This window comes from Paenibacillus motobuensis, assembly GCF_039521865.1.
Taxonomy (GTDB): Bacteria; Bacillota; Bacilli; order Paenibacillales; family Paenibacillaceae; genus Fontibacillus; species Fontibacillus motobuensis.
Genome location: NZ_BAAACX010000027.1, coordinates 1 through 174,560, shown reverse-complemented (window position 1 = coordinate 174,560; position 174,560 = coordinate 1). Strand labels below are relative to the sequence as shown.

Below are 174,560 nucleotides of genomic sequence, written 5' to 3'. Positions count from 1 at the left end.
TGTAGTTCAATGGTAGAACTCCAGCCTTCCAAGCTGGTAGCGTGGGTTCGATTCCCATCACCCGCTCCATACATAGCAGCAACATCATCAGCTCGATGATGTTTTTTGTTATAGATGTAGGATTTATATTCTACATCGTAAGAAGCTCTACCCTCGAATCGCGGTTGCTCTTTCTTTGAACAACTCGGGATGGCGAGCTTAGGTATAATCTTCAAATTTTTAAAGCGTTCAACTTATGGTTCTTAGCTTCCTTGAGAAGGCATTTCTATACCTTCTGATTTTACTGCTTTACAGTATTATCGAAGCGACGCGAGCTTTTGCTCGTGCTGATTTACCTTATTTAACCGTGTCGGATGTTGAATTCTTTACAAATAAAGTGAAGATTTTCAGAGAAGTTTATTGTATTATATTAGGAAGGCTTTAGAAAGACGGAATAGGGATGAAATGGGGGAGAAATATGACTGAAATAGCGGTAACCGCCGGCAAGAGTAATTCGAACAATCTACTAAGGCGCGATATCCGATTCCTCGGAAATATTCTGGGAGAAGTCCTCGTGCATCAAGGCGGCAATGAGCTTCTGGATATTGTCGAGAAAATTAGAGAGACGAGTAAGTCCTTGCGGGCGGTTTTCATACCGGATTTGCATGAAGAGTTTAAACAATTGATAAGCTCTCTTGAACCCGAGATTCGTCACCAAGTAATCCGTGCATTTGCTATTTATTTTCAGTTGGTCAACATCGCTGAACAGAATCATCGGATTCGTCGCAAACGGGATTACGAGCGTTCAGCTGGTGAAGCAGTACAGCGCGGTTCTATTGAGGCTTCCGTTAAAGAGCTGAAGGAACATGGATTCACCTATTATGAAGCGCAGGAGATCATGGAGGGAATGTCTCTGGAGCTCGTCATGACTGCGCATCCTACTGAGGCTAAGCGTCGTGCTATCCTAGATATTCACAAGCGGATTGCTGATGATGTAATGCAGCTTGACAATCCTACGCTTACATTCCGTGAAAGGGAACAATTGAGAGAGAAGCTTCTGAATGAAGTCATTACGCTCTGGCAGACTGACGAATTGAGAGACCGCAAACCAACGGTACTCGATGAGGTCAGAAATGGAATGTATTATTTCCACGAGACGCTGTTCCATGTGCTTCCCGATGTATATCAGGAATTGGAACGCTGCTTGAGCAAATACTATCCGGAGCATCACTGGCATGTGCCAAAATATTTGCGTTTTGGTTCTTGGATCGGTGGAGACCGAGACGGGAATCCTTCAGTAACTGCTGAAGTGACTTGGCAGACTCTGAAAATGCAGCGCAAGATGGCCATTAGGGAGTATCAGCTTGCCCTTGCCGGGATGTTCAAGCATCTGAGCTTTAGTACGTCGATTGTTGATGTGACGGATGAATTAATGGCTTCGATTCAGAAGGATCGGCTCCAGGTTACCCTCCAGAAGACGCCAGAATGGCACAATGAGAAGGAACCGTATCGTATTAAATTATCCTATATGACAGAGAAGCTTCATAATGTTCTTGATGAATCCAAGAATGGGACCTCGGAACGTTATGAGAACGCTCGGGAGCTTATCGCTGATCTAAAAATTATAGACCGCAGTCTGCGACATCATTATGCGGATTATGTGGCGCAAACGCATCTTAGCCAAATGATCCGTCAGGTAGAGCTATTTGGCTTCCATACGGCAACGCTGGACATTCGTCAGCATAGCCAGGAGCATGAGAAAGCTATGACCGAAATCTTGGCCAAGATGAACATTACAAGCAACTATGCGGAGCTGAAGGAAGAGGAGAAGCTGGTGCTGCTTGAGCAGCTGTTGAATGATCCCCGGCCCCTGACTTCACCGTATCAGGAATATAGTGAGAGTACGACAGAGTGTCTCGATGTGTACCGTACGATCTTCAAAGCGCAGAAGGAATTTGGAACCCAGTGTATCACCAGCTATTTGATAAGTATGACGGAAGCAGGCAGCGATATCCTGGAAGTGATGGTCTTCGCCAAAGAAGTGGGTCTGTTCTACAAAGATCCGGATGGCACAGTCGTATGTACACTCCAATCCGTTCCGCTCTTCGAGACGATTGATGATTTGCATGCAGCCCCGGATATCATGAACCGCTTGTTCGAGATGCCGATCTATCGCCAGTCTGTGGCAGCAATGAATGATCTTCAAGAGATCATGCTTGGTTACTCGGATAGTAATAAGGATGGCGGCGTTGTTACAGCAAACTGGGAGCTGCGTGTAGCGATGAAGCAAATCACTGCAACGGGCAAAAAATATGGCGTGAAGCTCAAATATTTCCATGGACGCGGCGGAGCGCTTGGACGTGGCGGAATGCCGCTTAACCGTAGCATTCTAGTGCAGCCGCCTGAGACGATTGGCGGAGGCATCAAGATTACAGAGCAAGGCGAGGTAATCTCCTCCCGTTATTCTCTCAAGGGAATTGCATACCGTAGTCTGGAACAAGCTACTTCGGCGTTAATTAAAGCAGCCATTAACGCGAAGCTGTATGATGAGAATAATCAGCAGGAAGAGGAATGGGATGAGATCATTGCTGGCATCTCGGAGACTTCCTTGACTAAATATCAGGATCTCGTATTCCGTGATCCGGACTTCTTGAAATTCTTCAAAGAATCCACACCGCTTGGCGAAGTGGGCGAACTGAATATCGGTTCTAGACCGTCGAAGCGTAAGAATAGTGATCGCTTTGAGGATCTGCGCGCTATTCCATGGGTATTCGCCTGGACTCAGAGCCGCTATCTATTCCCGGCATGGTACGCTGCGGGAACAAGCCTGTATAACTTCTATCAAGACGATGAGAAGAAGCTGCAAGTTTTGCAGGATATGTATCACAACTCGACCTTCTTCCGTTCCTTGATCGATACACTGCAGCTTGCAATTATCAAAGCGGATCTGGTTATTGCCAAAGAGTATAGCGGAATGTGCAGTGATCAGGAAGTACAAGATCGCGTCTTTGGTAAGATCGAACAGGAATTCAATCTGACCAAGGAAATGGTCCTGAAAATTACCGGGCAGCCTGAAATTCTTGATGATGCGCCAGCGCTTCAGGAATCGATTCGCCAGCGGAATCCTTACGTTGATCCTCTAAGTTATTTGCAGGTACAATTATTGACTGAATTACGTGCTGCTCGTGAACAGGATCGGGATGACGCACTATTGCTTCGTGAAGTACTGCTTACGATTAACGGAATCGCAGCTGGCCTTCGTAATACGGGCTGATAAGTTTAATGTTTCTAATTCAAGCCGGATTCCTCCTAACACGATGGGAGAGTCCGGCTTGTTTCTTTTATATGTGAGATCGTAATAACCCGATGAACTTGATAGAGACTTTTTCTAATATATAAAGTCCCTGGAATCGAGCTAATTCTATTGCTTTTTACAAGCACTTGAATTAACATTTGAATGAAGTACCGGCGATGAACGGGATTTTTCCTGGATTGCTAGATCGGGGAGAAAGCCGGACAGGCATAAGGCTTTGATGGAGCCCGTCCATGGATCTGGAGGAAATTATTGTGGTTGATCATTTTGATACGAGATTGGTCAAGCTGGCGCGTAAAGGCGACCAGGGTGCATTTGCAGAACTCGTTGACTTATACAAAGATAAAATATTTCATTTGGCATATCGGATGTTGTCCAATCGGCATGAAGCTGAAGATATTGTACAGGAGACGTTCCTACGTGTGTACAAGAACTTCAACCGATACGACGAGAAGCAGAAGTTCTCGACTTGGATTTACCGCATTGCGACGAATCTCTGTATAGACCGTCTGCGTAAGCGCAAGCCTAATTACTATCTTGATGCAGGTATGAATGATCAAGAGGGTGTGGATGGCTATGCGCTGATTCCTGGCGACGAGCGGACACCGGAATCGGAATATCTCTTGTCAGAGACGCAAGCGATGATTCATCAGGCGATTGAAGGTCTGCCTGCCAAGTATAAGTCTGTTATCGTTCTAAGATATTTGCAGGAATTGTCGCTTCAAGAGATTGGGGACGTTCTGGACATGCCGGTAACGACGGTCAAGACCAGGGTACACCGGGGGCGTGAATTTTTGCGTAAGAAGCTGGAACACAAGGCGGTTTTTTAAGGGGTATAAAATAAATTTAATTCATTTTGTTTTTTGAAACGTTATTCGATCCGTAACGTAATGTATGTTAGGACGACTACTTCCATACTGCGTATGGTTTTTCCATAGTATTGATATTGAAAGGAATGGCTGATATGGATTGCAAACATGCCTCCACTTTAATGCATGATTATTTCGACGGAGATCTTACGCATGAGCAGGCCGTGGAGCTTAAGGGGCATCTGAATGCTTGTCCCGCATGCAGTACTCGGTTTCAGCAATTGGAACAGACGGAAATGACGTTGTTCGCGACATTGAGGCATGATCGCATCTCTGCTCCAGATGCGCTAGTGAGCCGAATCATGAGTGAGATTCCAAGACAGCGCAAGCAACAGCCATGGCTTCAGGTCATTAAGAGACATCCGGCTTTAACGGCAGCAGCTATTTTCTTGGTAGTCATGCTGTTCAGTGCATTGTCTTTAATGAAGGCTGACAATCAACTAATTGTCAAGGTAGGCGATCTGGATCAGGTAGTCATTAACGGGAATGTCGTTACTGTACCTGAGGGCGCCACTATCACAGGAAATCTCACGGTAGAGAATGGTAACGCTGAAATTCTGGGAAATGTCGAAGGGAATGTGACCGTAGTCGATGGCTCTTATTATCAGGCTTCGACCGCTCATATTTCAGGCAAGGTCAAGAGCATCGATCAGGCTCTGGACTGGATATGGTACAGAATCAGCAACACTTTTTCAGATGTCGCCTATAGGTAAGCAGGAAGTAACAAATAACGGTCTTGGCGCCCTCTTCTAGAAGAAGGCGCTTTTTATTTTTATCGATTAGAGAAAATGCCTATTATTGTGGATGAACCTGTTTTCTTCAAACTTGCATCTGGCCCGGGAACGTTATAACCTAGAGTTTAGGGAAATAATTAAATTCACAGATACAATAAGGTTGATTAATACATTGCTGTATATCTGAGCAGACTTATAAGATATACATAAGCGTCTTCTAGTCAGTCAGAGGGCTTGAATTAGAAGAAAAACCGGGGGTTACACCATGGATTATTTTGCAAATATGGGTTGGCAGGACTGGATCAAGGATATCGTTGATATTCTGATCGTTACTTATATCATTTATCATTTGATTTTGCTCGTACGGGGGACAAGAGCCATCCAATTGCTGAAGGGGCTTCTTGTCTTGGTTCTGATATGGGCGGTTAGTACTTGGTTCGATTTATACACGTTGAAATGGCTGATGAACCAGATGTTCACGTTCGGTGTTGTCGCGATTTTCATCATCTTCCAACCAGAGCTTAGACGAGCCCTGGAGCAGCTTGGACGAGGGAAGTTGTTCAATCGGGGCATTGCAGATGAGGAAGAGTTCGCCCGTGAGCTTAGCGAGATTATTAAAGCGCTGAATTATTTATCACGTAGAAAAATAGGGGCATTAATTGTCTTTGAACGGAATACAGGCATTAACGAGTACACAGAGTCGGGCATTCCGATTCAATCGGTCATCACCTCACAATTGTTGATCAACATCTTCATTCCGAATACTCCACTACATGATGGTGCGGTGATTATTCAAGGGCATAAGATTACGGCCGCGGCCTGTTATTTGCCGTTATCCGAGAACCCATTCATCAGCAAAGAGCTCGGGACGCGCCACCGTGCCGCGATCGGTATTAGTGAGGTAGGTGACGCAGTATCGATCGTCGTCTCGGAAGAGACGGGTCAAATCTCGCTGGCTATCGATGGACAGGTAGTAAGGGATATTAAGGAAGAATCATTGATCTCCAAATTGTATGAAGAGCTTGGCCCGGACTCTAGCCCGAATGACAAGCGTAAGTCCTTCTGGCGTACGAAGGAGGCTGGCAAGAAGAATGGATAAATGGTTGAGTCATAATAATATTGTGAAAATCATTGCACTTGTCTTCAGTATTATCCTGTGGGCTATGGTGCATATCGATAGTGGAACGACAATCGTCACAACTACACCGGATCTAAAGCCCAAGGTTATTAATAATGTTAATATCCAAGTGACGGGCTTTGATACTGATAGGTATGTTCTATATGATTTGAATCCAGACAAAGTAAGGTTGGAGGTAAAGGGTAGAAAAACCGATCTTACGACTAACTTCTCTAACTATAAAGTAAAATTGAACTTGAAGGATGTCGGGCCAGGTACATTTACCTTGCCATTGACGACTGAATTGCCTCCGGGTGTGCAGGCTGTCTCCATAAATCCAGCTTATGTAAAAGTCACGATTGAAGAGAAGCGAACGAAGGAAATACCTGTTTCGATCATCACCAAAGGTATTCCAGAGAAAGGCTTTGAAGTCGGAACTCCGATCTCGACATTGGAGATGGTGAAGGTCACATTGCCGGAGAGCGAGATCGACGATCTACAGAAAGTTCAAGGGGTAGTTGATATAACTGGACTGAATGATTCTCTCAAGGGAAAATCCGTGAAGCTAGTAGCTTATGACAAACAGGGTGAAGTGATGAGAAACGCGGAGATTTCCCCGGAATCCGTCGATGTCGACATCCCTTTTAATAAGACGTATAAGAATATTCCGCTGGAGGTGCGCCAATCAGGGCAACTTCCGGAGGGGTATGTACTGGCTGGTGTCGATACAGATGTGAAAGGGGTTGTCGTATACGGGCCCAAAGAGGCTATGGATAAGATTACGGCTTACCCAATCACCGTTAATCTGAATAATTATAATGGTAACCCAGAAATGAAATATACTGTGGACTTGACTCCGCCTGAAGGATTTGAGAAAATCGAGCCTAGTTCTGTGCAAGTGACGATCAAGGTTGAGCCAGCTTCACAGAAGATAATCGATAACATACCGATCTCTCTAACTAATCTGGGCCCGAATCTCACAGCTAGATTCATACAGCCCTCTGATAAGAAGCTCTCTCTGACGGTTATGGGTACGAGTGAGCAGCTTAGTGGACTGAAAGCGAAGGACATAACACTTGAGGCTGACTTATCTAAAATAGGCGCGGGTATACACTCCGTGCCTTTAAAGGTAACGCTGCCTAATTATGTGAAGTTGGTAGAGTCGGGTACTGCGCTTGAGATCGAAGTGGAGTTGACGGAGAAAGATTCGCATCCGGCTACGACGGATCCCGAAGAGCCGCCAAGTCATAATACGGATGGGACTGATACGGGACCATCAAATGGTACTGGGGATAATGGAGCTACAGATTCGAACATAGGGAATAGCAGTGAAAGCGATAGTGGGGGTTAATTATAGGCTTCACAAATTACTTGAGGAGTGAAATCATGGGGAAGTATTTTGGAACGGATGGAGTAAGGGGAATAGCAAATCAGGAATTAACAGCTGAATTAGCATATCGAATTGGCCGCTGTGGCGGGTATGTACTGACAGGCCAGGCAGCTAAGCCGAAGGTAGTTATAGGTATGGATACACGGATCTCCGGCGTTATGCTGGAATCGGCTCTGGTCGCCGGCCTGCTATCGATTGGTGCGGATGTTGTTCGGCTCGGCGTAGTTACTACACCAGCGGTTGCTCTATTAACTCGAATGCTCAAGGCGGATGCAGGGGTTATGATCTCAGCGTCACATAATCCGGTAGAGGACAACGGGATCAAGTTCTTTGGTAGCGACGGCTTCAAGCTGCTGGATGAGACGGAACTGAAGATTGAGGAACTCTTGGATAAAGAGACAGATGAGCTTCCTCGTCCTATCGGCGGTGGGCTTGGTTCGGTCACGGTGGATTATGATTCCAAGCTGAAATATTTGGAGTACTTGAAGAAGACGATTAGCCACTCCTTTGAAGGCCTGAAGGTAGTGCTTGATTGTGCGAATGGTGCAGCTTATGAGCTGGCTCCAAGACTGTTCAGAGAGCTTGGCGCTGAAGTTCATACCATAGGTGCTGAACCAAACGGGCTTAACATTAACGATCATTGCGGTTCGACGCATCCAGAGCTTTTGAAGGAAGAGGTTCTTCGTCTTGGGGCCCATATCGGCCTGGCCTTTGATGGGGATGCCGATCGTCTAATTGCTATAGATGAGCATGGCGAGGAAGTAGATGGAGACTATATTCTCTGCATCTGCGGGCATGCGATGAATCAGGCTGGCAAGCTGAAGGATAGTACGGTCGTCTCGACGGTTATGAGTAACTTCGGATTCTACAAGGCGATGAAGAAGCTATCTCTGAATACGGAGCAGACTGCGGTTGGTGACCGTTATGTTATGGCTGAGATGATCCGCGGTGGATATAATCTGGGCGGGGAACAGTCCGGGCACGTCATTTTCCTCGATCATAACACGACCGGCGATGGTATTCTGACAGCCATTCAATTGGCAGACACACTGCTGGCTTCTGGTCAACCGCTAAGCGAGTTGAAGAAGGTGATGAAGAAGTATCCGCAGGTGCTTGTAAATGTCCGTGTACAGGATAAGAGCAAGTATGCAGGGAATGCCGCCATCGAGGAAGCTGTAGCTGCTGTAGAGCGCAAGCTTGGCGATAACGGCCGCGTCTTGGTACGTCCATCTGGAACGGAATCGCTGATCCGTGTTATGGCAGAAGGACCAGACAAGGAGGAAATCGAACGGTTAGTTGCGGAAATTGTAGCAGTAGTAGAGACGGAATTGGTATAATCTATTTTTTATAATGAGTAGAGCCGCCAGGCAGTGGTGTTAGAGTGCTGTCTAGGCGGCTTTATTGCGTCATATGAAAGTCAGTAAGATCATAATTGCGGATTTGCTCACAAATGCTCTATGGCCCTCTACAGTTGGTGTATAGCCCTTTAATTGGAGGGGGGAGAGCTGGATAGTCTTTCGGGAGAGTGATGAATGATTGCAAAATGGAACGTAGATGCATATAATAAGCATATTCAAGTATAGAGAGTGAGGATCGTGAGGTTACAAGCAAGATAAGCGCCAGAGCTTGGTTTCGCGCGGGAAGAGATTTGGAGCGGTTATCTGGGTGACGCTGCAAAGAATCTTGTACCGGCAAATGCAAGCTGACGAGGTGGAGGTGTTCGAAATGTTCGGCGGGGACCTCTCGGTGTGGCATCACACCGTAACCGTAAAGGCAAAACGAACAGGCGACTGTTCCGACAAACCTTACGGATGGATGCAGGATAGTTTAATTTTTGATGAGTTAAACTCATGAGTGTACGCGAGAGATGGAGCGGAAGAATCCGCGGTGAACGGAGCAGCAGTGGACATTCATGAAAAAAGAACGTTGGGCTGATGTGATTTTCATATTTTTCATATCGTAGAACCTGCACTTTGATAATTGAATAGTTCTGTCTCTGTATACCGTGCGGTAGGTCTTCCGCTTCTATTCTGCTTGCGATCATAAATGCAGAATTGAACGGAGGATTATATAAATATGTGTGGTATTGTTGGATATATTGGGAAGAGAGACACGCAGTCGGTATTAATTGAGGGGCTTAAGAAGCTAGAGTATCGCGGGTATGATTCCGCGGGCATCGCTGTGTATACGAACAATGGGTTGAAGATTACCAAGGCGACTGGACGACTAGCCAATTTGGAGCACAAATTGGAGGATGCGCCATTGGTAGGCAGCGCCGGAATTGGACATACACGCTGGGCAACTCATGGCAAGCCGTCTGATGTGAACTCTCATCCTCATACGGATCACAGTAAGAAGTTCTCTGTGGTGCATAACGGGATCGTTGAGAACTATCTGGAACTCAAGGATGAGTTGATCAGCCAAGGCTATGAATTCGTCTCAGAGACGGATACTGAGGTGATCTCTCACCTGTTGGCACGTGAGTACAATGGTGATATCGTAGCGGCCGTTCAGAAGGCGATTAGTTATATGCGTGGCGCATTTGCGCTTGGAGTGCTGACGGAATATGAACCGGAGAAGCTGGTTGCTGTACGCCAAGCCAGTCCGCTTGTTATCGGGATTGGTGATGGCGAGAACTTCATTGGTTCCGACATCCCTGCGTTGCTGAACTATACACGTAAAGTGTATATTCTGAACGACGGAGAGATGGCTGTATTGACTAAGGATGCTGTCGAATTGATGACCATTGAAGGGAATTTTATTTCTCGGGAAATGATAAATGTCGATTGGGATGCAGTCACTGCAGAAAAAGGCGGCTTTGCTCATTTCATGCTTAAGGAGATTCATGAGCAGCCTAAGGCATATCGTGATACGATGCTGGGCCGGATCGATGAGAGTGGACGTCGTATCGTTCTGCCTGATCTGCACCTGACCGAAGATAAGATACGGTCGATTAACAACGTCCACATCGTGGCGTGCGGAACTGCGTATCATGCTGGCCTAGTCGGGGGATCCGTGATTGAGCGTCTCGTTAGGATTCCGGTAATGTACGACGTCGCTTCCGAGTACCGCTATCGCTCACCGTTGATTACTCCAGAGACGCTGGTGATCGTGGTTAGCCAGTCCGGGGAGACTGCAGACACATTAGCTGCTTTGCGCGAAGCGCAAGCGAATGGAGCCCATGTACTGGCGATCACGAATGTGGTGGGCAGTTCAATTGCCCGCGATGCGGATGATGTCATTAACACGCTCGCTGGTCCGGAGATTGCTGTTGCTTCGACCAAAGCATATACGTCGCAATTGATCGCTTTCTATCTGTTCAGCTTGTATCTGGCTCAAGTTCGAGGTACCCAGACGGCTGACGAGATCGCGCATATCATCGCAGCAATGCATGCCTTGCCAGAACAAGTGGAGAGCATGCTGGCTAATGTCGATGCCATCAAGGCGTATGCTGAGCACATCGCCAAGCACGAAGATTTGTTCTTCATCGGTCGTGGCTTGGATTATGCAGTGGCCATGGAAGGGTCGTTGAAGCTGAAGGAGATCTCCTATATTCATTCCGAGGCCTATGCTGCTGGCGAATTGAAGCATGGAACCTTGGCATTGATTGAAGAAGGCATTCCGGTCATCGCTCTGGCTACGCAGGAATCCGTGTTGGAGAAGACCGTCAGCAACATTAAGGAAGTGAAAGCCCGTGGCGCCGATGTCCTGGCGCTAACACATGAGGAGCATGTTGCCGGCCTCCTGAAGTCCGTCGACCAGGCCTTCGCCATTCCAAAGACGCTGCCGATCCTTACACCGGCCTTGTCCGTCGTGCCATTGCAACTGCTCGCTTACTACGCTTCCCTTGCCAGAGGCAATGACGTAGATAAGCCGCGGAATTTGGCGAAGAGCGTGACGGTAGAGTAAAGGGAGTAGTTAGAAGTTAATGTTGTTAAGTGATAAAAAAGTGTTGAACCAGTAAAAAAACTGTGGAACCAGTAAAGAATGTCTGGAACCGTTGAAGTTAGTCCCGATGAGATATCATCGGGACTATTTTTTTGAATTTATGAATACAGTAGGAAGTCGAATAAAAACAATCAGAAAGATAACTGGGTTAAATCAGATTAAATTCGAACAGGAAATAAATTCGATTCAATACTTGAGAAAGTTAAAACCCATGAAGACAAAAGGATATTATTACTTCTATTAAAATAAAGTTAAAACTTATCGAAAACTCAAGCTAAGTGTTTTATGAAATTAAGCACTTTCATAGTGAACTAAAATAGGGCTTTTTTCAAAACAATACTTGCTATTATACATAAATACCTACATTTAATTCCATAGGGTAATCTGAATATTATTTACAATGCCCGGTGTTATTATATGTTCGTTACATAAGAGTCTTCATCTCCTTTAACTCATTATCGCTTGAATTGCACATTCATTATTCTCCATGGTGAATAGACAGATTCTCGTACTAGCTCGAATTGGAGAGATACGCTTTGCTCCAACTGGTTCTTGCGTTTCATTATGATGGGTATCACTAAATGTTCCGTTAATCCATACTCTTTGTCTTTTAAGGTGGATCTTTTTCTGATTATAATTCGAAATGCAGTTCCGTCCTCCAGCTCTTTTAGAAAAGTGTTTACCGTTTCTGTATTTGCACCCTCCAACACGGTTTTAATAAGATCAGAATCCCGTTGCGACAATGCTCCAATAAATGTCTGCGCAAGCTTATCGGGAGATAAGCTGTTGAGAAATTCACCCCTTCTTCCAGCAGCCGTGTAAACCATCAACTGATGAAATAAATCCGGATGAACAGATCGATGTGTACAGCTGCTTAAGAAGTGAATGCAGAAGTGCCCCGAGAATCCGTTGTCCGGAATTCCGTCCCCTCCATGAGGCATCCCATTCATAGAAGCAGCGATCCTTGTATTATTATCTAAGACGACAATTATCGCTCTTCGATCCCAACTCCAGCGATTATCAAATATCTGTTTCATCGTCTTCGTGTCCTCTTTGGTTAGTGGCTGCACATCAGCATGCCTGCTTCCAGCACGACGTTGCGCACGGAATTCTAAGCCCTTTTCCATATCTATAATAGAGAACTTGCTTTTCTTCGGAAGTAGTTTACTGACTTCACTCCAAGGGAGAATCGATCCATAATGACTTGCCCTCAGAGACTTAGCATGCGCCTCTAATTGTATCGTTGCTTTACGAGTCAGGACTAGACGTGTTAATTCAGTTTCATTCCATAAGGCGCCGGATTTCTCCATTCGAAAATGACTTGTCTTGCCATATTGTATGATCGTTATGAAGATGTCGGAGAGTCCAGCAGAGCGTTCTGCCTTTTCTTCTTTACTACCCTTCAGTAATTGAAGAGCTGCCGCATCTGTTAAAACCGTTTTGTGTTCATATGCTGCAGAAGGATTTATCCGTACACAGATGGTAACAGTAACTGAAGGCGTCTTGTTGTTAGCATAGACCATTACAGGTCCATAAGAAAAAATGGATAGAAGGAGAAGGAAGATAAGGGAGCGTGTTACTAACGGGATCATGTTCAGGCCTCCAATAAGCTGATATCTGAATATAGCGCATTCGAATGCAGTCGGGATTTAAATGTCGTCTAATAGAATAGCTTACAACGCATGTACACTTTTTATTCAATAATCAGAATTGTGGAGGCATGGCGATCAGCCATAAGAAATATGGGCTATATAGAAGCTAGGAAAATCCGCGAATTCATGGCATGGTAGTGATTTGACTTTACAGTTCAAGAACTCGAAATAAAGAATGTGAGTACAATCACACATGGATTTTTTTGGTTTTGTTACGTTGATGATAACGATCTATCATCTCATTTATGGGGGTTAACGATATGTTTTGTTATCAGTGTGAACAGACACCGGATGGTGGCTGTACAGTTGTTGGGGTATGCGGCAAAAATGAGACTATAGCGAGCTTGCAAGATACGATGATTTTTGCATTAAAAGGGATTGCAGCCTATGCGACGCATGCCAGGCAGTTAGGATATAGCGATCCCGAGGTGGATCGAATTACTCACGAAGCCTTGTACATGACCTTGACCAATTCTAACTTTAATACGCAGGAGCATCTGGAGATGGCGATGAAGGTTGGAAATGCGGCAGTACGGATCATGGACGTGCTGGATCGCGCGCATACAGATCGCTTTGGCATCCCGCAGCCGATAACAGTCAGCCAGAATAAAATTGAGGGTCAATGTATTGTAGTGACAGGACATAATTTGTATGCACTGGAGGAACTGCTGCGGCAGACAGAGGGGAAGGGCATTAATATATATACCCACTCGGAAATGCTGCCTGCTCACGGTTATCCGCAGCTTAAGAAGTACGGACATCTAAAAGGCAATATAGGCAAGGCCTGGTATGATCAGCGTAGGCTGTTCGAGCGGTTCCCCGGTGCAATTCTCGCTACAACGAACTGTGTGATGCCGATTAAAGGCACATATGCGGATCGCTTCTTCTCTTATGATGTAGCGGGGCTGGAAGGTGTCACGAAGATTATGGATAATGATTTCTCTCCGCTGATTGAGCGTGCTTTATCGCTACCTGCGGCAAATATAGAATCTGAGCAGGTGCTCACGACTGGATACCACCACGAAACCGTGATCGGACTCGCTCCTGAGATTATTCAAGCCGTCAAAGACGGACATATCCGCCGCTTTTTCGTCATTGCAGGCTGCGATGCACCGGGTACAGGCGGGAATTATTACCGCGAGTTGGCGACTTCCTTGCCAAACGATACTGTTATTTTAACTACATCTTGTGGAAAATTCCGTTTTAATGATGTAGATTATGGTACCGTAGGAGATACAGGCATTCCCCGTTATATTGACCTTGGGCAATGTAATAATTCAGGTTCGACCGTGAAAATTGCTTTGGCTCTGGCTGATGCTTTTGGCTGTACTGTAAATGAGCTGCCCGTCAGCATCGTGTTGTCTTGGTTTGAGCAAAAAGCGGTCGCCATCCTACTGGGGCTGTTCAGCCTCGGCATTCAAGACATTCGCATCGGACCGAAGCCGCCCGAATTTATCTCTCCGGGAGTGCTTGATGTGCTGGTAGAGATGTTTGGATTGAAGTTGATCACTACCGCCGAAGAGGATATGAACGCAATGTTGGCACTGTCGTAGAGCGCCCCCTAAATTAATAGCCAATCTAATTAATCTGAAATAGCTTGACCCCTCTGGATGACGATAATCTAGAGGGGTGTTTCTTCTTCTAATCCTAAAGTATGGACAAATCCTTGAACAAAGTTATATCCTTTAATTGGTCTAATAGACACCGAAGATGGAGGAGAAGAATGAACGCAGTTATCGATCAAAGGAAATGGCATTGGCCCGATTAGAAAAAGTGGATCATACTTTTATGGGCTGCTTGTTCTTATTTAATACCCCATCTATTTTATCGGCCTCGGTTTATAAAGTTCCAATATTATTTATGGCCGAGGTGTTGTTAACGGGTTCTTTGTTTATTTACTTATCGAGCCAGTATGAAATATCAGTAATTCTAAATTGAATGAAGATAACGTGTAACATTCCTAGGGCAAAGGAAGTTTAATGATCATGATTAAAGCGGCAATCGTTGAAGATCAAGAGAAATATGATTGAAGCGGATCAAAAGGAGTTTATTTCTTTTGAGGAATCAGCTCATTATACGCAATTTGAAGAGAAGGAAAAGTTTTATAAGTGGATGTGTGATACATTTATAGTAAAAAAATAGGGTAGTTAGACTTTTCAGGCTTCAAGATTTTAGAGATATAATTGTAAATATAGTGGACGACGTGATCCTAGAATTGGTGAAGTTATTAAAGTGAGGAAGATTAATAATGGATAAAAGATATCCAATTGGACAATTCAGTTGTCCAATTGAAGTTCAAGAAAAAGATATTCAGCTGTGGGTTAAAGAAATGACTACACTACCTAATCGTTTAAATATGTTAGTCCTATCCCTTGATGAATTAGAATTAACAAAAACGTATAGAGAAGGTAGTTGGAATGTACGTCAACTTATTCATCATATTGTCGATAGCCACATAAATGGTTATATGCGAATGAAATTAGCTTTGACAGAAGTAAATCCATTGGTGAAAACGTATGAAGAAAGCGAATGGGCCAAACTAATAGATTATGATTTGCCTATTAAAGTTTCATTACAATTATTAGAAAGCTTACATGAACGTTGGACCAACTTACTTAAAAACCTAACAGCTACCCAATTACAACGTACATATCAGTATCCAAATGGTAGTAAAATGAGAATAGAACAAAGCATTGCACTTTACGCATGGCATGGTAATCATCATTTAGCGCATATCGAGCAAGCTTTAGATAATTAGTATTTTGAGGGTTTGATATTTATCATGATGATTCCAAATGGGGCACCTTCGGGAAGCCCTTTTATTTTGGAGCAAAGAATATGAATTAAGGCAGCAAGAAAGAAGAAGCAGAGGAGAATTAGTGTAGATTTTCAGAAGATTATCGCACAGGAAATAGTAAAAATTTAAACTTGATCTTGTGTTTGTTCAATGATAAAAAAGAAGTACTTAAAGAAAATGATAACACAATAATGATAGCAACTGGGGGTGGTCCTAATGGTAAATATCAATGGGCTATCCCTGTTTTTATTTGGAGATTAGGATGTCTAATACATAATAAATAATCGATGCTGCATCGTAACCAATTTTTCAAAGGCAATCAGGGCAAGAGAAATAATTTGTATCCGAGGGGGCGAATGCCATGAGGAGCCGAACGATTCTTATCGTCGATGATGAACCGAGATCGAGAGAAGGAATGAAGAAGATACTCGGGGTATGGGCAGCCGGTCAATATGAAATCCTCACGGCGAGCAATGGGGGAGCCGCTCTGCAAATTCTTGAGAAGACTCCCATAGAACTGATGATTACAGACATCCGTATGCCGGAAATCAGCGGTCTTGCTTTAGTAAGTCAAATGAGGGCGAAAAGGATTCAGCGTCAACCTTCCGTTATTTTTGTATCAGGTCATGCTCAGTTCGAGTATGCGCAGGAAGCGCTTCGTTTGTCCGTGGTGGACTACTTGCTGAAGCCGGTTGGCCGGGAGAAGCTGATTGCATCCGTAGAGGGTGCTCTGAAGGCAGGGGAAGAGAAGGAGCATCTCGTCTTCATGCGGAAGACGGCTGATCCGCAGCTCATGGCCATCAGGGATGAAGAGGCCGTATTGAGCGAAGCGGTCCGTCAGGCGATGCACTATATAGAGACACATATAGATGAAGCGATAAGTCTGCAGGAAGTTGCCGGGCATGTGCATCTGAACGGGAGTTATTTCAGCGCACTTTTTAAGGAGCAATGCCAGATCAATTTTAGCGAATATGTCACCCGTAGGAAATTGCAGAAAGCGAAAGAATTGCTGCTGAAGACGAATCTGCCTATCGCAGAGATCGCCTGCCGTAGTGGTTATCAGAGAGTCAATTATTTTAATAAACTGTTCAAAGAATATGAAGGAATGAGTCCGGGGCGGTATCGATCAATGAGGAACGGAATGGAGGCCCAAATTCAATAGTGACTCAGTTAAATATAAAGATTGTAGAGATGCCAGGGGAGAGGTCCATGGTGTCTTTTTTTGAATTCCAACTGATTGGGTTTTGAAAAAAATGAAGCCAAAGTCTAAGTTTTGATTCAAAAACCAAACTTTGTGAACGCGGGTTTATGCAATTTGCCCAAAATCCAAAAATAGTGGAATTTTCCCCAAACACAGGCTCCTTATGCTCAGAGAATATAGGATTTATAATTGTGTATGCGGTTACATAAAAACCGAACAATGAAGAAAAAAAAGGGGAGGCAAAGTATGAAAAAAATGAAACGTGTTTTGGTAGGGCTGTCTTTACTGCTTGTAATGTCATCTGTACTCGCAGCGTGTGGAGGAAAGTCAAATACATCGAACTCACCGAACTCAAGTCCAGCACCAGCAACCAACAATTCTAACACCCCAGCGCCGACAAATAACGAGAAAGTAACCATTAATCTCTGGAGCTTCACGGACGAGATTCCTAAAATGACGGAAAAGTACATTGCAACTCATCCTGACGCAAATGTTGAATTTAAAACAACAGTAATCGCAACTACCGATGGAGCTTATCAGCCAGCTCTTGACCAAGCTCTAGCAGGCGGCGGTAAGGATGCTCCGGACATCTACGCAGCTGAAGCAGCTTTCGTGCTCAAGTATACACAAGGCGAGGCATCCGATTATGCCGCCAACTATTCTGATCTGGGTCTTGATGATCAAATGGTTAAGGATGCAGGTATCGCTCAATATTCCGTTGATATCGGCAGTAAAGATGGCCAACTGAAAGGTCTCGGCTATCAAGCAACTGGTGGCGCCTTTATCTATCGCCGTTCACTAGCGAAAGATACATTTGGAACGGATGATCCAGCTACAATCAAGAATGAAATTGGACCTGGTTGGGATAAGTTCTTCGAAGCTGCTGCGAAGCTGAAGGCTAAAGGATATGGTATCGTATCTGGCGACGGCGACATTTGGCACCCAATCGAGAACAGCTCTGACAAGGGTTGGATTGTCGATGGCAAGCTTCATATCGATCCGAAGCGTGAACAGTTCCTTGATCTCGCCAAGAAGCTGAAGGATAATGACTACTTTAATGATACTCAAGACTGGCAGGAAGGTTGGTTTGCAGATATGTCCGGTACTGGACCTAAACCGGTCTTCGGTTTCTTCGGTCCTGCATGGCTCATCAACTATACATTGAAAGATAATGTGAAAGATACTTTTGGTGACTGGGCTGTTACTGAGCCGCCAACAGGCTTCTTCTGGGGAGGCACATGGCTGCTCGCTAACAAGGATGTAGCCAAGGACGATGCTAAGAAACAGGCAGTAGCAGACTTTATCAAATGGGTTACGCTCGATACTTCTGACACGGGCCTCCAATATTTCTGGGCTAACGGCACGATGAAGGATGGCGAGCAAGGTACGAAGGACAGCGTTGCATCCTCCGTCGTTATGTCAAATTCAAACGGCGAAACAGCATTGGTCGGCGGGCAGAACATGTTCGACGTGTTCGTTCCAGCTAACGCTAACGCTTCAGGTAAGAACTTGACCCAGTATGACGAGTCTATTAACACTATCTGGCGCGATCAAGTACGTCAATATACGGCAGGCAGCAAGGATCGCGATAGTGCGATCAAGGAGTTCAAGCAGCAAGTCAAAGACCAACTTGGCATTGATAGCGAATAAGAAGGAATTGGAGGGGCGGGGGAGTTCCCCCGCCCCTTTCCATATCAACTAGTGAGGTGAGGGCCATGCGTCGTAAAAATGTCAACTATTCGAGATTCGGCTATATTTTTACCTTTCCGTTTGTAGTTGCATTTCTGATTTTTTCGCTATATCCAATTTTATACACCGCAGTTATTGGATTCACCGATATGAAGGGATTAATACCAAAACCAATCCATATTATGGATAATCCTTTTCAAAACTTCAAAGATCTCCTCTTTGATAATCCCTTGTTCATTAAGTCTCTGCAAAACACGGCACTGCTCTGGATTGTCAACTTCATTCCTCAGATCGGTCTTGCGCTTTTACTCACTGCATGGTTCACGAATCGGCGCCTTAACATAAAGGGACAGGGAGCATTCAAGGTTCTGCTCTATATGCCTAATATTATCACTGCGAGTACGATCGCCGTACTCTTTAGCTCTCTGTTTGCATATCCGATGGGTCCCATAAATAGTTTATTTCAGATGCTAGGATGGTCCGACGCTCCAATCTACTTCCTCCAGAGTAAGGCGACAGCGCGTGGTATTGTGTCGTTCATCCAGTTCTGGATGTGGTACGGCAACACGATGATTATTCTGATTGCAGGAGTTATGGGCATAAATCCGGCTCTCTTCGAGTCTGCAGCGATCGACGGCGCGAACGGAGTTCAAACCTTCTTCCGGATTACGCTGCCGAGTTTGCGTACGATATTGTTGTTTACCCTGATTACATCAATGGTCGGCGGTCTTACGATGTTCGATATTCCGCAGCTGTTCCTTAATGGCGGACCAGACAGCTCCACGACTACCGCAACCATGTTCATCTATGGTCAGGCCTTCAAAGGCAGTTACATGTATAACCGCGCAGCAGCTGCGAGTATGATCCTGTTCGTGATCGCTGCGATATTGTCAGGCCTAGTGTTCTATTTAATGCGGGATCGTGATGCGGCTAAAATAAAAAAAGCGGAAAAAATATATAGACGGTCTGCTCGTGCAGTAGCTGAGAGGGAGGTGTAACACATGGAAGAGACTAAAAGAAGCGGATCCGCTGGCTTGAAATTAAGCAAAGTGATTATCTATATTGTCTGCATTGCTTTGGCGATTCTCAGCATCTTTCCGTTTTGGATCATGTTTGTAAACGCCACACGCTCATCTGTTGAAATCCAAAGGGGTCTTTCACTACTTCCTTCTACCCACTTTATGGATAACTGGCATGTGTTGATCAATAAGAGCTTCGATCCGATTCGAGGATTCTTGAACTCATTCATTATTTCTGGTTCAGCGACAATCCTAACGGTCTACTTCTCGTCCCTGGCAGCCTATGGACTCGTGACTTACAATTGGAAACTACGTAATGCATTCTTTACCTTTATCCTGTGTATCATGATGATTCCTTCTCAAGCAAGCGCAATTGGATTCTATCAGTTCATGTATAAGCTGCACTGGACGAACAACTTCCTTCCATTGATTCTACCTGCGATTGCGGCGCCGGCAGTGGTGTTCTTCATGCGCCAATATTTGCTGGCAACGTTGTCGCTAGAAATCGTGGAAGCAGCGCGTGTAGACGGTTCTGGTGAATTCAAAACGTTCAACCGAATTATTCTCCCGTTGATGATTCCGGCAGTAGCGACGCAGGCTATCTTTGCCTTTGTAGGTAACTGGAACAACCTGTTCATGCCGCTGATTCTGTTGACACAGAAGGAAAAATATACGATGCCGATTATGGTGAGCTTGCTGAAAGGCGATATTTACAAGACGGAATTTGGCTCGATATACCTAGGTCTGGCTTTGACGGCATTACCACTGTTCATCGTGTACTTCCTGTTATCACGCTATATCATTGCGGGTGTAGCATTGGGGGGAGTCAAAGAATAACTTTGTCATACAGGTAGAAATCAGGGACAGGAATATGGGGGAGGCAAGGAAAACGCAGGGTTCCTTGCAAATCCCCTTTTAATTAAACCCTTTCATAATGAGATCCCAATGATGGTTTGAGCCTCTCCAATCCCTGCCTGATGGAATTGTGACAGAAGACACGCGCTGCAATCCCCAATCTTCATAAATGACGCCTTTTTCCGACTGATTATGGAAATTAACGATGAGCATTCTGAAATCCTTGTGCGAAATGTCATATAAAGCTTGTTCCAGGAGTCGCGCTTCCGATCTTGAAGTTTGTGTACGCACGAAACAAACGGGGCCGGTTTTTATCGTTTTTAAAAATCTGGACACCCTACGGTCCAATTTATCTTTAAACTGGGGGTACAACTGGTTAGGATTATAAGGAATGGGGAAATCATGATACGAATCTATCTGGTATTTCATATCACGTAAAACATAATGATTATCGACTATGTTTATAAGACGCAAATGGTTTAATTCCATAAATCCATTGAACCTTGCATTGAGAAGCTGGGAAAGTTTCGGGGAGGAAAAGGAGATAAACCAATCAAGTGGACCACTAAATTTGCGGAGTTTCAATCTATTTAATTGATGCGCAGTCTGGCACATTGCTCCAAGGCTGATAAATGCATGGTAAGTTCCTCTGTTTTGATTCCAATCCAATGATCTTCACCTCAAATTCAAATAAATGGGCGAATATACGCGAATACATAGCATTTCCCTATTCATTTCCTATTGTATGGGTATCTAGGAATTTAGCCTGTTCAAATGCCTAGATGATAATTGTTTGCTGCTCCCGAAAAAAACAGTGAAAAATCAAAAGGGTTGGAAAAGATTCGAGAAACATTGACACTTGCTACTTTTTACAATAATCTTAATAAAAAGAACGAAAGGGTGACCCAACTGAAATGAAGTACTAATCCTATTTGTTGAAGAGAACAATTGACGGTGATTTTAAGCAGATTCATACTGCTTAATTCGTGATGCCGTCAACTGTTAATTTTCAGAATAGGATTGGATTTCTATAGTTGGTCTGAAGGAGCATTCTTATAAGAATCTCTTTTGGTGTACACCTATATATAAATGCCTCCTATTCTGTATGGACTTAGGGGGCATTTTTTGTCTCCTGCACAAATGAAGGGAGATGTTTGTATGTTCTTAATGGAAGCACAACATATCAAATATTACGTACAAGATCGCTTATTGCTGGATATCGATCAGTTACAAGTTTATAAAGATGCCCGGATCGGGTTGGTAGGCCGCAATGGCTGCGGAAAGACAACGCTGCTGCAAATTTTAGCGAATAAGATTGTTCCGGAAGAAGGACATGTGGTTAGCCATGTTCAATGTGAACTGTTGCCGCAGTTCAAGCGCACCGATACGACTAAGAGTGGCGGTGAAGTTACACAGGAATACATTCAACAGGCGCTGGTCAGAGACCCAATGCTGTTATTTGCGGACGAGCCGACGACGAATCTGGATACCCAGCATATCGAATGGATCGAGAAGAAGCTGCGGGAGTGGCAAGGGGCATTTATTGTGGTCTCCCACGACCGGGCGTTCCTGGACGCGCTCTGCACAACGATCTGGGAAATCCACGAAGGCAAACTGAGGGAGTATATTGGGAATTACAGTGATTACCTTAAGCAGAAGGAATTAGAGCAGGACCAGCGGCAAGCAGCTTATGAGAAGTATGAGAAGAAGAAGGCACAGCTGGAGGAAGCCTTAAGGCTGAAAGAGAGAAAGGCCGAAAGAGCGACTAAGACTCCCAAGAAAGTAAGTAATTCAGAAGCGCGGATTACAGGAGCGAAGCCTTATTTTTCTAAGAAGCAAAAGAAGCTGCAACAGACGGCCGCTGCGATTGAAACAAGGTTGGAAAAGCTTGAAAAAGTCGAGAAAGTACGGGAGCTGCCGCCACTAAAAATGAATTTGCCGAATGTAGATACATTTATAAATCGGATCATTATTCGAGTTGAGGATGTAGCTGGAAGAATCGGTGAACGTACATTGTGGAGCCGGGCCAGCTTTCAGATTCGGGGTGGTGACAAATTAGCGGTCACAGGTCCGAATGGCAGTGGGAAGACGACGCTAGTGAAGAAGATCATCGGGCAAGAAGCGGGCGTAACCCTTTCTCCCTCGGTGAAGGTAGGCTACTTCAGCCAAAATTTAAATATACTTGATCTGGATAAAACGATTCTGGAGAATGTCCAATCGTCTTCAAAGCAGACGGAAACCGTAATACGGACGGTCCTAGCCAGAATGCATTTTTTTAGAGAGGACGTCTATAAACCTGTCTCTGTACTAAGTGGCGGGGAACGGGTGAAGGTAGCGCTAACCAAGCTGTTCCTGAGCGATATCAACACGTTGATTCTAGATGAACCGACGAATTTTCTAGATATGGAAGCCGTTGAAGCGCTGGAGTCACTTCTGAGGGAATATGAAGGCAGCGTAATCTTCGTCTCCCATGATCGCCGCTTTATTGATCATGTGGCTACACGGGTTATGACGATTTGTGATCAGAAGATAGAACTGTTCGAAGGGACCTATCAGCAGATGAAGCAAGCTCCTCCTAAGAGCAATCATGACGCAGAGAAAGACAATTACCTTGTGCTCGAGACGAAAATTACAGAGGTGCTGAGCCGTCTAAGTATCGAGCCGTCCCAAGAATTGGAGCTGGAATTCCAGCGGCTGCTTAAAGAAAAGAGAGAAATGAACAACCGTACCTAACATTACACGAATGTAATTGAATTGAAAGGAAACTCGATTCCTTACTTCTGTTGCTCTGTTATAAAGTTAAGGCAGGAGGAGGAGATACAAATGAAAGGGATAAAACTTCTGGTTACTATATTTAGCTGTGTATCTATGTTGATGTTATTTGGTTGTAGTAATGAAAATCAGGTGCTATTCGAAAAAGATTATTATGTGCAAATTGGTGATAAGGTAGAGCAATCTGCTCATAATGATGAACAATATATCTATAATGTGACAGGCTACGATAACGATGGGCAAGAGAAGGTCGTGTCCTTCTTTTCTGAGAAAATGTATGACAAGGGAACGCTGATTCGTATTCCTCGCAGCATTGAGGGGTATACTGGTGAACCTACGGTAATTGGTGCGGATGAACTCCCTGAGAAAGTAAAGGAGAAGCTCAGCCTCAAGTGAACATTGGTTTATGATTTTGTTGATTGGCCTGTATGGAGTTTGTATGTTTTACTCTATACAGGCTTTTTATTTACTCCAAAATATGTAGATAATAGTAAGAAAGATTGTTATTTATGATGTGAATGTTAGGTTAGGTGATGACTATGTATCGAATATTGTTGGTGGAAGATGATCAATCGCTTGCGGAATTACTGTCCGGTCATTTGCAGAAATACGATTATGAATGTAAGGTTTGCTCTGACTTTAACGATATATCAGGGGAGGTTGAGCAGTTTGATCCCCATCTGATTCTGCTGGATATTAATTTACCGAAATATGATGGTTTCTATTGGTGCCGGAAAATCAGGCAATTCTCAACATGTCCGATCATTATTATCTCTGCACGCAGCAGTGAGATGGAGCAGATCTATGGCATAGAGAATGGGGCTGATGACTATATTACCAAGCCCTTCTCGCTAGAAGTGGTGGTCGCTAAGGTGAACGGGCAGATTCGCAGAACTTACGGGGATTATGCTGCCAATCAATCAGAGCGTACTGTCGTTCGCGGTGAGCTGAAGCTGTATCTGGAGAGCCTGATCATGGAACACCAGGAACAACAAGTGTCGTTGACCAAGAAGGAAGCGATGCTGGCCTGCATGCTGTTAGAGAATGCTCCAAAGGTGTTGAGCCGGGAGACCCTGCTCTCCAAGCTATGGGATGATGAGAGCTTCGTGGAGGAGAACACACTCAATGTGAATATCGCTCGACTCCGCAAGAAGCTGCAGGATGTTGGAGCGGATGCCGAAATTGAGGCCGTGCGCGGCGTGGGATACCGTTATGTAGAGGAATCGGTATGAAGTTGTTTATCAGGGATCATTTATCCATTGTAATTCTTTATTTAGTTACATTCTTGGGCTTATTCCTTCTATATGATTGGTTGGACGGTTTTGAGGGCGGTGGAAAGGGATATTTTGTCTTTGTAAGCTTGGTTCTTCTGTCATTATTTCTTCTTTACCGGTATTTTACGCATCGGAAGGTGTATGGGCAGTTATCCTCCAGACCGACCAAGCCAGAGGATATGCTCATTCAGAATCCGCATTCGGTTCTGGAGGAAGCCTATGCCCAGAGTATGCGTGCCAATTTGCAGCTATATCATTCCCAAATGAACCATTTGAAGAACCGACAACAAGAGTATCAGACAATGCTGGGTCATTGGGTGCATCAGATTAAGACTCCGGTGTCAGTCATCAGTATGCTCACACAGATGAATGAAGGCAATGAAGATTTCACTAAGATACAGGCGTCCGTTAACAAGATCAATTACAATTTATCGCAGATCCTGACTTATCTTCGCACAGAGGATTTTGCCGCAGATCTTAAAATTGAGCAGGTGCCGCTAAGAAATGCCGTGTCTGAAGTGATCAACGAATTGAAGGATTTCTTCATCTCCAGCTCCGTCTATCCGAGCATCTCTATCGAAGGAGATTTATCAGTCTATACAGATCGAAAATGGCTGAAAATTATGCTATACCAGGTCATGAATAATGCCATTAAGTACAGCGAACCAGGCAAGAACGTCCAAATGGCAGCAAAAATAGCGGAGGATGCCGTTGTACTCAGTATTACGAATGAAGGAGCCGGGATCGAGCCAAGTGATCTAAACCGGGTGTTTGATTTGTTCTTTACCGGTGAGAATGGACGAAGGTTCGGCGAATCTACAGGAATGGGATTGTACCTGGTGAAGAAAATAGCTGGTATGCTGCAGCATGAATATAAGCTGGAATCGATTGTCGATGGGGCTACAACATTTTATCTATATTTTAAAAATCATGATTAAGGTCATGATTTTTTTATATTACGAACTTGTAAGGGAACTGAAATGAAGGTGAATTGTTGGTTTGTCGTATACCACTTATGATGAAGAGGCTTCAAAGAGCAGAAGCTTAGTATACGACAATGAAGTAAGGAGAGGTTATAAGTATGAAAATATTACAAGTGCGTCAGCTTGAGAAAACATATGTCGGTAAAGTTAACTATACAGCTCTGAACGACGTTTCCTTTGAAATGGAGCAAGGGGATTTCGCGGCGATTATGGGGCCTTCCGGAAGTGGAAAGACGACACTTCTGAATTGCATCTCTACGATTGATATCCCCAGCGGTGGAGAGATTACCGTGAATGGACAGCAGCCACACTCCATGAATGATGGAGAGCTAGCCAAATTTAGACGGAATGAGCTAGGCTTTGTGTTCCAGGATTTTAACCTGGTGCATACGCTGACGGTCCGAGAGAATATTCTACTACCGCTTACCTTGGACAGCGTTCCTATACCTGAGATGGAGCAGCGCTTGGAGCAAGCAACCAAGCTGCTGGGGATCGAGTCGTTGCTACCTAAGCGAACCTTCGAGATTTCCGGGGGACAGGCGCAGCGGGTAGCCGTGGCCAGAGCGATTATCCATCAGCCTTCGCTGCTGCTTGCGGACGAGCCTACGGGGAATCTGGATACGAAATCGGTTAAAGATGTGATGGAGCTGTTTAAGTCCATTAACCAGACGCTGCAGACAACCATTCTTATGGTCACACACGATCCTTATGTGGCGAGCTTCTGTAACCGCGTTATTTTCATTAAAGACGGCAAGCTATATAACGAGATCCATCGCGGTAACCATCAGGGGGATTTCTATCAGAATATAATGGACACCTTGACTTTCCTTGGAGGTGGGCGAAGTGACATTCAATAACATTGTTCTGAACAATATTTTGCGGGATAAATGGACGTATATCGCTTATTTCCTAAGCAGCGTATTTTCGATTTTCATCTTTTTTTCGTTCTCGGTATCGATGTTCCATCCGGATCTGTCGATCATTGCGAATGGTTCAGCCCTATCCTTGGCGATGATGGTCGGCACGATAATGGTATATCTTTTCTCATTTGTGTTCATCTCCTATTCGGTGATGTCATTTATGAGGATAAGGCAGAAGACGCTGGGGCTGTTCGTCATCATGGGGGCTTCTAAGCGGCAGATTAAAAAGATGGTCTTCCGAGAAAATATGTTTATCGGCATCGCGGCGATCGTTGCGGCGCTTGCGTTAGGACTTGTATTTGCGCCATTATTTTTGATGGTAACTCGGAAGGCTATGCAAGTGGAAGGATTCGCGATGTATTTTCCAATCAAGGCCATAATCTTGACTTTGGTGATGTTCTTCATTCTATTCTTGCTCGTCTCATTCTTCTCTCCGCTGTTCATCCGGAAGCAAAGAATCATCCAATTGCTCAAGTCGGATAAGAAAACGGAGGCAGAGGTCCGCTTCTCTCCAATCACTTTGGTTCTTGCGTTGATCGCAACGGGAGGAACCCTGTCTATGATGACGATTGGGCGCAACGCAACGTTCGTGCGTCAGATATCGGGTAACACTCTGGGGGTACTGTCCTTATTCATTGTCTTCGTAACCGGATTGTATTTCTTATATATGCAGCTATCCATGTTCGTGTTGAAGATTGTTCAGAAGCAGAATCGTTATCTTCAGAAGACGAATATGCTTACCATATCCGGAATGAAGTCGCAATTGCGTAGTAACGTGAAAATGATGTATCTTGTCTCGCTGCTCCTGATGGGAACGTTCTTCTCTATTGTGGGATTGTATAGTGCGAATGTGAATGTAGAGCAGAAAACGAAGGCGAATTATCCGTTCGACTACATGTACGTATCTCATGCAGATAACCCGCATGAATCGGAGCATGTGGAGATGCTACAGCAAAGCCTGAAAGATCAGCCCGGCTATACCTCCTATAAATATGATGTTCTCTACAATGAGGAGCGTGGGAGACAGGCCATCATCTCTCTAAGCAATTACAATGCAGCGATTCAAGGGCTTGGTGGAGAACCCATTTCCTTAGATAAGGATGAAGTTTATATGATTAGTGGCTTGTCTAAGGAGAAGGCCGATCTAAGAGTTCCTGACCATATTCAAAAGATCCTACAACAAGTGAATATGACCCCACAGGTCGTGGGGGGGAGCAGTCGGATAATCATGCCTACCGGTTACTTTAATCATTTCATGGTTGTATCGAATCAGGACTATATAGTTATTGAGCGGATACAAGGCTTGAAGCTGATTCATGTGTTTGCTTATAACGTCGACAACTGGAAAGAGGACGTGGCTACCACACAGGCTCTAATGGATAGCATAGGGTTAAGTGATCATGGGGAATTTGGATTCTTCAGCGCAGGAGATCTGTTCGCTATGGAGAAGACCTCGAAAAATTTAATGTTCTATGTAGGCTTTATGCTCAGTTTGATATTTATGATCGCAGCGCTCAGCATGATCTATTTCCGACTAATTACGGATCTGGACAAGGAACGCGAGAAATATAAAGGCATTATGAAGATTGGGCTCTCAAAGAAGGAGTTAACGTCGATCGTTTCCCGGCAGCTTGCTGTATTAATGTTTGTACCTTTTGTGGTAGCGAGCTTATTCTTTTTCACTGGCGTGTTGTTCCTGCGAGAGGTAATAGGCGGTTCACTGGGTACCGTAACGACATCCTGCTTCGTCATTTTTATGACGATTCAATGCTTGGGGTATTTCGTAATAAATGCCAAATATAGAAAGGCGCTAGTTAAAGATCTAGTGCAATAATAGGACGGTAAGTTGAATAATCCCGATGACGTTGATGTCATCGGGACATTTTTTACATAATCAGCCTTACTTCGATATTCCCTTCGGGAACTGGATTAGATCGTCGACCTTGATAGGTTGGCCGGTACGGATTGAGCGGTTGGCTGCAATGCCGGTCATGATCGACATCGCTCCGTCGATATGAGAAGCAGCACGATTGAAGCGATCCTCTTGCTTCTTATCGAAGATGTCGCGCAGCATCACGGGGTCGCCGCCGCCATGGCCACCTACGCCTTGCTCGATCTCGACACGGTAGGGTGCTGCAAAGTGAGGGTATATCATGATGTTCATGCCCTGTAGTGCGCCTTCATCCGCCTTATCGCCGCCAGAATTGACTCTGCCCGACCTCCGGTACCTACGATGACGTATTTCTTTTTGGACAAGATGATCACTTCATTTACATTGGTATAAATCTATTTTATAGTATATGAAATGCAAGAATCTAAGCATTTATTAGTCATTTCAATAAAAACTATGCATATTTTATCCTAAATTGCATGTCCCAAATGTTCAGTTTTCAGCAAGAGGGTAGGGATGTTATGTGAGTACAACACCATACTTTGCCGTAGAGCAGATCAAGCGGACCAGGCATTTTAATATGGATTCTGATCATTTTCATGAGAGCTATGAAATCTATTATTTACTGTCCGGAGAACGGTACTACTATATTAATGATCGGGTTTATGCTCTGCAGGTCGGCGATCTGCTGTTCATTAACAAGAACCATTTACACCGAACGATGAGCAAGGGACGGTCCTCCCATGAGCGGATATTGGTTAATTTCGATGACCTGTTCATTGAGCCGTTGCTGAGCTTGGGAGTGGGGGAACTGCCTCTGTATAACGGGGAGAGCTTCTTGCTTCGTCCAGATGTACATGAGCAGGGGCGGATTGAAGATCTGTTCCATACCATGCTGCGTGAGCAGAAGGAGGCAGGAAGCGGGTCAACAGAATATTTGAATAAAGAATATAGGCAGAAGCTGACTTTACCGGAGATTGCTGAGCAATTCTACATTAGCGAGACCTATCTTTGCCGTATTTTCAAGCAGACAACGGGATTCACCGTCATTGAATATTTGAACTATATACGAATCCGGGAAGCGCAGACCCTGCTGCGGGAGACGGATGATAAGATTACGAGGATTGCTGAGGAGACGGGCTTTGATAGCATTGCTCATTTCGGCAGGGTGTTCAAGCAGATTGTGAAACGTTCTCCGCTGCAGTACCGCAAGCAGAATCAGATATGAAATAGAGGAAGAGCGATATGTCTGTAATCAGTATTGTACCTTGCATTCTGCTCTTCTTCATCGCTCAGAAATACTTCGTGGAAGGCATATTGACGACGGGGTTGAAGGGTAGGAGATATAGTAAATCCCGATGATTGCGATAATCATTGGGATTTTAATTTCAGATTTAAGATCGGATAGGGGCGGCCTTCGCCATCAGTCGGTTTCTCGCCGACAACGGTGAAGCCGCTTTTTAAGTAGAACCATATGGCATTTTCATTGTCCTTGTTCACATCCACGCTTGTTACTCCATAATCGTCGATCAAAGATCGGATAATTTGTTTCCCGTACCCTTTTCCGGTAAGATCGGGATCAAGAAATAGCATTTCGAGATGGGATTCGTGAACCCCTGAGAATCCGATGAATCGATCTTCAATATACCATAGTCGTACATCAAGATGTGGAAAGTATGAGGGAATCTCCTCCTTTAGCTTGAGCCTATCATCGACAGCCAAGAAATGATGGGTAGCTATAACAGACCTCTCCCATAGATCCAGAATAAGACCATAGTCCTTCTCCAATGCTTTTCGATTTTGCATGTTAGTTGTCTCCTCTCATATGGCTTCTGCTTATTTACTCTGGACGTGCAATTGCGAAAATTTCACCCAGCTTCGAATAGTTATTGCCAGCAAGGCGACTGACTGGCTTGAGCTTCTCGGCATCAATTCGCCCATTCTCATACAGATTATCCTCGATATGGAAGCAGACAACTCTGCCGATAATAAGGTCACAGGTCGGGGATGAAGGCGTTCCGCCTAACTCAATCGCTCTCTCCAGCACGCATTCCATACGGATTTTGGCTTCGGCTATGCCGGGGACTTTGATCTTATCACTGGGAACGGTGGTGAGCTTCGCTAGTTCTACTTCACTCTCTTTCGGCGGAAGATTGGCAGCCGTCTGATTGATCGCTTCGATATAATCCTCATCTGAGATATGAACGACAAACTCTCCCGTCTCTATGATATTTCTTGAAGTATCCTTATAGTCGCCTTGTTTCCGTTGAATCGATACAGAGATCATTGGCGGGTATGCGGTCACGACATTGAAATAGCTGAACGGAGCGGCATTTACTACTCCAGCATTGGACTGTGTTGTAATGAACGCTGTAGGGCGCGGGATGATGCTGCCAATTAGCAGCTTATAATTGTCTCTTTCAGCCTGATTTTCCGGGTAGATCGTTAACATAGGTCACCTCTGTTTATGTAGTATTTTAGTGTGCCCTGGGGTTCGAATTCAATAAGAAAGCGGACCAGGGGAAGGTTCTTAATTCAGACTGTCGATTGGGCTTATGCAAAAATCAATCCCGTTTGAAGCTCTAACGAAACTACAGATTGCTATTTTTCCAAAAACAGCGGGAAAATTAATCTAACGAAACTCCATATCGTTATTTGAGAGAAATACAGACTTTAGGCCACCTTTTTGCTTCAATAGTGATACCCAGTTTCGTTACAATTTGGAGCAGCCCTTTTCGGCCTAAATAGCGATACCCAGTTTCGTTAGAGAAGTCAATGTTTGTGGGGATTTCTGGAGTACGACACTCTACCTTTAATGAATCAACAAGCAAATTAAGTAACTTTATAAAAGTAAGTATAACACGGCATTTTTTAAAGATAAAGCTATCCATGAAATGAAGGAACTCTTCTTATAATCGTTCCTCTATTTACTCCAGAATGGTCTGTTCGAACCGGTAGGTATAGGAAGGATGAACTCACAGATGATACGATATTTCCAGCAAACGTGGTATATTAGCACCAGCATCTTATTTTTTAGGATAAAGGAGAGATTCCTGTGTATAGTAAGCTGAGTGCCTATTGTACCTCCAAAAAAGGGGCGGTCCAGGATTATCCATTCGGCCCGGAGCCCCTCGTGATGAAGGTGGGGGGGAAGATGTTTGCCCTTCTAAGCGAGCATGGACAGCAGGACACGGTGAACATCTCATTGAAATGTGATCCGATCATTGCCGAGAACCTACGAGAACAACATAAATGCGTAATAGCAGGGTATCATTTGAACAAGAAGCATTGGAATACAGTCATTGTGGACGGCAGTCTTCCACTTGCGGATCTGCAGGCGATGGTCGACCATTCCTATGACCTTGTATTCCGCAGTCTGACGAAGAGCGAGCGTGAATCCATCACGAAGAACCTGAGAATCAAATAGTAGGCAGACGGAAATATACTTCATTACACATTGCTTAAAGACAGGAGTTGATTGCATGATAAACTTGCTAGTACGTATCTATGGATATGGCTCTGAGCAGAGGGTTCCAACTGATCTTTGCTTAGAGCCTGTCACATACTGAGTTGGAGCTCTCTGCTCCTCTATATATCGCGATAAGCTATATAGATGGGAGTAGAAAGATGAAATACCAGAATGCACAATCGATATTACCAGAGGAACTGATACGCAGTATTCAACAATATATCCAGGGCGACTATTTATATATTCCGATCCGACAAGAGAAGAAGCGGCAATGGGGGGAGTGTTCCGGTTATAGGCGGATGCTTCAAGAACGGAATGCCGAGATCCTGCAAAGTTTCTGTTCAGGAATATCGGTGAAGGAACTTGCGCAACATTATTATTTAAGCGAGCATAGCGTAAGAAGAATTATTCGCGAACATCGAGGCGGACGACTTTGATGCTGGGTCATGCTTGTCCTTTTCCCTAGCTATGTTATCAGCTAAGCTTAGTCTTGAACAACATAGATACAAGGAGGCAGCTATGAATAATTATCATTTGCTCGATATCGAATTTGAGTATGGCGGGCACAAGCAGGTGATTACTCCGGTTCTTCTGCAGGATGAGCGGGATACTATTCTCATTGACTGTGGTTATCCTGATTTTATGCATCTGTTGGAAGCCGCGGCTGACAAGCATGGCATCGCCTTCGAGTCGATTACCAAACTGATCGTGACACATCACGACATCGATCATATCGGTTCCCTTGCGCAGATCAAACGGACTTATCCACATATCAGGATCATTGCGCATGAATTGGATGCACCATATGTTGACGGAACGAGACGTTCGCTACGGCTGGAGCAAGCGCAATCCACCCTTAGTTCTATACCGGATGAAGCCAAGCCACAGGCAGAGCAATTTATTCGTTCGCTGCAATCGCTCGAACCGGCGCTTGTCGATCAGACGGTCCACAGCAACGAACTTTTGCCTTGGTGCGGGGGAATCGAGATCGTTCATACGCCCGGCCATATGCCAGGTCATATCTCGTTATATCTACCCTCCAGCAAAACATTAATTGCGGCAGATGCCCTAGTTATTGAGCAGGGTCAGCTAAATATCGCCAATCCACAATTTACCCTTGATTTAGAAGAGTCAGTACGCTCTGTAGAGCGCTTGCTGGATTATGATATAGAGCGTATCATCTGCTATCATGGTGGTCTCTATAACGGAGATGTAAAAGCAGCCCTGCAAGAGCTCGTCCAGAAATATAAATCATAATAGACAGTAAGGTACTCATTTAAGGCCTTCTTTTCGTTAGACGAAAGGAAGGCTTTTTGATATTTGTATTGCTGGCGTGGGTAGGCTTGATGAGAGATTGAGTTTGTAAATAGATAATGATATGATAAATATCATAATGATAGTATATCTATCATTATTTATTTCGACAATTTACTTACCAATCACAAAGGGGATGTAAGTATGGCAAGCATGACAGGTAAAGTAGTAATCATCACAGGTGCAGGAAGCGGTATGGGCCGTGAAGAGGCTATTCTGTTCGCCAAAGAGGGAGCTAGTGTAGTAGCTACAGATATTAATGAAGCCGCAGTGCAAGCTGTAGTTCAAGAGATTGAAGCTGCGGGCGGGCAAGCAGTTGCTTATGCACACAATGTAGCTTCTGAGGAAGAATGGGTAAAGGTCGTAGACGGAACCATACAGAAGCACGGTAAAATCGATGCTCTCGTAAATAATGCAGGTGTGTCTTTGCCTACCGGACTACTGGATACAACGGTCTCTCAATGGGATAAAGTGATGGATATCAATGTAAAGAGCGTCTTCCTGGGAATGAAATATGTCATTCCACATATGCAGAAGAAGCAAGGCGGCTCGATTATCAATATATCTTCGATCGCCGGATTAACGGGTAGTAGTGGTGCTGGTGCATATACGGCATCGAAGGGAGCGGTTCGGATGTTGAGCAAAGCGGCGGCCGTTGATTTCGGTAAGGATCATATCCGTGTGAACTCCGTTCACCCTGGCTTTATCGAGACTCCAATGAGTTCGGATCTGATTAAGAATGAGCAAATGCTGCAATGGTTCTTGATGCAGACGGCGCTGCCACGCGTAGGTGAAGCCTCTGAAGTAGCCAAGGCCGTTCTGTTCCTTGCTTCGGATGCATCCTCTTATATTACGGGGATAGAGTTGCCTGTAGACGGCGGCGTAACTGCCAAGTAAGCAGCAGGATTTGAATATAGCTATCATCGGTGGTTTGATTTCGGTGTTATACCGAAGTCGAGCTGCCGATTTTTATTTTTTGTGGCTAAAGTCTTGTGGGGAACAGGAAACATAAATAGAGTTTGTGAATTAGTGGGAAAAATAAATTGCTTTCGAAACAATAATACTGTATGATGCATAGTATAAATCATATACTGTACGACACATAGTAAGTTAAGTTGAAAAAGAGGTGTACTTCATGAGTACTCTACTGAATTCTCTCATAACGGAGCTTAGACGAGGGACATTGACCTTAGCTGTATTAAGTCAATTGCAAACGCCTCAATATGGATATTCACTAGTGCAATTACTAGAGGAGTCCGGCATTGGGATTGATCAGAGCACATTGTATCCTTTGCTAAGGAGGCTTGAGAAGCAGGAATTGGTCACCAGCAGCTGGGATACAACCGAGAGCAGACCCCGAAAGTATTATGTGCTGAGTGAATACGGATTTGAGATCTATAGGCAATTGAAGCAGGAGTGGTTGGGTAATACGAAAGAACTGTACCGCTTATTAGAAGAGGAGGATGGCGATGAATCTGATTGATATTTACATTCAGGAGGTTACCAGGCGGCTGCCAGAGAAGGATCGGGACGATGTATCCATGGAGCTTCGATCCACAATCGAAGATATGCTTCCGGATGATTACAACGAGGATGATATCAAGGAGGCTCTTGCGAAGCTGGGCAACCCTGCCGTGCTGGCCAGCGGATATTTAGATCGGCCAATGCATTTGATCGGACCGCGTTATTATGAGATGTACATTTCATTACTGAAGATAATATTACCGATCGCTATCATTATCTCGGTAATTTCTACCGTTGCTGGGCATCTGATCAATTATAGCGGCGGTACAGAATTGAATGCAATGACCAATACTTTTGTAAACTTGATTGTCCAAGGAATCGTCGGTTCATTCGGAGTAATTACTCAGGCATTTTTCTGGATTACGGTAATTTTTGCGATTATTGAGCGGGCAGATGTGAATAAGGGGACCGAGCTACCCACCTCCAAGTTTAAACAATGGAAGCCGGATGATTTGAAGAAGCTTGCTTATATTCCCAAGAAGAGAGCAATCTCTAAGGCTGATGTATTTGGAAGCTTACTATGGACGGCAATCTGGACTAGTCTGTATTTCTATGCAGATCATTTTGTAGTTGTATACCTGAGAACGGAGAATGGGGTCCAACTTCTGTATCGAATGTTTAACCAAGGAGTATTGCTTCAATATTGGCCGCTTGTGCTCATTCTGGCTGGACTTGAAGTCGCTTTGGCTCTCTATAAATATATCGTCGGTCAATGGACACCTAGATTGGCGATATTTAATATGGTAGTTCAACTGATAGGTATTTTTATCATGACCGTCATCCTACTCAACCCGAATCTCTTCAATGCAGACTTTATCGCTTATATGGCTGATTTGTTTACAGTTAGTGTCGAGGGCTTTAAAGCCGGCATTGTTAGAGGAGGCATTTTCCTCTTTATGTTGTTCGGTGCACTCAGCGTCATTGGGGGATTCCGCAAGGCGAAAATCCGTTAACGACTCATAATAAAGGGGTTATCTCGTAAGTAGAATGTCTACTACTGAGATAACCCCTTTTTATTATGAGAATAGACCTGAGTGGAGCTGAGAACTTCTAACTTAATGATATCTGAGGTGTACGGCCCTCTGGCATATGCTTAGGCTGGTCACGGATGATCGTCCCGTCCTCAAGATGCAGCCAGGTATCGAAGCTTCGCTGTCCTTCCGTTAACTGAATCACCCGAGCACCGGTGGCGAACGGCTGATTCAAGTAAGCATTCCGGGTAGTCCGCCCGTAGCAGAGGCGAATGCCGTGTAGAGTCCCCCAGAAGTCGTTGCCGTGGTCATGACCGACGAAGGTGCCCATGATGTCGCCCATCTCGACCATGGCTGCGAAGAATCCAGTATTCAGCGGTGGCGCACAGATCAATCGATCCAGCTTCTGCCCATAGCATTCGTTGAAATCCCAAATATCACGATATTCGGGCAACGGGATATGGAAGAAGCCGAGCGAAGGAAGAGGTGAGCCGCCATTATTTGCTGTCAGCTGATGGGAAGCCCTGGTATACCAGTTGATCTGACTTCTTCTTATCCAATCATAATATCCTACCCCATGATGTACCAAGAGGGAGTAGCTTCCTGTATCAAGAAAATAAAGCGCGGCAGCAGGTAGATGATGTCCATCCAGAATCTCAAGCACATAATTGCCAGAGCCGTGGACATTTGGCGGGTCAGGTTTTGCGTAACAGAATTTATGCGTTAACTGAAGTTTGTGCAATTGTTCTCGCGTGAAATCCGGCGCTTCGGAGTCATGATTACCAAATACGGCTGCCCAAGGAATTTGCAGTTCCTCCGGCACGGCTACAGCATCGCGGAACGCCTGTACCGGGTCCGGACTCTTGTTGCTGGCAATAACATCCCCGGTATACACTACAAGGTCCGGGCGTTCTGCCTCAAGGATAGCCCGCATCATAGCACTCATTCGTGCTTCTTCCTCACACGGCTCACAGAATTCCGTGTCCGTGAACTGAACAATCTTGAAGGTTCCATCCTCCTTGAAATGCAACTGCTTCCTCATCCCGCACCATTCTCCCTTTTCGCTTTTGATAACGTGCAACAGCTAACGAAACGTGGTATCGCTATTACGCCCAAAAGGACTGTCCCCAATTTTAACGAAACTGGGTATCGCTATTGGAGTCAGTTTGGGGCTCAAAGCCGGAATTTACCCGGAATAACGATATGGTGTTTCGTTAAAAACTTTTTACCGCTGTTTCTGCGAAAATAGCGCTCTGTAGTTTCGTTAGACGAAAAACGAGCAGCAAGCTCTCGACTTACTAAGCATGTACGATTAGCTGAACAAAGAAGCAGGTACTTTGCCATCCCAATTAGCAGGCAGCTCAAGACCAAGGGCTTGTAAAGCGACTGCTGCGGTATCGACGATGAATAGCTCCGGCAAGACAGTACCGGCTGAGACTCCTGGGCCTACACAGCCCCAGAATACATTCTTGTCCATCGGATGATCGCTACCGTGGTCATGCTTATCAGCTCCGCCGCCGCCATGATCGGTAAGGAGGATCACGAGGCTGTCTTCCAGCAAGCCTTGCTGTTCAATTGCGCGTAGTACGCGGCCAAATAGATCATCCATTTTGGTAATGGCTTTAAGATAATTCGGTGAATCTGGACCGTAGCCATATTTATGACCAGAAGCGTCTGGATCATCGAGCTGCATATAGAGCAGCTTAACGTCGCTGTTGTTCTGAATATAAGTCTCGATAGCGCCCACGAGCTCTTCGTCCGGCAATGCTTCCTTATGAATATCGAATCCTTCCTCGATGATGCCACTGACGATAGGCGACCAACTGGAGAAGGCTGCAAGCTTGGCTTCAGGCTGAGCCTCCCGTACGAGTTTGAATATCGATGGATATGGCGAATCCGCAGGATAGACTTGAGTGGAAGCTATTTCATTATTTAATCCGTGTTTCTCCGGGACTACGCCGTGAAGTATGGAACCCCAGCATTCCGCGCTGATCGTAGGCGATTGGGCCTGGGCCATATATGTAACGGCTCCTTTGCTCAAGAATGCATCAATATTTGGCGTATCTGTATGCTGAATGAAGTTCCCGGCTCCGTCCATTCCTAGTATAAAGACACGTTCGATCTGCTTGGTATTCATGATAGAAATCCTCCTCAAATGCATGTATGAAGCGATATCACGCCCTTAGCATAATGATCCGCGAGGACCCTGTCAATGTCTTTTATTTACTAGTTATCAGTGTATTTTTGACTTGATGAGAAGAAGTCACCAACGTGTTATGAGAAAGTCATTAGGATGGTGGTTACGTCCAGGAGCAAACTCTAGAATGAGTGTTGTAAGGGGTTACACAACTAGAGGAGGGGTGGGAGTGTGAGTAAGTTATCACGGTTAAAAAGAGATGTAAAGAAGTATAAATGGCTGCTGTTAATGACAGTGCCAGGGATTATCTATCTATTCATCAATAACTATATTCCGATGTACGGCGTTATTCTTGCCTTCAAAGATTACAACTACGTGGATGGGATCTGGGGCAGTGCCTGGTCCGGACTGAACAATTTCAAATTCCTGTTCAACTCGGAAGACGCTTATATCATCACCCGGAATACACTCTTGTATAATACCGTCTTCATCCTATTAAATCTCATCCTATCTGTTCTGATCGCGCTACTGATCAATGAGATCAAGGATAAAGTGATCAGCCGTTTCTACCAGAGTACTTTCCTGCTCCCGCATATTATTTCAATGGTCGTTGTCGCTTATCTCGTATTTAGCTTCTTGAATGCAGAGAATGGGCTAGTAAATAGACTGTTGATCAAGTGGTTCACTATGGATGGCATCTCATGGTACGGAGAGCCGAAATACTGGCCTTACGTTCTTGTTATCGTTAACGCTTGGAAGAACGTCGGATATTTATCGATTATTTATTTTGCCTCCATCATTGGTATCGACAAGGAATATTACGAAGCAGCTACGATCGATGGGGCAAGCAAATGGAAGCAAATGACCCGGATTACGATACCGCTCATTATGCCGGTTATCGTTACTATGACCTTGCTGGCAGTAAGTACGATACTTCGCTCGGACTTCGGCCTGTTCTATCAAGTGCCAATGAATACCGGTGCGCTTATACCGACGACACAGACTATCGATACATTTGTCTACCGTGCCATGCTCCAATCGGGAGACATCGGAATGTCTACGGCAGCGGGCTTCTATCAATCTGTTATCTGTTTCTTCTTGATTCTAATCGCCAATGCTGCTGTCAGACGCATTAATAAACAGAGCGCATTGTTTTAAAGAGGTTGTTCAAAAAGCCCGCTTTAGATCACGAGGTGACACTGAGAGCTTATTCGACATCGAATCTTGAATTTAGCCGAGCCTTCCGGTGCTCACGTACCAACTACGTACGCTCCGCTCCTCAGTCTCTAGCTTCATCCAACCTTCTCGGTGCTAAAAACCGGTCTTTTTGAACACACAATTAAACAGGGAGGGAGAGAACAACGTGAGAGAATTAAACATATCCAGACGAATCGGCCCTGCGATGATTCACCTATTCTTCTGGTGCTTCACGATCATATCATTAGTTCCGTTTATCCTCATATTCATGGTCTCTATTTCAAGCGAGGATTCTATTTTGCAGAAAGGGTTCTCCTTATTTCCCAACGAGATCAGCTTCGAAGCTTATAAATTCTTGTTCAATGATTTCTCTGAGATTGCTCGGGCGTATGGAGTTACCATCATTGCTACTCTTATAGGTACCGTCGTAAGCCTGTTAATTACATCACTGTTTGCTTATCCGTTATCAAGGCCGAGCCTGCCATTCAGGCGGACGCTATCCTTCTACATCTTCTTCACGATGCTGTTCGGTGGGGGGCTCGCGCCTTGGTACATTACTTATGTTAATATGCTTGGCATTAAGAATACGATCTTCTCTATGATTATTCCGAATCTGCTATTAAGCGCCTTTAATGTACTCTTGATGAGAAGTTTCTTCTCTACGACCATACCGGAGACGGTGATCGAGTCGGCGACGATTGATGGGGCGAGTGAGATTACGATCTTCTTCAAGATCGTCGTACCGCTATCCTTACCGATAATGGCGACGATCGGACTCTTCAACACACTGGCCTACTGGAATGACTGGTATAACTGTATGCTATTTATCGACAAGCCGGACCTATACAACATTCAATATTTAATGACGAAGACGCTCACTAACATTCAATATCTGCTGATGAAGTCCAACAGCTCAGCCCAGGTCGGCGAGTTGCTGGCGAAGATGCCGCGAGAGTCAGTGCGAATGGCACTTGCGATTGTCGGAGTGGCCCCGTTATTGTTTGCCTATCCATTCTTCCAGAAGTATTACATAAGTGGAATTACGTCTGGCGCAGTAAAAGGTTAAGCAGGATGGAAGCAGAGAGGTACATTTCATGAAGGAGGTGGGGCTGACTGGCACGAATTAAGATTTACTGCAATTCCGGGGGATTAGGCTAGTACAAGTATGATTTGAGAGGAGAACAGCGCAAATATGAAGAAGACGTTTTATTTACTGTTCGTGATTATGCTGTGCGGAATACTGCTATTGACGGGATGCGGGAAAGGGGATTCCAACAAGTCGGCCAGCCCAGGGGACACCTCCGGCAATAAGACAGAATCGGAAAATAAAGAAGGAGCCGGTGGACTCAGCCCTTATAAAATTACGATGGTCTACCCAGCTGCGGCGGCTAAGGATCTTCAGCTGGTTCAGGACGAGATGAGCAAGTATTTGACGGAGAAGATTAATGCCACGATTGAACTGAAGCCAATCGAGTGGGCATCTTGGGACGACAAGACGAACCTGATGAAGGTCTCCAATGAGCCGTTCGACCTGATGTTCACAGCGAGCTGGTTCTCATACGCAAAGGATGTAGCCAAGGGCCAATACCTGGAGCTGGATGACCTGATGGCTGAATACGGCAAAGATATTCCTGGTGTGCTTGGCGATGACTTTATCAAAGGCTCAAGAATCGCTGGCAAGCTGTACGCTCTTCCGACGAAGAAGGAGTTCGGTCAAGGCTTCGGCTTCCTCTTGGATAAGAAATTAGTAGATAAATATGGATTCGATGTTAATGGTGTGAAATCCCTTGAAGATATGGAAGCCATGTTCAAGACGATTAAAGAGAACGAACCAGGCGTCATTCCTATAGTTTCAAGTAAATTCGCTAATATTTGGGACGCGGCTAACTATGACTTTATCGTCGGTAACTTAGGCATTCCGCGGGGAAGCAAAGAGATTAAGGCTGTTGATATGCTGGAAGATCCCAAATACATTGACTTCTATAAACGGATGCATCAGTGGAATCAAAACGGGTGGTTCGATAAGGATATCCTGACTTCGGATTCTGATCAAGGTATCAATATGATTAAAGCAGGCAAGGCCTTTGCAGTTTCTCAATCGCTGAAGCCTGGCAAAGACAAGGAGATGAGCCTTAGCGCTGGCGTGGAGATGGTTCAAGTTGAGACGGCAGAGCCATTTACGACTACGGGGGATGCTCAGGGGGCCATGCTTGGTATTTCTCGGACTTCAAAAGACCCGGCTAGGGCGATGATGTTTCTTAATATGCTCTATACAGATCCAGTTCTGTTGAATATGCTCGATTGGGGCATTGAAGGCAAGCATTATGTGAAAGTCAGCGACAATGTTATCGATTTTCCAGAGGGCGTAAATGCGGATACACAGACTTATCCTAACCCTGGCGGCTGGATGTTTGGTAACCAGTTTAATTCTTATCTTTGGGTAAATGAAGATCCGAATAAGTGGGAGGAATTCCAGAAGTTCAATGACAGATCGGAGCGATCCATCGCGCTCGGCTTCTCCTTTAATCAGGAGCCGGTAAAATCGGAAATGGCGTCACTCGCGAACGTTGAGAAAGAATTCGGCGCTACGTTACGGTCTGGAGCAGTTAATCCGGAACAACTGATTGAGAAGTGGAAAGAGAAACGCAAATCCGCAGGCTTCGATAGAGTAAAGGCCGAGGTCGATAAGCAGCTGGCTGAATGGGCTGCGACGCAGAAATAGATAGAAGCACAAGGCGGCCTTTTTGAACAACCTCTATAAAGGAATTCTGAACCGGGACAATAGCCATAGTCCTAACTTGGGATTCCTTTTTGTCCTACCGGAAATTATACTCGGTGTAGTGAGCCTTTGACATTATGAGAAGGCATCGCTGTGAATGATAGTGTTTCATACTAATCTTGCATGATCCGGGGTAGATAGGATGTTCATGAGGTCGAATATTAAGCAGTCGCTTCGCTTCAAGCTGATTATCGGTTTCATAGTGATTACAGTCCCTTTGGTAGGACTCATGCTTTACAACAACTATTATGCTTCGAATACGATACGCGAGCAGGTCGCCGAATCCAACAAGAATTCAATGATCCTGTATTCGCAGCAAATCGAAGCCGCATTGAACAAGGAGACCAATTTCCTCTATAACGTTGCCGTGGAAGATCCGAATCTTGCCGAACTACCGCAGTTGCTTCGTGATTCAACGGACTATTATCTGACTAAGGCCAGAGTTCTGAACACATTTACCCGATACCATCGATTCGACAACAGCGTTGATTTTCAGTTCGTTTATTCGCTGCAGAATCGGGACCTCTTCACGACACCGATCAAAGATTCGTCCTATGAACGGCTCACTGCAATTAGGTTGACCATCGACAATATTGTCAAGAGTGTTAAGCCGGATAGCGACTTTTTTCGGGAATGGAGGGCGGTCGAGTACATAAAGGGAAAATACGCCCTAATCCGTCTGGTGAATACAGGGGATGATCTCTATCTCGGCGCCTTCATTGAGCTGGAGAATTTGGTGATTCCACTCGATATTATTCAATCTGAAGAAGGCTTCGCGGGCTTCCTTAACTATCAGGGACACATAATTACAAATGCAGTTGTTATCGATTCGGGAAACTCTATTTCTCTGGATACAGGGCCGAGCGGCGGGTATCAGGTTGTGAAGCAGAATGGTCGTCATTACATCGCCGTGACAACCCCCGTCCAGGGGACGGACGTCATTCTAAGTGTTTTCGTTCCCGAAGCGCAAATGCTGAAGGATCTGAACAATTTTCGCCGCGGCATTATTCTTATATCCGTAGGTGCACTATTCATTCTGGTCATTTATTTGGTCTATTTGAACGATATCATTCTTAAGCCAATGAACAACCTCGTTCATGGGATGCGTCGAATCAAGCATGGGGATTGGAATATCCGGCTTCAATCCTCCAAAGCCAAGGAGTTTGCGATTATTAACGAGACCTTTAACAGCATGGCTGCTGAAATCCATGAATTGACGAGCAGTGTATATGAGGAGCAGATTAAAGCGCACAAAGCTGAGCTCAAGCATTTACAGTTGCAGATTAACCCTCATTTCCTCTTGAACACGATCAACATTATTTATAACTTGGCCGAGATTAAAAATTATAGCGTCATACAGCTGATGTGTATGAATCTAGTCAAATATTTCCGCTTCACGACGAGGACGAATCAGGTCGCTGTCACCATCCAAGAAGAAATGGAGCATATGGAGAGCTATATTAAAATTCAGCAGGTCCGCTTTCCAGAACGCATTACCTATGAGATTCAGATGGAAAATGGTGCAGAAGAAGCTGCGATTCCACCGCTGCTAATTCAACCGTTCATTGAAAATGCTATTAAGCATGGCTTTGACTTCATGGATCATCCATTCCATATTTATATCGCTATTGGTTTAATAGAACAGGAAAGGATGCGCATCGTGATCATGGACAATGGCAACGGATTTCCGGAGGAGATGTTGGAGAAGCTAGGGTCCGGTAGCTATCTGGAGCATCAGAACGGAGAGCACCTAGGTATTTCCAATGTGCAGTACCGGATTAAGCATCTGTTCGGAGACGGTGCCCGGCTGGAGTTCGATAATGCCCCGGGCGCGCGAATTCAAATTGTACTTCCATTTCGAACTGTTGAACAATTTACATCTTATTGATCAGAATGGGGGAGAAGCATGTTCAAAGCTCTGATAGTAGACGACGAGATCTATGCGGTAATGGGGATTCGCAGTGGTGTGAATTGGGAAAGGCTGCAGGTGTCCGAGGTATATGAGGCCTATAATATGCGGGACGCGTTGAAAGTGTTCGAGCAGACGAAGATCGACGTCATGATCTGCGATATCGAAATGCCAAAGGGGACGGGAATTGAGCTATTGGAGAAGGTGAATGAGATCTCTCCTGAGACGGAGACGATCTTCCTGACCGCCCACTCCGCCTTCAACTTCATGAAGAGAGCAATCCAGTTGGATGGGTTCGATTATTTGCTGAAGCCGATTGAATTCGATGTGCTTGAGAACACGGTCAATCGGGCGCTTGAGTCTATTTTGCAGGAACGGGAATTACACAGATTACGTGAGCAGTATAAGCCTTATTATGAGATGTGGCGTAGACAGAAGCCTCTAATTACCGATAAATTCTGGAATGATCTGTTCTCCGGCAGGATTGTATGCTCTCCGAATAATATCGCAGGCATTTTGGAGAAACATCAGTTGTCAGGGCTGGAGCAGTTCGTCTTCCTGCCTGTGCTTGTCAGCGTGGAATCCTGGCAGCGCGAGTTCACTACGCGGGATGAGGAAATTATTGAGTATGCGATTCGCAAAGGTGCCGCCGAGGTGCTGCTCATGAGTGGCAGAGGGGAAGTAATTCAGACCAAGCAGGGGGTTAACATCGTCATCGTGATGGGGGATCAGGAAGAGATGAACGATCCTTCTGGATTGCATGTGCGATGTGAGAAATATATTCAGAGCTGCCTTGAATATTTCGACTGTAATATATCCTGTTATATTGGCAGGAATGTTAGCTTGTATGAAATTGCGGACATCTGCAAACAGCTTCTGGAGATCGAGTACAACAATGTGAATAGATCCAATCAGGTCTACACGCTGGCTTCGTATTACACTCCTTCCATCCAATCTATGATCCCACGGATATCAACGTGGACGATTCTGCTGGAGCAGGGCAAGCTGGAGGAGTTGCAGGAGGAAATTCGCATCAGAGTATCGGAAATGGCACAGTTCCAGCGTCTATCTATGGCTGAGCTGGAGGGCTTCCGCAATGAATTTATGCAGATGGCACACTATGTTCTGCATAAGAATGGACTGAATGCGGTTGAGCTACTGAAGGGCCAGAATGGGCTGCTGCTAAATGACCAGCCTCGTAGTCTTTCGCAGCTGGAAGAAGAGGCGCTCAAGGTGGCCGGAATCATCCATGATGAGCTGCACCAGAATCATTCGGTCATTCGGCGGATTCAATATTATATTACCGAGCATTTGAGTGAGCCAATTACTAGAGAGCAGCTCGCCAGTTACGTGCACTTGAATCCGGCCTACTTGTCGCGATTGTTCAAGCGGGAGCTAGGGGAATCAATTACGGATTATATTTTGAATACACGTATGTCCTTGGCCAAGGACCTCATCACGACTTCAACATTGCCGATCTCGGATATCGCCAAGACCTTGGGCTATTATAATTTCTCTTACTTCTCCAAAATGTTCAGAAAAGTATACGATGTCTCTCCACAGCAGCTTAGACAGCAATCCCCAGACGGACAAAGAGAAAGAGAAGCTCTTTAGAGGAGTTCATCAACTGAACTTTTTGGTGCAAACAAGTAAAAATATTGCAAGTCCAGGTAAAGGTTTTTAAATTGTTTGCCTCTGTGGGCAGGACTACAATTTTAGTAACATAGTCGGAAGTAATATATCATGGGCTGCCTTCTGCAAGATAATCATTAAGGGGTGATATAGATAGCCACCTGGAGCTTCATAAGCTTCGGTTATGAATGGACTCCGAACTCTGAATAAATCCTGAAGCCGTACTCTTTCAAGCGGTAAGAACAAGAAAGGAATCTCCCGCAGGGATGGTTCTTTTTTTGTTAGCCGCTGTGCCCGCAAGACAACCATCCATCATAGAGCAACGGGGGGAATGCAATGAAACTTAGGATCGCTAGAAAGAAATCGAAGTGGTTCGTATATCAGAAAGTTATCGCCATATTTATTTTGTTATTGCTGCCGCTCATTACAATGAATATTTGGTTCAATTACAAAGGAATGTCAATCAGTAAAAATGCAATTCTAAGCTCTTCTCTAGCCGGCGCTACCTTCTACTCCAAGCAGCTTGATAAAGAGATGTATTTCATCCGAAATTTACAGCTTCAATTGTTAAATGACAAGGATTTGCAGAAGCTCAGCTTCCGCGGCAGTATGCTGGAGAATTACGAGGAAGTGGAGCTGATTGAGCAGGTAAGGGATAGACAAATGGCGTTGACCGCCTTCAGCGATTATATCGTGAATGCCGGCGTCTATGTCGAGGCGGTAGGTAAGACCATTTCGACGATGTCCGGAGTATCAAATACGCCGAATCCTGAGATGAGCCTGGTTGCTTCGCTAGTATCCGTGAAGCCGAAGCCTTCATTCTATCAGAGCGGGGAGCGGATCTTCCTGATTGAGAGCGAGAACAACGACGGAATATGGTCTTATATCGAGATTTCCAGGCCCAAGCTGCTTGAAGCGTTAGAGCAAATTGCCAATTTGTATCAGGAGTCAGAGGTACTGCTAGGCAGCAAGGAATTAGGGGCCGTGCTGACGACCTCGAGGGAGGTGCAGGAATCGAACACGATTCTTGGACAGATCTCTGAGCAGAGTCTCCAGGAACAGAGCACCTCTGAAATGAAGAAGGTTCATGGCGTTAATTATTTTATTATCCATAACGACGTTAGCGCGCTGAATTTATCATTGATCATGTACGTCAATCAGAACGAAATTACCCGTCCGTTGAACCAATATACGACCTGGTCTTATTTATTGTTCATTATCGCTATTGTGGTTATGGTGCTGTATGCCTTCTCGGTCAATTTAATGATTCACCGTCCTTTATCGCGTCTGGTCAAGGCGTTCCGGATGCTGGAGGCCGACAATTTGAACATTATGATTGAATCGCGAACCAATGATGAGTTCCATTATGTATTCAGCAGCTTCAACAATATGGCGCTCAAGCTGAAAAATTCGATTCGAGAAAATTATGAGCAGAAAATCGCCCTGCAGCATTCACAGCTAAAGCAACTCCAATCGCAGATCAATCCGCATTTTTTGTACAATAGCTTTTTTAATATTTACATGATGTGCAAGGTAGGAGACGCCGAGAGTGCCGCTGAGCTCTCTCAGAAGCTGGGCACTTATTATCAATATATTACGAGAAGTGGGTCGGATGAGGTTCCCTTCTACAAGGAATATCAGCACGCGCTCGATTATTGCGAGATTCAGTGTATTCGCTTCTCGAACCGGATCACCTTCGAATATAGCGATGTGAAGGATATACCACCATCGATCTCGGTGCCCAGGCTTATTATTCAACCCATTGTAGAGAATGTGTTCGAGCATGCCTTTGAGGATGGGACGATGGAGGGTGTGATCTATATGGGGACGGAATATGCGGACGGAAGGCTGCGCGTTACTGTGGAGGACAACGGAAAGCTTGTGACGGGGTCAATGATCGAGCAGATGCGCGACAAACTGGCCACCGAGTCGAAATATATGGAGAAGACCGGACTCATCAATGTGAACAATCGGCTACAGCTTAAATACGGAAATGGCAGCGGGCTGTTCGTCTCGCGCAGCGCTTATGGCGGACTGAGAGTAGATCTGATCATTGTGGTTGAAGAAGAGGAGGATTGAGATCATGTATAGGTTGTTGATTGTTGATGATGAGCCTGTCATTGTGAATGGGCTGGTTCTTCTGTTCCAGGACAATACCGAATTTGAGCTCGAAGTGTGTAAAGCTTATTCCGCCAAAGAGGCTCTTGAAATGGCTAAAAAAATGAAGCTGGATATTCTGGTCAGCGACATCCGAATGCCGCAGATGAGTGGATTACAACTCGTCGATGAAATTAATTATTACTGGCCGCATTGCCGCTCTATCCTGCTGACCGGATATAGTGAATTCGATTATGTCCATGAAGCGCTGCGCAAGAAAGTGGACAATTACATTCTGAAGACAGAAGGCATCGAGCTGATCTTCGAGGCAGTACAGCGCTCTATTGCCAAGCTGGATGAGGAGAATCGGAGCAGAGTTCAAGAGGAGAAGGCGAGAATGCATTTAGAGATTGCTGTGCCGCTGTTGAAGCAGGAACTGCTGCGTAAAATAGCGGGAGGGGAAGATCTGCTTCGATTATTGATCCAACCCCGTTATGAAGAAGTGCATTTCCAGATCATGCCGGATCGCCCCGCATTTTTTCTAATTGGAAGAATGACCTTGAATGAAGTGGAGAGAGCCAGCGAATTACGACAGGCAGTGCAGAGATCATTCCTAAACTATTTGCCAGCCTCGTTCCATTGTGAATGCTCCGTCATGCAAGATGACGTCCTCTACTGGATGCTGCAGCCCGGGGCAGAGCTGTTAGGGCGGTTCCGTGGGGAGAACGCTAGCAATGGGGCTTCTTGGAACAGCATAACGATGTATATGAAGGGCATATTGGAGCTGGTGCAAAATGAGTGTGAAGAGCTGCTAGGCGTAGCTGTCTCCTTCGGTATATCGGATAATCTGGCAGGAAGCTGGGACACAGCCGGGCAGCAGTATGAGAAATTGCATTCTCTACTTAAGGCACGCGCCGCCTTAGGCCAGACGATGGTTATCGCAGATCTGGGCAAAGTCAATCCGCATGAGGAGAATATGTTCGAATATGGCCGGATGGAGCAGGATGAGATGAAGCTGTTCGTCATCGACCAGATTCAGCGATATGTGAACGAGCATTTATCTGGTGATGTATCCTTGACCGCGATCGCGGAAGAGGTTCATTTCAACCCGTCTTATCTGTCTCGTTTCTATAAGCAGGCAACAGGCCATAACTTGCTGGAATACATACAGACGAAGAGGCTCGAAGGAGCCATTCGGCTGATGCAGGATACGAATCTAAAATTGAATGAGATCGCTACCCGGGTTGGGTTCGATTCACCTTCCTATTTTACGACATTCTTCAAGAAGAAGATGGGGGTCTCCCCTCAGGAATATCGCAATACACAAGCGTAACCCAGCAATGTGGGAACAAGTAAATAAAGTGAAAGCGAAGTAAAAAACTCAAAATTGATAGCGCTTTCGTTCGGTTCCATAATGAAGATGTAAGCAACAGTTATATTGCAGCATACAAAGGGGGAAGGCAATTCAATGAAAAGCTTCAAACCATGGAAAATGCTCGTTCTGGTTATGTCGATGCTCTTGGTATTTACGGCATGTGGAAATCAAGGGAGTAAAGATGAGGCAGCTCCTGATTCACAAGGAGCCGGGAATAAGACGAATGCCAATGCCAACAGTAGTACACCTCCTGATCCACTAGGCAAGTATCCGGAGACGGTAACCGTTACGGAAGTGCTCGGCTATAATCCTCCTGAGGACCCGAGAACTCCGCAGGGAATTACGCCGGAACAGAACGCTTATCTCAAGGATTTACAAGAAATGCTGAACATCGAAGTTAAATACAAATGGACGGTTCCGTCCAGCCAATTTGAACAGAAGTTCTCGCTTGCCATGGCTTCGGGCGATCTGCCGGACATTATGGAACTAGATATGAAGAATTTTGAGAAGCTGAAGAAGCAGGACATGCTGGGCGATCTGACTGAAGCCTACAATGATTATGCATCGCCGACCCTCAAGAAGTATATGGAGTCCGATGGGGGCTTCGCAATGAGCACCTTCACTTCCGATGGCAAACTGCTGGCGATCCCAGCCTTCGAGGACCCGTACTTATCGACCCAGATCCTGTGGGTTCGTAAAGATTGGCTTGATAATCTTAAGCTGCAGGCCCCTACCACGATGGAAGAACTAGAAAAGGTAGCGTTGGCCTTCGTGAAGGACGATCCGGATCAAAATGGCAAGAACGATACGTACGGCATTGCTATGCAGAAGAACATATTCTTCTGGGGATTTGATCTCCGTGGTTTCTTCAATGGCTTCAATGCTTATCCATCGGTCGGGGACAATCAGACGGCGTGGATTAAAGGCAGCGATGACAAGCTGATTCCGGGTCTGATTCAGCCTGAGGTGAAGACTGCGCTGGGCAAACTGCAGGAATGGTATAAGAACGGCGTGCTGGATAAAGAATTTGCCTTGAAGGACGAGAACAAGGCGGTTGAAGACCTTACGGCAGGCAAGGTTGGAATTTCTTATGGGGAATGGTGGTATCCGAACTGGCCGCTCAATTTGAGCATCGATAAGGATCCAAAGGCAGAGTGGATTGCCGTGCAAATTCCAGGATTGGAAGGGCCGGGAAATTCTTTAGTGCCGAAGCTGCGAAGCAACAGAATGTATGTGGTGAACAAGAACATGAAGAATCCAGAAGCTGCCATCAAAATGATCAATTACTATATTGAAATGGGCAATAAGAAGTATATGGAGGATAACAAGGCCGAGAAGGGATATGTCTATAACTGGTTTAATCCTCGGATCTATAATCCTGCGGATATCGAGACGATCTACACAGAAGTCAATAAAGCGCTCGATGCGAATCAAGAGGAAATTACCCTTGATGATGAAAACTACAAAAGTGTAACGGACGTATTCAATGCAACGAAGGATTACCTTGCAGGAAATACGGAAAAGGCGAGCAAAGGCGTCAACTGGGGACAATACTTCAGCCGTGCGGCTAAGGATGGCGGCTGGGGAACGACTCGCATGATCAAGGAGAAGGGAGCTTATGTGAGCAACGAATTCTATACTTTGCCGACAGCGACGCAGGTAGAGAAGGGCCCGCAGCTCGATAAGCTGATGCAGGAGTCGTTCACGAAGATCATCATGGGTGCTCCTCTTGATGAATTCGACAAGTTCGTTGACAGCTGGAAGACCCTTGGTGGAGACAAGATCACCCAAGAGGTAAATGACTGGTACAGCAAGGAAGCTGTGAAATAAATCGTGAGATGCTGAAATGGGAGGATTCGCCTGAAGCAGTCGGCAATTCCTCCCGTTTTACATTCAACATGGAGGTCACGCTTGTGAAAACGCTGAAGAAGGAATATGCACTTCATTTAATGCTACTGCCCGGCGTCATCATTACGTTGATATATGCATACGGCCCCATGGCTGGTCTGGTAATGGCTTTCCAGCAGTTTGAGCCATTATCCGGGTTCTTCAAATCCGAATTCGTCGGCTGGGACAATTTCAAATATGTGTTTGAACTCCCCGATTTCATGCAGGTACTCTGGAACACCATTCTTATTGCGATATGTAAGATGGTCCTGTTCCTGCTCGTACCGTTGATTCTGGCACTGCTGCTTAACGAAGTCACGAAGAGATGGTTCTCGCGCGTGATCCAATCCGCTATCTTCCTACCGTTCTTCCTATCCTGGACCGTTCTTGGCGGCGTTGTCATCGAATTGTTCTCGTTGAACGGACCTGTGAATGGATTGCTTGAGGGGTTAGGAATGGAGCCGATCATGTTCATGCTGAATAACGGCTGGTTCCGTGGCATTGTCATTGGGTCTGACGTCTGGAAAGGGATGGGCTACAACATGATTGTCATGCTGGCCGCGATTACCGGAATCAACGCAACGCTTTATGAAGCGGCTGAAGTGGATGGGGCTGGAAGATGGAAGCAGATGCTGAATATCACACTTCCAGGTATGATGCCAATTCTGATCCTGCTTGGCGTACTAAGTCTGGGCGGTATTCTTAATGCGGGCTTCGAGCAGATCTTGATTATGTACAATCCTACCGTTTACGAGGGCGGCGATATTATCGATACGTTCGTATACCGGCTCGGTATGTTCAGCCAACAGTTTGGGCCGGCTGCAGCCGTCGGACTGTTCAAATCCGTAGTCTCACTGGTAATGGTGTCGACCACCTATTACGCGGCCTATAAATATAACAATTATCGGATCTTTTAACCAGGAGGTAGGAGAGATGCACAAATCGACCATCAGCAGAAAAATATTTGTGATCGGCAATACCTTGCTGCTCAGCATGATTACCTTGCTTGGTGTGATTCCTTTTATCCATTTGCTATCGATTTCCCTCAGTTCGAATACAGCGGCGATGGCCGGCGAAGTGAAGCTGTGGCCAGTAGGGTTCAATCTCGATGCTTATCGGTATCTCGGCCAGAAGGTCGAATTCTTCAGATCGCTGGGAGTCTCTGTCGAACGGGTTGCATTGGGGACAGCGATCAATATGCTGCTTGTGTTTATTACCGCTTTCCCATTATCGAAATCAAATGACCAGTTTAAATATAGAACGATGTATGCATGGTTCTTCGCCATTACCATGTTCTTCGGCGGTGGCCTGATTCCAACTTATATTATCGTCAAGAACACAGGGCTGATCGATTCGATCTGGGCATTGATTCTGCCCGGTGCACTTAATGTATGGAACATGGTACTGATGCTGAATTTCTTCCGGGGAATACCACGGGAGCTGGATGAGGCGGCTACGATTGACGGCGCCGGACAATGGAGAGTCTTATGGCGAATTTATTTACCGGTCTCCCTGCCATCGATTGCAACTATCGGGTTGTTCACGATCGTAGGGCACTGGAATGCCTGGTTTGATGGGATATTGTACCTGAATTCACCCGCAAAATATCCGTTGCAGACCTATTTGTCGACCCTAATTATGGCGATCAATTCACAGATGACCTCGATCTCAATTGAACAAATTAAGGCGATGGAGAATCTAAGCGAGAAAACGCTGCGAACGGCGCAAATATTTATGGGGGCGCTGCCGATTATGGTGGTATATCCATTTTTACAGAAATATTTTGTAAAAGGAATGACCGTTGGAAGTGTCAAAGAATAGTTACATGACAGAAAGGGAGACGATGGTCATATGAAGAAGGTTAAGGTTGCATTAGTCGGAGCTGGATTGCGCGGAGTTAACTATTTGGAATATGCCGTGCAGCATCCGCATGAGCTTGAGGTCGTGGCTGTGGCGGAGCCCGTGCGGGAACGCAGGAAGGCCTTCCAGGCGAGACATGGGATTCCAGATGAACTGTGCTTCGAACACTGGGATGAGTTGTTCGCGAAGCCCAGGCTGGCCGACGCCGTACTGATCTGTACCCAGGATAAGCAGCATTTTGAACCGACGATGAAGGCACTGGAATTGGGCTATCATGTTCTGCTGGAGAAGCCGATGTCGCCTGATCCTGAGGAATGTATTCAAATGGGGGAAATGGCGGCCAAGTCGGGACTTGTATTCTCTATCTGCCACGTACTGAGATATGCGCCATTCTTCTCGACGCTGAAGGAACTGCTGAGTCGTGGAGAGATCGGACAATTGATGTCGATTCAGCATAACGAGAATGTTGGCTATTGGCATCAGGCGCATAGCTTCGTACGCGGCAATTGGCGGCGCAAGGAGGAGTCCAGTCCGATGATTCTGGCCAAGTCCTGCCATGACCTTGATATCCTGCTCTGGCTGGCCGGTGCGGATTGCACTCAGGTCGCTTCCTTCGGCTCGCTCAGCCACTTCAAGGCGTCGGAGGCACCGGAAGGCGCTCCGCTTCGCTGTCTGGACGGCTGCCCAGTAGCGGATCAATGCCTGTATTATGCGCCAAACCTGTATTTAACAGACAATACGGACTGGCCGACCTCGGCAATCAGCAATGATATGAGCTATGAGGCTCGTTATATGGCACTTCAGGAGGGGCCTTATGGCCGCTGTGTATATCATTGCGACAATGATGTGGTTGATCACCAGGTCGTCAATCTGGAATTTGCCAATAACGTTACTGCAGCTTTCACCATGAGCGCATTCACACGGGATATTAGCCGCACGATCAAGCTGATGGGGACAACCGGAGAAATTCGCGGCGCCATGGAGAAGAATGAGATTGAAGTGATCCATTTCGGCAGCGGCAAGGTGGAGCGGATTAGCTTCGAGGATATGGGCGGCCATGTTGGACATGGCGGCGGCGATATGAAGCTGGTGAAGGATTTTCTGAACTTGGTAAGGGCTGACGGCAAGAGCCAGGGGTTGACCTCGGCGAATCATTCCGTCCAGAGCCACCTGATGGCCTTTGCGGCTGAGGAGTCCCGCGTCCAGGGCCGAACCATCCGTATGCAGGAGTTCGCCGAAAGCTTCAAGCTACAGGAGCAGAAGCATTAATCATTGTTTATAGCCTGAAAATAATTCTTTGGAGGGAATTATGTCTACTTTTCATTATTCGGGATCTTCGTTCTATTTCAATAATGAGCCGGTTAAGATTATCTCCGGGGCGATTCATCACTTCCGTGTTGTACCGGAATATTGGGAGGACCGGCTGCTTAAGCTGAAGGCCTGCGGCTTTAATACGGTTGAGACGTATGTTGCTTGGAATATCCATGAGCCACAGAAAGGGCAATTCAACTTCGAGGGGATCGCGGATCTTGTACGCTTTATTGAGATAGCCGGGAAGATTGGCCTTCATGTCATCGTAAGGCCATCTCCCTATATATGTGCGGAATGGGAGTTCGGCGGTATGCCAGCCTGGCTGCTAGCGGAACCGGATATGCGGCTGCGCTGCTATCATAAGCCGTTCCTGGAGCATGTTGATGCTTATTATGATGTATTGCTGTCTAAGCTGAGACCTCTGTTATGTACGCAGGGCGGGCCCATCATCGCGATGCAGATTGAGAATGAATACGGAAGCTACGGTAATGATAAGCCTTATTTGAACTATTTGAAGGATGCAATGATCAAGCGCGGGATTGATGTACTGCTGTTCACTTCGGACGGACCAGAGGATTATATGCTGCAGGGCGGCATGGTTGACGGTGTGCTGGCCACGGTGAATTTCGGGTCTCGACCTGCTGAGGCCTTCGCCAAGCTGCGCAAGTACCAGCCGGATGCACCGATTATGTGCATGGAGTTCTGGAATGGCTGGTTTGACCATTGGCGGGAAGGGCATCACATTCGTCCAGCCCAGGATGTGGCTGAGGTTCTGGATGAGATGCTGAGCATGGGCGCATCGGTCAACTTCTATATGTTCCATGGAGGTACGAACTTCGGCTTCTATAACGGGGCGAATGGACATACAGAGGACAGCTATGAGCCTACGATTACAAGCTATGACTATGATGTTCTATTAGATGAGTGTGGTGAGCCGACAAATAAGTATTATGCTGTTCGCGATGTAATTGCCAAGCATCAGAAGCTTGCCGATATAGAGCTGCCGCAGCCTGTGGCGAAGCAGGCCTACGGTGAAGTAGCTATGACAGGGCAGGCAACTTTATCGCTGAATATATCACGGATTTCCAAGCCTATCCAATCCGCCTATCCTGTACCGATGGAGAAGCTAGGACAGGATTACGGCTTCATTCAATATAGTACATTCCTCTCGGGTCCTAGACCGAAGCAGCCGCTCAACATTCAGGATTTGCATGATCGGGCACTGGTGTTCCTGGACGGACGGATCCTGGGTACGCTGGATCGTAGTCAGCCCGGAGCTATCATTGAGTTCGAAGTGCAGGAAGGCGGCGCTCACCTTAGCATACTCGTGGAGAATATGGGGCGGGTAAATTATGGGCCATATATTAAGGACTTCAAGGGAGTTACGGAGGGAGTGCGGCATGGTATGCAGTTCCTGTCGGATTGGACGATTCATCCGCTGCCGCTAAGTGATCTATCCGGCCTCTTGTTCGAACCGATATCAAGTCATATGGAACCTTCCTTCTACCGCGGGGAGTTTACGGTGAACGGTGTTGCCGATACATTCCTAAGTCTGGATGGTTGGATCAAGGGCGTTGTGTTCGTGAACGGCTTTAATCTAGGACGCTATTGGAATGTAGGGCCACAGAGAACGTTGTATGTGCCTGGGCCGCTTCTTCGAGAGGGAAGCAATGAGATTATTATTTTTGAATTGCATGGCGCTGCAGCACCGAGGATTCGATTTGTCGATAAGTCTGATTTAGGGTAAGGGATAAGTACGAATAGTTTATTATAAGTTACAAGAACCTTCTGAGTTTACATACTCGGCAGGTTCTTTTTTACTTTGGATCAGGCATTAAATGTCGTGAACTCCGTCTCTATTTTGGATTCTAATCGGATTCGTAGATTATAGGAAGGCAGGATATAAATTCCTTTCAACGAATTAGATTAAGAAGAGGTATTTATTTTACTTTGTGAATGATTTAGGAGATTAATATGACTGCATATAAGAAGATTTTAATAATTGAAGATGAACAGGATCTTGCTCGAATTGTTAAGGATTATATCAGCAAGCAGGGCTACGAGACGGCGGTTGTTGATCATGGCAAGGATGCGCTGCAGCGAATAGAGTCCTGGCAGCCGGACTTTATCATTCTGGACATTATGCTGCCTGATATGGACGGAATTGAGCTCTGTCGGCAGATTCGTGAACGGAATAATGTCCCTGTCCTCATTTTGAGTGCCAGGGGCAGTGACACGGATAAGGTGCTAGGGCTTGGCTTTGGAGCGGATGATTACATGACGAAGCCGTTCTCGCTTATTGAGTTGTTGGCCAGAATCAAGTCCAATTTACGAAGGGTCGAGAGCATGATAAGTTCAGCTCATACACCGCCTAAGGACAAGGATATTCTCCAATTCGGATCAATCCTGGTCGATAGGAAGGCGTACCGGGTTACGATAGAGGGACAGGAGATCTCACTCTCCGCTAAGGAATTGGAGCTGCTGTTCTACCTGGGCAAGCACCGCAATCAGGTGTTCTCCAAGATCCAATTACTGGACGCTGTCTGGGGCTACAGTACTTACGGGGACGAGAATACCATTACCGTGTACATTCGCAGATTGCGCGAGAAGCTGGAGGCTGATCCATCCAATCCGGTATATATCAAAACAGTTTGGGGAGTCGGCTATAAATTCAGCTTTGATGAATAAGACCTGGCTGAGATAGGAGAGTTCTATGTATTTGCAGGTTTGGATCAGAAGATGGATGATCGCCGTATGGATTGGGCTGCTTATGATAGCTATTTGTAGCGTAGGATTTATCTGGAATGACCATCTGCAAAGACAGCGTGAAGATTCCAGATATGTCATCAATCGGGTACGCCTACAGGTGAGCGGAATTATGCAGTATCTGGAGCAGCATGGCCAAGAGGTTGCTGGTTCTGCGGAGGTTCGAGATAAGCTGTTGGATATGTCCAAGGAATCACGAGTGAGCTTCATATACACAGCGCTCGACGGGCAGGTAATATTTAATGCTTCTTCAGATACTGCCCTCCAGCAAATCGATGTAAGAACAGGGCTTCATTATGATTTGTATCAAGCCAGAACGGATCAGGATCAATATCGCATCGCTTTTCCGGTAGTTGATGAAGCGGCACAGGCTCAAGTCGGTAATGCTATATTCACGCTCCCGGCGGAGGATGTGTTTGTTCCCAAGACGAACGGAGCACTGTATTTATTATCAGCTATTATTGCTGTCATTGTCGTTATCCTATGTATATCGCTGCTTTTGCTGAGAAGGAAGATTAGACAGGATGTTCTCATTCCGGTTCGTCAATTGAAAGACTATTCGGAAGCGATTCTCAAGGGCAATTACGAGTCGAAAGCGACCTATGACCAGATGGATGAATTAGGCGAGGTTCATACGATGTTTGAGCAGATGAGGATGGAGATCCAGCATCTGAGTCGGCGCAGAGAGGAGCAGGAACAAGCCCAGAAAGAATTGATCTCGAATATTTCCCATGATTTGAAGACACCGCTGGCAACCTTGAAGGCCTATATCGAAGCGATGCGAGAAGGGGTATGCCCGGATATGGATACTGTGATGGAATATGCCGGAGTAATGTACAACAATACGGAGAAGATGGCCAGGCTGACCGAAGATCTGCTGTTGCACGCCTTGAAGGAACTGGGACAAATATCGGTGACGTTAAAGGAGAGGTACAGCAAGGAACTGCTGCAATCCATTCTGCAGCCGATTGCTCACTATGTGCGTACAACGGGAGTGCATTTTATTGAGCCAACGGACATCCCGGATGTACTGATTCATGTGGATGGACCTAGGCTGGAGCAGGTGATATCCAATCTGATTATGAATGCCATGAAGCATACAGAACCAGGAGAGATGATCAGCGTGGGTACTGAGCTGGAACAGGGACAGTTCAAGATAACGATTGCAGATACAGGACGGGGTATCCTTCCCCAGGACATGCCGTTTGTGTTCGAGCGTTACTTCCAAGGCAAGACGGATAGAGATTCCGGTACAGACGGGAGCGGGCTTGGCCTATCGATCTGCAAATATATTATTGAAGCGCATCAGGGCACAATTTCCTTCCGAAGTGTGCAGGGACAGGGAACGACATTCTATTGTCTGATTCCGCTATAGGCAGCATGTAATATTTCATTAATATTTTGATAAGGGTCTATCCATATGCGCCTCTTACAATGAGGGTATGTTTGTACTTGAGGGGGCATGTTCTGTGAAAAAGGTGATCATTGAAGCAAAGAATCTATGTAAGACTTATTCCACGGGCAGTGAACAATTCCATGCCATACGAAATTTAAACCTCGACATTTATGAGGGGGATTTTACGGTGATCATGGGCAATTCGGGCTCGGGAAAGTCAACTCTATTGTATCTTCTCAGTGGACTTGATTCGATCACGGTAGGGGAGGTTTATTATTGGGGAGATAGGATCGACAGTTATTCGGAGAAGGAGCTGGCGAAGTTCAGAACAAAGCGGATCGGATATATCTATCAGAGCATTAACCTTGTCCCTGATCTGACCTTATATGAGAATATTGCATTGCCCGGGTATATCGAGGGTCAATCCAAACACCAGGTGGATGAAAAGGTGCAAAATCTGATGAAGGCGATGGAGATCGATGGGCAGCAGCATAGACTCCCGGCCCAGACCTCTGGCGGACAGCAGCAGCGGGCGGCTATTGCCAGGGCGTTGATGAATGATCCGGACGTTATTTTTGCCGATGAGCCAACGGGCAGCTTGAATTACGAGCATGGAGTTGCCGTGCTGGATATTCTGACGGAGATGAATCGCAAGGGGCAATCCGTGGTCATGGTTACCCATGATATCAAAGCGGCTTGCCGCGCCGATCGCCTGATTCTGATCCATGACGGCAAGATCGCCGATGTCTTGCAGCTCGGGAAGTTCGAGCCTGACCAGCTCGAGGATCGGGAGAAGATCATATTTGCTTGTATATCTGGAAGGGGGTAAGTACGATGTATGCGGCTTACTCTCTTTGCAGGGCGAATCTAAGGAAGAAGAAGGTTCATAACGCCTTAATCGGTCTGCTCATTCTGTTATCGACGGTTCTTCTTGTAACCTCAGTAACAGTGATCCTTAATACGACCAATTTATTTACGAATATGCATACCAAGACGCATGGTTCCCACGAGATGCTAATCCTGGATGGAGAAGTGCATGACCCTAAGCTTGTATATGAGTGGTGGAAAGAGCAAGAAGGGGTGGCCACTTCGTCATTGATCCCTTTTAGAACTCTTTCAGGTATATCGAGACCAGGGCATGAGCCCACAGCCGGACTCTTGAACCTGTACTTGTATATGATGGATACTACAGCCAGGCCTTATGAAGTGGATGAGCTTCTGTTCGCACAGGGAGTAGAGAGCTTGGTACCTGAACCGGGAACCGTCTGGCTTCCTTCCTCAATTGCTTATCTATATGATATTTCTCCAGGAGATACGCTGGAATTCTCTACGGGTGACAGCAGGCTCTCCATAGAAGTAGCGGCAGTTGTTGTTGATATGCCGTTTGGGGCTCCTTTTCCAACCTCTGCACGAATCTGGATGAATCACCAGGACTATGTAGCACATTTTCAAGATATTCCGGGCAATGATCAGTATATGATGGGGCTTCGATTCGAGGATTACAGCCGTAGTTCAACCTATTGGGAGCGATGGCAGCAGGAGATGGGCACGCCTTATTTAGGGTCGAAGACAAGCTTCCAGGAGATGTCCTCCTTCTACCTAATTATGAATAAAATGATAGGGTTCATTATGGTGTCTCTCGGTGTAATGATGATGTTCGTGGCCCTATTTACGATTGGATTTACGATATCGGATGACATTTTGTCCAACTATAAGACGATCGGTGTTATAAAAGCGTTAGGCCTGACCTCCAGGAAGCTGATTGGCGTGTATATGATGCAGTACATCATGATCGCGGCGGTATCGGTAGTTCCCGGATTTATAGCCAGTCGCTTCTTATCCGGAGTGATCGTTGATAGTGCGCTCTCGTCCTTGAAGACGAAGACTGCCGGAGTCACACCAGGAGGGGGATGGCCGGCCCTGACAACAGCGCTGCTGTTGCTTGCTCTGATTCTGTTATGTGTATTTTACTATGCTAACAAAGCGCGTCATGTACAGCCGATGCAGGCGATCCGTTATGGGATGTCGGAGACGCAGCATAGCATGAAGACAAGACGACTTACGCGGGCAAAGGGTTCGGGTTCGCCAGGAATGCTTGGAAGAGCCCCGCTGCTGGCTGTCATCGGATTCAGAAACCTGCTGAAGAATAGGAAGGCTGCGGTGCTGATGCTGCTTCTGTCGATGATGATGTCAGCCGTTTTAGTGCTGGGCTTCGTACTTCTATATAGTATCAGTCATATTAAGGAGACCTCGCCATTATGGGGTTACGACTCTACTGATGTTGTAGTACAAATAACGAATAAATCCGTCTTCTCCCGGTCTGCATTCGACCAGCAAGCTGCATCCGATCCACGGATCGAGAATACGAATTGGGTTGGGGCTGTGAACGGCGTTGTTACAGCAGATCGGCCTGCAGGGGTTGAAGCGACTTACACCGAGCCAATGAACTTCTCGATTATAGTGATCGATGGTAGTTATGACGAGATTGGGTACCGTAATTTGAGCGGAAGGAACCCGCAGAACAAGGATGAAATTTCGATCGGGATGAATGTAGCGAAGCAGCTGAACAAAGAGATCGGGGACATAGTAGAGGTATATATCGAAGGGCACCGCCATCTATTGACGGTCTCAGGAATCTATCAGTCTATCGCTAATATGTCCTACTCAGCAAGAATCCTGGCGGATACCGTTAGAGTGAATCGTCCCGATTATGAGGATCTCGACTCCGGGTTCATCAATTTGCGGAATGATGCCGATCTAGAGCAGGTTGTTCAGGATTTGAGTTCAGGGTACGGCAATTCAGCGTCAGTAACTACGCAGCAAACCTTGCTCTATGCGGTCTATAAACAAGCGGTTGCTTCATTAATTTTACCCATGTCTATTATGGGACTTTTATTTACCGGTGTAACTGTGATCATCGTTTATAGCTTAAGCCGCATTAATATTCGCAAAGAGAGCAAGACCTACGGAATTTACAAGACATTAGGTCTGACCTCGGGAAAAATAAGATTCTCCATTTTGCTCGGCGTCCTGGTACTCTCGATGATCGGCGCAGTCATAGGGGCTCTCGCAGGCGTCTATATTCTGCCAATGATTCTGGGGAGCATCCTGTCTGATTACGGTATCGCCAAGCTACCTTTGATATTGAACTGGTGGGGCATTATAGCCTTTGCGCTAGTTACAGCGTTGGCAGCCGGGCTGGGTTCCTGGGCCTCGTCGAGAATCGTAGCCAGAACGTCACCGCAAATTCTGGTGGTAGAGTAGAGAAGCTGTACTGCACTGTTGAATAAAGATAGAGAAGAAGAGTCTAATCACCCTAGTAGGTGAGAGGCTCTTTTTGATTGCATTCAAGTGTGAACTATTTTGACTGAATTTAAAATTTAATATATTTTATCAAATCGGATATAGACAACTGAATTACAATTATTTACAATGAATACAGATTAATAAATTAACCTCTTTTTTCTTCAGTAGTAATTCCTCTTATTAAGCAATCTAGTAAACAGTCTAAGTTTTGTTATGTTCCCTCTTTTAAGCATCGATTTTTTTCTATTTCAATGAATCCAATCTACCGGTCTCTATTGGTGTTCGCCGTGTATTCTTGTCAATGTCCATATCATCCATGGGCCTATTTTGTGGTCCTACTTTTCCCAGGTCTCTATCATCTGATCTATTAAATCGTTCATCCCATTAGCTCTGAGGAATAGTGTCTTCAGTGCTAAGTACGTTCCGCTTAAATACTCTATGCGTCACTTTTAGTTCTATCGAAGTATGACGCATAGTTTATTTTCATAGAGAAAGAAGAAAGGAGGAATTTCAAGGTTTCAAGGTTTTAAGGGAGATGGAGGTAGCTAGCTGAAATGATAAGGAGGAGTTTCGATGAGAAGAATGCCGCAACAGACGAGCAAGGGGATCAGACGCGGAATACCAGTCTTACTGATCATCGCACTATTAGTGGCGCTGCTGCCATCACTGGCATTTGCTGCGGATCGGGGCGCATGGGCGCCGAATGTGGCTTACCAGGCGAACGATACTGTAACCTATGGAGGCAATACCTATAAAGCGCTGCAAGCGCATACTTCGCTTGTCGGTTGGGAACCGCCTAACGTGCCAGCATTGTGGCAGCAGACACAGGGGGGGACCAGTGATACCCAGGCACCGACTGCACCAGGTAATCTAAATGCTTCCGGCATAACAAGTTCCAGTATCACGCTGCAGTGGACCGCCTCCACGGATAATGTTGGCGTCACGGAGTACGTGATCTATCAAGGTACGGCAACGGTCGGTAGTGTCTCCGGATCTACGTTGATATTTACCCATACCGGACTTACCCCGGATACGACTTATTCTTATTCGGTTAAGGCCAAGGATGCTGCCGGCAATGTATCTCCTTCCAGCAATACGATCAGCGTGAAGACGAATGCCGTCAGCAGCCCGGATACTCAGGCCCCCTCGACACCTGCCAACGTTACAGTCACGGGTGTAACCTCATCGTCAGTATCGCTATCCTGGACGGCTTCCACAGATAATGTCGGGGTCACCGGCTATGATGTATACCAAGGCACAAATTTGGCACTGTCTGTCACGGGAACAAGCGCTACGGTCTCAGGCCTCTCTGCAGGTACGGCGTATACTTTCAAGGTAGCCGCCAAGGATGCTGCCGGGAATGTATCGCCACAAAGTACAGCGGTTAGCGCAACGACGACCGGAGGCGGCGGAGGCGGAGGGCAACTGCCGAAGCACACGCTGACAGGCTATTGGCATAATTTCATTAACGGCTCATCCAATATTAAGCTCAGCGACGTTCCTAGCCAATATGATATTATTGCACTCTCCTTTGCGGAAATGGATCCGGCGAAGCCAGGCGGAGTGACCTTTAACGTGAATGGACCGCTATCTAATGCACTGGGTGGCTACTCTAATACCGATCTGATCAATGATATCCAGGCGAAGCGCGCCCAAGGCAAAAAGGTCATTCTCTCCATCGGTGGAGAGTTGGGAAATGTTAACTTAGATAACGCTACACCTAACGTTGCCAATTTCGTGGACAGTATGTACGGGCTAATTACGCAGTACGGACTTGACGGAATCGATATTGACCTCGAGAATGGCATGAATGTAACAAATCTGACGAGTGCAGTACGTCAATTGCAAGCCAAAGTTGGATCAGGATTTATTCTGACGATGGCTCCGCAGACGATTGATATGCAAAGCCCGAATACAACGTATATGCAGTTATACAACAATCTTAAAGACATCACTACCGTCATCAATGTACAATATTACAATTCCGGGTGTATGTTGGGCCGTGACGGGAAATGCTACTCACAGGGAACGATCGATTTCCTTACGGCGCTGTCCGATCTGACACTGCAATGGGTAGAGCCTTCTCAATTAGGAATCGGAGTACCTGCCACTTCAGGTGCGGCTGGAGGAGGATATGTCTCTCCGACGGTCGTCAACAATGCGTTGAAGTGCCTGACGAATGGTACGGATTGCGGGACGTACAAGCCAGTAGCGAAGTATCCGGATTTCCGTGGCGCGATGACATGGTCGATCAACTGGGACAAGACCACGAATTATTCTTTTGCCAATACGGTTAAACCTCTCTTATTGACATTACCATAATGGTTCACAGCAGCCGGCGGCCCGCTCTTCAATCGATGGGGGCGGGTGGCCAGGCAAGCAAGAAAGGGCTTACTTTACTTCGCGAATCTTTGACCTAAAATTGTGAAAGCGATTCATAAAAGCGTTGACAAAGGTAAAACACAAAAGTATACTGTAACCAAGTTAAACGTTTACTCAAAATTTTTAAGTAAATAGTAATGGTATGAAAATGTAAAGAAGGTTGCGATTTTGATGGGAATATGAACCCTCCAACAATTAAGGATGTTGCCAAGGCATCAGGGGTATCGGTTGCTACGGTCTCTAGGGTACTTCACAATCTTTCAGGCTATTCGGACAAGACGAAGCAGAAGGTTTTGCAAGCGGTTGAAGAGCTCGGCTACCAGCCTAACGCTATTGCCAGAGGTCTAATCAACAAGCGAACGCAGACGATTGGTGTCCTCGTTCCCGACGTATCGAGCAGCTTCTCGTCAGAGATTCTGCACGGGATAGAGCAGGTGGCCAATGATAAGGGATTTAGTGTCATTATGTGCAACACGGATGAAGACGGAAAGCGTACGCTGAAATACCTTCAGGTGCTTGGAGAGAAGCAGGTGGATGGAGTGATATTCACAAGCGGATCTTTGGAGGATGAGTATTACAAGCTGCTCAAGCAAATGCGAGTTCCGGTCGTACTGGTTAACACGCTATCCCATAAGCATGCTATTCCTTATGTGAAGGTAGATGATCGACAGGCTTCCTACCATGCTACAGAGTATCTTATCCGCAAAGGACATCGTGATATCGCAATGATCTGCGGTACGATTACAGATGCCATTGCTGGCGTTCCTCGTCTAGAGGGGTACCGTCAGGCACTTGAAGATCATGGTCTGGAATATATGGAATCGAGAGTGGGCTACGGAAACTTCCGTCTGGATATGGGGCGTGAAGCGATGAAGCTGCTGCTGGATGAGGCACCACCGTTCACGGCTCTCTTCGCTGCCAGTGATGAGATGGCGATCGGTGCGATGGGGGTAGCCTTGGAACGAGGACTTAAAATCCCGGAGGAAATGTCGATTATCGGTTATGATGATCTCGTCTTCTCGAGAATGGTCTTTCCTCCATTAACGACGATTCACCAGCCTTTGCCGATGATGGGACGTATGGCATCTGAGATGCTGATTCAATTAATCGAAGGTACTGATCAGGTATCCAGCAGCATCGTTAGCCATCAATTAATAGAGAGACAGACGGTTCGCCAAATGCCTTGAACAACAAGGCAAGTTTTTTTCACGATAAAGTAAACGTTTACTCTTTTTCTAGCTTATTTCTATCAATTATTCATAGAGAGGTTACAAAGGCAGAGAGTAGACAATTGACTTGAAGGAGGTGGTTGCCGAGAAAGAGAAGACAGGACGTTTCTTCGAAGTAAAAGTATACGTTTACTCGCTATTGGTTATTCTACACAGCAAAAATAAAAAGTATGGAGGGTCAGTAAGTATGAAAAAGACAATATCCTTAGTTCTTGTGAGTGCATTATTTTTGATGGCATTGGCTGGCTGCGGCAGCCCAAAAAATACAAATGAGTCCAGTGGCAATACGTCATCGGCCAAGAAGGTAGAGTTGGAGTTCTTCCAGAACAAGACGGAAGCCAAGGATTCATTCGATGCTCTTATTAAGAAATTCAATGAGGCAAACCCGAATATTCATGTTCAGCAGGTGAATCCGCCTGATGCTGAGACTGTCCTTAAAACCCGTGTAGCGAAGAAAGACGTTCCTGATATTATCGGTCTCGGTGCCACAGATACTTATGCCCAACTGGCAAAGAGCGGAATTTTCGCTGATCTTACCGGAGATGCGCTACTTAATAACATTCAACCCGCTTATCTGAATATGTTGAACAAGCTTATCGGATCTGAAAGCGCTTATGCCATTCCGTTTACAGCAAATGCAAGTGGTGTAATTTACAATAAAGCGATCTTCTCCGAGCTTGGACTTGAAGTTCCTAAGACTTGGGATGAATTTATGAACGTAGCTCAAAAAGCAAAGGATGCTGGAAAGACAGCGATTTATCAGACGCTGAAGGATTCTTGGACAACGCTTGTTCCGTTCAACTCTCTGTCCAGTGACATTGTTGGTATCGACTTCTATGGTAAACGTACCGAAGGAGCTATTAAATTCGACAGTCCTGAGTTCCGTGAAGTTGCCGAGAAGCAACTGAAATTGCTCGACTTTGGTCAGAAGGATCTGTTCGGCAAAGGCTACAACGATGGTAATGCTGCATTTGCCAGAGGAGAGGCTGCTATGTACATTCAAGGTGTATGGGCTATCCCTGAAATTCTGAAGGCCAATCCAAATGTAGAGCTGGGTGTATTCCCATTCCCTGCAACAAATGATGAAGCGAAGAACAAAGTGATTTCCGGGGTCGACACTCTGCTTGCGATCTCCAAGAATACGAAGCATTCTGAGGAAGCTAAGAAATTTATCGATTTCATGCTGCAACCCGACAATATTCAATTCTTCATCGATCAACAAAAAGCATTCTCTGCGGTTAAGGGTGTAACTCAATCCGATCCAAGCGTAGAAGGTTTCAATGCGGCATTCGAGAGCGGTGCGATCGAGGACTTCTCCGATCACTACATTCCAAGTGCAGTGAAAGCCGATACGATTATCCAAGGCTTCCTGCAAAAGAAAGATGTAGACGCTTATGTGAAGCAGTTTGATACAGAGTGGGACAAGGTTGCAAACCGTAAATAATAAGCTTGAACCTTAAGCCCTTAGTGAGAGGAGAAGAGTGCGCTGACTGTGCGCTCTTCTCCATTTAAAGAAGGAGGATTACGATGGCCAAAAGGAAAGCCGCGTTCTACACAATGACTATACCGGCCTTGCTCCTGTTTTTCCTATTTCATACCTTTCCAACGCTGCAAGGGATATTCTATTCGTTCACGAACTATGACGGATATAGCGACAGCTATGATTTTGTAGGCTTCAAGAACTTTGCCTCCCTGTTCACAGATAGCAATGTACTGAACGCTTATCTCTTTACTTTCAAATACGCGATCGTCGTTACTATATTTATTAATGTCATCAGCTTACTTATTGCCTTAGGGCTGAACTCGCGCATCAAATTCCGTAATTTCTTCCGGGGCATTTACTTCCTGCCTAACGTTCTCGGCGTATTGATCGTCGGTTATATTTTTAACTATATATTTGCCAATGCCATCCCGATGATTGGCGAGAAGCTTGGCAGCGAGATACTCACGATGAACATCCTCGGCAGTGAGAAGTGGGCCTGGATTGGTATCGTGATCGTCGCAGTATGGCAAGGGATCGCCTTCAATACGATTCTGTACCTGGCTGGCCTACAGACCATTCCACGTGATATTTACGAAGCAGCGGATATTGATGGTGCAGGTCCTTGGAGCACATTCTGGTCGATGACATTTCCGATGCTGGCTTCGTTCTTTACGATTAATATGGTGTTGGCGATGAAGAACTCGCTCATGGTATTTGACCAGATCGTAGCTCTTACCGGCGGAGGGCCTGGACGTTCGACGCAATCGATCGCCATGCTGATCTATCAAGGCGGCTTCCAGGGCGGAGAATTCGCTTATCAATCGGCGAACGCGGTTATTTACTTCATCGTGATCGTGATCATCTCTGTCGTGCAGCTTAACTTTTTACAGAAGAGGGAGTTGGATGCCTAATGAAAACCAGAAACTCCACCAATTGGCTCATAACAGCCCTGATTACCCTCGGTTCGCTCGTTATTCTATTTCCGCTGTATATGACCGTATCTATTGCGTTGAAAAATCCAGAAGAGATGGCTCAATCGATCTTCGCTCTGCCGACGGGACTGCACTTCGACAACTTCACCCGTGCGATTGAAGCGACGGATTTCTTCTCGGCGTTTAAGAACAGCTTCGTTATTACGTTCTTCTCGGTGAGCTTTGTGCTCTTGACCAACTCGCTAGTGTCGTATGCTGTAGCGCGTAATATGAACCATAAGTTCTTCAAAGGCTTGTATTTCTACTTCATTAGCGCGATGTTCATTCCGTTCCAGATCATTATGCTGCCGGTTGTAAAACTGACGACCGATCTGAGAATGAACAACATTCCTGGCTTGATCATTCTGTATATCGTCTATGGACTCGCCTTTAACATTTTCGTCTATGTTGGTTATATCCGTTCTATACCGCTAGAGCTGGAAGAGGCGGCAACGGTAGACGGAGCAACAACGTACGGAACCTTCTGGCGGATTATTTTCCCGCTGCTTGCGCCGATTAATGCGACGGTCGCCATTCTGAGCTGTCTGTCCACATGGAACGACTTCATGCTGCCGCTCATTATTCTGAGCAAACCGGAATCGTATACACTTCCTCTGGTGCAGTATGTATTCCAAGGCCAATTCAGCACGGATTACAACCTAGCCTTTGCCTCTTACTTGCTAGCGCTGGCACCGATGGTGATCGTATATATCTTCGCACAGAAGTGGATTATTAACGGAATCACTCAAGGTGCTGTAAAGTCATAAGCATCATGAATATAGATAAATAAATGGATAGGAGTTTTCATTCATGAAGAAGACATGGTGGAAGGAAAGCGTTGTATATCAGATATATCCGCGCAGTTTCCAGGACAGCAACGGGGATGGGATCGGCGATATTCCGGGGATTATTTCAAGACTGGATTATTTGCAGAAGCTGGGAGTAGATGTAATCTGGTTATGTCCGGTCTACGAGTCGCCGAACGACGATAACGGCTACGACATTAGCAACTATCGGGGAATTATGGATGAGTTCGGTACAATAGAAGATTGGGAGCGTCTGCTTGACGGCCTGCATAGTCGCGGAATGAAGCTGATTATGGATTTGGTAGTGAACCATACCTCGGACGAGCATGCCTGGTTCGTTGAATCCCGCAAGTCCAAGGATAATCCTTACCGTGATTATTATATTTGGCGTGATGGCAAGGATGGCAAGGAGCCGAACAACTGGGCTTCTATCTTCAGCGGTTCTGCCTGGAAATACGATGAGACGACAGACCAGTACTATCTGCACCTCTTCTCCAAGAAACAGCCGGATCTGAACTGGGAGAATGAGAAGGTACGCCGTGAGGTGTATGATTTGATGACCTGGTGGCTGGATAAAGGCATCGACGGATTCCGGATGGACGTCATCAATATGATCAGCAAAGTTGAAGGTTTACCGGACGGAGAAGGGGAGAGCAAGTACAAGGACGGCGGCAAATACTTCATGAATGGTCCGCGTATCCATGAATTCCTGCAGGAGATGAATCAGGAAGTACTGTCGAAATATGATGTGATGACCGTTGGCGAGACGCCGGGAGTATCGCCAGAGGAAGCGGCGCTCTATGTAGGTGAGGATCGGGGCGAGCTGAGCATGGTGTTCCAGTTCGAATCGATGGACATTGACTCAGGCCCAGGAGGCAAATGGTTTGTAACGCCGTGGAAGCTGCTCGACTTCAAGCGCATTATGAGCAAGTGGCAGACTGACCTTGATGGGAAGGGCTGGAACAGCCTGTTCCTGAATAATCATGACCAGCCGCGAATGGTGTCCCGCTTCGGCGATGACGGCAAATACCGCAAGGAATCAGCTAAAATGCTTGGTACGCTGCTTCATACGATGCAGGGTACACCGTTTATTTATCAGGGTGAAGAGCTCGGCATGACCAATGTGAAGTTCGCAACGATTGAAGAGTATCAGGATATCGAGACGCATAATATGTTCAATGAACATCGCGAAGCAGGCCGTTCGGTTGAAGATATTATGGCTTCCATCTATAGCAAAGGTCGCGATAATGCCCGTACGCCGATGCAATGGGACGCAACAGCGCATGGCGGCTTTACGGCCGGGACACCTTGGCTTGTCGTTAATCCAAATTATAAAGAGATCAATGCCGAAGAGGCCATGGCCGATCCGGATTCTATTTTCCATTACTATCGTCGCCTGATTGAGCTGCGCAAGCAGCATGAAGTGATTGTCTATGGCAAATATAAGCTCCTCCTGGAGGATCATGAGCATATTTATGCATATACTCGCACTTTGGGCGATGAACGGCTGCTGGTGATTCTTAACTTCTTCGCTACCCCTGTGACTTTCGAGCTGCCTGCATCCGTAGGTTACCGTACTTACGAGCAACTGATTGGCAACTATGAATTGCCTGAGGGGACGCGGCTTGAGCAAATGGAGCTTCGCCCATACGAGGCTCAGGTATTGAGATTAAGCTAATCAATCCGGATCATTTAGATTGGAGGAACGGCTTCGGCCGTTCCATTTTATTTTGATTAAAAGGCAGTAGGGTCGTAAATAGCATAGTTGTAGCGTCTAATAGGAACAGATATAATAAGATTATTCTACGAAGATGAGGTGAGAGGATGGCAATCCGTAACGTTCGAAGTAACTAGTTCTCGGGCTGGGTAACACGCGTACCAGCTATCAAGGGGGTTCTATGCCCTTTTGACCACATCGAGACTAGAGCTTTGAACGGTGTCGGCAAATGCTATCGCTCTAGAATTAAGCCAAGGGCACCATGCTATATATGCTTGTTGGAAAGATTACCTTGATACGTTGATATCAGGCATTCTCTTTCCGTCTGCATATAAGAGCAGTGATCCTTGGCTTTTTTGATCTTATTGGAGGTAGATTCGAATATGTTGAAGAAGTGCATTGTTCTTTTCAAGTGGATGATATTGCTGTATATAATTATGGGCTTTATGATCCAATTTCTTAATGCGTATGGCATCAGAATATTTCAGGAACTGATTGATCAAGTGGCTGGGATTCGCCAGCTTAACGATATACTAGGGTTAATTATTTTGTACGGCTGCATTTTACTGGCAGTGTCCCTTTTGAATTATCTTACAGAATATCCGCAGGCGTATTTGTCGCACGGAATTTTTGAGAAGCTGAAGATTATGGCGCTGGAGAAGGTGTCCAGAATGGATTATGGCGCCTACCAGAATATTGGAACCGGCCGGATGATCAAGGTGATCGAGAATGGGGCATCTGCCGGGAAAAGCATCATTTACTCTTTTTACTTAGAGATATTTAGCAACCTGCTGCCGACCATGTTATTCAGCTTGTTATTCATCGGTATGTATAACATACAGATTATGTTAGTTATTGCGGTGGGGTATATCGTTATATTTCTGCTGACGAACCTGCTGCTACGCATGCTCTATAGAATCAAATCCTCGCTGCTGGACAGTCAGGAGAAGCTGGCCAAATACTCGGTGCGCGGATTTATGGAGCTGGTCGTATTCCGGCTCAACAAGCGCTACGACAAGGAAATCAGACGGCTTACAGCTACGGCCGATGATATCGTCGCCAAGAACTGCCGGATCAGGATGATCCATGAAGCCTTTTTTACGATATTTGCTGTAATCGTGAGTCTATTGAAGATCGCCGTACTTGTGTATGGGGTCAAGCAAATTTTGGACGGCGGAACGTCCATCGGAATCGTTGTCGCCTTGATCATGTTCATCGATCAGGTATATACACCCGTGGCTATCTTCAATGTCATCTATGTCGATTACAAGCTGAACCGGGTCGGTTATGGACGTCTTGAACAGTTCATTAATGCGCCTGAGGATGCCAATTTGCTGAAGGGTATGGAAGCAGGGCCGTTGTCCAGGCAGATTGAGTTTAGAGATGTATCCTTCTCATACGGGGATGCGCGACTATTGGATCAGGTTTCTTTTGCGATACCGCAGGGGACGTCACTTGCAATCGTCGGTCTTAGCGGTAGCGGTAAGTCAACGATCGTGAAGTTATTGCTCGGATTGCTGAAAAAGGAATCAGGCAGCATCCTCATCGACGGAGTCGATATCGATCAGATCAAGCTGAACAGCCTGTATGACCATGTATCCTACATCCCGCAGGATGCGCCGATCTTCGATGCGACGATTCGAAGCAATATCGTATTTGATCAAGAGATGTCCGACGAGCAAATTTTAGAATTGCTAGATACGGTGTTGCTGAAAGTCAAAGTTATGAGTCTCCCGGAGGGGCTGGATACGATGGTCGGCGAACGGGGGATTAAGCTATCCGGCGGGGAACGGCAGCGTCTGGCCTTTGCCAGAATTATGGCTCAGCAGAGGGAATTAGTTATCCTCGATGAGCCTGTCTCGGCCCTCGACAATATTACCGAACAGAGGGTGATGGAATCCCTTCTGAATAGATTCAGTAAGAATACGCTTCTCGTTATTGCTCACAGACTAGATTTCGTAAAGCATATGGATCAGATTTTGTTAGTGAGAGATGGAGCAATAGTCGGTTTGGGTACCTTTAAAGAGCTTCTTCACAACAGCCCCTACTTCCAGGAACTTTGGGATCGGGAGAAGAGGGCAGAGAAGGAGAGATTACGGGAAGAAGCTGCGAGTCCAGCTTCAATGACTAATGCTTCTGTAACTGGGTCAGAGATGTTAGATTAGGGTATGTTAAAAAGAAAGAGCGGGCCGAATGCTTCGGCTCGCTCTCTTTGAAATTTATAATTAGGGACACTCGGCCCGGCTTTCTTTCTCCGTATAATCATTTTACGGGAATCTCGATCGTTTTATTGTAGTCTTTCATATAGTGCATTCCCTTGATCAGCAGATATTCCGGCATATTCTTGGTTTTAAATAGCAGGGTGCGCTGTTTCAGCAATGTCCCATCGGCCTGCTTAACGAGATCCTGTCTGACCGTCGTTTGTAATGGCGTATTCTCACCTTGAGTCTCAATAGATACGCCATCCAGCATGATATCGTCTTCTGTGGCGATTGTAATCTCAACCTGGTCGGAGGTGACGGATACATCCTTAATCCACAAATTCTCCTCACCCAGTTTGAATGGATCAGTAACTACATTTGCCAGTGACAGCTTCTTATCCAAGGATTGATATCCTACAAAATGGTCCATGATGAGCTCCAAGCTTTGAATCTGTTGCGGAAGAGCATCATAACGGATTTCGAAGCTGATTTTGCTACCATATGAAGATTGGCTTCCGCTGCCTTTGATCGGGATTTCAATTCCGTTCGCTCTTAACTCAATCTCGTCCAGTGCGTTAGGAATACGGTCATAATTGTCCACCCGCATGGTTCCTCTGACAACCGTTTGTGTTGGCGTAGCTGTGATCGATTGAAATGTCAGTGAGCCCTGGTCCACCTTGAGCGTCTTATTGATGGATTGCCTTAACTGCGTCTGCAGCGCTTGATTCGGATTGTATGGAAAAGTAAGGGTTCCTGGCGACATTTGCTCGGCTGAATAAGGCATTTGCATATAATGCAAAGTTAATTTCTTGGCAAAGGGATTCACACTGTCAAAGGTGATGATGCCTTTAATCTCGGTCTGCTCCTCGTTCATGACCGATGTTCCGCTTGCTGGGTAGGATTTCGTCAAGAAACCGTTGATAGAATCTAATCTGATTGGCTCATGGCTCTGATCCAGTCCATGTGGATTATACAGGGTATAATACATTACCAGCTGATTTGCATCCGCAATAATACCGTTGATGGTGAAATCCGTTCCGTCCTTCAGCGAGATCTTCTCCTCCATGCTCTGTCCCATACCTTTATCATTAAGCTGCTTCAAAGTATCTCCCATCAGCTCATCGAATCCAAATAGCTGCCTGCCGTAATACGCAAGTGCATTATAGTTCGATCCGAAAATCGCAGCGATGAGAATAAGGATAGCCGCGGCCTTCCAAATGGGTGCGATGCGCTTCGACTTTCTGGAGGGAGCTGCATCCAAGGTTGCTCTTAATCGGTTTTTCAGCTCCTTTGGTGCTTTCTCATTTTCAAGTCGCTGCTTCTCCACAGCCAATTGCTCTTCGATGTTATTCATTCTGCTCACCTCCACGATATTCTCTGAGTCTTTTCAATCCTTGGGAGATTCTTGACTTGACGGTCCCAATCGGTACCTGAGTTATATCTGCAATCGTCTGGTAATCGAGGTCATGCAAATATCTCAACTGGATCGCTTCTTTTTGCTGCTCATTGATTTGGAGCAATAAAGTTTGAATGTCCATTTGCCGTTCACTATTCAAGTATGGATCATTGGCTTCAGCGGAATTTATCCTGTGGGGATTTGACCCCAGTTCATGATGATTGACATGCTCAGACTCCCACTCATCAACCAGTACCAGTTTGCTTCGTTTGCGAAGCAACCCCTTGCAGCTATTAGCAAGGATCGTCTTACTCCAGCTATAGAAGGATTCTTCGCTCTTAAGCTGCTCGATCTTCTCGTATAGGATCAGAATCATGTCCTCCATGGCATCCATCGCGTCATGGGCATTCCCCATATAGGTTAGGGCGAGCTGATAGTATGTATCCTCCTCAGCCATAATGAGCTGTAGTAATGCTTCTTTATTTCCCTTTTTGGCTTTCTTCACCAAACGTACTGTCTTCATGCCTTCACCTCTCTTATATAAGAGTTATAAGGAGTGCAAAAAGTTCATTCTTCTATAAATTTTGCTTGATGATGCCCTCGAGTGGCTATAGAATATTTGCACTTCATCGAAGAGATATTAGTAGTATCCATAGATTACACTAAGGAGATGCGCTAAATTGAGATTACCGACTAGAATGATACGGACTATGGTCAGCTTAGTTGTGGTGGGGACATTATGCATTGGAATGATGGGCGCGGGTGCAGCCCCGGAATATGCCAAATGGGGCCAGATTGCGGTCAAAGAGACCCAGCAACGTTACCAAGCCGATATTATAGATTATTTGCATGTAGGCCGGACGTATCTGTCCGCCAATAAGGCTGAGGAGAAATTCAAGCTGTGGATCAGAACGAAGGACGGTAGCGAGTTCGGAGTCTATGTTTACCTTCAGTTCAACCCGGCTCATGATACGGAGTATACAATCCGTTATGAGAGGGTGGGATAAATGGCAGTTGACATTTCTAGCCGTGTTGCTTAGTATTGTTGTATCGCAAAAGCTTGAATCAAGGACAAGAATACTTATAGATGCCATGTCAGAGAACGGGGCCTTGGCTGAAAGCCCCTATGGAGGAAGTAAGGATTTACCACCTTGTAGCTGCAATTTTGAAATCACGCACGGGACCCACTGAAGGGTAGCAGCGTGAGTGTAAGGATTGCCGGGAATTCCCGTTACAGAAGTTATAAGGATTCGCTAAAGGTAAGATGTTAGTGGATTGAACTTGGGTGGAACCACGAGCGCGCTCGTCCCTATGCGGACAGTGGGCTTTTTTGATTTTTCACAAAAAGTAAGAGTTCAAAAAGCCTAGTTTTCAGCACCGAGAAGGTTGGATGAAGCTAGGGCGTGAGGAGCGTAGCGTACGTAACACTGGAAGGCCCGGGTGAATTCAAGATTCGATGCCGGAGTGGCTTCCTGAGTCACTTCGTGATCAAAATTTGACTTTCTGAACAACCACAAAAAAGCGATGATCAAGGACAATAATTTTTATGGATACCATGCCAGAGAACGGGGTCTTGGCTGAAAGCCCCTATGGAGGAAGTAAGGATTTACCGCCTTGTAGCTGCAATTTTGAAATCATGTTTATGCTAAGCGAGCGCCGTAATGATTGTCCCCAGTTGGGAGTTGGTCGTGGTGCAAGAGCAGCGGCATGAGTGTAAGGGTTGCCGGGAATTCCCGTTATAGAAGACATAAGGATTCGCTTGAATGTGCGAGTTCAAAAAGGCCGGTTTTCAGCACTAAGAACACATCCTGTTCTACATCGTGATCCAAAGTGGACTTTTTGAATTACCTCTTAGTGGATTGAATATGGGTGGAACCACGAGCGCGCTCGTCCCTATGCGGACAGTGCGCTTTTTTGTTCATATAAACAATAAATTTTAGGAGTGATATTAAAATGTGCAGTCCAATTTCGAAGCAAGTACTGGGAAGAAGATATGCTGCAATGCTGATGGCAAGAGCCGTTCAGCACCAGATTCAAGGCGTCAGACTGGGGATGTTTGCGGATACTCCGCAGGGCTTCTACTATGATTTTGACGCTGCGAGCCCAATTACTGAGGAGGATGTCGCAGAGATTGAACAGGATATGAAGCAGCTTGCTGCTCAGGATGAGCCTGCGAATTGCCGCCAATACTCCCGAATCGAGGCGATTCCGCTCTTCGAGGCAAGAGGGGAACACTGGAAGGTAGATTGGCTCAAAGAAGGGGCCATGGAGGAGCCGGTTTTTATTTTTGAGCAGGGTGGCTATGTGGATATTCTTCCAGGGGGTTGTGCAGCGGATTCTCGTGAGCATAATGAGGAATTAGCCCAGAGTGCTGCACGGGATTTGCTTCGTTCCAAGCCGTTCTTCAAGCTGTTGAATGTGTCCGGGGCCTATTGGCAGGGGGACAGCCAGAAGCCGATGCTGCAGCGCATTTATGGGGTAGCATTTGCAAGTAAGCGTGAACTTGATGAATATTTGAAGTGGCAGGAAGAAGCTCAGAAGCGGGATCACCGCAAGCTCGGCAAGCAGCTTCAACTGTTTATGTTTGCGGATGAAGCCCCCGGGATGCCGTTCTATCTGCCTAAAGGCACAGTGCTGCGTAATGAATTAGAGAGCTTGTCGCGGGAATATTTACTGAAGTACGGGTATGAGGAGGTTCGTACACCGTTCATGATGGATCGACATATGTGGGAGCAGTCCGGGCACTGGGATCATTATCGCGACAATATGTATTTCTCTGAGCTTGATCATCATCATTTTGCCGTTAAGCCGATGAACTGCCCAGGGCATATGTTGATGTACAGGAACAGCCTACATTCTTATAAAGATCTGCCGATCCGTTATGCCGAATTTGGTCAGGTTCACCGCCATGAATTCAGTGGCGCGTTAAATGGTCTGTTCCGGGTTAGAACTTTCTGTCAGGACGATGCACATATTTTTGTGGCGCCGGAACAGATTGAAGCGGAGATCATGCATACGATCGATCTGATCAAAGAGATCTACGGAATCTTCGGCTTCGAGTATTCGCTCGAGCTGTCGACTAGGCCGCTGGATTCGATGGGCAGTGATGAACAGTGGGAAGCAGCGGAAGATGCACTTCTGAAAGTGCTTGAAGCATCGGGACTGAAGTATAGTCTTAATCCCGAGGATGGCGCCTTCTACGGACCGAAGATTGATTTTCATATTAAGGATGCTCTAAATCGCAGTCACCAGTGCGGAACAATCCAGCTGGATTTTCAAATGCCGGAGAAGTTTGGGCTTTCCTATGTGGATGAGCAGAACAATAAGCAGACTCCGGTTGTCGTACACCGCGCAATATACGGTTCCATCGACCGTTTTCTCGGTATTTTGATTGAGCATTATGCTGGGGCCTTTCCAATTTGGCTGGCACCTGTGCAGGCCATCGTTATTCCGGTGGCTGATGCCCATGCTGCTTATGCCAATGAGCTGCGTGAACGTCTGATAGATGCAGGGATTCGGGCCGAGGTGGACTCGCGGGATGAGAAGCTTGGTTATAGAATCCGGGAGGCGCAAATGCAAAAGATCCCATACATGCTGGTCGTTGGCGATTCGGAGATCGACGCAGGAAATGTGCAGGTTCGCGCTTACGGACAGAAGGAGCAGGAGCAATATGAGCTTTATGCCTTCATTTCCATGATGAAGGGGAAAATAAATGAGCGTGCGCAGTAATCTGCATTCCTGGTAGCTAATCTTGTTGCGGCGGAGGATGAAACTGGACCGCGTGATAAAGACGATAGTGGGGAAGTTTGCAATAGGGGAGAGGGTAGAGGGGGCGTGATGCATTAGGGTTAGGCCTAACCCTAACCCTAAGTTTAACTCTAAGTCCAACCCAACCCCAATCCCAACCCAACCCCAACCCAACCCCAACCTGAGTTGAGGTAGAGTTGGATTGATAGAAACCAAAAACTGCAGAAATGCAGCTTTTCAGGCTCTAAAAAAGAGATTCAAAGAAAAAACCTGCAAAAATGCAGGCTTTCACTTTGGGATATCCATATATACCCAATTTCCGTTGTAAAAACTGTATATAAGCAGGAATTTTAGACAGACACAGATTTATCAACGAAATAACTGCATTTTTGCAGGTTTTTGCCTGCTCATTAGGAGCATTGCACGTAAAACGTGCTCCAGTCTACGTTAGATCATGGATCACACGTCATGCTGTCCAAGTTAGTTCACTAGTTATACGCCATACCCGCTAACTTACTCTTAATTCGAGTGGACAGCTTCATTTCGCGGCGAGCGTTTGGACGACCAGAGACGCCAGCCGGTCAGCAGAGCGGCTACAAGGCAGATCGTCGCTGACGTCTGGTAGACGACATGCATTCCGGCCAGAAAGATATCCGGGCGATCTGGAATCAACCCGGTTACACGATACCCCGCTTTATGGCTCATCACGCTGAACAGGGTAGAAGTTGCTACCGTGATCCCTACAACCATCCCGATATTGCGGACCAAGCCGTTAATGCTGCCAGCGATCCCAAGTTGTGTCCGTGGTACCTTGGACATCACGAGCGAGTTGTTCGGAGATTGGAATATCCCGCTGCCAAGTCCAAGCATAGCAATCCATAGCGATACGAACGCAATATGGCTGCCGTTGTGCAATGAAGCAAGGCCGAATTGGGCGATAACCATCACGATCAGACCGATGAAGGTTAGCAACTCCGAGCCAATCTTATCCGATAGGGTACCGCTAATCGGTGCGATGATGACCATGACAATCGGGAAGATCATCAGCAGGAACCCGGCTTGAGACGGAGACAGGTTAAGAATGCTCTGTGCATAGAAAGGCGCGATAATGTTGTAGCAGAAGTTCGCAACGAAGACGAGAAATCCGCACAAAATGCTCAACGAGAACAGCGGATTCTTAAAGAGCGATAGCTGAAGCAGCGGCTCCTGCTTATGCATCTGCACCCATATAAAGGCGATAAACACAACTACTGATGCGATTAATGAGGCTATGATACGGTAATCTCCGTAACCGACCTGTTGTCCAAGTAGTAGCCCGGAGAATAGGGCAAGGATAAATAGTGTGAATAACAGGTTGCCCGCCTTGTCGATCTTGACTTGCAGCTTTGTAAGATCCTGTGGCAGCGTCTTAGCACCAATGATAAAGGCGATGATCCCGATCGGAACATTCACCCAGAATATATACTCCCAACCAAGGCTGGAAATGATAATGCCGCCGAGACTTGGACCGGCAATACTGCCCAGTGATACGAAGGTTCCGATGAACCCGAGCGCCTTACCGCGTTCATTCGGGGGGAAGATGTCAGTAACAATCCCTTGATTGTTTGCCATCGTCATCGACGCACCAAGGGCCTGTATAAGCCGTGAGGCAATCAAGGTGGTCAAGCTGTGGCTTAATCCGCAGAACAGGGACCCGATCGTGAAAATAATCATGCCTAACTTGAATATTTTTATTTTGCCAACGATATCCCCGAGTTTGCCGAAGAATAGAATTGCCGCACAGATCATCATGAGGTAGCTGGTGACAACCCATTGTGTCTGGGCTACCGGCAAATCGAGCTGCTTCGATATGACAGGGAGGGCGATGTTGACGATGCTTCCGTCCAGAGTGGACATGAAGGTGAATAGATTAATGACGATCAGTATCAACCAGCGCCTCTTTTGTACCGCGGGATCATCCTGATACGTTTTTCTTACTATTTCTGGATTTGAACTCATGCTGATGACCTCACTTTATGATTGCAATATAAATTTGTTGCACGTACAACTAAATCACACATTCAAAGTGTACTCCAATTTAGTTGCGCCTGCAACAAAAATACGATAAAATTTTGGACATATATAAATCCCGTTATAGAAGGGCAAGGATGGACATGAACTCGATCGGCAAGTTGATATCTTTTATCAACCGCATCAATCAGAAGGAATTGGCCAACAAACTGAGAGATTATAATATAGGCGGCGGCGGGCACCATAGCTACCTGAAGACGATCCTAATGAATCCCGGATTGAATCAGGATCAGCTTACATGTGAAGTAAAGTTCGATAAGGCTACTACGACCCGTTGTATTAAGCAATTGGAGGAGGAGGGCTATGTCGAAAGGATCGTCGACGATAACGATCGAAGATCCTATCGATTATATCCGACCGCCAAGGCCAAGGAATTTGAGCCCGTGTTGATCTCAATTCTGGATGAGTCCAACAGGAGTCTAGCCGGGTGCTTGTCCGAGGAAGAGAAGGAACAACTTACAACACTGCTGCAGAAGGTGTATGACAACTACAATTCTCGCTAAGTAATATACACAAAATTGCTGCAGTCATGCATTGAAGCGAATTCGTCAATGAAGAGGATGGATTCGCTTTTTTCTTTTATTTAGTATAATTGGCTTAATATGATATAGGTCAGGAGATGAAGTGATCGATGCGGATATTAGTACTTGGCGCCGGAGGAGTCGGCGGCTATTTTGGCGGCCGATTAGTTGAACAAGGAGCAGATGTTACCTTTCTCGTAAGGGAGCACCGCAAGCAGCAGCTTGAACAAGAGGGATTAGTGATTCACAGTGTGCACGGCGATCTGACCTTGGAGCCGCGTGTTACCACTTCGCAAGATGAAGCGGAACCCTTTGATTTGATCCTGTTCTCGACGAAGGCCTACCATTTAGAGGGAGCTATGCAGGATGTCAAGCCGTTCGTAGGGGAGAATACGGTGATTCTACCTCTGCTGAACGGTGTGGCTCATATTCCGGAATTGCAGCGGGAGTTAGGTAAGGACAAGGTCATCGGCGGACTATGCTTCATCGAGACTACATTAAATGAGCAGGGTCATATTATTCAGACGAGCAAAGGGCACTATGTCCGATTCGGAGAGTTCGGGAATAGAGATACGGAAAGAATTCGGGCGATTGAAGAGGCTCTGAGCGGAACGAAAGCTTCATTTGTGCGGAGCTCTCATATCGAGCAAGATATTTGGCATAAATATTTGTATATTACTACCATTGCAGGCGTAACTACTCTGATGCGAGCCCCATTAGGTCCGATTCGGGACAGCGAGAATGGATATGAGTACATACGTGGTGTGTTCCAAGAGGGCGCGGCGATCATGAGGGCTCATGGTGCACCGCTCGATCCGGAGATCGTTGCTCAGCATATGGTCACGATGGAGAAGACGGGCTACACAATGAAAGCCTCTATGCTGCGAGACATGGAGAAGGGTCTAGCGATCGAGGGTCGTCATCTACACGGTTACTTACTCGATTTGGCTAAGGAGCATAAGATGGACGCTCCGTTGCTTGAGGTGATTTATCGCAACCTACGGGTCTATGAGATTATGCAGCAAGAGTAGTAGGCTCTAGCGAAAATATAGATTAATGGAGGAAATCACATGGTACCGGAGATTCCAAAGGGAAATATACAGAGTAATGTCGCGAGGTTCTCAGGGTTTGCAGATGTGTACGATAATTATCGTCCTGAAGCCCCTGAGATGGTTACCGAGATTTTGACTCAATACTTGCAGAGAGAACCAGAGCTGGTGATGGATTTAGGCTGCGGTACAGGGTTGTCGACTCTGGTCTGGAATGGGCGTGCGACGCGGATCATAGGGGTAGAGCCTAATGATGATATGCGAAGTGTAGCCACTGCCAAGCTTCAGCACTTCCCGGAGGGATCGTCTGCGATCAGCTTCGTTACCGGGTATTCCAATCAGCTTGATGCAGAGTCGGAAACGGTCGATGTTATTACCTGCTCGCAGTCATTTCATTGGATGGAACCCGTAAGTACATTGCGCGAGGCACACCGCGTTCTAAGGCCAGGAGGCGTATTCGCTGCTTACGACTGTGATTGGCCGCCGATGATCAGTTGGGAGCTGGAGAAGCAGTACATGGAATTGTATGATAAATGCGATGAGATTCTGGAGCGGGAGGCGACTGAGGAATCAAAGGCCGTTAAGCGGAACAAGAACGAGCATTTGCATAATTTACAGACCAGTGGGGCCTTCAGATATACAAGGGAGGTCGTATTTCACCATTGGGAGCTGTGCAATGCCGAGCGTTATGTTGGACTGGTGCTAAGCCAAGGCGGGTTGCAGAGCGTGATGAAGCTCGGCAGCACAGAGCTTGATGACGATATAGCTTTTTTTGGTGAACAGACAGATAAATATTTTAACGGCCATACGAAGGAAATTATGTTCAGTTACCGGATGCGTCTCGGTATAAAATAGGTTCAGGTACAAATAAGCCCGTTTTCAGCACCAAAGCTTATGCTTCCGATGTGCGTTTTTTCAAAACGCTTCAGTTGGATGAAGCTAGGGCCAGAGGAGCGGAGCTACACGTTTTCGTAGAAAACGACCTCGGAAGCATTTGCTTGTAGTTTGTACGTGAGCACCTGAAATGTTTCCGGAGGAAACATGACTTCGTAAGCATCTACTGAGGCCCGGGTGAATTCAAGATTCGATGCCGAGTTACTTCCTGATTCACTTCGTGATCAAAAGTGGATCAAATAAGTTCGAACATTGCTGCGACGTCCGGCATGAATTGCCCGTGTATATGAGACCAGTCATTGGTGAGCGGATTATAAATATAATCATGCCGCCAGGTCTCGATATGACGGGCTATTTCTGTTACGGCGTGAATAATATGGTCTACTTCCTGTATTGTCATAATCGGATGCAGTGATGTGCGTATCCAGCCGGGCTTGAAGGAGTAAGCTCCTCTAATGACACTCTGCTCAATTAGGTGAGAGAGCTCAGCGGTAATTCCAAGCAAGTAATGTCCATATGGACCAGCACAGGAACAGCCGCCGCGTGCCTGAATACCGAAGCGATCGCTCAGTAGCTTCACGACAAGATTGTAATGGTATCCTGGGAGTATCCATGAGACGATACCCAGTCGATCTTCGGACTCCGAATCCAATACGGAGACCCCGGGAATTCGCTTTAGCCCTTGGAGCAGGCGGACCGTCATTTGATGCTCGCGCGCTAGAATCAGCTCCGATCTCATTTGATCTTTTAGCTTCACACAAAGTGCGGTCTTGATGGCCTGAATGATTGGAGGGGTGCCGGCATCCTCGCGTCTCTCTACATTATGGACATAATGCTTCGTACCCCAAGGATTCACCCAATCGACGGTACCACCACCGACATGATCAGGAATTCGCTGGCTGTATAGAGAATTGTGCACAATCAATACACCACAGGTGCCAGGACCGCCAAGGAATTTATGCGGGGAGAAGAGGATGCCGTCCAGTTGCTCTAGCGGCTGCTCGGGATGCATATCAATCGGTACATAAGGAGCGGATGCGGCAAAATCGACAATACATATTCCACCATGTAGATGCATCACTTTAGCCAACTGATGATACGGCGTCATTCGTCCGGTTACATTGGAGCAGGCAGTGAATGCGCCAATCTTAAAATGGCGATGTCGATAAAGGCTGAGCGATCGCTCCAATTGGGCGGGGCTTACTTCTCCGTCTTCCCCGGGCTCAAGCACGACTACATCTCCAATCGTCTCCGCCCAAGAGATATGGTTGGAATGATGCTCCATATGACTGACGAAAATGATCGGACGATCTACCGCAGTAGGTCCAATAGAAGCGGCCTGCCACTCAGGCACCTTCAGACCAAGCAGGCGCTGCAATTTGTTAATGCCCGAGGTCATTCCTGATCCCGTCAGCATCAAGATGTCGTCAGGGCCGGCGTTCACATGCTGCTTGATCATTTGACGAGCCATTCTGTAGGCTTGGGATATCGTCTGGCCAGTCAGACTAGATTCGCTATGTGTATTAGCCATATAGGGACCGAACTGTTCGGCAATCGCCGCTTCAATCGGTTCGTACAGCCGTCCGCTTGCTGTCCAATCGGCATAGATCATCTTTTGCTTACCATAGGGAGTGGAATAAGGCTGCTGGATTCCGACCGTTTTGTGCCGGAAAGTGAGAAAATGCGCTTCAAGGGCCTCCGGATTTTTGACGTTAGTCGCATCAACTGTATGTGTTGCATTTTTCAACATAGTATTCGTTCCTCGCTCGTTTTCATTGATGACTCAGTATATGCAGTGGACAGCGGTGAAGGCGAATGCCTAGACCCGATTTTTTGTATTTTCCAAGAAAAAAGCGATACTCCCGTGTTGCGGGAATATCGCTTTGTTTGAAAAGTCCGGTTTTCAGCACCGAAGCTTATGCTTCCGATGTGCGTTTTTTCAAAACGCTTCAGTTGGATGAAGCTAGGGTCTGAGGAGCGGAGCTACATGTTTTCGTAGAAAACGACCTAGGATGATGAAATTCTATATCGCAAGAAAACCAACCTTTGAGCCGCGGTCGCTCATCCGTGAACTGACTTCAGGTTTTCTTATCAAAAGCGGAATCTAGATGAATAGCTGAATGTCAGATTCCAGGGCATCCCTTAAGTAGCTCTGGGCATCGACGATGTCAACGCCGGGAAGGAACTCTTCGGGTTTAAGGCCCATAATCTCAACGGATAGCTTGCAGGCGGAAAATTTAATGTTTTTCTTACGCGCGCCTTTTAAGAAATGAATGAGCTTCGGGGCCTCTTGATCCTCTATCATTTCTTCAAGCATCCATTTGCCCAATCCGCTGAAATTCATTTTCGATAATGGCAGCTGATCAGGACCTTTTGGCGTCGCCAGACTCATAATTTTTTCATAGAGTGATTTATCCTCTAAGGTCATCTTATCGGGATCTCTGATAAGGAACAGCCCCCAGAAGCTGAAGAACATCGTAACTTCAATATCCATATCATGCGCCGAATTGGCCAGAATCAGCCCGGCCATCGCTTTATCATACTCTCCGCTGAACATGAGCAGACTTATCTTCTTGCCCATCTTGATGCACCTTCTTCAATTGGAATGTTCATATTATGAGGCTATGAAGCGGGTTCTATGCTCTGTTCACATATTGTTAGACTTACGGGCTCTGCAACCTTTCCGCAGATGTACTACGTCCTTAACAATAAAAGGAGGGACTCGATGAAGAAGATAGGGTTAGTTCTGTTCATACTGATGCTTCTGAATCCCTTATATACGCAGCAGACATCGGCCTTATCATGTGCCGAGTTATCCAGCGTTCCCGAAGCGTATCGGAGGTACGACGGCGTAGTCATCGGTCGGGTGGAGAGCATCCGAGGGAAGCGGGAGGACAATCAGATCAAGCTGACGATTACGAGAAGTTTCAAGGGAATTACAGAAGAGAAGTTGGTCATTTTCGAGGACAAGACATGGGGAGCTATATCGGGGCCAAGCGTTCTTCACGAAGAGTATCTGTTCTTTCTTACTTACAAAGAGGGGAAAGGCTGGCAGAATCCGCTATGTTCACCAACGAAGAAGACTGCCGATATTACCGGTGAGGAATCCGCTTTTCTCGATGCTAGAGAACTGAAGCTTGTAGACCCTGGAGGCATGGGGGCGGTGGCAGGTTTACCGGTTCATATCAATAGGTCTTTTGTCTTGTGGGGCTCTGTCTTTGCTGTAGTCATACTGGGAATTTCCGGGTATTATCTATGGATAAACAGAGGCAGATCATAGACAAATCCTTACCAAGTTGAATATTTCCTCTTATTATTGTGGAAAATAGAGGAAACGGCTTCTTGGAAAGGAGGATTAGGATGGATATTTCAATGGGCGCCGATGAGGTCATTAACCGCATCAAGCAGCTGCAGAGTAATGGAGAGCCTATCAGCAAGAAGCAGGTGAAGCAGCAGAACCCTGAGTTGATGAGAAGCGCATTGTACTATTTTCCAAGTTGGGAACATGCTTTGAAGAATGCAGATATTTCGTAGTTCACGATCATCCATGCTAACACAGAAAGGTGAATCATGTGCAGATAAATAACGAGATGAATAATTAAACCGGTGAAATTGTGCAATAGCCCAACTCACCGGTTTTTTGTCGTTATTATTATACGCGGGGAACGCCCCATTTGATAATCTGGCCGCTATGAGTAAGTCCACCCCCGAAGCCATAAAGTAACATCGTATCCCCGTAATTCAAGCGTCCTTCTTGTACCCCAAGGTCGAGCGCCAACGGAATGGAAGCGGCTGAGGTGTTGCCGTAGTACTCCATGCTGTACAATGTCCGCTCCAGCGGAATGCCGGATTTGTCGCAGATAGAATCAATCATACGCAGATTCGCGCTATGCGGAACGAACCAGTCAATGTCATCCACATTCATATTGGCTTGCTCTAGAAGCTGCTTAACGCCTGCGGATACGGTTTGTACTGCCCATTTATATACTTCCCGCCCGTTCTGTACCATCTTTCCATCCCCGGCAAGCTCTGTTCCTTTGAATGTATGAGACAAGCCTGAGCGATATACATGGATACCGCCTTCGCCGTTCGTGCCTTGAACAGAGGAGATGAATCCAGGATGGGAATCGTCGTATTCAACGAGCACCGCACCGGCCCCGTCCCCAAACAGAATGCAGGTGGAGCGGTCGGTATAGTCGGTCACCTTGGATAGTGTCTCACCGGCGACGACGAGAATTTTCTTGTGAAGGCCGGATGTTATTAATCCGTTGGCCAGATGCAGACCATATACGAATCCAGCGCAAGTCGCATTTAAGTCGAATGCACCAGTGCGACTTATCCCGAAATAATCCTGAATCTTACAGGCTACACTCGGAAATGGGTAATCTGGGGTTGTCGTTGCCACAATAACCATGTCGACATCGTCCAGACTTTTGTTATAACGCTCTGCCAGATTCTGCACCGCCTTCATGCACAGATCCGAGGTGAATTCGCGCTCCGCGGCGATCCGACGTTCCTTCATGCCGGTTCTTTGTACGATCCATTCATCATTTGTGTCAACTAGCTTAGATAAGTCATCATTCGTCAGCCGCTGTTCGGGAACATGAGTACCAATAGCCGTTATACGTGCTTGAGAGAACTGAGCTTTCATGAAATCACCTCTTTTTTTCTTTATTATAACATCAAGTATTAGTATCTGGTACTAAAATATGCAGAAGCTTTGTTTTTCATTCATCTAATTTAGGTTTACAGCGATATTCCTGGTTGACGCAGAGAGCAAAACATTATAATTTAGTAGTATACCCCAGCGGGTATGTGATAATTTTAATATAGGAGATATTGACTAAACCAAATGGGAGGCCGTTATCTTGACGATCTACTATTTTATCGTATGCATGATTATTGCAGTTATCGCTTGGAGAAGCAGACCGGTCCGGGGACTCAGATATATTAACGAAGACCAGTTCTGCAAGCTGTTAAAGGGAGAGCCGCAAAGCTTCAAGCTGCTTGATGTCCGGGATCAGGTGGATTACTATGAGGCACATGTTCCGGGAGCGCTCAACATTTCGGTGGGCAGATTACGCTATGTGCGGAAAAATGACTTATATGTTGATGATCATATTATTATTATTTCCGCTACGAAGGCTCAAGGCAAAAAGGCCGTGAGAATTATGAGACAATGCGGATATAATCATCTGACCCTAGTCAGCGACGATTTCATGTCGATTCCTTGCTTCAAGGAGCTGATCTCCCGCAAGTGCAAATGCAATAGTCCATGCGCATGATTTGATCTGCCGGCACTCATGGCACATTGTTTTTAGGCAGAAGATCGGAAATAATAGATATAACATGTTTCGCAGAGGAGATATTGTTATGCAGTACGATGAAGATATTAAGAAAAGACTGAAGCGGGCGGAAGGCCAGGTACGTGGCGTGCTTAAAATGATGGAGGAAGGGCAGGACTGCCAGAATGTCGTCTGTCAGTTATCCGCGATCCGCAGTGCGATCGATAAAGCGATGGCCTATGTGGTAGCCTCCAATTTGGAGCATTGCATCCTTGCTGAGAAGGAAGCAGGCAGGGATAGCAGTAAGGTGGTTCACCAGGCCGTGGAGCTGTTGGTTAAGAGCCGTTAACGGCTCGTGAACCACGGAGCGCAGCTCGACATTATGCTTATCTGATTCATAGGAGATATGCTATAATAATGAATGTTCATTGTTAATGGTAAGGAGAGCTGCAGGATGATCATCCAATTCATTCGTTTTCGCTAATGAGAGGTACAGACATTGAACTTGGTTATTTTCTCAAAAATGGGAAGTTGACTAGGTTTATTTGACTGTGCCTTTTTCATTCAGCAAAAACGAATGAATGGGGTGTTTTTTTGTGTCCAAAAATAATTATGCCGTGAATTTGCTTTCACAGCATACTCATATTTTTAATTGTCCGGTTTGTCACTGTGAACTGTTTGTCGATAAAAGAAGTCTAGTATGTCCCCATGGACATCGTTTCGATCTATCCAAGCACGGATACATCCATTTGTGCTTGCAGGCTGCGGGGACTAAGTACGATAAATCCATGTTTGCAGCCAGACGGATGCTCAGCCAGGCCGGTTTGTTCGAACCTCTGGCTGAAGCGATTGCCACCAGGATTGTGAAGAGGTTAGAACCTGGGGAGCATGACACGATTAAAATTCTGGATGCAGGCTGCGGCGAAGGTTCGCATTTAGAGCGGATCCATTCGTTGGTCCGTCAAAATGCAGCGCTGCCGACGCTTGGGATCGGGATCGACCTGGCTAAAGAGGGCGTTGCCTTCGCGGCAAGGAGCTATAAGGAGCTTCTATGGTGCGTTGGCGATTTGGCCAATCCACCACTGGCAAGCCAACAGTTCAACGTCATTCTCAACATTCTATCTCCCGCGAATTATAATGCTTTTCATAGATTGCTGTGCGAGGACGGTATCGTAATTAAAGTCATTCCTGATCGCTATTATTTGCGTGAGCTGCGCGAGGCACTCTGGGAAGGGCACCAGCGAAGCTTCAACAATGACAGGACAATGCAGCTGTTCAGGGAGCATTTTGAACATATCGAGGTCCATCGGGTGAGATATACTTACCTCCTGGAGCCGGGCCAAGTCCAGCCTTTGCTTGCTATGACCCCTTTGGCATGGCGGGCTGAGGACAGCAAGCTGAACCATTTCGCAGCTCATCCTCCAACAAAGATTACAGTCGATCTTACCGTTATGATCGGCAGCAAAAGATAAAATAGTAAAGGTGCTTTATGTATAATCGCTCAATAAATCAGGAAAGACCTACCCAATTTATAGATCGTAAACAGGCTGAGCTTAGTATTCAATTGAATGAAGTCCAGCGGGAGGCGGTTCTTCTTACGGAAGGACCGCTGCTGCTGCTGGCCTCCCCCGGATCAGGCAAGACAACGACGATGATTATGCGCATCGGCTATTTGGTTGCAGAGAAGGGGGTACACCCCACACGTATTAAGGCAGTGACGTTCAGCAGGGCTGCTGCTCAGGATATGAAGTCGCGGTTCAGCGCCTTTTTCCCGGAACTTGCTCCCGTACAATTTTCTACGATTCACAGCTTTGCCTTTGAAGTGGTCAGAGAATATTTGCGGAAGTGCCGAATCGACTTTCAGATCATTGAAGGGCATATCGATCCGGAGGAGGAAGAGGGGGGCGAGGCAGAGCAGCTGCCATTGCACAAGAGAATTATTTTGCGTCAAATCTATCAGTCTATTCACTCGGATAACATCACAGACGATCAGATGGACGAGTTAACGACCTATATTAGCTATATTAAAAATAAGATGCTCCCTGCCGAACAATGGTCGGAGATTAAAGTGGATGTTCCCAAGGCTGAGCAGATTTTTCGCGCGTATGAAGAGTTCAAGCAAAGGGATAGAACAAGGCTGCTGCTTGACTTCGATGATATGCTGACGCTCGCAAATAGAGCTTTGGATGAGGATGCCTCACTGCTGCGAAAGTATCAGATGAGATATGATTATGTACTGACCGATGAGAGCCAGGATACCTCGCTTGTGCAGCACGCGATTATCGAGAAGCTGGTGCGGCGTCATCATAATCTGTGTGTCGTTGCTGACGATGATCAGTCGATCTATAGCTGGCGAGGGGCTGAGCCGTCTTATTTGCTGGATTTCAGACAAGTATTTCCCAAGGCGCAGATCTTGTATATGGAGCAGAATTATCGCTCTTCCAGGGATATTGTGCATGCGGCTAACCGATTCATTAAACGCAACAAGCATCGGTACAACAAAAACATGTTCACCCATAATCCTCCGCATGAGCCGATCCGCTTCACCTGTCTGGCCGATGATATTTCCCAGGGCGATTATCTGGTACGGGAGATCGCAGGGCAGGACAATCTGGCGGAGATTGCGATTCTGTACCGCAACAATTCGTCTTCCGTCGGCCTCATGAATGCACTTGACCTGGCTGGGATTCCTTTCTACCTGAAGGATTCTGACCTGCGCTTCTTCTCCCATTGGGTCGTTGAGGATGTGCTGAACTTTATGCGGCTTACGTTCACCGACAAGCGGGTTGATGTCTTTGAGAAGATTCATATGAAATTCAATGGCTATATCAGCAAAAAGCAGATGCAGGAGGTCAAGTTGATCCACAACCAGGAATCGGTCTTCGACAATCTGCTGGGCCATGTGCCACTTCAGGAATATCAAGTGAAGCTGCTGCAGGAGAGCAAAGAGACGTTCCAGCAGATGCGCGGCATGCCGCCGAAGGCTGTGATCCAAGTGATTCGCGGCCGTCTCGGTTACGAGAAGGCGCTGGAGAAGATGTGTGAACGCCTCGGCTTTCGTCAAGATACGTTAATCGGCATTCTGAACACACTGGAGCAGATCGCGGCCCCTCTATCGACGATGGAAGAGTTTGCCGCCCGGCTCAAATATTTGGAGTCGCTTCAGAAGACGGCGAAACGGCGGAGAGGGCAGAATGTCGTGACCTTGTCTACGCTGCACAGTGCCAAAGGCTTGGAGTTCGATCGTGTCTACATGGTCGATCTGGTTGATGGAATCTTGCCTTCCTACGAGGATTTGAAGGATCAGTCTGAGGATCTCGCCCAGATGGAGGAAGCGACCCGTCTGTTCTATGTAGGTATGACGCGGGCGAAGCGCACGCTGAATTTGGTAACCTATCAGGAGCGGGAGGGCAAGAAGGCCGTGGAATCCCGCTTTGTGAATGACATTCGGAGGATTGTGAATCCGGCAGTTCCTCGGATCGTGCAGGGGGAGAAATCTACCGTAAAGCTGAAGAAGCCGGAGATCGTCTATCGTCCGAACGCGATCCAAAGTGCGAATGACTTCGTTGTTGGCAAGAGAGTCAAGCATTCCCGCTTTGACGAGGGCGTTATCACGAAAGTCTATGAGGATAGGCTTGAGATCCACTTCGAAGCGGGGGATAAGGTCCTATCCGTTAAGGCGTGTCTCGAAATGGGATTGCTTGAACTGGTAGTTGAGGACATATAGAGGCAAAAACAAAGAACCTTCAAATACTTCCCCTACTTCTGGGAGGTAGATTGAAGGTTCTTTTTATTCAGTGTTGCAGTTTGGATTTAGGCACGACGACGGGTCTGCATCTTGATTCTCCATCCTTTAGAGCCATTCGCCGAAGCGGCGGATATACCAGCCCTTGATGATCTGGGTGAGCAGGCAATATCCGAGCAGGATGACGGCAAGCCAGCCAAAATAGACAAGCGGTAGGGCCTGTAGTCCAAGGCTGCCTCCGAATGGGCTGAACGGCAGATACATACCGGCGAGCATGATCGCTCCGGTTAACAACAACACGGGTCTGCTGGCCCGGCTCTGAATGAACGGTATTTTGTGCGTGCGAATCATATGGACAATCAGCGTCTGTGACAGTAAGCCGACGACGAACCAGCCGGATTGGAATAAGGATTGGCTGGCTGGTGTATTGGCCTTGAACACATAGAACATAACGAAGAAAGTAACATAGTCGAAGATCGAACTGATCGGACCTATGAAGATCATGAATCGACCGATGGAGCTAGCGTCCCATTTCCGCGGTTTGGCCAGGAATTCATCATCTACATTATCCCATGGAATCGACAATTGCGAGATGCTGTAGAACAGATTCTGGATCAAGAGCTGCAGCGGCAGCATCGGCAAGAAAGGTAGAAAGGCGCTCGCGCCGAGTACGCTGAATACGTTGCCGAAATTGGAGCTGGCTGTCATTTTAATATATTTGATGATGTTTCCGAAGGTCTTGCGTCCTTCAATCACGCCGTCCTCAAGCACCATTAGATCCTTCTCCAGCAAAATAATATCTGCCGATTCCTTGGCGATATCAACGGCTGTGTCTACAGAAATTCCTACATCGGCCTGGCGGAGCGATGCGGCATCATTGATGCCATCGCCCATGAAGCCAACTGTATGCCCCTTGCTCTGCAGCGCGCGAACAATCCTTGATTTCTGTAATGGATTGAGTTTTGCGAATATCGTCGTCTGTTCAGCGAGCTCTGCCAGCTTCTCATCGGATAGGTCGTCAATGTCCTGTCCGAGTAGGATACTGTCCGTACTTAATCCGATATCACTGCACACCTTGCGAGTAACGGCCTCATTGTCTCCGGTCAGCACTTTGACGGTAACTCCGCTGCTCCGCAGCGCTTCAATCGCTGGTGCAGCGCTGTCCTTGGCCGGATCGAGGAAGCAGATGTAGCCGATCAGGACCAGATTCTGTTCATCCTGTACGGTATACTGTTCAGAATGCTGTTGCAGTTCTTTCGTGGCGACGGCTACGACCCGGTAACCATCGGTATTCAGGTCACGGACGATTCCTTGAATACGGGTACGCATATCCTCCGTCAGCGGCACCGTTCTTCCGTTATCAAGGGCATGGGTGGAGATGCTAATGATTTCTTCCATCGCCCCTTTACAGATTAACAAATGCTGGCCGCTCCGCTGCTTCAGCACAACGGACATACGGCGGCGATGGAAGTCAAAGGGGATCTCATCGATCTTTTGATAAGTTTGCTCGGCATTTAGTCCCTTCTGCAACTCTGCATGCTCTAGTACGGCGATGTCGAGTAGATTTTTAAGTCCTGTCTGATAATAGCTGTTCAGATAGGCATGCTTCAGTACTTCATCATTGTCATGGCCATGGATATCAAGATGCTTCTTGAGGACGATTTTGTCCTGTGTTAACGTGCCCGTCTTGTCGGTGCAGAGAATGTCCATTGCTCCGAAATTTTGAATGGAATTCAGCTGCTTTACGACCACTTTGTTCCGAGCCATCGTACTGGCTCCCTTGACGAGATTGGAGGTAACGATGACAGGCAGCATTTCCGGGGTTAATCCGACGGCCACGGACATGCCGAACAGAAGTGCGTCCATCCAGTCACCTTTGGTAAATCCGGTGATGAAGAAAATGATGGGGACCATGATCAGCATAAAGCGGATAAGGAGAAAGCTAACCTTATTCACGCCTCTATCGAAGCTGGTCATCGGTCTTGCTCCGCTTAGGGTTCGGGCCATCGCCCCAAAGCAGGTATCGCCCCCGGTGGCGATAACGATTCCGGTTGCCGAGCCGCTGATCACATTGGTTCCCATATAGCAAATGTTGCTAAGTTCAAGCGGATTAAGCTTCCTGGACTGTTTTCTCTGTTGCTTCAGCTTGGGATCCGTTGTTAATTGTACATCTTCCTTCTCGACAGGCAGGGCTTCTCCGGTTAGAGCCGATTCACTGATGAACAGATCCTTGGAAGCGATCAGGCGGATGTCTGCGGGAACCAGATCTCCGGCCGATAGATGAACAAGGTCACCAGGAACGATTTGCTCCACCGCAATCTCGCGGGCTGGCGATTGCCGGATCACAGAAGTCGTCGTCTTTACGAGGTTTTTGAGACTTTCGGCGGTTTTCTGCGAGCGGTACTCCTGGGTAAAGGAGATAGCCACGCTGATCGTTACCATAGTGCTTATAATGATAGCCGCATCGAAATCCTTCGTGATTAGTGAGAACAGCGATAGTCCCAATAAAATAAGGATGAATGGATTTTTGAAGCAGCCTAGGAGTTGGACATACCAAGCAGTTCTCCGGTCCTGGGCGATTTCGTTGCTGCCGTGCTGTTCTAATCTCAGCTCGGCTTCTTGCTCGCTGATGCCTTCAGGCAAGGCTCCGAGCATCTCCATAACGTCATCGATATGCCAGATTGAAGCCTGAATCAGGCGTTCGTTCATTTGTTCTGTACGGATAGGCTCCGTGATCTTCTTCTTAAACATGGTCTTCGCCTCCATTTTTGCAGCGGAGGACAACAAAAAAACTCTCCAATTTGGAGAGTTCCATATCGCTAACTCATATTCCGAAGATTATAGGCAGATTCAAATACACCTGATCAATCGTGCATGATAGGCATGGATCCTCTGGGACAATCCTTGGAACTGAGCGCAGTTTCTCTCCGCTGTAATATTTGATTGTTGAATTCGCTCTTAATGAACATTGCGGGGTCTGGTTGGCTGCCTAACTGACTACTGTCTTCCATGGATTGTCCCTCCCTTCAAATCTGCAAAATAAAAGGCCTCCCAGTCAGGAGGCCTTGGAAATTAATTACATTCCAAAATAAAGCTTAAACAAGCTTAGCCCCTAACCGAGTTTTGGCACTATACAACGTAAAGACGATTCGTCTTAGCCACATTATGAAAAGCCTTAGTCCGGCAATTCCTGTTCAACCCATGGGCATCTTTCGATATTTCTGGGCAGTGGCATGTTTTTGTATAGGAGCCTCACCTAACGAGGTCTTGCCTTTACATCATAGAAGGGGTGCTCGTGAATGTCAACGGAATTTGGCGGATTTATTTTTTCAAAAGGGGAAAATTTCTTCGTATTGTCACTTTTCTAATAATCAGCCAAGTATAAAATTGCGATATTTATATAATATAAAAAGTGATAATAGTATAATTAAAAAATGTAATATATAAATTTTAGAAGGAGGCATCATCAATGAAACTTCAAGGCAAAGTAGCGGTAGTTACAGGCGCAGCATCAGGGATGGGCAAGGCGATTGCCAAGCTGTATGCAGCGGAAGGCGCGAAGGTTATTGTGTCGGATTTGAATCTGGAGGCGGCGAACGTAACAGTTGGTGACATCCAAGCAAGCGGCGGCGAAGCGATTGCGGTCGTGGCCAATGTGGCCCAGGAAGCGGATATTCAGAATTTGATCGATACGGCAGTGAGTACCTACGGTACTTTAGACATTTTGGTCAACAATGCCGGCATTATGGATAACTTCGTTCCTGCTGCCGATCTGACGGATGAGCTGTGGAATAAAGTGTTTGCTGTAAATGCAACGGGCCCGATGCGTGCGATTAGAAAGGCTTTGCCGATTTTCCTTGAGAAGGGGAATGGGGTTATCATTAATGTTGCCTCGATCGGCGGACTGATGGGCTCGCGCGCGGGTGCCGCTTATACGGCTGCGAAGCACGCAGTGGTGGGGTTGACGAAGAACGTTGGGTTCCAATATGCCCTGAAAGGAATTCGTTGTAATGCAATTGCCCCAGGCGGTGTAAATACGAATATCGGTACTACGATGAATCAGCCTGATGAATTCGGAATGGCAAGAGCGACAGCCGGAGCCAGCTCGAACCCAAGGTCCGGAGAGCCGGAAGAAATCGCCAAAGTGGCGCTCTTCCTAGCTTCGGATGATTCCAGCTTCGTCAATGGTGAAGTTATAACAGCCGATGGCGGCTGGACGGCGTATTAAGGTTGAGCCTAATGGGAGAAATCGAATAAAGTAAGCTAAGCCGAGAGATTGGGTTCGTAGATGGACTGTCATTCTTTCGGCTTTTTTTGTTTAATCTAAAAAAGCATTACAAACGTTTTTCTAAGTAACCAAGGGACAAAACGCTTATACTAACACAAAGCAGTCAGTAACGAGTGGAACGCTCATCCTGACGCGGAATACTTCGCTCGAAGGCTACGATCCAATCGCCTTGAATAGCGGCGTAGCCTTCATCTCCTTCGGCGACGAGGCCGTACAGATTTTTTACGTCCAGATACTCTTTACGCTCTCCGTTCTCAAATTCCAGGGTGATGTAATAGTAAGTGTGAGAAGAGGAGAAGTTATTATGATCGTTCATGTTTGAGTGGTGTCTTACGTCCATCCGCTTGGATACAATTCTGACAAAAGTGGACTCGCGGGTTGAGGTGGCGTTCTTCACATACTTCGCTCCGTTGACAATAAGCATAATGATGACGGCGACAAAGATGATCCCGATAAAGACCGGAACAGCGCTAAACATGAAATCGCCTGCTCCGCCAAATGGCGAGGGACCAAAGCCATCGAAACCAGATACCATGTCGGGATTCCTCCAATCCTCTAATACAGCTTTTTAATGTTCGAACTGTTCCTAGGATACTTAAAATAAAAAAACAAGAACAGTAAAAAAAATACATTTCCCATAACATGTTTATAGTCATCTTTACCGGGAGGTGTCGTTGTACGCAGGTTTAAAGTATGGTAATATGTATATAATTTACATGAACGGAGGGTTCCTAGTGTTGTACATTAAATTCCGTCTTACTACTTTGCGCGGCTAATTGAATACTGCTCAAAGGCTCTGTTCTGTGCAGGGCGAACGGGATAGGTGTGCTATCATAAAGGGAACCTTTATAATAGAATATGCCGCTTTGAGATTCACTTGCAGGAATATGTCTGCAGGTGTCTTCTTGTTTGCTGCACCGTTTGTACCATAGCACAGCCGGAGGACTGTGTTTTTTTATTTTGATTCGAAATAAAGGAGGAATACGATATATGGAACAATTGGTGCAATTGGAACAGAAGGCAATTCTGGTCGGTGTCAATCTGAATGATCAGGAAGACTTCGCCTATTCAATGGAGGAGCTGGCGAATTTGGCGGACGCCTGTGAGGTAGAGGTTGTAGGAACATTATCGCAAAATCTGCCTAAGGTAAATCCATCCCATTATATCGGGACAGGGAAGATTCAGGAAGTTACCGCTCTGCTTGAGGGGAATGAAGGCAATCTTGTTATTTTTAATGATGAACTGTCTCCGTCGCAAATCCGCAATCTTGAATCCGAACTGAAATGTAAAGTCATTGATCGGACCATACTCATCCTTGATATCTTTGCAAGGAGGGCCAAGACGAGAGAGGCTCAGCTTCAGGTTGAGGTGGCCCAATTAAAATATATGCTGCCGCGCCTAGTTGGCCTGCGTGAATCGCTGGGACGCCAAGGCGGCGGGGTTGGTACAAAGAACCGCGGTGTAGGGGAGACGAAGCTGGAGCTGGACCGCAGACGAATTGAAGAGAAGATTACGATGCTGAGCAAGGAACTGGAAGCATTGGTTGCCCATCGTCAGATTCAGCGCAAGCAACGCAAGAAGAATGATATTCCGGTCGTCTCGCTCGTTGGATATACGAATGCAGGCAAATCAACGATTATGAATGCCATGCTGGATACCTATAATCCGTCTTCGCAGGAGAAGCAGGTATTTGAGAAGGATATGCTGTTTGCTACGCTGGAGACTTCGGTGCGCAGCATTCCATTGCAGGACAACAAGTCGTTTCTACTCACGGATACAGTCGGCTTCGTCAGTAAGCTGCCCCATCATTTGGTGAAGGCGTTCCGTTCTACATTGGAAGAAGTAGCTGAAGCGGATCTGCTCATTCATGTTGTGGATTATGCTAATCCGGAATTTGAACGACTGATCCAGATTACGAACGATACGTTGAAGGAGATCGGAGTAACAGATATTCCGACGATCTATGCTTATAACAAATCGGACTTGACGGAGCATAGCATCCCTGAGATACAAGGGGATAAGGTATATATGGCGGCCAAGAGCAGAATCGGGATCTCCGAGCTGGTAGAGCAAATTCGGCGGCAGATCTTCAAGGATTATATCCGCTGCTATATGCTGATCCCATATGACCAAGGCACGGTCGTATCGTACTTGAACGAGCATGCCAATATTATAGAGACCTCTTATGAAGAAGAAGGAACGAAGCTGTACATGGAATGCCGATTGAGTGATTACGGCAAGTATAAGCAGTTCGTCATTGGAGGAGCGGAGTAACAGCCGCTAATTATAAGGCCGGGAACGTTAAGCATACAATTTATGATGCTTAACGTTCCCGGCCTTTATTTCTTACAGGGAGGGGAGGGAGACCTCAAAGGTTGAGCCTTGGCCGTGCTGACTTTTTACGCGGATCTCTCCACCATGAGCGGAGAGGATCGATTGAGTAATCGATAGCCCTAGCCCGAATCCGCCATGCTTGCGTGCGCGGGAAGTGTCACTGCGATAGAAACGCTCGAAGATATGGGGCAGATGTTCACCAGTGATACCCGCTCCGTTGTCCTCGATAGCAATGATTGCGTGTTTGTTCTGACTGGAAAGGGTAATCCGAATCATGCCACTAGCCGGGTCTGTATGCTGAACGGCATTATGGAACAGGTTAAGAACCACCTGCTTGATCTTATCGCTGTCGCACATCGCATGAAGCTGCGGTTCGAGATGGAAGCTAACGGTTCGTTCTCCGGCAAGAATGCGCAGATGAGGCTCCATCTCGAAGATCAGCGCATCTAATAGCACATCACTCCGTTGGACAACCGGGGTTCGATCCAGCTTGGCTAGCATAAGCAGATCCTCAACCAGCTTCTTCATTCGCTTCGATTCGCCCAGCATACTGTTCAGGGCTGGATATAGCTGATCGGGTCGTTCTGCCGCCCCGCGGAGTAGCACCTCCAGGAAGCCGTGAATCGAAGTCAGCGGAGTTCTAAGCTCGTGGGAGGCGTCGGCGATAAAGCGCCTCATCTGTTCCTTGGCTTCTCTCTCCGATTTGAAGGAGCATTCAAGACGCTCCAGCATGCCGTTGAAGGAAGCGGCCAAGCGATCGATCTCCGTCTGCCCGAGCGAGGCAGGGAAACGGTGGTCGAGGTTCCCGGCATTGATCTCCTCTACGGTTCTTACCATCTGATCGAGCGGCTTCAAAGTGCGCTTGAGCACAGGAAGATAGAGCAAGAGTCCGCCAAGCAAGGCTAGTATCGCCAAGCAGATAAAAATAAATAACTGCCGAAGCGCCACGGACTTGAGCGGAGCAGCTAATACTCCCAACTGGACGATGTCATTCCAAGCACCGGGTCCTGAGAGCGGACGGAATACGATCAGCTGTTCATTTCCGTTATCGTCCTTGACGATCCTGTACTGGCCGGGCCGCTCCTCCCTATGATTATCGCGAATCGACTTATATTGCTCTGATGATAACTGCGGAGCCGGTAAGCCTGATTGGTCAGAGCGATTTAGAAATCCGCCGTCCGACTTAATAATCGCCAGCGACGTGTCGGGAAGGAACAGGAACGGTCCGCGCTTGCTCTTGCCAGAGGACGCATTGGTATCCGAGTTGCCCGGATTCGCTGGATTGATCGGGCTTGTTGAATTCGCTTGGCTGTTCGGATTCGCAGAGTCTGTGGGATGATAGGGATAGAGTTCCATTTGCTCGAGCATCTCTCTGGGAAAACGAAGAATTTGCGCACCCATCGACTCAGCCTGATTTTTATATAGAAAATTGATCATTAGAACATACTGCAACCCGCCGATGAGAATCAGCAGTACGGCGAGAATGAACAGGGAGCGTGATAAGAGTTGTGAACGAAGGGAACGGGGGGATACCATGGTCCTTAATCGGCGAAGTGAACTCATCTTCATGGCAGATCGACGCGATAGCCGGCGCCGCGGAGTGTGCGGATTAGACGATGCTCTTTGTCATTCAGCTTCTCTCGAAGGGAGCGGATATAGACCTCTACGATATTCTCTTCCCCGCCAAAATCATATCCCCATACCTGATCGAGAATCGTCGTCTTGCTCAGTACAATTCCGTGATTGATGAGCAAATACTTAAGCAGCTCATGTTCAGTAGGCGACAAATCCAACACCTGACCCTGATAACTGATCTCCTTTCGACGGTCATCGATACAGAACGGGCCGTAGGACACTTCTCCGAACAGTGCCGGGAACTGATTGCGCAGCCGTGCACCGATCCGGGCCAGCAACTCCTCGAAACTGAACGGCTTCACGACATAATCGTCGGCACCGATCGTCAAGCCTTTGACGCGGTCATCGACCTCATCCTTTGCGGTCAACATGATTATGGATACATTGCTGAGCTCTTTCTTCAGTAAACGGCACACTTCCCAGCCATCCATCCCGGGCATCATAACGTCAAGCACGACGATATGGGGGCGGAAGGTACTGGCCAGATTGACGGCTGTCATTCCATCATGGGCGGTACGAATCTCGAAGCCTTCATTGCTGAGCCCCAGCTCGAGGAATTGAATAATATGCGGTTCGTCATCGACCAGTAATACTTTTACGCCTTTAAGATTTCTCATGTCGCTCCCCCTGTAACAAGCAAGACTTCTAAATATATTTTCTATTATCTATGACCAGGCTGAATATTCGCTGAAATTCGACTTAAATAATTCTTAATTATTTGCATGAACCTCGCCCTTGATTGATGATCAGTTTCTGGGATATACTTTTCTAAGCGAATGACGAAAAGGGGAGTTAACAAATGGAAAAAGTATTGATTTTCGGACATAAGAATCCGGATACGGATACGATCTGCTCGGCGATTGCTTATGCGGACCTGAAATCGAAGCTTGGCTGGGATGTCGAAGCGGTTGCTCTCGGCGCTCCTAATGGGGAGACGCAATATGCATTGGATCGTTTTGGCTTCAAGGCACCTCGCGTTGTCGAGACGGTAGCGAGCGAAGTGAAGGACGTCATTCTGGTTGACCACAATGAACGTCAGCAGAGTGCTTCCGATATCGCAGAGGTTCGTGTGGCTGAGGTTATCGATCATCACCGTATTGCTAATTTTGAGACAAGCGGACCGCTGTACTATCGTGCTGAACCTGTAGGCTGCACAGCAACGATCCTGAACAAAATGTACAAGGAGAACGGAATTGCTGTTCCTGCGAACATTGCGGGACTTATGCTGTCGGCGATTATCTCCGACTCGCTTCTGTTCAAATCGCCTACCTGCACAGAGCAGGATGTAGCCGCAGCACGTGAACTGGCGGAAATCGCTGGCGTTAATGCCGAGGAATATGGCCTGGAAATGCTTAAAGCTGGCGCAGACCTGAGCGACAAGAGCATCCAGCAATTGATTACACTTGATGCCAAGGAATTCGATATGGGCGGATCTAAAGTGGAAATCGCCCAGGTTAATGCCGTGGATGTTAATGATGTGCTGTCTCGTCAAGCTGAAGTGGAAGCTGAACTTGGCGCGATTGTTGAACGCAAGGGTCTTGATTTGTTCCTGTTCGTCGTAACAGACATTCTGAATAATGATTCCGTTGGTCTTGCTATTGGTAAAGCGGCTGACGCGGTTGAACAAGCTTACAATGTGAAGCTCGAGAACAATACGGCCTTGCTTAAGGGTGTCGTATCCCGCAAATCGCAAATCGTTCCTGTACTCACGGATATTTTCAACAAACGTTAATCAAGTAAGAAGCAAGCTGACTACCTTCAATATGAAAAGAGCCCTGATGGCAGGCCGGATTTACCCGGCCGCATCAGGGCTCTTTATAGTTCTATACGAAGTCAAGTATTATGGGGTCTCCGGTGCAACTGGAGCCGTAGCCACATTCTCTTCCTTCGGCTTGTGCTTGAAGATAGGCACGAGAATGATAGCGCCGAGCAGCATGACAATTGCGGAGATCGAGTAGATTCCTGTGAGTGGGAACAGCTTCTTAAGCAAGCCAGCTGCGGACATCATAACGACCATCATCCCGGTGAACAAGGGGCTAAGTACTCCATTCACCCGTCCTACGTAGGATTGCTCTGTCCATTTCAGGATCATCGTATTGATACCAATCTGAATGCATGGCAGGGTCAGGCCGTTAATGAACTGTAAAGTCAAAGTCAATGGAATGCTGGTTGACCAGCCGATGCCTAAAATACATAATGCGCTAACGAGCATTCCGAAGGCGAGCAGGATTTGCGGTGCTATTTTCTTCGCAATGATCATAACGATCACGCCGCCTATAAGCATGGCAACACCGTTCACCATGAGCAGGAATTGCAGGAACTCCTTCGGCTTACCCAAGCGTTCAGTAACGACGAACAAGCCAAGCGTCTGAATAATACCTACGGAGAAACCGGCGATGGCAAAAGTAATCCCGAGCACGCGCAGAGTGGTGCTCTTCCATACATAACGGAATCCGTCCGCCAGTTCTTGCATAATTTTTGTCTCGCGTTTCTCCTTCTTTTCCTCCTCCGCATCTGGTGGTAGACGGAACAGAACAACGGCCGAGATCAGGAAGGCCACGCCCATCACTCCGATGGAGATGTAGATGCCAAAATGCTGATAGGCGAAAATTCCAAGCGATGGCCCAAGAACCATAAAGATGGCCATTAAGGACTGGAACAGGGCCATTCCCTGTTGCAACTTCTCAGGATGAATATGCTGCTTGAACATTTTCATAACCGAAGGCTGCGAGAACTGCGATAGAATAGCAGACACGAAGGTCGCTAAGTATACCGTCTCCCAGGATTCGAACATCAACGTAATTAAGACGGCGAAGACAGACACAGCGGACAAGAAGTCGCACCAGATCATCGTTCGCTTTGGCTTCCAGCGGTCGGCAAAGGCACCACCGATAAATCCGAAGACAAAGATAGGGGCGAACTCGACAACCGAGATCAGGGAGATAGCCAAAGGATCACTATTGGTTTTCTCCGTTACGAACATCAGGATGGCGAAGTTTCTGACCCAGATCCCGATTTGCAAGAAGATGTTCGAGATGAGTACGGTCTGGTAGAACCGGTTCCTGAATAAGCTCTCGGAAGCGGCAGGCGAAGCGTGGGCCTCATTTGACATGTGGGTTTCCTCCAATATGGTTTTCTCTACTTTCTCTACTTCTATAGATGTTGTTCAACAGGTCCGCCTTTGCGACCTTTTTGAACATACATTTTAAATAGATAAAATATACAGCTTCAAGAATAAGGCATTTATAATCATATGGGAAGGGAAAATTTAAATAAAATTTAAAAGTATTTTTTACATAAATAGTAGAGCTTTGGAATCATGATTCGAGTCTCTTCTAAATAAGGCGGAAACGCTGCAGTTGATCCCATAGCTTCTCTTCGGTCAGTACTTCCCGTTGTTTAGGGCCAATCAGGTCAAAATGCGGAAAAGGGGATCGATTATGGATATACTGAGGGTCGAGTCCATGCTCAAGACACCAGGTCACAAGCTTGTCATGGTCGCTGCATCCCACTTTTGTTACCGTGGTAATGCCCGGAAATCTGGCATCCAGCCAATAATGGGTGAGATAGGCGATTTCTCCTTGAGAGACGGTCTTCTTCCAAGCCTCCAGTTCTTCTCGTTGTACTCCAAAAGCCATGCGATATCACCTAACTTTCATGTTGTCTAAATATGAAGAATGAATGACTGTATATCAAGAGAGCAGACTGCCGAATTATTATACCATACGAACGGAAATGGGAACAGAATATCCAGTTGCTGGTACATGTGTTTTTTATAAAATAGCCCTTGCGTAAACTAATGCTATTAGTTTATATTATGACTAATGGTATTAGTTTATTGAGGAGGTAATATGATGAAAACGACTCGTATAGATCATTTGATACAGCTATCGTTCATGCCGAGGGTATTTCCGGTGAATTGTTATTTGGTAGAGGAACAGGACGGTCTCACGCTGATCGATGCCGCATTACCGTACAGTGTGAAGGAGATTAGCCGGGTGGTTCGTAAGCTTGGTCGGCCGTTGACCAACATCGTCTTAACCCATGCGCATGGAGACCATGTAGGTGCGTTGGACGGGTTAAAAGAACTCTACCCAGATGCAAAAGTATGCATTTCCGCACGCGACGCCAAGCTGCTGCGCGGGGATGCTACTCTTGAGCCGGAGGAGCCGCAGTTCGAGATCCGTGGCAGCGTGCCGAAAGGGATCAAGACGGTCCCGGATGTGCCGCTCGGAGAAGGCGACCGCATCGGTTCGCTGCAGGTCGTCTTGACCCCCGGGCACACACCGGGTTCGATCTCGCTGCTGGATACGCGCAGCGGAGCCCTGATCGCCGGCGACGCTTTTCAAGCGCGCGGCGGCTTTGCGGTCAGCGGCACAATGGTACCGCTGTTCCCTTTCCCGGCCATGGCGACCTGGCATAAGGAGAGCGCGCTCGCCAGCGCGCGCAAGGTTGCCAGCTTGAAGCCAGCACTGCTGGCGGTCGGACATGGCCGGATGATGGTTGAGCCCGCGGCTGCTATCGCGCGGGCCATTGCCGAGGCCGAGCGCTCGATCTCGCGCTCGGCCAGCTCATCCGCGAAGGAGCGGATGTAGCATGGCGCGCAAAGCGAGAATTACCCGCGATGCGGTGCTGCTGGCCGCGGTTCAGATTGCCGATGCTGAGGGCAGCGAGGCGGTGACAATCGCCGCTGTATCCAAAGCGTTGGGCATCAAGCCGCCATCGCTGTACAATCATATCGGCAGTCTCGATGAGCTGCGGACCATGGTCGCTGTACACACGCTGCAGGATTTGTATGCGAAGCTGGCCGAGAAGATTCGTGGATTATCGGGCAAGGATGCTGTTCTGGCATTCTCGCATGGCTTCATGAGCTATGCCAGAGAGCATCCGGGGCTGTACGAGACGGCGCAGATTCTACCTAATCCCCAAGGGACGGAGCTTCAGCAGGCTAGTGAGCAGATCGTTCATCTCAGTCTTGAGATGCTGGAGCCGTACGGCTTACCGGAGGAGCAGGGCATTCATGTTGTACGCGGACTCCGCAGTTTAATCCACGGATTTATCTCCCTAGAGCGGGCTTCGGGCTTTGGGATACCGCTGGAGGTCAAGGACAGCTTCGAATATAATCTTCATTTATTGTTCGCTGGATTGGATGCACAGATGAATAAAGGTTAGTTGACTTTGTTTTTGACTATATGCTACCGTAGGCTTGAAATAGAGGTGATCAATGATGGCGAAGAAGAAGGCGCAGCAGCAGCTGGCAGCTAGAATTCAGGATAAACCGGCTACGCTGAAAGACCTGCTGAATGACGAGACACTCTCCAAATTGAAGGCGCAGGCTTCGGAATTGAAGCGGGAAGAAGAGAAGCGCAAGGAAGAAGAGCGGATTCAGGCCGAGGAAGTCAAGCGGGCTGAACGCAAGAAATTGGAGAATGATTTTGAATATTTACTGAATAAGAGCGAAATGGATTGGCATAAATACAAATAAAAAACGCACAAGGTCCATAATATGGAATAGTTATAGGAGTAAATGGTCTTTCATCATGAAAGGCACCGTGAGGTGCCTTTTCAGGCTGTTACCAGAAGTTGAGGAGGACAAGAAAAGAAGATGAGTAAATTTACTAGCGACTATATTATCACGATGGATGACATCATTCGGGAGGGTGATCCGATTCTCAGAACCGTAACCGAACCCGTTAGTATTCCGCCGACCGAGGAAGACCGCGAGGAGATGGCGTCGATGATGCTGTTCCTGAAGAACAGCCAGGACCCGGAGCTGTCGAAGAAATACAAATTGCGGGCTGGTGTGGGGCTCTCCGCGAATCAGATCGGTTTGAACAAACGGATGTTTGCGGCCCTGCTTACAGATGACGAAGGAAATGACCGCGAGATCGCTCTTTTCAACCCCAAGATCGTGAGTACTTCCGTATCGATGGTTTATTTGCCGGAGAGCGAGGGCTGCCTATCGGTAGATCGGGCTGTTCAGGGCTTCGTGCCGAGATACGAGAAAGTCACGGTAAGAGCTTATAACGAGGAAGGCAAAGAGGTGAAGCTTCGCTTCAGAGGCTTCGATGCGATCGTAATGCAGCATGAAATGGATCATCTCAATGGTATTATGTTCTATGATCATATCAACAAAGAGAACCCGTTCAAGCTGCCGGAAGGTGTCCCGATCGAAAGCCTATACTAAAATATGATTTTCAAGAGGTAGTTCAAAAAGTCTGCTTTCCACTCCTCAGGCCCTAGCTTCATCCAACTGAAGCGTTTCGAAGAAATGCACATTGGAAGCATAAGCTTCGGTGCTGAGAACCGGCCTTTTTGAACATATATTGTATACGCTGAAACCTGCATAATTGCAGGTTTTTTGATTTTACATGCCAATTGGTTAAATCGACCAACCGAACAATTTATGAGTTAACTCTAACCTTTTGAATCATAGTTCCGTTACAGGTACAGAAACGATGGATACACCGCGCGGGTCTGTCCAATAACGTAAGGAATGAGGATGAATACATGATACAAATTAATCACTTATCCAAAAAATACGGCGGAAGCTGGAAGGCGCCGCGCGACATGAATAAAAACGCTGAGGCCCAAGTTTACAACCGTGGAAATTGGGCGCTGCACGATGTGAATTTAACGATTACAGAAGGAATGGTCGGATTGCTTGGGCCGAATGGGGCGGGTAAGTCGACCCTGATGAGGATTTTATCGACACTGTCTACGCCAACGTCCGGAGAGGCATTTATTAACGATGTGCCGCTGCACAAAGCAGAGGATATTCGCAGAATGATTGGTTATTTGCCGCAGCAATTTCAAGTTTATCCTCAGCTGACAGGAGCGGAATTTCTGGATTATGTTGCTGCGATGAAGGGGATTAGCGATAAAAGGCACCGTAAGGCGGAAATCGATAAGCTGTTGGAGCAGTTGAATCTCCAGGATAAGGGACACAAGAAGATCCGTACTTATTCTGGTGGAATGAAGCGCAGGCTCGGCATCGCCCAAGCTCTGGTCGGTTCACCGCAGGTGCTTATCGTTGACGAGCCGACGGCCGGTCTCGATCCAGAAGAGCGGGTTCGCTTTCGCAATCTGCTTACGAGGTTTAGCTTGGGACGTGTCGTATTGCTGTCAACGCATATTGTTGCGGATATTGAGAGCAATTGCCGTCAGATTGCCGTGCTCGACCAGGGTAGGGTGCGAATGTCAGGAGAATTGGCTGATTTGCAAGCTTTAGGACAAGGCAGAGTATGGGAAGGTGTATTGACTGAACAGGAGTACGGGATGCTGGATCCCTTATCCGTAGTATCAACGCGTCGGACGGAGGAAGGAATGCTGTGTAAGATCATTGCTGATATGCCTAACGTGAATTCCCAAATGAAGCGGGTTAACCCAACATTGGAGGACGGTTACTTAGCTTTGCTCAGTGATGGGGCATTGGGGCGGAGAGGGGTATCTTCCGATGCATAAATGGCTGCGCCAATTCCGCTTCGAGCTGGACATGATTTTGCGCCGACCGTCTATACTTGCCCTGCCTTTCCTATTTGGCGCCCTCCTCTGGTGGAGTCTAAGCAGAATCAAGCCTGCGGATCATTTGTTTTCTGAAGCTTACAGTTATTATTCGATGCTTCATACCATGTCCCTGGGTCTTGTCATGCTGCTCGGCATCCTGACGATCCGTAGAGATGTCAGACGGCCATCCTATGAATGGAGTGCCGGATTACCGGTGTCCTATGGGACGATTATTTCGGCGAAATATTTGGCCGCATTGCTTTATTTTACGAGCTTTACCGTTCTGGCTGGCGGGATCTATTACTGGTTCTCATCGCAGCAGGTTGCATCTCAGATTACGATGCAATATACGATGTTCTTCACCGCAAACTTTGAAGTGTCTTATGCGGTCACTTTAGCGCTTGCCATGCTGCTGGCGATTTGCATTCCTAACCGGATCGTCTATTTAATAGGCTTCTGTGCATGGATGTTCGGCACCTTCTTTATGGAAATATTTATTTTGGAACGGTTCCGTCTGGATATACTGCGTACTTTTCACTTGAGCCAATTGTTTGTTGGTAGCGGTAATTACACGGATACATGGGGACTCGTTCTGGCCAGGGACGAGCTGCAAAGTTCCCATCGGTTTGTCCTCGCCTTCACGTTGATGCTGCTCGTTATCGGAGTAACGGTACTGCAGCAGCTGCGCCCAAGCAAGCATCGCAGACGAACATGGGTACTAGGGATGTGCTCGATTATGCTTGCGGCAGCGGTATTTGTACCCTATGCTATGATCTGGCAAGAACGAAATGCGATGGATAAGAGTAGATTAGCAGACCCATCATTATATAAATTGGAGAATATTCAGTTTGACAAACAACCCGAGATATATGGAGTCAAGGATTACGACATTCGCCTGCAGAAACTAAAGGATGATACTTTGCAGGCTGAAGTGACGATGAACCTGCCGGCCGAAGATTTGGTCGGGAAGAAGGAACTGCCTTTGACATTAAACCGTATGTTCCAGATTCGGCAGGTCAAAGTTAACGGCCAGGAGGTAGCGATAAAGCGACAAGGGGAGAAGCTGTGCCTTGAATTATCCCAGGTTGTAACTGGTCCGCTGACGGTTGAGATGAGCTATGCCGGGAAGGTCATGGATTATTCGAAGACCTTCCATGGCACAGGAAGTTATTACGCTTTTGTTAAGGGAGAGAACATATTCTTACCCGGTTATCTTGCCTGGTATCCAATCCCGGGAGATCAGCCTATTTACCTAAAGGATCAAAATGGTATTGAGCTGGGTTCGACGTTTACGATTTTAGGATTCCCCAGATCGGATTTCAAACTGACACTCAGCGGTTTTGAGAGGCCGGTATACACCAGTCTTAATGAAATCACCCGTGAATCCGGTGAGCAGGTTTACTCCGGCGAGGTTCATGATGGCGTGACTCTATTCAGCGGTGAATTGGAGGAACTGGAGCAGGGTGCAACACCGCTGCGTGTCGTGTATACTCCATACAACAAGGGATGGACGGAGCAGATCGTGCAGAGGATCAATGAATTGGACCAATACTTCAGCGCATGGTTGCCCACCGATCTAGGGAAGGTTAAGCAACTGCTCTTTGTTCCGTACCGGAATTACAATCATCCTGATTTGGAGAACAATGCATATGTACTGAGCTACATTAGTATGGATCAGGAATACATGTCACAGATAATAGTTAACAGGATGTTGGTTGGTACAAGGTTCGGCGACTATTTAATAGACGATGTTCAGGACGATATACGTATGCAACTTCGAGCGCTCATATGGTATGTGTATTATTACGAGAATGGATCGCTTAATAATGATAAAAATATTAACGGGTATATGATATCGGAGTTATATGCGAGAGATTGGGCCAATGACAAGAAGGAACTCGGGATACAAATGCGTAAACAGGTTGATGAAGCACTGAAGCTCGGTAAGTACGATCAGGTCAAAAAATTGCTGAAACACTTCTATGTCCAGGGACTGGAGATTCCGATTGAATCGGACCAAGGAGCCTCCGGGTTGGAACAAAACCGCCCGATCCCTTATTCAGCATGGGAGGAACAGTGGAAGAAGGTGATGGGCGAATGAGAATGGCACTTAGACACTTCAGCCGTGGTTCCCGCTTCGACTGGAGACTGCATAAACAGCCTGTCGCTTTGTTAACAATTATTCTGTTGATTTCCTATTTGTTAGGGATTATTACCGGTCAGCCCGATAAGCCGCGGACGGTGAATTACATTGCAGAGATGGGGATGTTCCCGCTCGTAATCATGTTTACGATCCTGATGTTCCAGCATGAAATTGGTGGCGGGGGGATGGAGATCATCTCCACCTATCCCATATCGCTTCGGCTTATAGCCCTGCGTAAATGGCTGAATGTAGTGCTGCTATCTGTGCTTGCCAGTCTACTGTGGATGATGGTGTATCTATTCAAGTACGGAGAAATACACACGTATATGTATCCCTGGAACGGGGCAGAGGCGGTATTCCGTGCGGCAAGCATGCCGGAACTATTGATACAAGTTCTACCAGCCTACCTGTTGCTGGCCTCGTTGACACTGGCAGGAATTATCGTCTTTCGCAGCATTTATGGAGGGTTAATTGCTGGCTTCGTACTTTGGATATTAGATACAATAAGCGGCGGTAGTCTGTTGTCATCGTTCACACTGTACACAGCTTACTTGCCGCAAGAGGCTTCCTTTCCGGTCAATCGGTGGGTTCTACTGCTGGCCTCAGTGCTGCTGCTGGCTATAGCATTATGGCTAATTGGCTATCGGGAGAGATGGATCGGAAGGGAAGAAGAATAGGAGCAATAGGCAGAAGAGGGGGAAAGAAATGATATCCGATCAACAATTGGCACAGCAAATGGCCGAAGGAGATCAGGAAGCATTCGAGCTGCTGGTAACGCGCTATCATGGACCATTGCTTAGCTATGTTGCACAGCAGCTTAAGGATCGAAGCAAGGCGGAAGACATTGTACAAGAGACATTTATCCGCTTGATCCGGCATTTACAGAGATATGGAGAGCTGGAACAGCTGCGTCCTTGGCTGTACAAGGTAGCCCTTAATTTATGTCGGGACTATTGGCGTACTGCTTCTTACCGCTCTGAGCAGACAGCTGCTCTAGAGATGCCGGAGGAGGCTGATCCGTCTCCCGGTGCTGATGAGCTGTTGGAGAAGCAGGAACGGGCCCAGGCGGTTGCCGAATCGCTGGAATGGCTGCCTGAGATCCAACAAGAGGTTGTTCGCATGCGTTTCTTTCAAGACCTTAAGCTACAGGAGATATCCGAGTTGATGGACATTCCGCTCAGCATCGTCAAATCGCACCTGTATGGCGCACTGCGCAAATTAAAGCGAGTGCTTGTCAAGCGTGAAGAGATTCATTTAACGGAATATAGAGAGCCAGAGAAAAAACAAGAAAGAGAGGTGCTCCAGCATGAGACCTTCCATTGACCAGGAGTTGAAGCAATTGGAACAGGAACTATCCGAACCGCTTCGTCAAGCGGTTATGCCGCCGCCATCCCCAGCAGAGACAGCGGTCCTGATTGCTGCGCTCCAGCCGGAATTTGACGCTTTAAGAGCTAGCCAGGCCAAGTCGCTACAGTTCAATACGCAGTTGGAAGAACCCTCCTTATGGAGATTGCTGCGCAGCCAGTTCCTTATGAATTGGAAGACACTCGTATTAACAGGATCAGCTGTGTTTTTGATGTTGATTTTACTGGTGGACCCAAAACGTCCTCTCAGCAGCTTCGTTCTTGCTGATATTGTACCAACCAGTCTGTTTCCTGTTATCACACCGCTTCTGCTTATTGCCTGCATGCTATTCAGCTACCGTTCATGGAACCCGGGGATGCGGGCTGTAGAGAGCATAACCCCATATCCACCGGCGTTGGTGCTGTATAGCAGGATGCTAATGATCATGGGACTCATCCTAAGCTGGGCCCTAATCAGTTCGGCGATTGTGGGGATCCGGGTTACTGTAGCCGGGGAATATCATATCCCGTTCATTCCGTTTCTCCTGCAGTGGCTTGGAATTTCACTGCTAATCGGCGGGATTGCTATGTATGTGTTATTCCGCAGAGGAATGAGGATGGGGATCATTTGCGCCAGCACTGTTTACGTGATGTGGTTCATATTCAATGAGTATTTCCGTTCCCATCAGTTCACGGTGGAACACGGATCTGCGTTGGACGGAATTATGCTGCTGATTGGATTGATATTGCTGGTTCGTTCCTATTATCGCAGTAGAATTATCCGGTCGGGAGCGGGCGGGAGCAACGGTGCGTATGATTTCGATTGAGAGGTTGGAGCAGAAGATAGGGGAATTTTCGCTTCGCATCCATGAACTGCGGATCGCCCGGGGCATTACTTTGCTCGTTGGCGCGAATGGAGCAGGGAAATCAACACTGCTGGAACTGCTCGCAACGGTGCAGTTGCCTCGCAGTGGAAGCATCCAATACGATGGGCGCTCCGCCCAGGATGCTCTGCCTCTGCTGCGCAGTCAAATTGGCTATGTCCCTTCCGATATTGAATTGTATGAAGATATGACAGTGTATAAGCTGCTGAAGTATCTAGGAGAGCTCAAAGGGATGTATCACCTGGAACGGATCGAAGCCCTGATTGAAGATTTCCGTCTGTCAGCTTACCGGAATACACGCATTAAGCGTTTGTCCGCGGGGGTACAGCGGCGAATTGCCATCGCCCAGTCTTTACTAGCCTCACCGCAATTCCTTTTCCTGGATGAACCGCTGAACGGAATGGATTCTGCGGAGCGCAAGCTGGTGATCGCTTATTTGAATAAATACGCGGAAGGACGAACGATTATAGCTGCGGTTCATGAACTTGGTGAATGGGAGTCGGCCAGCGATCGACTGCTCTGGCTGGATCACGGTCAGGCTGGATTTTACGGGAATCAAGAGAGATGGTTATCCGATTTGCCGTACAAAGTATGGCAGGGCCGATTGACAAAGGATCAGTTCCAGTTATATTTTACGTCAGATCGCAGCATCATAGAGTTTCGCGAGGTGGATCATGGGATGATGGTCCTGCGGGTTGTAGCTGCAGAAGCTCCGTTCCATGGCTGGAATGAAGTCTTCCCTACGATGGAGGATGCTTATTTCATTCGCAAATTCACGAGGAGCAAGTAAGAAGAGAATACGGATAATTTCTGATTATAACCAAGGGTTGCCGGGCTTCGGCGACCTTTTTTTAATAATTCATATAAAAATTATCGGATTTATAGTTTTCAAATGAGAAATTATGTGAGAAAATATGAAAAACATTTTATGCGATTGTTTTTAATCTCGTATTTAAAAAGGAGGAATTTCCATGTCTGATGAGCGTAAATTTGCACCTGAAACCTTAGCCATTCATGCCGGGCAAGAACTTGATCCAACGACTTATTCCCGAGCAGTACCTCTGTACCAAACTACTTCCTATGGGTTCCGTGATACGGAGCATGCCGCGAATCTGTTCGGCCTGAAGGAATTCGGCAATATCTATACCCGTATTATGAACCCGACGAATGATGTGTTCGAGAAGCGTGTAGCTGAGCTAGAGGGCGGGATTGGCGCGCTGTCTACGGCGTCAGGCCAAGCGGCGATTACATTCTCGATTCTGAATATCGCTGGTGCCGGGGATGAGATTGTATCATCTGCAACTCTATATGGCGGTACCTACAATCTATTCTCGACCACGCTAGCCAAGCTGGGTATCAAGGTGAAGTTCGTCGATGCTTCCGACCCTGAGAACTTCCGCGCGGCAATTACGGATAAGACCAAGGCGCTGTATGCCGAGACACTTGGCAATCCGAAATGCGATGTGTTGGATATCGAAGCTGTTGCTGCAATCGCTCATGAGAATGGAATTCCATTGATCGTGGATAACACGTTCCCAAGCCCGTATCTGCTCCGTCCTATCGATTTCGGTGCGGATATTGTAGTTCATTCGGCTACGAAGTTTATCGGTGGCCATGGTACATCCATCGGCGGAATTATCGTAGATAGCGGTAAATTCGACTGGAAAGCAAGCGGCAAGTTCCCAGGCTTGACCGAGCCAGACCCAAGCTACAACGGCGTTGTCTATGTTGATGCTCTTGGTCCGGCTGCATATATTACCAAAGCTCGTGTCCAATTGCTGCGCGATCTTGGCGCATCTTTGTCGCCGTTCAATGCGTGGCTGCTGCTGCAAGGATTGGAAACACTGCATCTGCGCGTAGAACGCCACAGTCAGAATGCACTGAAGGTAGCTCAATTCCTGGAAGATCATGACCAAGTGGAGTGGGTCAGCTATCCTGGTCTGCCAAGCCATGAATCCTATGAACTGGCGAAGAAGTATTTGCCTAAGGGGCAAGGTGCGATTATGACCTTCGGAATCAAGGGCGGTGTGGAAGCTGGCAAGAAGCTGATCGATAGTGTGAAGCTGTTCTCTCATTTGGCCAATGTCGGCGATTCCAAGTCCCTGATCATTCATCCGGCGAGCACAACGCATTTGCAGCTGACAGAGAAAGAACAGGAAGCGGCAGGCGTTACTCCTGGACTTATCCGTCTTTCCATCGGTACCGAGTCTATTGATGATATTCTTTATGATTTGGAGCAAGCGATTGCTGCAAGCCAGAACTGATCTTATATAATCCTGTTTAGTAAAATAAAGCCGCTATCGGATTTTCTGATAGCGGCTTTGCTTGTGCCCCGAATGCATTTGTAAACATGCCCGTTTTCATAGATGTCATAAAAGATGTGCATGGAATCACAATCTTTGCTTTGTTTGCGCCCTACGATAGAGAGGAGGAGACATCCTACAAATAGCTGGATAGGAGTGGAAGCAATATGGAGAAAATCGCGTTGAAAGAACGTATCGAATATAGCAATGAGAAATTTACGAAGAGGATCTTATTCAAGGATCAGCAGAGCCTTGTATTTGTGCTGAACTTTATGCCTGGACAGCAGCTCCCTGCCCATCGTCATCCAGGAGCGGTTGTGTATTTGACGGTTCTGCAAGGAGAGGGAGTTGTCACGACAGATGGGCAGGATACAGCTGTCTCAGAAGGCGATGTGGTCCGCTGCGAGGGGGATGAAGTCTTTTCCTTCAGTTGCACGGGAACTAAGCCTACAAGTCTCTATGTCTTGCTTAGCTCGATTCCGGATGAGAGATACGCACAAGAAGTATGATACAAAATGTACAGAAATCCGGTCCGTTAAAGGACCGGATTTCTTTTGTGTACGCCTAATAGGGGGCATTGTCCATCGCATTATTGTTCATTCGTGAAGCTTGAAATTTCCGGTCGCTGTATCCACTTGAATCTTATATTTACCATCGCCGTTCTTTCCGACTAGCTTATGCTTGGAGGATTCGCTGAAGTCCATTCCTTCGAGGCTGACGTCTCCAATGCCAACGGTTGATGTGAACAGAAGCGATACTGATTGTTCTGGACGGAGGGCAATATCAATTTTGCCAGTATTCGTTGAGGCCTGAATAGATCCGGCCAGGTTAATGTCGCGCTGATCAATTTTCAAATTCCCTGTACTAGAATGAATCAGAACTTCCCCTGCTAAAGATGTTCCTTCGACCCCTCCAACACGGGTACCAAGATCGATTGTTGCCGCTTGGGCCCGTTCGAGCTTGATATTTCCATTCGATGATTTAATTTCAATCAATTTTTGACTTGTGATATCAGAAGCGGTTACATTCCCATTGACGATTTCAGCCTTATATTGGTCTTGGATGGATAAGTTTCGATTCACAATATTACCGTTAGTAGATTTAAAATAAACCTCTTTGGCGATTAACTGCTTAGCGGAGATATTCCCGTTAGTAACGGTAACGGACATTTGTTTCAACTGTTTTACTGGAATTTGCACAGTGAGCGTTAGACCAATGTAGTTGTTGCTGTGATAACAATCCTTTTTTTCGTATTCACCTTAATATTTAAAGTATCGCCATGAGAATCCGTCTTCAATGTGAAATAGTCAGCAAGCTTGCTGCTTACTTCACCCTGCAGATGGGCGGTAATTTGGCTCGAGTCTGTTATCTCGATTTGTACATCGGATATCACTGCCGAGATATCAATGTTATTTACATCTTTGGAATCCTTATGGCTGATTTGATCGATCTTTGTTCTCTTGGTTGTAGTTATACTGTAATCCAGCAGAAGCTCCCTGGCTAAGAGGGTGGGGGAGCCAAGCTTGTTGATAATTTCTGCGTCACTTTTTCCGGCAAGTTTGCCAGCCTCGAAGTGCTCCTCATAATCGTATAGAATTTCATTCCTCTCTATTGAGGGAATGCTTGTCAGCAGTTCTTCCATCTGCTCCATAAACTCTGCATGTTGCATGTTCTTCCGTCCCTTCTGCAATGAATTCATTAACCGCGTTCGCAAAATTGAATATTCATTTTATTTATTACCTCGCTGCACTTATATTTGTGGTTACTTAAGAGGTCATCTAATATCTTTTATCTAGTAGTGGATAATGTATAGTAGTTGCTTCCAGTACAATGTTGCATGGTAAATATTGCAATATAGTGTTTACAAATTGTTGATAATGATTTAAAATTAAATCAAAGTTTCACTAAGGAAAAATAATTGTACAATTGCAAAAATGATTATCGTTCTCAATTACATGCTGCTCCGGGATCTTCCCGGAGCAGCATGTGCCATTTTAAGGGTATTAACAATAGTATTCATTCTCAATTAGCTCATTATTTAAGGAGGAGATAAACATGCAAGCCATCCAAAAATCCAACTCAGCCGTTAGTTCTGTTAATCAGCCGACCCCGCATCAAAAGCCGCGCATGAATTTGGTACATTTGCTTAAACACAGGGAGATGGTGTTTGCTATCAGCAGTGGGGTGCTTATGTTGTTGGCCTGGGGAATTGGAACCTGGTCACATGTACTGTCGATCATCGTATATATTGCTGCGTATGCTGTTGGAGGCTATATTAAGGCGCGGGAAGGGATTGAGACGCTTGTCAAGGAGCGCGACCTTGACGTGAACCTGCTGATGATCGCGGCTGCACTTGGCGCGGCCTCCATCGGTTATTGGAACGAGGGGGCAATGCTCATCTTCATCTTTGCACTTAGTGGCGCATTGGAGTCGTTCGCGAGCGAGCGCAGTATGAAGGATATCTCGGCATTGATTGCCTTAAGACCGGAGACAGCGCTGAGGGTCGATGGAGATGGCATCTCCAAGGTAGCCGTTGGGGAACTGGTCGTTGGTGATCTGTTGCTAGTGAAGCCAGGCGAGGTTATTCCGGCCGATGGTGTTGTACAGAGCGGCGGCTCCTCCGTGAACCAGTCGACGATTACAGGAGAGTCGATTCCTGTTGATAAGGGAATTGGTAATGAGGTGTATGCGGGTACTCTAAACGGTCAGGGCGCGTTGTACGTTGAAGTGACTAGCCCGGCAGAAGGCACTTTATTCTCGAAGATTATTGCGATGGTGGAACAGGCTCAGAATGAAACTCCGGCTTCTCAACGCTTCATTAAGAGGCTGGAAGGGGTATACGCCAAATCAGTTATAGCTATTACGATATTGCTGATCGTATTTACCCCACTGCTATTGGGGTGGACCTGGTCTCAAGCCTTCTATAAGGCGATGGTATTCCTTGTCGTCGCTTCCCCATGTGCGGTTGTCGCTTCTGTTATGCCGGCCACATTATCGGCGATGTCCAAGAGCGCCAGGAAGGGCGTTCTGTTCAAGGGTGCAGCGCATATGGATTTGCTAAGTGAAGCGAAGGTCGTTGCCTTTGACAAGACGGGGACATTAACCTCTGGCTCGCCGGAGGTCACGGAGCTGGTCGTGATGGAGGGTTATGACCGATTGACCGTGTTGGCAGCATGTGCGGCGGCAGAGAGTCTGTCGCAGCATCCGCTTGCCCGTGCTATCGTACGTAAGGCTATGGATGAAGGGATTACGCTTAGAGCTGCAGACGAGCTTCAGGATTTGCCTGGCTGGGGGATCGAGGCTCTGGTTGAAGGCCGTAAATGGCGGATTGGCAAGGCCGAGGCAGATGCGAATGGCTTGCCATCTGAGCTGCGTAATCGGATGCAAGTTTTAACAGACACGGGTAATACGGTATCGATGGTTCAATGCGATGGAGAATATGTAGCACTGATTGCCCTGCGTGATAATATCCGTCCACAGGCGAAGGAGACAATTCGTAAGCTGCGGGAGCTGGGTATTGCCACCGCCATGTTAACTGGTGACCGGGGCGCAACCGCTCAGGCAATTGCCAAGGAGGCCGGAGTTGATTATGTCTTCGGTGATCTTTTGCCCCAGGATAAGGTATCTCATGTCTCCGAGCTTAGAGAGAAATATGGCCATGTCGTTATGGTTGGCGATGGCGTCAACGATGCTCCTGCTCTGGCTGCAGCTACGGTCGGGATCGCGATGGGCGGCGGAGGCAGCGGCGCAGCGCTGGAAATCGCAGACGTTGTGCTGATGAATGATAATCTTGAGCGCATTGCCGATACATTCTCCCTGGCACGCCGCACCAAGCGGATTGTCAGACAAAATCTGGTGTTTGCGGCCTGTGTGATTCTTACCTTGGTTGTGAGCAATTTTGTGCAAGGTATCGCTCTTCCACTTGGCGTCGTGGGTCATGAGGGAAGTACGATCTTGGTTATTCTGAATGGGTTACGTCTGCTGCGATAAAATTAGGCATGAAGCAGGGAATAAGTGCTATTCATCATTTCTTCATTTGAACTTCACTGAACCTGCCTGTTACGAACATTGACTTTCCCTAACCTTTAATAAGATAATGATGAATATATAGTAGTTTAGATGAGTTGTGTGTATCTCGCGTTTAAGGAGGAATTATTTATGTATAAGACGATTATAATCGGTACAGGTCCTGCAGGACTGACGGCAGCCATTTATTTGGCTAGAGCCAATATGAAGCCATTGGTGATAGAGGGACCACAACCTGGTGGTCAATTGACGACTACAACGGATGTTGAGAACTTCCCGGGATTTCCGGATGGAATTATGGGGCCGGAATTGATGGAGAATATGCGTAAGCAAGCGGAGCGCTTTGGCGCAGAATTCCGCACGGGCTGGGTGAACAGCGTCGATATGAGCCGTCGTCCATTCAAGCTGGATGTAGATGGATTGGGCGAATTGGAGGCTGAGACGTTGGTGCTGTCCACAGGCGCATCGGCAAAATATCTCGGTATTCCAGGCGAACAGGATAATGTTGGCCGCGGCGTCAGCACTTGCGCTACCTGCGACGGTTTCTTCTTCCGCAACAGAGAGATTATCGTCATCGGTGGCGGGGACTCCGCGCTTGAAGAGGCTGGCTTCCTCACTCGCTTTGCCTCCAAAGTAACGGTCGTTCATCGCCGTGATGAACTGCGCGCCTCGAAGATTATGCAAGACCGTGTTCGGTCTAATGAGAAGGTAGAATGGGCACTGGATCGTACACCGCTTGAAGTTGTTACGAACGATATGGGTGTAACCGGGCTGAAGGTTCGCAACAATGCAACTGGAGAGGAAGAAGTCATCAGTGCAACCGGTGTATTCGTAGCAATTGGACACACGCCGAATACCGGCTTCTTAGGTGGTCAGATCGATACGGATGAGAACGGATATATCATCGTCAAACCAGGCACCTCAGAGACGAATGTACCCGGCGTGTTCGCCTGCGGCGATGTTCAGGATACACGCTATCGTCAAGCGATTACCGCAGCTGGCAGCGGCTGCATGGCAGCGCTAGATTGCGAGAAGTATATCGAAGCTCTGGAGCATGAACAGAAGGAACTTGCCGCGAAGTAATGATTATGATCCGGTCATGGACTGGTGAAAATAGAGAGGACGGATCGCCATTGATCCGTCCTCTTTTCTACACAAAATCCGAGTCCATTTATATGGTTGTTCTTTCACACAAATTTTGCTATTTTCTGAGCAGGAACCCTCTTTTATTACGTATATCTTGAAATAAAAGAAGATGCCATTCAGCATAATTGTGAACTGACATCCTCCATATGGGCATCAATTAAGTAATAACATGATGAGCTGAAATACTAAGTAGACAACAACTCCGCCACCAATCAGACTGAGTCCGACCTTTTTCTTGCCCTGAAATAGACGCAATATTCCGAGACTGACAAGCGGGGCAATGAAAAGCAAAAAGAGCATGACGGTGACGAACATTTCGACGGATATATCCGAAAGGTCCACGATGGTCATAGTTAGAGTGTCTCCCCATTCTACTGCGTGTATGATTTGCAGTGACATATATCACAATTATTAACTTTTTTATTATATCAAAACTTCAGGTAGATTAGGTAGAAAATTCCGTGAAATTCATGTCATATTATTGAAATTATTGCCATGTTAATCTTTTGATCCATTCGTTATTGCTCGACAAAACTAGAAAACCTTTGCAGTACAGGCTATGTTACAATGGGCTTACATAGGGGTTGGCCAACACTTGTGTCATTAACTTTTTGTGAAGGGGGCATGAAGAGGCATGAGACGAAGCATGGTTAGACGCTGGCTGGCGGCAGGATTGTTAGGTGCAGTGATGCTGGGTGTAATTCCGCCCCATATTGGAGTTCCCCATGTGCACGCTGCGTCAGATTCGGTCTATGTTACATCGTCTACGGACTTGCAGTTGAAGCTTGCTGAAGGATTAGGAGCAAGAGAAGCCTCTATCACCTTAAAGTATAAAGGGCCGACCAAGGAACTGGAGCAGTTGCTCAAACAGGCGATCAATGAGGCGCTGGACAGCGACCCATACACTAAATATATTGTGGACCGGTACACATATTCCTGGAAAGGAACGTCCGGCTACGCCAAAATAAACTTGCAAGTAAGCTATCGAGAGACAGCGGAGCAGTCCGCTTATGTTAAGCGGCGCGTACAGGAGATTCTACGGGAGATTCTAACGCCCGAGATGAATGTTCACCAGAAGGTTAAGGCGATTCATGATTATGTTGTGCTGCATCTTATATACGACCGCGATTTGCAGAAATATACGGCCTACGAAGGTCTTCTCACCGGAAAGGCGGTATGTCAGGGGTATTCACTGCTGACCTACCAATTATTAAAAGAGGCTGGATTCAACAGTATGATCGTAGAAGGTACTGCGGGGGGGCAGCTTCATGCTTGGAACCTCGTTAGTCTAGATAACTTGTGGTATCACCTGGATACGACCTGGGATGATCCTTCGCCGGATAACCCGGAACGAGTCAGGTACAACTATTATTTGCTTACCGATGAACAAATGAGGCAGGATCACCAGTGGACCAAGCTTTATCCTGCGGCATCGACACTGTACCATGATAGCCTGCGTTCTTTAGCAATACAGGGCGAAGATAAGAGGGATGTGTATCATACGCTTGAGGAGCAGCTCGGTTATAACCTGTATTACCCAAATGCCGCGATAACCGATTCAGTTGCCATGCAAAAAAAAGTGAAGCAAAGTCTCAAAGCCGGGAAAACGACCATTACGGTACGTTATAACGGCTCTGAGAGACAGTTGCTTCAGGATCTGGTTAGTTTATATGATCTGTCGATCGATAATATTAGCTATTTAGCGTCTCCGCTCTATGGGACCGATGATCTCCAGGTGGAGATTCATTGGGAATAGCTCGCTTATTGCTTGCCGCGAGTAGGGGAGGAGAGATCACATTCCTTGAGTGGGACAAGCTTAATATGATGTTTCCATTTATACCCGAGCCAGACGATTAGGAAGACCGGGATCGTAACATATGCCGCTATTAAGCCTTGCCAATCAAAGCCATGTTCCGTGATCAGGGACATGCTCTGTCCAATAATAACGATCAGACACAGAATGAACGCAAAGATAGGGCCGAATGGGAACCATTTTGCTCTATACGGCAGTTCATTCAGATCATGGCCTTGAGCCATGAAGGCACGGCGGAACCGGTAATGGCTAATGGCGATGCCAAGCCAAGTGATGAAGCCGCACATTCCGGATGCATTCAGCAGCCAGGTGTAGACAACACCATCACCAAACAGCGAAGCCAAGAAAGCGATCATGCCGACTGCTGTCGTCAGCAGGAGAGCATTCATCGGGATGCCGTGACGGTTCAGCCTGCCTAGGAATTGAGGAGCTTTACCGCGCTTGGCCAGGGAATAGAGAACGCGTGAAGAAGCGTACATTCCCGAGTTGCCAGCGGATAGCACCGAAGTTAGGATGACCGCGTTCATTGCTGAAGCGGCGAAGGCCAGACCAGCTCGCTCGAATACAAGGGTGAACGGACTGACGCCGATACTGTCGATCCCGCTCTTGAGCAGGTTTGGATTCGTGTATGGAATCAGGAGTCCAATCACTAGGATCGCGAAAATATAGAACAGCAGGATACGCCAGAATACTTGACGGATCGCCCGTGGGACATGCTCCCGCGGGTTATTACTTTCTCCGGCAGCAACCCCGATCATCTCAGTGCCCTGGAAGGAGAAGCCTGCGGCCATAAATACGCCAAGGAAGGTGAAGAACCCGCCATGAAATGGCGCATCCCCGATCGTGAAGTTTTTGAAGCCGACAGCTTCGCCGCCTAAGATGCCTAAGATCATAGCAACGCCGACAATTAGGAACACGATGACGACAACAATCTTAATGATGGCGAACCAATACTCTGATTCCCCGTAGCCTTTGACAGACAATACGTTCAGCCCGAAGATCAAGGCCAGGAACAGGAAGCTCCAGACAAAAGAGGAGCTGTTCGGGAACCAGTATTTCATAATAAGCGTGGCAGCCGACAGCTCGGCTGCAATCGTGATTGCCCAGTTGTACCAAAAATTCCAGCCCATGGCGAAGCCAAGGGACGGATCAACGAAGCGGGAGGCATAGGTCTCGAAGGACCCGGAGTCTGGTATATATGTGGCCAGTTCTCCCAGACTGGTCATGAGGAAGTAGACCATGATGCCGACTGCTGCATAAGCCAGCAGGGCTCCGCCCGGACCTGCGGAGGCAATGGCGCCGCCGCTGGCGAGGAACAAGCCCGTTCCGATTGAACCGCCGAGGGCGATCATCGTCATATGTCTCGCTTTGAGTCCCGGTTTAAGAGACGACGAATTTGTCTTGCTAGGTTGATTACTCATTGAACAGCACTCCTTAAGATGAATGTTCCATAAAACAGTGTTTTACATTCGGGTTCAGAGAAAATAGTGTTAATCCTTCTTCAGGAACCCACTCTCAGAGGCCGCAGCTGTTGGAAAATAGAAAAGGACCACGGAAGAATATCCGCGGTCCTGTTATGGACATGTAATATATACACGAAATCTCCGCACCATTCCTTCATGAAGATAGCTCAACACAATTTCCCACATGGTATAAGAAATTGTGACAGTTCTGTCTCTTTCGATGACAGCCCCAGCGTCTCAATCGGATTGAAGCTGATTGAACGCTTCGGCAACGGTGCCTTTCCTCCGGATTCATAGGCGGCTTCATACGCCTCCTCCGGTATACTCTTCACAGTTGCGACCTCTACCTCACCTGCAATGATGAGGCTAAAAAATATTCAGTTGCTACAACACTAGCAAGTATATCTTATGCCATCTGGTAGGGCAACCACTAAAAATTGACTGTCGTTATCTATCGCGCTTCGCCATTTGCTGCCAGACGGTGCCGGCGGCCTGTTCTCCGGATTCGATCCGCTCCACGGCCATTCTGGCCTGTAGGCCGACCTCGAATTCGGGATCACCAACTGCGGCACGCAATGCCTCAAGCGCCTCGTCGGTGCCCGCCTCGTACAGGAAGCGCGCCGCCCGCCAGCGGACCAGCTTGCTCTTGTCCTGCAGCGCCTCGATCATTGGCCCTGTCGCAGCCGGATCGCCGATATCGGACAGCGTATCGCCAGCGGTACGGCGAACAGCTGCGGAAGCATCGCGCAGCGCCTCGTAGAGCAGTTCCATTGCTTCTGGCGTACGGATGTCGCCAAGGTAGACGACCACCAGACGGCGGACCTGCATCTGTTTGTCACGCAGTGCCTCTGTAAGCAGAGGCATCGCTTCTGGTCCTGGCTGCTGCAGTGCTTCAAGTCCGGCATATCGCACATGCCAGTCGCTATCTTGCATTTGTTCCTCAACCTCAGCTAAACTGAGCACGCGGCGATGCTCGACAAATTCGGCATCGCTATGGCCATGGGCAATCGCTTGACTCACGATCTCCTGCAGCCGTTCAGCCGGATAAGCAGCTTCAAGCTCCTGCTCTACTTCGCGGGCGATATCTGGCAATTCGCCATAACGCACACCGTAGTCGACCAGCTTGCGCTCTTTAATCAATGTGGCGCTGGCGACCTCAGTGACGGCATCAACAAAACGGGAGGATAGTCCAATACGCTCCTCTTGATTGCCAGATTTAACACGAATCTGCATTGGAATACCACGGAAGAATTGCACGAATACTTGTGCCTCGCCGAAGCCATGGGCTTCTCCATCCTCCGGATTCCAGGCGGATTCCACATGATCCTGGCCGAATTGTTCTTGGACGGCGGCCAGAATTGCGGCCCAGTCTGCACCACCCTTACGATCCAATGCTACGAAATCCGCGGTGTGGAAGACGCTCTTCACCCCTGGGATGTTCAGCATTTGTCTGATCCAGGCCGGAGCGGAGCGTTCATTGTCCAATGTGTATGTTCTGCGAATTCCCGGCTCCAGGCTCTCATCTAGATGAAGCTTCATAGAGTTGGGGCTAGGGGTCGGTTCTATAAAAATAATTTTCATAATTTGTTCACAATTCTCCCTTCACAAAGAAATTAAAAGTTTGAATTTTTGAATTCGCGCTATTTATATTTATTCTACCTTAATAAGCCGTGAATCCCAAGCCAGCTAAAGGAATTGGTAAATTAAACTTTGGAAAAATGTGAGCATTCGTTCAAGGTGTTTTTTACATAATTTCTCCAATAGGGACTTGAATGATTTACCGCGGTATTGATGCAGTTTGATGCAATCCTACGAATTCATGTTGAAAAGAGTAAAATTTATTAATATATTGTAGGTAGCACGAATCTATCATTTCATTTGTGCATATATTCATAGGAGGGTTGTCCTTAATGAAAAAAGGGGTCATAGCTTTATTAAGTGTGGTGTTATCGGTCACCATGTTGGCGGGATGCGGGGATAAATCGACATCGGAATCCAGCGGCAACGGTGGAGGAAATACACCTAAAGCGAACTTCAAGGTCGGGATGGTTACGGACGCTGGAACTATCGATGACAAGTCTTTTAACCAAGGTACCTATGAGGGCATCGTGATGGCTAACAAGGATTTCAAGGTGGATTACAAATACTTGAAACCAGCCGGAACAACGGAAGCAGATTATTCGAAAGAGATCGGTAATCTGTACGATGCAGGCTTCAAATTTATCGTAACACCTGGCTTCAAATTTGAAACCGCTATTTTTAGTGCTCAAGACAAATATACTGATGCTAAATTCGTTCTTATCGACGGAGCACCAAACTCTGGGGAGCAAGGTGCTGAGCCGGTCGTAAAAGAGAACACCGTTTCTATCTTCTTCGCGGAACATGAAGCAGGATTCTTGGCTGGTGTAGCGGCGGCTCTGCACGTGAAGGACGGGCAAGCCGGCTTTATCGGCGGTATGGAAATTCCTCCTGTACAGAAGTTCAACTGGGGCTTCCAGCAGGGTGTGAAGTATGCAAATGAAAATCTAGGTACGAAACTCGTGATCAACAAAGAGAACGTGGTATACCAAGGTTCCTTCGATAACGTTGCAGCAGGCAGCCAGCTCGCTGCACAAATGTATGACCGCGGCGTAAACGTTATTTTCGCAGCTGCAGGCGGCGTAGGTGTAGGCGCTATCAACGAGACGAAGACCCGTGTTAAGAACGGTTCAGACGTTTGGGTCGTAGGCGTTGACGTTGACCAATATCAAGACGGCATCTATGAAGGAGACAAATCAGTTATTCTTACTTCCGCTGTCAAGAAGATTGACCAGGCTGCTTATGACATGATTAAGGCAGAGCTGGAAGGCAAGTTCCCAGGCGGACAGACACTTACGCTTGATGCGAAGAGTGATGGCGTAGGCCTGCCAGAGAAGAACCCGAACCTTAGCGATGACATTCTTAAGCAAGTGGACGAAGTATATGGCAAGATTAAATCCGGAGAAATTACTGTAGCTGGGGAGCAAGGCGACCTGATTAAGTAATCCCTATCACGGATCAATTGAATCGACGTAATCCTAGAAGCAAGCGACATCGAGTTTAATAAAAAAGACGGAGTTTCCTCCGTCTTTTTTTAAGGTAACGAAGAGAATATGCAGCAAGGGTATACATCCTGATATCGCAAGCAAATTGACCATTTGCCGAGGTCTTTCTCGTTGAGGTGCGTCGATTGGCGTTTTTCTGGTTAACTTCCGAACCACACAAAACTTACTATTAATGAAGGAGAGATCCCTATACCATGGACTATGTTGTCGAGATGGTGGGCATCCGCAAGGAATTTCCGGGTATCGTTGCCAATGATGACATTACGATTAGGCTGCAGAAGGGCGAGATTCATGCCCTGCTGGGTGAGAACGGGGCAGGCAAATCAACGTTGATGAGCATCCTGTTCGGAATGTATCAGCCTGACCGTGGAGTTATTAAGGTTAAAGGCCAGGAAGTGCGGATTTCGAATCCGAATGTGGCGAACAAGCTTGGCATCGGGATGGTGCACCAGCATTTCAAGCTGGTTGAGCCATTTACCGTGACCGAGAATATTATTCTAGGCAGTGAGACTCGCAAATTTTTCTTCGGCCTGGACGTGAGAACCGCTGCCAAGCGGGTAGAGGAACTGTCCAAGAAATACGGCCTCAATGTAGACCCCTATGCCAAGATCGAAGATATTTCGGTGGGCATGCAGCAGAGGGTTGAGATTCTTAAGATGTTATACCGCGATGCGGAAGTACTCATCTTCGACGAGCCGACCGCAGTGTTGACTCCACAGGAGATCAAAGACCTGCAGGATATCATGAAGAATCTGGTTAATGAAGGTAAGTCTATTATTTTGATTACCCACAAGCTGAAGGAGATCAAAGCAGTCGCAGACCGATGCACCGTTATTCGCCGTGGGAAGACGATCGGAACAGTGAATGTTGCCGACACCAGCCGCGAAGAAATGGCTGAAATGATGGTAGGACGCAGCGTCTCCTTCAAGGTAGACAAAGAAGAGAGCAAGCCGGGTAAAACCGTGCTTGAGATCCAATCGCTCACGGTGAAGAACAGTAAGAAGGTCGAAGCGCTTAAATCCTTCAGTCTTAGTCTACAAGCCGGCGAGATATTAGGGATTGCAGGGGTAGATGGCAATGGGCAGTCTGAGCTAATTGAAGCTATTACTGGTCTTCGTCCGGTGGAGAGCGGGACCATAACCTTAAATGGAAAGACTCTAAATGACTTGTCCATTCGCCAGCGCAACGACAGTGGAATTGGACATATTCCTGAGGACCGCCAGAAGCGGGGACTAGTGCTGGATTACACGCTCGAGGAGAATCTAATTCTTGAAGTGTACAATCGGCAGCCATACTCCAAGAAGGGTCTACTTCAGTCAGCAGCGATCAGTGAGCATGCAGAGCATATTATTCAAAGCTTCGATGTTCGGTCAGGAACAGGCGGAAGTTCAATCGTTCGCTCGATGTCAGGAGGCAACCAGCAGAAGGCGATTATCGGACGAGAAGTAGAACGCGATCCCGACCTTCTGATTGCGGTTCAACCGACCCGGGGGCTTGATGTAGGCTCTATCGAGTATATTCACAAGCGCCTTGTGGAGCAGCGAGATAGGGGCAAAGCCGTTCTACTCGTCTCGTTGGAGCTAGATGAAGTAATGAATCTGGCTGATCGTATCGCGGTTATTAATAATGGCGAACTGATAGGGATTGTCAATGCCTCCGAAACGAACGAAAGAGAGCTCGGGCTGATGATGGCCGGGTATCATAAGGAGGAGGGCACCGCATGAATAACAGCGTTAAATCGTTGCTTGCCGTTCTGTTCGGACTTATCGCAGGGGCATTGCTTATGGCGGTGACTGGTCATAATCCGGTAGAAGGGTATATGTATCTCATCCAGGGCGGACTGAAGAACCCGGAAAGGATCGGAAATACGCTGGCGACTGCAACTCCGCTTATCCTGACAGGTTTATCAGTTGCGTTCGCGTTCCGTACCGGATTGTTTAATATCGGAGCGGCTGGACAGATGCTTATCGGTGGCTTCTCTGCTACAGCCATAGGTTTAACACTGCATCTGCCTAGTGCGATTCTTCTGCCGTTGATGATAATCATCGGGTTTATCGGCGGTGCTCTGTGGGCTGTGATCCCGGGCTTCTTGAAGGCCAAATATAACGTGCATGAAGTTGTATCTACGATCATGATGAACTGGATTGCCTACTGGACGGTATATTATGTCGTTCCAGCTTATTTCAAAGGAACGAGCCTGGAGACAGAATCGCGTCAGCTCCCGCCAGAAGCGATGTTGCATCAGCAGTGGCTAAGCGACTTATTCCAAGGATCTTACATCAATCTGGGCTTTTTTGTCGCGGTAATCGCCGTGCTGTTGGTCGCATTCCTGATTAACAAGACGACGCTTGGTTATGAGCTGAAGGCGGTCGGATTCAACCGTCACGCGGCTGAATATGCAGGCATTGCTGTTAAACGGAGCATTGTGCTGTCTATGTTTATTTCTGGTGGTATCGCCGGCCTGGCAGGGGTTGCACAATACACAGGGAATGCGTCGAGCATTCAGATCGGTATTTTGCCAACCCAAGGTTTTGACGGCATTGCTGTTGCGTTGCTTGGCAGCAATACACCATTGGGCGTATTAATGTCGGCCCTGTTCTTCGGCCTGTTATATTCCGGTAGGGGATTCATGAATGCCATGACTGAAATCCCGCCAGAAATTGCTGATACTATCATCGCCATCATTATTTATTTTGCCGCGACAAGCATTCTTATCGAACGACTGATTCGCAAGCTGAAGGTGCGTCGTGCAGCAAATAAAAAGCAGGGGGAACAAGACCATGTGGACAACGCTTGAACAGATTTTTCCGTATGCTATCGTGTTCACTATCCCGCTTTTGATTACCGCCCTGGGCGCATTGTTCAGTGAACGAAGCGGGGTCGTGAATATCGGTCTCGACGGTTTGATGATTGTCGGTTCATTTACCGGCGCTTTTGTCGTATCGAAGCTACAGGAACATTATCTGGGCTCGTGGTGGGTTCTGTGGGTAGGACTGCTGGCTGCTGCTGTGGTAAGCGCATTATTCTCATTGTTGCATGCCTTTGCGAGTATCAATCTGAGCGCTAATCAGATTATTAGTGGTACGGCAATCAATATGATTGCCGGCGCATTGACCATCTTCCTGGCACGTAATATGACCGGTAGCGGGAATATTCGGATCACACAGGGCTTCATGCCTTTTAATTTCCCTGGGCTATCCAAGATTCCAATCATTGGGGACTTGTTCTTCACCAAAATGTATGCGTCGACATTGTTAGTCGTAATCATTCTCTTAGTCAGTGCATTTCTGCTGTACAAGACGCCATTTGGCCTCCGTCTTCGTTCTTGTGGTGAGCATCCGCATGCTGCTGAAGCAGCAGGTATCCGTGTGAGAGCGATGCGTTATATCGGCGTTATGATCTCCGGGGCATTTGCCGGGCTGGGCGGGGCGACAATTCTATTGACTTACTCGGGAGAGTTTACCGGGAATGTGGCGGGCCTTGGTTTCCTTGCCTTGGCTTCGTTAATTTTCGGTCAATGGAAGCCGATGGGCATCTTGCTGGCAACCCTATTCTTCGGCTTCGCCAGCACCGTAGCTAACGTATCGCAGGTCATTCCGTCGCTGGCCGTATTCCCGCCAGTCATTCTTAAGATTCTCCCTTATGTGGTGACACTGATCGCCTTGGTTATCTTCTCGAAATCGTCCAATGCACCGAAGGCTGTCGGAGAGCCTTTTGATTCTGGAAAACGGTAAAGTCGGCATAGGATTGCGGCGACAGTCGCAATCAATTTGCGCCGAAGTTGAATGCGACAAGAGCCGAGAGTGCCGCTGTGCTGAATCGAATGATGGAGAAGTTGACATACGATAAGTAAGGCCATGTTCCAGCCATATGACAATCGTGGGGCTGTCCCGTTAGGGGCAGCCCTTTGCGTTGTATTCAGGAATAAAAAGGAACATGAAAGACACAATAAGCTTATGGAAATTTAAGGGGGCAGGATCATGAGTTCGAGAAGACAGGAGAAGAAGCTGGCGCTGGTCAGCCTTGTGATAGCAGTTATTATGCTGTATGCCTTCATCAAGAGCCTGCTGAGATTTCTGAATTACTATTGATATAGAAGGCTCATCCTGCAGACCACTATGTTCAACTAGAGAGGAAGATCGTCATGTCTTATGATCCGGTTACGCTCAGTCGTATTCTTACCGGACTTACCCTGTTCGTACATATCGTGTTTGCTTCGCTTGGCGTTGGTGTACCGTTAATGATCGCACTGGCGGAGTGGAGAGGGATTCAGACCCAGGATCCTCAATATTCCTTGCTGGCTCGAAGATGGGCGCGCGGCTTCGTGATCTCCGTTGCAGTCGGTGTCGTTACCGGGACATCGATCGGGCTGCAGCTTAGCCTGCTCTGGCCGACCTTTATGCGTGTAGCAGGACATGCTATCGCTCTGCCGCTCTTTATGGAGACATTCGCTTTTTTCATTGAAGCAATCTTCCTCGGGATTTATTTGTATACCTGGGATCGCTTCAAGCGTCCGATGCTGCACTTGCTTCTATTGATCCCCGTAGCGATCGGATCGTCCGCCTCAGCCTTTTTTATAACGACTTTGAACGCATTTATGAATACGCCGCAGGGCTTCACACTCAAGAACGGAGTATTTACCGACGTGCATCCGCTCGTCGCCATGTTCAATCCGGCTACACCGACCAAGGTATCCCACGTACTTGCTTCTTCCTATACGGTGAGTGCTTGTCTATTGGCGGGGGTCGCTGCTTACAGCTTGCTGATGGGGCGGAAGGAGGCCTATTTCAAAAAAGCGTTGAAGCTGACGGTAACGTCCGCCTTCATATTTGCTCTGTCCACAGCGATCATCGGAGATTTCTCGGGCAAGTTCCTGGCCAAGTATCAGCCGGAGAAGCTAGCTGCCGCTGAATGGCATTTCGAGACGAGGCGAGAGGCGCCCTTAGTCTTTGGCGGCGTGTTGGATGAGAACAATAAAGTCAGGTACGGGCTTGAAATCCCTTATGCACTCAGTATTCTAGCCGGGAATAAGCCGGATACGAAGGTGATCGGGTTGAATGAATTCCCGGAGGACGAACGTCCGCCTCTATTCATTCACTATATGTTTGATTTGAAGGTGACGATTGGTATACTGCTTGTTCTGATCCCATTCCTATATATGATCAGGCGTTTGCTGCCTGGGAACCGGCATGGCGGATATCCGAAGTGGCTGCTGCTCGGTATCTTGCTGCTGGGACCACTGGCGGTCGTAGCGATTGAGTTAGGCTGGCTGTTTGCCGAATTTGGCCGTCAACCCTGGATTGTGCGCGGGTATATGAAGGTGGGAGAAGCGGCGACGACCTCGAATAGCGTAGGCTCTATGCTCCTACTGTTCGCATTGCTGTACATCGTGCTGTGCGGCTCATGCGTCATCGTGTTAGCCAGATTGTTCCGCAGCAAGGATGTCGTTGATGAAATGCGTGAGCTTGGGATTGAAGGAGGAACGGTAAAATGAGCTATGAATTGGTCGGTATCACGGTACTGTGGACGTTTCTGTTCGGATATTTAATCGTTGCCTCTGTCGATTTCGGAGCGGGATTTTTTAGCTATTACAGCGTGATTACGGGACATGAGAACAAGGTGCATAGCATTATCCAGCGCTATTTGTCCCCGGTATGGGAAGTCACCAACGTATTTCTAATCTTCTTCGTGGTTGGCCTTGTCGGCTTCTTTCCCGACTCTGCTTATTTTTACGGCACGGCGCTGCTCATTCCCGGCAGTCTGGTGACAGTGCTGCTTGCACTTCGGGGTGCCTACTATGCCTATAATACTTATGGCAGCAGTAAAGAAGACAACAAAATATACATGGCGATCTATGGAGCGACCGGCCTTCTAATCCCTGCGGCTCTCTCTACGATACTGGCCATTTCCGAAGGCGGCATCATTACGGAGGTAAATAATAAGGTACATCTGAACTGGGGCTCCTTCTTCAGCAATCCGTATACCTGGTCGGTCATCATCCTAGCGCTCGTATCTGTGCTCTATATCTCCGCGATGTTCCTGACCTACTATGCAGACAAAGCGGGGGACCGTGCAGCCTTTGAAGTGCTGCGTGGTTATGCGCTCTGGTGGAGCGGTCCGACTATTCTTGCCTGTGTATTCGCCTTCTTCCAAATCAACAGGCAGAATCCCGAGCATTTCAGCAATATGCTAGGCATCGCCTGGGTGTTCATTCTCTCACTGATCTGCTACCTGGTTGCTGTCTATCTGGTATGGAAGCGGAGGAACCTTGGCTGGACCTTCATACTTGTCATGTTGCAGTTCGGGTTCGCCTGGTATGGCTATGGTCATTCTCATCTGCCGTATATTCTGTATAAGCAAGTCAGCATTCATGAGAGCTTCACCAATGAGACGATGGCAGTGGCCTTAATTACTGTTTTTATCGCCGGGCTGTTCGTGCTTATTCCTTCGCTGATCATCCTGCTCCGGTTGTTCTTGTTTGATGCCAAATACGTGCGCGGCAGTTCGCCAAAGAAAGGATAGGAGAGCATGGAGAAATTTATTATTTTCGTAGCTCCTGAGCTGGTGATTGTCATTGCCGTCGCTTTTCTGTTTCTGTATTCATTCCGGTATAAAGATCCCTCGGATTGAAATTGAAATTTGGAATGACGGGATAGTTGTTTTACAATAGGGTTAAGTCGTACAGGCGGAATTTCAATGGCTCTCATAGGATGAAGGGGACTGGAAGGAGGAGCCAATACAAGATGGCAAGGAAGCGTTACAACAATTTGGACAATGTCGGGACAGACCGGACACTGAAGCAGTTCAAGCAGTGGCGGGATGAACGCCGTAGAAAGCGTAAGGATTATTCGTACGTCATTCCTAATTTCCCCCCGGATCTGGCTTTTTTGAAGGGAAACCGCTCTGAACTATCCGTTACCTGGATTGGGCATGCAACCTTCCTAATTCAGTATGCAGGTTTGAATCTAGTTACCGACCCGGTCTGGGCTAAGCGGATGGGATTCCAGCGGAGGTTAGGCACCCCGGGAATACCGCTGCAGGACATTCCGGAGATTGACGTCATTCTTATATCTCATTCTCATTATGATCATATGCATTTAGCTTCAATCCGTAGATTATATGGGAGCAAGACAAAGCTCGTCGTCCCCAGCGGGTTAAAGCGTAAAATGGTTCGCAAAGGCTTCGAGCGCACTTATGAGCTCGGCTGGTGGGAGGAGCTGCAGCTTGACAATGTGAAGATCACATTTGTCCCTACCCAGCACTGGACACGCCGAACCCCATGGGATACGAACACGTCGCATTGGGGCGGATTCGTGCTTGAGTTGTGTGGTGAGACGGCAGAGGCGAGATTGCAGAAGCATCCTATCGTGTATTTTGCTGGCGATAGCGGATATTTCAGAGGGTTCGCTGAGATCGGCCAGCGCTTTGAGATCGACATCGCTCTCTTGCCGATCGGTGCTTATGAGCCGGAATGGTTCATGACCTCCCAGCATACGACACCGGAAGAGGCGCTGCAGGCGTTTGAGGACGTTCGGGCCAAACTGATGGTGCCGATGCATTATGGCACGTTCAGGCTGGCGGATGATACGGCGCGCGAGGCGCTGGATCGACTTGAAGCGGACCGGACTCGCCGCGGCATTCCAGAGGAACAGATTCGCGTATTGCACCATGGAGAGACATTGAGGTGGCCGTAAGAGAAGCGGTCGCCTTATTTTTTTTGTAGAGTCGTTCCTGATCGCCTTGAATCACTCAACTTATAACTGGAACTATGTTATAATGTTGAACCAGTAGTGTCATTATTTAAAAAGGATGGTAATGCCTAAATGATAAGTACTAGCGGTGTAACGCTCCGTTATGGAAAACGAGCACTTTTTGAGGATGTAAATATAAAATTCACGGCAGGCAACTGCTACGGCCTGATTGGGGCAAACGGAGCGGGCAAATCGACGTTCCTGAAGATTCTGTCCGGCGAAATTGAACCGAATCAAGGCGAAGTATTCATGACGCCGAATGAGCGGATGGCAGTCCTCAAGCAGAACCATTATGAATATGATGAGTTTCCTGTGTTGGAGACTGTAATTATGGGACATGAGCGCCTGTATTCGATTATGAAAGAGAAGGATGCCCTGTATGCCAAGGCGGATTTCTCCGAGGAAGATGGTATGCGTGCCGGTGAGCTGGAAGGCGAATTTGCCGAGCTGAATGGCTGGGATGCTGAACCAGATGCTGCTGCATTGCTGATTGGTCTTGGTATTGCGCGTGAAATGCATGATAAGAAAATGTCAGAGCTCAGCGGGAATGAGAAGGTCCGCGTTCTCCTGGCCCAGGCTTTGTTCGGACGCCCGAACAATTTGCTGCTTGACGAGCCTACTAACCATTTGGACTTGGAATCGATTCAGTGGCTTGAGAACTTCCTTATGGATTATGAAGGCACAGTTATCGTTGTATCCCACGACCGTCACTTCCTGAATAAAGTGTGTACACACATCGCTGATATCGACTTTGGTAAAATCCAGCTCTATGTCGGCAACTATGACTTCTGGTATGAATCCAGCCAGCTCGCGCAGCAGTTGCAGCGCGACGCGAACAAGAAGAAGGAAGAGAAGATCAAAGAGCTGCAAGCCTTTATTCAGCGCTTCTCGGCGAATGCCTCGAAATCGAAGCAGGCAACTTCCCGTAAGAAGCAGCTCGACAAAATTACACTCGATGACATCCGTCCTTCGAACCGTAAATATCCGTTTCTGCACTTCAAGGGTGAACGCGAGGCAGGCAAGCAGTTGCTGACCGTAGACGGCGTTACGAAGATGGTAGAGAACGAGAAAATACTGGATAATGTCAGCTTTGTGGTGAACAAAGGCGATAAGATCGCTTTTGTCGGACCGAATGGTCTGCCGAAGACGACGTTGTTCCAAGTGCTGATGGGCGAGCTTGAAGTGGATTCCGGCGAATACAGCTGGGGCGTAACGACATCTCAGGCTTATTTCCCTAAGGATAATTCCAGCTATTTCGATGGGGTGGAGATGAATCTCGTGGATTGGCTGCGCCAATATTCCAATGATCAGGATGAGACATTCTTGCGTGGCTTCCTCGGCCGGATGTTATTCTCTGGTGAAGAGGCACTCAAGAAGGCTTCGGTACTGTCCGGGGGCGAGAAGGTGCGCTGTATGCTGGCGAAGATGATGTTGAATGGCGCTAACGTGCTGTTGTTCGATGAGCCGACCAACCACCTTGATTTGGAATCGATCACGGCGCTGAATAACGGATTAATCGATTTTGATGGAACAATTCTGTTCACTTCCCATGACCATCAATTCATTCAGACGATCGCCAACCGCATTATCGAGATTACGCCAAGCGGAATCATCGATCGTATTATGAGCTATGATGAGTACTTGGAGAGCGAAGAGATTCAGGCTCTGCGCAAGAGCATGTATCCTGAAGAAGCTTAACAATCCTTCGACCTTTTGTTCTGCAACTTGAATATCGGAAGAGAGATTCGCATAAATCAAAAGAGCCGGGAACTGTCTAAAATAGACGGGTTCTCGGCTCTTTGTCTTTGTTCTCATTGTAATAGTTGCCTATGATCCGCCAGTACGGCGGCGCTGGTTGTTCGGCTTTTTGTTGTTTTGACTCTTAAGTGTTTTTATTTGATTGGCATTTTTGGCCCCTGGTTTGTTGGCCGCCTGCTGCTCCTTTTTTTGCTGAAGTTTCTGGCGCATTGCTTCGGCCAAGTCAATCTTACGAGGCTCATTATTTTCTGTCATCGATATCATCCCCTTCTGGTTCAAGAACAAGCTTGACTTTATTGTATACGTTTTTAAAAAGGGGAACAACGGGAATGATGATTTAAATTGAAAAGTACGCAAAATGGGGAGTTTCGGGCGGTCTCAGCTGACTTTTCCTTGGTGCAACACTGTTTCTATAGACCCACACGATTTTCATCTGGTACGATGTAGTAACCCTTTTGATATTAGAGGTAGTTTTTGAACCGTTCACTAATAGTGTTGTAGTTTGTAAGGCAAGTATGGAGGTGTGGGGCTTGAATGTATACGAGGATATACGGAAAGGCGAACGCGGGGCTTGGTTAAGCATCGCAGCCTACGTAACATTGTCTGCTTTTAAGCTGATTAGTGGTTATATATTCGCTTCGAGCGCGCTGCTCGCGGACGGATTCAACAATTTAACGGATATTGTCGCTTCGCTCGCTGTATTAATCGGGTTGCGGATTTCGCAGAAACCGCCAGACTCTGATCATGCGTACGGGCATTTTCGTGCGGAGACCGTGGCCGCACTTATAGCTTCTTTCATTATGGCGATGGTTGGAATTCAGGTAATAATCGGGGCGATCCGCTCGCTATTCGCGGGGAATGAGACGAAGCCTGATTTATGGTCTGCGGGGATAGCCATCATCTGTGCTGTTGTGATGGGCGGCGTATACTTATATAATCGCGGACTGGCTCAGCAGATTAACAATCAGGCGCTAATGGCGGCGGCTAAGGACAATTTCTCAGACGCCCTGGTTAGTGTAGGAGCGGCTGTAGGAATTATTGGGGCGCAATTCGGTATGCCATGGCTTGATATCGTAGCCGCTCTGGCGGTAGGGGTGTTGATATGCAAGACCGCTTGGGACATATTCAGGGACTCGACATATCGGTTGACGGACGGCTTTGATGAGGAACAGCTTGGGGACCTGCGCGGGACGATCTCGCGGATTCCAGGGGTGGAGAGGATTAAGGATCTGAAGGCACGTGTCCATGGCAACCACGTTCTCGTCGATGTGGTAATCGAGGTTGATCCACATTTAACTGTGCTTGAGGGCCACAAAATTTGTGATACGGTGGAAGAGCGGATGAGTCGGACCAAGAATGTGATGCATGTCCATGTACATGTAGAACCCGGAGAAGAAGAGGCTGAACAAGTAGAGTAGAAGCTCAAATTTCAATAAAATAGTATATCGCACATAAGCGAAGTCGGCAGAAAGAGCTCTGTCGGCTTTTTTTATTATAGAATTTGAAGTAGTGTTGGTTATTATTGGGTTTGTGGGTAATATGTCCTTCTTTTTGGAGTGGAATTTAGGCATTTTGTCGTAAAAGAAATACATAACACGAAAATCGACGCATTTAGACAAAATTCGATAAGGGATATAATGGGGACGAGTCCAGAGAAAGGCGACTTATATAATATTCGTCTAATCTGACCAATATCATCCACAAGGAGGCAACTATGAAACGCAGCACGACAATCCTGATATTGAGCGCAATTCTACTAACTACCTCTTACACGGCTGTACAGGACAGGGCATCAGCAGCTTCAGTTGCGACGCAGACGTCGATGAAGGGACAAATTGTAAGCAGTGTCAATCTCCGCGATCAACCTTCCACTTCCGGTAAAATTATCGGGCTGGTGAAGAAGGGGACAACAGTAACTATTTTGGAGAATAGCAACAATTACTTCTTTAAAGTGAAGACTTCGGACGGGAAGACCGGCTATGTCAGCTCGTCCAGCAAATACATCTCTGCTAGCGGTGGAAATTCGGTGCCTGCGGCACCTGAGCAAACAAGCGCAACGGTCATCTATGGGGTGAATTTGCGAACCGCTCCGTCTACCACCTCCGGCAAGGTAATCACGATGCTCAAGAAGGGAACGGTAGTTACAATTCTGGAGAAGAGCAATGACAGCTTCTACAAAGTGAGAACGTCGGACGGGAAGACCGGGTATGTGAGCAGTTTAAGCAAATACTTGCAGCTCAAAGGGTCCGCTCCGGGTTCAAATGATGGAGTATCGGAATCCAACCAGGCTAAGATTGCCAAAGTTATCAGCACAGGCAAGAAATATTTAGGGACTCCCTATGAATACGGATCGGACCGCAATTCAACGACGACATTTGATTGCTCTGCTTTTGTAAGACAGGCCTATAAAGAGGCACTCGGGATCGTGCTTCCCGCCGATTCGCGGAAGCAAGGGGCATGGGTGAAGGACAACGGCACGGCGGTATCGAGCATTAGCAAGCTGAAGGCAGGCGATCTGATCTTCTTCATGAGCTACAAGGGCTCATCTGCGGCAGCATATAAGAATGTCGACAAGAGCAAGCAGACAATTACCCATGTAGCTATGTATTTGGGTGACGGCAAAATGATCCACACCTATTCGAAGGAGTCGGGTGGAGTGCGGATCGATCAGCTTGATGGTTCGTGGGAATATCGTTTCCTGTATGGAGGAAGCGTACTGAAATAGAACAACTTAACTAGAGCTATAAATTAAGAAGAAGACTCTCCGATTTGGAGAGCCTTCTTCTTTTGTCATGTAGCCTACAGATAATAATAGGTTAAGGCGTTTATTTATCTATTAATAACTAGGAACATACCCTGGAATATTGATCCAGGCCTCTCCGAACCAAGTGTAAATCTGCAACCAGTCACCGAGGATATTACCGGTTGGACGGACTACCTGTGGTTCAAGAGAGCCCAATGATTTGCCTCCTGGTGCAGCATAGAACACGGTAATTGCGGACAATTCGATCGGGTTTGGCTCTGCAACGGATATATACGGGGCCCATTCATCATTTTGCTGCACAGGACTGATAGAATAGTCCGCCGATGCGCCGCCTGTAACTAAGGCCGAGAAAATAATAGATGTTAATATTACTGTAAGTTTCTTCATGATATAAAACCTCCTTGGTTCATCATTTTTGAAATGCTTGTATCCATGTATTAAACTTTAGAGAGGCGTTAGAATCAGGAAAAGCAAAAATCACATCAGAAAAAGAGGGTTTCACTAATGAAAAAAGGCAGGCTAATCATAGGCAGCATAATTATTTTGCTCGTTGTTCTAATTACAGCTATCGTGCTTTATATCCGGCCATCACGCACATTAGATATGAATTATTCAGAGTTGAATTGGAAGAATAAGCTCGTAGAAATGGTTGAAAGTCGTAATACCGAATTAACCCTAACTGAGAGCGATGTGAACAATTTATTAAAGAAGGGGTTAACGGAATATGTCGCTGAGCATGATTTGCCATTTCAAATTATAGGAGCGGATTTCAAGCTGAATGGAAATCAGATTATCGCGAACATGAATGGGGCTTGGGGACTCGTAAACTTTGGGGCTACCGCAAAATATAGTGTGGAATATGCTGATGGAACACTGCTGCTTAATCCTAGCTCCGTAGAGGTAAGAAATATATCGATTTCGCCTGAGAGAATTGGACTTGAAGCGATGACAATACATTTGACCGACTATATTCCGAAATTGGTCACGATTAATGAAGTGAATTTTCCAGGAAAGGCTATTCAAATAAAATTCACACTTGATTTACTTGAACTTTTTAATTATCTTCAATCTTCATAAAGCGACAAATAGGCCCGCCTGATTTTAGGCGGGCCTATTTGAGTGTAATGCTACCTTATGGAGTTCCTTCGATTTCCTGTGATTAGCGAAATGATGAATAGGATCAGGAAGATGAAGAATAGCACCTTGGCGATGGAAGTGGCAGCGGCAACGATATTAAAGAAACCGAATATACCGGCAACCAAAGCTATAATCAGAAAAATTAATGACCACTTTAACATGAGATACCTTCCTTTCATAGAAAATTATTGTATAGTGTTAAGTGAAAGTCTTAAGTGAACCGAAATACATAATTAACCGCGCAATAATGGATAAGCTGATGTTCACTTGCTTTACCATTAAACCTGGAGCCTTAAGATTGAAACATAAGCCGGCAACCTTATGACACGGTGCGTTACCGAACCATAAGGTGGCTTTTGGGATTGTTTCGTCAATAATCTCCAGGGGTAACAAGGAATAATGACATAGGCAGAAGGTGAGGGAGAGTTATGATTTGGCAAATTAGCGTTGCAGTTATTGCTGTCGCTTTTGCAGTTCTTGTCGTATTTTTGGTCAAGACTTTAGTGTCGGCACAACAATCATTGAACAAGACAACTGAGACATTGCAAGAAATTAAAGAGACGATTGATGAACTAAGTACAGAGGTTCAAGGGGTGGTCAGGCAAGCTAATACGATCACAATCGACCTGCAGCATAAAATGGAGCAGATAGATCCGGTTATGGAATCTGTCAAAAATGTAGGTGAAGTGTTAAATGAAGTTACGGTAGCTGCCAGGCAGGTGTCGACTGCTCTGATCGGCAGGATGAAGAAACCAAAAGCGTCACGATCAGAACGGACAGAACAGCTGACTGCGGTTAAAGCAGAAGCCCCGGCGGATCAAAAAATCCATGAATCTTCAGGTGGGCAGCAGCAGCGTTGGGTAAAATGGGTAGATATTGCAGCCACGATGTGGCAGAAATATCGTGCTTGATATCATTTCACTTTTATATGGGTTAAAGACAACTCCGAATTCATCTTTCCAGGATGAGTACGGAGTTGTTTTTATATAGCTTTGTTATTTCAGAAATTTTAAGTGAATATATGTTTCATCGAAAATAAGCGAGGGTAAATACAATTAAGCTAGTAATAGTCTTGGCTACAGTCACAACCATTTTCATTGAAAAGGAGAGAGTACAATGAGTACATTCGATAACAAAGCATATGCTAGAGTGGTTGAGAACGGTATACAAGCGGTGGAGGCAGTTCAGGAACTCCGTAATGCCGGTTATCTTTCCGAAAATATTTATGTTATAGATCATGATGAAGATAGAACTGGAGAGATTGCTGAGGTTGCAAGGGCAAATGAGGTAGGGATTGAAGAGGAAGGCGCTTTGTCGGCGATTGCCAATATATTCCGATCTCGAGGCGATGAACTTAGAGCGAAAATCGTTTCTCTTGGTTTTACCCAATCCGAGGCAGAATTTTATGAAAGAGAACTGGATCTTGGTAAAGTGTTGGTTATTGTCAGTCGTGTCTGAGTTCGTTCATATAGGTAAACGAATTTGAAATCAGGGATAAGGAATGGGCGAGAAGCGCCCATTCCTTATCTTAGTTTTTAAATCAGCGATTTTGCACTTTTATAGAGGTTGTTCAAAAAGTCCAATTTTGATCACGAAGACACTGAAAGCTTATTCGACATCGAATCTTGAATTCAGCCGGGCCTAAGTAAATGCTTACGAAGTCATGTTCCCTACGGAAACATCTCAGGTGCTCACGTACAAACTACAAGCAAATGCTTCCGAGGTCGTTTTCTACGAAAACGTGAAGCTCCGCTCCTCAGACCCTAGCTTCATCCAACTGAAGCGTTTTAAAAAAACGCACATCGGAAGCATAAGCTTCGGTGCTGAAAACCGGCCTTTTTGAACACGCACTTGTAGTTATCCCTTTCGAAAATGCACGAAGGGAACAATTGGAAAATGCTATAGTTACACATAGATAAAATTACACGATCTAAAAGTAGAGAAAGTAAGGAGATTAATATGCGGATATTAATTGTGGATGACAATCCAACAAATATATTGGTGGTTCGTGAGATTCTTAAGCGGGAAAACTATCAGGATACAGTTGATGCTACTTCTGCTTTTGGAATGTTTCAAAGATTAGGCATTAGGGGCAACGAGGATGATACGAATATGATAACATCGGACATCGACCTGATTTTGCTTGATATGATGATGCCTGAAATAGATGGGATTGAGGCCTGTCGGATTTTGCAGAGGTATGAGAAATTGAAGGATATTCCGGTCATCATGGTAACGGCTATTGGAGATTCACGTAAGTTGGCCGAAGCGTTGGACGCTGGTGCGGTGGACTATGTAACCAAACCGATTAATAAGGTAGAGCTTATGGCTCGCATTCGCCTAGCCATTCGACTTAAAGAAGAGAAAGACTGGCATAAAGAAAGAGACCAGCGGATTCAAGCTGAGCTGAAGCTGGCTGCATTAGTGCAGAATGCTGTATTAAGTTCTCCGCTTCAGGAGCCAGGGATAGAGATTGATGCCATATACAAGCCATCCTTTGAGCTCGCGGGAGATTTATACTCCTGGTATCCACTCGGAGAGGGGAAATATGGGGTCATTCTACTCGATATTATGGGACATGGTATTTCCTCATCGTTATTTTGCATGTTTATTGCTTCATTATTAAAAGGAATCATGAGTTCCTTTGTTGAGCCGGATCAGGTTATATCGGAATTAAATCGACGTTTTAACCAATTGCATATTGATAATCAGCTTATTCAGTACTATTTCACAGCCATCTATCTATTGGTAGATACGAAGAATAAAAGAATAGATTATGTAAACGCGGGACATCCGCCAGGTTTGTTCTATCAGGATGGAACAGTCACTAGATTAGAGACCGTTTGTCCACCCGTCGGATTGCTTGATAAGCTAGAGGCAGAAACCCAAACGCTCCATTATGAGGGGAATGGGCGAGTTGTGTTGTATACGGATGGGTTAGTGGAAGGATTAGAAGGCACTTCGGAACAACAATTTGAATTTCTGGAAAGAACGCTTTTGGATCGACCCCTCTACGACCGTGAGGAAATGGAAAGATTATTATTTACTGATGATTCATCTGGAGAACGTGAAGATGATAAATGCCTGGTATGGATTTCGCTCATAGGAGGAGAGATGTGATTTGAAGATTAGAAGCAAACTTCTGTTGGGCTTTAGCCTACTATTGATGATTATCCTGGTGCTCGGTTTTATCCATTTAGATCGTCTTAAGTACATGAACTCACAATTAGACCGCATTTACTCGGAAAGATATCTGATGATCAAGAATTCAACCGGAATGCACGGTGATATTAATGATTTGGCCCGGATTTCAACGAATTTAGTGCAGATACAGGATGAAGCAAAAATTACGGCTGGAAGAAAGATGATTGAGAGTAAGCAGGAATCCGCAATGCAGTACCTGTCTGCGATTAAGAGTATGGTGGATACAGCAGAGGAACGCAGGTTGATCAAAATCAATGAGACTTTCTTTAATGAGTTCGTTAATTATGAGGGGAATTTGCTCGATTTGCTTGATAAAGGCCAGTATGAAAGTGCTCAGTCCTATCGCATTTCTAATGGTCAGGCGCTGCTGGATGAACTGTTGAACGCTTTGAGCGATACAAGGGATTATTTCGACGCTCAGATTGAGACGGAAATCGCGAACACAAAGCAGGAATACAGCCGTTCCATTAATATTATGATCATTACCATGGTGCTAGGTTTACTCGTAGGAATTGGGGTTGTATTATGGGTGCTCCCAAGTATTGCCCGGGGACTTTATAACGTTAGCGGGATGATACGACATTTCGCCCGGGGAAATCTTGAGGCAATAATGTCAACACATGTTCCGATGAAAGACGAGATTGGTGAGGTTGCTACTACCTTCAAGGAGATGACTGAGGATCTGATAGAAAAGCAAGAAATTGAGAGTAGGTACATGAAGCATCAGGAGGATCAATCTTGGCTGAATAAGAATTTAGCCCGGATTAATGAACTGCTGCATGGTATAGATTCATTGGATGAGATCGCGCAAATGTTTATCAGTGAATTTACACCTGTGCTTGGAGCGAGATATGGAACTCTTTATATCAGACGTATGGAAGAGAATCCGAATAAGCTTCAATTATGTGGATCCTATTCGCGGGATGATGCTATCGAGTCTCGGGATGTGTTTAATATTGGCGAGGGCCTGATTGGACAAGCAGCAATGGACAAAAAACCGATTTTTTTGCTAGAGGCTCCTGCTGATTATGTCTCGGTTCGGTCTGGCCTGGGAGGTGCGACACCACCACATATTTTAATTTATCCTGTGATGTTTGAGGAGGAAGTCCTAGGGGTAGTGGAATTAGCAAAGTTTAATTCGTTTACTCCATTGGAAGAACAACTGCTGTCGAAACTATCCGATAACCTGGGGATTATTCTGAATAATATTATGGGACGGATTCGTGTTGAGGAATTGCTGCGGGAATCTCAAGCTATGACTGAGGAACTCCAGGTACAATCCGAAGAACTTCAGACTCATCAGGAAGAACTGCGCAGATCGAATGAGAACCTTGGCAAACAGACAGAGGCTCTAAAAAGATCCGAAGAGCTGCTGCAGCGACAGCAAGAAGAGCTTGAGCATTACAACACGGAGCTGATTGCGAAGACGCGTGCTTTGGAAGAGCAGGTTCATCGTGTAGAGGAGAAGAATAACGAAATTGAGAAAACGAAGCGTGAGTTGGAGCAGCATGCTTCCCAGCTTGCGGTAACCAGTAAATATAAATCCGAGTTTCTGGCCAACATGTCGCATGAGCTGCGGACACCGCTCAACAGCTTATTAATTCTTTCGCAGCTTCTATATGAGAACAAAGAGAATAATTTGTCCCCTAAGCAGGTGGAATATGCGCAAACGATTCATAATTCAGGATCTGACCTGCTTAAGATGATCGATGAGATCCTTGATTTGTCCAAGGTTGATGCGGGCAAGATGGAGATTCATGAAGAGCTGTATACCATACATGACCTCACAGAGTACGTTAAGCAAAATTATGGGCCGGTAGCTATGGATAACAATATTGGTCTGCAAATTGAAGTCGCCGACTCCGTTCCCGAGCAGCTTCGTACGGATGGACATCGCGTGAAGCAGATCATACGCAACTTGCTTTCCAACGCCCTGAAATTTACCAACCGTGGTTATGTTTCACTCATTATTGATTTGGCAGAGTCGGAGGATGTACCTCATTACCTTGATAGCAGCAGTGAATATATAGCTTTGAAGGTGAAAGACACCGGCATTGGTATACCAGAGGATAAGCTCGAGTTAGTCTTTGGGGCCTTTCAGCAGGTTGACGGTACTACAAGCCGGAATTACGGAGGAACAGGACTAGGACTATCCATAAGCCGAGGTCTGGCCGAATTGCTTGGCGGCGGTATTACGGTAGAGTCTGTAGAAGGGAAGGGGAGTCAGTTCACTTTATTTTTGCCAAAGGAACCTTCGCCTGAATTGTTTATTTCAGACAAGGAGGTTGCGGCGGCACATCAGCTGCCGGTCCTTTTTGGCCAGAGTGAACCGTATTCTCATCATCCTGCCGGAACGGAGCTGGAACTGCCAGAGCCTAGCAAGCCTGCCGATGATCGAGACGATTTGTCTGCGGATGATAAGATACTGCTGATTATTGAGGATGATGTTCATTTTGCTCAAATATTGCAGGATATGTCGCATGAGCATGGATTTAAATCGCTCGTTGCTGTACAGGGGGATGAAGGCCTGGAAATGGCCCGTAAATACTTGCCTGAAGCCATTATTCTCGATATTCAACTGCCAGTCATGGATGGTTGGGCTATTTTGAATGAATTGAAGAGTAGTGCTGCTACAAGACATATTCCGGTACATGTGATCTCTGTCGTTGATGACGTGAAACAAGGGCTTATGATGGGGGCTATCGCTTATTTGAAGAAACCGTCTTCCAGGGAACAGCTGGAAAAAGCTTTTAACTATATTGAATCGTATACGGAGAAGGATCTTAAGTATTTATTGGTCGTCGAGGACGATGCTATCCAGCGACAATCGATTACGGCGTTAATCGGACATGATGACGTAGTCATAAAGGCCGTCTCAACCGGCAGAGAGGCAATTCAAGAATTGATGAACAGACACTATGACTGTATGGTGCTTGATTTAATGCTGACGGATATGACAGGGTTTCAACTGCTGGACAAGATTCGCGATAATGAGAATTTGACGAATCTGCCGATTATCATCTATACAGGCAAGGATCTGGATGGTAAGGAAGAAATGAAGCTAAGAAAGTATGCGGAATCCATCATTATTAAAGATGTAAAGTCTCCTGAGCGATTGCTGGATGAGACCACGTTATTCCTTCATCGGGTTGAGGCTGATCTGCCTGAGGACAAACGAAAGATTCTGCAGAAGCTGCACAATAAGGAAGAGTTGTTTGAGAAGAAGAAAATACTTCTCGTCGATGATGATGTTCGCAATGTCTTTGCTCTGTCCAGCGTGCTTGAAGGTTATCGTATGAACGTAGTCTTTGCCGAGAATGGCAGGGAGGCGCTGGATATTTTGCAGAAACATAAAGACTTTGATCTGGTACTGATGGATATGATGATGCCGGAGATGGACGGGTACGAGGCGATGCGGAGGATTCGCGAAATGCCGGAGTATAAGAAGCTGCCTATCATTGCTCTTACAGCCAAGGCTATGAAAGAGGATCGTTCCAAATGTATTGAGGCCGGGGCGTCCGACTATGTGAAAAAACCGATCCAGACCGATCAGTTGTTGTCATTGATGCGTGTGTGGCTGTATTCATAATGAGCACGTGATAAATAAGTTCAGAGAAATCGGAGTTGGTGCTATGACATCAAGTGATTATACGCAATTAGAGGAGCATAAAGCTATTGACGATGAGAATCAGAGCGAGCGTGAGCTAATCGAGATTGAATTACTGCTAGAGGGAATTCATCGGTTATACGGCTATGATTTTCGCAATTATGCACTTCCTTCCCTGCGCAGAAGGATATGGCATCATGTACATGTAGAACAGCTGCAGAGTATATCCGGACTGCAGGAAAAGGTGCTGCATGATCGCTCCTGCTTTGAAAGGCTGGTGTACGCCCTTTCTATTCCAGTCACGGAAATGTTCCGGGACCCTTCCTTGTTCCGGACTTTTCGCGAGAAGGTGGTACCTATACTTCGCACCTATCCTTACATCCGCATATGGCATGCCGGCTGCTCAACAGGGGAGGAAGTCTATTCCATGGCCATATTGCTGTATGAAGAAGGATTGTATGACAAGTCTCGAATCTATGCTACGGATATGAATGACAGATCGCTGCAAGCCGCAAAAGATGGAGTTTTTGATATTCAAAGAATGAAGAAATACACCAAGAATTATATCGACGCCGGAGGGATGCATTCCTTTTCCGAGTACTATACGGCACAGTATAACTCCGTTATTTTCCAACCCTTTTTGAAGAAGAACATTATTTTTGCGGAGCACAATTTGGCTACGGATCGTTCTTTTAATGAGTTCAATGTCATTTTCTGCAGAAACGTGATGATCTATTTCAACGAGACGCTTCGTAATAGGGTGCATGCCTTGTTTCATGAAAGCTTGGGCCATTTTGGCGTACTTGTATTGGGAGCTAAGGAATCAGTCAATTTTTCGAATTATCAGAGCTGTTATGAACCATTGGATCGGAATGAGAAGATATATCGTAAAATCAAATGATTATGAGATCACGGAGGATTTGTAATAGCTATGGATAGTGGGAGTAATCCAATTCGCATCATGCTGGTCGACGACCGCCCCGAGAATTTACTAGCCTTGGAAGCCGTTCTGAAGAGTGAACAATATAGCTTGGTTAAGGCCACTTCAGGAGTAGAAGCCTTAAGGTACTTGCTGCGGGATGAGTATGCCGTCATCGTACTGGATGTACAAATGCCGGGGATGGACGGTATTGAGACAGCCAAGCTGATTAAGGCGCGTGACAAGACCAAGGATATACCGATTATTTTTATATCGGCCAATAGTAAGGATGCTGAGCATTTGTTTGAGGGGTACTCCGTTGGGGCCATCGATTATATGGTAAAACCGTTCATTCCGCAAATTTTAAAATCAAAGATCGAGGGCTTTATCGACATGTATTTGGCGAACCAGCGACTTAAAACCCAGAGTATGCTGCTCAAGCAAAAGACGCAGGAGCTGGAGCGAACGAATCAGGAACTGGTCAAAGCGAAGGAAGCTGTCGAGATAGCTGCTAATGCGAAGACAGAATTTCTGGCGATGATGAGTCATGAAATCCGTACTCCTATGAACGGGGTGATCGGGATGATTGATTTGTTGCTTGATACCGAACTAAAGGATGAGCAGAAACAATACGCTGAGATTATTCGCGGGAGCGCGGATACATTGGTAGCCGTGATTAATGATATTCTCGATTTTACAAAGATGGAGTCGGGCAAAATGGAGCTGGAGGAAATTTCGTTCGAAATAGAAGGGGTCGTACAAGAGGTGATTAGCTTGTTTACTGTCGATGCGAGCCGTAAGGGGCTGAAGCTTGCATACGTCATCCATGAAGAAATCCCTCCGATGATCTATGGGGATATGAACCGACTACGACAGGTGTTGATTAATTTAATTGCTAACGCAGTGAAGTTCACGGATGAGGGCGAGATTTTCCTTGAGGTTGTACCCAAGCCTGAGGCTGCTTCTCCTGATCGATATATGCTTGAGTTTTCGGTTAAGGATACGGGGATCGGCATATCTAGCGATCAAATGGATCGCCTGTTTAAGCCCTTCTCTCAGCTGGACTCATCAATGACTAGAAAATATGGGGGGACAGGCCTTGGTCTTGCAATCTGCCAAACCCTGGTTCAAATGATGGGTGGAGAGATTCGCGTAGAGACGAGCCAGGAGAGGGGAGCTAAGTTTATTTTTACAATACTGGCAGCTCCTTATAAAGTTTATGTTTCAAATGAGGGTACAGCGGGTTAATATATTGTGTGTTCAAAAAGGCCGGTTTTCAGTACCGAAGCTTATGCTTCCTATGTGCGTTTTTTTAAAACGCTTCAGTTGGATGAAGCTAGGGCGTGAGGAGCGGAGCTACACGTTTTCGTAGAAAACGACCTCGGAAGCATTTGCTTGTAGTTTGTACGTGAGCACCGGAAGGCCCGGGTGAATTCAAGATTCGATGTCGAATAAGCTCCCAGAATAGCTTCGTGATCAAAAGTGGACTTTTTGAACAACCTCATATAGAGAAATTATTTTTCGGGAGTGAATGCTATGATAACAAATAAAAATGATAAATTTGCCGTAAATACGATTTGCGAGAATGGCTCTTGTACCATTTATATGCATGGTGAGTTGGACTTATCCGTTGCTCCTGATTTTCGCAAAATGATAGAGCCGTTTGTGACGGATCAGAATACCAAGTTGATCCTTAATCTTAAGGAGCTTGAGTATATTGATAGTACGGGGATTGGAATCCTGCTCTCAATTCTAAAAGCGAGAAATGGTATGAATGCTGAATTCTATATTGAGGAAGTGCCGGGGCAAATTCAAAAGCTGTTTGACATGACAGGGATAACCAAGTTTTTCACTGTACAGGAGAATTCCTAAGGGAAAGGATAGAGTAAGAATGATAGAGGAAGTTCAAACCGTTGTAATTAGTTTGCCGGCCACTGCGGAGTATGTAGATATTGTAAGGTTAAACCTGTATGGTATAGCCTCCAAAATGGGATTCTCCTATGAGGAGATTGAGGATATGAAGGTAGCTATATCTGAAGCATGCAACAACGCGGTTCTATATGCTTACAAGCATGGGAACGGTGTAATGGAGGTAACCTTTGAAGTATCTTCTGATGCCTTGATCATAACAGTCAGAGACGAAGGGGAGAGCTTTGACATGTGGAACATGGCGGATGAGGCAGCCTCGCTTCATGACAAAGAGCTAAGTGACATACAAATCGGCGGTCTGGGGTTCTATTTGATGCAGGCGCTGATGGATGACGTGGATGTCGTGAGCGAAGCTGGTAAAGGGACAAAGGTCGTTATGATTAAGCGACTAAATATAACCAGGGAACTTGCATGAATGTGAATACGACTCCCCATGAGTCCTGGAATGAATCAATCCGTATGATCATGGAATATCAACAGAGCGGAAGTAAAGAATTAGCATCTAAATTGATTCAGAAATATGAGCCTATAGTTAAAATAGCCGCAGGTAAAATTTCACGCAATCGTCCGGATCTGTATGAAGATCTGAATCAAGTAGGTCAAATGGCTATGATCCGCCTGCTGCAGCAGTATGATGCCCAGTTGGGCGTACCTTTTGAGCCCTATGCGATGAAGAGTATTATAGGCCATATGAAGAATTTCCTGCGAGATAAATCATGGTACCTACAGGTTCCGAGACGGATTAAGGAAAAGGGAGCGACGGTCCAGCTTGCGATCGATGAGTTGACCGTGAAGCTGGAGCGATCGCCTCGCGTAGAGGAAATTGCCGATCACTTGGAGCTTTCGGAGGAAGAAACATTGGAGATCCTTGCTGGCAGGGAATGTTATCATTATGTCTCATTGGATTCTCCAATATCTCAAGAGGAAAGCGCTGCCACGCTCGGCGAAATGATCAGCTCGGAGGCAGATGATTACGATACGCTTGAGAAAAGAATGGACTTGCTGCAGGCGCTGGACGAACTTCAGGAACAAGAGAAGCAGGTGCTGTTGTTAGCTTTTGAGGAAGGCCAGTCCCAGCGTGCGATCGCACAAAAATTGGGCGTCTCGCAAATGAGTATATCTAGAATTCAGAGAAGGGCGACGGAGAAGCTAAGGCAAATGATGTCTAGTAATAATCAAGTTGATTACATGTAGATTAAGAAACACACCGTATTTTGGATACGGTGTGTTTCAGTTGCAAGGGAAAGCCTGTTTACTGTTCTGGATCAGACTTTAGGCCGTTCTCATGATCTTCACTGTTTGTTTTCATTTGCTCCATGTCTTCTCCGAGCTGGACCAAATCCTCCATATCGTTAATCATCGATCCGTTCTCGGCATCATCAATATCTTTATGTTTTGTATAATCCCCTTGCTTGACCTTATTGATCTGTTGTCTGACATAATCCTCTTGTTCTTGCTCAGGAGTTTTGGACGCCATGTTTAACAATCCCCTTTCTGAAAGGTATTTTGTTACGGCTGTAACTGAATATATTCCTGCAGCTCTTTAATGTAGTCCCCGATCATCGGTAGGTTGACGAACAGACTCGGTAGAGGTGCTTGATTCTTTAAGATAGGGTTCAGCCATTTAGATTTCCTCCCAACCTACTTTTTTATACAAGAAATCAGCCAGTGGACTGAACTGGCTGATTTATGAATTTCATAAACTTATGAAGAAGCCGGCGTTAGCCTTTTAGATCACGTTTGGCATTGGCAGCCGTTTTCTCTACTTCATCAGCAGCTTCATGAGAGAGCTGCTTTGTCTTATCGAAGACTTTAGTGGATTCTTCAGAGATTGTACCGGAGACATCAGCCGCTGCTTCTTTTACGCTGGACATCACTTGGCTCGCACCGGATCCCACTGAATCGGCAAGATCCGAAGTTTTTTCTGAGACGGTCTTGGCCAGATCTGTGACCTTGTCTTTAGCAACATTAGCGATTTCCTTTGACTTATCCGCTGTTGCACTTATTTTCTCCGACAGATCACTTCGCAGCTCTCGTCCTGATTTAGGAGCAAACAAGAGGGCAGCCGCTGCTCCAAGCAAAGCTCCGATGACGATTCCTTTTGTTAAGTTTGAATTTCCTTGTATTTGAGCGTTAGTCTCTTCTGTATTCATGTAAATCACTCCTTAATACGTTGATAAAGTTAACTTATTTACTGCTGAATTCCAATGCTTAGTTAATATATAACCTGCTTGCATGCTAATGAAACAACGCTGATCAGGCAACGAACAGATTTCAACAGTGGCGCTTGCTTGGATTTGCTGTTTTGCGGTTCATTTAGCGGTGCGGTACAATCATGGTAACCTGATAAGCATGAGGGGGGTGGAGAATGGTTCTTAATGATTCGTGTGAAATGTCAAACTTGGGAATGGAACGAAAAAGAATAGTTGGCAGTGAGCTGGCATGTTTTTTCAGGGAAGTTCGCAGGAAGCATGAAAGGGAGGAAATTACCTTTCTATGTATCGGGACGGATCGTTCAACGGGGGATGCGCTGGGCCCACTGGTTGGTGCCAGACTTGAGGAGCAGGGCATGGCTAATGTAGTTGGCACCTTGCAGTATCCTTGTGATGCGGACAATCTGGAGCAGCGAATCGCGTCTATTCCTAAAGAGCATATTATTGTCGCCATTGATGCAAGCTTAGGTTCTCCCGCCTCAGTGGGCTGCTATCTTGTTTCTGCACAGCCTTTATTTCCCGCCCAATCGGTTGGACAACAGCTTCCGGCAGCAGGTCATTATAGCGTAGCGGCGGTTGTTAATGTAAAGGGACCCAAGCCGTATTGGACGCTGCAAATGACCTCATTATATAAGGTTATGCAGATGGCGGATGAGATTACGGGAGCGATCGTTAAGGTATTCAAGTCATGATTCAATAATCATAAACGATGAGAGGGGATTTGTTATGACAAGCCTATTAGCCAATGGAATATCTGTAGCCTACCAGGAGCAAGGGCAAGGGCCAACGATTGTATTGCTGCATGGATTCTGCGGAAGCTCTGCCTATTGGGAGAAGCTTGCCCCTCTATTATCTGGGGAATATCGCGTTGTGATGCCTGATCTGCGCGGGCATGGCGCATCCGGAGCTCCTGCGGGCCCCTATGCAATAGACCAGATGGCTGATGATATCGCCGCGTTGCTGGAGCAGATGGGTGTCTCGAAGTATACACTTTTGGGTCATTCCCTTGGAGGTTACATCACCTTGTCCTTGGCGGAACGTTATTCATCCCGCTTAAACGGCTTCGGTTTGATTCATTCGACTCCTTATCCTGATAGTGAAGAAGCGAAGGAGAAGCGGCTTAAAGCGGTGGAGAAAATAGAGGACGAAGGAATAAATGCCTTCGTCAATGGCCTGGTACCGGGATTGTTCGCGCAGGAACATCTGCAGACGATGGAGCCGGAGGTGAACCGGACTAAGGAGATCGGGTATCTTACCCCGCCGCAGGGGGCTCAAGGCGCGGCTCTGGCTATGCGTGAGCGTGTGGATCGGCGTGAGGTGTTGACCCAGTCCGATTTGCCGATTCTGCTCGTTGCCGGGGAGAACGATGGAGTTATTCCTTTGGAACGCACATTTACGGTAGAAGGCGACCAGGTGATCAAAGCGGTTATTAAAGGTGCTGGTCATATGGGCATGTATGAAGCGCCGGATCAGCTTGCCGCTGTCATCAGTGATTTTATGAGGAATATCAAGTAGCATCGCGGCCAGAAATGCCGCATGTGCGCGATATTTTCGGATATAATGTTCGGTGAAGGGGCTGGGTATCATGCTGAGGAAGGATTATCTGGTCCGCATGATTGAAGAAATGGTGGACGTCATCGGCCAAGTGTTCGGACTTAAGCAACAGAACAAGCTGATAGAAGCGCTGTGGAAGCTGGACGATCTGTATAAAGAACAGTTCAGGCTGAATTCACGGATGATCGGTTCTCTGTCGGCTCGTGATATTGTGGAAATATTCCGCACTGGTGGAAAAGTAGAGGCCGATAAGCTTCAGAGCTTGGCAAGGCTGCTGCAGGAGGAGGGGGATATCTATATTGCCCAGGGACGGCAAGATGATGGGCTGTTTCGGCTCATGAAGTCGCTCCATCTCTATTTAGCGGCAGACCTGCACGGTGCCGATCCTTCGTTATGGAATTCGGAGACGGAGACGGCCAAGCTGATGTCGCGCCTGAAGGATTATCGTCTGCCTCTGGATACTGAGCGCTTACTGCTCGATTATGAAGAAGCTCATAATCGATTTGATCAAGCAGAGAACGTATTGTATCGTCTGCTTGGTGCCGAGGCGATCACCAAGCAGCAGGCGTTAGCCTTCTATGAACGTCTGCTGCAATATGAGCCTGAGCGGCTTAGTGAGGGAGGGCTCCCCTTGCATGAAGTTCGCGAAGGCCTTGCGGAAGTAGAGAAACGGGAGTATACCAAAGAGGTATAACTCCAGCAAATCAGAAGAGAACTATTTTGCGTTGCCAATTTCAGTTCGTGGCAGCAGGAGTTCAACAATATGTATATTTGGAATGAAAGTGAGCTGTTATGGATTCATGGAAGCACTAAGACATCTTATACAACAAATAGCTCAGGAGGGCAGCTTGATTACCGCGACGCTCAGCCAGCGGCGCAAGCCCGGGGAGACAGAATACAGCAAGGTAACGGTGAAGCCTGCCCTGTTGAAGCAGCGACTGCATTATCAGTTCACTTATTATTACAGCAACAAAGTGACGCATGAGAATATACCGGCTGAGCAGTTGGCCGAGTATCTGATGAAGCAGTTCGAGGAGACTTTCCGGCAAGGCCTGCTTTGTACGGAGGCAGCGGATTATCAGGTGCTGATCAGCAAGAAATACAAGGTGTCGATTCTGACGAAGTCGCCGAGCAAGCAGCCGGGCTCCTTGCATCATAATCGGCGTAAGGAATATATTCTGGAGGATGGCCGAGCTGTTCCTTTCCTGGTTGAGCTTGGTATTATGAATCGGGACGGGAAGGTACTGGCCAAGAAATACGATAAATTCCGTCAGATCAACCGCTTCCTTGAAATGGTTCAAGACGTCATGCCTCATCTGCCTGCTGATCGACCGCTAACGATTGTGGATTTCGGCTGCGGCAAGTCTTATCTGACATTCGCTCTCTATCATTATTTATCGGTCGAGCAGCGCAGGGAGCTGAAGGTCGTTGGCCTCGATTTGAAGGCAGATGTGATTGAGCATTGCAGTGCACTGGCGGAGAAGCTGAAGTATAACAACCTGCGCTTTCTTGTCGGCGACATTGCGGACTATGACGAGCTGAGCAAGGTGGATATGGTTGTTACCCTGCATGCCTGTGACACGGCAACCGATGCTGCGTTGGAGAAGGCGGTACGCTGGGATGCTTCGGTGATTCTGTCCGTGCCTTGCTGTCAGCATGAATTGTTTGCTCAGGTCCGGAATGAAGTGATGGAGCCGCTGCTCAGTCATGGCATTCTGAAGGAGCGTTTCTCTGCCCTGGCAACAGACGGAATCCGGGCCAAGCTGCTGGATATTCTCGGATACAAGACACAGCTGCTTGAATTTATCGATATGGAGCATACGCCGAAAAATATTCTGATCCGGGCGGTGAAGTCACCAGCCGGAAATACCACTGTCTTGTGGCGTGAATATACGGCCTTCCGCGATTTCCTTGGTGCCTCCCCATATCTGGAAAGAGCCTGCCGGGATCTTCTGCCGTCAGAAGAATAAAGAATAGGCAGAATACTTGCCTAATGTGAATGAGCCTTGCTGCGCTGCTCTACTGCTCAGCGATATGCGATGCTCTTTATTGCTCAGTGATCATGGAGGAAAAAGGCTAATCACGATTTGAATATTCATAGCACAGCTCAACGGTTTGCAGCCATAATTTCAGGTCAACACTATATGTGTTGGCCTTTTCGACCTTTAACGAAACTACGGATCGTTATTTCCTCAAAAACGACGGAAAATAAAATCTAACGAAACACCATATCGTTATTGGGGAGAAATCTGTGCCTTTATCGCCTAATCCACCTCAATAGCGATACCTAGTTTCGTTAGAAGTTGAGGAAGCCCTTTTTGGCTTAAATAGCGATATCCAGTTTCGTTAGAGCTGGTGAATAAAAAACCATCGCTTTCTCGACAGTCCGGTAGGGTGATCGAGAAAGTCGATTTTTCTGACTTGGAGGCATCCCTTTTTGTGTATCCCATTATGTGGAGACCCATATGTTTTGGTCAGATTACTCGGACATGATTGACCGTCAGCGTCCAGTCCTTGGTACACGGTTCTTGTAACGGACAATGATGTCCATTACAAGGGGGACGGTTCGCGAAAAACCGTAATTTTTGCTTCTAACGGTCAAAAGTATCCGTTAGAAGAGCGCAGTTGCTTTCTTTTTGCTCTAACGGTCAATTTTGCTCGCTTGATAAGTGCGATCACGCAATGCTGCCCAGCGAAATTTGTTGAATGGATTGATTCTACCTATGGAGAGGGGGAATAAAGGTGTGGAGAAGGATGTATGAGCAAGTTAGGGATAAGACTTCGTTCGGACGGTGGCGGGATACTTTTATTATCTTGATCAAGCCGTTGGATTCTATCGGGGGACTGGGTGGACTCGTATGGATTACCATTATGGCCATTTGCCTGAACAGTGGAATGTTCTTCACGGATAGCATTTCATCCCTGGTCCTGATGGGCCTGTGGTTTGTTTATGCATTTCTTCTTGTTGTTGGATACCTGGTGAAGGGGATGATCAGAAGCCTTGGCCATAAAAAAATCATGCTTCCGCTTTCCAATCTATCCCCCACCCAGCGGACTCCTTATTGGTATATATGGATTTGCAGTGCGCCATTCGTTATCGCAGGGGTTTATAGCTTGCATCTAGTGATTCCGTCTGTACGGTTATCGGCGTATGCAACGATGATCTCCGCTCTCGAATGGCTATTTTATGCTTTGCTTGGGTTAGCAATGCTCAGGCTGGGTACGGGCGACCGGGAGAGGGGGAGGAAGTTAATCCAGCACGGCTTGTCTTGGACCGTTTGGTTATTAAGCCTGTCCGCTGTTGGATCTGTTCTGGGCATTGTCTCCATCCCTTATGCGATATTGCGTACAGGGGACAGCGAGGTCAGCCTTACAGGAGCAAGGTTAGGCGGATTGCTGCAATATCCTAATACTTTCGGGGCAGTTGCGGCGGCCTTGCTATTGGAGCGTCTGCTGCTCCTTGTCAGCCGTCCCTGCTCTGACTTCACGCGTTCAGCTGGATGGAAGGGGCAGCAGGGTGGAGCGCAGGTGCTGCTGCTCCTGCTCTGCCTGCTGCTGACGGAGTCGCGCGGCGCGTACATCGCCGGCGCGGTCGGCTGGGCAGCAGGCTGGCTGCTGCTGCGCGGTGCCGAGCGCAGCAGGTTTGTGCGGCACAGCGGCGTGTTCCTCGCCGCCGCTGCGCTGCTTGCTCGCCAGTTGAGCGCAGCGCAACTGGCGCCGTCCCCGCTGCCCGGACTGCTGCTGCTTGCCGCCGTGATGGCGGCTGCACTGGCCCTGTCCGGGCGCACCCATCGCGGCGGGCGGGCGCATGGCGCCGCCGCGGCGCGGGGTTCAAGCGGCCCGCTTGCGGCCGCTTGGGTCGCGGGGAAGAGCGCCTGCATCAAGGTGTTGGCCCTGTCGTTGACGGGCCTATGCCTACTCCTGGCGCTCGCCCCGCTGCTTGTGCGCGGACTGAGGATCGCTACGCTCTCCGCGCGCTGGAATATGTATGCCGACGCATGGAAGCTGTTCTTGCGCTCGCCCTGGATCGGGCGAGGCGGGGATACGTGGCGTCTATCGTTTCGCAGCATACAGAGCCGCCCCTATGTTGGCGCCGAGGTGCATAGCGGCCTCATCGATATTGCCCTCGATCTGGGCTTGGTCGGGGTGCTGGTCGTACTGCTCTGGCTGGGAGCCATTGCTTGGCAGATGCTCCGATCACACAGGGTACGCAGCAGCTTATTGCCCCCTCTGATCGTACTATGCCTACACAGCTTGATCGATTTTGATATGAGCTACGGCCTCTACTGGGTGCTGATAATCATGCTTGCTGCGGCAGCGCTTGTCCCAACGGTTTCTTCGCCTGAAGCACCGATCCCATCGATGCCGCTTAGCAGGGGGGGATCAGCCGTCAACGGTGCTGTTATGCCGGAGGAGACGGTTGCTATCGTTCCGGATCGAATAGCAACAATGGCCGCATCAACGGTACGCTTTGCGGCGACCGGGCTGCTTGCCGCCGCACTGCTAGCGGCAAGCGTAGCTGGCTTGCACCTTGCGGCTAGCCAGCTTCTGCTCGCTCGCGCCGAGGCAGCAGCAGGGCCAGAGCCGCCCCTGCTGTTGCAGCGATCGCTTGACGCATCGCCGTCTAATACGGCCGCCCGCCTGGCTCTGGCGGCCCGCTCTCTCCCGCAGGAGTCCTTGCCGCTCCTGCAGCAAGGACTTCGATATGAACGGGAGAATCCCGAATTGTTAGCGGCGCTGGGAACGGCGGCGGCACAGCACGGAGACCTGAGCGCTCTCACGGCCTTCCAGCGGGCCGCAGCCTTGGACCGTTTCAATGGAGCGGCTCAGACGAATATGCTGCAGCAAGCTTATCATCTGGCGAGATGGCTCAAGGCAACGGGGAAAGAAGATGAGGCTAGAATCGCCATTGAAGCGGGAATCCGATTGTATCGCAATTATTCCCGTTTGTCTGACCTGATTGTCCACCATCCATCCTGGCGTAATGACCGCAAGTTTAGATTAACCTTGGAAGCCAGAGTGAGAGGCAGGCAATTATACGCGTTTAAGTATGCGCATTAGCCTCCAAACGCGCTGCGGAATGCCCGTTTCAGCTGGCCTTGATCGACCTGCCATAGCTCTGCCAGCTCTCCGCTGACTGCTTCATCCCACCAATCGGCAAGTGCCTTGCGATTGCTGTTTTGTTCAGCGATCCAGAGCAGGTTTTCAATCACCTTTTTGTAATATAACGCTTCTCCCTCAGCGATTTTATCCTGCGGTATATAGACGCCCAGCCTTTTAACGGTCCGGTATAATTCTTTACTGCACCCTCTACGTATTTTGCGCGGCGTTGGCAGGGGAGTCTGATGTTTGCCGGGGGAATTATTCATAGGGGTATGCCTCCTTTTCCACAACATATGCGTGATTTGCCACAAGCGACACCGGGGCTGGAAGAGTTAAGTAGAATGCATGTCCTCGGCTATGATAGAATAGATTAGAAAAAAGGACATGTTAGGAGAGAGACGCGCGGTGGAGTGGATTTCTAATTTAATTGGAACTCTGTTGGATTGGGTTCAACAACTGGGGTATTTCGGCATAATGCTCGGCTTGATGATCGAGGTCATTCCTAGTGAAATCGTATTGGCATATGGAGGCTACCTGGTACACACTGGCCGGATCAATTTTATCGGAGCTGTCATTTTTGGTGTTGTGGGCGGCGTTATCGCCCAATTGTTCATTTATTGGATCGGGCGGTATGGCGGACGTCCTATTCTCGAGAAGTACGGCAAATATATTTTTATTCATAAGAAACATATCGACGTTGCCGAGAACTGGTTTCTGAAATATGGTTCCGGAGTCATTTTTAGCGCCCGCTTCATTCCTGTAGCAAGACATGCTATTTCGATTCCAGCCGGGATGGCCAAGATGCCGATCGGCAAATTTATTACCCTGACCACCCTGGCAGTCATTCCGTGGTCGATTTTGTTCGTATATTTGGGAATGCTGCTTGGGGATCAATGGAAGCATGTCGATGAGAAGGCGGGCCCTTATGTTGTGCCAATTCTGCTAGTTGCGCTCGCTCTGCTTATCGTATATGTACTTATTAAGTGGTTCGGATCTTCCAAGAAGAAAGGAGATGCAAAATGAGTATCAATCTGGCACATAAGTTCGGACAAGGAATCACCCCCCGGCAATTTATGGAGGGAATGCAGAAGAATAAAGAGGAATTCGCAGCAGGATATGAAGCCTTTAACTGGATAAATGAAGAGGATCGCAAATTTTTCAAAAGCCTGAATTATCGCGATGACTTGCGTGTATTGGTCCTTGCGGCTGATTGGTGCGGCGATGTTGTCCATAGTGTGCCAGTGGTATTCCGTGCACTTGAGGAATCCGGTCTGGAGACGGAAGTACTCATCCTTGAACAGCATCAGGATACGATGGATCATTTCCTGACGATGGGGGGACGCTCCGTTCCGATTATTATTTTTGCGGATACGGGCGGACATGTACTTGGCAGTTGGGGACCACGTCCACAGCATGTGCAGGCACTGATGATTCAGTTCAAGCAAGAGAACCCGGACCGGGAAGCACCTGATTATCAAGACAAGATCAGTGTAGTGAGGCAGCAGATGGCTGATAAATATAAGGAAGGGGGCGGAGTGAATGCGACGGTCGTATCCGAACTGCGCGCACTCATCTCCGGGTTTTAAATCATATGTTGAGAATAGAGACATTCTCCCTGGGACCCTTGCAGACAAATGCTTATTTATTGCGGGGAGAAGATGAGAAAAGGGCGGTCATCATCGATCCAGGCATGAATCCTGGGCCACTCTTGCGCAGGATCGAAGGACTGGAGATTGAAGCAATACTGTTGACACATGCCCATTTCGATCATATTGGCGGAGTAGATGAGATTCGCAAGCTGAAGAAGTGCCCGGTTTATTTGCATGCACTTGAGAGCGATTGGCTGACGACGCCCAAGCTGAACGGTTCACTAATGTGGCCGCAGATCGGCGGTCCGATGGCACTTAAGCCAGCTGAATATGAACTTGCAGAAGGACAGAAGTTACATCTGATCGGACATGATTTCACGGTATACCATACGCCAGGACATTCGCCGGGCAGCGTAAGTTTCTTGTGCGGCAAAGACTTATTTTCAGGCGATGTGCTCTTCCGTATGGGTGTAGGACGGACTGATTTGCCTGGTGGTAGAGAAGTCGATCTGTATAATTCAATCCGTGGCAAGCTGTTCCAATTTGCAGATGATGTGATTGTCTATCCGGGGCATGGGCCTAAGACGACGATCGGTTATGAACGCGTAAACAATCCATATTTGACATAACCTGGGCGACGGGCGACTTAACCAGCAAATTTCCAACAAATTTGTACACAAAAAGTACAAAGATACTGGACAAAAGTGTATTCACTTGCTAGAATATAGTCATTAAATATTTGTAACTTTTGCGAAGCACGCAAGCTGAGGAGTATTCCCGGTTTGCGTTCTTTTTTTGTTTTTTATGCCTGTTCAAAAAAGGTTGATTTTACTTCTTGATTACAACCGGACTTTTTGGACAACATCAATAGCGGTTTTTTAGCTTCTGAAATACATTGAACGGATCGTTCGAGAGGTAAAAGGAGGCAAATCAATGAAAAGCCGATTGTCGCATATTATAGATGCGAGTCAGTCTTTGGCATATTCACAGGAGCATAAGAGGGAGAGCCAAAGTCCCGACGATTCAAACACATACATACATGATAAAGAACGGCTGCTCCTGTGGGATCGGCTAGCACTTCGTTCCGGTACAATTCGGCAACCCTGGCATGAGAGGCTTTGTGAGCTTCGGAGGAGCCGATATTGAGATTAATGCGTTAGATTCTATTTAGAGTGAGCGCGGGCGGGGATAACTTAGTAGAGGATTATGAATAGTTAAGCCGGACTGGACACGTTGGAATAGCAGTGAAGGTCGCTGATATTCCGTAGCGTGTCTTTTTTTCCGTGAGAATGGCTATGTTATAGAACTCTCACTTATTTGATGTCTATACTCTTATGGATAATACCTGCATAAATGCAGTGCAAAATAATTTTTCTGCGAATTGAACGAAATCGAATAGTAGATCGTAATATAGATGTTTACCGGTAAAACAAAAGGGGTGCTTGGATGGAGCTGATGAAGGAACGGATAATTGAGGCGCAAAACGGGGATGATGCAGCCCTGGCTTCGCTCATTCATGAGCACTATTCCTTCGTATTTAAATATTTGGTGAAGGTCACGATGGACACGAAGCTGGCTGAGGATTTAACGCAGGATACGATGCTGCGGTGTATAGAGAAGCTCGAGTATTATAACGGCAGCTCGTCTTTCTCCTCCTGGCTGATTACGATTGCTACGCGTCTATTCATAGACCGAACCCGGCGCAGGAAGACGGAAAGGCAATGGCTGAAGAAGGAGAGCGAAGCACGATCCTTACGCTGGCAATTCTCACATGTTCATGAGGAATGGTCGGAAGCGCTGGAACTGTTGTCTAGACTGCCTTCAGAGCAGCGAATCGCCATTTTGCTTAAGCATTACTACGGATACAGTTATGACGAGATTGGAGATATATTGAAAGTTTCTCCCGGAACGGTCAAATCCCGCGTTTCCTATGGACTTAGCGCGCTGCGAAAGGAGCTTAAAAACAATGGGACATAATCACATATCCGATAAGGATGAAGATCAACTGCTTACCGGTCTGCTTGAAGATTTAAGGAAAATCGATCAAGTTGTGTCGCCGAATCAAAACTTTACTCCTGAGGCATGGATGGGAATCGTCCATGATAAGCGAAGAGAGCGCAGGCGCTGGAAACAGTGGGAGACAGTCCTGTTTGTCATCGTCGCCCTTATGCTCACTCTTGGCGGAGGCTGGTTCTTATATCGAGAGCCGCTGCTATTCATCATGCTTCAGGTGATGACTGCTGTGATCGGGCTTGGTGTCGTCGTGTGGGCCATGCCTAAGCTCTGGAGGGAGGAGCGGGAATGAAAAATGACAGTTTGCCGCTTTGGGCCTGGTTGCTGATCGCCTTGACTGTGTTAACCCAAGGAATTTGCATGTTCCTGGATGCGCGCAGAAGGGGCGGAAAGGCATGGCTTTGGGGGCTTTGGGGACTTACAAGTTTCCCGCTTCCCTCCGTGGTCTATTCGATCGTCGTATGGTTGGATAGCCGGAGGAAGAAGAAGTCCAGAAAATAAATAAGGATGAAGAAGTGAGGGGATCTTGATGGATATTCTTTGGCAGCTAATCGTCCCTGTTATTTTACTGCAATTGATACTGGTCGTCATTGCGCTAGTATCGCTAGCCAGAGCGGAGGCAGAGACGGTGCGTGGTTCGAAGTTGCTGTGGGTCATCATTATTCTATTTGGAAATATCATAGGCAGCATCGTATATTTCGTCGCGGGCAGAAAGGATTATGGGGCATGATCATACAAGTTAGCCAGTTAACGAGGAAGTTCGGAGAACGCACTACAGTGAAGGGAATATCTTTTGCCCTAGAGAAGGGCAGTTGTACAGCGCTGCTTGGTCCCAATGGAGCAGGCAAGACAACGACCTTACGGATGCTGGCGGGACTGCTCTCACCAAGCAGCGGAACAATTACGAGGTCAGGCCCGAATCAGAGTAAAGGACGACTGTCCAATAATCATAGTCAGATCGGATACTTGCCACAGCATCCTTCCTTCTATAAGTGGATGAGCGGTATGGAGTTCGTTGTCTACGCAGCCAGACTTAGCGGAATGAGCAAGCAGGAGGCGAGAAGCGAGGCAGAGGCTGTCCTGGAGCGAGTAGGCTTGAAATCAGCTGCTCGGCGTCGGATCTCCGGTTACTCTGGCGGAATGAAGCAGCGCCTTGGTCTGGCACAAGCGCTTGTCCATCACCCGGATTTGCTGTTGCTCGATGAGCCGGTCTCGGCACTTGATCCCGTTGGACGAAGAGAGGTCATGGAACTGCTACAGGAACTGAAGGGGGAGACGACAATCCTCTTATCTACGCATGTGCTCCATGATGCCGAGGAGGTCTGTGATCGCGTGATGATGATGAGAGAAGGCGAGATTGTTGAGAATGGCGAGTTGTCCGATCTGCTCGCCAAATATAGCTTGCCCGTACTGAATCTGCAGCTTGAATATCATAGCAGTCAGAATGCCGCAGATTGGCTGAAGTCGCTTCGTGAGCGTCCTTTCGTGCTGGAATATGAGCAGCAGAATGGCGCTGCGACAATAACGGTCAGCAACATGAAAGAGGCCAGAGCGGTCATCTTATCTGAAGCGGCGGAGCGTCATATCCCTTTGCAGCGCTTCGAGGCAGGTTCATCCTCACTGGAGAAAATGTTTATGAAGGTGGTTCAGTCATGAGGAATACACTGTTGCTATATGGCAAGGAAATGCTGGAGATGAGCCGGAGCTATAAATTGCTGTGGGTTCCCGTCGTTTTTATATTGCTTGGTGTCATGCAGCCGGTTATGATGTACTATCTGCCTGAATTGCTAGCCGCTTCTGGTGATTTACCAGCTGAGCTAGCAAGCACCCTCGCTGTACCTAGCGCACCTGAAGTCATGGCTCAGGTGTTGAATCAATATAATACAATCGGTATGCTTCTAGTCGTGATTGCCGGTATGAATTTGGTTGCTGGGGAACGATACTCAGGAACAGCAGCCTTAATATTGGTTCGAAGAGTAAGCCCTACCCAGTTCATCGTTGCGAAGTGGCTAGGACATATAACGCTTATCGCTATCTCGTATGCGCTCAGTTATTTGGCGGCATGGTATTATAGCAGTATTATGCTGGGCAGCTTAGCATGGGAGACGACCCTTCAAGCTGGGGCGATCTATTTATGCTGGATTGTGCTGGCGGCCTCGATTATTTTACTATTTAGTACAGTGTTGAAGGGGGGAGCGGCTGCGCTCGCTTCAATCCTGTTCCTGGTGGTGTTAACGATGACCCATAGTCTGCTCCCTTCTTGGTTCAGCTGGAGTCCGGCCAGGTTAACGGTAGATGCGATGAGTCTGCTTAGCGGAACGGGCAGTGTAAATCTTGGTGGACCGCTGCTACTAACTGTGCTTGCTGTTCTGTTATGTGTTGCGGGAGCGTCTTATATTATGCGCAATCAGATTATTCAGGATCAGCCTTAAATTACCGTCATTGATCTAATAGGGCATCTATCCCGGCAAGCTTTTCAAATTACCGGAATAGATGCCCTATTCCTTTGTTTTCCATATGATCTCCACAACGCTCCCTGACTTTGTTATACTTGTAGTTCCAGATAGTTGTGATATGTCAGCAGGAAGGTGAGTATATGAATATGGATTTCGAACTGCTGTTGCGGGTTCTAATCGCCGGAATCTGCGGTGTAACGATCGGTTTTGAACGCAAGAACCGCATGAAGGAAGCCGGGGTTCGTACCCATTTTGTTGTCTCGGTCGGTGCGGCATTGATGATTATTGTGTCCAAATATGGATTTCAGGACCAGATAGGCTGGAGCAACCTGTCTTTGGACCCGTCAAGGGTGGCTGCAGGTGTGGTTAGCGGTGTCGGCTTTCTCGGTGCTGGTATGATCTTTATGCAGAAGAATACCGTTCGCGGACTTACAACGGCCGCAGGGATATGGGCAACCGCAGGCATTGGCATGGCGGTTGGCGCAGGGATGTATTTTATTGGAATCGGGGTTATGATCATTATCGTGATCGGGCAACTCGTACTGCATGGTCGCTTCAACTGGCTGGCATCTCCCAAGACCGAGAAGCTGCTGGTTGCGATGGACAATGATGAAGAGATGATTCCTGGATTCATGGATAGGTTGTCAAAGCGGCACATCTCGATTATCGGGTTTGAAGCAGAACGTAAGGATCAGGAGATGGTTCTCCGTCTCACTGTGCAATTCAAAGCTGGTTCGGACATGGAGAAGTTATTGTCATTTATGGAAGAAGAGAGCGTTGTCAAGAAAATGAAGATCGGGGAGTAGTCAGATAATAGATCATAATATAGATATCTTGCCCTTCTCTTTGTTTTTTAGTAGGATTATATAAAAGTAAGGAGAGCCCGCTTATAGTGCGTGTTCAAAAATATTTCTAAGTATATATCAGGGAGGTAAGACGATGCTGCCTTTGGGAGAGAGAATTGTAATCGTCGGCGATGCTTTTGAGCAGAATCTTCCTGTTGGGGAATATGGTTACGTCATTGCTTACGACCGTAATCCGGACAATGCTTTTGATTATCTTGTTCGGTCTCCGAAGACTGGACGGAATTATTTCGTCCCTTCGAGCGATATCGAATCCGAAGAACTGCTAACCCAGCAAGAAGTAGAGTTGACTACAAGAGAAGCTCTGATCGACTATGCTCTGGCTACTTATAATGAGAAACTGTTCATGCATATTATGAATGGGGAGAATGATGAAGTAGAAGAGCAGGAGGAATCCGCCAAGGAACCTCTATCGCAGGCGGAGTTTATTAAGCAAGTGAATTTGCGAGCTTGGATATAAGTGTGTCCAACCTCTATAAGAGAGTCGGCCTGTGTAGGGCGGACTCTTTTTTTCTGTGTGGGTAGATGGCTTTTGTTTGGTTTCGCGTTAATGGATTGAATTGGACCTCATTCTACAATATAATTTTATTCATCCGAATAAAGGGAGGACGACTATGAGTATCCAGGTGCAAGACGTGGAACATGTTGCAAAACTGGCACGTCTGAAATTGAATGATGAAGAGCGGGAAATGTTCACTGGACAATTGAATGCGATTTTACAATATGCCGAGAAATTGAATGAACTCGATACGGAAAATGTGGAGCCGACGACGCATGTTCTGCCGCTTAGCAACGTCATGCGGGAGGATGAGGTTCATGAGAGCCTATCGCAGGAGCAGGTATTCCGCAATGCACCGGACGAGGAAGACGGACAATTTAAAGTTCCGGCCGTATTGGAATAGAAGAGGTAGTTCAACACGTAATACAAGGATTAGTCCTGAAAATTTCGGAAGGAGGAAGATAGAGTGACGTTATTTGATTTGCGCTTACAGGAACTACATACTCAGCTCAGCAAGAAGGAACTTTCCGTAACGGATCTGGTAGGAGAAGCGTTCGCCAGAATTAAGGAGCATGATGAGCGTGTAGGTGCTTATTTGACTTTAAATGAAGAGGGGGCTCGTGCTGAGGCGGCCCGTCTCGATAACAAACTTGGCAGCGATGAGGCCAAAGGCTTGCTATTCGGTTTGCCGGTAGGAATTAAGGATAATATGGTGACAGAGGGGCTAAGAACGACTTGTGCCAGCCAATTCTTGTCCAATTATAATCCGATCTATGATGCTACGGTCGTAACCAAGCTGAAGCAGGCTGAAACCGTGACGATTGGCAAGCTGAATATGGACGAGTTCGCCATGGGCGGTTCGAATGAGAATTCAAGCTTCCATCCGGTGCGTAATCCATGGGATTTAACCCGAGTGCCTGGCGGTTCCAGCGGTGGCTCGGCTGCGGCAGTTGCAGCGGGCGAAGCCTATTTCACACTCGGTTCCGACACGGGTGGATCGATTCGCCAACCGGCATCCTATTGCGGAGTAGTTGGGTTGAAGCCAACTTATGGACTCGTATCACGGTACGGATTGGTCGCATTTGCATCTTCTCTGGATCAGATTGGACCTATTACAAAGAATGTCGAGGACGCTGCTTATGTGCTGCAAGCTATTGCGGGGCATGATGCGAAGGATTCTACTTCGGCGAATGTGGATATTCCGGATTATGTGAGTGCATTGTCGGGCGAGATCTCCGGGCTTAAAATTGCGGTGCCTAAGGAATATCTGGATGGCATTGATCCTCAAGTCAAGGCAGCTGTGCTTGAAGCTCTGCGGGTATTGGAAGGGCTCGGCGCAGAATGGGAGGAAGTATCGTTGCCGCATACGGAGTATGCTGTAGCTGCTTATTACTTGCTGGCTTCCTCAGAAGCGTCATCTAACCTGTCGCGTTTTGATGGTGTGCGCTATGGTGTGCGTGCGGAGCAAGGCGGCAATCTGCTTGATCTGTATCTGGATTCGCGCAGCCAGGGCTTCGGGCCGGAAGTGAAGCGGCGGATTATGCTTGGAACTTATGCTCTTAGCTCCGGTTATTATGATGCTTATTATTTGAAAGCACAGAAGGTCCGTACGCTGATCAAACAAGACTTCGATCGGACCTTTGAGAAATATGATGTCATTATCGGACCTACTGCTCCGACGACGGCTTTCCAGCTCGGTTCTCAGGTAGATGATCCGCTTACGATGTATCTCAACGATATTTTGACGATACCGATGAGCTTGGCTGGGGTGCCTGCCATGAGCGTGCCTTGTGGCTTTGCAGATGGTCTGCCTGTTGGTCTGCAAATTATCGGCAAGGCATTTGATGAGAGCACAATTCTGCGTGTGGCTCATGCCTATGAGGCACATACAGATCATCATAAGCAACGCCCATCTCTGTAAGAGGTAGTTTAAAAAGTCGCCCTTCTCGGTGCTGAAAGTCCGACTTTTTAAACAGGTACTATAATGGACGGTGTCTGTTAAGACGCGCTTAAGTTGATGGGACAGCCCTTCGCAGCTTGCGATGTGGCAGCAATAAAGTTAGCAGGAGGATCGATATGTCAACATCTAAATATGAAACGGTGATCGGACTGGAAGTGCATGTGGAGCTGCATACGAAATCGAAGATTTTCTGCGGATGCTCCACGGAATTCGGTGCGCCACCCAACAGCCATACTTGCCCTGTCTGTCTTGGACATCCTGGCGTGCTGCCTGTGTTAAACCGCCAGGCGGTGGATTATGCTATGAAGGCGGCTATGGCGCTGAATTGTGAGATCGGCGATGTGTGCAAGTTCGACCGAAAGAACTATTTCTATCCCGATTCACCAAAAGCTTATCAAATCTCTCAATTTGATCAGCCGATTGGATTGAACGGCTATATTGACATTGAAATGGACGGATATACGAAGCGCATCGGCATTACTCGTCTGCATCTGGAAGAAGATGCAGGTAAGTTGACGCATGTGGACGGCGGCTATGCCTCATTGGTCGATTTCAACCGTGTCGGAACTCCACTCGTCGAAATCGTGTCCGAGCCGGACATTTCTACGCCGGAAGAGGCGAAGGCTTACCTGGAGAAGCTGCGGGCGATTATGCAGTACTGTGATGTATCCGACGTGAAAATGGAAGAAGGCTCGATGCGCTGTGATGCGAACATCAGTCTGCGTCCTCATGGGCAGAAAGAATTAGGGATCCGTGCCGAATTGAAGAATATGAATTCCTTCCGCGGCGTACAACGCGGCTTGGAATATGAGCAGTACCGTCAAGCTGAGATTTTGGACGAGGGCGGGGAAGTAGTACAGGAGACCCGCCGCTGGGATGATACCCAGGGCAAGACATTCTCGATGCGCGGTAAGGAAGAAGCTCATGATTATCGCTACTTCCCAGACCCGGATCTGGTTAAACTGTATATTGATGAAGATTGGAAGGCACGGATTCGCGCGTCGATTCCTGAGCTTCCGGATGCCCGTAAGGCACGTTATACGAAGGACTATGGTCTGCCGGACTATGATGCCGCAGTTATTACATCCTCGAAGCCGCTCGCGGATCTGTTCGAGAGCAGCTTGGAGCATACATCTGATGCAAAATCCGTATCCAACTGGATTATGGGCGAACTGCTCGGCTATTTGAACAGTAACGGATTGGAATTGGCTGCAGTGAAGCTGACAGGTCAGGGTCTTGGCGAGATGGTCAACCTGATCGAGAAAGGGACGATCAGTTCCAAGATTGCTAAGACGGTCTTCAAAGAGATGCTGCAGAGCGGCAAGCTCCCACAGCAAATTGTTGAGGAGCAAGGTCTTGTACAAATTAGCGATGAAGGCGCAATTCTGGCCATCGTGCAGGAAGTTGTGGCCAATAACCCGGCCTCTGTACAGGATTATCAGGCAGGCAAGGAGAAGGCGATCGGCTTCCTCGTTGGCCAAGTGATGAAACAGAGCAAAGGAAAAGCGAACCCTGGACTTGTGAACAAGCTATTAATCGAAGTGCTGAAGCAATAGAGATCCGGCTTCAGCACTCTATCAAAATTATCAGATTCGGGCTGCGTAAAGGATGGGAAGCCGTGTGATCAGATTGTTATCTCTTCAGGACCCGGACGTAGTGGAGCAGATATGGAGCCTGCAGCATACGGCTTACCGTCTGGAGGCATTGGCGATAGGACTTGCTTCATTCCCGCCTCTGAGTGATACGTTCGATTCAATCAGGAGCAGTGGGGAAGATTTCTATGGGTACTTATCGGACGAGCTGGGGGAAGATGCGGAAGGCGGAGAGCTGTTGGGCGTGATCTCAATCCGGGCAGAATCATCTGTCCATCTGTCGGTTACCCGGTTAATGGTACATCCAGAGCATATGCGTGAAGGCATTGGAGCTGCCTTAGTTAGTTATGTTCTCGATCGTTACGATGATATCCGTCATTTCTCTGTGACGGCGGGAACGCTTAATGCTCCGGCCGTATCCTTGTACCAGAAATTTGGCTTCATGCCGGGAGAGACAGTGAGGTCGACGGCGGGTGTAGATCTGACGCTATTTCATCTCCATCGCTAGTTTCAGAATATAGTTCAAAGAGTCTGCAAATAGCACACTTGTCCGCCGTAAGGCGGATAGGGAGTGCTATTTTTTGAAATTAGGAGAGCGTTTCTTGAAAAGAGAAATTATTATAAATTACAAAGGGGTCTATTATCGGTTACAATAAGTCAAGAGGGGAGGAGATGGTGTAAATGGAACCCTCAAATTCGTTGATAAGCCCGAGTGAGCTTAAGCAGAAGCATAAGGCTGGCTACAAACCAAGGCGCCGCAAAAGGAAATTCATTGCTTGCCTGCTCTCTGCACTTTTCCCTGGCTTTGGTCATTTATATTTGCAAAAATTCATAAAAGGCAGTCTTTTTATAGATGTTTTTCTTATCGATTTAGCGCTGCTTGTGTACTTCTCTTCGGCTCATATGAGAATCAATGTACCGCTGTTACTCGTACTTGGCTTGCTAGTAACTGTTGTATATTTCTATAGCATTTATGATGTTCTTCAGACAACAGATGCTGTTAACGCCAGCTTGAAACGGGGTATAGAGAGTGAGACGGCGGAGCAGGTTGAAACGGTGGACCCAATGGGCTCGGAGGTAGGCGCATTAACCGGGATCATTCTAATCAGTGGTGGGATTATCGCTTTTATATTGCGTATGAAGCCAGCCTGGCTGGAAGGACTAATTCAGAATTATGGCAGCTACAGTGTCTCAGTAGCTATGATACTCACAGGACTCATCTGGATTGCCATGGAGGGCAGGCGACATATATTACGCGCAGGTCGGCTTACGGCTTCAGTATTACTGATTGCAGTTGCTGTACTCATGTGGATCGATGTTAGAAGCGGACAGGATTATATGCTCTTATTGCTTAAATGGTGGCCTCTGTTACTGGTACTTGGTGGATTGGAGCTTATGCTGGCGATAGTCTGGAACCGGAGGAAGGTATGCAGACCGATTCGTAGACTGCGTATTGACTTCAAAGGGCTGCTCTTGTCGTTATGCATCGGCGTCTCGGTATTCGCCATTACACAGCAGGATCATTATATGCATTTATGGAACAGGGTCAGCCTTGATCTTGCTTCAGCAGGTGCTGAGTTCAGTGGGGAAGAAGGGTACAGGACGGATAAGTCAGCTGTAGAGATTCCAATTGATCTGGACACCGGCAAGATTGTAGTGAACGGGATAAATGGCGATATCGATGTCAAGAGCGCGGAGATTAATGAGGTAATCGTGAAATCTACGGTATGGATCGACCAAGTTCCTGAGGATGAGGCGAAGGACATTGCCGAGGATACTTCTGTTGTTGTGGGTGAAGGCAAAACATTAGATCTATCAGTGAAGGATCGTACCTATGGCGAGAGCGGAAGACGCCACCCCCGTGTGAATATAACGCTGATTGTTCCGCAGAACCGCTTCCTTGATCTCGATGTTAGTACGACTAGCGGATCTATTACACTAACTGGCCTGCAGGCGATGAATCAATTCAAGCTGCAGACTGGAGGCGGTAACTTCAAGTTCTGGGATATCGTCGGCGAGGTCTCGGCCAGAACCTTGAACGGTAGCGCGGAGCTGTATCGGATATTCGGCAACGTGCAAGTGGATACGCAGGGCGGTAATATCAAAGCCAAGGGGATTGCCGGAGATGCGGCGCTATCCACACTGGTCGGCAATATTTCACTGGTGGACTCGCAGGGGAATATCAACGTTACAACCAAGAACGGAAATATCCAGGTTGACGCTGTTCCAGAGGAACTGAAGGCGGAATCGTTAAATGGCAAGATTCAAGTATCCTCGGCAGTTATCGGTGGAGATTGGAATGTATACAGCGCTGTAGGAGAAATCAGCTTGGCGCTACCGGAAATCGGTGATTATATGATCATGGGCTCGAGTGGATATGGGAATATCACGAGCAACCTGCCGTTTACTATAAATGGCAAAGAAATTTCCGGCATATCCGGCAATGGCGATCATGAGATTCAAGTCGAGGGCAATAGTGACTTAATAGTGAATAGACGTTAATGGCCTTGGTTTTCTTATCAAAAGCGGACTTTTTGAACTACCTCTTAATGTTGCGTTGACAAACGTTTTAACCTAACCGTACAATAACATTGCAGGGGTTAGTTCTTCTGCACTATCAAAAAGGCGGTGGACATAATGGCTTCGCGCGTTCAACATGCGTTAGAACAACTGAAAATGAATGGTGTCCGCATAACGCCGCAACGTCATGCCATCCTTAGCTACCTTATGGATACGATGGGACATCCGACCGCGGATGAGATTTACCGCGCACTGGAGCCTCGTTTTCCGAATATGAGCGTGGCTACGGTATATAACAACCTAAAAATGTTCATTGAGGCTGGCTTGGTCAGAGAGCTGACGTATGGCGATAGCTCAAGCCGTTTCGATGCCGATGTTTCGAATCATTATCATATTATTTGTGAAAAATGCGGAAAAATCGAAGATTTCACTTACCCTTCACTGGACGAGGTAGAACGTAAGGCCGAAGAGGTAACCGGTTTTGAAGTACATGGGCACCGATTGGAGCTATACGGCGTGTGCAAGGATTGCCGTCGTAATCATTGATTTCACCTGATGTTTGAGAGAACGTGCAGGGTTCCTTCGGGGAATCCTTCACGTTTTTATTTTATTAGAGGTTCGGGGCTGCAAACCGTACTTATTGAACACGGACTATTAACGTAACGGAGGTACTATTATTTGAAGAGCACAAGAAGCGAATATTACCGAGGCAGAAGGCGAAAGAAGCGTGGGGTTAAATGGATATTTGGATTCATTCTCATTATTATTGGCGGTTATTTAGTCTCTTCGCAATTTCTACCGAATCGTCAGCATGTCGATCCGGATTGGAAGGGTAAGTTTGAGAAGCCTATCTTCTATGATGGGGCTATTATGGATTATTCTGCTTTAGGCTCGGAGGATTCGCTCAAGCTTCCTCTACCCGTAATACAAGAAGTAATCGACCCGCATATCCGCTATGAGGAAGAGAGCAAGTCAGTTATTTTAACGACGCCTAAGAAGCTGGTCTTTCTGAAGACAGATGAGAAGACAGCGAAGATTAACAATAAACCGATGAAGCTGCTGTTCTCTCCGGAAGAGAAGGATGGAGTGCTGTATCTGCCTGTCCATTTGCTTAAGGAACTGTATGGCATAGAGATTCACGAAGATACGGCCTCCGGAGCAGTTCTGCTGTATATGGCTGGGGAGAACGTTCAGAAGGGTGAGGTATCAGGACCTGCCAAGCCGAAGGAAAGCTTGAAATACCCTCTGCGGGTAGAGCCGAACATTCGTAAGCCAATCGTTGCAGACGTGAAGCCAGGTACGAAGTTTCGTATATTGGGCGATGTGGACGACTGGTACCATGTGCAATTGGACAATGGATACACGGGTTATTTACAGGCCAAGCATGTAGAGATTGGTGAGTCGGTCGATATCCCGAAGGTAGTGGAGGAACTGTCGCCTGCCAAGCAGAAATGGAAGTCCAAAGCGGTGAACCTGACCTGGGAAGCAGTCTATGAGGTTGCACCCAAGCCAGCGAATATCGGAGAACTGCCTGGAGTGAACGTTGTCAGCCCAACCTGGTTCTCGTTGATCGATGGCGAAGGCAATGTGAAGAGCAAGGCGGATATCAATTATGTAAAATGGGCTCATGGGCGAGGCATGCAAGTATGGGGCTTGTTCAATAATAGCTTTGATCCAGATGTGACCTCGGGAGCACTAGCCAGCTTTGAAAATCGGATGACGACGATTCTGCAAATGCTGCAATATGCAAAATTGTATGATCTTGATGGAATTAATATTGATTATGAGAATGTGTATACCAAGGATGGAGACAACCTGACTCAATTTATGAGGGAGCTGCGGCCACTTGCCCAAGAATATGGTCTTGTCGTCTCGATCGATGTAACGCCAAAATCGAACAGTGAGATGTGGTCCGCGTTCCTGGATCGCAAATCGCTTGGTGAGATTGTGGACTATCTAATTCTGATGGCATACGACGAGCACTGGGCAGCGAGCCCTGTAGCAGGCTCCGTAGCTTCGCTACCGTGGACAGCATCATCGGCCAGCCGGATTCTCGATGAGGATAATGTACCGCCTGAGAAGATGATCCTTGCTGTACCACTGTACACTCGGGTATGGTCGGAGACAGAGAAGGATGGCAAGGTAGAAGTGAAGTCGAAGGCGATTGGTATGATCAAGGCTCAGAAGATCATTGAGGAGAAGAAGCTGAAGCCTGTATTCTCGGAGGAAGCAGGACAGAACTATGTAGAGTATACGGAAGATCAGGTGCGCTACCGGATATGGCTTGAGGATGAAGTATCATTGAATGCGAGAGTGAAGCTCATCAAGTCTCTCAAGCTGGGAGGAGTCGCTTCCTGGAATCGCAGCTTTGCTTCGGACAAGGCCTGGGAGACCTTGAAGGAAGTAACGCAGGCAAAATAATCTGGACCAAGGCAAATCCGAGGTCTGCAAACCTGTTATAAGTAAAGAATGCAAAAGGACCATCCATTTCGCTTGAGCGCGAAGATGATGGTCCTTTTTTGTACGAATATTATGTATGTTCTCGTTGGGCTTCTATTCATTCACGGTGGATGCTGCAGCTTGCTGTTCCAGCTCTTCAGCAGTAATTGTCGCCTGCTCAGGATCGCGAGTCAGAATGGTCTTGCAGAACATGCAGCGGTCAGTCTTGCCAAGCATTTTCGTTAATTTATGGCATTCGGGGCATTCTAACTGTACAGCGGAGGTCGAGAGCATTCCGGCCCAGAAATAAACCGCCAGACTGGCTAGCATAGCGATCAGTCCGATGGCAAGCCCTATACCGGCGATAATCTTGCCGGATTGTCCCCAGAAGACGATGCCGGCTGTACCTAGCACCATAAGTCCCATTCCGAACATTGTCAGAAGCAGGCCCCATAAACGGAATTCGTTGATTTTGCTGGATTTGAAGAACATAAGCAGCAACCTCTATTCTTATTTTAAATTTGAACTATATGAATGAAAGAATTGAATGACTTCGATCGGTTTTCTTATCAAAAGCGAACTTTTTGAACAACCTCGGAAGAAGGAAACTTGAATGTGGTGTAGAACTATATTATATCGAATTGGCAAGGAAACGCCAAGGTAGGAGGTTACTGTGGAGCCGACCATTTTTTCTTTTCCAGATACGGATCGTTGCCCTGGGGCAATTGGAGCTATAGTCTATCGTCAAGGAGGGGAACGTCATTCCCCATTGCCGAATGATTATGATTTACTGATCATAGCTGTCTGTCATGATCTGGAGGATGACATTAGGGTAGAACATTTTATCAACCGGGATGTACGTTATCAATTGCTGCAGGTAGGGAAGAGCTACTTGCTGCATTCTCTTGTCTCCGGGGATAATCCAGATATTCTGCGCTGCTTCTTGCAGGGGAATGTGATCTGGGATGTTGAAGGAGAGCTCACAGCATTTCGCGGCGAGTTGATTCAATTCAAAGGGGACTTAAGAAGCCGTCGGCGCTTCAAGGAGTATTCACGTATGCTGCGGATGTACACTGAAGCCAAGCATTATGAGCAAGCAAAAGACTTCATGGACGCTTATTACTGCGTGATGCAAGCATTGAAGCACTATGCCAATATCGAATTGATTGAGCAAGGGGTATTGCCGGAGAGCGTTACTTGGGAACAAATGCTTTCTTTAAACCCTGTGGTGTATAAATTGTTCCATGAGCTTACCAATAGCAAGGAAACCTTAAGCCAAAGGATCGATCTCTTGCTACTAACCAATGAGTTCTCGATTGTATCCAAGATGGAGGATTGCTGTACGCCTCTTTTGCGTGTGATGGAATGCCGCAAAGATACGTGGAGTGTCCATGAGCTGTCTCAATTTCCTGAACTGAAGCATGCGAAGGAAGATCTTCCGCTTGTCCTTAGTAAGCTGGTACATCATTCACTAATAAAAGAGGTAACGTTAGCGGCGGCGAATGGTTATGGGGAAGGTAGAGAGATTCGCTATAAGGCATAGTTTCAGAGAAGAATATTACCTTCATTCTAGTGTAATGTTTTTCCAATAAATTTATATACTAAATTGCTTGACTCCCTAGGCGGTTCTATGATAAATTAAATCTCGCCCCTGAAAGACAAGAAGTTGTTGAATGAGGCAAACGTAAAATATCAAAAAAACTTCTTGACATAAACGAGGCGAACATGATATATTATAAAGGTCGCTGCTGAGAACGAAAGCGACACTGAAAACGAAGTTGATCTTTGAAAACTGAACAACGAGTGAGCGGGTTTCACGTCAAGTGAAATCTAAGAAATAAGTCAGATTCAAAATGAGCAAGTCAAACACTTGTTTAGCTGAAAGAGATTTTAC

The 174,560-nt window shown here is 47.0% G+C and carries 151 protein-coding genes, 4 pseudogenes and 2 riboswitches; of the genes and pseudogenes, 124 read left to right on the top strand and 31 right to left on the bottom strand.

The genetic code is table 11. The features are described from left to right. Window positions 1–457 precede the first annotated feature (457 nt). The 7 genes from ppc to glmS all read left to right on the top strand — a co-directional run bounded on the left by ppc (window position 458) and on the right by glmS (window position 11,311). The gene (ppc, locus tag ABD014_RS23885; RefSeq protein WP_343865622.1) at window positions 458–3,253 is read left to right on the top strand and encodes a phosphoenolpyruvate carboxylase; all 2,796 of its coding nucleotides are present in this window, start codon (window positions 458–460) and stop codon (window positions 3,251–3,253) included. 272 nt (window positions 3,254–3,525) lie between these two features. Then, on the top strand, window positions 3,526–4,122 hold the full coding sequence (gene sigW, locus ABD014_RS23880) for an RNA polymerase sigma factor SigW (RefSeq protein WP_068778529.1): 597 nt from the start codon (window positions 3,526–3,528) through the stop codon (window positions 4,120–4,122). 134 nt (window positions 4,123–4,256) lie between these two features. Continuing rightward, window positions 4,257–4,874: a zf-HC2 domain-containing protein gene (locus ABD014_RS23875; protein ID WP_343865619.1), complete on the top strand. Its 618-nt coding sequence runs from the start codon at window positions 4,257–4,259 to the stop codon at window positions 4,872–4,874. Between the two features lie 286 nt (window positions 4,875–5,160). Then, window positions 5,161–5,994, top strand: coding sequence for a diadenylate cyclase CdaA (gene cdaA / locus ABD014_RS23870; RefSeq protein WP_068778527.1), 834 nt, complete (start codon window positions 5,161–5,163; stop codon window positions 5,992–5,994). Continuing rightward, complete coding sequence (locus ABD014_RS23865) at window positions 5,987–7,363, top strand: CdaR family protein (protein ID WP_343865616.1); 1,377 nt, start codon at window positions 5,987–5,989, stop codon at window positions 7,361–7,363. Before cdaA ends, ABD014_RS23865 begins: the two co-directional genes overlap by 8 nt. Before the next feature lie 35 nt (window positions 7,364–7,398). Further along, the gene (gene glmM, locus ABD014_RS23860; protein WP_343865614.1) at window positions 7,399–8,739 is read left to right on the top strand and encodes a phosphoglucosamine mutase; all 1,341 of its coding nucleotides are present in this window, start codon (window positions 7,399–7,401) and stop codon (window positions 8,737–8,739) included. Between the two features lie 739 nt (window positions 8,740–9,478). Continuing rightward, window positions 9,479–11,311, top strand: a complete 1,833-nt coding sequence (gene glmS, locus ABD014_RS23855) for a glutamine--fructose-6-phosphate transaminase (isomerizing) (protein WP_343865612.1) — start codon at window positions 9,479–9,481, stop codon at window positions 11,309–11,311. Window positions 11,312–11,805: 494 nt separating this feature from the next. Here the strand turns inward: glmS and ABD014_RS23850 are convergent, their stop codons facing one another. Beyond that, a complete protein-coding gene (locus ABD014_RS23850; RefSeq protein ID WP_343865610.1) occupies window positions 11,806–12,942 on the bottom strand; it encodes a hypothetical protein in 1,137 nt (378 codons plus the stop codon). Window positions 12,943–13,262: 320 nt separating this feature from the next. Here ABD014_RS23850 and hcp point away from each other — a divergent pair, with 320 nt between their 5' ends. From hcp to ABD014_RS23815, 7 genes and pseudogenes are all read left to right on the top strand, one after another. After that, window positions 13,263–14,555 (top strand): hydroxylamine reductase, encoded by a 1,293-nt coding sequence (hcp, locus tag ABD014_RS23845; RefSeq protein WP_343865608.1) that lies wholly within the window; start codon window positions 13,263–13,265, stop codon window positions 14,553–14,555. Window positions 14,556–15,027: 472 nt separating this feature from the next. Next, window positions 15,028–15,144, top strand: a pseudogene (locus ABD014_RS23840) (alpha/beta hydrolase); the annotation flags it as partial. A 106-nt stretch (window positions 15,145–15,250) separates the two neighbouring features. Further along, entirely contained in the window at window positions 15,251–15,760 is a 510-nt protein-coding gene (locus tag ABD014_RS23835; protein WP_343865606.1) for a YfiT family bacillithiol transferase, read from the top strand. 400 nt (window positions 15,761–16,160) lie between these two features. After that, entirely contained in the window at window positions 16,161–16,961 is an 801-nt protein-coding gene (locus ABD014_RS23830) for a response regulator transcription factor (RefSeq protein WP_343865604.1), read from the top strand. Window positions 16,962–17,246: 285 nt separating this feature from the next. Beyond that, window positions 17,247–18,650, top strand: a complete 1,404-nt coding sequence (locus ABD014_RS23825; RefSeq protein WP_343865602.1) for an ABC transporter substrate-binding protein — start codon at window positions 17,247–17,249, stop codon at window positions 18,648–18,650. Window positions 18,651–18,715: 65 nt separating this feature from the next. Next, window positions 18,716–19,687, top strand: a complete 972-nt coding sequence (locus ABD014_RS23820; RefSeq protein ID WP_343865600.1) for a carbohydrate ABC transporter permease — start codon at window positions 18,716–18,718, stop codon at window positions 19,685–19,687. 3 nt (window positions 19,688–19,690) lie between these two features. Beyond that, the gene (locus tag ABD014_RS23815) at window positions 19,691–20,545 is read left to right on the top strand and encodes a carbohydrate ABC transporter permease (protein ID WP_343865598.1); all 855 of its coding nucleotides are present in this window, start codon (window positions 19,691–19,693) and stop codon (window positions 20,543–20,545) included. 78 nt (window positions 20,546–20,623) lie between these two features. Here the strand turns inward: ABD014_RS23815 and ABD014_RS23810 are convergent, their stop codons facing one another. Further along, window positions 20,624–21,232 carry a DUF1796 family putative cysteine peptidase gene (locus ABD014_RS23810; protein ID WP_343865596.1) on the bottom strand — a complete coding sequence of 203 codons (609 nt, stop codon included), beginning with the start codon at window positions 21,230–21,232 and terminating at the stop codon, window positions 20,624–20,626. 489 nt (window positions 21,233–21,721) lie between these two features. Here ABD014_RS23810 and ABD014_RS23805 point away from each other — a divergent pair, with 489 nt between their 5' ends. The 6 genes from ABD014_RS23805 (at window position 21,722) to ABD014_RS23780 (ending at window position 28,346) form a co-directional block, all read left to right on the top strand. Next, window positions 21,722–23,296 (top strand): Vga family ABC-F type ribosomal protection protein, encoded by a 1,575-nt coding sequence (locus tag ABD014_RS23805; RefSeq protein ID WP_343865593.1) that lies wholly within the window; start codon window positions 21,722–21,724, stop codon window positions 23,294–23,296. Between the two features lie 90 nt (window positions 23,297–23,386). After that, complete coding sequence (locus tag ABD014_RS23800; RefSeq protein ID WP_343865591.1) at window positions 23,387–23,731, top strand: YxeA family protein; 345 nt, start codon at window positions 23,387–23,389, stop codon at window positions 23,729–23,731. Between the two features lie 143 nt (window positions 23,732–23,874). Further along, entirely contained in the window at window positions 23,875–24,567 is a 693-nt protein-coding gene (locus ABD014_RS23795; RefSeq protein ID WP_343865589.1) for a response regulator transcription factor, read from the top strand. Beyond that, window positions 24,564–25,547, top strand: a complete 984-nt coding sequence (locus ABD014_RS23790) for a sensor histidine kinase (RefSeq protein ID WP_343865587.1) — start codon at window positions 24,564–24,566, stop codon at window positions 25,545–25,547. Before ABD014_RS23795 ends, ABD014_RS23790 begins: the two co-directional genes overlap by 4 nt. A gap of 137 nt (window positions 25,548–25,684) precedes the next feature. Continuing rightward, the gene (locus ABD014_RS23785) at window positions 25,685–26,449 is read left to right on the top strand and encodes an ABC transporter ATP-binding protein (RefSeq protein WP_343865634.1); all 765 of its coding nucleotides are present in this window, start codon (window positions 25,685–25,687) and stop codon (window positions 26,447–26,449) included. Further along, window positions 26,436–28,346 (top strand): ABC transporter permease, encoded by a 1,911-nt coding sequence (locus ABD014_RS23780; protein WP_343865585.1) that lies wholly within the window; start codon window positions 26,436–26,438, stop codon window positions 28,344–28,346. The genes ABD014_RS23785 and ABD014_RS23780 overlap by 14 nt, the downstream gene beginning before the upstream one ends. 66 nt (window positions 28,347–28,412) lie before the next feature. Here ABD014_RS23780 and ABD014_RS23775 read toward each other — a convergent pair. Further along, window positions 28,413–28,724: pseudogene (locus ABD014_RS23775) on the bottom strand (gfo/Idh/MocA family oxidoreductase); the annotation flags it as partial. Window positions 28,725–28,926: 202 nt separating this feature from the next. Between ABD014_RS23775 and ABD014_RS23770 the strand changes: the two are divergent. Continuing rightward, complete coding sequence (locus ABD014_RS23770) at window positions 28,927–29,631, top strand: helix-turn-helix transcriptional regulator (protein ID WP_343865583.1); 705 nt, start codon at window positions 28,927–28,929, stop codon at window positions 29,629–29,631. A gap of 143 nt (window positions 29,632–29,774) precedes the next feature. Here ABD014_RS23770 and ABD014_RS23765 read toward each other — a convergent pair whose 3' ends face one another. After that, on the bottom strand, window positions 29,775–30,209 hold the full coding sequence (locus ABD014_RS23765) for a GNAT family N-acetyltransferase (protein WP_343865581.1): 435 nt from the start codon (window positions 30,207–30,209) through the stop codon (window positions 29,775–29,777). Between the two features lie 34 nt (window positions 30,210–30,243). Next, complete coding sequence (locus ABD014_RS23760) at window positions 30,244–30,855, bottom strand: flavin reductase family protein (protein WP_343865579.1); 612 nt, start codon at window positions 30,853–30,855, stop codon at window positions 30,244–30,246. A 603-nt stretch (window positions 30,856–31,458) separates the two neighbouring features. On the opposite strand from ABD014_RS23760, the gene ABD014_RS23755 reads away from it, so the two are divergent. The 6 genes from ABD014_RS23755 (at window position 31,459) to ABD014_RS23730 (ending at window position 35,663) form a co-directional block, all read left to right on the top strand. Further along, window positions 31,459–31,830, top strand: a complete 372-nt coding sequence (locus ABD014_RS23755) for an MmcQ/YjbR family DNA-binding protein (RefSeq protein ID WP_343865577.1) — start codon at window positions 31,459–31,461, stop codon at window positions 31,828–31,830. A gap of 200 nt (window positions 31,831–32,030) precedes the next feature. Beyond that, the gene (locus tag ABD014_RS23750; RefSeq protein ID WP_343865575.1) at window positions 32,031–32,309 is read left to right on the top strand and encodes a CD3324 family protein; all 279 of its coding nucleotides are present in this window, start codon (window positions 32,031–32,033) and stop codon (window positions 32,307–32,309) included. Window positions 32,310–32,391: 82 nt separating this feature from the next. Next, window positions 32,392–33,129 carry an MBL fold metallo-hydrolase gene (locus tag ABD014_RS23745; RefSeq protein WP_343865573.1) on the top strand — a complete coding sequence of 246 codons (738 nt, stop codon included), beginning with the start codon at window positions 32,392–32,394 and terminating at the stop codon, window positions 33,127–33,129. 201 nt (window positions 33,130–33,330) lie between these two features. Then, window positions 33,331–34,083 (top strand): SDR family NAD(P)-dependent oxidoreductase, encoded by a 753-nt coding sequence (locus ABD014_RS23740; RefSeq protein ID WP_343865571.1) that lies wholly within the window; start codon window positions 33,331–33,333, stop codon window positions 34,081–34,083. A gap of 238 nt (window positions 34,084–34,321) precedes the next feature. Then, entirely contained in the window at window positions 34,322–34,669 is a 348-nt protein-coding gene (locus ABD014_RS23735; protein ID WP_343865569.1) for a PadR family transcriptional regulator, read from the top strand. Further along, complete coding sequence (locus ABD014_RS23730) at window positions 34,656–35,663, top strand: HAAS signaling domain-containing protein (protein ID WP_343865567.1); 1,008 nt, start codon at window positions 34,656–34,658, stop codon at window positions 35,661–35,663. The genes ABD014_RS23735 and ABD014_RS23730 overlap by 14 nt, the downstream gene beginning before the upstream one ends. 97 nt (window positions 35,664–35,760) lie before the next feature. On the opposite strand, the gene ABD014_RS23725 is transcribed toward ABD014_RS23730, so the two are convergent. Both ABD014_RS23725 and ABD014_RS23720 read right to left on the bottom strand, forming a co-directional pair. Continuing rightward, a complete protein-coding gene (locus ABD014_RS23725) occupies window positions 35,761–36,723 on the bottom strand; it encodes a metallophosphoesterase (RefSeq protein ID WP_343865565.1) in 963 nt (320 codons plus the stop codon). Between the two features lie 270 nt (window positions 36,724–36,993). Then, window positions 36,994–37,818, bottom strand: a complete 825-nt coding sequence (locus ABD014_RS23720; protein ID WP_343865563.1) for an alkaline phosphatase family protein — start codon at window positions 37,816–37,818, stop codon at window positions 36,994–36,996. Window positions 37,819–38,106: 288 nt separating this feature from the next. On the opposite strand from ABD014_RS23720, the gene ABD014_RS23715 reads away from it, so the two are divergent. The 23 genes from ABD014_RS23715 to ABD014_RS23605 all read left to right on the top strand — a co-directional run bounded on the left by ABD014_RS23715 (window position 38,107) and on the right by ABD014_RS23605 (window position 72,086). Then, window positions 38,107–38,976, top strand: a complete 870-nt coding sequence (locus ABD014_RS23715; RefSeq protein WP_343865632.1) for an ABC transporter permease — start codon at window positions 38,107–38,109, stop codon at window positions 38,974–38,976. A 244-nt stretch (window positions 38,977–39,220) separates the two neighbouring features. Next, the gene (locus ABD014_RS23710) at window positions 39,221–40,081 is read left to right on the top strand and encodes a carbohydrate ABC transporter permease (protein WP_379337267.1); all 861 of its coding nucleotides are present in this window, start codon (window positions 39,221–39,223) and stop codon (window positions 40,079–40,081) included. Between the two features lie 126 nt (window positions 40,082–40,207). Continuing rightward, window positions 40,208–41,737 carry an ABC transporter substrate-binding protein gene (locus ABD014_RS23705; RefSeq protein WP_343865558.1) on the top strand — a complete coding sequence of 510 codons (1,530 nt, stop codon included), beginning with the start codon at window positions 40,208–40,210 and terminating at the stop codon, window positions 41,735–41,737. Window positions 41,738–41,942: 205 nt separating this feature from the next. Further along, window positions 41,943–43,682: a sensor histidine kinase gene (locus ABD014_RS23700; protein WP_343865556.1), complete on the top strand. Its 1,740-nt coding sequence runs from the start codon at window positions 41,943–41,945 to the stop codon at window positions 43,680–43,682. 18 nt (window positions 43,683–43,700) lie between these two features. Continuing rightward, the gene (locus ABD014_RS23695) at window positions 43,701–45,317 is read left to right on the top strand and encodes a response regulator (protein WP_343865554.1); all 1,617 of its coding nucleotides are present in this window, start codon (window positions 43,701–43,703) and stop codon (window positions 45,315–45,317) included. Between the two features lie 354 nt (window positions 45,318–45,671). Then, a complete protein-coding gene (locus ABD014_RS23690; RefSeq protein WP_343865552.1) occupies window positions 45,672–47,414 on the top strand; it encodes a sensor histidine kinase in 1,743 nt (580 codons plus the stop codon). 4 nt (window positions 47,415–47,418) lie between these two features. Continuing rightward, the gene (locus tag ABD014_RS23685) at window positions 47,419–48,765 is read left to right on the top strand and encodes a response regulator transcription factor (protein WP_343865550.1); all 1,347 of its coding nucleotides are present in this window, start codon (window positions 47,419–47,421) and stop codon (window positions 48,763–48,765) included. 135 nt (window positions 48,766–48,900) lie between these two features. Further along, on the top strand, window positions 48,901–50,637 hold the full coding sequence (locus ABD014_RS23680) for an extracellular solute-binding protein (protein WP_343865548.1): 1,737 nt from the start codon (window positions 48,901–48,903) through the stop codon (window positions 50,635–50,637). 83 nt (window positions 50,638–50,720) lie between these two features. Continuing rightward, complete coding sequence (locus ABD014_RS23675) at window positions 50,721–51,611, top strand: ABC transporter permease (RefSeq protein WP_343865546.1); 891 nt, start codon at window positions 50,721–50,723, stop codon at window positions 51,609–51,611. A 16-nt stretch (window positions 51,612–51,627) separates the two neighbouring features. After that, window positions 51,628–52,515, top strand: a complete 888-nt coding sequence (locus tag ABD014_RS23670; protein ID WP_343865544.1) for a carbohydrate ABC transporter permease — start codon at window positions 51,628–51,630, stop codon at window positions 52,513–52,515. A 30-nt stretch (window positions 52,516–52,545) separates the two neighbouring features. Next, window positions 52,546–53,823 (top strand): Gfo/Idh/MocA family protein, encoded by a 1,278-nt coding sequence (locus ABD014_RS23665; protein ID WP_343865542.1) that lies wholly within the window; start codon window positions 52,546–52,548, stop codon window positions 53,821–53,823. Between the two features lie 40 nt (window positions 53,824–53,863). Continuing rightward, the gene (locus ABD014_RS23660; RefSeq protein WP_343865540.1) at window positions 53,864–55,612 is read left to right on the top strand and encodes a glycoside hydrolase family 35 protein; all 1,749 of its coding nucleotides are present in this window, start codon (window positions 53,864–53,866) and stop codon (window positions 55,610–55,612) included. Window positions 55,613–55,839: 227 nt separating this feature from the next. Further along, window positions 55,840–56,553 carry a response regulator transcription factor gene (locus ABD014_RS23655; RefSeq protein WP_343865538.1) on the top strand — a complete coding sequence of 238 codons (714 nt, stop codon included), beginning with the start codon at window positions 55,840–55,842 and terminating at the stop codon, window positions 56,551–56,553. 25 nt (window positions 56,554–56,578) lie between these two features. Further along, on the top strand, window positions 56,579–58,006 hold the full coding sequence (locus tag ABD014_RS23650) for a sensor histidine kinase (protein WP_343865536.1): 1,428 nt from the start codon (window positions 56,579–56,581) through the stop codon (window positions 58,004–58,006). 67 nt (window positions 58,007–58,073) lie between these two features. Next, the gene (locus tag ABD014_RS23645) at window positions 58,074–58,856 is read left to right on the top strand and encodes an ABC transporter ATP-binding protein (protein ID WP_343865534.1); all 783 of its coding nucleotides are present in this window, start codon (window positions 58,074–58,076) and stop codon (window positions 58,854–58,856) included. Next, on the top strand, window positions 58,835–61,291 hold the full coding sequence (locus tag ABD014_RS23640) for an ABC transporter permease (protein ID WP_343865532.1): 2,457 nt from the start codon (window positions 58,835–58,837) through the stop codon (window positions 61,289–61,291). Before ABD014_RS23645 ends, ABD014_RS23640 begins: the two co-directional genes overlap by 22 nt. A gap of 615 nt (window positions 61,292–61,906) precedes the next feature. Continuing rightward, window positions 61,907–63,655 (top strand): fibronectin type III domain-containing protein, encoded by a 1,749-nt coding sequence (locus tag ABD014_RS23635; RefSeq protein ID WP_343865530.1) that lies wholly within the window; start codon window positions 61,907–61,909, stop codon window positions 63,653–63,655. Between the two features lie 239 nt (window positions 63,656–63,894). Continuing rightward, the gene (locus ABD014_RS23630; protein WP_343865528.1) at window positions 63,895–64,902 is read left to right on the top strand and encodes a LacI family DNA-binding transcriptional regulator; all 1,008 of its coding nucleotides are present in this window, start codon (window positions 63,895–63,897) and stop codon (window positions 64,900–64,902) included. A 229-nt stretch (window positions 64,903–65,131) separates the two neighbouring features. Further along, window positions 65,132–66,388, top strand: a complete 1,257-nt coding sequence (locus ABD014_RS23625; RefSeq protein WP_343865526.1) for an ABC transporter substrate-binding protein — start codon at window positions 65,132–65,134, stop codon at window positions 66,386–66,388. Window positions 66,389–66,471: 83 nt separating this feature from the next. Further along, window positions 66,472–67,338: a carbohydrate ABC transporter permease gene (locus ABD014_RS23620; protein ID WP_343865524.1), complete on the top strand. Its 867-nt coding sequence runs from the start codon at window positions 66,472–66,474 to the stop codon at window positions 67,336–67,338. Next, the gene (locus ABD014_RS23615) at window positions 67,338–68,165 is read left to right on the top strand and encodes a carbohydrate ABC transporter permease (protein WP_343865522.1); all 828 of its coding nucleotides are present in this window, start codon (window positions 67,338–67,340) and stop codon (window positions 68,163–68,165) included. Before ABD014_RS23620 ends, ABD014_RS23615 begins: the two co-directional genes overlap by 1 nt. 43 nt (window positions 68,166–68,208) lie before the next feature. Further along, complete coding sequence (locus ABD014_RS23610) at window positions 68,209–69,882, top strand: glycoside hydrolase family 13 protein (RefSeq protein WP_343865520.1); 1,674 nt, start codon at window positions 68,209–68,211, stop codon at window positions 69,880–69,882. Between the two features lie 422 nt (window positions 69,883–70,304). Further along, window positions 70,305–72,086: an ABC transporter ATP-binding protein gene (locus tag ABD014_RS23605; RefSeq protein ID WP_343865518.1), complete on the top strand. Its 1,782-nt coding sequence runs from the start codon at window positions 70,305–70,307 to the stop codon at window positions 72,084–72,086. Window positions 72,087–72,183: 97 nt separating this feature from the next. Here the strand turns inward: ABD014_RS23605 and ABD014_RS23600 are convergent, their stop codons facing one another. Both ABD014_RS23600 and ABD014_RS23595 read right to left on the bottom strand, forming a co-directional pair. Beyond that, window positions 72,184–73,476, bottom strand: a complete 1,293-nt coding sequence (locus tag ABD014_RS23600) for a DUF4179 domain-containing protein (RefSeq protein ID WP_343865516.1) — start codon at window positions 73,474–73,476, stop codon at window positions 72,184–72,186. Further along, window positions 73,469–74,041: a sigma-70 family RNA polymerase sigma factor gene (locus tag ABD014_RS23595; protein ID WP_343865514.1), complete on the bottom strand. Its 573-nt coding sequence runs from the start codon at window positions 74,039–74,041 to the stop codon at window positions 73,469–73,471. Before ABD014_RS23595 ends, ABD014_RS23600 begins: the two co-directional genes overlap by 8 nt. Window positions 74,042–74,198: 157 nt before the next feature. Between ABD014_RS23595 and ABD014_RS23590 the strand changes: the two genes are divergently transcribed. Next, a complete protein-coding gene (locus ABD014_RS23590) occupies window positions 74,199–74,525 on the top strand; it encodes a DUF3889 domain-containing protein (RefSeq protein WP_343865512.1) in 327 nt (108 codons plus the stop codon). Window positions 74,526–75,525: 1,000 nt separating this feature from the next. Then, window positions 75,526–77,247, top strand: a pseudogene (gene thrS / locus ABD014_RS23585) (threonine--tRNA ligase); the annotation flags it as partial. 537 nt (window positions 77,248–77,784) lie between these two features. On the opposite strand, the gene ABD014_RS23580 reads toward thrS, so the two are convergent. Beyond that, a complete protein-coding gene (locus ABD014_RS23580; protein WP_343865508.1) occupies window positions 77,785–79,263 on the bottom strand; it encodes an MFS transporter in 1,479 nt (492 codons plus the stop codon). Between the two features lie 149 nt (window positions 79,264–79,412). On the opposite strand from ABD014_RS23580, the gene ABD014_RS23575 reads away from it, so the two are divergent. The 3 genes from ABD014_RS23575 to ABD014_RS23565 all read left to right on the top strand — a co-directional run bounded on the left by ABD014_RS23575 (window position 79,413) and on the right by ABD014_RS23565 (window position 81,760). Beyond that, on the top strand, window positions 79,413–79,838 hold the full coding sequence (locus ABD014_RS23575; RefSeq protein ID WP_343865506.1) for a MarR family winged helix-turn-helix transcriptional regulator: 426 nt from the start codon (window positions 79,413–79,415) through the stop codon (window positions 79,836–79,838). A 128-nt stretch (window positions 79,839–79,966) separates the two neighbouring features. After that, complete coding sequence (gene panE / locus ABD014_RS23570) at window positions 79,967–80,887, top strand: 2-dehydropantoate 2-reductase (protein ID WP_343865504.1); 921 nt, start codon at window positions 79,967–79,969, stop codon at window positions 80,885–80,887. A gap of 39 nt (window positions 80,888–80,926) precedes the next feature. Continuing rightward, window positions 80,927–81,760: a class I SAM-dependent methyltransferase gene (locus ABD014_RS23565; RefSeq protein WP_343865502.1), complete on the top strand. Its 834-nt coding sequence runs from the start codon at window positions 80,927–80,929 to the stop codon at window positions 81,758–81,760. A gap of 274 nt (window positions 81,761–82,034) precedes the next feature. Here ABD014_RS23565 and ABD014_RS23560 read toward each other — a convergent pair whose 3' ends face one another. Together ABD014_RS23560 and ABD014_RS23555 are read right to left on the bottom strand one after the other, a co-directional pair. Then, on the bottom strand, window positions 82,035–83,549 hold the full coding sequence (locus ABD014_RS23560; protein ID WP_343865500.1) for an aminotransferase class V-fold PLP-dependent enzyme: 1,515 nt from the start codon (window positions 83,547–83,549) through the stop codon (window positions 82,035–82,037). Between the two features lie 354 nt (window positions 83,550–83,903). Beyond that, window positions 83,904–84,380, bottom strand: a complete 477-nt coding sequence (locus ABD014_RS23555; RefSeq protein WP_343865498.1) for a DsrE/DsrF/DrsH-like family protein — start codon at window positions 84,378–84,380, stop codon at window positions 83,904–83,906. Window positions 84,381–84,524: 144 nt separating this feature from the next. Between ABD014_RS23555 and ABD014_RS23550 the strand changes: the two genes are divergently transcribed. Next, window positions 84,525–85,079, top strand: coding sequence for a hypothetical protein (locus ABD014_RS23550; protein WP_343865496.1), 555 nt, complete (start codon window positions 84,525–84,527; stop codon window positions 85,077–85,079). A gap of 80 nt (window positions 85,080–85,159) precedes the next feature. Next, window positions 85,160–85,333, top strand: a complete 174-nt coding sequence (locus ABD014_RS23545) for a hypothetical protein (RefSeq protein ID WP_251415859.1) — start codon at window positions 85,160–85,162, stop codon at window positions 85,331–85,333. 118 nt (window positions 85,334–85,451) lie between these two features. On the opposite strand, the gene ABD014_RS23540 is transcribed toward ABD014_RS23545, so the two are convergent. Next, the gene (locus ABD014_RS23540) at window positions 85,452–86,450 is read right to left on the bottom strand and encodes a ketoacyl-ACP synthase III (protein WP_343865491.1); all 999 of its coding nucleotides are present in this window, start codon (window positions 86,448–86,450) and stop codon (window positions 85,452–85,454) included. A 217-nt stretch (window positions 86,451–86,667) separates the two neighbouring features. Between ABD014_RS23540 and ABD014_RS23535 the strand changes: the two genes are divergently transcribed. The 4 genes from ABD014_RS23535 to ABD014_RS23520 all read left to right on the top strand — a co-directional run bounded on the left by ABD014_RS23535 (window position 86,668) and on the right by ABD014_RS23520 (window position 90,811). After that, window positions 86,668–87,084: a rhodanese-like domain-containing protein gene (locus ABD014_RS23535; protein ID WP_343865489.1), complete on the top strand. Its 417-nt coding sequence runs from the start codon at window positions 86,668–86,670 to the stop codon at window positions 87,082–87,084. Window positions 87,085–87,172: 88 nt separating this feature from the next. Next, entirely contained in the window at window positions 87,173–87,433 is a 261-nt protein-coding gene (locus tag ABD014_RS23530) for a metal-sensitive transcriptional regulator (protein WP_068778418.1), read from the top strand. A gap of 247 nt (window positions 87,434–87,680) precedes the next feature. Continuing rightward, the gene (locus tag ABD014_RS23525; protein ID WP_343865487.1) at window positions 87,681–88,556 is read left to right on the top strand and encodes a putative RNA methyltransferase; all 876 of its coding nucleotides are present in this window, start codon (window positions 87,681–87,683) and stop codon (window positions 88,554–88,556) included. A 17-nt stretch (window positions 88,557–88,573) separates the two neighbouring features. Beyond that, window positions 88,574–90,811 carry an ATP-dependent helicase gene (locus ABD014_RS23520; RefSeq protein WP_343865485.1) on the top strand — a complete coding sequence of 746 codons (2,238 nt, stop codon included), beginning with the start codon at window positions 88,574–88,576 and terminating at the stop codon, window positions 90,809–90,811. 126 nt (window positions 90,812–90,937) lie between these two features. On the opposite strand, the gene mgtA is transcribed toward ABD014_RS23520, so the two are convergent. Further along, window positions 90,938–93,580 carry a magnesium-translocating P-type ATPase gene (gene mgtA / locus ABD014_RS23515; protein ID WP_343865483.1) on the bottom strand — a complete coding sequence of 881 codons (2,643 nt, stop codon included), beginning with the start codon at window positions 93,578–93,580 and terminating at the stop codon, window positions 90,938–90,940. Between the two features lie 352 nt (window positions 93,581–93,932). Beyond that, window positions 93,933–94,100: riboswitch (M-box (ykoK) riboswitch) on the bottom strand. Between the two features lie 198 nt (window positions 94,101–94,298). On the opposite strand from mgtA, the gene ABD014_RS23510 reads away from it, so the two are divergent. Next, window positions 94,299–95,057 carry an SDR family oxidoreductase gene (locus ABD014_RS23510; RefSeq protein ID WP_343865481.1) on the top strand — a complete coding sequence of 253 codons (759 nt, stop codon included), beginning with the start codon at window positions 94,299–94,301 and terminating at the stop codon, window positions 95,055–95,057. 163 nt (window positions 95,058–95,220) lie between these two features. Here ABD014_RS23510 and ABD014_RS23505 read toward each other — a convergent pair whose 3' ends face one another. Then, window positions 95,221–95,652: a DUF2500 domain-containing protein gene (locus ABD014_RS23505; protein ID WP_343865479.1), complete on the bottom strand. Its 432-nt coding sequence runs from the start codon at window positions 95,650–95,652 to the stop codon at window positions 95,221–95,223. Between the two features lie 455 nt (window positions 95,653–96,107). Here ABD014_RS23505 and hflX point away from each other — a divergent pair, with 455 nt between their 5' ends. Then, complete coding sequence (gene hflX / locus ABD014_RS23500) at window positions 96,108–97,391, top strand: GTPase HflX (RefSeq protein ID WP_343865477.1); 1,284 nt, start codon at window positions 96,108–96,110, stop codon at window positions 97,389–97,391. Window positions 97,392–97,463: 72 nt separating this feature from the next. On the opposite strand, the gene ABD014_RS23495 is transcribed toward hflX, so the two are convergent. Together ABD014_RS23495 and ABD014_RS23490 are read right to left on the bottom strand one after the other, a co-directional pair. After that, a complete protein-coding gene (locus ABD014_RS23495; RefSeq protein ID WP_379337265.1) occupies window positions 97,464–99,014 on the bottom strand; it encodes a sensor histidine kinase in 1,551 nt (516 codons plus the stop codon). 2 nt (window positions 99,015–99,016) lie between these two features. Continuing rightward, the gene (locus ABD014_RS23490; RefSeq protein WP_343865473.1) at window positions 99,017–99,703 is read right to left on the bottom strand and encodes a response regulator transcription factor; all 687 of its coding nucleotides are present in this window, start codon (window positions 99,701–99,703) and stop codon (window positions 99,017–99,019) included. Between the two features lie 182 nt (window positions 99,704–99,885). Here ABD014_RS23490 and ABD014_RS23485 point away from each other — a divergent pair, with 182 nt between their 5' ends. Then, window positions 99,886–100,818 (top strand): manganese-dependent inorganic pyrophosphatase, encoded by a 933-nt coding sequence (locus ABD014_RS23485; protein ID WP_343865471.1) that lies wholly within the window; start codon window positions 99,886–99,888, stop codon window positions 100,816–100,818. 108 nt (window positions 100,819–100,926) lie between these two features. Here ABD014_RS23485 and ABD014_RS23480 read toward each other — a convergent pair whose 3' ends face one another. Both ABD014_RS23480 and ABD014_RS23475 read right to left on the bottom strand, forming a co-directional pair. Beyond that, entirely contained in the window at window positions 100,927–102,198 is a 1,272-nt protein-coding gene (locus ABD014_RS23480) for an MFS transporter (RefSeq protein WP_343865469.1), read from the bottom strand. Between the two features lie 223 nt (window positions 102,199–102,421). Next, on the bottom strand, window positions 102,422–102,724 hold the full coding sequence (locus ABD014_RS23475; protein WP_343865467.1) for a hypothetical protein: 303 nt from the start codon (window positions 102,722–102,724) through the stop codon (window positions 102,422–102,424). Between the two features lie 216 nt (window positions 102,725–102,940). Here ABD014_RS23475 and ABD014_RS23470 point away from each other — a divergent pair, with 216 nt between their 5' ends. From ABD014_RS23470 to ABD014_RS23415, 12 genes are all read left to right on the top strand, one after another. Further along, window positions 102,941–103,681 carry an MBL fold metallo-hydrolase gene (locus ABD014_RS23470; protein ID WP_343865630.1) on the top strand — a complete coding sequence of 247 codons (741 nt, stop codon included), beginning with the start codon at window positions 102,941–102,943 and terminating at the stop codon, window positions 103,679–103,681. 1 nt (window position 103,682) lies between these two features. Beyond that, a complete protein-coding gene (locus ABD014_RS23465; protein WP_343865465.1) occupies window positions 103,683–104,258 on the top strand; it encodes a TetR/AcrR family transcriptional regulator in 576 nt (191 codons plus the stop codon). Between the two features lie 55 nt (window positions 104,259–104,313). Beyond that, window positions 104,314–104,571 (top strand): YqkE family protein, encoded by a 258-nt coding sequence (locus ABD014_RS23460; RefSeq protein WP_343865628.1) that lies wholly within the window; start codon window positions 104,314–104,316, stop codon window positions 104,569–104,571. 120 nt (window positions 104,572–104,691) lie between these two features. After that, complete coding sequence (gene def, locus ABD014_RS23455) at window positions 104,692–105,273, top strand: peptide deformylase (protein ID WP_343865463.1); 582 nt, start codon at window positions 104,692–104,694, stop codon at window positions 105,271–105,273. Window positions 105,274–105,596: 323 nt separating this feature from the next. Next, the gene (locus ABD014_RS23450; RefSeq protein WP_379337234.1) at window positions 105,597–106,550 is read left to right on the top strand and encodes an ABC transporter ATP-binding protein; all 954 of its coding nucleotides are present in this window, start codon (window positions 105,597–105,599) and stop codon (window positions 106,548–106,550) included. Beyond that, on the top strand, window positions 106,543–108,693 hold the full coding sequence (locus tag ABD014_RS23445) for an ABC transporter permease/M1 family aminopeptidase (RefSeq protein WP_343865461.1): 2,151 nt from the start codon (window positions 106,543–106,545) through the stop codon (window positions 108,691–108,693). The genes ABD014_RS23450 and ABD014_RS23445 overlap by 8 nt, the downstream gene beginning before the upstream one ends. Next, complete coding sequence (locus tag ABD014_RS23440; protein WP_343865459.1) at window positions 108,669–109,412, top strand: hypothetical protein; 744 nt, start codon at window positions 108,669–108,671, stop codon at window positions 109,410–109,412. Before ABD014_RS23445 ends, ABD014_RS23440 begins: the two co-directional genes overlap by 25 nt. 28 nt (window positions 109,413–109,440) lie before the next feature. Beyond that, window positions 109,441–110,058, top strand: coding sequence for an RNA polymerase sigma factor (locus tag ABD014_RS23435; protein WP_343865457.1), 618 nt, complete (start codon window positions 109,441–109,443; stop codon window positions 110,056–110,058). Next, entirely contained in the window at window positions 110,042–110,905 is an 864-nt protein-coding gene (locus ABD014_RS23430; RefSeq protein ID WP_343865455.1) for a hypothetical protein, read from the top strand. Before ABD014_RS23435 ends, ABD014_RS23430 begins: the two co-directional genes overlap by 17 nt. After that, window positions 110,892–111,752: an ATP-binding cassette domain-containing protein gene (locus ABD014_RS23425; RefSeq protein ID WP_343865453.1), complete on the top strand. Its 861-nt coding sequence runs from the start codon at window positions 110,892–110,894 to the stop codon at window positions 111,750–111,752. The genes ABD014_RS23430 and ABD014_RS23425 overlap by 14 nt, the downstream gene beginning before the upstream one ends. Before the next feature lie 181 nt (window positions 111,753–111,933). Beyond that, window positions 111,934–113,226, top strand: coding sequence for a homocysteine synthase (locus ABD014_RS23420; protein WP_343865451.1), 1,293 nt, complete (start codon window positions 111,934–111,936; stop codon window positions 113,224–113,226). A gap of 206 nt (window positions 113,227–113,432) precedes the next feature. Beyond that, on the top strand, window positions 113,433–113,774 hold the full coding sequence (locus ABD014_RS23415; protein WP_343865449.1) for a cupin domain-containing protein: 342 nt from the start codon (window positions 113,433–113,435) through the stop codon (window positions 113,772–113,774). An 87-nt stretch (window positions 113,775–113,861) separates the two neighbouring features. On the opposite strand, the gene ABD014_RS23410 is transcribed toward ABD014_RS23415, so the two are convergent. Both ABD014_RS23410 and ABD014_RS23405 read right to left on the bottom strand, forming a co-directional pair. Next, window positions 113,862–114,434, bottom strand: coding sequence for a DUF4097 family beta strand repeat-containing protein (locus ABD014_RS23410; RefSeq protein ID WP_343865447.1), 573 nt, complete (start codon window positions 114,432–114,434; stop codon window positions 113,862–113,864). Between the two features lie 38 nt (window positions 114,435–114,472). Continuing rightward, on the bottom strand, window positions 114,473–114,934 hold the full coding sequence (locus ABD014_RS23405; protein ID WP_343865445.1) for a DUF1700 domain-containing protein: 462 nt from the start codon (window positions 114,932–114,934) through the stop codon (window positions 114,473–114,475). A 386-nt stretch (window positions 114,935–115,320) separates the two neighbouring features. Here ABD014_RS23405 and ABD014_RS23400 point away from each other — a divergent pair, with 386 nt between their 5' ends. Continuing rightward, entirely contained in the window at window positions 115,321–117,255 is a 1,935-nt protein-coding gene (locus ABD014_RS23400; protein WP_343865443.1) for a heavy metal translocating P-type ATPase, read from the top strand. Between the two features lie 168 nt (window positions 117,256–117,423). Continuing rightward, a complete protein-coding gene (gene trxB, locus ABD014_RS23395; RefSeq protein ID WP_343865441.1) occupies window positions 117,424–118,374 on the top strand; it encodes a thioredoxin-disulfide reductase in 951 nt (316 codons plus the stop codon). Between the two features lie 216 nt (window positions 118,375–118,590). On the opposite strand, the gene ABD014_RS23390 is transcribed toward trxB, so the two are convergent. Further along, a complete protein-coding gene (locus ABD014_RS23390) occupies window positions 118,591–118,788 on the bottom strand; it encodes a hypothetical protein (RefSeq protein ID WP_127002672.1) in 198 nt (65 codons plus the stop codon). Between the two features lie 283 nt (window positions 118,789–119,071). Here ABD014_RS23390 and ABD014_RS23385 point away from each other — a divergent pair, with 283 nt between their 5' ends. Next, the gene (locus tag ABD014_RS23385; protein WP_343865438.1) at window positions 119,072–120,193 is read left to right on the top strand and encodes a transglutaminase domain-containing protein; all 1,122 of its coding nucleotides are present in this window, start codon (window positions 119,072–119,074) and stop codon (window positions 120,191–120,193) included. A gap of 5 nt (window positions 120,194–120,198) precedes the next feature. Here the strand turns inward: ABD014_RS23385 and ABD014_RS23380 are convergent, their stop codons facing one another. Both ABD014_RS23380 and ABD014_RS23375 read right to left on the bottom strand, forming a co-directional pair. Continuing rightward, window positions 120,199–121,671 (bottom strand): amino acid permease, encoded by a 1,473-nt coding sequence (locus ABD014_RS23380; protein ID WP_343865436.1) that lies wholly within the window; start codon window positions 121,669–121,671, stop codon window positions 120,199–120,201. Window positions 121,672–121,868: 197 nt separating this feature from the next. Continuing rightward, a riboswitch (Lysine riboswitch) is annotated at window positions 121,869–122,067 on the bottom strand. Window positions 122,068–122,160: 93 nt separating this feature from the next. Next, window positions 122,161–123,294: a virulence factor gene (locus tag ABD014_RS23375; RefSeq protein ID WP_343865434.1), complete on the bottom strand. Its 1,134-nt coding sequence runs from the start codon at window positions 123,292–123,294 to the stop codon at window positions 122,161–122,163. 329 nt (window positions 123,295–123,623) lie between these two features. Here ABD014_RS23375 and ABD014_RS23370 point away from each other — a divergent pair, with 329 nt between their 5' ends. The 9 genes from ABD014_RS23370 (at window position 123,624) to ABD014_RS23335 (ending at window position 134,245) form a co-directional block, all read left to right on the top strand. Next, window positions 123,624–124,736 carry a BMP family lipoprotein gene (locus ABD014_RS23370; RefSeq protein ID WP_343865432.1) on the top strand — a complete coding sequence of 371 codons (1,113 nt, stop codon included), beginning with the start codon at window positions 123,624–123,626 and terminating at the stop codon, window positions 124,734–124,736. A gap of 254 nt (window positions 124,737–124,990) precedes the next feature. Next, window positions 124,991–126,520: an ABC transporter ATP-binding protein gene (locus ABD014_RS23365; protein WP_343865430.1), complete on the top strand. Its 1,530-nt coding sequence runs from the start codon at window positions 124,991–124,993 to the stop codon at window positions 126,518–126,520. Further along, entirely contained in the window at window positions 126,517–127,593 is a 1,077-nt protein-coding gene (locus tag ABD014_RS23360; protein WP_343865428.1) for an ABC transporter permease, read from the top strand. The genes ABD014_RS23365 and ABD014_RS23360 overlap by 4 nt, the downstream gene beginning before the upstream one ends. Beyond that, on the top strand, window positions 127,577–128,530 hold the full coding sequence (locus ABD014_RS23355; RefSeq protein ID WP_343865426.1) for an ABC transporter permease: 954 nt from the start codon (window positions 127,577–127,579) through the stop codon (window positions 128,528–128,530). Before ABD014_RS23360 ends, ABD014_RS23355 begins: the two co-directional genes overlap by 17 nt. Before the next feature lie 410 nt (window positions 128,531–128,940). Beyond that, on the top strand, window positions 128,941–130,290 hold the full coding sequence (locus ABD014_RS23350) for a cytochrome ubiquinol oxidase subunit I (RefSeq protein WP_343865424.1): 1,350 nt from the start codon (window positions 128,941–128,943) through the stop codon (window positions 130,288–130,290). Further along, window positions 130,287–131,318, top strand: a complete 1,032-nt coding sequence (locus ABD014_RS23345; RefSeq protein ID WP_343865422.1) for a cytochrome d ubiquinol oxidase subunit II — start codon at window positions 130,287–130,289, stop codon at window positions 131,316–131,318. The genes ABD014_RS23350 and ABD014_RS23345 overlap by 4 nt, the downstream gene beginning before the upstream one ends. Before the next feature lie 6 nt (window positions 131,319–131,324). Further along, window positions 131,325–131,426 (top strand): cytochrome bd oxidase small subunit CydS family protein, encoded by a 102-nt coding sequence (cydS, locus tag ABD014_RS24910; RefSeq protein ID WP_379337225.1) that lies wholly within the window; start codon window positions 131,325–131,327, stop codon window positions 131,424–131,426. A gap of 113 nt (window positions 131,427–131,539) precedes the next feature. Beyond that, the gene (locus tag ABD014_RS23340; protein WP_343865420.1) at window positions 131,540–132,490 is read left to right on the top strand and encodes an MBL fold metallo-hydrolase; all 951 of its coding nucleotides are present in this window, start codon (window positions 131,540–131,542) and stop codon (window positions 132,488–132,490) included. Window positions 132,491–132,619: 129 nt separating this feature from the next. Then, on the top strand, window positions 132,620–134,245 hold the full coding sequence (locus ABD014_RS23335) for an ABC-F family ATP-binding cassette domain-containing protein (protein ID WP_343865418.1): 1,626 nt from the start codon (window positions 132,620–132,622) through the stop codon (window positions 134,243–134,245). Between the two features lie 129 nt (window positions 134,246–134,374). On the opposite strand, the gene ABD014_RS23330 is transcribed toward ABD014_RS23335, so the two are convergent. Then, window positions 134,375–134,560: a hypothetical protein gene (locus ABD014_RS23330; RefSeq protein ID WP_127002646.1), complete on the bottom strand. Its 186-nt coding sequence runs from the start codon at window positions 134,558–134,560 to the stop codon at window positions 134,375–134,377. A gap of 275 nt (window positions 134,561–134,835) precedes the next feature. On the opposite strand from ABD014_RS23330, the gene ABD014_RS23325 reads away from it, so the two are divergent. Continuing rightward, window positions 134,836–135,723 (top strand): cation diffusion facilitator family transporter, encoded by an 888-nt coding sequence (locus tag ABD014_RS23325; RefSeq protein WP_343865417.1) that lies wholly within the window; start codon window positions 134,836–134,838, stop codon window positions 135,721–135,723. A 296-nt stretch (window positions 135,724–136,019) separates the two neighbouring features. Continuing rightward, complete coding sequence (locus tag ABD014_RS23320; protein ID WP_343865415.1) at window positions 136,020–137,030, top strand: C40 family peptidase; 1,011 nt, start codon at window positions 136,020–136,022, stop codon at window positions 137,028–137,030. A 111-nt stretch (window positions 137,031–137,141) separates the two neighbouring features. Here ABD014_RS23320 and ABD014_RS23315 read toward each other — a convergent pair whose 3' ends face one another. Continuing rightward, a complete protein-coding gene (locus ABD014_RS23315; protein ID WP_343865413.1) occupies window positions 137,142–137,456 on the bottom strand; it encodes a hypothetical protein in 315 nt (104 codons plus the stop codon). A 117-nt stretch (window positions 137,457–137,573) separates the two neighbouring features. On the opposite strand from ABD014_RS23315, the gene ABD014_RS23310 reads away from it, so the two are divergent. Further along, a complete protein-coding gene (locus ABD014_RS23310) occupies window positions 137,574–138,146 on the top strand; it encodes a hypothetical protein (RefSeq protein WP_343865411.1) in 573 nt (190 codons plus the stop codon). Window positions 138,147–138,196: 50 nt separating this feature from the next. Here the strand turns inward: ABD014_RS23310 and ABD014_RS23305 are convergent, their stop codons facing one another. Beyond that, complete coding sequence (locus ABD014_RS23305; protein ID WP_343865409.1) at window positions 138,197–138,367, bottom strand: DUF1328 domain-containing protein; 171 nt, start codon at window positions 138,365–138,367, stop codon at window positions 138,197–138,199. Between the two features lie 267 nt (window positions 138,368–138,634). Between ABD014_RS23305 and ABD014_RS23300 the strand changes: the two genes are divergently transcribed. From ABD014_RS23300 to ABD014_RS23260, 9 genes and pseudogenes are all read left to right on the top strand, one after another. Further along, window positions 138,635–139,117, top strand: a complete 483-nt coding sequence (locus ABD014_RS23300) for a DUF948 domain-containing protein (RefSeq protein WP_343865407.1) — start codon at window positions 138,635–138,637, stop codon at window positions 139,115–139,117. Window positions 139,118–139,322: 205 nt separating this feature from the next. After that, entirely contained in the window at window positions 139,323–139,664 is a 342-nt protein-coding gene (locus tag ABD014_RS23295; RefSeq protein WP_343865405.1) for a YflT domain-containing protein, read from the top strand. A gap of 501 nt (window positions 139,665–140,165) precedes the next feature. Next, a complete protein-coding gene (locus tag ABD014_RS23290; protein ID WP_343865403.1) occupies window positions 140,166–141,326 on the top strand; it encodes a PP2C family protein-serine/threonine phosphatase in 1,161 nt (386 codons plus the stop codon). Window position 141,327: 1 nt separating this feature from the next. Further along, the gene (locus ABD014_RS23285) at window positions 141,328–144,999 is read left to right on the top strand and encodes a response regulator (protein ID WP_343865401.1); all 3,672 of its coding nucleotides are present in this window, start codon (window positions 141,328–141,330) and stop codon (window positions 144,997–144,999) included. 43 nt (window positions 145,000–145,042) lie between these two features. Next, entirely contained in the window at window positions 145,043–145,918 is an 876-nt protein-coding gene (locus ABD014_RS23280) for a CheR family methyltransferase (protein ID WP_343865399.1), read from the top strand. 30 nt (window positions 145,919–145,948) lie between these two features. Next, window positions 145,949–147,133, top strand: a pseudogene (locus ABD014_RS23275) (ATP-binding response regulator); the annotation flags it as partial. Window positions 147,134–147,472: 339 nt separating this feature from the next. Beyond that, window positions 147,473–147,808 carry an STAS domain-containing protein gene (locus ABD014_RS23270; protein WP_343865397.1) on the top strand — a complete coding sequence of 112 codons (336 nt, stop codon included), beginning with the start codon at window positions 147,473–147,475 and terminating at the stop codon, window positions 147,806–147,808. A gap of 19 nt (window positions 147,809–147,827) precedes the next feature. Then, window positions 147,828–148,280, top strand: coding sequence for an anti-sigma B factor RsbW (gene rsbW / locus ABD014_RS23265; RefSeq protein WP_343865395.1), 453 nt, complete (start codon window positions 147,828–147,830; stop codon window positions 148,278–148,280). Further along, on the top strand, window positions 148,277–149,059 hold the full coding sequence (locus ABD014_RS23260; RefSeq protein WP_343865393.1) for a sigma-70 family RNA polymerase sigma factor: 783 nt from the start codon (window positions 148,277–148,279) through the stop codon (window positions 149,057–149,059). The genes rsbW and ABD014_RS23260 overlap by 4 nt, the downstream gene beginning before the upstream one ends. A gap of 58 nt (window positions 149,060–149,117) precedes the next feature. On the opposite strand, the gene ABD014_RS23255 is transcribed toward ABD014_RS23260, so the two are convergent. Further along, the gene (locus tag ABD014_RS23255) at window positions 149,118–149,342 is read right to left on the bottom strand and encodes a hypothetical protein (protein WP_343865391.1); all 225 of its coding nucleotides are present in this window, start codon (window positions 149,340–149,342) and stop codon (window positions 149,118–149,120) included. A 244-nt stretch (window positions 149,343–149,586) separates the two neighbouring features. Next, window positions 149,587–150,018 carry a YtxH domain-containing protein gene (locus ABD014_RS23250; RefSeq protein ID WP_343865389.1) on the bottom strand — a complete coding sequence of 144 codons (432 nt, stop codon included), beginning with the start codon at window positions 150,016–150,018 and terminating at the stop codon, window positions 149,587–149,589. A gap of 215 nt (window positions 150,019–150,233) precedes the next feature. On the opposite strand from ABD014_RS23250, the gene yyaC reads away from it, so the two are divergent. The 5 genes from yyaC (at window position 150,234) to ABD014_RS23225 (ending at window position 156,693) form a co-directional block, all read left to right on the top strand. Next, a complete protein-coding gene (yyaC, locus tag ABD014_RS23245; protein WP_343865386.1) occupies window positions 150,234–150,770 on the top strand; it encodes a spore protease YyaC in 537 nt (178 codons plus the stop codon). 34 nt (window positions 150,771–150,804) lie between these two features. Next, complete coding sequence (locus ABD014_RS23240; RefSeq protein WP_343865384.1) at window positions 150,805–151,593, top strand: alpha/beta fold hydrolase; 789 nt, start codon at window positions 150,805–150,807, stop codon at window positions 151,591–151,593. Between the two features lie 70 nt (window positions 151,594–151,663). After that, window positions 151,664–152,326, top strand: coding sequence for a DUF6483 family protein (locus ABD014_RS23235; protein WP_343865382.1), 663 nt, complete (start codon window positions 151,664–151,666; stop codon window positions 152,324–152,326). An 82-nt stretch (window positions 152,327–152,408) separates the two neighbouring features. After that, window positions 152,409–153,602, top strand: a complete 1,194-nt coding sequence (locus tag ABD014_RS23230) for a class I SAM-dependent methyltransferase (RefSeq protein ID WP_343865624.1) — start codon at window positions 152,409–152,411, stop codon at window positions 153,600–153,602. Between the two features lie 772 nt (window positions 153,603–154,374). After that, window positions 154,375–156,693 (top strand): O-antigen ligase family protein, encoded by a 2,319-nt coding sequence (locus ABD014_RS23225; protein ID WP_343865379.1) that lies wholly within the window; start codon window positions 154,375–154,377, stop codon window positions 156,691–156,693. On the opposite strand, the gene ABD014_RS23220 is transcribed toward ABD014_RS23225, so the two are convergent. After that, the gene (locus ABD014_RS23220; protein ID WP_343865377.1) at window positions 156,690–157,001 is read right to left on the bottom strand and encodes a dehydrogenase; all 312 of its coding nucleotides are present in this window, start codon (window positions 156,999–157,001) and stop codon (window positions 156,690–156,692) included. The two genes, ABD014_RS23225 and ABD014_RS23220, sit on opposite strands and share 4 nt — an antisense overlap. Before the next feature lie 139 nt (window positions 157,002–157,140). Here ABD014_RS23220 and uptA point away from each other — a divergent pair, with 139 nt between their 5' ends. The 18 genes from uptA (at window position 157,141) to ABD014_RS23130 (ending at window position 172,648) form a co-directional block, all read left to right on the top strand. Further along, window positions 157,141–157,758, top strand: a complete 618-nt coding sequence (gene uptA / locus ABD014_RS23215; protein ID WP_343865375.1) for an undecaprenyl phosphate transporter UptA — start codon at window positions 157,141–157,143, stop codon at window positions 157,756–157,758. Next, a complete protein-coding gene (locus ABD014_RS23210; protein WP_343865373.1) occupies window positions 157,755–158,321 on the top strand; it encodes a thioredoxin family protein in 567 nt (188 codons plus the stop codon). Before uptA ends, ABD014_RS23210 begins: the two co-directional genes overlap by 4 nt. A gap of 5 nt (window positions 158,322–158,326) precedes the next feature. Beyond that, complete coding sequence (locus ABD014_RS23205) at window positions 158,327–158,953, top strand: MBL fold metallo-hydrolase (protein ID WP_343865371.1); 627 nt, start codon at window positions 158,327–158,329, stop codon at window positions 158,951–158,953. Between the two features lie 817 nt (window positions 158,954–159,770). Next, a complete protein-coding gene (gene sigY / locus ABD014_RS23200; protein ID WP_343865369.1) occupies window positions 159,771–160,301 on the top strand; it encodes an RNA polymerase sigma factor SigY in 531 nt (176 codons plus the stop codon). Beyond that, entirely contained in the window at window positions 160,291–160,629 is a 339-nt protein-coding gene (locus ABD014_RS23195; RefSeq protein WP_343865367.1) for a DUF5345 family protein, read from the top strand. The genes sigY and ABD014_RS23195 overlap by 11 nt, the downstream gene beginning before the upstream one ends. After that, entirely contained in the window at window positions 160,626–160,838 is a 213-nt protein-coding gene (locus tag ABD014_RS23190) for a hypothetical protein (RefSeq protein ID WP_343865365.1), read from the top strand. Before ABD014_RS23195 ends, ABD014_RS23190 begins: the two co-directional genes overlap by 4 nt. A 28-nt stretch (window positions 160,839–160,866) precedes the next feature. Beyond that, window positions 160,867–161,067: a PLDc N-terminal domain-containing protein gene (locus tag ABD014_RS23185; protein WP_343865363.1), complete on the top strand. Its 201-nt coding sequence runs from the start codon at window positions 160,867–160,869 to the stop codon at window positions 161,065–161,067. Then, window positions 161,064–161,993, top strand: a complete 930-nt coding sequence (locus ABD014_RS23180; RefSeq protein ID WP_343865361.1) for an ABC transporter ATP-binding protein — start codon at window positions 161,064–161,066, stop codon at window positions 161,991–161,993. Before ABD014_RS23185 ends, ABD014_RS23180 begins: the two co-directional genes overlap by 4 nt. Then, on the top strand, window positions 161,990–162,769 hold the full coding sequence (locus ABD014_RS23175; protein ID WP_343865359.1) for an ABC transporter permease: 780 nt from the start codon (window positions 161,990–161,992) through the stop codon (window positions 162,767–162,769). The genes ABD014_RS23180 and ABD014_RS23175 overlap by 4 nt, the downstream gene beginning before the upstream one ends. A 164-nt stretch (window positions 162,770–162,933) precedes the next feature. Continuing rightward, the gene (locus tag ABD014_RS23170) at window positions 162,934–163,599 is read left to right on the top strand and encodes an MgtC/SapB family protein (protein ID WP_343865357.1); all 666 of its coding nucleotides are present in this window, start codon (window positions 162,934–162,936) and stop codon (window positions 163,597–163,599) included. 133 nt (window positions 163,600–163,732) lie between these two features. Next, window positions 163,733–164,116, top strand: coding sequence for an ATPase (locus tag ABD014_RS23165; protein ID WP_343865355.1), 384 nt, complete (start codon window positions 163,733–163,735; stop codon window positions 164,114–164,116). 154 nt (window positions 164,117–164,270) lie between these two features. Further along, window positions 164,271–164,558 carry an Asp-tRNA(Asn)/Glu-tRNA(Gln) amidotransferase subunit GatC gene (gene gatC / locus ABD014_RS23160; protein ID WP_251415706.1) on the top strand — a complete coding sequence of 96 codons (288 nt, stop codon included), beginning with the start codon at window positions 164,271–164,273 and terminating at the stop codon, window positions 164,556–164,558. Window positions 164,559–164,621: 63 nt separating this feature from the next. Next, complete coding sequence (gatA, locus tag ABD014_RS23155; RefSeq protein WP_343865349.1) at window positions 164,622–166,076, top strand: Asp-tRNA(Asn)/Glu-tRNA(Gln) amidotransferase subunit GatA; 1,455 nt, start codon at window positions 164,622–164,624, stop codon at window positions 166,074–166,076. 155 nt (window positions 166,077–166,231) lie between these two features. Then, complete coding sequence (gatB, locus tag ABD014_RS23150) at window positions 166,232–167,671, top strand: Asp-tRNA(Asn)/Glu-tRNA(Gln) amidotransferase subunit GatB (protein ID WP_343865347.1); 1,440 nt, start codon at window positions 166,232–166,234, stop codon at window positions 167,669–167,671. A 64-nt stretch (window positions 167,672–167,735) separates the two neighbouring features. Further along, window positions 167,736–168,215 (top strand): GNAT family N-acetyltransferase, encoded by a 480-nt coding sequence (locus tag ABD014_RS23145; protein ID WP_343865345.1) that lies wholly within the window; start codon window positions 167,736–167,738, stop codon window positions 168,213–168,215. A gap of 173 nt (window positions 168,216–168,388) precedes the next feature. Further along, window positions 168,389–170,209 (top strand): DUF4097 family beta strand repeat-containing protein, encoded by a 1,821-nt coding sequence (locus tag ABD014_RS23140; protein ID WP_343865343.1) that lies wholly within the window; start codon window positions 168,389–168,391, stop codon window positions 170,207–170,209. Window positions 170,210–170,344: 135 nt separating this feature from the next. Next, window positions 170,345–170,773: a peroxide-responsive transcriptional repressor PerR gene (gene perR, locus ABD014_RS23135; protein WP_127002590.1), complete on the top strand. Its 429-nt coding sequence runs from the start codon at window positions 170,345–170,347 to the stop codon at window positions 170,771–170,773. Window positions 170,774–170,905: 132 nt separating this feature from the next. Further along, complete coding sequence (locus ABD014_RS23130) at window positions 170,906–172,648, top strand: glycosyl hydrolase family 18 protein (RefSeq protein ID WP_343865339.1); 1,743 nt, start codon at window positions 170,906–170,908, stop codon at window positions 172,646–172,648. 132 nt (window positions 172,649–172,780) lie between these two features. On the opposite strand, the gene ABD014_RS23125 is transcribed toward ABD014_RS23130, so the two are convergent. Continuing rightward, the gene (locus ABD014_RS23125) at window positions 172,781–173,158 is read right to left on the bottom strand and encodes a YgzB family protein (RefSeq protein WP_343865337.1); all 378 of its coding nucleotides are present in this window, start codon (window positions 173,156–173,158) and stop codon (window positions 172,781–172,783) included. Between the two features lie 181 nt (window positions 173,159–173,339). Here ABD014_RS23125 and ABD014_RS23120 point away from each other — a divergent pair, with 181 nt between their 5' ends. Beyond that, window positions 173,340–174,209 carry a nucleotidyltransferase-like protein gene (locus ABD014_RS23120; protein WP_343865335.1) on the top strand — a complete coding sequence of 290 codons (870 nt, stop codon included), beginning with the start codon at window positions 173,340–173,342 and terminating at the stop codon, window positions 174,207–174,209. The last annotated feature ends 351 nt before the right edge of the window (window positions 174,210–174,560 follow it).

Coding starts and splice junctions, on each gene's coding strand:
- ABD014_RS23370 (WP_343865432.1), top strand. CDS start 123,624: ATGAAAAAAGGGGTCATAGCTTTATTAAGTGTGGTGTTATCGGTCACC.
- cdaA (WP_068778527.1), top strand. CDS start 5,161: ATGGATTATTTTGCAAATATGGGTTGGCAGGACTGGATCAAGGATATC.
- ABD014_RS23380 (WP_343865436.1), bottom strand. CDS start 121,671: ATGAGTAATCAACCTAGCAAGACAAATTCGTCGTCTCTTAAACCGGGA.
- ABD014_RS23365 (WP_343865430.1), top strand. CDS start 124,991: ATGGACTATGTTGTCGAGATGGTGGGCATCCGCAAGGAATTTCCGGGT.
- rsbW (WP_343865395.1), top strand. CDS start 147,828: ATGATAGAGGAAGTTCAAACCGTTGTAATTAGTTTGCCGGCCACTGCG.
- ABD014_RS23695 (WP_343865554.1), top strand. CDS start 43,701: ATGTTCAAAGCTCTGATAGTAGACGACGAGATCTATGCGGTAATGGGG.
- ABD014_RS23475 (WP_343865467.1), bottom strand. CDS start 102,724: ATGGCTTTTGGAGTACAACGAGAAGAACTGGAGGCTTGGAAGAAGACC.
- ABD014_RS23560 (WP_343865500.1), bottom strand. CDS start 83,549: ATGTTGAAAAATGCAACACATACAGTTGATGCGACTAACGTCAAAAAT.
- ABD014_RS23565 (WP_343865502.1), top strand. CDS start 80,927: ATGGTACCGGAGATTCCAAAGGGAAATATACAGAGTAATGTCGCGAGG.
- ABD014_RS23335 (WP_343865418.1), top strand. CDS start 132,620: ATGATAAGTACTAGCGGTGTAACGCTCCGTTATGGAAAACGAGCACTT.
- ABD014_RS23220 (WP_343865377.1), bottom strand. CDS start 157,001: ATGAATAATTCCCCCGGCAAACATCAGACTCCCCTGCCAACGCCGCGC.
- ABD014_RS23705 (WP_343865558.1), top strand. CDS start 40,208: ATGAAGAAGACGTTTTATTTACTGTTCGTGATTATGCTGTGCGGAATA.
- ABD014_RS23595 (WP_343865514.1), bottom strand. CDS start 74,041: ATGAAGACAGTACGTTTGGTGAAGAAAGCCAAAAAGGGAAATAAAGAA.
- ABD014_RS23645 (WP_343865534.1), top strand. CDS start 58,074: ATGTTTGTACTTGAGGGGGCATGTTCTGTGAAAAAGGTGATCATTGAA.
- ABD014_RS23610 (WP_343865520.1), top strand. CDS start 68,209: ATGAAGAAGACATGGTGGAAGGAAAGCGTTGTATATCAGATATATCCG.
- sigY (WP_343865369.1), top strand. CDS start 159,771: ATGGAGCTGATGAAGGAACGGATAATTGAGGCGCAAAACGGGGATGAT.
- hflX (WP_343865477.1), top strand. CDS start 96,108: ATGGAACAATTGGTGCAATTGGAACAGAAGGCAATTCTGGTCGGTGTC.
- ABD014_RS23685 (WP_343865550.1), top strand. CDS start 47,419: ATGTATAGGTTGTTGATTGTTGATGATGAGCCTGTCATTGTGAATGGG.
- ABD014_RS23425 (WP_343865453.1), top strand. CDS start 110,892: ATGATTTCGATTGAGAGGTTGGAGCAGAAGATAGGGGAATTTTCGCTT.
- gatC (WP_251415706.1), top strand. CDS start 164,271: ATGAGTATCCAGGTGCAAGACGTGGAACATGTTGCAAAACTGGCACGT.
- ABD014_RS23390 (WP_127002672.1), bottom strand. CDS start 118,788: ATGACCATCGTGGACCTTTCGGATATATCCGTCGAAATGTTCGTCACC.
- ABD014_RS23480 (WP_343865469.1), bottom strand. CDS start 102,198: ATGTCAAATGAGGCCCACGCTTCGCCTGCCGCTTCCGAGAGCTTATTC.
- ABD014_RS23725 (WP_343865565.1), bottom strand. CDS start 36,723: ATGAGGAAGCAGTTGCATTTCAAGGAGGATGGAACCTTCAAGATTGTT.
- ABD014_RS23125 (WP_343865337.1), bottom strand. CDS start 173,158: ATGTTCTTCAAATCCAGCAAAATCAACGAATTCCGTTTATGGGGCCTG.
- ABD014_RS23790 (WP_343865587.1), top strand. CDS start 24,564: ATGAAGTTGTTTATCAGGGATCATTTATCCATTGTAATTCTTTATTTA.
- ABD014_RS23420 (WP_343865451.1), top strand. CDS start 111,934: ATGTCTGATGAGCGTAAATTTGCACCTGAAACCTTAGCCATTCATGCC.
- panE (WP_343865504.1), top strand. CDS start 79,967: ATGCGGATATTAGTACTTGGCGCCGGAGGAGTCGGCGGCTATTTTGGC.
- ABD014_RS23375 (WP_343865434.1), bottom strand. CDS start 123,294: ATGAAAATTATTTTTATAGAACCGACCCCTAGCCCCAACTCTATGAAG.
- ABD014_RS23295 (WP_343865405.1), top strand. CDS start 139,323: ATGAGTACATTCGATAACAAAGCATATGCTAGAGTGGTTGAGAACGGT.
- ABD014_RS23230 (WP_343865624.1), top strand. CDS start 152,409: ATGAAAGTGAGCTGTTATGGATTCATGGAAGCACTAAGACATCTTATA.
- ABD014_RS23510 (WP_343865481.1), top strand. CDS start 94,299: ATGAAACTTCAAGGCAAAGTAGCGGTAGTTACAGGCGCAGCATCAGGG.
- ABD014_RS23835 (WP_343865606.1), top strand. CDS start 15,251: ATGGATAAAAGATATCCAATTGGACAATTCAGTTGTCCAATTGAAGTT.
- perR (WP_127002590.1), top strand. CDS start 170,345: ATGGCTTCGCGCGTTCAACATGCGTTAGAACAACTGAAAATGAATGGT.
- ABD014_RS23300 (WP_343865407.1), top strand. CDS start 138,635: ATGATTTGGCAAATTAGCGTTGCAGTTATTGCTGTCGCTTTTGCAGTT.
- ABD014_RS23450 (WP_379337234.1), top strand. CDS start 105,597: ATGATACAAATTAATCACTTATCCAAAAAATACGGCGGAAGCTGGAAG.
- def (WP_343865463.1), top strand. CDS start 104,692: ATGAGTAAATTTACTAGCGACTATATTATCACGATGGATGACATCATT.
- ABD014_RS23505 (WP_343865479.1), bottom strand. CDS start 95,652: ATGGTATCTGGTTTCGATGGCTTTGGTCCCTCGCCATTTGGCGGAGCA.
- ABD014_RS23805 (WP_343865593.1), top strand. CDS start 21,722: ATGTTCTTAATGGAAGCACAACATATCAAATATTACGTACAAGATCGC.
- ABD014_RS23315 (WP_343865413.1), bottom strand. CDS start 137,456: ATGAAGAAACTTACAGTAATATTAACATCTATTATTTTCTCGGCCTTA.
- ABD014_RS23550 (WP_343865496.1), top strand. CDS start 84,525: ATGAAGAAGATAGGGTTAGTTCTGTTCATACTGATGCTTCTGAATCCC.
- ABD014_RS23795 (WP_343865589.1), top strand. CDS start 23,875: ATGTATCGAATATTGTTGGTGGAAGATGATCAATCGCTTGCGGAATTA.
- ABD014_RS23665 (WP_343865542.1), top strand. CDS start 52,546: ATGAAGAAGGTTAAGGTTGCATTAGTCGGAGCTGGATTGCGCGGAGTT.
- ABD014_RS23320 (WP_343865415.1), top strand. CDS start 136,020: ATGAAACGCAGCACGACAATCCTGATATTGAGCGCAATTCTACTAACT.
- ABD014_RS23185 (WP_343865363.1), top strand. CDS start 160,867: ATGGATATTCTTTGGCAGCTAATCGTCCCTGTTATTTTACTGCAATTG.
- ABD014_RS23680 (WP_343865548.1), top strand. CDS start 48,901: ATGAAAAGCTTCAAACCATGGAAAATGCTCGTTCTGGTTATGTCGATG.
- ABD014_RS23250 (WP_343865389.1), bottom strand. CDS start 150,018: ATGAATACAGAAGAGACTAACGCTCAAATACAAGGAAATTCAAACTTA.
- ABD014_RS23490 (WP_343865473.1), bottom strand. CDS start 99,703: ATGAGAAATCTTAAAGGCGTAAAAGTATTACTGGTCGATGACGAACCG.
- ABD014_RS23140 (WP_343865343.1), top strand. CDS start 168,389: ATGGAACCCTCAAATTCGTTGATAAGCCCGAGTGAGCTTAAGCAGAAG.
- ABD014_RS23850 (WP_343865610.1), bottom strand. CDS start 12,942: ATGATCCCGTTAGTAACACGCTCCCTTATCTTCCTTCTCCTTCTATCC.
- ABD014_RS23625 (WP_343865526.1), top strand. CDS start 65,132: ATGAAAAAGACAATATCCTTAGTTCTTGTGAGTGCATTATTTTTGATG.
- ABD014_RS23270 (WP_343865397.1), top strand. CDS start 147,473: ATGATAACAAATAAAAATGATAAATTTGCCGTAAATACGATTTGCGAG.
- cydS (WP_379337225.1), top strand. CDS start 131,325: ATGGAGAAATTTATTATTTTCGTAGCTCCTGAGCTGGTGATTGTCATT.
- ABD014_RS23360 (WP_343865428.1), top strand. CDS start 126,517: ATGAATAACAGCGTTAAATCGTTGCTTGCCGTTCTGTTCGGACTTATC.
- ABD014_RS23825 (WP_343865602.1), top strand. CDS start 17,247: ATGAAAAAAATGAAACGTGTTTTGGTAGGGCTGTCTTTACTGCTTGTA.
- ABD014_RS23670 (WP_343865544.1), top strand. CDS start 51,628: ATGCACAAATCGACCATCAGCAGAAAAATATTTGTGATCGGCAATACC.
- gatB (WP_343865347.1), top strand. CDS start 166,232: ATGTCAACATCTAAATATGAAACGGTGATCGGACTGGAAGTGCATGTG.
- ABD014_RS23175 (WP_343865359.1), top strand. CDS start 161,990: ATGAGGAATACACTGTTGCTATATGGCAAGGAAATGCTGGAGATGAGC.
- ppc (WP_343865622.1), top strand. CDS start 458: ATGACTGAAATAGCGGTAACCGCCGGCAAGAGTAATTCGAACAATCTA.
- ABD014_RS23310 (WP_343865411.1), top strand. CDS start 137,574: ATGAAAAAAGGCAGGCTAATCATAGGCAGCATAATTATTTTGCTCGTT.
- ABD014_RS23715 (WP_343865632.1), top strand. CDS start 38,107: ATGACAGTGCCAGGGATTATCTATCTATTCATCAATAACTATATTCCG.
- ABD014_RS23260 (WP_343865393.1), top strand. CDS start 148,277: ATGAATGTGAATACGACTCCCCATGAGTCCTGGAATGAATCAATCCGT.
- ABD014_RS23290 (WP_343865403.1), top strand. CDS start 140,166: ATGCGGATATTAATTGTGGATGACAATCCAACAAATATATTGGTGGTT.
- ABD014_RS23195 (WP_343865367.1), top strand. CDS start 160,291: ATGGGACATAATCACATATCCGATAAGGATGAAGATCAACTGCTTACC.
- ABD014_RS23350 (WP_343865424.1), top strand. CDS start 128,941: ATGTCTTATGATCCGGTTACGCTCAGTCGTATTCTTACCGGACTTACC.
- ABD014_RS23305 (WP_343865409.1), bottom strand. CDS start 138,367: ATGTTAAAGTGGTCATTAATTTTTCTGATTATAGCTTTGGTTGCCGGT.
- ABD014_RS23760 (WP_343865579.1), bottom strand. CDS start 30,855: ATGTTAACGATCTACCCGGAAAATCAGGCTGAAAGAGACAATTATAAG.
- glmM (WP_343865614.1), top strand. CDS start 7,399: ATGGGGAAGTATTTTGGAACGGATGGAGTAAGGGGAATAGCAAATCAG.
- ABD014_RS23690 (WP_343865552.1), top strand. CDS start 45,672: ATGAAACTTAGGATCGCTAGAAAGAAATCGAAGTGGTTCGTATATCAG.
- mgtA (WP_343865483.1), bottom strand. CDS start 93,580: ATGTTTAAGAAGAAGATCACGGAGCCTATCCGTACAGAACAAATGAAC.
- ABD014_RS23540 (WP_343865491.1), bottom strand. CDS start 86,450: ATGAAAGCTCAGTTCTCTCAAGCACGTATAACGGCTATTGGTACTCAT.
- ABD014_RS23485 (WP_343865471.1), top strand. CDS start 99,886: ATGGAAAAAGTATTGATTTTCGGACATAAGAATCCGGATACGGATACG.
- ABD014_RS23865 (WP_343865616.1), top strand. CDS start 5,987: ATGGATAAATGGTTGAGTCATAATAATATTGTGAAAATCATTGCACTT.
- ABD014_RS23820 (WP_343865600.1), top strand. CDS start 18,716: ATGCGTCGTAAAAATGTCAACTATTCGAGATTCGGCTATATTTTTACC.
- ABD014_RS23600 (WP_343865516.1), bottom strand. CDS start 73,476: ATGAATAACATCGAAGAGCAATTGGCTGTGGAGAAGCAGCGACTTGAA.
- ABD014_RS23750 (WP_343865575.1), top strand. CDS start 32,031: ATGAAATACCAGAATGCACAATCGATATTACCAGAGGAACTGATACGC.
- ABD014_RS23340 (WP_343865420.1), top strand. CDS start 131,540: ATGGCAAGGAAGCGTTACAACAATTTGGACAATGTCGGGACAGACCGG.
- ABD014_RS23470 (WP_343865630.1), top strand. CDS start 102,941: ATGAAAACGACTCGTATAGATCATTTGATACAGCTATCGTTCATGCCG.
- ABD014_RS23430 (WP_343865455.1), top strand. CDS start 110,042: ATGAGACCTTCCATTGACCAGGAGTTGAAGCAATTGGAACAGGAACTA.
- ABD014_RS23765 (WP_343865581.1), bottom strand. CDS start 30,209: ATGCAAAATCGAAAAGCATTGGAGAAGGACTATGGTCTTATTCTGGAT.
- ABD014_RS23415 (WP_343865449.1), top strand. CDS start 113,433: ATGGAGAAAATCGCGTTGAAAGAACGTATCGAATATAGCAATGAGAAA.
- ABD014_RS23410 (WP_343865447.1), bottom strand. CDS start 114,434: ATGTCCGTTACCGTTACTAACGGGAATATCTCCGCTAAGCAGTTAATC.
- glmS (WP_343865612.1), top strand. CDS start 9,479: ATGTGTGGTATTGTTGGATATATTGGGAAGAGAGACACGCAGTCGGTA.
- ABD014_RS23180 (WP_343865361.1), top strand. CDS start 161,064: ATGATCATACAAGTTAGCCAGTTAACGAGGAAGTTCGGAGAACGCACT.
- ABD014_RS23465 (WP_343865465.1), top strand. CDS start 103,683: ATGGCGCGCAAAGCGAGAATTACCCGCGATGCGGTGCTGCTGGCCGCG.
- ABD014_RS23495 (WP_379337265.1), bottom strand. CDS start 99,014: ATGAGTTCACTTCGCCGATTAAGGACCATGGTATCCCCCCGTTCCCTT.
- ABD014_RS23700 (WP_343865556.1), top strand. CDS start 41,943: ATGAGGTCGAATATTAAGCAGTCGCTTCGCTTCAAGCTGATTATCGGT.
- ABD014_RS23720 (WP_343865563.1), bottom strand. CDS start 37,818: ATGAATACCAAGCAGATCGAACGTGTCTTTATACTAGGAATGGACGGA.
- ABD014_RS23710 (WP_379337267.1), top strand. CDS start 39,221: ATGATTCACCTATTCTTCTGGTGCTTCACGATCATATCATTAGTTCCG.
- sigW (WP_068778529.1), top strand. CDS start 3,526: ATGGATCTGGAGGAAATTATTGTGGTTGATCATTTTGATACGAGATTG.
- ABD014_RS23815 (WP_343865598.1), top strand. CDS start 19,691: ATGGAAGAGACTAAAAGAAGCGGATCCGCTGGCTTGAAATTAAGCAAA.
- ABD014_RS23650 (WP_343865536.1), top strand. CDS start 56,579: ATGTATTTGCAGGTTTGGATCAGAAGATGGATGATCGCCGTATGGATT.
- hcp (WP_343865608.1), top strand. CDS start 13,263: ATGTTTTGTTATCAGTGTGAACAGACACCGGATGGTGGCTGTACAGTT.
- ABD014_RS23460 (WP_343865628.1), top strand. CDS start 104,314: ATGGCGAAGAAGAAGGCGCAGCAGCAGCTGGCAGCTAGAATTCAGGAT.
- ABD014_RS23405 (WP_343865445.1), bottom strand. CDS start 114,934: ATGCAACATGCAGAGTTTATGGAGCAGATGGAAGAACTGCTGACAAGC.
- ABD014_RS23170 (WP_343865357.1), top strand. CDS start 162,934: ATGAATATGGATTTCGAACTGCTGTTGCGGGTTCTAATCGCCGGAATC.
- ABD014_RS23615 (WP_343865522.1), top strand. CDS start 67,338: ATGAAAACCAGAAACTCCACCAATTGGCTCATAACAGCCCTGATTACC.
- ABD014_RS23735 (WP_343865569.1), top strand. CDS start 34,322: ATGAGTACTCTACTGAATTCTCTCATAACGGAGCTTAGACGAGGGACA.
- ABD014_RS23255 (WP_343865391.1), bottom strand. CDS start 149,342: ATGGCGTCCAAAACTCCTGAGCAAGAACAAGAGGATTATGTCAGACAA.
- ABD014_RS23280 (WP_343865399.1), top strand. CDS start 145,043: ATGACATCAAGTGATTATACGCAATTAGAGGAGCATAAAGCTATTGAC.
- ABD014_RS23660 (WP_343865540.1), top strand. CDS start 53,864: ATGTCTACTTTTCATTATTCGGGATCTTCGTTCTATTTCAATAATGAG.
- ABD014_RS23190 (WP_343865365.1), top strand. CDS start 160,626: ATGAAAAATGACAGTTTGCCGCTTTGGGCCTGGTTGCTGATCGCCTTG.
- ABD014_RS23345 (WP_343865422.1), top strand. CDS start 130,287: ATGAGCTATGAATTGGTCGGTATCACGGTACTGTGGACGTTTCTGTTC.
- ABD014_RS23520 (WP_343865485.1), top strand. CDS start 88,574: ATGTATAATCGCTCAATAAATCAGGAAAGACCTACCCAATTTATAGAT.
- ABD014_RS23530 (WP_068778418.1), top strand. CDS start 87,173: ATGCAGTACGATGAAGATATTAAGAAAAGACTGAAGCGGGCGGAAGGC.
- ABD014_RS23555 (WP_343865498.1), bottom strand. CDS start 84,380: ATGGGCAAGAAGATAAGTCTGCTCATGTTCAGCGGAGAGTATGATAAA.
- ABD014_RS23730 (WP_343865567.1), top strand. CDS start 34,656: ATGAATCTGATTGATATTTACATTCAGGAGGTTACCAGGCGGCTGCCA.
- ABD014_RS23800 (WP_343865591.1), top strand. CDS start 23,387: ATGAAAGGGATAAAACTTCTGGTTACTATATTTAGCTGTGTATCTATG.
- ABD014_RS23355 (WP_343865426.1), top strand. CDS start 127,577: ATGTGGACAACGCTTGAACAGATTTTTCCGTATGCTATCGTGTTCACT.
- ABD014_RS23605 (WP_343865518.1), top strand. CDS start 70,305: ATGTTGAAGAAGTGCATTGTTCTTTTCAAGTGGATGATATTGCTGTAT.
- ABD014_RS23330 (WP_127002646.1), bottom strand. CDS start 134,560: ATGACAGAAAATAATGAGCCTCGTAAGATTGACTTGGCCGAAGCAATG.
- ABD014_RS23630 (WP_343865528.1), top strand. CDS start 63,895: ATGAACCCTCCAACAATTAAGGATGTTGCCAAGGCATCAGGGGTATCG.
- ABD014_RS23205 (WP_343865371.1), top strand. CDS start 158,327: ATGTTGAGAATAGAGACATTCTCCCTGGGACCCTTGCAGACAAATGCT.
- ABD014_RS23740 (WP_343865571.1), top strand. CDS start 33,331: ATGGCAAGCATGACAGGTAAAGTAGTAATCATCACAGGTGCAGGAAGC.
- ABD014_RS23580 (WP_343865508.1), bottom strand. CDS start 79,263: ATGAGTTCAAATCCAGAAATAGTAAGAAAAACGTATCAGGATGATCCC.
- ABD014_RS23400 (WP_343865443.1), top strand. CDS start 115,321: ATGCAAGCCATCCAAAAATCCAACTCAGCCGTTAGTTCTGTTAATCAG.
- ABD014_RS23385 (WP_343865438.1), top strand. CDS start 119,072: ATGAGACGAAGCATGGTTAGACGCTGGCTGGCGGCAGGATTGTTAGGT.
- ABD014_RS23165 (WP_343865355.1), top strand. CDS start 163,733: ATGCTGCCTTTGGGAGAGAGAATTGTAATCGTCGGCGATGCTTTTGAG.
- ABD014_RS23620 (WP_343865524.1), top strand. CDS start 66,472: ATGGCCAAAAGGAAAGCCGCGTTCTACACAATGACTATACCGGCCTTG.
- ABD014_RS23235 (WP_343865382.1), top strand. CDS start 151,664: ATGCTGAGGAAGGATTATCTGGTCCGCATGATTGAAGAAATGGTGGAC.
- trxB (WP_343865441.1), top strand. CDS start 117,424: ATGTATAAGACGATTATAATCGGTACAGGTCCTGCAGGACTGACGGCA.
- ABD014_RS23575 (WP_343865506.1), top strand. CDS start 79,413: ATGGACATGAACTCGATCGGCAAGTTGATATCTTTTATCAACCGCATC.
- ABD014_RS23635 (WP_343865530.1), top strand. CDS start 61,907: ATGAGAAGAATGCCGCAACAGACGAGCAAGGGGATCAGACGCGGAATA.
- ABD014_RS23745 (WP_343865573.1), top strand. CDS start 32,392: ATGAATAATTATCATTTGCTCGATATCGAATTTGAGTATGGCGGGCAC.
- ABD014_RS23445 (WP_343865461.1), top strand. CDS start 106,543: ATGCATAAATGGCTGCGCCAATTCCGCTTCGAGCTGGACATGATTTTG.
- yyaC (WP_343865386.1), top strand. CDS start 150,234: ATGGTTCTTAATGATTCGTGTGAAATGTCAAACTTGGGAATGGAACGA.
- ABD014_RS23240 (WP_343865384.1), top strand. CDS start 150,805: ATGACAAGCCTATTAGCCAATGGAATATCTGTAGCCTACCAGGAGCAA.
- ABD014_RS23435 (WP_343865457.1), top strand. CDS start 109,441: ATGATATCCGATCAACAATTGGCACAGCAAATGGCCGAAGGAGATCAG.
- ABD014_RS23655 (WP_343865538.1), top strand. CDS start 55,840: ATGACTGCATATAAGAAGATTTTAATAATTGAAGATGAACAGGATCTT.
- ABD014_RS23545 (WP_251415859.1), top strand. CDS start 85,160: ATGGATATTTCAATGGGCGCCGATGAGGTCATTAACCGCATCAAGCAG.
- ABD014_RS23830 (WP_343865604.1), top strand. CDS start 16,161: ATGAGGAGCCGAACGATTCTTATCGTCGATGATGAACCGAGATCGAGA.
- ABD014_RS23210 (WP_343865373.1), top strand. CDS start 157,755: ATGAGTATCAATCTGGCACATAAGTTCGGACAAGGAATCACCCCCCGG.
- ABD014_RS23875 (WP_343865619.1), top strand. CDS start 4,257: ATGGATTGCAAACATGCCTCCACTTTAATGCATGATTATTTCGACGGA.